The following is a 224032-nucleotide window of genomic DNA, read 5'->3' as shown; positions in this document are numbered from 1 at the left end:
GTCGCCTCGGCGGCGGCGCGCACCGCGTCGGACAGGGCGATGGTGTCGCCGAGCGCGCGGGCGGCGTTGCCGCTGTGGTTGGCGTGGTCGATGCGCGCGCCTTCCACCATCAGCACGTAGCCTTCCCCGTGCTTGGACAGGTTGGCGATGGCAGTGCGGGTCAGCTCGGCCAGCGAGGGTTCGCCGGCCCGGTCGTTGGCGCGGTCCTGCTCGTACTGCATGTGGTCCGGCTCGAACAGGCCGAGCAGGGCCGGGGCGCCGGCGGCGGCCTTCAGCTGCGCGGTGTTCCAGACGTAGGCGCCCTGCGGGTGCGCCTGCTGCCACTCGGCGACGAGGTTGCGGCCGTCCAGGCGCTGGCCGACCTTGTCGTCGTATTCGGGGTCGCGCTCTTCGACGGTGGTGAACTGCGCGCGGCCGCCGCCGAGGGCGACCAGCGGGCCGCGGCCGAAGCGCGCGGTCGAAAGCAACTGCTGGGCGATGTCCACGCAGCCGGCGGCCCTGGCTGCTTCCGGCAGGTCGGTGTCGTTCTCCCAGTTGCGGTCGGGCGAGTTGGCGTAGGTGGCGGCCGGGGTGGCGTGGGTCAGGCGTGCGGTGGAAACGACGCCGGTGGCCATGCCGGCGCTGTCTGCCAGTTGCAGCCAGGTCAGCAGGTGCTTGTTCAGGCTGTCGGCGCAGTCGTTGCGGGGGCCGGCGGAGACGCCGATGGCGCCCATGTGGCTCTTCACGCCGGTGGTGATGGCGGTCATGGTGCCGGCCGAATCCGGCGTCTGCGAATCGGTGTTGTAGGTCTTGCTGAACGCGGTGGCGGGGAAGCGCTCCCACGACAGCAGGTTTTCCTCGCCGGCGCCGCCGTGGCGCTGGCCTTCGAGGATGCGTGCGGCGGCCACGGTGGTCAGGCTCATGCCGTCGCCGAGGAACAGGATCACGTTCTTGGCCTTGCCGGCCATCGCGCCGTTGGCCGCGGCCTGCGCGGCGCCGTTGCGGTACCACCATTGCGGGGTTTCGCCCTGCGGGTGGGCGACCTGCGGCACCGTTACCGCCAGCGTGGCAGGGGGCTTCGGCGCGCCGGCGCTGGTACAGGCGCCGAGCAGCAGGGTGGACAGGGCGGCGAGCAGGAATTTGGTGTCGGGCATGGCGGCATGCGGTCAACGGAAATGAACGGCCATTATGACCGAGCGGAAAAGGCACGCCGATGACACGCAGCTTTGTCCCTGTGGGATCGTGCCGCCGCCGGGCTTGCGTTATCGTGCCCGCCTTTACGGAATACTCCCCTGGAATGACGACATGAAGCTGGTTTCTGCGTGGTTGCGGATACCGTTCTGGCAGCGCGTGGTGGCGGGCTTCGTGCTCGGCGCGCTGGCCGGCTGGGTGCTGGGGCCGGCGGCCGAAACCTGGTTCGGGCCGCTGGGCGAGCTGTACGTGACCCTGATCAAGATGATCGCGGTGCCGCTGGTGTTCTTCGCGGTCATCAATGCCATCGGCTCGCTGCACGGGCAGAAGTCGGTGGCGGCGCTGGGCGGGCGCACCTTCCTGTGGTTCATCGTCACCGCCGCGCTGGCGGTGGGCGTGGGCCTGCTGGTGGGCACGGTGATGCAGCCGGGCACCGGCGGGCTGCAGCTGAGCGTGGACAGCGCCTACACCCCGCGCGACGTGCCGTCGGTGGCCAAGGTGCTGATGGACGTGGTGCCAGCCAACGTGTTCTACGCGCTGTCCGGCATCGGCACCCGGATCAACGCGGCCGGCGAAACCGTGCTGGCGGCCGGGCGCGGCTCGATCCTGCCGGTGATCTTCTTCGCCGGGCTGGTCGGCTTCGCGATGGTCAAGCTGGGCGAGAAGGTCAACGAGGCGCGCAGGCTGACCGGGCAGCTCAGCGAGATCATGATCCAGGTCACCCGCTTCGTGCTGGAGATGACCCCGCTGGGCACCTTCGGCCTGATCGCCGGGCTGGTCGGCAGCTACGGCTTCGAGAAGCTGCTGCCGCTGGGCAGCTTCGTACTGGCGCTGTACGTGGCCTGCGCGCTGCATATCGTCGTGGTCTACAGCGGCCTGCTGCTGGCGCACGGGCTGAACCCGATCAAGTTCTTCCGCGGCGCCGCGCCGGGCATGCAGGTGGGCTTCGTCGCCTCGTCCAGCTTCGCGGCGATGCCGGTGGCGATGCGTTCGATCACCGACAACCTCGGCGTCAACAAGGACTATGCCTCCTTCGCCGTGCCGCTGGGCGCGAGCATCAAGATGGACGGCTGCGGCGCGATCTACCCTGCGCTGTGCGCGGTGTTCATCGCCCAGTACACCGGCGTGCCGCTGACTCCGGAGCAGTACGTGGTGGTGCTGATCGCCTCGGTGCTGGGCAGCTTCGGCACCGCCGGCGTGCCGGGCACCGCGGTGGTGATGGCCACGGTGGTGCTGAGCGCGGCCAACCTGCCGCTGGAGGCGATCGGCTACCTGTACGCCATCGACCGCGTGCTGGACATGATGCGCACGATGACCAACGTCACCGGGCAGATGGTGGTGCCGGTGATCGTGGCCAAGGAAACCGGGCTGCTGGACCGCGCGGTTTACGACGCTCCGAAGCAGCGCATCGGTGTCGAAGCGGATTGAACACCCGCCAAATGAAAAGCCGCGGCAGTGCCGCGGCTTTTCCTGAAGTGGGGGGAAGGGCGCCGGCTACAGCTCCACCCGCCGGGCCTGCATGAACTTGTCGCCCCAGTAGCCGCTGAGCAGGGTATCGGTGCGCACGTCCTTGCCGGTGCTCGGCGCGTGCAGGAAGCGGCCGTCGCCGACATAGATGCCGACGTGGTCGACGCGCCCGCGGCGGCCGAAGAACACCAGGTCGCCGGCGACCAGCGCCGCACGGTCCTTGATCAGTTCGTTGCCGGTCTGGCTGGCCATCTCGCGCGACACGCGCGGCAGCTCGATACCGAGCGCGGTGCGGAACACGTAGCCGACCAGGCCGCTGCAGTCGAAGCCGGCATCCGGCGAGGTGCCGCCCCAGCGGTACGGAGTGCCGAGCAGGGCCATCGCGCGGCGCAGGATCGACTGCACCTTGCCGTCGCTGTCATTGGCCAGCGCGGCATCGGTGGCATTGGCGACGCTGCGGGAGGCGTCGTAGGCGGACAGCAGGCGGCTGAGGTCGCCGGCGAACATCGCCGAGCGGTCCATCAGCGGAATGGTGTCGCTGGCGGCCAGGTGCGGGAGCAGGGCGGCCAGGGTGGCGCTGGCGGCGGCATCGGCGCGGCTGCGCGGGGCTTCGGCCTTGGCCGGTGCCGGCTTGGCGGCAGCGGCAGACGCCTGGACGACGGCTTCGTCGGCGCTCTGGGCGAAGGCGGAAAGACTGGTGACTGCCAGGGCCGCGGCACAGAGCAGCCGGCGGGTGGCGCGAGTCGGAAACCGGCGTTGGCGGGTCGGTGGAGCGATCGTCACGTGGCAGTCACAAAAAATCGATGCGCGATGATGCCTTGCGAATGCAGGCGAAAGGTGCAAATTTCGTTAAAAATTTGTTATTGAAATTGACCTGCATCAAGCTTTCAGTTCAACACGCGCTTGGCGCCGGTGTAGTGCTGCTGCCAGTAAGGGCCGTCCAGCCGGTCCAGGCGCACGGTGCCGCCGGTGCTGGGGGCATGCACGAAGCGGCCTTCGCCTACATAGATGCCCACGTGCCAGACGTTGCCCTTGTTGCCGAAGAACACCAGGTCGCCGGCGGCCAGCCGCTGCGGGCTGATCTTCGGCCCCTGCACCGCGGCCAGCTCGCGCGAGGTGCGCGGCAGGTTCAACGCCAGCATGTCGCGGTAGACGTAGTTGACCAGCCCGCTGCAGTCGAAACCGGACTCGGGGGTGTTGCCGCCGTAGCGGTAGGGCGTGCCGACCAGCCCCAGCGCCCGCATCAGCACCGCCGAGGCGGCGGCGGGATCGGCCGGCGCCACCTGCGGCCAGGCGGGCGTGGAGGCGGCGGGTGGGGTGCGCTTGGCCGGGGCGTGGCCGCAGGCGGCCAGCGCGGCGGCCAGTACCAGCAGGGCGGGCAGGTGCCACGGCGACGGGCGGGAAACTGGCGTGATGTGCATGGAGCCGGGATAATGCGCCGCTTCAGGATGGCCGCCATGATGGCGGCCCACCCGGCGGCCGGCAAGGTCGTCCCATCGCCTGCCAGCCGGCAGCCATCTACAGAGTTGCGCATGAAGATCGAAAAAGACCGCGTCGTCCGTTTCCACTACACCGTCTCCGAGGTCGGCCAGGAGCCGATCGAAAGCTCGAAGGACCGTGAGCCGCTGGCGATCCTGATCGGCCACGGCAACATCATCCCGGGCCTGGAAGCGGCGATGATGGACAAGGAAGCCGGCGAGAACTTCGGCGTGGACGTGGCCTCGGCCGATGCCTACGGCGAGCGCCGTGAGGGCCTGACCCAGCGCGTGCCGAAGAAGCACTTCGGCAACACCCGGCTGGTGCCGGGGCAGCAGGTGATCCTGCAGACCAACTTCGGCCCGCGCGCGGTCACCGTGCAGAAGGTCGGCATGACCGTGGTCGACGTCGACCTGAACCACCCGATGGCCGGCAAGGACCTGCATTTCGACGTGGAAATCGTCGAGGTCCGCGAGGCCGGCGAGGAAGAAGTGCAGCACGGCCACGTGCATGGCGACGGTGGCCATCACCACTGATCGTTGCCGCCGCGGCACTGCGATGGACGGCCCGCCTCGTGCGGGCCGTTTCGTTTTTGCGGTTGGGGAGGCGAGGCAAGTCCGCCTCCACATGCTCGCCTCCCACGCAGGTGCCGGGTTTGCCCGGCACGAGGCATTCCCGGCAAGGCCCCATGCGGGGCAACCCCCGCATCCACGCGCGCCGCCCATAATGGCCGGCCATCACCAAGGAGCCCCGCCGCTTGTCCACCACCGCTTTCCGGCCGGTCGCGCCGAACGAACGCATCGCCACCCTGGACGTGCTGCGCGGGCTGGCGCTGCTGGGCATCCTGCTGATGAACATGGAGGCATTCAGCGGGCCGCTGGACCTGTCCTTCACCGGCATCGACCCGCACTGGCAGGGGCTGGACCGCTGGGCCGACGCCTTCGTCTACGTATTCGTGCAGGGCAAGTTCTTCACCCTGTTCTCGCTGCTGTTCGGTGCCGGCTTCGCGGTGATGGCGCAGCGTGCCGAGGTGGCCGGGCGCGAGTTCACCCGCTTCTACCTGCGCCGCAGCCTGGGCCTGCTGGGCATCGGCCTGGCGCATGCGCTGCTGCTGTGGTCCGGGGACATTCTGGTCAGCTATGCGCTGCTGTCGTTCATGCTGCTGGCCTTCCGCGAGGCGCCGCGCGGCTGGCTGCCGGCGCTGGGCGTGGTGGCCTATCTGGCCGCCGCGGTGCTGGTGCTGCTGCTGGGGGCGATGGTGATGCTGCTGCCCGGCGATGCGATGGCGGCGCAGGCCGACGCGGCACGCTCGGCCATCGAGGCGCAGCGACAGGTCTACGGGCACGGCGGCTACCTGCAGGCCGTGGCGCAGCGGCTGCGCGATTTCGGCACCGCGCTGGGCGGCCTGCTGGTGGTCGGGCCGCAGGTGCTGGGCATGTTCCTGATCGGCGCATGGTTCGCGCGCAGCGGCGCGATCGCGCGGCCGGGCGACTACCCGCGGCTGTTCGGCTGGCTGCGTTGGGCAGCGTTGCCGCTGGGGTTGGCGGTGATGCTGCTGAGCGCGGGCTGGCAGCCCTACCTGGCGCCGGGCCGCTTCGATCTGGGGACAGCGGCCGTCTATGCCCTGAACGCACTGGCCGGCCTGCTGATGTGCCTGGGTTACCTGGCCTGGGGCGTGCGCTGGAGCCACCGGCTGCACTGGTTGGCGCCGGCCGGGCGCATGGCGCTGAGTAATTACCTGCTGCAGTCGGTGCTGTGCACGCTGCTGTTCTACGGCTACGGGCTGGGCCTGTTCGAGCAGATGGGGCGGGCGTGGCAGCTGCTTTTCGCGGTCGTGCTGTTCGCCGCGCAGGTGCTGGGCAGCCACCTGTGGCTGAAGCACTTCCGCTTCGGGCCGATGGAGTGGCTGTGGCGTGCGTTCACATACTTGCAGTTGCCACCACTGCGTCGCCGCGCCGGGGGCGCGCCCTAGAATGGGGCGGTGAAATCCCCCCATGACGATGTACTGATCATCGGTGCCGGCGCGACCGGGCTGGCCACCGCGCTGGCCCTGTCCGATGCGGGACGACAGGTGCGGGTAGTGGATGCCGGCCGCATCGGCGGCGCCACCTCGCACGGCAACTGCGGCACCATCACTCCCAGCCATGCGCCGCCGCTGGCCGCGCCCGGCGTGTTGTCCAAGGCGCTGCGCTGGATGTTGTCGCCGCAGGCGCCGCTGTACATCCCGCCGCGGCCGGACCCGGCGCTGTGGCGCTGGCTTTTCCACTTCGCCGCACGCTGCAACGCACGCGACTGGCAGCGCAGCGCGCGCGGCCGTGCGGCGCTGCTCAACGATTCGCGGCAGCGGCTGGCCGACTGGGTGCGGCGGTATTCGCTGGACTGCGAGTTCGCCGAGAAAGGGCTGGACTACGTGTTCCGCGAGCCGCGCAATTTCGAGCGGCACGCGGCCGAATGCGCGGCCCTGCAGGCGTTGGGCATCGCCACCGAGGTCATCGACGGTGGCGATTACCTGCGGCAGGAGCCGGCGTTCAACGACGGCATCGTCGGCGCGATCCGCTTCCCCGGCGACGCCAGCCTGCGCCCGGACCGCTACACCGCCGAGCTGGGCCGGGTGCTGCGCGGGCGTGGCGTGGTGATCGAAGAGCAGTGCCCGCTGCTGTCGTTCGAGCCACGGGCGCAGGACGTCCGCGTCCGCACCGGCAACGGCGAGCGCCACGCGCGCGAACTGGTGCTGGCCACCGGCGCCTGGTCGCCGCGCCTGGCCGCGCAGGTCGGCGTGCGCGTGCCGATTCAGGCCGGCAAGGGCTATTCGATCACCGCCAGCCGGCCGGCGCAGGTGCCCGGCCGGCCGGTGGTGCTGAAGGACCGCTCGGTATTCGTCATCGCCTGGGACGGGTGCATGCGCGTGGGCGGGACGATGGAATTCTCCGGCCACGACCGCCGCCTCAACGCCACCCGCCTGCGCGCGCTGGAGGATGCCGCGCGCCAGTACCTGCGGCAGCCGCTGGGCGAACGGGTGCACGAACGCTGGTACGGCTGGCGGCCGATGACGTGGGACGACATGCCTGTGCTGGGCCGTTCGCCGAAACATGCCAACGTATGGCTTGCCGCCGGGCATGGCATGCTCGGCATCAGCATGAGCAGCGGCAGCGGGCAATTGATGGCCGACCTGATCACCGGGCGGGCGCCGGCCATCGACCCCACACCCTACCGCGCGGAGCGCTTCCAATGAGGCAGGTCCAATGACGGCACGGCAATACGATGTGGTGGTACTGGGAGCCGGCTCCGGCGGCCTGGCCGCGGCGTTCCGCGCCGCCGCGCACGGCGCGAAGGTGGCGATGCTGGAGCCGTCGGCATTGGGCGGCACCTGCGTCAATGTCGGCTGCGTGCCGAAGAAGGCGATGTGGCTGGCCGCCGACCTGGCCGAGCGCATCGCGCTGGCGGCGAAGCTGGGTTTCGACGTGCCGGCCACGCCGGCGCTGGCGTGGCCGCAACTGCTGCAACGGCGGCAGCAGTACATCGACAACATCCACGCCAGCTACCGCAGGCGGCTGCAGGAAACCGGCGTGGCCCACATCGCCCGTCGTGGCCGGCTGCTGGATGCGCGCACGGTGGAGTGCGACGACGGCATGCGGCTGCAGGCGCGGCACATCGTCATCGCCACCGGCTCGCATGCGCTGAAGCCGGCGCTGCCCGGCGCCGGGCTGGGCGGCACGTCGGACGATTTCTTCGCGCTGCAGGCGGCGCCGTCGCGGGTGGCCATCGTCGGCGGTGGCTACATCGCGGTCGAACTGGCCGGCGTGCTGCATGCGCTGGGCAGCGAGGTGGCGCTGCTGGTGCGCGGCCAGCGCCTGCTCGGCGGGTTCGACGCCGAACTGGCCGGGCAACTGGCGGAAAACCTGCGCGCGCAGGGCATCGGCGTGCATTTCGACTGCCGGGTGCAGGCGCTGGAGCAGCGGGAAGGGTGCATCCATGCGCGGTTGGATGGCGGGCCCGGCGATGCCACGTTCGACACCGTGCTGTTCGCCACCGGCCGCGCCCCGAGTACCGGCGGGCTGGGACTGGAGCAGGCCGGCGTGGCGCTGGACGACACGGGCGCCATTGCCGTCGATGCCTTCCAGAACACCTCGGTGCCCGGCATCTTCGCGGTGGGCGACGTGACCGGGCGGGCGATGCTGACGCCGGTGGCGATTGCCGCCGCGCGGCGGCTGATGGACCGCCTGCATGGCGGCCAGGCGGATGCGCGGCTGGATTACGACAACGTGCCCAGCGTGGTGTTCTCGCATCCGCCGCTCGGCAGCGTCGGCCTGGGCGAGGAGGCCGCGCGCCGGCGCTTCGACACGGTGACGACCCACCACAGCCGCTTCCGGCCGATGTTGCAGGCGCTGGGCGACGGGCAGGGGCGCACGCTGTTCAAGCTGGTCTGCGCTGGCGAGGAGCAGAAGGTCGTCGGCATCCACCTGCTGGGCGAGGGTGCCGACGAGATCCTGCAGGGTTTCGCCGTGGCCTTGAAGGCCGGCGTCACCCTGCGGCAGTTGCAGGACACGGTCGCGATCCACCCGACGTCGGCCGAAGAAGTGGTGCTGATGCGATGAAGCGGGGCGAAGGAACGGTGCGCGGGCCGGTCAGGGCGGCTGCGTCGCGGGGCAAGCAAGCGGCGGCCGACCCGACGGTTGGCCGCGCCCGCATCCTCGGCGTGATCCGTGCGATTCCGCGCGGGCAGGTGATGGGCTACGGGGAAGTGGCGGCCAAGGCCGGCCTGCCGGGCCGCGCGCGGCTGGTGGCGCGCCTGCTCGGCGACAACGACGACCCGGCATTGCCGTGGCACCGGGTGCTGCGCTCGGATGGCCGCATCGCCATGCCCGAAGGCTCGGCCGGCTGGCGCGAACAGTGCCAGCGCCTGCGCGCGGAGGGCGTGGCGGTCGAAAATGGCCGGGTCAAGCGCGCCCGGCCGGTGCGCAATCTCGATGCGGCGATCTGGGGACCGGGGTAGCCCGGCTGCTGGCCGATAAGCGCAATGACAAGGATCCCCGGTGCTGCCGGCCAACGGCCGGTGCTACCGGATGTATCCGGGGAAAGCCCCCTGAGTCAGGGGGCGGCCGCGAAGCGGCGGGGGTGTGGAAGAGCGAGATGGGGCCCGCGGTTTGCAACGCAAATCGTGGGGCGTCAGCGCGGAGGCGATGACGCTTCTCCCCTGAGTCAGGGGGCGGCCGCGAAGCGGCGGGGGTATGGGTGAGCGAGGTGTGGCCCGCGGTTTGCAATGCAAATCGTGGGGCGTCAGCGCGAAGGCGATGACGCATCCCCTATCATGGCGGCAGTTTTCACGGATACCGCCATGTTCCCGCGCCTGCCGACCATCACCAAGACGCTGCTGATCGCCAACATCGCCCTGTTCCTGCTGCAGATGCTGCCGCAGACCGCGGGGATCTTCGAGCAGTTGGTGCTCTGGCCACTGGGCTCGCAGGACGTGATCCCGGGTGCGCCGGGGTTCGAGCCGTGGCAATTGCTGACCTACGGTTTCCTGCATGGCGGCCTGAGCCACCTGTTCTTCAACATGCTGGCGCTTTTCATGTTCGGCGCGCCGCTGGAACTGACCTGGGGCGAGAAGCGCTTCCTCACCTATTACCTGACCTGCGTGGTCGGCGCCGGGCTCTGCCAGTTGCTGGTGACTGCATGGGCCGGCGAGTACGGCCCGGTGCTGGGGGCTTCGGGCGGCGTGTTCGGCCTGCTGCTGGCCTACGGCATGCTGTTCCCGAACCAGCGGGTGATGCTGCTGTTCCCGCCGATCCCGATGAAGGCGCGCACCTTCGTCATCGTGTTCGGCGCCATCGAGCTGATGCTGGGTTTCACCGGCTGGCAGCCGGGCGTGGCGCACTTCGCGCACCTGGGCGGCATGCTGTTCGGCTGGCTGCTGATCCGCTACTGGCGCGGGCAACCGCCGTTCAACAAGCGTGGAGGTGGCGGGCGGCCGAACCACCTGCGCCGGGTGAAGTGACGCGCAACGCGCGTCACCCGTAGATGCGGGGCTTGCCCCGCATGGGGCCTTGCCGGGAAAGCCGCGTGCCTGTCCCGAAAAGGGATGCAAGCACAAGCCCGGCACCTGCGAAAGGCAGGCAATGAAAAGGCGCGGGAATCTCCTGCGCCTTTTCGTGATTCATGCTGGCGAACCGATCAGCGCCAGATACGAATCTGCTCGGCCTCGACGCGCTGCATCGGCTGCCCCGGCTTGCACTGGAACGCCGCACCGAAGGCCGGCAGGTTGGACAGCGGGCCGTTGCTGCGCCACTGGCCGGGGGCGCGGATTTCCGAGGTCAGCCGCTGCACGGCCTCGTTCGGCGAAACCTGCTGCGGCCACAGCGATGCCCAGGCGCGGAAGAACGCCTGCTGCTCGGCCGGCTTGGCTTCGGGCTGGGCGGCAGTGAAGGCTTCCCAGGCGATCTCCACGCCAGAGAGGTCGGCCATGTTCTCGTCGCGGGTCAGCTCGCCGTTGACCTTGGCGTCCTTGACGCCGGGGAAGGCATAGGCACTGTATTGCGCGGCGACGCGGTTGCCGATCAGCGTCCAGGCGCTCTTGTCGGCCGGCGCCCACCAGCTGCGCAGTTCGCCCTTGGCATCGACCAGCGCGCCCTTGGCGTCGATGGCGCGGCTGATCTCGTGCGCGACCAGCGTGCCGTAGGCGCCGAACTTGCCGGCCACGCCGTTGGCGTCGGCGAAGATCGGCCCCTGCAGGGCGGCGGCGGTGACGATCAGGCGGTTCTGCGCCAGGTCGTAGGCCAGCGCCGGCTGCTGCGGCAGCACGTCCCAGCGGCGGTCGGCGTTGCCCTTGCCGATGCGCTTCATTTCCTGCGTGTGGCGCCACGCCGAGGCGATCAGCATGTTGCCGCCGAAGCTGCCGCGGCCCATCGGCTGCACGGTGTAGTCCAGGTCGCGCAGCGGCTTGCCGATCTCGATCTTGAGCGCGGCCAGCTTGGCCTCGGCCTCGGCCTTGGCTTCCTCGCTCAGCCAGCCGTTGCGCTTGACCGCGGCGATCTGGGCTTCGCGGATCTGGTCCACCATCAGCCCGGCCTGGCGCAGTGCGTCGCGGTTGACGTAGGTAGCGGCGTACTCGTGGCCGAGCATCGGGCCGGCGGCGACGTTGATCGCGTCCAGCACCTGTTCCCAGCGCGCCGGGGCGATGACCTGCCCGCGCAGGACGCGGCCGCGGAATTCGAACTCGGCGTCGCGGTAAGCCTTGGACAGGTAGGGCGCCATCGCATCGCCCACGCGCCAGCGCAGGTAGGCCTTCCACTGCGCGGCCGGCAGGCGGGTGATCATGCCGTTGAGCTGCTGGAACAGCGCCGGGTCGGCCAGCGACACGAGGTCGTCGTTCACGCCCTGCGCCTTGAGGAAGGCGTCCAGTTGCAGGTTCTTGTAGCGGCCGGTGAACTCCTTGGTGGAGACCGGCGCGTAGTTGTTGAACGGGTTGTTGATGCCGGCCACCGACTGCGCGTGGCGGGCCAGTTCGGTCTCCAGCTGGATGACCTGCGCCGACTCGGCGTCGAGCTTGTCGGCCGCGGTGCCGGTCAGCGCCAGGATCTGCTTGACGTAAGCGCGGTAGCGGCCCATCAGCGCCACGGTGTCGGCATCGGTGCGGGTATAGAAGGCCGGGTCGGGCAGGCCCATGCCGCCCTGCATGAAGTAGCCGATGTGGCGGTCCAGCGCCTTCAGGTCCACGTCCGGGGCGAAGTTGAACGCCACCGGGATGCCGACCTGGTGCAGCGCGGCGATCGAGGCCGGGACGTCCCTGGCCTTCTTGATCGCGTTGATGCGGCCCAGCAGCGGGGCGATCGGGTTGGAGCCGTCGGCTTCCACCGCGGCCTCGTCCAGGCCGCTGGCCCAGAAGTCGCCCAGCAGCTTCTGCACGTTGCCCTGCGGCGCGTTCATCGCGTTGTCGAGCAGCTGGCGCTGCTGGGTGCGGGCGTTGTCGGCCAGTTGGCCCAGCGCGGTCACTGCGCCGGCCTGCGGCACCGGGTTCGCCTTGAGCCAATCCGCGTTGGCCTGCCCGTAGAAATCGGTGCAGGCGGGGCTGACCGCCGGCGCGGGGGCGGCCTTCCTGCGCGCCGCGTCGGCGCCGGGCGAGGACAACACGGCGGCGAGGCCGAAGGCCAGTGCCAGGGGAAGCGGACGAACGATGGGCATGTGCAGCGAATCCGTGGAGGATTGAAAGTGGGCGGATTCTAGCAAGCCGGGTCGGGGCGCGATGCCACGGCGGTGGCATTTCCGGCGGCGGCCGATGCCGCCCCATGAAAAACGAAGGCCCGGAGCAATCCGGGCCTTCGTCGCTGCAGCGGAATCAGCCGCGGCTTACCAGATCACCACCTGCTTGTCGCCGCTGCGGGCCATCGGCGAGCCGGCCTTGCACTGGAACGCGGCGGCGAAGGTCGGCAGGTTCGACGGCGCGCCCATCGCGCGGAACTGCGCCGGTGCGTGCGGGTCGGTGGCCAGGCGGACCTTGGCGTTCTCCGGGGTGTACTTGGTGCGCCACACCGTGGCCCAGTTGAAGAAGAAGCGCTGGTCGCGGGTGAAGCCGTCGACCTTCGGGTCCTCCTTGCCTTCGCTGGCCTTCTGCAGGGCGTCGTAGGCGGTGGCCAGGCCGCCCAGGTCGGCGATGTTCTCGCCCAGGGTCAGCGAGCCGTTGACGTTCTGGTCGCCGACCTTGTAGTCGTTGAACTGGCTGACCAGCTTGCCGGTCAGGCCCTCGAAGTTCTTCTTGTCGGCCGGGGTCCACCAGTCTTCCATGTTGCCGGTCGGCCCGAAGCGCGCGCCCTGGTCGTCGTAGCCGTGGGTCATCTCGTGGCCGATCACCGCGCCGATGCCGCCGTAGTTCAGCGCGTCGTCGGCGTTCGGGTCGAAGAACGGCGGCTGCAGGATGGCGGCCGGGAACACGATCTCGTTCTGCATCGGGTTGTAGTAGGCGTTGACCGTCTGCGGGGTCATGCCCCACTCGGTCTTGTCCACCGGCTGGCCGATCTTGGACAGCGCCCACTTGTAGTTGAACGCGGTGGCGGCGCGGATGTTGCCCAGGTAGTCGTCATGCGCGGTCTGCAGGCCGCTCCAGTCACGCCACTTGTCCGGGTAGCCGATCTTCGGGGTGAAGGTCTCCCACTTGGCGATGGCCTTGGTCTTGGTTTCGTCGCTCATCCACGGCAGGTTCTGGATGCGCTCCTTCAGTGCCGCGGCCAGGTTCTTGACCAGGTCTTCCATCTTGGCCTTGGCTTCCGGCGAGAAGGCGACCTTGACGTACATCTGGCCGAAGGCCTCGCCGGCCTCGCCCTCGATGGTGCCCAGCACGCGCTTCCAGCGCGCCTTCATTTCCTTCTGGCCATTGAGGGCCTTGCCGTAGAAGTCGTAGTTTTCCTGCACGAAGGCATCGCTCAGGTATGGCGAGGCGCCATCGACGGTGTGGAAGCGCAGGTAGGCGCGCCACGCGGCCGGGTCGGTGTCGCCCAGCATCTTGCTCACTTCCTCGTGGAAGGCGGGCATGGCCAGCGAGAACTTCTCCGGCGCGGCGACGCCCTGCGACTTGAAGAACTCGCTCCAGCTGAAGTTCGGGGTCAGCGCGTCGGCATCGGCCACGCTGACCGGGTTGTAGTACAGCGACACGTCGCGCGACAGCTCGACGCTGGACTTGGACGCCTTGGCCAGGCGGGTCTCGAACTTGACCACCTCTTCGGCCTGCCTTGCGGCCTCGTCGGCGGCCACGCCGGACAGTTCCAGCACCTTGGCCACGTGGGCCTGGTAGGCCTTGAGCTTGTCGGCCTTGCCGGCGTCGGTGTAGTAGGTGGTGTCCGGCAGGCCCAGGCCGCCCTGCATGGCGTAGGCCATGTTCATCGACGAATTCTTGAAATCCGCTTCCGGGCCGAAGCCGAACAGCACGTTCTCGCCCTTGGCCGCGCTGCTGCGCAGGTAGCCGGCGATGGCATCCTTGTCGGCCAGCGCGTCGATGGCCTCCAGGTCGGCCTTCAGCGGGGTGATGCCCAGCGAATTGATCGTGGCTTCATCCATGCCCGAGGCCCAGAAGTCGCCGACGATCTTTTCCACGCCGGTGGCATCCTTCATCGCCGCGGCCTGCTCGGCCAGCTGGTGCTGCACGGCGACCGAACGCTCGTCGAGGATGGTGAAGGCGCCCCAGCTGGTGCGGTCGCCGGGGATCTCGTTGGCGGCCAGCCACTTGTCGTTGACGTAGCCGCCGAAGTCGGTGCAGGCGTCCTTGCCGGCGTCCAGGTCGGCCGCGGTGAAGGCGTTGTAGGCCGGCAGCTTGGATTCGTCCAGCTTCAGCTCGGTGGCGGCCGCGGCCGGGGCGGCAGCATCGGTGGCCGTGGCTTCATCTTTCTTGCAGCCGACCAGCGCGGCCGAGACGGCCAGGGTCAGCAGGAGGAACTTGGGTTTGCGAGCGATCACGTGAATGGCCTCCGGGCCGGAATCAGGGCATGAGCAAGGCCCCGTCCACGGGGCCTTGCGTCGAAAGATACGCCTGCAACCGTCACCGAAGGTGTGTCGAAGGTCATGGCGGCCGCCGTGGGTGCTATACAGCCGGCATGGCGAACGAATCTTCACGGCCGTGGGACGCGGTGCTGGTCGGCGGCGGCCACAACGGGCTGGTCTGCGCGGCGTACCTGGCCAGGGCCGGCAAGCGGGTGCTGGTGCTGGAACGGCGCGATGTGGTCGGCGGCGCGGCGGTGACCGAGGAGTTCCACCCCGGCTTCCGCAATTCGGTGGCGTCCTACACCGTGTCGCTGCTGCAGCCGAAGGTGATCGCCGAGCTGGAACTGGAACGCCACGGCCTGCGCGTGGTGCCGCGCCGGATCAACAACTTCCTGCCGCTGCCCGACGGCAACTACCTGCTGGCCGGCGCCGGCCGCACGCAACGGGAAGTGGCGAAGTTCTCGCAGCGCGATGCCGAGCGCCTGCCCGAATATGAGCGCAGGCTGGAAATTTTCGCCGACGTGTTGCGCGCCACCGCCCTGCAGGCGCCGCCGAACGTGACCGATGGCGGCTGGCTGCGGGCATTGCCTGAACTGTGGAAGGCCGGCCAGCTGGGCCGCCGCCTGCAGGTACTCGATGCCGGCCTGAAGCAGGAACTGCTGGACCTGTTCTCCATCTCCGCCGCCGAATACCTGGACCGCTGGTTCGAGAGCGAACCGATCAAGGCCCTGTTCGGTTTCGACGGCATCGTCGGCAACTACGCCAGCCCGCATGCGCCCGGTACCGCCTACGTGCTGCTGCACCACGTGTTCGGCGAGAGCAACGGGGTAAAGGGCGCATGGGGTCATGCCATCGGCGGCATGGGCGCGATCACCCAGGCGATGGCGCGCGCGGCGACCGAAGCCGGTGCCGGGATACGCACCGGCGCGGGTGTCGAGAAGGTGCTGGTGGAAGCGGGCAGGGCAACCGGTGTGGTGACGTCGGCGGGAGAAGTAATCCGTGCCCGCGCCGTGGTCGCCAACGTCAACCCGAAGCTGTTGTACGAGCGCCTGCTGGCGCCGGACGAAGTGCCGGCCGCCACCCGCGAGCGGATGGCGAACTGGCGCTGTGGCTCGGGGACCTTCCGCATGAACGTGGCGCTGTCGCGCCTGCCGGATTTCAGCGCGTTGCCGGGGCCGGGCGATCACCTCACCGCCGGCATCATCATCGCTCCCAGCCTGGACTACATGGACCGCGCCTGGCTGGATGCGCGCCGCCATGGCTGGTCGCGCGAGCCGGTGGTGGAAATGCTGATCCCGAGCACGCTGGACGATTCGCTGGCACCGCCGGGCCGGCACGTGGCCAGCCTGTTCTGCCAGCACGTCGCCCCGCAGCTGCCGGACGGGCGCAGCTGGGACGACCACCGCGAGGAAGTGGCCGACCTGATGATCGCCACCGTCGAGCGCCACGCCCCCGGCTTCGCCGCATCCATTCTGGGCCGGCAGGTTCTGAGTCCGCTGGACCTGGAGCGCAGCTTCGGCCTGATCGGCGGCGACATCTTCCACGGCGCCCTGAGCCCCAACCAGCTATTCAGCGCCCGCCCGATGCTGGGGCAGGCCGACTACCGCGGCGCCATTCCCGGCCTATACCTGTGCGGCTCCGGCACCCATCCGGGGGGAGGGGTGACCGGTGCGCCGGGGCACAATGCGGCGAAGGCCGTGTTGTCTGCCTGACCATCTGCAAGGAACGGATATCAGTGGATGAAAAAGAAAAGGGAGGTGACATTCGTCACCTCCCTCTGAAGGTACAGCCTTTCTAGCGCTTAGAACTTGTACTGCATGCGCGCGAAGAAGGTACGACCGTACCAGTCGTACTGCGAAGCGTACAGCGGAGCATTGCCATAGACCGTACCCGCACTTGCGGAAATCAGGTCCGGTGCCTTGTCGAACAGGTTGCGCACGCCCACCATGATCGCCCAGTCGCCCATGTCGTAGGCGGTGGAAATGCTGTGGCGGAACTGCCAGCCGGCCTTGATATCGCGGGTTGCCCCTTCATAGCCGGAATAGGTGAACGCGGGATTCAGATCCAGATTGGACGTGCTGCTCACGTATTGCCCCTGCCAGTTGAACGTCCAGTCGCCACGTTTCAAGCTGACATTGGCAATGCCCACCGTCTTCGGATTACCGATGTAGCCGATCCGGTTCGACGTGGAATTGCCACTTGCCGAGGCCGAATCGAAGTACTGGGTGGTGTCCTCGATGGTGTACGTGATCTGCGCCTCGGCGGACAGCTTGCCGAAGGAGAAGTCGTTGTCGTAGTTCACCTGCAGGTCATAGCCACGGGTACGCTCGCGGTCGATGTTGATGTAGGTGTTGTAGATGTCGCGGATCGAGTTGGGAGCAGCCGGATCGGTCGGACTGTTGCGAACAATCTGGTTACAGAAATTGTTCGGATAGACCGCCGATGCATAGCAGCCGTAAACGATGTCGTACTCGTCCAACTGGGTGATTTCGCCACGGACCTGATAGTCGAAGTAATCCAAGGCGACGTTCAGATTGGCGAAAGTCGGGGTCCACACCAGGCCCAGCGTCTTGGCCTTGGAGGTTTCCGGCTTCAGGAAGCCCTTGCCGCCACCGGAGTGGATGGTCGCACTGCTGCCGGTACCTGCGTAATTGTCCGGAATACCGGCTGCCGCGCAGCCCGCGCGCAGCAGATCATTGTTGCTGTCACCCCACAAGATGCAGGGGTCAATGTTCACCTGGTTCTGGAAGCCGGTCTGGTCACCCAGATACAGTTCGAACAGGCCCGGTGCACGATACGAGGTGCCCATCGTGCCGCGGACCCGCAGCGATGGGATGATCTGCCAATTCAGGCCGGTCTTCCACACATGGTCGCTGCCTTCCACCGAGTCGTATTCAAATACACGACCGGACAGGTTGGCCGACAGCGACTCGATACCCGGGATACCCTTGAGCAGCGGTACGTCGATTTCAGCAAAGGCTTCCTTCACCCTGTCGGTACCTTTGGTGATGTCGGCGGTGCTGCTGCCCCATACCGAACCGCTACGCGTGAACTCCGATGGCGTATCGTTGATTTCGTACCTGCGGAATTCGACGCCGACCGCGGTGGCGACATCGCCAGCGGGCAGGGCGAACAGATTACCGGTAGCAATGGCGTTCGCAGTGGCCTGCGTGTAGACAGTGTTGCCCGTATGCCAATGACCAATGGCATCGACCAGTTCGCTCATGCGCTCGCCGCTGAGGAAGCCGGGATCGAAATAGTCGACCAATGCATCGCCACTGTTCGCCCTGGTCAGGTCACCAGTACGCGAGTTGTCGATTGCCAGGTTGGAGTAGTCACCACTGGAGCGGCTGTAAGTACCGTTGATTTCCCACGCCCAGCTGTCGGTCGACTTGAACAGGCCGTCAAGCTTGGTCGCGCCATAGAAATAATCCACCGTCACCTTGTTGTCACTGGGGAACGGCATGATCGGTTCGTAGTACTCGCCATCGGCTTCGTTGTAGACAACCGGGAAAAACTGCCGATAGTTATGCGTTTTGGTCTCGCGACGGTTATACAGGAACTGGGTTTTCCAGTTGAAATTATCGAAGCTGAAGTCCGATGCCGCGTACAGCGTGGCACGCTCGCGCTGGTTGATCACTTCGGCGCTGTCCCAGAACTTGTAGTTCAGGACGTCTTCGTAATAGGCACCATTCGGGTTGTTGGCATAAGTCGGACTTGGGTACGGCCGTGGCTTGTAGCCCGGGAACGGACCGATGGTGCTGCCGTCCTTGGTCGGGACATAACGTATCGTGGAATCGAAGTAGTTGATGATGGTGTTGGCGTAGAGGTTGTTGCACCCGGCCAAGTCAGTGCCTTCCAGGATGGACTTGTCAGCCCGGTCGATACGCTGGCCATCCGTGCCCCAGACCATGTCCTGGTTGCAACGCAGGAAGTCACGATCACCGTAGGTGAGGGCATTCAGGCGATCCCACTGTGCGGCTGCAACGATGCTGCCCTTGTCGAAATTCCAGCCGTTGGCGATGGAGGCGGAGAATTGCTCACCACCGCCATGCTGCGGGACGCTCATCGAGTAGGTCATCGTCGGTCGGTCGACGCTCTTGCGCGTGATCAGGTTGACCACGCCGGCAAGGGCGTCAGAACCGTAGATCGAGGACGAGCCGTCCTTCACGATCTCGATGCGTTGCAGAATGGCCTGCGGAATCACGTTCAGGTCGAATGCGCCGACCTGTCCACGGGTACCGGCTGGGCCGGGGCGCTGGCCATCCAGCAGGATGAGGGTTCGGTTGGCGCCCAAGCCACGCAGCGAAACGGTCTGCACGCCGGTGCCGCCTTCGACGATGTAGCCGCCGAACTGGTTGTTGATCTGGGTGGAGCCGGCCGCGATGGCGGAGGTTTGCAGGAAATCGGCGGTATCCATCTGGCCGGAGGCGATGCCCTTCTCGACCGAGATCACCTGCACGGGGGAGGTTGTCTCATATTCCGGCCGCTTGATCAGGGAGCCGGTTACCGTGATCGTGTCCAAGTCCTTGGCGCTTTCGGTCTTGGTGCTGGTCTTTTCGGCATCCGCCTGGTCCTGTGCGAACGCAGGCATGGCTTGCAATGCAGCAATCACCGCAATGGCCAGTGGTAGACGCTGGAGCCCGCTCTTTACGGACTTGTTCATGTATCTCTCTCCTGAATGATGTGCACGGTTCTGACCGATGTTACGTATCGGTTAAGCAAATGTAAGGGCAAAGATGTTACCGGCGCAACAGTTGCACTGGTAGCTCATCCGGGACGGGGTTGCTTTGCTGTTCCTGTCCTTTAGAGCCCCCCCGGGCCGCACTCATTCTTCAGGAAACCTTCGATCAGCCCCAGGGTTTCCCGCTGTTGCCGTGGGTACCAAGGCATCTGGTGCTGCTGATCGGCGATCAGGTGAAACTGTGCCGGGACCTTACCCTTGACCGCCTCATAGAAGCTCTGGGCGTGGAACGATGGGGTGCGCACGTCACGATCGCCGACGAACAGCATCACCGGGATGTTGGCCTTGTCGGCGTTCTTCATCGGGTCCATACCCTTGACGGTCTGTCCCTGGAGAATGCGCTGCAGGCGGTTGTCGCTCCATGACGTGCCCAGCCGCGCCAAGTCTGTGACAGGGGCCCCGGCAATGGCGCACTGGTAAGGGGAGTCGGGGCGTACCGTGGCGGCTGCCGCAGCAAACCCGCCATACGAGTAGCCGAAGATGGCGATCCGATCCTTGGATGCGATGCCTTGGGAGACCAGCCAGGCGGCGCCGTCATCATTGTCATCGGACATTTTTTGTCCCCACTCGCGGTCGCCGGCCATCCACAGGGCGCGGCCTAGACCCGACGACCCGCGATACTGCGGGCGCAGGACTGCATAGCCCCGCGAAGTGAGGAATGGCACCCAGCCGGAACCATCCCAGCCCATGCGGTCCCGTGACCACGGGCCGCCGTGTGGGTGGATGATGGTCGGGAGCGGAGCGTCCCCCTGCTTCCAGTTGGCAGGAAGGTCAAGGATGGCGGGGATCTGAAGGCCGTCACGGGCGGTATAGGTCACCCAGCGTTCTTCACCGGTGGCATCCTTGTCGAGCCAAGGGCGTTGTCCGCCGAGATTGACCACTTTCTTCTTGTCCAACAGAACGTGGTAATTGGTTGGATGGCTGGAGCTGTTTGTCTGGAAGAGAATGCGGGAAAAGTCGTCGTTATAGCGGGAAATATCGACCTGCTCGCCTGGGAATGCCTGTTCCAGTGTTTCCTGGATGCTTTTGAGCGTGGGGTCGATGTAGACAGTCCGCATGGCGGGGCCGTCAACTACGAAGCCGATCACTTGGTTGAAATTGCTTTCCCGTGAACTGAAGAGAAGGCCCCCGATGGAGAAATTGGGGTCGGCGAGCGCAGGTTCGTCATCGAACTTTTGCTGTTTCGGATCATACAGGCGCACCTGGACCTTGTCGGAGAACTGGTCAGTGAGTACGTAGTACTTGCCGGTGCTGTCATCCACGCCCGCAACATCCACCGAATTGCGTTCGGAGAGCTTGGTCGTCAGCGGCTTCTGCGGTACGAATTCACCACTGGCTGCGTCCAAAATGAGGACCTGCTGTTCGTAATCGCTACCGATAGGCTCGATCTGCGACTTGGCTAGGACCTTGCCCGTGCGGCGATCGAACAGTGCGGGTGAAGCACGGGTGCCGCCACGGAACAACAGCTCTGTCTGCTTGGTCTTGAGGTTGTAGAGGTAATAGTTGGCCATCATGCTCAATTCGTTGAGCTGGCGGATGATGACTTTGTCCGGATCAAGCGGAAGCCGATCCATCAGCGATGCGGTGCCGCCAAGTTCCATGCAGCGTTGGGTTTGCTCGCTGACGCCAACCTTGCGGGTGTTGTCGGCAAAGGCTTCTTCGAAATTCTTCTGATCATCGCCGGTGAGATAGGCCTTGAACATGAAAGTCTTGGTGGCACCATTGATGCTGCCTTCCCCGCACCCACCCAACTGCCCGGTCCATTCCTGACGGCCTATGGTCAGGATCTTGTCTGCTTTCAGAGCCTCTGCGGCAACGAATTTCATGCGGTCGCCAGAGGGCGTGACGACTTTGGGGCCCGCCGTCAGTGAATCGGTGTCCCATGTTGCAAGTGCGGTTTCCTCAGGATTCTGCGGGGAAGGAATGAGGGCAACCAAGTGCTTGCCATCCGGACTCATGGAAACGGATTGAATCGCGGGCAAGCGGGCCAGATCCTCAATGGCAATGGGTTGCGCGGCATGGGCGGCAGCGGCACCGTTTACCATGACAAACGCGATGGCGCTGGTAAGCAGGGAACGGCCAATATTCACGGGCATATCTCGACCTCTTTGGCTGATGCGGTAGCGACTTGAAAACTCAAGCTGACTGAAATGTGAACAGCTCGGGAAAGGTAGCAGATATGCGGCGCATGCTGCAGTGGCTATCGTTGGCCGGACATGCTTGTCTGGCACGCATGGAAATAAGCAGGTATGGGACACTGGCGGCAGTTCCTGTGAGATTTGCGTATGTCCTCCCGTTCTGCAGCCCACCGTGTTCAACCTGGTCTCTCCCCCCATCCCCGCATCCGCAACGTCATCGCGGTGGGCTCCGGCAAGGGCGGGGTGGGCAAGTCCACCACCGCGGTGAACCTGGCCGTGGCGTTGCAGCAGCTGGGTGCACGGGTCGGGGTGCTGGATGCCGACATCTACGGGCCGAGCGTGCCGGCGATGCTGGGGCTGAGCGGGCGGCCGGAGAGCCCGGACAACAAGTCGATCGAGCCGATGCGCGCGTTCGGGGTGGAAACCATGTCGATCGGGTTCCTGGTCGATCAGGATTCGCCGATGATCTGGCGCGGGCCGATGGCGACCTCGGCGCTGACCCAGCTGTTCAAGGACACCCGCTGGGACGACCTGGACTACCTGATCGTCGACCTGCCGCCGGGCACCGGCGACATCCAGCTGACCCTGGCGCAGAAGATCCCGGTGGCCGGGGCGGTGATCGTCACCACGCCGCAGGACATCGCCACGCTGGACGCGCGCAAGGCGCTGAAGATGTTCGAGAAGGTCGAGGTGCCGGTGCTGGGCATCGTCGAGAACATGGCGGTGCACACCTGCTCCAACTGCGGCCATGTCGAGCACCTGTTCGGCGAGGGCGGCGGCCAGCGCATGGCCGGGCAGTACGGGGTGCCGCTGCTGGGCTCGCTGCCACTGGACATCGGCATCCGCGAACAGGGCGACGTGGGCACGCCGATCGTGGCCGCCGCGCCCGGGTCGGCGGCGGCCAGAGCCTACGTGGCGGCGGCGGAGCGGATGGTGGAGGAGCTGGGCAAGCGCCCGCGCGCGGGGATTCCCATCGTTTCGTCGCTGGTCTGAATTCCTTCGTAGGTGCGGGGCTTGCCCCGCACGAGGCTTTCACGGCAAGGCTCCATGCGGGACAAGCCCCGCATCCACGTCAATGCGGGGCTTTGCCGCGCGCCAAGACGCACGCGCAACAGGCTAGAATTGCGCCTCCTGCAGGCATTGGGACCCCGAATGAGCATCAAGAGCGACCGCTGGATCCGCCGCATGTCCGAGCAGCACGGCATGATCGAGCCGTACGAGCCGGGACAGGTCCGCTTCGCCGATAACGGCGGGGTCGACGGCCGGCGCATCGTCAGCTACGGCACCTCCAGCTACGGCTACGACGTGCGCTGCTCGCGCGAGTTCAAGGTGTTCACCAACATCAACTCGACCATCGTCGATCCCAAGCGCTTCGACCCGAAGAGCTTCGTGGACATCGAGGCCGACGAGTGCATCATCCCGCCCAATTCGTTCGCGCTGGCGCGCACGGTGGAGTATTTCCGCATCCCGCGCGACACGCTGGTGGTGTGCCTGGGCAAGAGCACCTATGCGCGCTGCGGCATCATCGTCAACGTGACGCCGCTGGAGCCGGAGTGGGAAGGCCACGTGACCCTGGAATTCTCCAACACCACGCCGCTGCCGGCGCGCATCTACGCCAACGAGGGCGTGGCGCAGATGCTGTTCTTCCAGGCCACTGCCGACGACGTCTGCGAGACGTCGTACAAGGACCGCGGCGGCAAGTACCAGGGCCAGACCGGGGTGACGCTGCCGCGCACCTGAGGGTTGCAGGGGGCACCCGCCCGCGGTGCCCGCGTGCTTCGATCACCCGGCCGTTGCCTGGTCCAGCACCTCGATGTCCAGCGTCGGCAGCACCCAGAAGCCGCCGGGCATGCCACGGCACATGCCGCTCTGGTATTCGGAAGTCGGCACGAAGTGGGCGCCGTCCCAGGTCCAATCGGCGTGCGACCAGCAATCGCCCAGCCCGCGCCCCTTGTGGTCGGCGCTGATCTGGCCGGCGTCGTAGTCGGTGCCGTCGGTGGTCACCAGCCGCGGCAGGAACGGCGCATGGTCGTCGGCGACCCAGTAGCCCGAGCCGGCGTTGTAGGCGGCGAGCCAGCACGGGGTGGAAACCAGCACCCTGTGGTCGTCGAGGCGGTCCACCTGCAACGGGGCGTCGGCGGGAAGCTCGTCGAAGCGCTCGCAGTCGCCGGAGGCGCCGTCCAGCGTGGCACGCAGGGCGGCCCGCAATTCCGGTGAACGCGCCAGCGCGTCGTCACCGGGGTGCGGCGGCGACATCGGGGGGCGCCGCACCACCGGTGCCGGCAAGGGCGGCGGTACCGAGGCTTCGCTGCGGGTCCCCCTGCGCACCAGCGCGCCTGGTGTGTCCAGGCGACCCTGGAATTCGTCCATCTTCAGCAATACCGCCGCCGCGCCCTGGTCGGACAGCTCCCAGCGCCTGCCGTCGCGGTGTGCGACGTGGATGCGGCTGTCGCGCAGCAGCGCCGCCAGCAATGCGCCCGACTGCGCCCGGCTCAAGGCATGGCCGCCCTGTTCGCCGTCGGCGCCCAGTGCGCCCAGGTCGCGTCCGTCGATGTGCAGGTGCAGGTCGGCGGCGGCCGGTTCGTCGGTATCGCTCACCTGCAGTTCGGCGTTGACTGGCTGGCCGGGGCCGGCATCCCGGGTGAGCAGCACGCTGGCGCCATCTTCGCCACCTTCGGGGGCATAGCCGGCGGCGCGGCAGGTGTGGGTGTTGTCGCAGACCAACTGCCAGTCGGAGTGGGAGAACTCCAGGCCGTTGTCGGCCGCGCGGGTGGTGGCGGCTGCGGCGAGGAAGAGGATGGCGCAAAGCAACGGGCGGGCGAAGGTCATGGATGTTCCTTGCGGGACGGAGCCGGCCGTGGGTGGCCGGCTCCGGGAGGCCTTACCTGCGACGCACCAGCAGGCGGTAGCTGCCGCTGGCCGAGGCGTCGAAGCTGTGCGCCATCAGCACGTAGCGGCCCGGCTCCAGCTCGACTTCCAGGTTCGGGTCGAGGCTGCCGTCGCCATCGTCCTGCGAGGCGACTTCCTCGCCGCCGCGCATCAGCGTGACCATGCCGTCCAGCCCGTTGATGCCGGTCATGCGGATGACGTAGCGGCCCTTGCGCGGGATTTCCAGCGTGTAGAGGTTGCGCAGCCCGGAAACCAGCTGGCCGCTGGTCTCGCGGCCCAGCACCAGCGCCGGCTGGGCCGGGCCATCCGGCGCGGGGGCGGTGCTGGTGGCGAGCTGGAAGATGCCGCCGCTGCTGTTCATCGAGCGCACCGAGACGTTGTATTCGCCCGGCTCCAGCACCTGCGTCAGGCGCGCGTCGACGCCGTTGCCGCCGTCGTCGTCGCTCAGCGTGAAGTCGGGGCCCTGCAGGGTCAGGTAGCTGTCCAGTTCGCTGCCGCTGGCGTCGAACTGGACGCGGCGGCGCTCGGGCAGGCTGAACACGAAGCTGCGGGTCTCGTCGCTGCCGATGAAGCCGCTGACCGTGCCATCGACGGGCAGGGCGCTGCCGTCCTCGAATGCCATCCCTTCGGGAATGGCCGTCTGCCGCACGTCGAGGTAGAAGGCGCCGTTGTCCTCCGAGAAGGAACGCGCGGTCAGGGTGTAGCTGCCCGGCTGCAGCGGCGTGACCAGCCGCGAGTTGGTGCGGTTGCCGCCGTCGTCGTCTTCCAGCGACAGGTTGTCGCCGGACAGTTCGAGCCGGGTGTCGAACGCGTCCGACTCCAGGTTGATGGTGTACAGGCCGGGCTGGTCCACCTGCAGGGTGTAGGCCTGGCTGCTGCCGAGTAGCCAGTCGGTAATGCGCTGGCCGGCGGCCAGCGGCTTGCCGTCATAGGCGTCGATGGGCTCGGCGCTCAGGTGGAACGGGCCGAACGCGCGAGCGTCGGCGCCGCTGACCGCGACCAGGTACTGCCCGGCCTTGTCGGCGCGGAAGCTCAGTTGCGTGCCGCTGCCTTCGCTGCAGCCGCAGCCGCTGGAGCGGTTGAGCAGGGTGTCGCGCTGGAACACGGAAAGGGCGCCGTTCAGCGGGCCGTCCAGCTTCAACGACACGGCCTGGCCGGCGGCCAGCTGCAGCGAGAACACCTGGCTGCGGCTGCCGTCGCTGTAGTTCAGCGCGGCGGCGGACGTGATCTCGCCGCTGACGTCGCCATTGCTGGCCAGCGGGCGGATCGGGGTGGCGGCATGGGCGAGCGGGCTCAGGCTGGCGGCGATGGCAAGGCCCAGCAATCCTGCTGTGAGTTGCTTCACTTGGGGGTTTCCTTGGTTGGGTGGGGTGTGGCGATGGGCGCCGGCCGCGCGTGGAGCGCAAGCCGGTCGGTCGGGAACTGCGGGGCCGGTGGCAGCCACCGGCCCGTGCCTGCTCAATCCGCTTCGACGGCGGCTGCCTCGGCCGCGGCAGCGGCGGCTTCCGCTTCGCCCTTGCGGTTGCTGTTGGCCGGGGTGGCCGCGTCGGTGCCGAGGTCGGTGGTTTCCAGTTCGAACACGCCCTGCTGGCTGCCGAGGCTGGAAACGGCGACGGTGTAGCGCCCCGGGCCCATGCGCAGGGTGAGGCGGGCGTTGGTGCCGTCGCCGCCGTCGTCGTCCTCGGCGTCGATGCCCGGGCCGGTGACGTGCAGCACCGGGTCGAAGTTGTCGGCGATGGCGTCGAACTGCAACTGGCGGGTGCCGTCGAGGGTGAGCGCGAAGCTGCGGCGGCCGCGCGAGTCGATCATGCCCGGCGTGGTCTGGCCGATGGCCAGCGCGGTGCCGTCGCGGGTGGCCAGGCCCTTGTCGACCGGGGTCAGGCCCACGCGCAGCTTGAACGAGCCGGTGCCGCCGTTCAGCGCCGATGCGCCGATGCTGTAGTCGCCCGGTTCGAGGTAGGCGCGGATGCGGGCGTTGAGGTTGCCGCCGCCGTCGTCGTCCTCGATGTCGGTGTTGCGGCCGCTCAGGTGCAGGTAGGTGTCCAGCCCGCCCGACTCCATGCTGATGGTGTAGATGCCGGCCTTGTCGACCTTGAGCGTGTAGTCCTGTTTTTCGCCCACCAGCCAGTCGATGGCTTCGCTGTCGGCGACCAGCGGCTTGCCGTCGTACGGGGTGACGCTGCTGCTGTCGAGCTTGAACGGGCCGAATGCGTCGGCGCCGGCGCTGTTCACCGCCACCAGGTAGGTGCCGTCCTTCGGCGCGCGGAACGCCAGGCTCACCGTGCCGGCATTGCCGCTTTCCGCGTCCTGCCCGCGGGCGGAGGCGGTGGCCAGCAGGGTCTGGCCGTCGAATACCGACAGCTGGCCGTTGAGCGAGCCGCCCAGTTCCAGCGCGATGGCCTCGCCGTTCTTCAGCGTGACCTTGTAGCCCTGGTGGCGGCTGCCGTCGTTGTAGTTCAGGCGGCTGGACGAGGTGATTTCACCGGTGACGCTGCTGCCGACGGCAAGGCCGGGGGTGCCGTCGCCGGCGCCGCTGCCGAGCTTGTGGCAGGCGGCCAGCGCCAGGGCAAGGGAGATCGCGGTGAAAAGGCGGGCGGGGCGTGTGTTCAAGCGTAAGTCCTTTGGCTTGGCGGGAAACCGCGATGGGTGCGGAATGGCGCGATTCTACCGGCAAGCAGGCGCCGGCCACGCATGTTCCGGCAGCCTGCCCGGGGGATGATGGGCGGGCGTGGAATGCTAGAATCGCCAGCTTGTCTGCATTGCCACGAGCCGACCATGATCGAACTGAATCCCGTCCGCCAGCGAATCGCCGATCTGACCGATCGGGTGGTATCGCTCAGGGGGTATCTTTGACTACGACGTCAAGAAAGAACGCCTTGAGGAAGTAACCCGGGAGCTGGAAAACCCGGACATCTGGAACAACGCCGAATACGCGCAGAACCTCGGCCGCGAGCGCTCCCTGCTGGAGAAGACCGTGGTCGGCATCGCCAGCGTGCTCGATGGCATGACCGAGTGCAGCGAGCTGCTGGAACTGGCCGAGAGCGAGCAGGACGAGGACACCGCGCTGGCGGTGGTCGCCGACCTGGACAAGTACCAGAGCCACGTGGAGAAGCTGGAATTCCAGCGCATGTTCTCCGGGCAGATGGATTCGGCCAATGCCTTCGTCGACATCCAGGCCGGCGCCGGCGGCACCGAGGCGCAGGACTGGGCCGAGATCCTGCTGCGCATGTACCTGCGCTGGGCCGAGAGCCGCGGCTGGAAGACCGAGCTGCTGGAAGTCTCCGGCGGCGACGTGGCCGGCATCAAGTCGGCGACCTTCCGCGTCGAGGGCGACTTCGCCTATGGCTGGCTGAAGACCGAGATCGGCGTGCACCGGCTGGTGCGCAAGAGCCCGTTCGACTCGGACAACCGCCGCCACACCAGCTTCACCTCGGTGTTCGTGTCGCCGGAAGTGGATGACAGCATCGACATCGACATCAACCCGGCCGACCTGAAGACCGACGTGTACCGTTCCTCGGGTGCCGGTGGCCAGCACGTCAACAAGACCGAGTCGGCCGTGCGCATCACCCACGTGCCGACCAACACGGTGGTGGCCTGCCAGACCGAGCGCAGCCAGCACGCCAACCGCGATCGCGCGATGAAGATGCTGGCGGCCAAGCTGTACGAGTTGGAAGTGCAGAAGCGCAATGCCGAGCGTGACGCGCTGGAAGCCACCAAGTCCGACATCGGCTGGGGCAGCCAGATCCGCAACTACGTGCTCGACCAGAGCCGCATCAAGGACCTGCGCACCGGCATCGAGCGCAGCGACACGCAGAAGGTGCTGGACGGCGACCTGGACGAATTCGTCGAGGCCAGCCTGAAGTCCGGCCTGGAGGCCGGCTCCAAGCGCATCGACGCGTAAACACCTCGTTTTGCCCCTGTAGGAGCGACGCAAGTCGCGATGAAGCTTTACCGGTGAATCCGGTCGCGACTGACGTCGCTCCTGCAGAAAGTCAGAAAACTCCCCACGTACCGAACATCGCCGCCATGACCGACCAGACCGCCACGCCCCCGCCCGCCGACGAGAACAGCCTGATCGCCGAGCGCCGCGGCAAACTCAAGGCGCTGCGCGAGCAGGGCATCGCCTTCCCCAACGATTTCCGCCGCGAGCAGTTCGCCGGTGCGTTGCAGGACGAGTTCGCCGATGCCGAACACTGGAGCGCCGAGGCGCTGGAAGCGGCCGGCCGCACCGTGAAGATGGCCGGCCGGCTGATGGCCAAGCGGGTGATGGGCAAGGCCAGCTTCGCGCAGATCCAGGACGAGTCCGGGCGCATCCAGCTGTTCCTGCAGGCCACCGCGCTGGACGAGGCCTATGCCGCGTTCAAGGGCTGGGACGTGGGCGACATCATCGCCGTCGAAGGTGGGCTGACCCGTACCAGGACCGGCGAGCTGTCGGTCAAGGCCTCGGCGATCCGGCTGCTGGTCAAGTCGCTGCGGCCGCTGCCGGACAAGTGGCACGGGCTGGCCGACGTCGAGCAGCGCTACCGCCAGCGTTACGTCGACCTGATCGTGACGCCGGAGTCGCGCGAGGTGTTCATCAAGCGCTCGAAGATCATCCGCGCGATGCGCGCCTGGCTGGACGCACGCGACTTCCTAGAAGTCGAGACGCCGATGATGCACTACATCCCCGGCGGCGCGACGGCCAAGCCGTTCACCACCCACCACAACGCGCTGGACCTGGACCTGTACCTGCGCGTGGCGCCGGAGCTGTACCTCAAGCGGCTGGTGGTGGGCGGGCTGGAACGCGTCTACGAGATCAACCGCAACTTCCGCAACGAGGGCGTGAGCACCCGCCACAACCCCGAGTTCACCATGATGGAGTTGTACGAGGCCTACGCCACCTACAACGAGGTGATGGACCTGACCGAAGGCGTGATCCGCGACGTGGCCCGGCAGGTGTTGGGTACCACCGAAGTGGAGTGGGACGGCGCGAAGATCGACCTCGGCCCGGCCTTCCGCCGCTGGCGCATGGACGAGGCGGTGCGCCACTACAACCCGGAGATCAGCGCCGCCGACTGCACTGACCGCGATGCGCTGCTGCGCCACTGCGAGCGGCTGAAGATCCGGGTCAAGCCGTCGTACGGCTGGGGCAAGCTGCTGCTGGAAATCTTCGAGGCGACGGTGGAGGACAAGCTGGTGCAGCCGACCTTCATCACCGACCACCCGGTCGAGGTCTCGCCGCTGGCCCGCGCCAGTGACAGCGAGCCGGGCTATACCGACCGCTTCGAGCTGTTCGTCAACGGCAAGGAGCTGGCCAACGGCTTCTCCGAGTTGAACGACCCGGAGGACCAGGCCGCGCGTTTCCGCGCGCAGGTCGAGGCCAAGGACGCCGGCGACGACGAGGCCATGCATTTCGACGCCGACTACATCCGCGCGCTGGAATACGGCATGGCCCCGACCGGCGGGCTGGGCATCGGCATCGACCGTCTGGTGATGCTGCTCACCGGCCGCGCCTCGATCCGTGACGTGCTGCTGTTCCCGTACATGCGCCCGGAAGCCTGAGCGCATCGCCGATGGCGGAAACGAAAGGGCCTTGCCGGCATGGCAAGGCCCTCTCCTTACAAGCGGGGATTCGTAGGTATGGGGCTTGCCCCATACAGGGCTTTCCCGGCGAAGCCCTATGCGGGGCAAGCCCCGCATCTACAGGCCCCGCGCCCACGCTCCAGCCGGGGCTCAGCCCTCGGCCAGCGACAGGAAGCCGAAGTGGAAGGCCGAGACGTGTGCCAGCGCGATGCGGCAGGTCACCGTGCCCACGCTCGGGGTCGGCGACTGGCCCGGCGAGAAATAGCGCACGTCGCGCAGGTGGATGTAGTGGCGGTGGCCGTCGGCGGGCTTGGGGTCCTCGCCGATCTGCGCCAGCGCCTGCTTGATGCCTTCCTCGATGCTGGCGGTGAGCCAGTTCTCCTGCATGTAGTTCTCGCGGCTGATGACGCGCCCGGAGATCAGCAGGCCGCCCACGGTCAGGGTGACCGGGATGTCGATCTCGGGGCTGTTCTCGGCCAGCTTGATGACCACTTCCAGTACGGGGTCGCTCATGGGTGGTTCCTGGTGATGGGAGGGATCAGGCCTGCGGCGGTGCATCGCGCAGTTCGCGGCGCAGGATCTTGCCGACGTTGGTCTTGGGCAGCTCGGTGCGGAACTCGACGATGCGCGGGTGCTTGTAGCCGGTGAGGTTGGCGCGGGCGAACTCCTTGACCTGTTCCTCGGTCAGGTTGGGGTCCTTCTTGACGATGACCACCTTGACCACCTCGCCGGATTTCTCGCTCGGCACGCCCACCGCGGCCACTTCCAGCACGCCGGGCATCATCGCGATCACGTCCTCGACCTCGTTCGGGTACACGTTGAAGCCCGACACCAGGATCATGTCCTTCTTGCGGTCGACGATGTAGAAGAAGCCCTTCTCGTCCATCTTCGCCATGTCGCCGGTATGCAGCCAACCATCGGCGTCGATGGCCTGGGCGGTTTCGTCCGGGCGCTGCCAGTAGCCCTTCATCACCTGCGGGCCGCGGATGCACAGTTCGCCCACTTCGCCGGTGGCCAGCGTCTTGCCGTCATCGTCCTTGACGCAGGCGTCGGTGGAAGGGATGGGCAGGCCGATGGCGCCGTTGTATTCGGCCAGGTCCAGCGGGTTGATGCAGGCCGCCGGCGAGGTCTCGGTCAGGCCGTAGGCTTCCACCAGGGTGACGCCGGTGACCTTCTTCCACTTCTCGGCCACCGCGCGCTGCACCGCCATGCCGCCGCCGAGGGTGACCTTGAGCGCGGAGAAGTCCACCTCGTCGAAGCCGGGGGTGTTGAGCAGGCCGTTGAACAGGGTGTTGACGCCGGTGATGGCGGTGAAGCGGGTGCCCTTGAGCTCCTTGACGAAGCCCTTCATGTCGCGCGGGTTGGTAATCAGGTAATTGAGCCCGCCGAGCTTCATGAAGACCAGCCCGTTCGCGGTCAGCGCGAAGATGTGGTACAGCGGCAGCGCGGTGATGATGACTTCCTCGCCGGGTTTGACGCCCGACGCGGAGATCCACGCCGAGGCCTGCTGCATGTTGGCGATCAGGTTGCGATGGGTGAGCATCGCGCCCTTGGCCACGCCGGTGGTGCCGCCGGTGTACTGCAGGAAGGCGATGTCGTCGTGGCTGATCTCCACCGGCGGCAGGGTGTGGCCGCCGCCCAGGCGCAGCGCCTCGCGGAAGCGGATGGCGCCGGGGATGCGGTAGTCCGGCACCATCTTCTTCACGTACTTGAGCACGAAGTTGACGATGGCGCCCTTGGGGAAGCCGAGCATGTCGCCCAGGCCGGTGGTGACCACCTGCTTGACCGGGGTGTCGGCGATGACCTGCTGCACGGTGTCGCCGAAGTTGTCCACCACCACCAGCACCGAAGCGCCGGCGTCGACCAGCTGGTGCTTGAGCTCGCGCGCGGTGTAGAGCGGGTTGACGTTCACCACGGTCAGGCCGGCGCGCAGGATGCCGAAGGTGGCGATCGGGTACTGCAGGCAGTTGGGCATCATCACCGCGACGCGGTCGCCCTTCTTCAGCTGCAGCTCGCCCAGCAGGTAGGCGGCGAACTGGCTGACCAGCGCATCGGCCTCGCCGTAGGTGAGGGTCTTGCCGAAGTTGGAATAGGCGGGGCGGTCGCGGAAGCGGGCGACGGAGGCGTCGAACACCGAGACGACCGAGCGGAACTCCTCGACATCGATCTCCGCCGGCACGCCGGCGGGATAACTCTGCAGCCACGGACGTTCCCGATTCATCATCCCCTCCAGGATTTGCATGTGGTTCGTATCGAATGTGCGGCCCGGCACGGCGCCGCCGTTGGTGGCAGCATACCGTCCAGAATGGAAAAGGCGAAGGGAGGGGAGCATGGCCCGAACGGTGTTGAACTGCCTGCGTATTGCATTGATCGCCTGCGCGCTTGCCGCCTGCACCCGGCAGGCGCCGGAGCAGCGCCTGCGTGCGGAGGTGGCGGCGATGCAGGAAGCGGCGGAAAACGGCCAGCCCAGGGCGTTCATGGCACGGGTGGCGCCGGACTTCATCGGCAACGACGGGCTGGACCGCGACGGGCTGGAACGCCTGCTGCGCGGCCAACTGCTGCTCAATGCCAAGGTCGGCGTGCGCACCGGGCCGCTGGAGGTGGAAATGGGGCAGGGCACGGCCACGGTGCGCTTCACCGTGCTGCTGACCGGCGGCAACGGCCGCTTCCTGCCCGAGCGCGGGCAGGTCTGGCAGGTGACCAGCGGCTGGCGCGAGCATGACGGTGACTGGCAGCTCTACAGCGCCGACTGGAGCGCGGCCGGGGAACGCTGAGCGAGATGACTCCCAGCGGCATCGATGAATGCGCGGACAGGTAGATGAATGGAGGCCATGGCGGCGCCGGCATCGTCATGCGCTTATCGCGCCGCGCTGTTTATGCTGCCGGCGAATTCCATGCCGGCGGCGCCGGCCCATGCAAGGAGAGTCCCATGACTGCTCGTACCGCTTTCCGCAATGTCTCCCTCGGCCTGCTGGCCACCGCCATGCTGTCGGCCTGCGCCACCGGCGGCTCGTATGTGCAGAGCGACCCCTACGGCAATCCGACCCAGCAGCAGAACCGTACCGGCAAGGGCGCACTGATCGGTGCCGCCATCGGCACCGCCGCCGGCCTGCTCAGCGGCAGCAGCGCCACCGAGCGCCGCCAGCACGCGATGATCGGCGCCGGCATCGGCGCGCTGGGTGGTGCGGCCGTCGGCAACTACCAGGACCGCCAGGAACGCGCGCTGCGCGAGCGCACCGCCAACACCGGCATCGACGTGCAGCGCCAGGGCGACAACATCACCCTGAACCTGCCCGACGGCATCACCTTCGACTTCAACAAGACCACGCTCAAGCCGCAGTTCTACGGCGCGCTCAACGGCGTGGCCTCGACCCTGGCCGAGTACAACCAGACCATGATCGAAGTGGTCGGCCACACCGACAGCATCGGCACCGACGCGGTCAACAACCGCATCTCCAAGGAGCGTGCCGACGCCGTGGCCGCCTACCTCAGCGCGCAGGGCGTGCAGCGCGAGCGCATCGAGACGCTGGGCGCCGGCAAGGCCTACCCGATCGCCAGCAACGACACCGAGGCCGGCCGCGCGCAGAACCGCCGGGTCGAGATCCGGGTGATCCCGCTGCGTTCGTGAGCCGGTCCGCACGATCGTGACGAAGGGAGCCGCGCAAGCGGCTCTTTTCGTCTGCGCCATCCATGCCATCTGGCCCATCCGGGCACCATCTGCGCGGTGCTAGATTCGGCCGATGCCGGCGCGGGAGGCGCTGCCGGTACCGCATAATCAGGGAGGCCGCATGTCCATCCACCGTACCGCCTGCATCACCGCGCTCGCGGTGAGCGCCAGCAGCCTGTTCCTCGCCACGCCTGCGTCCGCCGAGTACGCCAAGCCGCCGGCCGAACTGCTGAAGGTGCTGACCGCGCCGCCGCCGCCGATGCCCAGCGTCGATCCCACCGGCAAGCGCCTGCTGCTGACCACCAGCCAGACCTATCCGTCGATCAGCCGCGTCGCCCGGCCGTACCTGAAGCTGGCCGGCCTGCGCCTGGAGCCGGGCAACCGCAGCCGCCACGACACCCCGGGCGGCTACGGCATCCCCGCCTGCGTGGCCGACTTCACCCTGGTGGACATCGCCAGCGGCAAGGAAACCCGCGTGCCGCTACCGAAGGACGCCTGCGCCGGCGGCGCGCTGTGGTCGCCGGACGGCCAGCGCTTCGCCTTCCAGAACGTCGTCACCGATTCCGTACAGCTGTGGGTGGGCGATGCCGCCAGCGGCCAGGTCCGGCAGATCCCGGGCGCGCGCCTGAACCCCATGTTCGGCAGCACCGTGCAGTGGCTGGATGGCGGCAACCGCCTGCTGGTCAAGCTGGTGCCGGCCAACCAGGGCCCGGCGCCGGCCGGCGACGATGCCTACGGCCCGGACGTGCAGGAATCGCTCGGCGCCAAGGGCGTGAGCAGCACCTACGAAACCCGCGATACGCTCGCCAGCGAGCACGACGAACGCCTGTTCGCCTACTACGGCCAGTCGCAGCTGGCGGTGGTCGAGGCCGCTTCCGGCAAGGTGAATCCGGTCGGCGCGCCGCAGCTGTACAACGACGTCAACGGCGCACCCGACGGCGTGCACGTGCTGACCGAGACCATCAAGCCGCCGTTCTCGCACGCAGTCACCTACCAGCGCTTCGCCTACGACGTGGACGTGCTGGACGTGACCACCGGCAAGAGCGTGCGCATCGCCTCGCTGCCGCTGGCCGAGCGCGTGCCGGTGCACGGTGTGCCGGAAGGCCCGCGCGATTTCGACTGGCGTGCCACCGACCCGGCCACGCTGGTCTGGGCCGAAGCGCTGGACAAGGGCGACTGGAACGTCAGCGTGCCGCAGCGCGACAAGCTGATGCTGCAGTCCGCGCCGTTCACCGCGGCGCCGCGCGAGATCGCCCGCACCACCCAGCGCTACGCCGGCTTCGACTGGACCGCGCAACCGCAGCGCGCCTTCCTCAACGAATACGACGAGAACCGCCACTGGCGCCAGACCCGCATCGTCGACATCGACGACCCGAAGCGGGAAGCGCGCCTGCTGTGGGACCTGTCCAGCGACGAGCTGTACGACGACCCCGGCACCTTCGTCTACCAGCGCCTGCCCAACGGCGCTTACGTGGTGCGCGAGGAGGACGGCAAGGTGTTCCTGCGCGGGCAGGGCAGCTCGCCGCAGGGCGACCGCCCGTTCCTTGACCGCCTGGACCTGGCCACGCTCAAGAGCGAGCGCCTGTTCCGCAGCGCTCCTGACGCCTACGACCAGTTCCTCGGCTTCACCGCCGAACCGGGCCGCTACCTTACCTGGCACCAGTCGGTGATCGACCCGCCCAACGCCTGGCTGCGCGAACTGGGCGCGCGTGATGCGGCGGCCAAGGAAGGCGAAGCGCAGTACGCCGCCGACGGCCGCAAGCTGACCCGCATCGCCGACCCCACCCCGGAAGTGCGGCAGATCCAGAAGCGGCTAGTCACCTACAAGCGCGCCGACGGCATCGACCTGTCCTTCACCCTGTACACCCCGCCGGGCTACAAGGAAGGCGAGCGCCTGCCGGCGATCCTCTACGCCTACCCGGCCGACTTCGCCAACAGCGCGCAGGCCGGGCAGGTGTCCGGCTCGCAACAGACCTTCACCCGGCTGGCGCCGTACCGGCTGATGCTGCTGGCCGGCTACGCCATCATCGACAACGCCTCGTTCCCGATCGTCGGCGACCCGAAGAGCGCCTACGACACCTACCTGGAACAGCTCACCGCCGACGCCAGGGCCGCGGTGGACAAGGCGGTGGAACTGGGCGTGGTGGACCGCAACCGCATCGGCGTCACCGGCCACAGCCACGGCGGCCTGATGACCGCCAACCTGATCGCCCATACCGACCTGTTCAAGGCCGGCGTCGCCACCAGCGGCTCGTACAACAAGACCTTCACCCCGTTCGGCTTCCAGAACGAGCGCCGCTCGGTGTGGCAGGCGCAGGACGTATACCTGAAGGCCTCGCCGTACTTCTATGCCGACAGGATCAAGCTGCCGCTGCTGCTGGTGCACGGCGAGGACGACGCCAACCCCGGCACCGAACCGTTCCAGTCGCGCAAGCTCTACCAGGCCATCCGCGGCAACGGCGGCACCACCCGCCTGGTGATGCTGCCGCACGAACCGCACTGGTACACCGCGCTGGAATCCAACGAACAGCTGGTGGCGGAAATGCTGGCGTGGTTCGACCGTTACGTGAAGAACGCGCCGGCGCCGGCGGCTTCGGCCAAGTGAGCTGGCGATGAGTTGATCGCATAACGCGAAGGAGCCCGCGCAAGCGGGCTTTTTCTCTTTTTCGCAATGGTCCTGACCGCGGATTCAAAGCAGGCGTTCGGTGGAAGTCGCTGTCAGTCATGGATGACCGAGGTCGAACGAAGCTGTCGTCCCGGTATGCGACATACCCTGTCAGGGTGGGGAAGGGTTCCCGCCGGAGATATCTTCCGGACGAGACGCTGCTGTAGAGTGCCACCGCATGCAGCGGTACGAAACAGCGATACCGCATCAGGGATTCTCTGGATGCCGGACAACCGCGACATCGAAATACTCAACCTCATCAATGCGCTGGCGCACCAGGCGACAGCCGCCATGCAACGTTCGCTGCGGGATACCGAGCTCGGGCTCGTCGCCATGGAGGCTAGAACGTTGCGCTTCATCGCCCGCCATCCAGGCTGCACGCAGAACGATATCGTGCGCGAAAGCGGGCGCGACAAGGCCCAGATCGCACGCATCACCAAGGTGTTGCTGGAGCGTGGCGATATCCGGAAGAGAGCCATCGAGGGAGGGAAGCGGCAGCACCTGGAGGTCACACCGGCAGGGGCGAAGCTGCATGCCAAGGCCGAGGCGCTGCGGACGGTGGTTGCGCAGGCGCTGGTCGAGGGGCTCGCGCCTGAGGAGTGCAATGCGCTGGAGCGCATGCTGCGCCGCATGACTCAAGCAGATCAGAATCCATGAGTTGACTTTGTCAACCAAATTAGCAATAGTTGACAAAGTTAACTTCGCCCGCCTGGCGGAGCCTTGGATTTGTGAGGCTTTCCATGAACATCGTAGTGACCAAGCATGGCGAGGGGCAGGAGTCCACCGCGCTACATGACGAGTTGCGCCGTGCGCTGGCCGAAGTACGGCCAGCCGTGCTGATCGACGGAAACTGGCAGGCCCCCGCCGCGGGTAATTCGCTGGAAGTGGATGATCCCGCGGATGGCAGCCGCGTCGCGACGATCGCCGCAGGCGACGAGCAGGACATCGACCTCGCCGTGGCCGCCGCACAGCGAGCCTTCCAGCTTGGTCCCTGGCCGCGCCTGCCCGCTTCGCGCCGGGCGGCAATGCTGTTTGCACTGGCCGATGCGATCGAACGCGAGCAGGCGGAAATGGCGTTGCTCGAATCGATGGATGCCGGCCACAGCTTGCGATCGATAGCCAACGGTGACGTGCCGCTCGGCATCCGTTCGCTGCGTGACTATGCGGGCTGGGCGACCAAGATCGCGGGCGAGACGCCGATGCAACCCGCCGACACGACCTGCATGGACTATTTCCTGCGCGAGCCGATCGGTGTCGCCGGAATCATCACGCCGTGGAATGCGCCGTTCCTGATGGTGTTGCAGAAAGTCGCGACGGCACTCGCCGCAGGGTGCACCGTGGTGATCAAGCCAGCCGAGCTTGCGCCGCTGTCGGCGCTGCGCATCGGCCAGTTGTGTCTCGAGGTGGGTATCCCTGCCGGTGTCGTGAATATCGTGACCGGCACGGGCGCTGTGGCGGGTCAGGCGCTTGTCGATCATCCCGACGTCAACGTCGTCAGTTTTACCGGCTCCACGGCCGTCGGCAAGCGGATCATGGCCGCTGCTGCGGAGAGCAACCTCAAGCGTGTTGTCCTGGAACTCGGCGGGAAGTCGCCAGTGCTCGTGTTCGCCGATGCCGACCTGGACAAGGCGGCCAAGGCGATTGTCGGCGAGATCACTTTCAAGAGCGGGCAGTATTGCGCGGCAGGGTCGCGTGTGTTCGTACAGCGCTCGGTCTACGCCGCGCTGCTGGACAGGATGCAGGCTGCGATGGACCGGATATCCATCGGGCCGGGCCATCTGGCGACTACGGACATGGGGCCGATGATCTCTGCGGCGCAACGCATGCGTGCGCAGGAGATCATCGATCACAGCATTGCGGCCGGCGCAGTGGTCCAGCGTGGCGGCCATGCACGCTCCGGTCCTGGCTATTTCTACGAGCCGACCTTGATCACGCATGCCACCCCCGGCATGCGTGTTTCGCGCGAAGAAATCTTCGCGCCCGCGCTTGTGGTGACGCCATTCGATGACGCAGCCTCCCCGCATGAGGTCGCCGCACTGGCCAACGATTCCGCTTACGGGCTTTCCGCCAAGATCTGGGCGCGCGACATCGGCACGGTGCATTGCCTGATTCGACTGCTGCAAGCCGGCCAGGTCATCGTCAATGGTGGAGGTGGCGAAGCCACGTTGCCCTTTGGTGGCGTCAAACAGTCGGGCTTCGGGCGCGAGAACGGCCATGTCGGACTGTCGGCATTCACCGAAATCAAGGCGGTCCGGTTGGGCTACTGACCGGAAACCTGCTGCGGCTGCGGACAGATTGAGGGACGAATCGCAAGGGGATATCCCAAGCCGACAATGTCTTTACGGTGGCCAGACGATATGTCCCGGGGTTGTATCGGGTGCTTACCCGAACGCAGTGGGATAACTCACCTCGGCAGCCGGCGCTCCGCCCGCCAGCGGCAACGCCAGAAAATACTCCGCGGGAACTCTCACGCGTCGCTCCGTCTTCACGAACCATCCACGTGTTCCAACATCAGCTGAAGGCGGAGTCATGGCCTCTGCAAAAAGGCCGCTATATTCCAAGCTCCCCGACGAAGGAGGAGTGGAATGTTTCTGACCAAACAACATCTGAAGACGGCAGGCATGCTTGGCGTCGCGATCATCGCCACCTCGAGCCTTGGCGCCTGTGCCACCTACAAAAACGAGTTCGCGAACATCAACACCCGCCTGGATCAGCTCGACGCGAAGGTGCAGGGCGCGGCCCAGAGCGCCGAGTCCGCCAACCAGTCCGCGCAGCGGGCCAACCAGCGCCTGGATCAGATCGAAGGTCGCGTCCAGCAGCTCGAAACGGCGCCCCGCCGCGCGGCGCGCGGCTAGTCGCTCTTGCACGATTCGTGATGAATTCCTGAATCAGGAACCCGGTGGCCTTTGCGGGCCACTGGTTTCCCTTCGTCACGCAGTCTTCCGTTTCGAAGGAGTCTCCCATCCGTATTTACAGACATGCTGCAGTCCGGGCCGTTCATGGCGCGCTGGCATTGGCGCTGGCATGCGCGAGCATCGGCGTGGCCAGCGCCGAGGATGCCGCCGCGCAACCGGTAGCCGCCGTCGATCAGCTTCCGCAGGGCCAGGACGTGTCCGACACGGTGATCGAACTTGCGGGTTGGGTTGTCGCAACCCGGGACAGCGAAGGTTATCCCTTCGCGATCATGGACAAGGCCGCTGCACAGATCCTGGTGTTCGGCGGCGACGGCCGGCTCCGCGGCGCGGCGCCTGCGCTGTTCGGCTCGGCGACGGGCGATCACATCGCCCCCGGCGTCGCCGGTCTGGCGCTTCGCGAGATTCCGGGGCGGGATCGCACGACGCCTGCGGGTCGCTTCGTGGGCGGTTTCGGCCCGTCGATAGATGCCGGGCGCGTGCTGTGGGTGGACTATGATTCCGCGGTCTCCATCCACCCTACCGCTACCGGTGTCCCTGCCGAGAGGCGCCCCGAGCGTCTTGCATCGCCCTCGCCGGACGACAATCGCATCACGCATGGCTGCATCAATGTCTCGCCCGGGTTCTACGAGCAGGTCGTCCGCCAGACGTTCGAGCGGGGCGGGGTTTTCTACATCCTGCCGGACAAGGCGCCGCTGGCCGAGACCTTCCCGGAGTTCGTGCAAAGCCGCACGGTAGCGCCCGGAAATGGTGGAAGACGCGCCGGACGCGCCCACCATTGAAGCGTGCGTCGAAGTATCACCTTGGGTGTGCGAGGCAGTACCGCGGCTGGTCAGCTTGATTCCTGCGCGGGTCCATTCCGCTTGTGGCGAAAGCCAGCCGTGAGCCCGCTTGGCATCATGGCGAATCCCATCAGGCATTCGCCTGGAATGCAGTGTGATAGCTGACTTCGGCGGCAGGGATTCCACCAGCCAGCGGCAACGTCTGGAAATACTCCGCAGGCACTCCGGGCAGCACCAACTGCTCGTACGCCCTGAATCCAAAGCGTGCGTAGTAGCCCGGATCACCCAACAGCACGCAACCGGCACTGTCCATCGCCTTGAGCCGTTCGATGGCTTCGAGCATCAACGCCGAGCCGATGCCGCGGCCTTGCCGGTCCGGGCGCACCGAGATCGGGCCTAGTCCGTGCCAACCAGCGTCGCCGGAGGACAGCGTCACCGGCGATACCGCGACATGGCCCACGAGGTCGTCGCCTTCCACCGCCACCAGCGAAACGCTCAACTGCCCGGCCTTGCGCAGGGCGGCGACGATGAAGTGCTCGGTATGGCTGGTGTGCGGTGCGTTGGCGAACGCGGCCTCGGTGAGGCGGGCGATGGCGTTCACGTCGTTGGGTTGCTCGTTGCGGATAGAGAGGTTCATGGGCGTCGAGGAGCAAGGGGCATTCGCATGCCGGGAAATCCAGGTGGCTGCCGGCGGCAAGGTGCGGCCGAGCAGGCGGACTGTTGCTGCTGGTGGTGGCCGGTGACGAGCGTTACGCGATGCCTACACACAAGCGGTGACTCAGAAACAACATGGCCTTCCGCTGGAGAAGGCCATCTTGATGTGGCGCGACCGCTCTTCCACGAAAGGCAGAGCCATTGGCTTGTCTGGATCAGCCAGGAATGCCGGGCAGGTCCAGTCCTTTTTCCTTCGCGCAGTCGATGGCGATGTCGTAGCCGGCATCGGCGTGGCGCATGACGCCGGTGCCGGGGTCGTTCCACAGCACGCGGGCGATGCGCCGGTCGGCGGCCTCGCTGCCGTCGCAGACGATGACCACGCCGGAGTGCTGGCTGTAGCCCATGCCGACGCCGCCGCCGTGGTGCAGGCTGACCCACGTCGCGCCGCCGGCGACGTTGAGCATGGCGTTGAGCAGCGGCCAGTCGGACACGGCGTCGGAACCGTCCTTCATCGCTTCGGTCTCGCGGTTGGGCGAGGCGACGCTGCCGGAGTCGAGGTGGTCGCGGCCGATGACGACCGGTGCCTTCAGCTCACCGTTGCGCACCATTTCGTTGAACGCCAAACCGAGCTTGTGGCGCAGGCCCAGGCCGACCCAGCAGATGCGCGCGGGCAGGCCCTGGAAGCTGATGCGCTCGCGCGCCATGTCCAGCCAGCGGTGCAGGTGCGGGTCGTCGGCGATGATTTCCTTGACCTTGGCGTCGGTCCTGTAGATGTCCTCCGGGTCGCCGGAAAGCGCCACCCAGCGGAACGGGCCGACGCCGCGGCAGAACAGCGGGCGCACGTAGGCCGGCACGAAGCCGGGGAAGTCGAAGGCGTTCTCCAGGCCTTCGTCGAAGGCCATCTGGCGGATGTTGTTGCCGTAGTCCACGGTAGGGATGCCGGCGGCGTGGAACGCGAGCATCGCTTCGACGTGCACGCGCATGGCAGCCTTGGCGGCGTCACGCACCTTCTCCGGGTTGGCCTTCTGTTCGGCCAGCCACTGTTCCACCGTCCAACCGATCGGCAAGTAGCCGTGCACCGGGTCGTGGGCGCTGGTCTGGTCGGTCACGCAGTCCGGGCGCACGCCGCGCTTCACCAGTTCCGGCAGGATTTCGGCGGCGTTGCCGAGCAGGGCGATGGATTTTGCTTCGCCGGCGGTGGTGTACTTGGCGATGCGCGCCAGTGCGTCGTCGAGGTCGCTGGCCTGTTCGTCCACGTAGCGGGTGCGCAGGCGGAAGTCGATGCTGCTCTGGCGGCATTCGATGGTCAGGCTGCTGGCACCGGCCAGCGAGGCGGCCAGCGGCTGCGCGCCGCCCATGCCGCCGAGGCCGGCGGTGAGGATCCACTTGCCGCTCAGGCTGCCGCCGTAGTGCTGGCGGCCCATCTCGACGAAGGTTTCGTAGGTGCCCTGCACGATGCCCTGCGAGCCGATGTAGATCCACGAGCCGGCGGTCATCTGGCCGTACATCATCAGACCCTTTTTATCGAGCTCGTTGAAGTGCTCCCAGTTGGCCCAGTGCGGCACCAGGTTGGAGTTGGCGATCAGCACGCGCGGTGCGTCGGGGTGGGTGGGGAACACGCCGACCGGCTTGCCGGACTGCACCAGCAGGGTCTGGTTGTCGTCCAGCCGCTTCAGTGTTTCCAGAATCCTGTCGTAGCTCTCCCAGTCGCGCGCGGCGCGGCCGATGCCGCCGTAGACGACCAGCGACGTCGGGTCTTCGGCCACTTCGGCGTCGAGGTTGTTCTGCAGCATGCGGAACGGCGCCTCGGTCTGCCAGGACTTGCAGTTGAGGGTGTTGCCGCGCGGTGCGCGCGGGCTGCGGGTGGGGTCGTGGCGGGTCATGAGTCTCTCCGGGAGGCGAAATCTAGGCTGGCGCGCAGTACCTGTTGCAGGGTGTCGCGTACCGGCGTGGCGTGGGTTGGGTCGTAAGGTGTGGGCCAGTTGTTTTCGTCGACCGTGGCCGGCTCGTGCATGTAGCCGCGGCAGGCCAGCTCCATCTGCAGGGTGTGCACGCCGCCGGGGATGTTGCTGTAGTGGCGGGTGATCCAGCCGCCCTTGAAGCGGCCGTTGCGCACGTGGCCCAAGCCGCTCAGGGCGCACAGGTTCTCGACCACGTCGGTCAATGCGTTGTCGCAGGAGGTGTCGCCGGCTCCCGATGGGCCCGCCGTGCCGATGTTGAACTGCGGCAGTTCGCCGTCGAACAGGTGCGGGATGCGCGAGCGGATCGAGTGCGCGTCGTACACCACCACGGTGCCGTGGCGTTGGCGCAGGCGTGCGATCTGTTCGGCCAGCGCGGCGTGGTAGGGCGCGAAATATGTGTCGCGGCGGCGCGCGATCTCGGCTTCGTCCGGTTCGTGGCCGGTGCGATACAGCGGCTGGTTATCGAAGGTGGTGGTCGGGCACAGGCCGGTGGTGTTCTGGCCGGGGTACAGCGACACGCCGGACGGGTCGCGGTTGAGGTCGATCACCGAACGCGACAGGGTCGAGCGCACGGTGGTGGCGCCGAGTTCGCGGGCGAAGGCATACAGCTCGTGCACCCACCAGTCGGCGTCGCGCCGGGCCAGCCAGGGCGAGACGAAATTGCCGGCCAGTTCACCGGGCAGGTCGGTGCCGGTGTGCGGGAAGCTGACGATCAATGGAGCGTCGCCTTGGTGGAGGTGGAGCCAGTCGGGAATCGGGGTCATCTGCAAACCTATGTTCGGCAGGAGCGGCAGGTTGTGGCGAAGGTGATGGCTTTTCCCTTCTCCCGCCGGGAGAAGGTGCCCGTAGGGCGAATGAGGGGTGGATGGAGTCAGTAATGGTTGAACCATCTGGACTCCGTTCGCCCCTCATCCCAACCCCTCTCCCGGTGGGAGAGGGGCTTTCAGATTTCCACCTGCGGCAGCACCGAATGCAGGCCAACAGCCAGCGCACCGCTGCGCACGAGGCCGGTGGCGATCACCATGTCCGGATGGAAATAGCGGTCGTCCTGCAAGGTCGGCACCTGCGCGCGCAGGGTGGCACGCACCTTTTCCAATGCCTCGCTGGAGCGCAGCGGGGCGTGGAAGTCGCAGCCCTGCGCGGCGGCCAGCAGTTCGATGCCGACGACATTGGCGGCGTTCTCGGCCATCGCCAGCAGGCGGCGCGCGCCGTGCGCGGCCATCGACACGTGGTCTTCCTGGTTGGCCGAGGTCGGGATCGAATCGACGCTGGCCGGATAGGCGCGCTGCTTGTTCTCCGACACCAGCGCCGCGGCGGTGACCTGCGGGATCATGAAACCCGAGTTCAGGCCGGGCTTCGGGGTCAGGAACGCCGGCAGGCCGGACAGCGCCGGGTCGACCAGCATCGCGACGCGGCGCTCGCTGATCGAGCCGATTTCGCAGATCGCCATCGCCAGCATGTCGGCGGCGAAGGCCACCGGCTCGGCGTGGAAGTTGCCGCCGCTCAGCGCTTCGCCGGTGTCGGTGAACACCAGCGGGTTGTCGGACACGCCGTTGGCCTCGATTTCCAGCGTGGTCGCCGCCTGGCGGATCACGTCGAACGCCGCGCCCATCACCTGCGGCTGGCAGCGCAGGCAGTACGGGTCCTGCACGCGCACGTCGTTGTCGCGGTGCGATTCGCGGATGGCCGACCCCTGCATCAGCGTGCGCAACGCGGCGGCGGTGGCGATCTGCCCGCGCTGGCCACGGATGCCGTGGATACGCGGGTCGAACGGGGTGTCCGAACCCTTGGCCGCTTCCACCGACAACGCGCCGGTGACCAGCGCGGCCTGGAACACGGTCTCGATCTCGAACAGCCCGGCCAGCGCGTAGGCGGTGGAATACTGGGTGCCGTTGAGCAGCGCCAGGCCTTCCTTCGCGCCCAGCACCAGCGGTTCCAGCCCGGCCTGCTTGAATGCCTGTTCGGCCGGCATGCGCACGCCGCCGACGAAGGCTTCGCCGACGCCGATCATCACGCTGGCAAGGTGCGACAGCGGCGCGAGGTCGCCGGATGCGCCGACCGAGCCCTGGCACGGCACCACGGGCACCACGTCCTGCTGCAGCATGGCTTCCAGCAGCGCCAGCGTCTGCGGGCGAATGCCGGAAGCGCCCTGTGCGAGGCTGGTGAGCTTGAGCGCCATCATCAGCCGCACCACGCTGGCCGGCATCGGCTCGCCGACGCCGGCCGCGTGCGACAGCACGATGTTGCGTTGCAGGGTTTCCAGGTCTTCGCGCTCGATGCGCACGCTGGCCAGCTTGCCGAAGCCGGTGTTGATGCCATAGACCGGCTCGCCCTTGGCGACGATGGCTTCGACCACCTGCGCGCTGCGCAGCACGGCGGCCTGCGCCGATGCGTCCAGACGCACGTCGGCGCCGCGGTAGACCTGTCGCCATTGCGCCAGCGGGACGTGGCCGGGGCGAAGCACGAGGGGGGAATTCATCGGGTTACTCCAGGTTTTCAAGGGTAGGTGCGGGGGCTTGCCCCGCACGGTTGTTGGTGATGTGCGGGGCGAGCCCCGCACCTACGGTGTTGGTATGCCGCGGAACACGCGCGCGTGCAGCGGGTTGAAGCCCATGCGGTAGACCAGGTCGGCCGGGGCGTCGATGTCCCAGAGGGCGAGGTCGCAGTCCATGCCGGCGGCCAGCCGGCCGATGCGATCGAAGCGGCCGAGTGCGCGCGCGGCTTCGCGGGTGAAGCCGGCGATGCATTCGTCGACGGTCATGCGGAACAGGGTGGCGGCCATGTTCATCGCCAGCAGCGGGCTGGTCAGCGGTGAGGTGCCGGGGTTGCTGTCGGTGGCCAGCGCCAGCGGCACGCCGGCCTCGCGCAGCTTCTGCAAAGGCGGCGGGGTGGTGTCGCGGGTGAAGTAGTAGGCGCCGGGCAGCAGCACGGCGACGGTGCCGGCCGCGCGCATCGCGGCGATGCCGGCGTCGTCCAGATGCTCGATGTGGTCGGCGGACAACGCGCCATGCTGCGCGGCCAGTTCGGCACCGTGCTGGTTGCTCAGCTGCTCGGCGTGGATCTTGATCTTCAGCCCGTGTGCATGGGCGGCGGCGAACACCTGCGCGGCCTGTTCGCGCGAGAAGGCGATGTTCTCGCAGAACACGTCCACTGCCTCGGCCAGCCCTTCGGTGGCAATGGCCGGGAGCATCACGTTGCACACTTCGTCGAGATATTCCTGCGCCTGCCGCCCCGGCGGCACCGCATGCGCGCCGAGGAAGGTGGGGACGACCTCGACCTTGCGCAGCTGCGCCAGTTGCTTCGCCACGCGCAGTTGCTTGCGCTCGTCGTCCAGCGTCAGCCCGTAGCCGGACTTGATCTCGACGGTGGTGACGCCTTCGGCCAGCATCGCGTCCAGCCGGGGCAGGGTGGCCTTCAGCAATGCCGCATCGTCGGCCCCGCGGGTAGCGCGCACGGTGGAGACGATGCCGCCGCCGGCGCGGGCGATGTCAGCGTAGCTCACGCCTTGCAGGCGCTGCTCGAACTCGTTGGCGCGGTTGCCGGCGTAGACCAGGTGGGTGTGGCAGTCGATCAGGCCGGGGCCGATCCAGCGGCCGCCACAGTCGATGCGCTGCGCGGCGTCGAACGCGGGGGCGCCGGCAGCGGGGCCGGCGTACAGGATGCGGCCATCGCGCGCGGCAACGATGCCGTCGCGGACGATGCCCAGCCCGCCGGTCGCGTCGTCGAGCGTCATCAGGTGGGCGTTGTGCCAGACCGTATCGCAGTGCATGCGCGTCTCTCGCGTCTATTTGTATATACAATAATCAGCGACTACCGGGAGTGTCCAGCGATGGCGAACGAAGTTTCCAATCCGCAGCGTTTCCATGCCGCGCAGGCCCTGCTGCCGCAGGGCTGGGCGCGCGACGTGCGCATCGACTGCGCGGACGGGCGGGTCGTCGCGGTGGCGGCCGGCGTGCCGGCCGGCGCCGATGCGCAGGCGCTGGGCGTGGTGGTGCCGGGGCTGGGCAACCTGCACAGCCATGCCTTCCAGCGGGCGATGGCCGGGCTGACCGAGGTGGGCGGGCGTTCGGGCGACAGCTTCTGGAGCTGGCGCGAGCTGATGTACCGCTTCCTCGACCGGCTGACCCCGGACGACCTGCAGGCCGTGGCCGAACAGGCCTACATGGAAATGCTGGAATCGGGCTTCACCCGCGTCGGCGAATTCCATTACCTGCACCACGCGCCGGACGGCCGGCGTTACGCCGACCACGCCGAAATGTCCGGCCGCATCGCCGCGGCCGCGGCCGCGACCGGATTGGGGCTGACCCTGCTGCCGGTGTTCTACGCCCACAGCGATTTTGGCGGCGCCGCACCGCTGCCGGCGCAGCGCCGCTTCCTGCACGACGTCGAAGGTTTCGCCGCGCTGCTGGACGGCTGCCGGCAGGCGCTGCGCGACACGCCGGACGCGGTGCTGGGGCTGGCCCCGCACAGCCTGCGCGCGTGCACGCCGCAGCAGTTGCAGGCACTGCCGGCACTGGTGGACGGGCCGGTCCACATCCACATCGCCGAGCAGGTGCGCGAAGTCGACGCCTGCCTGGCGTGGAGCGGGCAGCGCCCGGTGCAATGGCTGCTGGGCAACATGCCGGTGGACGAGCGTTGGTGCCTGGTGCACGCCACCCATCTCGAAGCCGATGAAGTGCATGGCATTGCCGCCAGCGGTGCGATGGCCGGCCTGTGCCCGGTCACCGAGGCCAACCTTGGCGACGGCCTGTTCCCGATGCGCGAGTTCGTGGGGCAGGGCGGGCGCTTCGGCGTCGGTTCCGATTCCAACGTGCTGATCGACGCGGCCGAGGAACTGCGGCTGCTCGAATACGGCCAGCGCCTTGCCCTGCGCGGGCGCAACGTGGTGTCGCCGGGCGCGCTGTCCAGCGGCCGCTGGCTGTACCAGCAGGCGCAGGCCGGCGCGGCGCAGGCGCTGGGCGTGCAGGCCGGCTTGGCGGTGGACGCACCGGCCGACCTGGTCGAACTGGATACATCGCACCCCTCGCTGCATGGCCGCGAAGGCGATGCGCTGCTCGACAGCTGGGTGTTCGCCGCGCGCGGCGGCGCAGTGCGCTCGGTGTGGCGCAATGGCCGGCAGTGGGTGCGCGATGGCCGCCACGTCCACCGCGACGCCGTGGCCGTGCGCTATCGTGCGGCGCTGCAACGGATACTGGGCTGAACGCGCGCGTGGACAAGATCAGGAAGAAGGCGCCCAGCCTCAACCAGCGCATCCGCGGCGACATCGAAGGCCGCATCCTCAGCGGCGAATGGATGCCGGGCTTCCGCATCCCGTTCGAGCACGAGCTGATGGCGCAGTACGGCTGCTCGCGGATGACGGTGAACAAGGTGCTCACCGCGCTGGCCGAGAGCGGCATGATCGAGCGCCGCCGCCGCGCCGGTTCGTTCGTGGCGCGGCAGTCGCCGCACCTGGAGCAGGTGGCGCTGGAAATCCCCGACATCGCGCTGGCGGTGGGCGGGCGCGGCCACGCCTACGGCTTCCGCCTGCTGGAGCGCGCGCACCGCAAGGCGCGCGCCGAGGTGGCCGAGGAGGTGCGGCTGGTCGGCAAGGACAAGCTGCTGGCGATGCGCTGCCTGCACCTGGCCGATGGCCGGCCGCTGGCGCTGGAGCGGCGGTTGATCAACCCGGAGGCGGTGCCGGAGACGCTGGACGTGGATTTTTCGCGGCACGCGCCGGGCAGCTGGCTGCTGCAGAACGTGTCGTGGACGCGCGGCCAGCACCGCATCAGCGCGGTGGCCGCCGATGCCGACGAGGCGGCGCTGCTGCAGGTGCCGGTGGGTACCGCCTGCCTGGTGATCGACCGCCAGACCTGGCTCGGCGAGCAGCCCATCACCTGGGTGCGGCAGATGTTCCTCGGCGACGCCTACGACCTGGTGGCGCGTTTCGCACCGGGGCTGTAGGCGAGAAACGAGTGGAGAGGAACGAGTGAAAGCAATCGATTTCACGCAATTGGAGTTGCGCTTGCCTTTACTTGTTCCTCGTTCCTCTCCATTCGTTCCTGCCTTCAAATGGTGCTGCACTGCCGCCAGCGCACCGGTTCGTCGGTGCCGGGGCGGGGGTTGAGCTGGATGCGGGTGGTGCGCAGGGCCGGGTAGCGCTCGACTTCGCGGCAAATCAGCGGCCATACCGTGGCGTCGTCGGCGCTGCGTTCGATCGACAGGGTGCTGCGGGTCAGCCAGATGCCGCTGATGACGCCCGGGGTGCCGGCCAGCTTCTTGGAGACGGCCTGCTGGTAGCGCAGCAAGGTGGCTGCGTCGGGGTTCTGGACGAGGTCTTCGGCGGCCATCGCGGTGTCGTCGACGGCAGGGGCCGGCGTGGCCGTTTCGGTTCCGGCAGCGGCGGGCGCGGCCGGAGCCGGAGGCTTGTCGGGGGCGATGGCCGCAGCGCCGGCGGCACGGGCCGGCAGCGCGTCGTCCCCGTGCAGCGTCGTCTGGTAGCCCAGCCCGGCCAGCAGGCCCACGGTGAGCGCGCCCAATGCGGCGATGCCGGTTTGGCGCATGGCTTCGCGGCTGGCGACGCCGACGACGGCCTGGCGGGTGTCATCGGGCACGAAGGGGGCAAGCGCCCGCCACAGGTTGCGCTCGTCGAGTACCTCGATGCCATGCTTCTGCGCCGCGGCCAGGCCATCGCGCTCGACCCGGCCCTCGGTGATGAGTACGCCCCGGCCGGCGCCGGTCAGCTGCTGGGCGGTGGCCATTTCGGTGATGGCCGCCGCGCCCAGCCGGTAGGCGCGGCCGTGCTTGCAACTGATCAACCAGCGTTCCTTGCCCTCCATCAGGAAGTCGCTGCTGGTGCGGCGGTCCGCGCTTTCCTCGTCGTTGACCAGTTCGTGCAGGTTGCGCTGCTCGCTCATGGCGCGGTGCACGATCTGCGAGAACTCGCGCCAGCGCATGCCGGCCAGCGCGGCCAGGCCGTGCTGGTTCTCGGTGTTGCGGCGCTTGACCAGCCACAGCCAGGCGGAGGTCAGCCCCCACAGGGTCAGGGCAAGCAGCAGGGCCAGGAGCCAGGAAAACATCGGTCGTTCCGGAAATGGATGCGGCGAAGAAGTTTAGTGATTTTGCATGATCGCAGGGTGTGAAAGCGGGATTGCGTTCAGTTGCCGGCAGCCGGCCAATAGTGACTGTCGGGCACCGCGCGCGCGCCGAAGATGGCCTGGCCGACGCGTACCACGGTGGCGCCTTCCTCGATGGCGATCTCGAAGTCGCCGGACATGCCCATCGACAGCTCGTCCAGGCCGATGCCGTCCGGTGCGTCCTGGCGCAGGCGCTCGCGCAGCTCGCGCAGGCGCACGAAGCAGGCGCGCACGCGCGCGGTGTCCTCGGAGAACAGCGCCAGCGTCATCAGCCCGCGCACGCGCAGCGCGGAGAACTGCGGCAGCTCGCGGACGAAGGCCGGCACCTCGGCCGGGGCCAGCCCGTACTTGCTGTCCTCCTGCGAGGTGTTGACCTGCACGAACACGTCCAGCTGGCGGCCTTCCAGTTGCAGGCGGCGGTCCAGCGTCTCGGCCAGGCGCAGGCTGTCCAGCGCCTGGAACTCGCTGGCGAAGCGCGCCACCAGCTTGGCCTTGTTGGTCTGCAGGTGGCCGATCACCGACCAGTACAGGTCGTGCAGGTCCTGCATCGCCTCCCACTTGTGGTGGGCCTCCTGCACCTTGTTCTCGCCGAGGAAGCGGCAGCCGGCGGCGTAGGCCTGGCGGATGCGCGCCTCGTCGATGGTCTTGCTGACCGGCAGCAGGCGCACCGTGGCAGCATCACGCCCGGCGCGTTGGCAGGCGGCGTCGATGCGGGCGCGGACCGCGGCCAGGTTGTGGCGGAAGTCGTCGGCGGTTTCCGCGCGCGGGTAACGCCCGTGCTGGTCGTGGCGGGTGGGGGTGTCCGTGCCGGTGGCAGTCATGGGGGGGCTCCTTGGGCGGCGTTGCTGCTGCCGCGCATTATCCCGCCTGCGCGCGCTCAGGTGGATGCGCGTTCGTGCAGCCAGCGCTCGAATGCGTCGGCCGGCAAGGCCGGGGCGTACAGGTAGCCCTGCAGTACCGGCGAGCCGTTGTCGATCAGGAAGCGGCGCTGCTGCTCGGTTTCCACGCCTTCGGCGACCACGTGCTTGCCCAGGCTCTCGCCGATGCGCAGCACCGACAGGATCAGCGCGGCGGCGGCCGGGTCGTGGCCGATCTCGCCGATGAAGCTGCGGTCCAGCTTCATCTCGCTGATCGGCAGGCGGTGCAGGTGGCTGAGGCTGGAATAGCCGGTGCCGAAGTCGTCCAGCGACAGCTGCACGCCCAGCGCATGCAGCGCGTGCAGGTTAGCCGGCACCTGCGGCTGTTCGGAGAGCATCACGCCCTCGGTGATTTCCAGCACCAGCGCGGTGGCGGGCAGGTGGTGGCGCTGCAGCAGGCCGCGCACCTGCTCGACCAGCCCGGGTTGCTCGAAGGTGCTGGCCGACAGGTTCACCGCCACGCGCGGCACCGCGATGCCGCGCGCGTGCCAGTCGGCCAGCTGGCGGCAGGCTTCCTCCAGCACCCAGTAGCTCAACGGCGTCATCAGCCCGCATTCCTCGGCCAGCGGCACGAAGCGGGCCGGCGGGATGTCGCCCAGGTGCGGGTGCTTCCAGCGCAGCAGCGCCTCTGCGCCGTACAGGCCGCCGTCGCCGTGCAGCTGTGGCTGGTAGTGCAGGCGCAGTCCGCCGTGTCGCAGCGAGTCGCGCAGCGTGGCTTCCAGCAGCAGGCGTTCCTGCGCCAGCCGGTTCATGTCGGCGCTGAAGAAGCGGAAGCGGGCGCCGCCCTCGTCCTTGGCCCGGCGCATCGCCAGGTCGGCGTGCTGCAGCAGGGTGTCGATGCCGCGGCCATCCTCCGGGTACATCGCCACGCCGATGCTGGCGCTGGCATGGACGGTGATGCTGCCGACCACGCGCGGGGCGGCGATCATCGCCAGCAGCTGTTCGCACAACAGCGCGGCGCGGTGCTGCGGGCACTGCGGCACCAGCAGCACGAACTCGTCGCCGACCTGGCGGCCGACCACGGCCTCGGCGCCGGCCAGTTCCTGCAGGTGGTGGGCGAGGTCGCGCAGCAGGCCGTCGGCGGCGGCGTGGCCCTGGCTTTCGTTCAGGCGCTTGAAACGGTCCAGGTCGACGAACAGCAGCGCCATCGGCATGGGCTGCTGCTCGGCCAGTTGCAGCGGCTGTTCGCACAGGGCGCTGAACATCACCCGGTTGGGCAGGCCGGTGAGCACGTCGTAGAACGCCAGCCGGTGCATGCGCGAGCGCGCCTGCTCGCGTTCCAGCGCCAGTGCGCACAGGTACTGGCCGAGTTCGGCCAGCTTGCGGTGCCACGGCGAGGGCTGGCCGGGGTGGCGGCTGTGGAAGGAGAGCACGCCCAGCACCTGCCCGGAGGTCGAGCGGATCGGGTACGACCAGCACGCGCGCAGGCCCAGCGCGGACGCCTGCGCATGGCAGTTGCCGCAGGCCGGGTCGGCGCCCAGATCAGGCACTTCCACCGGCCGCCCGCGCTGGGCGACCAGCGGGCAGGTGGCGGAAATGCCGAACGCGGGCGGCAGCCCCGGCGCGGCGAGCAGTTGCAGCTCGCCGTTGGCCTCGTGGCGGGCGACGGAAACCAGCAGGTCGGGGGCGACGCGCTCGATCTCGCGGCACACCAGCGCGGCGGTCGCCGCCAGCGGTTCCTCGTGCACCAGCGCGTACAGCACCTTGCCGCTGAGCACTTCGTGGATCTTGGCGGCGGTGATGTCGGTGAAGACGTTGACCAGCAGGCCGTCGTCGCCGCCCAGCGGCGTGGCCACCACCGACAGCCATAGCGGGCTGCCGTCCTTGCGGTAGCCGAGCAGGTCCTCGCGGTGGGCGTGGCCGGCGCGGTGGCGGGCGCCGAGCTGCTCCAGCGTCGCCGGTTCGGTGTGCGGGCCGCGGATCAGGTCGCGCGGGCGCTTGCCGACCGCCTCTTCCGGGCGATGGCCGAACATGCGGGTGAAGCCTTCGTTGATGTAGTGGATGCGGGCGTTGCGGTCGCACAGGACGACGCCGTTGTCGCTGCAGTCCAGCGCCTGCGACAACTGCCGCATCCGCTGTTGCTGCCCGGCGTCGGGGGCAGGGGCCGGCGTGCCGGCGTCGGGCATGTGGGGTGTCGCGGCGGGTGGATCGGTTGCCGTCATGCCTGTTCCCGGGCGGGTGGGTCAGCCCTGTTGCGACCAGGCCAGCAGGCGTGCGGCGACCTGCTCCAGCGGCACCACTTCGTCGGCGGCGCCGAGCTTGAACGCGGCGCCGGGCATGCCCCAGACCACGCTGGTGGCCTCGTCCTGCACCAGCGTGCGAGCGCCGGCCTGCTTCATTTCCAGCAGGCCGCGGGCGCCGTCGTCGCCCATGCCGGTGAGGATGGCGCCGACCGCGTTGGCGCCGGCGTTCTGCGCGACCGAGCGGAACAGCACGTCCACCGCCGGCTTGTGCAGGTTCACCGGCGCGCTGTCGTCGATGCGGCAGCGCCAGCGGGCGCCGTCGCGGATGATGCGCAGGTGGCGGCCGCCGACCGGCAGGTAGGCGTGGCCGGGCAGGATCGCTTCGCCGTCGCTGGCCTCGCGCACGGACATGGCCGAGTGGCGGTTCAGGCGTTCGGCGAAGGCGCTGCTGAAGCTGGCCGGCAGGTGCTGGGTGAGGACGATGGCCGGGGCGTCGGCCGGCATCATCTCCAGCACCACGCGCAGCGCCTCGGTGCCGCCGGCAGAGGAGCCGATGGCGATCAGGCGGTCGGTGGTGCGGAACTTGAGCGACGGGGAACTGCCGGCCGGCAGCGTGTCCAGGGTGCGCTTGGGCTGCGACGGCGCGGCCAGCGCCCGCACCCGCGAACGCGCGGCGGCCTTGACCTTGGCGCAGATTTCCTCGGCATAGCCCTCCAGCCCGCGGGCGACGTCGAGCTTGGGCTTGGCGACGAAATCCACCGCGCCCAGTGCCAGCGCCTGCAGGGTGGTGTCGGCGCCGCGCTCGGTCAGCGAGGACACCATCACCACCGGCAGCGGGTGCAGGCGCATCAGGCTTTCCAGGAAGGCCAGCCCGTCCATGCGCGGCATTTCCACGTCTAGGGTCAGCACGTCCGGGTTCAGCCGCTTGATCTTGTCGCGGGCGATCAACGGGTCCGAGGCGGTGCCGACCACCTCGATGCCGGGGTCGCGGGCCAGCAGGTCGCTCAGGATCTGCCGGACCAGCGCCGAGTCGTCCACGATCAGTACACGGCAGGGCTGTTGCGGGCTCATTCGAACAACTCCACGCCACCGGTGACCGGGGCTTTGGACAGGCGGGCGCGCACGGCCGATTCGGCGGCGGCCACTTCGGCCTCGTGCGCGTGCGGCAGGCGCTGCACCATCACCTTGCCGGTCTGCGGGAAGAACCAGACCTTGCGCGGGTGGATGCCGAGCAGGTCCTCGGCGACGATGGGGATGTGCTCGGCATGCAGGTACTCGCGCACGAACTCGGCGTTGCGGGTGCCCACCGGGTTGCTGGTGAAGCCCTTGAGCACGTTGCCGCCGCCGAACACCTTGGCCTCCAGCCGCTTGCGATGGGCGCCGCGCTTGAGCAGGTCGTTGATCAGCAATTCCATCGCATAGCTGCCGTAGCGTGCGGGCGCGCCGTCGCCGACGTTGCCGTCGGGCAGCATGAAGTGGTTCATGCCGCCGATCTTCAGTACCGGGTCGCGGATGCAGGCGGCCACGCAGGAGCCGAGGGTGGTGGTCAGCGCGGTGTCGTCGTCGACCACCAGGTACTGGGTGGGCAGCAGCTTGGCGGTGATGGTGTTGAAGCGCGCGTCGCGGTAGCGCATCACCTGGTCGGGGGCGGCGGGCATGTTCATGCGCCGGCCCCCTTGGCGCGGCGGTACAGGGTGCGCCCGCAGGGCTGGATCAGGTCGGCCGCGTGCAGGTAGTTTTCCGAATGGCCGGTGTAGAGCAGGCCGTCGTCGCCCATGTGCTGCACCAGCCGCGACAGGATCGCGCGTTGGGTGGGCTTGTCGAAATAGATCATCACGTTGCGGCAGAACAGCGCATCGTAGGGGCCGCCGACATCGTAGCGCGGCGCCAGCAGGTTGAGCTGGCGGAACTCGATGAGCCGGCGCAATGCCGGCACCACCCGGCACTTGCCGGCGTTGGGGCCGGTGCCGCGCTGGAAGTAGCGGCGCTTGATCGCCGGGTCGAGGCCGGAGATGCGGTCCAGCGCATACACGCCCTGCGCGCCGGTGGCCAGCACCTGGGTGTCCACGTCGGTGGCCATGATGCGCACCGGCGGGGCCAGGGTGCCGAAGGTCTCGCAGGCGGTGATCGCCAGCGAGTACGGCTCCTCGCCGGTGGAGGCCGCGCACGACCATATCTGCAGCGGCGCGCGGTTGGCGCGCGCCTGCAGTTCCTCGCGCAGCTTCTCGAAGTGGTGCGGCTCGCGGAAGAACGAGGTCAGGTTGGTGGTCAGCGCGTTGGTGAACGCCTCCCACTCGCCGCCGCCGTCGCGCTCCAGCTTGTCCAGGTATTGCTGGAAGGTGTGCATGCCCAGTGCCCGCAACCGCCGCGACAGCCGGCCGTAGACCATGTCGCGCTTGGCCGGCGCCAGGGCGATGCCGGCACGCTGGTGGATCAGCTCACAGACGCGGCGGAAGTCACGGTCGTTGAACTCGAAGTCGCGGGAGACGGGGGCGGGCAGGGACATGATGGTGGTGGCCTCAACGTGCCGTCGGCAGGCTGCGTGCCGGAGAGCGGGTGGCTTCCAGCTTGAACACGGCCACGGCCTCGGCCAGGGCGACGGCCTGTTCCTCCATCGAACGCGCGGCGGCAGTGGCTTCCTCGACCAGCGCGGCGTTCTGCTGGGTGGTCTCGTCCATCTGGGTGACGGTCTGGTTGACCTGCTCGATGCCGGCGCTCTGCTCCTGCGAGGCGGCGGAGATCTCGGCCATGATGTCGGTCACCCGCTGCACCGAGCTGACGATTTCGCCCATCGTGCTACCGGCCTGGTGCACCAGCTGCGAGCCATCGGCGACCTTGCCGACCGAATCCTCGATCAGGCCCTTGATCTCCTTGGCGGCGCCGGCCGAACGCTGGGCCAGCGTGCGTACTTCCGAGGCGACCACGGCGAAGCCGCGGCCCTGTTCACCGGCACGCGCGGCTTCCACCGCGGCGTTGAGCGCGAGGATGTTGGTCTGGAAGGCGATGCCGTCGATGACGCTGATGATGTCGGCGATCTTCTTCGAGGAGGCCTCGATGGCCGACATGGTGGTGACCACCTGTCCGACGATCTCGCCGCCCTGCGAGGCCACGCCCTGCGCGCCCTGCGCCAGCTGGTTGGCCTGGCGTGCGTGTTCGGCGTTCTGGCGCACGGTGGAGGTCAGTTCCTCCATCGAGGCGGCGGTTTCTTCGAGGTTGGCGGCCTGCTGCTCGGTACGGCGCGACAGGTCGTTGTTGCCCTGCGCGATTTCCGAGGCGGCGGTGTTGATGCTGGATGCGGCGCCCTGGATGCGGCCGACGATGGAGGTCAGCTGCGCGACGGTGGCGTTGGCGTTGTCGCGCATCGTCGCGAATACGCCACGGAAATCGCCTTGCATGCGTATGGTGAGGTCGCCGCGGGCGATGGCCTGCAGCAGCGTGGAAATCTGCGACAGGTTGCCGTCGGTGGTGTCGATCATGGTGTTGAGGTTGTGCACCATGTCGTGGAAGTCGAACTCGAAGCGGCCTTCGTCGCCGCGCTGGCTGAAGTCGCCGGCGGCCGCGGCGCCGCTCAGGCGCTTGATCTCTTCGCTGATGGCGCCGAGGTTGCGCTTGATGGTGGCCATCGTCTCGGTGATCCCGGCCTTCTCGCCCGGCAGCTGCGGCATGTCGCGGCTGAGGTCGCCGATGGCGTAGCGCTGGGCCAGCTCGATGACCTGCGTTTCCATGTCGATGTGGCCGGCCACCAATTGGTTGGTGCCGGTGACCATCACCCCGTAGTCGCCGGGGAAGGCGGCCGCGTCCATGCGGTAGCTGGTGAAGCCGGCTTCATGGCGGCTTTCCATTTCGCGCTGCGCGGCGATCACCGCCTGCAGCTGTTCCTGCATGCGGCGCATGCTGCCCAGCAACTGGCCGGGTTCGTCGCGCGAGGTCTGGCGGATGTCGTTGTCCAGCCGGCCGCGGGCGATGGCGTCGGCGGTGGCGGTCGCCTGGCGCAGCGGGATGACGATGCGCTGGCCGATCAACCAGCCGAGGATGAACAGCAGTACCACCAGGACGCCGCCTGCCAGGGTCATGATGCCGGTGAACCGCCATGCCTGGGCCTGCACGTCGTCCATGTAGACGCCGGTGGCGACCACCCAGTTCCACGGCTGGTAGATGCGGGCATAGGCCATCTTCAGCACCGGCTTGTCGCCATGCCCGGGCTTGGCCCAGTGGTAGGTGGTGTAGCCGTCGCCGTGCCTGACCGACTCCAGCTGGTCATGGAACAGGCGGTCGCCGTGCTCGGTGCGGTAGTCCTTCAGGTCCTGCCCGACCAGGTCCTTCCGCAACGGATGCATCAGCATCCTGTTGTCGGTGTCCAGGACGTAGAAGTAGTTGTCGTTGTCGTCCGTGTGCAGGGTGCCGAGCGTGGCCAGCGCCTGCCGTTGCGCCTCATCCTGCGACAGCGCGCCGTCCTGCGCCTGCTTCCGGTAGCTGTCGAGCACGCTGTTGGCCAGCTGCACGCGGATGTCCAGCGCGATCTGCCGGGTCTTGTTGACGTCCAGGTACTGGAAGCGCGCGGCGATGACGGCGACGGCGATCACGCCGATCGCGCTGAGCAGGGTCAGCACGATCAGCTTGCGCTGGACGGACAGGTTGGCGAGGGCGCGCGACAGCGATTGGAGGATATTCATTTGGGAGCGGGCGACGGGCAATGGGGCGGTTGGCAAGGGCGGCATGGCCAACCGACGGCATGCAACCGGGAGCTTCCCAAGCCGTTATCGGCAGGGGGCGGCGATAGTTGAGAAAAACCCCGGCCGGGGCCGGGGTTTTCGGTGGGTTGGATCAGAATTCCTGCCAGTCGGATTCGGCCTCTTCCAGCACCGGAATCTTTTCTGCGCTGCGTGGGCGCGTACTGGCGGGGATGTCGAAGGAAGCGGCTTCGGCAACGGCCGGTGCCGGCCTGGCCGCGCTTGCGGCAGGCGCCGGCGCCGGTGCGTCCTCCTGTTCCTCCAGGCGGAACAGGGCCACGGCCTCGGCCAGGTGCGCGGCCTGCTCTTCCATCGAACGGGCGGCGGCGGTGGCTTCCTCGACCAGCGCGGCGTTCTGCTGGGTGGTCTCGTCCATCTGGGTGACGGTCTGGTTGACCTGCTCGATGCCGGCGCTCTGTTCCTGCGAAGCCGCCGAAATCTCGGCCATGATGTCGGTCACGCGCTGCACCGAGCTGACGATCTCGCCCATCGTGGTGCCGGCGCGGTGTACCAGCTGCGAGCCTTCGCTGACCTTGCCGACCGAGTCCTCGATCAGCTCCTTGATCTCCTTGGCGGCGCCGGCCGAACGCTGGGCCAGCGTGCGCACCTCCGAGGCGACCACCGCGAAGCCGCGGCCTTGTTCCCCTGCACGCGCGGCTTCCACCGCGGCGTTCAATGCGAGGATGTTGGTCTGGAAGGCGATGCCGTCGATGACGCTGATGATGTCGGCGATCTTCTTCGAGGAGGCCTCGATGGCCGACATGGTGGTGACCACCTGGCCGACTACCTGACCACCCTGCGAGGCGACGTCGGCCGCGCCCTGCGCAAGCTGGTTGGCCTGCCGTGCGTGCTCGGCGTTCTGACGCACGGTGGAGGTCAGTTCCTCCATCGACGCGGCGGTTTCCTCCAGGTTGGCGGCCTGCTGCTCGGTACGGCGCGACAGGTCGTTGTTGCCCGAGGCGATCTCGCCGGCAGCAGTATTTATCGACACGGTGGACTGCTTGATGCGGCCGACGATGTCGGTCAGCTGCTCGGCGGTGGCGTTGGCGTCGTCGCGCATGCGGGCGAACACGCCGTGGAAGTCGCCGTTCATGCGTGCGGTGAGGTCGCCCTGGGCGATGGCCTGCATCAGGGTGGAAACCTCGCCCAAGCTGCGGTCGGTGCTCTCCATCATGGTGTTGATGTTGTGCACCATTTCGAGGAACTCGTGCTCGAAGCGGCTCTCGTCGCCACGCAGGCTGAAGTCGCCGTTGGCCGCCGCGCCGCTCAGCTGGCGGATCTCGTGGCTGATGGCGGTGAGGTTGCGCTTGATGGTGGCCATCGTCTCGGTGATCTCGGCCTTCTCGCCCGGCAGCGGCGGCATGTCGCGGCTGAAGTCGCCGACGGCGTAGCGCTGGGCCAGCTCGACGATCTGCATCTTCACGTCGATGTGGCCGGCCACCAGCTGGTTGGTGCCGGCGACCATCACCCCGTAGTCGCCGGGGAAGGGGGCGGCGTCCATGCGGTAGCTGATGATGCCGGCGGCGTGCTGGCGCTCCATCTCGGCCTGCGCGGCGATCACCGCCTGCACCTGCGCCTGCATGCGCTGCATGGCGGTGAGCAGCTGGCCGACCTCGTCGCGGCGGGAGACGTCGATCCTGCTGTCGAGCTTGCCGCTGGCCACGTCGTTGGCCACGGCCACGGCGCCGCGCACGCTGCCCACCAGCGAGCGGGCGAACAGCCAGCCCAGCACCAGGCCGGCGGCGATGCCCACGACCAGGCCGATGACGATCAGGGTCAGCGACGAGGCATAGGTGGAGGAGGCATCGACCACGGCATTGTCGCCGCGGCGGTCCTCGTCGGTGATCAGCTCCTGCATCGAGGTGGTGGCCTTGACGTGCAGGTTGCGGGTTTCGCCGACGAAGGTGTCGATGGCGTCGTCCGGCAGCTCCAGCTCCAGCATCTCGTTGACGCTGTCGTAGGACGCCAGCGCGGCCTTCCAGTCGGCGGTGAAGGTGTCGAACAGCTTGCGCTGCTGGGCGTCGTCGATCAGCTTGGAGTACTGGGCGATGGCCTTGTCGATCTCCCCACGCAGTTCCACGGTGCGCTTGCGCGCGTCGGCCTTCACTTCGTCGCTGGCGCGCACCAGGCTCTGGTAGGAGGTGTTGCGGTATTCGCTGACCAGCGAGTTGAGCTCGCCGGCCAGGCGGATGCTTTCCATCCGCTGCTGCCCGAGGTTCTCGGTGACGCTGTTCAGCGATGACAGCCCGCGGTAGGCAACGACGCCCTGGATGAGCATCACCAACAGGACGACGCCGAAGGTGAGCATCAGCTTCGGCATCAGTTTGAGGTTCTTGATCCACTGCATGGGTGCGTTGTCTCCTGCGGCATTCCCCGGCGAGCTGGGCGGGGGCCAGCGCCGGCCGGGCCGGCGTGGCGAGGTACGGGGGTGCGGGTTACTTGATGTTGGCCAGCTTCAGGTTGGACGGCGAGGTGACCTCGATCTCGGCGCGCGAGGCGTCGCGGGCGATCTTGCCGATCGCGCACACGGTCTTGCCTTCCAGCGTCAGCAGGTCGAAGCTGAAGCTGCCGCGGGCCGAGCCGGGGATGCGCGCCGAGAAGGTGTGGCGCGGGAAGGCGCCGCCCATGTGCAGGAAGGTCGGCTGGCCTTCGGAGCCTTCGGCGTAGCGGGCCTTCTCGACCTTGCCGCAGACCATGCCGTCCTTGCCGACGAAACGGGTGGCGGTTTCCGGCGGGATCATCTCGTCGGCGGCGGCGGCCAGCGAAACGCTTGCCAGCAGGGCCGCGGACATCAGCGAAATGAGGGACTTGGACATCTGTTTTACTCCGGGAGGGTTTGGGTCTGGTTCGTCCGGCCAGGCGCCGGGCACGCGATCCGTATCGGCCGCAACCGTCCGTGCTGAAAGCGGGATGCTTGGAAGTGTGATGCGTTTCGCAGTGCGGTCAGGCGGCGACTTCGTCGCCGGTCGTGATCTGGCCGAGGTCGGCGGTGTCCAGCAGCGTCTCGATGTCGAGCAGGATCAGCATGCGCTCGTCCTGGGTGCCGATGCCGGAGATGAAGCGGGTGTCCACCGCGGCGCCGAACTCCGGCTTGGGGCGGATCTGCTCGGCGCTGAGCGGGATCACGTCCGAGACGCTGTCCACCACGATGCCGACCACCCGGTCCTCCATGTTGAGCACGATCATCACGGTGAAGGCGTCGTAGCGGGCCTGCTCCAGGCGCAGCTTCAGGCGCAGGTCGATGACCGGCACGATGGTGCCGCGCAGGTTGATCACGCCCTTGATGTAGTCCGGCGCGTCGGGCACGCGGGTGACCGCGTCGTAGCCGCGGATCTCCTGCACCTTGAGGATGTCCACGCCGTAGTGCTCGTTGCCGAGGGTGAAGCTGAGGTATTCGCCGCCCGTGCCGGCGGCAGTGGTGGAAGTATCGTTCATGGTGGTTCCTGGTCCTGGCGGGCTGCCGGTGCGGAGAGCTGACACAGCGGATATCGGCCGGGATGGCCGGGACTTTAGGGGCGAATCCCGTAGATGCGGGGCTTGCCCCGCATGAGGCTTTACCGGCAGAGTCCCGTGCCTGTCCCGAAAAGGGATGCAAGCACAAGCCCGGCACCTACGGTGGGTGTGCCGTTCCTTCGGCTCCGCGGGCACGAAGGGCGGGGATTTTCAGCCATCGCCGTTCAGGCGTGCCTTGCGCTCGCGGTCGATGCGGAAGATGTAGCGCTGGATGGCGGCGTCGGCGCCACGCGGCAGCGCCTCGAAGCGCAGCCCCACGCGCTCCTGCTCGACGCCGTTGGCCTGCTTGCGCGTGACCAGGCTGCAGACCACCAGGTTGGTGGTGATCGCGGTGCCGTCGGGCAGTTCCAGCAAGCAGCCGGCATGGCGCTGCTGCAGCTTGAACACCTGCTGCTCGGCCGGCAGCAGCAGGGCGATGCCGCCGGCGCTGATGTCGACCGCGCGCCAGCGCAGCGGCTCGCCGCCGGCCGGGTCGGGGACGCTGCACCACGGCGAGTCGCCGACCGGCGTCTCCAGCCGGTACAGCTCGCGCCGTTGCAGGTGGTAGAGCTCCTCCGGCAGTTCCACCCGGAAGGCGACGTGCCCGCCTTGTTCCTGCTGCTGCGGCTGCTCCACGCGGAAGCGCACCATCACCTTGTCCACCTGCGCGAAGCAGAGCAGGAAGCCGGCGTTGGCGGCGCTGCGGTTGACCGCCGGCATCGGGCTGCCGTCGAGCAGCACGCCGTCCTCGTCCACTTCCAGCACCGCGCTGGGGAAGGACTGCTCGCGCCCGTCCGGGTGCGCGCTGAGGGTGGCGCGCTGGTCGATCAGCGCCTGCATCAGCATGCGAATCTGCCGCCGGTTGCGGACCATGTACTTCTCGTCGGCATACAGGTTGCCGTCGAACGAGGTTTGCGAGGATTCCGTGGGTTCGTGCTCGGACATGATCTCTGGAACAGGTGAAGACAGACACCGGGCAGCGGCGGACCGCGCAGGCCATCAAGGGGTATCGGCGGTTCGGCGTGGCTCTTTAGGGGAGGGCCACGCGGGCTGCCGGTCGGCGTGGTCTAGAACTCCTGCCAGTCGTCGTTGTCGGCGGCCACCGGCTCGATGACCGTGGCTGCCGCGGCGGGTGGAAGAAGGGGGGCGGTTGCCGGTCGTGGCGCCGGCTTCGGGCTTGCCGATGCCGGCGCCGATGCGCTGCGGGTGCGGAACAGGGCCACGGCCTCGGCCAGCTGGTTGGCCTGTTCCTCCATCGAACGGGCGGCGGCAGTGGCTTCCTCGACCAGCGCGGCGTTCTGCTGGGTGGTCTCGTCCATCTGGGTGACGGTCTGGTTGACCTGCTCGATGCCGGCGCTCTGTTCCTGCGAGGCGGCGGAGATCTCGGCCATGATGTCGGTCACCCGCTGCACCGAGGTGACGATCTCGCCCATCGTGCTGCCGGCCTGGTGCACCAGTTGCGAGCCGTCGGCGACCTTGCCGACCGAATCCTCGATCAGGCCCTTGATCTCCTTGGCCGCGCCGGCACTGCGCTGCGCCAGCGTGCGTACCTCGCTGGCGACCACGGCGAAACCACGACCCTGTTCGCCGGCGCGCGCGGCTTCCACCGCGGCATTGAGCGCGAGGATGTTGGTCTGGAAGGCGATGCCGTCGATGACGCTGATGATGTCGGCGATCTTCTTCGACGAGGCCTCGATGGCCGACATGGTGGTGACGACCTTGCCGACGATCTCGCCACCTTGGGAGGCCACGCTGTGCGCGCCCTGCGCCAGCTGGTTGGCCTGCCGGGCATGCTCGGCGTTCTGGCGCACGGTGGAAGTGAGTTCCTCCATCGAGGCGGCGGTTTCTTCGAGGTTGGCGGCCTGTTGCTCGGTACGGCGCGACAGGTCGTTGTTGCCCGAGGCGATCTCGCCGGCGGCGGTGTTGATGCTGGACGCGGCGGTCTGGATGCGGTCGATGATGCCGGTGAGCTGGATGACCGTGGCGTTGGCGTCGTCGCGCATGCCGGCGAACACTCCACGGTAGTCGCCTTCCATCTGCACGGTGAGGTCGCCGTGCGAGAGCGCGCGCAACACGCCGGAAACCTGCTCGACGCTGCTGCCGATGGCCGCCAGCAGGCCGTTCAGCTGTTCGGAAATCTGCAGCAGGAAGCCGCTCTTGCCTTCCAGGGTGACGCGTCCGGACAGGTCGCCGCTGGCGGCCGCGGCGATGATGTCGCTGACCTCCTGCTCGATCTCCACTTCCGCGGTGCGGTCGTCCCATTCCACCACGTAGCCGATGCGGTTGCCGTCGGCGTCGGTCACCGGGTTGATGATCAGGCGCATGATGTGGTTGCCCACGTTGATCTGCGCGCTGTGGGTGCCGTGCAGCTCGCCCAGCAGCTTGCGCTGGTGCGCGGGCTGCTTGTGGAACATGTCGATGCTGCTGCCGACCAGTTTGTCCATGTCGAACTGCGGCAGGTCGCGGCGGATGTCCTGCTCGGCCTTGCCCAGCATCCCGAACAGCGGGCGGTTGGCGTAGATGATGGTGAGGTCGGCGTCGGCGATCATCACGCTGGTGGTGACGTCGTCCAGCGCGGTGCGGATGCGCAGGTCCTCGGCGGCGCGGGCGCGGTCCTGGTCGGCGCGCGCCTTCAACTGCACGATCATCTCGCCGATGGCGGCGTACATCTGCCCGATCTCGTCGCGCGAATGGTGGTCCACGCGCGCATCCAGCTCGCCGCGGGACACCGCCTGGATCGCGCCGAGCGCGCCGGACAGCGGGCGCAGGATGGAGCGGGCAATGAACCAGCACGACAGCAGTGCCGACAGCAGCACCAGCACGCCGGCCACGACCAGTACCTTGCTGAAGCTCCACGCGCGCGCGGCGATGTCGTCGGTGTATTCGCCGCTGCCGATGATCCAGCCCCAGCGCTTGTGCAGGCCGACGTAGGAAATTTTCTGCACCGAGCCATCGACGCCGGGCTTGGGCCAGGTGTAGTCGATGAAGCCGCCGCCGTGCTCGCGCCCCATCTTGACCATCTCGACGAAGATCTTCTTGCCGTCGGTACTGGTGGCGTCGGTCAGGTCCTTGCCGTTCAGCGCCGTCTGGTACGGGTGCATCAGCATGGTGGGGTGTTCGTCGTTCACCCACAGGTAGTCGCTGCCGTTGGCGCTGCGCAGCGATTCGATGGCGGCCAGCGCCTGTTGCCGGGCGTCCTCGTCGCTCAGCTCGCCGGCCTCGGCGCGGTCGGCGTAGCGGTTGGCCAGCGCCAGCGCCGCCTCCACGCGGGTGTGCAGCATCTGGCGTTCGTTGTGGATCAGCTCGTCATGGTTGCGCTTGGCGGTGACCACGCACAGGGCCACGATCCCGGCGGCGAGGATGCCCAGCATCAGCAGGAATTTCCGCCGCAGCGGCATGTCGCTGAAGACGCGCGAAAGCGCATGACCGTTCATCAGGCTGTCCCCTCTTCGTTGCCGTGCGGGATGGCATCATCCTGTCATCGCCGGGTCACGGGATGTCCAGCATTCTGCCGGGTTATCGGCGCCGGCAGCGGTATCTGTAGGGGGAGCGGGAGCGATCACTGCATGCCGGCACGCGAGGCTGCGGGCCGGCCTGGTGCCCGGCCGAAAGGCCGGGCGGGGCTCGCGGAGTTCAGAACTCCTGCCAGCCTTCGTCGCCGGCCGTGACCGGCTCGATGCTGCGGACGGGAGCCGGACGCGCGGGCGCAGGCCTGGCGGCGGCCTTGGCCTTGCCGGTGTTCTTGCGGGTATTGCCGGCGGCCGGCCCGGTGGCGAGGCGGAACAGGGCGACGGCCTCGGCCAATTGCGCGGCCTGTTCTTCCATCGAACGGGCGGCGGCAGTGGCTTCCTCGACCAGCGCGGCGTTCTGCTGGGTGGTCTCGTCCATCTGGGTGACGGTCTGGTTGACCTGCTCGATGCCGACGCTCTGCTCCTGCGAGGCGGCGGAGATCTCGGCCATGATGTCGGTGACGCGCTGCACCGAGCTGACGATTTCGCCCATCGTGCTACCGGCCTGGTGCACCAGCTGCGAGCCATCGGCGACCTTGCCGACCGAATCCTCGATCAGGCCCTTGATCTCCTTGGCGGCGCCGGCCGAACGCTGGGCCAGCGTGCGTACCTCGCTGGCGACCACGGCGAAGCCGCGGCCCTGTTCGCCGGCGCGCGCGGCTTCCACCGCAGCGTTGAGCGCAAGGATGTTGGTCTGGAAGGCGATGCCGTCGATGACGCTGATGATGTCGGCGATCTTCTTCGAGGAGGCCTCGATGGCCGACATGGTGGTGACCACCTGTCCGACGATCTCGCCGCCCTGCGAGGCCACGCCGTGCGCGCCCTGCGCCAGCTGGTTGGCCTGGCGTGCGTGTTCGGCGTTCTGGCGCACCGTGGAGGTCAGTTCCTCCATCGAGGCGGCGGTTTCTTCCAGATTGGCCGCCTGCTGCTCGGTGCGGCGCGACAGGTCGTTGTTGCCCGAGGCGATCTCGCCGGCGGCGGTGTTGATGCTGGACGCGGCACCCTGGATGCGGCCGACGATGGTGGTCAGCTGTGCGACGGTGGCGTTGGCGTCGTCGCGCATCGTCGCGAACACCCCCTCGAAGTCGCCCTCCATGCGCAAGGTCAGGTCGCCGTTGGCGATGGCCCGCAGCAGGCCGGAAACCTGGCCGAGGTTGTCGTCGGTGGTCTGCATCAGCCGGTTGAGGCTGAGCATGATCTCGCGGAAGTCGTACTGGTAGCCATCGGCATCGCCGCGCTGGCTGAAGTCGCCGCGGGCGGCGGCATCGCCGAGCTGGCGGATGCCCTGGCTGATCGCGCTCAGGTTGCGCTTGATCGTGGTCATGGTCTCGGTGATCTCGGCCTTCTCGCCGGGCAGTTCCGGCATGTCCTGGCTGAAATCGCCGATGGCGTAGCGCTGCGCCAGCGCGATGATCTGCATCTTGGTGGCGATGTGCTTGGCGACCAGCTGGTTGGCGCCGGCGACCATCACCCCGTAGTCGCCGGGGAAGGCGGCCTCGTCCATGCGGTAGCTGATGTTGCCCAGGTCATGGTGGTGGGCCATTTCGTTCTGGGCGTTGATGACCGACTTGAGCTGGGTCTGCATGTCGCGCATCGCCGCCAGCAGGCGGCCGCCCTCGTCCTGCGACTCGACCACGATGTCCGCGTCCAGCCGCCCGGAGGCCACGCCGCGGGCGATGCCGATGGCGCGCTGCAGCGGCTTGCTGATGGCGCGGGCGATCAGCAGGCCGAAGCCGATGCAGGCCGCCAGCCCCAGCAGGCCCAGCAGCAGGCCGCCGAGCATGGCGCGGTTGGAGCTGTCCACCGCGCCCTGCACGGTGGCACGGAAGCGCTCGTCGGCCTTCTTCTGTGCGGCGGTGAGGTGGTTGCGGTAGGTGTCCAGCGCCTGCGCCATCGCGCCGACCTTGTCCGGGTCGGCGTCGGGGTTCTGGGTGACGAAGTCCTCGGCCACCGAATAGGCGGTGGTGTAGTAGTCGTCGAACTCGCGGCCGAGCTCGGCCATCGTGCCGGTCTGCTCGTGGTCGATCTTCTGCAGGCGCACGTAGGACTCGGCCACCTTGGCGGCGGTGGCGCGGGTGGCCTCCAGCATGTCGCGGTCGCCGGCCGCGGCCGCGCCGTTGAGCCCGTTGATGACGTCGTCCAGCGCGGCGACGTTGCGGGTCATCGTGTCGAGCACCGGGAAGTGGACGTCGCGCACGGCCTGCAGGCGGTCGTTGTTGCTGTTGAACACGAACGTGCTGAAGCCGAGGTAGGCCAGCAGGCACAGGATGGACAGCCCGGCCGGCGCGAGGATTTTCCAGAACAGGGGCAGTGCGAGGATGCGCTTCATGGGGTACGGCTCATGGATGGCGAAGGACGCCGCCACCGGCCGGTGGCGGCGGGAACGATCGGGATCAGGGCCGCAGCACGACCTTGACGCTGCCATCGACGGCACCGGCGCTGATGTAGCCGATCGCGCCGGGGGTGCCGGCCACGGCGCTCTTGACCGCGGCGTCGCCGGAAACCTTGCGCGGGCGCTGCGCCTTGCCGGTGAACATCAGCTGCGACCAGTAGGCCTTCATCTGCGCCGCGTCCTTGCCAGTCACCTTGCTGTAGAAGTCGTTGCGCGCCGCGGCGCCTTCGTCCTGGTCGATCGGCGTGGCCTTGTCGCCACCGGGCAGGGCCAGCGACTTGGCCAGGAAGATCTGCGACACCTGGGCCTGGCTGAGGCTGGAAACGTTGCTGTCGGCCGCCATCACGACGACCACGTCCGCATGCGCCAGCGCGCAGGCGGTGGACAGGGACGCCAACAGGAGCAGGCGCGGGAAGAACGGGAATTTCATGCGTGCGCTCCGGGTCAGAAGACGAAATCGACGGAAGCCGAGATCAGGTTGTAGCTGCGGCCGGGCTGGAAGCCGGGCTGCTGGTTGCCCAGCGAGCCATAGGAGCCGGCGTGGTTGCTGACGTGGCTGCCCTGCAGCTTGACGGCGATGCTGTCGCGCACGTCCCAGCGCAGCGAGGCGGTGTAGCTGTGGCGGCTGCTGTTGTTGCCGGCCACGGCCTGGTTGAGCAGCCCGACCGGGTCCAGCGCGCCGGGCGCCTTCAGGCCGCTGACGTCGACGTGGGCATAGGTGAAGGCGGGCGTCCACGCGCCGCGGCGGAAGCCGGCGCTCAGGTAGCCGGAGGTGGTCTTGCCGGAAATCGACGGCGCGTAGTCGGCCTGGATGGCCTCGGTGCGCAGGAACCAGTTGCCGGGGTCGTAGCTGTAGCCGATGCCGCTGAACTTGCCGTCCATGCTGCGCGGGTCCAGCTTGCCGGCGGCCTCGACCAGCGGCGGGATCGGCAGGGTGGCGTAGAAGTCGAACAGCTGCTCGATGCTGTCGCTGGAGTAATGGACCTTGCCGCGGATATGGCTGATGCGGAAGCTGGAGGAGCCGTGGTCCACCTGCACGCCGAGGCCGTACATGCCATCGACCTCGACCAGTTCGGAGTCGATGTGGCCGTAGAACGCCTGCAGGCCGACCAGGGTGTCGCCGGCATTGAGGGTGTACTGGCCCTCGATGCCGTCCATCGCCAGCAGGTAGTTGTAGACCTCCTGCGGCGGCCGCGCCCACGGCATGGCGTAGCCCACGCGCTGGTATTCGGAGAGCATGTACAGCGGCGCGGTGATGCGGCCCAGGCGGGCGCTGAAGCTGGGCGAGAAGCGGTACTTCACGTGCGCCAGCGAGATTTCCGGCTTGTAGGACTCGGTCACGGCGTATTCGCTGACCGCCTGCACCACGCCGGTGAAGTCGTCGGTGAAGTTGGCGTCGAGCTGCAGCGCGAAGCGCGAATCCAGGTTGGCGGAGGTGGAGTGGCTGGCGCCCACGCCCTTGCCGGTCTGGAAGTCCGGGTGCACGTCGGCGTTGTCCTCGGTGGAATGCGCCATGCCCAGCGTGCCGAAGCCGCTGAGGGTGAAGCGGTCGCTGCCATTCTGGGCATGGGCCATTTGCGCACAGGCCAGCGCGACCGCCACTGCGATCAGGTATTTCTTGCGATTCATGTGAACTCTCGGTAGGGCAGATGGAGTGGGTTGGCGGCACCAAGGGGTGCCGCGCGGCGCCAAGGGCGTGTTCGCGTGCCGCATTCGGGCGCTCCCGTGACTGGGATAGCGGCGGGAAGTGCCAAAGGTTTAGGCGCCGCCTCCGGTGGGAAGCCGAACCGTGACCGGATCGGCCCTCCGGCACCGGGGATCGGGACGCCGGAGGTGAAGCCCGCTGCCCCGGGAACGGCCAATGGCCGTGATACCCGTCTCAGAATTCCTGCCAGTCGCTGTCGTCGGCAGGGAGGGGAGGTGTCGTGGCGCCTTGCTTCCCGGCGATGGTGGCGGGTTCGTGACGTGGCTCCGCGCCGGCCTGCCTGCCGCCCGTGGCCGCCGGCCGTGGCGAGGGTGCCGGGGCCGCGGTCCGGGTGCTGGTGCGGAACACGGCCACCGCTTCGGTCAGCTGGTTGGCCTGGTCTTCCATCGCGCGTGCGGCGGCGGTGGCTTCCTCCACCAGCGCGGCGTTCTGCTGGGTGGTCTCGTCCATCTGCACGACGGTCTGGTTGACCTGCTCGATGCCGGCGCTCTGCTCCTGCGAGGCGGCGGAGATCTCGGCCATGATGTCGGTGACACGCTGCACCGAGCTGACGATCTCGCCCATCGTGCTGCCGGCCTGGTGCACCAGCTGCGAGCCGTCGGCGACCTTGCCGACCGAGTCCTCGATCAGGCCCTTGATCTCCTTGGCCGCACCGGCACTGCGCTGCGCCAGCGTACGTACCTCGCTGGCGACCACGGCGAAGCCGCGGCCCTGCTCGCCGGCACGCGCGGCTTCCACTGCGGCGTTCAACGCGAGGATGTTGGTCTGGAAGGCGATGCCATCGATGACGCTGATGATGTCGGCGATCTTCTTCGAGGAGGCTTCGATGGCCGACATGGTGGTGACGACCTTGCCGACGATCTCGCCGCCCTGCGAGGCCACGCCGTGTGCGCCCTGTGCCAGCTGGTTGGCCTGGCGTGCATGTTCGGCGTTCTGGCGCACGGTGGAGGTCAGTTCCTCCATCGATGCGGCGGTTTCCTCCAGGTTGGCCGCCTGCTGCTCGGTACGGCGCGACAGGTCGTTGTTGCCCGAGGCGATCTCGCCGGCGGCGGTGTTGATGCTGGATGCGGCGTTCTGGATGCGGCCGATGATCGAAGTCAGCTGCGCGACGGTGCTGTCGGCGTCGTCGCGCATCGTCGCGAACACGCCGTGGAAGTCGCCTTGCATGTGTGCGGTGAGGTCGCCGCGGGCGATGGCCTGCAGCAGGCTGGACACCTGCGCCAGGTTGCCGTCGGTGGTTTCCATCAACTGGTTGAGGCCGGCGACCATCGCGTGGAAGTCGTGCTGGAAGCGGTCTTCGTCGCCGCGCAGGCTGAAATCGCCGGCGGCCGCGGCGCCGGCCAGGCGCTTGATCTCGGCGTTGATCGCCGACAGGCTGGCCTTGGTTTCGTCCATCGCCTGGGTGATCGCCGCCTTCTCGCCGGGCAGGCGGTCCATGTCCACCGACAGGTCGCCGACGGCGTAGTGCTTCATCACCTCGATCAGGCGCTGCTGCACCTGTACGTGCGAGCCGACCAGTGCGTTGGTTTCCTGCACCATGCGGCCGTAGTCGCCGGCGAAGCCCGAGGCGTCGATGCGGTAGCCGATGCTGCCCTCGTCATGGCGGGTGGCCATTTCGTTCTGCGCCTGGATGACCGCGCGGATCTGGTCGCGCATGTTCGACTGCGCCCGCAGCAACTGGCCCAGTTCATCGTTGCGGCGCTGGGGGATGACGGTGTCCAGCCGGCCCTGGGCGACGTCGCCGGAGACGCGCACGGCGTCGGCCAACGGGCGCAGCACCATCGCGCGCAGCAGCAGCCACAGGCCGGCGCAGAGCGAGGCGGCGGCGAGCAGCCCGACCAGCGCCACCAGCCCGAGAAGCGAACGCGCCTGCGCGGTCAGCAGGTCGCGCGGCACGTGGATGCCCAGCGCGAAGCGCCGGTTGTTCTCGCCCACGCGCAGTGGTGCGTAGACCTTCACCATGCCGTTGGCGTCGGCACTGAAGTCGGTGTAGAGCTTGTCTTCGGCGGTGGCGGCCAGGATCGCCTTGGTGGTGGCGTCCTCGCGCTTCTTGCCGATCTGGCCGGCATCCGGCGAGCCCACCACCGTGCCCATCGGCGACAGCAGTTCGGCGTGGCCCGCGCCCATCGGCTTGAGCTGCGACACGCGCTGCTGCAACCGGGAAAGCTCGAAGTCGGAGGTGACCACGCCCAGCACCTCGTCGCCTTCCATGATCGGGATGGCGATGGTGGTCAGCAGCAGGGTCCTGCCGCCGACCTCGTACGGGTAGGGCTCGATGATGACCGGCTTCTTCAGGGTCTTGGGGGTGACGTACCACGCGCCCAGCTCGGGGTCGTCGTAGTCGCGCAGCGGCTCGCTGACCAGTTCGTCGCCGACCCGCGCCCAGTAGCTCATGAAGCGCCCGGTATCGTCGTGCGACGGGGCGTTGACGAACTCGGCGTCCTTGCCGTCGAACGCCTCGGGTTCGAACAGCACGCAGGTGCCTGCGCGTTCGGGGTGCGCCACCAGTTGCTGCTTGAGGGTCTGGTCCACGGTGGCGCGGCTGATCTGGCCGCGCTGGACCAGCAGGCTCTCGGCCAGCGTCTGCGTCGCGTCGTAGGTCTGGCTCATCTCGATGGCCATGCGCTGCGCCTCGAACTGGGCCAGGTTCTCCAGCGTGGCCTGCGAGGAGGCCAGCAGCGCGCGGCTGCTCTTCCAGTAACTGATGGCGGCGGTGAGGCCGAAGGCGGCCAGGGCGATCAGGGCGATGCCCAGCATCAGGCGGGAGGCGACGCTGCTCTTCTGCTCGCTGGAGGCGGGGCGGCGGGGCGGTGTGGACATGGCGGAGCCGATGGCGGTGGTATCCCCCGCATCATCGGCTTTGGAGGCTGATTCTTGAGGGTGGTTTCAACTGTCACCGGTGACGAAAATCGCAGGAGCGACGCCAGTCGCGACCGGGCTTTGTCGGCAATACCCCGGTCGCGACTGGCGTCGCTCCTGCATGAAAACTTCCCGGGGGATCAGAATTCCTGCCAGTCGCCTTCGTCGCGCGCGGCCGGTTCTATGGCTGCCGCGGGCTTGGGTTTGGATGGAGTGGCGGCTACCGGCTTCGGCACGGGTTTCGGGCTGGCCGGTGGCGGCGCGTTGCCGATGCGGAACACGGCCACCGCTTCGGTCAGCTGGTTGGCCTGTTCCTCCATCGAACGCGCGGCGGCGGTGGCTTCCTCGACCAGCGCGGCGTTCTGCTGGGTGGTCTCGTCCATCTGCACGACGGTCTGGTTGACCTGTTCGATGCCGGCGCTCTGCTCCTGCGAGGCGGCGGAGATCTCGGCCATGATGTCGGTCACGCGCTGCACCGAGGTGACGATCTCGCCCATCGTGCTGCCGGCCTGGTGCACCAGCTGCGAGCCGTCGGCGACCTTGCCGACCGAATCCTCGATCAGGCCCTTGATCTCCTTGGCGGCGCCGGCCGAACGCTGGGCCAGCGTGCGCACTTCGGAGGCGACCACGGCGAAGCCACGACCCTGCTCGCCGGCACGCGCGGCTTCCACCGCGGCGTTGAGCGCAAGGATATTGGTCTGGAAGGCGATGCCGTCGATGACGCTGATGATGTCGGCGATCTTCTTCGACGAGGCTTCGATGGCCGACATGGTGGTGACGACCTGGCCGACGATCTCGCCACCCTGCGAGGCCACGCCATGTGCGCCCTGCGCCAGTTGGTTGGCCTGTCGCGCATGTTCGGCGTTCTGGCGCACGGTGGAGGTCAGTTCCTCCATCGAGGCGGCGGTTTCTTCGAGGTTGGCGGCCTGCTGCTCGGTACGGCGCGACAGGTCGTTGTTGCCCTGCGCGATTTCGGAGGCGGCCAGGTTGATGCTGGATGCGGCGCTCTGGATGCGGCCGACGATGCCGGTGAGGTGTTCGATGGTGGCATTGGTGTCGGCGGCGAGTTCGCCGAAACGGCCCGGCAGCTTGTCGTCGCTGCGCCGCGACAGGTCGCCCTCGGCCACGGCGGACATGGTCCTGCCGATTTCGGAGATGCCGTGGTCGGCGGTGACCATCAGGTTGTTGAGGGCGTCGATCAGTTCGGCATAGACGAACTGGAAGCGGCCGGCGTCGCCGCGCTGGCCGAAATCGCCGGCCACGGCGGCGTCCACCAGCTTCTTGAGCTCGTGGTTGACGCTGAGCAGGCTGGCCTTGACCGCGTCCACCGCGGCGGTGGCCTGCGCCTTCTGCCCGGGAAAGCGGGCCACGTCGCGCGACAGGTCGCCGCGACCGTAGGCGGCCACCACGTCCAGGATCTGCGCGGTGTCTTCCAGGTGGGCGCCGACCAGCGTGTTGATGCCCTCGGCCATGTTGCCGTAGGCGCCGGGGAAGCGCTCGGCGTCGATGCGATGGTCGATGTTGCCGGCGGCGTGTTCGCTGGCCATGCGCGTCTGCGCGGCGGCGAATTCGCCGAGGGTGGCGACCATGCCGCGCATGGCGCGGGCCAAGGTGCCGATCTCGCTGGCGTCGTCGTGGCTGATTTTGCGTTCGAGGTCGCCGCGCGCGACCGCGTTGGCCAGGTCCACCACGTCGTGCAGCGGGCGCACGATCGAGCGGCTGGTGCCGACGGCCGCCGTCGCCGCCAGCAGCAGGGCGACGATGGCCAGCACCGAGATCGCCAGCAGGCTGAAGCGGTAGCTCTGCTCCTGCGCGTCCACCGACTGGTCGAGCAGCCGGATGTTGTGCTCCACCAGTTCGGTCAGCTTGTCGGCGGTGGCCTGGCGCAGGTCGGCGGCGGCCTTGGCCGGTTCCATGTCGCCGACTTCGAGGGCGGCGACCAGGGCCTTGCTGTTGTCGAAGTAGCGGTCTGCGCGCGCCATGACCTCGCCGTACAGGGCGCGGTCGCGGGGATCGCTGATCTTGCGTTCGTAGGCCTTGGCCAGGGTGAAGAATTCCTGGCTGCCCTGTTCCAGCTCGGCGGCGTATTCGGCGCGCTTGGCCTCGTCGTCGACGCTGGCCACCAGGCCGCGCTCGCTGACCCGGTATTCGGCCAGCATGGTGGACAGCCGGCCCAGGTCGCGGATCGCCGGCACCGAGTCGGTGGTGACCTTGCGCGCCATCTTCTGGGTGTTGCCCATGCGCTGGGCGGCGAATCCGCCGGTGATCAGGATCAGCAGGGCCAGCGCGGAGAAGCCGATGGCAAGGCGCTTGCCGATGGAAAGATTCTGGAACATGGGAACTCCGGGCAACAATGGAATCGCGGCTGGGACGGCCGCTGCGCGGACGGGAAGACGCAGCGGTGACGGTTGCCCGGCGCGGACGGTACGAGCCCGGCGCCGGGCTTTTGACAACTAGCGGCGATGCCGGGGAAACCTTGAGCCGGGAAGCGCCGGCGGCCGTCAATGCCTCAGAAGTACAGCTGCGCCCGCAACTGCAGGATTTCCGGTTGCACGTGGTTGCCGCCGCGGCGGGCGTCGGCGCGGATGTAGTTGGCCTGGAACTTCAGGTGGCTGCCGAGGTACCAGTTGGCGCCCAGCGTCCAGTTCGACTCGCGGCCGCCGTCGATGCCGGCGTCGTCCAGGTCGATGTGGCTGTAGCGGGCCAGCAGTTCCACCGCGCCGTATTTGCCGGTGGCCTTGGGATTGGCGACGTTGCCGCCGCCGTAGCTGCGCGACTGGCCGGTGAGCAGCCAGCTGCCGAGCAGGTACCAGCCGTCGCCGCGGTAGTCGGGCAGGGCGTGGCGGTGGGTGGTCTGGCGCAGGTATTCGCCCTGCAGCGACCACGGGCCTTCGATCCACAGCGCTTCCAGGCCGTGGCGGTCGATGCGACCGACGTCGCGCAGGGGGCCCGAATCGACCAGCCGGGTGCCGGTCAGCGAGGCCTCGGGCTTGGCCCGCCAGCGCACGTTGGGGGCGATTTCCACGCCCAGTCCATTGGTTTCGGCATGGGGGTGCTCGCGGGTGGCGGAGGCGCCCAGGTGCAGCACGCGGGTGCTTTCCTTCCACGGGGTCCACGCCAGCCGCACGGCCTGGCTGTCGCCGCGGTTGTTGCCTTGCAGGTCGTGGCCGTAGGCGCCGGCGTTGAGCAGCCAGCGCGGCCGTTCCAGCGCCCAGCTGATGCCGATGCGGCGGCCCTCGTAGAACGCCTGCGTGGGCAGGCTGTTTTCCATGAAGGCGCCGTTGCGGGTGGCGGTGTTGCCCTCGAAGCCCAGCGGCAGCTTCATCTGGCCGATGCGCCACTTGCCGATGTCGCGGCCGGTCAGGCCCTTGCCGTCCAGCCGCAGCGCCACGTCCATCCAAGTGTCGGACTGGAAATCGTAGGCGGCGGTGAAGTCGTACAGGCCCTTGCGCTTGAGCGCGACGCCGAATTCCTTGCGGCGCCAGTCGTGGTCGTTTTCCAGCGCGCTGCCGTCGGCGTCGAAGTGGTTGACGTCCCAGGCGAAGTTGCCGGCGAGCGCGACCTCGGTGCCGTTGGCGAAGGTCAGCTTCGGTGGCCATGCGCTGGCCTGCGTCTCGGCGAACACCGGGGCGGCGAGGGCGAGCAGGGCGAGTGGGGCGATGCGTTTCATGCGAGTGTCCTTGGATTCAAAGACTCATTACCCAACAGGGCGCGAGGTGAATGCCCCTCTCCCCTGGGGAGAGGGGTTGGGGCGAAGCCCTCGTGCGGCTTGATTCAAACAGCGGTATCCCGGTTGTCTTCCCCCCCGGGCGCGTGGCGACGCGTTCGTCATCACGATCGCCGGTAATTCTTTGCGGCGCGGCTTCGCCCGAACCCTCATCCGCCCCTACGGGGCACCTTCTCCCGGAGGGAGAAGGAAAAACCCCTCAAGCCGCCTGCGGCACGCGCAGCGAGCGCACCAGCCCGCCGACGTCGACGATCAGCGCGACGCGGCCGTCGCCGAGGATGGTCGCGCCGGACACGCCGCCGATGCGGCGGTAGTTGTTCTCGATGTTCTTGACCACCACCTGCTGCTGGCCGAGCAGTTCGTCCACTTCCAGCGCGATCTTCTGGCCGTCGCCCTCGACCACCACGACGAGCGGGTCGGCGTGGCTGTCGGTGCGGTAGCCGTAGTAATTGCCCAGCGACAGGATCGGCAGGTACTCGCCGCGCACGCGCAGCACGCGGCCTTCGCCGGCCATCGTGCGGATGTCCTCGGCCTTGGGCTGCAGCGCTTCGAGCACGTAGGCCAGCGGCAGGATCAGGGTTTCGCCGGCCACCGACACGGTCATGCCGTCGAGGATGGCCAGGGTCAGCGGCAGCCGGATCAGCACGCGGGTGCCGGCGCCGGTGTGGCTTTCCAGCTGCACTTCGCCGCCGAGGGCCTGGATGTTGCGGCGGACCACGTCCATGCCGACGCCGCGGCCGGACAGGTCGGTGACCGCGTCGGCGGTGGAGAAGCCGGGCTGGAAGATCAGGTCCCAGACCTGCGCGTCGCTCGGGTTGTCCGGGATCGCCAGGCCGCGCTCGTGCGCCTTGGCCAGGATCTTGTCGCGGTTCAGGCCGCGGCCGTCGTCGCTGACCTCGATGACGATGTGCCCGCCCTGGTGCGAGGCGGCCAGGGTGATGGTGCCGGTCTCGTCCTTGCCGGCCTGCTTGCGCACGTCGGGCATTTCCAGGCCGTGGTCGATGGAGTTGCGCACCAGGTGCACCAGCGGGTCGGCGATCTTCTCGATCAGGCCCTTGTCCAGCTCGGTGCCCTCGCCAATCGTGCGCAGCCGCACCTGCTTGCCGAGGCGCGAGGAGAGGTCGCGGACCAGCCGCGGGAAGCGGCGGAACACGGCGTCCACCGGCAGCATGCGCACACCGATGACCGCTTCCTGCAGGTCGCGGGTATTGCGTTCGAGCAGGTCCAGGCCGGCCAGCAGGCGCTCGGCGTGGCTGGGGTCGAGGCCGCCGGAAACCTGCTTGAGCATGGCCTGGGTGATGACCAGTTCGCCGACCAGGTTGATCAGCGCATCGACCTTGTCGACGCTGACGCGGATCGAGCTTTCGGCTTCGTGGGCGGCGTTGGCCGGGGCATTGCCGGCCGCCGACGGGCGCGGGGCCGCTTCCGCGACCGCTTCCTGCACCGGCGCGGGCGCGCTGGTGGCCAGGCTGGGCGGTGCGAGGACCGGCTGGATGTCCAGCTCGCAGTCGTCGACCACCCAGGCGAAGGTGTCCTCGATCTTGCTGCGCGGGATGCGCCCGGTCAGGCCCAGGTCCCAGGCGATGTAGGCTTCCAGCGGGTCCATCTGCTCGAAGCCGGGCAGGCGCTCCATGCGCGCGTCGACTTGCAGCGGGCCGAAGGTTTCCAGTTCGCGGATGATGCGCAGCGGGTCGTTGCCGCTCATGAACAGCGACGGTGCGGGCACGAAGCCGATCTGCCAGCCTTCCGGCTCGGCCGTTTCTTCCTGCTTGGCCACGACCGGCGCGGCGGCGGTGCCGGACAGCACGGCCTCCAGGCGTGCCTTGACCGCCGCGACGGCGGCGGGATCGGCGGGTTGGCCGTGCTCGGCCTCGCGCAGCAGCGCGCGCAGCACGTCCACTGAGGCCAGCATCGCGTCCACCGCGGCGGCTTCCAGCGGGCGCTTGCCGGCGCGCAGCTCGTCCAGCAGGGTTTCCAGCACGTGGGTGACGCCGGCGATGGTGTCGAAGCCGAAGGTGCCGGCGCCGCCCTTGATCGAGTGCGCGGCGCGGAACACCGAGTTGATGACCTCCGGGTCCTGTTGCCCGCCCTCCATCTCCAGCAGGCCGGCTTCCATCGCATCCAGCCCTTCGCGGCTTTCCTCGAAGAAGGTTGCGTGGAAACGTTGCAGGTCCATGCTCATCGGCGCGGGTTCCGGGTCAGGGGTGGGGAAGGCGGGGCGGGGGGATCAGCCCAGGACTTTCTGGACGGTGGCGACCAGCTGTTCGGGGTTGAACGGCTTGACCAGCCAGCCGGTGGCGCCGGCGGCCTTGCCTTCGGACTTCTTGTCGGCGGCCGACTCGGTGGTCAGCATCAGCATCGGGGTGAACTTGTAGTCCGGCAGCTGGCGCAGTTCGCGGATCAGCGAGATGCCGTCCATGTTCGGCATGTTCACGTCGGTGACCACGGCATTGAACTTGGCACCCTTGGCACGGCCCAGGGCGACGGCGCCGTCTTCGGCTTCTTCCACGGAATAGCCGGCCGAGGTGAGGGCGAAAGAGACCATCTGGCGCATCGACGCCGAATCGTCCACCACCAGGATACGTGCGCTCATACAGCGTTCTCCACAGATTTCGTTGTGTCAGGGGTTGCTTCCAGACCGAGGGTCTGGAGGACGCCGAGCAGGCGCGCGGCGTCGCGGAGGGTTGGGGTCGCGTTGTCGAAGACGGTGCCGTGGCCAGCCTGGCGGCGGGCCAGCACGAAGGCGCACAGCACCTGGATGGCGGCAGTGTGGATGCGCCCGACCTGGCCGGCATCCACGCGCAGTTCCCCGGCCTGCGCCAGGTGCGCGGACAGGTGTTGCTTCAACTCGCTGGTGGACTCGATGCCGAGGTCCTGGGCCAGTGCCACAGTGCTCATCGTTGCTCCGGACAAACGGTACTGGACCAGATAGCGGCAAGCCGGCGGGGTTCTTTAGCGGCGTGAAGGCCGGGATGCGATTCCGTGAACGGGTGCGCGGAATGGGGGGATGCCGCTTTACGTAGGTGCCGGGCTTGCCCGGCACGGGGCTTGGCCGGGAAGGGCACATGCGGGGCAAGCCCCGCATCTACGGTGCGGGGGTGGTGCTGGCCTTGGTCGCGTCTTCGTGCAGCGACTCGTTCAACTGGTCGACCACGATGGCCCAGACGCCATCGCTGTCGATCTTCTCGCGCAGGAACTGGCGCTGGCCTTCGTTCCAGTACGCCGCTTCACCGATGCCGGTTTCGCATGGCAGTTGGTGGTTCCTGATGAACTGCGCGATGCCCTGTTCGCTGGCATCCAGCCCGAGCTGGAGGAACAGGTTGGTCATGCGCGGGAGGGTTTCGTCCATCGGGATGCCGGCAAGCAAGGGAATGGCCGATACCATAGCCCATGCCCCGCTTGCCGGTGGCAACGCGTGCCGTTGCGGTCAGCCGGCGCGGGCCGTGCGGACGATGGCAGCGGCCGCGGCGGCGGACTTCTTCACTTCATCCCACTGGCCGGCCCGGATCCATGCGTCCTGCACCATCCACGAGCCGCCGATGCAGACCACGTTCTTCTGCTTGAGGTAGTCGCCGGCGGTGGCCTCGGTGATGCCGCCGGTGGGGCAGAGCTTGAGCTCGGCGATCGGCCCGGCCACGCCCTTGATCATCGCCAGTCCGCCCACGGCGGTGGCCGGGAACAGCTTGCAGATGCGGAAACCGCGCGCTACCAGTGCCAGCAGTTCGGTCGGGGTGGCCGCGCCGGGTACCACCGGCAGCGGCGCCTCGGCCAGCGCGTCGGCCAGGTGCGCCGGGGTGCCGGGGGTGACGAGGAAGTCGGCGCCGGCGTCGACGGCCTGCTGCATCTGCGCGACGGTCAACACGGTGCCGGCGCCGACCACCACGCCGGGCAGTTCGCGCTTGAGCATGGCCAGCGCTTCCATCGCCACCGGTGTGCGCAGGGTCAGTTCGATGACCGGCAGGCCGCCTTCCAGCAGCGCGGCGCTGACCGCGCGGGCCTGGTCGAGGGTGTGGACGGTGACGACCGGCAGGATGCCGGCGGCGGTGAGCAGGTGTTCGGCGCGATCCTGGTGCTGGGCGATGGTCATGCGGTCCTCGGTTGTAATGTTTTCAAGCCCCTCTCCCATCGGGAGAGGGGTTGGGGTGAGGGGCGAACGGAGCCCGGATGGTCAACCATCATGGACTTCGCTTGCCCCTCATCCGCCCTTCGGGCACCTTCTCCCGAAGGGAGAAGGGAACAGCATCAAGCATCCTTGGCTTCGTGCGGGGCGGCAGCGGCGGCGGCATCGTGGCCGAGTTCGTACTCGGCGTCGTATTCCCACACGCTGCCGTCGGGCCGGGCCGGGCCGCAGGAGATCGAGATCGCGCCCTGGTCGGCGGGGCCGACCACGCGGCGATTCACCGCGAACAGGTTGCGGCCCAGGTCGTTGCCGGCCGGCGCGGTGTTCGGGGCGAGGCCGCGCGCGGCCCATTCGGCGGCGTCCACCAGCACCTCCAGGGTGCCGGCTTCGCCATCGAGGCGGATCATGTCGCCTTCGCGGATGCGGGCGATCGGGCCGCCGCGCGCCGCTTCCGGGGTGACGTGGATGGCGGCCGGGATCTTGCCGGAAGCACCGGACAGGCGGCCGTCAGTGACCAGCGCCACGCGCCGGCCCTGGTTCTGCAGCAAGCCCAGCAGCGGCGCCAGCGAGTGCAGTTCCGGCATGCCATTGGCGCGCGGCCCCTGGTAACGTACCACCGCCACGAAATCCTGCGGCAAGGCGCCTGCGGCATGCAGCTTGTTCAGTACCTGCGGTGCATCGACCACCACCGCAGGGGCCTCGATGTGGCGGTACTGCGGCTTGACCGCCGACAGCTTGATCAGCGAACGGCCCATGTTCCCGCGCAGCAGGCGCAGGCCGCCCTGCGCTTCGAACGGGTTGGTGGCTGCGCGCACCACCTCGGTATCGGCGCTCTCGGCCACGGCCGGCACGTAAGCCACCTTGCCGTCGATCAGGCGCGGTTCCTGCGCGTAGGCGCGCATGCCGCCCTCGGCAATGGTGGGCAGGTCGCCGTGCATCAGCCCGGCGTCCATCAGCTCGCGGAATACGAAGCCCGGGCCGCCGGCGGCGGCGAAGCGGTTCACGTCGGCCTCGCCGTTGGGGTAGACGCGCGCCAGCAGCGGCACGATCTGCGAGAGCTGGTCCATGTCGTCCCAGGTCAGCACGATGCCGGCCGCGCGCGCCACCGCGATCCAGTGGATGGTGTGGTTGGTGGAGCCGCCGGTGGCCATCAGCGCGACGACGGCGTTGACGATGGCGCGCTCGTCGATCAGCCGGCCCAGCGGCCGGAAGTCGTCGCCCAGCGCGCAGATTTCCAGCGCGCGCGCGGTGGCGGCGCGGGTCAGCGCGTCGCGCAGCGGCAGTTCCGGGTTGACGAAGGAGGCGCCCGGCAGCTGCACGCCCATCGCTTCCAGCAGCACCTGGTTGGAGTTGGCGGTGCCGTAGAAGGTGCAGGTGCCCGGCGCGTGGTAGGAGTCGGACTCGGCCTGCAGCAGTTCCTCGCGGGTCGCCTCGCCGGCGGCGTAGCGCTCGCGTACCTCGGCCTTCTTCTTGTTGGGAATGCCCGGCGTCATCGGCCCGGCCGGCACGAACACCGCCGGCAGGTGGCCGAACGCGAGCGCGCCGATCAGCAGGCCCGGCACGATCTTGTCGCACACGCCCAGGTGGATGGTGGCGTCGAACATGTCGTGGCTCAGGCCGATGGCGGTGGCCTGGGCGATGATGTCGCGCGAGAACAGCGACAGCTCCATGCCGCCGCGGCCCTGGGTGACGCCGTCGCACATCGCCGGCACGCCGCCGGCCACCTGCGCGGTGGCGCCCAGTTCGCGCGCGGCGTCGCGGATCAGCTGCGGGTAGTGCTCGAACGGCTGGTGCGCCGAAAGCATGTCGTTGTAGGCGGTGATGATGCCCAGGTTGGGCGTCACGTCGCCGCGCAGCCGGCCCTTGTCGGTCGGGCCGCAGGCGGCGAAGGCGTGGGCCAGGTTGCCGCAGCTCAGGCGCGAACGGAACGGGCCCTCGCGCAGCGCGGCCTCGATGCCCGCCAGGTAAGCCGCGCGCGACGGGGCGCTGCGCTGGCGGATGCGTTCGGTGATGGCGTGGATTTTCGGATGCAGGCTCATTGGCTACCGGCTATGAGAAGAGTGGGGGAGGAGACACGGCGGATGCAGGGAGCAGGAAGGTTCCCGTTCCGCATTCCCGGTTTCATGCGCACCAGTGCACGTGCAGCTTGGCGCCGGGTGTGTCGATCGCCGCCAGCACGGGGTACTTGTGCACGTCGCCGGATTCCAGCGCGGCGTTGAGCACGTCCAGCTTCTGCTTGCCGCGCAGCAGCAGCAAGCGCTTGCCGATCGGCGCCAGGCCGCGCGGGGTCAGGGTGATGCGCAGGGGCCAGTCGTTCGCGACCGGGCAGCCGGTGGCGTCCAGCGCGGCATAGGGCTGCTTGCTGCCCAGGGCCAGTTCGAGATCCCTGGAACCGGGGAACAGCGAAGCGGTATGGCCGTCGTTGCCCATGCCCAGCACCACCATGCAGGCCGGCTGCGAATGCGAGGCCAGCAGGTTGGCGTCGTGCACGCATTCGGCCAGCGGCTTGCCCACCCGCACCAGCGGGTCGAAGTGCGCGCCCTCGGCGAGCTTGAGGAAGTTCTCGCGCACCAGCCAAGCGTTGCTGTCGCGGTCCTGCGGCGACAGCCAGCGTTCGTCGGCCAGGCCCACTTCCACGCGCGCCCACTCCAGCGGGTGCTCGGCCAGCCGCGCGTATACCGGCGCCGGGGTGGTGCCCCCGGACAGCAGCATGCGGGCGCGGCCGCGCAGGCGGATTTCCTCGGCGAGGATCGCCGCCATTTCCCTGGCCACGTTCTCGCTCCAGCCTTCCGCGTCGGAATGGCGGGTCAGGGTGAGGCGGTCGGAAACGAGTTCGCTCATGGCTGGGCTCCGGGGTGCGCCCGTTCCGCATCGACCGCGCAGGCGGCGGCGCCGAGCAGGCCGGGGCAGGGGTGGACGATGGCCAGCGAGGGCACCTGCGACAAGGTGGCGGTGAAACGGCCCTTGCTTTCGAAACAGTGGCGGAAGCCGGAATGCTGCAGCGGTTCCAGCAGGCGCGGCACCAGCCCGCCGGTCAGGAACACGCCGTCCCAGGCGCCCTGCACCAGCACGGCGTCACCGGCGATGGCGCCGAAGATTTCCATGAACACCTCGATGGCGCGCATCGCCACCGGGTCGCCGGCGGCAGCGCGCTCGCTGACCTGCGCCGGCTGCAGCTGGCCCGGGTCCTGCCCGGCGATTTCGGCCAGCGCGCGGTGCAGGTTGACCAGGCCGGGGCCGCAGATGAGGCGCTCGTTGGAGACGCGGCCGAACTGCCGGGTGAGGATTTCCAGGATGCGGATCTGTTCCGGGGTGGCCGGGGCGAAGCTGGCATGGCCGCCTTCGGTGGCCAGCGGGTAGTTGCGGCCATCGCGCACCAGCAGCCCGCCCACGCCCAGCCCGGTGCCGGGGCCGAGCACGCAGTAGTTGCGCGGCTGGCCGGCATCGGCCGGTTGCCACTGGGCGCCACCGATCTGCACCACGTCCTGCGGTTGCAGCAGGGCGATGCTCATCGCCTGGGCGACGAAGTCGTTGATCAGGTGCAGCGTGCCGAAGCCCAGCTGCGCGGCGGTACGCGAGCGCGAGATCACCCACGGGTGGTTGGTGATGCGGGCTTCGTCGCCGTCCACGCGCCCGGCCACCGCGAACACGCCGGCATGCGCGCTGGCATCGTGCTCGCGCAGGTAGCAGGCGGCGGCCTCGGCCAGCGACGGGAAGCGGGCGACCGGGTATTCGCCGATGCTGTCCTGGTCCAGCGGCGTGGCGGCGCGGGTATCGGCCAATGCGAAGCGGGCGTTGGTGCCGCCGATGTCGGCAACCAGCACGTGGTTGGCGGCAGCACTCACAGACCGGTTTCCACGCGGTTTTCGGCGACCAGTGCTTCCGGCAGGAACTCGTGCGACTGCTGCGGCCCCCAACTGCCGGCCGGGTAGGGCTGCATCGGCAGGTCGGCGGCCTTCCACGCGTCACTGACGCTGTCGATCCACGCCCAGGCCGCGCGCACCTCGTCGTCGCGCACGAACAGCGCGTGGTTGCCGTTGAAGGCGTCCAGGAACAGGCGCTCGTAGGCGATGCGGCGGTGCAGGCCGGTGGGCACCGACAGTTCCAGCTCCAGCGGCTGCAGTTCCAGCGCGCCCCATTCCGGGCCGGCCAGCGAGCTCATCAGGCCGAGCTGGATGTTTTCCTGCGGCTGCAACTGGAAGGTCAGGCGGTTGGGCTGGGCTGCGTGGCGGTCCGGGCGCTCGAACAGCCAGTGGGTGACCGGCTTGAGGTTGACCTCGATGCGGGTGGTGCGCTCGGGCAGGCGCTTGCCGGTGACCAGGTGGAACGGCACGCCGGCCCAGCGCCAGTTGTCGATGCGCGCGGTGACGCCGACGAAGGTTTCCGCCTCGCTGCCTTCCGGCGGCTGGTAGGCCTGCGCCGGCTGGCCGTCGATGGTGCCGGCGACATAGCGGCCGCGCACGCTGTCGCGGGCGGCATGGGCGGCGTCGAGCGGGCGCAGCGCGCGCAGCACCTTGACCTTCTCGTCGCGGATGCGGTCGGCCTCCAGCGAGGCCGGCGGCTCCATCGCCACCAGGCACAGCAGCTGCAGGATGTGGCTCTGCACCATGTCGCGCATCGCGCCGGAGCGCGAGTAATAGGAGTCGCGGCCATCCACACCGTCGCTCTCGGCGACCAGAATGTGCACCGATTCGATGTAGTTGCGGTTCCACACCGCCTCCAGCAGGGTGTTGCCGAAGCGCAGCGCCATCAGGTTCTGCACCGCGGCCTTGCCGAGGTAATGGTCGATGCGGAACACCCGGTCCTCGTCGATCAGCGCGCCGATCGATTGCAGGATTTCCTCGGCGCTGGCCGAGTCCGAGCCGATCGGCTTCTCCAGCATCAGCCGGTGCGGCGCCGACAGCGCGCCACCCAGCGCCAGCCCCTGGCAGGTGGAGATGTACAGGCCCGGCGGGATCGACAGGTAGCTGACGCAGCGGCGGTTATTGAACTCGCGCACCGCCTCGGCGATGGATTCGGGGTTGCGCAGGTCCACCGAGCGGTAGTCGATGCGGTCCAGCAGGTTGTTGACGTCGTCCCGGCTGGCCTGCGGCAGGGCCTGTTCCAGGCGCGGGCGCAGGATGTCGTGGAATTTCTCCGTGTCATGCGGCGAAAGCGCCATCGCGCGTACCCGGAAATCCTCCGGGAGCAGGCCGTCGCCGAGCAGGCGCAGCAGGGAAGGAAACAGGTAACGCTGGGCCAGATCGCCTGTGGCACCGAACAGGAGAAGGGTGTCGTGCATGGCTCGAGTTTCGTGCGCTGGTGACATCGTTGTCAATCGCCTTTTTCTTGTGTTCCCGCGGGTATTCCGCCAATGGCATGTCCACGGTTGCGATCGCTGGCGCGAGAGGTGGCCGACGCGCGAGCCGGGGGCCGCAGCCCTGCCGCACGCTGTCCGCATGCCGGGCCGCTGGCGTCCCCATGGTCGAAACCGTGAACCCCCGATGGTGCCATGACCAAACGTCCGCGTGGCAGAATGTTTCGACTGTATTCGTATTCGGAAGATCGCCCCGGCCGCCGCCCGTGGCCACGAAAGAGCGAGGCAAGCGATGGCGGATGTGCGGTTCGATGCGGTGCGCAAGGTCTACGACAACGGCCAGGTGGCCGTGCACGGGGCCAGTTTCGGGATAGCCGATGGCGAGCTGATGGTGCTGGTGGGGCCATCGGGCTGCGGCAAGTCCACGCTGCTGCGGATGGTGGCCGGGCTGGAGGAGATCACCGGCGGCACGCTGTCCATCGGCGGGCGCGTGGTCAACGACGTCGCGCCGAAGGACCGCGACATCGCGATGGTGTTCCAGAGCTACGCGCTGTACCCGCACATGACCGTGGCCGAGAACCTGGCCTTCGGCCTGAAGCTGCGCGGACACGGCAAGGCCGAGGTGGCGCGGCGGGTACGGGGCGCCGCCGACATGCTGGGGCTGGCCGGCATGCTCGACAAGCTGCCGCGCGCGATGTCCGGTGGACAACGCCAGCGCGTGGCGCTGGGCCGGGCGCTGGTGCGCGAGCCGGCGGTGTTCCTGCTCGACGAGCCGCTGTCCAACCTCGACGCCAAGCTGCGCCATTCGGTGCGCACCGAGATCGCGCAGCTGCACCGCACGCTGGGCACGACGATGATCTACGTCACCCACGACCAGGTGGAGGCGATGACGCTGGGCCAGCGCATCGTGGTGCTCAACGAGGGCGTGGTCCAGCAGATCGACACGCCGATGGCGCTGTACGAGCGCCCCGCCAACCTGTTCGTCGCCGGTTTCCTCGGCAGCCCGGCGATGAACGTGTTACGCGGCCGGCTGCTCGATGGCCCGCGGTTGCAATTGCGGAACGACCGCGTGCTGGCGCTGGATGGCGCAGCGGTGGCGCGGGAAGGGGTGGGGCGCGAGGTGGCGGTGGGCGTGCGCCCGGAGCACCTGCAACCGGCTGGCGAGGGCGAGGCCGCCCTGTTCGTGGCGACGGTGGAAGGCGTCGAGCCGGTGGGCAACGAGATATTCGTCAACGTGATGCTGGATGACGCGCCACTGGTGATGCGCGTGGCGCCGCGGCCGCTGCCGCCGGTGGGTGGCGAGCTGCCGCTGGTGCTGCGCGCCGACAAGCTGCACTTCTTCGATGCGGCGACCGGCGTGCGGCTGTAGGAGCGCACCTTGGTGCGCGACAGGCGTTACCGGGAAAGCCCCATCGCGCACCAAGGTGCGCTCCTGCGGAAGATCAGCGCGCCAAGCCTTCGACAAGCGGCAACACCTTCGCCGCACTGCCGGCAACACTCAGCCCTTCTTCACCGGTATCCAGCGGCAGCACCGCCAACGCCAGCTCGCCGGCAACGCTCACCAGCGTGCCGATGGCGTGTCCGTCTTTGCGGACCTCGTCGCCGGGTGCGGCGCCTGCGGTGATTTCCAGCAGGGTGGCCGCGCGCTTGGCCTTGCCGAGGAAGTGGGTGCGGGCGACGATTTCCTGCCCGGGGTAGCAGCCTTTCTTCACGCTGTAGGCCGCCAGCCGTTCCAGTCCCAGTTGCTGTGGCGTCCATTGCTCGCGCTGCGATGGGTCCAGCCGCGGCAGGCCGAAGCGCAGGTCGGACCGGCGCCAGGCCAGTTCCGCCGCCGCATCGTGCGCGGCATCGCCGGTGGCGGACAGGCGCAGCGTGCGCGGGCACGCCGGGTTGCCGACATCCAGTTCGATCGTGCCGTCGTCCAGCCGGGCCAGGGCAGCGCCGGTTGCGGCGGCGGAGGGCTGGAATGCGCCCTCGACGGAAAAGCCGTCGGCCCGTTCGATGACCAGCTTGCGGCGGAAGACGAAGCGGCGCAGTTGTTCGGCTATCGCCTCAATCTCGCCGTCGTGGCACACCAGCAGCAGGCGCCCGGCATCCAGCCGCAGCAACTGGAAAACCGCCAGCACGCGGCCCTTGGCGGTCAGCCACGTGCTCCATTGCCAATGGCCATCGGCCAGCGTGCCCACATCGCTGGCGAACTGGGCGTGGGCGAAGGCGACGGCATCGGGGCCGGAAAGGCTCAGCAGCTGCGGCTGGCGCAGTGTGCGGAAACCGTTGAAAGCGGGGGCGAGGTTGTCAGACACGTGAACGAGGACTAAAATTTGTGCGTTGCGAGACCGATGATGATAGGCCAAACAACCCCAACTCCCGAGCCCGAGGCCGAAGCTCCGCTGGAGCCGGAGAAGCAGCCGCTTCCCGGCGCTGCAACGGTGCCGGAGGAAATCGGCGGTCGCGGCGGACTGGATCCGGTGCGATACGGTGATTGGGAGAAAAACGGTCGCTGCATCGATTTCTGAGCAGCGTTAGCCAACGCGGCAACCCGCCGCCCAGCCGAGATAACGAGTCAGCGAATGGCGAACAGACCCCGCCCCCTTTCTCCGCACCTGCAGGTGTATCGCTGGCAGATACAGATGGCCACCTCGATCCTGCATCGAGCCACCGGCATCGTACTGTCCGTAGGCGCCCTGATCATTGCCGGCGGCCTGCTCGCCCTGATGATGGGCCCCGAATCCTGGAACTGCTTCACCACCCACGCCGGCGCGTGGTACGGCAAGGTGATCCTGTTCGGCTGGACCTGGTGCTTCGCCTACCACCTGTGCAACGGCATCCGCCACATCGTGCAGGACTTCGCCATCGGCTATGCCAAGGCGACCTTCATCCGCAGCAGCTGGATGTCGGTGATCGGCTCGCTGGTCATCACCGCGCTGGTCTGGGCCTACGTCTGCTGCTTCGGAGGCGCCGCATGAGCAAGTACCGCACCCCCCTGAAGAACGCACGCGGCCTCGGCAGCGCCAAGTCCGGCACCGTGCACTTCATCCACCAGCGCCTGACCGCCACCGCGCTGGTCGCGCTGACCATCTGGTTCCTGTGCTTCGTGCTGAGCCTGGTCGGCGCCGACTACGTGACCGCGGTGACCGCCGTGGCCAAGCCGTGGAACGCAATCGCGCTGGTCGGCTTCCTGGTCGCCATGTTCTGGCACGCGCAGCTCGGCCTGCAGGTCGTGCTGGAGGATTACATCCACAACTCGTTGCTGGCCCTGGCCCTGCAGACCACGGTCAAGTTCGTCGCCGTGCTCGGCGCGATCGTCAGCATCTTCGCGGTCGCCCGCGTCGCGCTTGGGAACTGATACATGTCCGCTTACAACATCACCGAACACAAGGTCGACATGGTGGTCGTCGGCGCCGGCGGCGCCGGCCTGCGCGCGACCTTCGGCCTGGCCCAGAAGGGCCTGCAGACCGTCTGCATCACCAAGGTCTTCCCGACCCGCTCGCACACCGTGGCTGCGCAGGGCGGCATTGCCGCGGCGCTGGCCAACATGGGCGAGGACGACTGGCGCTACCACTTCTACGACACCGTCAAGGGCGGCGACTGGCTGGGCGACCAGGACGCCATCGAGTACATGTGCCGCGAGGCCATCCCGTCGGTGATCGAGCTGGAGCACTACGGCGTTCCGTTCTCGCGTACCGAAGACGGCAAGATCTACCAGCGCCCGTTCGGCGGCATGACCACCAAGTACGGCGAAGGCCCGTCGGCGCAGCGTACCTGCGCCGCCGCCGACCGCACCGGCCACGCCATGCTGCACACGCTGTACCAGCAGTCGCTGGCGCACGACGCGCGCTTCATGATCGAGTATTTCGCGCTGGACCTGATCTTCGACGACGAGGGCGTCTGCCGCGGCGTGCTGGCGCTGGACATGGCCGAGGGCACCCTGCACCTGTTCCGCGCCCACGGCGTGGTGCTGGCCACGGGTGGCTACGGTCGCGCCTACTTCAGCGCCACCTCGGCGCACACCTGCACCGGCGACGGCGGCGGCCTCGTGGCCCGTGCCGGCCTGCCACTGCAGGACATGGAGTTCGTGCAGTTCCACCCGACCGGCATCTACGGCGCCGGCTGCCTGATCACCGAGGGCGTGCGCGGCGAAGGCGGCATCCTGCGCAACGACAGCGGCGAGCGCTTCATGGAGCGCTATGCACCGCACTACAAGGATCTGGCCTCGCGCGACGTGGTCAGCCGTTCGATGACCATCGAGATCCGCGAAGGCCGCGGCGTCGGCGAGCACAAGGACCACATCCTGCTCGACCTGACCCACCTCGGCCCGGGCGTGATCGACGAGAAGCTGCCGGGCATCGCCGAGAGCGCCAAGATCTTCGCCGGCGTGGACGTGCACAAGCAGCCGATCCCGGTGATCCCGACCGTGCACTACAACATGGGCGGCATCCCCACCAACTACCACGGCGAAGTGGTGCGCAAGGTCGGCGACAACCCCGATGCGGTGGTGCCGGGCCTGTACGCCATCGGCGAGGCCGCCTGCGTGTCGGTGCACGGCGGCAACCGCCTCGGCTCCAACTCGCTGCTCGACCTGGTGGTGTTCGGCCGCGCGGTGGCCAACCGCTGCGCCGAGACGATCAAGCCGGGCGCGCCGCACAAGCAGCTGCCATCCGACGCCTGCGACAAGGCGCTGGGCCTGCTGGACAAGCTGCGTCACGCCAACGGCGACACCCCGACCGCGGTCATCCGCGACCGCATGCAGCGCACGATGCAGGCCGACGCCGCGGTGTTCCGCACCAGCAAGACGCTGGCCGAGGGCTGCGTGAAGATGGCTGAGGTGTTCGACTCGTTCCAGGACGTCAAGGTCTCCGACCGCTCGCTGGTCTGGAACTCGGACCTGATCGAGACCTACGAGCTGAACAACCTGCTGCTCAACGCGGTGGCGACGATCAATTCGGCCGAGCAGCGCCACGAGAGCCGCGGCGCCCACGCCCACGAGGATTACCCGGACCGCGACGACGTCAACTGGCAGAAGCACACGCTGGTCACCGTCGACGAAAAGGGCAAGTGCAGCTTCGACTACCGGCCGGTGCACATGTACACGCTCACCGACGACGTCGGCGTCGTGCCGCCGAAGCCGCGCGTCTACTGATCCGGGGAACCTACGAACATGGCTGAATTTGCACTTCCGAAGAATTCCCGGATCACCCAGGGCAAGCATTTCCCGGCCCAAGGCGGAGGGAAGAACCTGCGTACCTTCAAGGTCTATCGCTGGAGCCCGGACGACGACCAGAACCCGCGTACCGACACCTACGAGATCGACCTCGACGCGTGCGGCCCGATGGTCCTGGACGCGCTGATCAAGATCAAGAACGAGATCGACCCGACCCTGACCTTCCGCCGCTCCTGCCGCGAGGGCATCTGCGGTTCGTGCGCGATGAACATCGACGGCACCAACACTCTGGCCTGCACCCGCGCGATCAGCGACTGCGGCAAGGCCGAGGTGCCGATCTACCCGCTGCCGCACATGGACGTGGTCAAGGACCTGGTGCCGGACCTGACCCACTTCTACGCACAGTACGCCTCGATCAAGCCGTGGATCCGCACCCAGACCCCGGCGCCGTCGGACCGCGAGCGGCTGCAGTCGCCGGAAGACCGCAAGAAGCTCGACGGCCTGTACGAGTGCATCCTGTGCGCCTGCTGCTCGACCTCGTGCCCGAGCTACTGGTGGAACGGCGAGCGCTACCTCGGCCCGGCGATCCTGCTGCAGGCCTACCGCTGGATCATCGATTCGCGCGACGAGGACACCGGCGCCCGCCTGGACGACCTGGAAGACCCGTTCAAGCTGTACCGCTGCCACACCATCATGAACTGCGCCCGCACCTGCCCGAAGGGGCTGAATCCGGCGCTGGCGATCGCCGAGATCAAGAAGCTGATGATGGCGCGCCGCGCCTGATGCTGTATTCCCTTCTCCCGTTGATGGGGAAGGACGATTAGCCCCTCTCCCCACGGGAGAGGGGTTGGGGTGAGGGGCGATGTAGTCATGATGGTTCAGTTCTCATTGATTACGTTTGCCCCTCATCCGCCCCTTCGGGGCACCTTCTCCCGGTGGGAGAAGGGTGAAAGGCACGGCACACAATGCAAACCGACGACGAAATCGAACTGAAGAAACTGCGCTGGCGCTGCCGGCGCGGCATGCGCGAACTGGACCAGTTGTTCGGCCGTTACCTCGACCGTTGCTGGCGGCAGGCGCCTACGCCGGAGCGCGCGGTTTTCCTGCAGTTGCTGGAAACCGAAGACGACAAGCTGTGGCGCTGGTCGATGGGCTACGAGGCTTGCCCCGATGCGCAGCAGGCGCGACTTCTCGAATACATCCGCACCCTTCCGCCATGAGTGGCGGCCTTCGCGCTGGTTGACCTGCGCGCTGATATTGCTGGGTCTGCTGGCGGCACTCTCGTTGTTGAACTGTGGGTTGGAAGCGCCACTGGCATGGCCGCTGGCGCTGCTTGCCCTGGCCGGCAGTCTGGGACTGGCACGGCGCGAAGCCGATCACCCCACTTGCCAATTGCTGTTGTCACCGGCATCGGCAAGCGTCGATGGCGAGGTGGTGGAAATGCCGGAACTTCTCGAATACGGGCCACTGGCAATCCTGCGCTGGCGCGCGGGGAAGCGCCGCGGGCAACTGGCGTTCTGGCCGGACACGCTGCCGCGCGCGCAGCGACGTGAACTGCGACTGGCCGTGCGTGCCCACGCCGTTTCCCGTTAGCCCGCGGGAATGGCAACATGGCGCGACCTAAACGGCACATGCGCATGTTCAGACCCTTACCCGTCGCAATCGGATTGCGCTACCTGCGCGCCAAGCGCCGCAACGGCTTCATCTCCTTCATCTCGCTGGCCTCGATCCTCGGCATCGCGCTCGGGGTGACGGTGCTGATCACCACGCTGGCGGTGATGAGCGGTTTCCAGAAGGAAATCCGCGACCGCCTGCTGCAGATGTCGGCCCATGCCACGGTCAGCGCCGACGGCGAGCCGATGACCGACTGGCAGCATGCGGTGGACGTGGCGATGAAGGACCCGCGCGTGGCCGGCGCGGCGCCCTACATCGAGATACAGGGCATGCTGGCCGGCCCGCGCGTGCAGGGCGCGGTGGTGCAGGGCGTCGACCCGGCGCTGGAGCCGAAGGTGTCGGTGCTGGGCGAGAAGATGCAGAAGGGTTCGCTGGACAGCCTGCAACCGGGCGAGTTCAACATCCTGCTGGGCAAGGAGCTGGCGTTGTGGATCGGCGTCGATGTCGGCGACAGCGTAGTGGCGACGCTGGCCGAAATACAGGGCACCCCGGCCGGCGCGATGCCGCGCACCAAGCGTTTCAAGGTCAGCGGCATCTTCGAGGCCGGTTCCAACGAAGTCGACCGCGGCGTGGCCTTCGTCAACATGAGCGACCTGGAGCGCGTGCTGCGCACCGAGGGCGCCACCGGCGTGCGCCTGAAGCTGCACGACATGGACCAGGCCTACACCGTCGCGCGCGACCTCGCGTTGAACCTGGACGGCTACTACCGGGTGATGGACTGGACCCAGCAGAATGCCAACCTCTACCACTCGCTGCGCATGGAAAAGACGGTGATGGGCATCCTGCTGTCGCTGATCATCCTGATGGGCGCCTTCACCCTGGTGAACTCGCAGGTGATGCTGGTCACCGACAAGCAGGCCGACATCGCCATCCTGCGCACGCTGGGCCTGACCCCGGGCGGGGTGATGCAGGTGTTCATGGTGCAGGGCACGCTGATCGGCGTCATCGGCACCGTGCTGGGCGCCATCGGCGGGGTGACCCTGACCTTGAACCTGGAGCGCATCCTCGACGGCATCGAGAAGCTGTTCAACATCACCCTGCTGCCGGAGGACGTGTACTACATCACCGGGCTGCCCACCGACATGCAGGCATGGGACGTGACCGTCACGCTGCTCACCGCGTTGCTGATGAGCTTCCTTGCGACGCTGTACCCGGCCTGGCGCGCGGCGCGCACCCAGCCGGCGGAGGCACTGCGTTATGAATGAGAACACTCGCATGGAATCGGTGATCCGCGCAGAAGGGCTGGGCAAGACCTACGCCGAGGGCAAGATGCACACGCCGGTGTTCGACGGGTTGGAACTGGACGTGGCGCCGGGCGAAACCGTCGCCATCGTCGGCGCTTCCGGCGCCGGCAAGAGCACGCTGCTGCACCTGCTGGGCGGGCTGGATACCCCTACCGCCGGCGAGGTCTACGTGGCCGGGCAGCGCATGTCGGCCTTGTCCGACGCGCAGCGTGGTCGCCTGCGCAACCGTTCGCTGGGCTTCGTCTACCAGTTCCACCACCTGCTGCCGGAATTCACCGCGCTGGAAAACGTGATGATGCCGGTACTGCTGGGGGGCACCGACGTGGCCGCCGCCGGGCAGCGGGCGAAGGCCCTGCTGGAATCGGTGGGGCTGGGGCACCGGCTGGAGCACAAGCCGGGCGAACTGTCCGGCGGCGAGCGCCAGCGTGCGGCGGTGGCGCGGGCGCTGGTCAACCAGCCGGCCTGCGTGCTCGGCGACGAGCCCACCGGCAACCTCGACGACAAGACCGCCGCGACGGTGTTCGAGCTGATGCTGGAATTGAACCGGGCGCACCGCACCAGCCTGGTGCTGGTGACCCACGACCGCAGCCTGGCGCGCAAGCTGGAGCGGGTGCTGGAACTGCGCGAGGGGCGGCTGCACCAGCTGGCGCATTCCGAAGTGTGATCCGGCATCGCGGCTGAACGCCGCGCCGGCCTTGCTTCCCGGTTCATGCCGGACGGCGGATGATCGCTACTTCGGGTAGTGGTCCGGATGATTCTTCCGCAAACAGGAGCAGTGCCATGAAAAAGATGCTTGCTGCGATGATGGCTGCCGTGTTGCTGGGCGGCTGCGCGACCGCCGGGAAACTGAGCAGCGGCGAACGGCTGGAACTGTATCGCGCGCATGCCGGCGAACCGGTCAGGGATTTCCAGTATTTCGGCTCGTTCAACGGCTGGACGGAGCTGGGCGACAGCGCGTTGGCGGTATGGACGCGCCCCAGCCAGGCATGGCTGCTGGAACTGGGCGGGCCATGCATGGACCTGTCCTATGCGCCGGCGATCTCGGTGACCAACATGATGGGCCGCGTCTCGGCACGCTTCGACCGGGTCATCGTGCATGGCGGCAGCCCCGGCCAGCACATCCCGTGCCGGATCCAGAGCATCCGCCCGCTTGACGTGAAGGCGCTGCGCGTTTCGGAGAAGGAACTGCGCGAGGCCAAGATCGCGGCGCGTGCCGAGGAGCAGGAGTAGGCCGGGGTTCGCCCCGATAGTTGCATGCATGAAGCGTCGGGGGCATAGCCCCGACCTACGGGGCCTCGGGGGCGACGTAGCCGGCCGGCTTTTCCGCGCCGCCACCGAACAGGAACTTGACCAGTTCTTCCTCGAGAAACGCGCGGTGCTTCGGATCGCGCGGCGACAGCCGGTTCTCGTTGATCAGCATGGTCTGGTGTGCCAGCCATGCCGCCCAGCCCTGCTTGCCGATGTTGGCGAAGATGCGCTGGCCCAGCTCGCCGGGGTAGGGCACGAAGTCCAGGCCTTCGGTTTCGCGTTGTTGGTATTGGCAGAAGACGGAGCGGGGCATGGGATGTTCCTGTCGTGTCAGCGCGCCGGGTGGCGCTCCAGCAGTTTGCGGATCGGCGCCGGCAGGCCCAGCGAATCCAGTTCGGAGCGGGCCACCCAGCGCAGGTCGCCATTGTCGCCCACGCGCGCGTGCAGGGCGACCTTGCGCAGGTGCAGCGGCTGCAGGTGCAGCCGGTAATGGCTGAAGGTGTGGACGATCAACGGCAACTCCTCGGCATTGTCGTAGTCGCCGTCGACGTTGCCGGCGAACCACTGGCGCAGTTCGGCATCGGTGTCGGCCTGCGGCAATGTCCACAATGAAGCCCAGATGCCGGCGGGCGGGCGCTTGCACAGCAGGATGCGGCCACGCGTGTCTTCCAGCAGCAGCGCGCTGGCCTCGCGCTCGGGCAGTACCTTGCTCGGCTTCGGCGTGGGCAGCGAATCCACCAGCCCCTGCGCCTGCGCGTCACAGCCAGCGCGTACCGGGCACAGGATGCAGGCGGGGTTGGCGCGGGTGCACAGGGTGGCGCCGAAATCCATCTGCGCCTGCGTCCAGTCGGCCATGCGCCCCTGCGGCACCTGTTCGACGTGCTGCGCGGCCAGCGCCCACAGTTGTTTCTCGATGGCGGGCAGGCCCGGATAGCCGGCGATGCCGTGGTAGCGGGCCAGCACGCGCTTGACGTTGCCGTCGAGGATCGGGGACGGGTCGTTCCACGCCTGGCTGAGGATCGCGCCGGCGGTGCTGCGGCCGATGCCGGGCAGCGCCAGCAATGCGTCGAGGTCGCGCGGCAGGTCGCCGTCGTGCAGTTCCACGCAGCGTTTGGCGGCGGCGTGCAGGTTGCGTGCGCGGGCGTAGTAACCCAGCCCGGCCCAGTGCGCCATCAGCGCGTCGTTGTCGGCCGCGGCAAGGTCGGGCAGCGTCGGGAACGACTGCACGAAACGCTGGAAATACGGAATGACCGTGGCCACCTGCGTCTGTTGCAGCATGATTTCCGACAGCCATACCCGGTACGGCGTGCGCGGATGCTGCCAGGGCAGGTCGTGGCGGCCGTGGTGGTCGAACCAGGCCAGCAGGCGCTCGGCGAAAGTGTCGGGTGGCTGGCTCATGGGGCGGGTGGCAATCATGACGCTGGAACCGTAGGAGCGACGCAAGTCGCGACCGGACTTTGTCGGGAAAGCCCATCGCGACTGGCGTCGCTCCTACAGGAGATTTCAGGCTCCCAGCGCCTCCGGCAGCAGCGCATCGACGAAGGCCTCGGGGTCGAACACGCGCAGGTCCTCGGGGCGTTCGCCGATGCCGGCGAAGCGGATCGGGATGCCGAACTCGCGCGCCAGCGCGAACACCACGCCGCCCTTGGCGGTGCCGTCGAGCTTGGTCACCACCAGCCCGGTGATGTTGGCCGCGGCATGGAACTGGCGCAGTTGGTTCAGCGCGTTCTGGCCGGTGGTGCCATCGATCACCATCAGCACCTCGTGCGGCGCGGTGGCGTCGATCTTGCCGAGCACGCGGCGGATCTTGCTCAGCTCGTTCATCAGCCCGGCCTGGGTATGCAGGCGGCCGGCGGTGTCGGCGATCAGCACGCCGGTGCCGCGGGCCTTGCCGGCCTGCAGCGCGTCGAACGCAACCGAGGCGGCGTCGGCGTTCTGGCCCTGCGCGACCACGGCCACGCCGTTGCGTTCGCCCCACACCTGCAACTGCGCCACCGCGGCGGCGCGGAAGGTGTCGCCGGCGGCCAGCATCAGGCTGTGGCCCTCGTCCTTGAAGCGCTTGGCGAGCTTGCCGATGGTAGTGGTCTTGCCGACACCGTTGACGCCGACGGTGAGGATCACGAAGGGCTTGGCGTCGCGGTCGATGACCAGCGGTTTGGCAACCGGTTGCAGCAGTGCGATCAGGTCGGCGCGCAGCGCGGCCAGCAGCGCGTTGGCATCGGCGAACTCGCGCGCCTTCATGCGCTTGCGCAGGTCCTCGACCAGCGCGGTGGTGGCCGGCACGCCGACGTCGGCGGTGAGCAGGGCGGTCTCGATCTCGTCGAGCAGGTCGTCGTCCAGCTTCGGGTTGCGCGAGAACAGGCCGCCGAAGCTGCGGGCGAAGGTGCTGTTGCGCAGGCGGTCGCGCCAGCCGGGCTTGCCGGCCGGGGCCGCCGGTGCGGCATTGACGGGGATCAGGCCGGCATCGCTTTCCGTGGCGGACAGGGCTTCCGGCAACCCGGTGGTGATGGTCGCAGTGTCGCCGCCGGAGGGTTCTTCCGTCAGGTCGGTCGCGTCGGTGGCCCCGGCATCGGTCCCCGGCGCGATGGGTGCCTCCCGCTCCCCGGACGTGGGCACGGCGGACGTCAGCTCCTCGGCGCTGAACTGCGGGGGCTGGCCGACCGTGGCGGTGTCCTGGGGCTTTTTGCGACGGAAAAAACTGAGCATGGGGAACGAAGAAGGGGGCAGGTGGACATGCTACCACCGGCACCGCCGGCGGCCGGCCACGGCGGCACGGAAACGGGCTAAAGTCCGCGTGTTTCCGGCCGATGTGGTGGCATGAACACGATTTCCCCGATTGCCGCTTCCGGCATGCGCGTGGCCGTGATGGGCATGCGCGTGTCGGCGCACAACGTCGCGGTGCAGCCGGTGCGGCCGGTGGTGCCGCGGCAGGTGCTGACGGTGCAGACGATTCAGGGGGGCGGCGCCACCGCGCAGGTGACCACGGGCGATGAAGCACCGGACATGGTCACCGACCTGTTGGCGGCGAAGACCTATGAAGTGGCCTTCGCCGCCAATGCGGTGGTGATTCGCCGCGGGAACGAGATGCTGGGAAGTCTGTTCGACGCGTTCGCGTGAGGCAAACCGGCAGGAGCACACCTTGGTGCGCGATGGTTTTCCTTCTCCCTGCGGGGCGAGGCCGCACGGCTTGCGCGCCACTGGCGTGCGTGCGGTTGAGCGCCCACGCCGCTGGCGTGGGCCGGGGCACGAAGCGAGGTGCCCGAAGGGCGGATGAGGGGCGAACGCAGTCCAGATGGTTCAGACATCATGGACTGCGTTCGCCCCGCACCCCAACCCCTCTCCCGATGGGAGAGGGGCTCACAACGCATCAGGCCGACAGCTCCAGCAGCAGCTTGTTGAGCCGGCGCACGTAGGCGGCCGGGTCCTTCAGGCCGTCGCCGGCGGCCAGCGCGGCCTGGTCGAACAGCACGCGGGCCAGGTCGTCGAAGCGATCCAGGTCCGGCTCGGCGTCCAGCTTCTCGATCAGCGGGTGGTCCGGGTTGAACTCGAACACCGGCTTGCTCTCGGGTACCTTCTGCCCGCTGGCCTCCAGGATCTGGCGCATCTGCAGGCCGAGGTCCTGCTCGCCGATGGCAAGGATCGCCGGCGAGTCGGTCAGGCGGTGGGAGACGCGCACCTCGGCCACGTCCTCGCCGAGCGCGGTCTTGATGCGGATGGCCAGCGCTTCCTTGGCCTTGGCGGTTTCTTCCTGCGCCTTCTTTTCCTCCTCGGTATCCAGCGTGCCGAGGTCGAGGTCGCCGCGCGCCACGTCCACGAACGACTTGCCGTCGAACTCGTGCAGGTAGCTCATAAGCCATTCGTCGATGCGGTCGGTCATCAGCAGCACTTCGATGCCCTTCTTGCGGAACACCTCCAGGTGCGGGCTGTCCTTGACCTGCAGGTGGCTCTCGCCAGTGAGGTAGTAGATCTTGTCCTGGCCCTCGACCATGCGCCCGACGTAATCGGCCAGCGCCACGCCCTGCTCGCCGCTGGCATCAAAGGTGGAGGCGAAGCGCAGCAGGCCGGCGATCTTCTCGCGGTTGCCGAAATCCTCGGCGGGGCCTTCCTTCAGCACCTGGCCGAAGTTCTTCCAGAAGCCGGCGTAATCCTCGGGCCGGTCCTTTGCCAGCTTCTCCAGCATGTCCAGCGAACGCTTGGTCAGGGCCGACTTCATCGAGTCGATCACCGGGCCGGACTGCAGGATCTCGCGCGAGACGTTCAGCGGCAGGTCGCTGGAATCGATCACGCCCTTGATGAAACGCAGGTACAGCGGCAGGAACTGCTCGGCCTGGTCCATGATGAAGACGCGCTGCACGTACAGCTTCAGGCCCTTGGCGGCGTCGCGCTGGTACAGGTCGAACGGCGCGCGGCCGGGGGTGTACAGCAGCGAGGTGTACTCCAGCTTGCCCTCGACCTTGTTGTGGCTCCACGCCAGCGGGTCGCTGAAGTCGTGGCTGATGTGCTTGTAGAACTCCTTGTATTCCTCGTCCGTGATCTCGGTCTTGGGCCGGGTCCACAGCGCGTTGGCCTTGTTGACCGCTTCCCACTCCGGCGCCTCGGGCTTGTCCTCGCCGTGCTGCTCCTTCTGCAATTCGATCGGCAGGCCGATGTGGTCCGAATACTTCTTGACCAGCCCGCGCAGCTTCCAGCCGTCGGCGAAGCCTTCCTCGCCTTCCTTCAGGTGCAGCACGATGCGGGTGCCGCGCTCGGGCTTGTCGATGCCCTCGATCTCGAACTCGCCTTCGCCGCGCGAGGACCAATGCACGCCCTCGCTGGCCGGCAACCCGGCGCGGCGGCTGTACACGTCCACCTGGTCGGCGACGATGAAGGCCGAATAGAAGCCCACGCCGAACTGGCCGATCAGGTTGGCGTCCTTCTTCTGGTCGCCGGACAGGTTCTTCAGGAACTCGGCGGTGCCGGACTTGGCGATGGTGCCGAGGTGGGCGATGGCTTCCTCGCGGCTCAGGCCGATGCCGTTGTCGTCGATGGTCAGGGTGCGCGCGGCCGGGTCGGCCTCGATGCGGATGCGCAGCGGCGCGCCGCCTTCCAGCAGTTCCGGCCGGGTCAGCGCCTCGAAACGCAGCTTGTCGGCGGCGTCGGCGGCGTTGGAGACCAGCTCGCGCAGGAAGATTTCCTTGTTCGAGTACAGCGAGTGGATCATCAGGTGCAGCAGCTGCTTCACCTCGGTCTGGAAACCGCGGGTTTCCTTCTGGGTTGCGGCGGTCATCGTCAGGTTTGCTCCGTGGGTTGCCCGGGCCGCATGGCGGCCGATGGCTCCCGGGGTATGGGCCGGACGGCGGATTTCAAGATCCGCGGCAGGTTCGGCTTATCATGCCGGCCCACCTACCTTGCCGGCGCGCATGTCCCGTCCCCCCCGTTCTTCCGGCTCCGCGCCGCCACGCCCCGCTCATGGCGGAGCAGGGCAGGTGCGCATCATCGGCGGGCGCTGGCGCAACACGCGGCTGCAGGTACCGCAGGTGCAGGGCCTGCGCCCGACCAGCGACCGGGTGCGCGAGACCCTGTTCAACTGGCTGATGCCGAAGCTGCCGGGCGCGCGGGTGCTGGACCTGTTCGCCGGCAGTGGCGCATTGGGGCTGGAAGCGGTGTCGCGCGGCGCGGCGTCGGCGCAACTGGTCGAGCGCGATCCGGCACTGGTGGCGGCGCTGCGTGGCGTGGTGGAGCGGCTGGGCGCGCAGGCGCAGGTGCAGGTCGCCGCCGGCGATGCGTTGCGCTGGCTGGAAACCGCGCCGCCCATGCAGGCCGACATCGTGTTCGTCGACCCGCCGTTCGCCGCCGGCTTGTGGGCGCCGGTATTCGAGCTGCTGCCGCGCCACCTCGCCGAAGGCGCATGGCTGTACGTGGAGGCGCCGGCCGGAGCGATGCTGCAGTTGCCGCCGGGCTGGCAGCCGTACCGCGAAGGCGGCACCCGCGATGTGGCCCATGCCCTGTACCGGCGCGCCACTGCTACACTCCGCGGTGACCTGAACGCGACTCCGTCCGCATGACTTCGCCCAACCCCCGCATCGCCGTCTACCCGGGCACGTTCGACCCGATCACCAACGGTCACATCGACCTGGTGCACCGGGCCGCGCCGCTGTTCGAGAAGATCATCGTGGGCGTGGCGCAGAGCCCGTCGAAGGGGCCGACGCTGCCGCTGGAGCTGCGCGTGGAACTGGCGCGCGAGGCGTTGTCGCGCCACGACAACGTCGAGGTGGTCGGCTTCGACACGCTGCTGGCGCATTTCGTGCGCGCGGTGCACGGTGGCGTGCTGCTGCGCGGCCTGCGCGCGGTGTCCGATTTCGAATACGAATTCCAGATGGCGAGCATGAACCGCCACCTGATCCCGGAGGTCGAGACCCTGTTCCTGACCCCGTCCGAACAGCACAGCTTCATTTCCTCCTCGCTGGTGCGCGAAATCGCCCGGCTCGGGGGCGACGTGTCCGGCTTCGTGCCGGCCACGGTGCTGGAGGCCCTGCGCAAGGCCCGGCAGGCACGCGCGGGCCACTGAATCCCCCAACAGCCACAACGAACCGAAAGTCAGAGGGAGACGAACCATGAAGAACACGATGCGCGTGATGCTTGCCGCTTCGCTGGTGCTGGGCTTCACCGCCTGCAACAAGCAGGAGGCCGCCCCGGTCGCCGACGCACAGCAGGCGCTGGTGGCGCCGGCCAAGGACGACGACGCCGGCTGGCGCAAGTACCTGCAGGCCGTGGCCGTGCAGAACATGGGCAACATCAGCAACAACCCGTTCCTGTACTACCTGTCGCCGGAATCGGACCCGGAGTTCGACGCCAAGTACCAGCGCCAGGTCGAAAGCGCCACCGCCGCCATCGGCCGCGGCGTGTCGCCGGGCAACATGCTGGCTTTCGGCTCGTCGGCTTCGGCGAAGATGGCCGACCTGATCGAGACCGCGTTCAAGGACGTGCAGGCCGATTCGATGAAGGGCGTGCGCGTGGTGTTCATCGGCGATGCCGCCGACAACGCCCGCGTGCAGACCATCGTCAAGCCCACCGGCGCCGACTACATCTTCGTCGAAGCCAAGTGACGCAGTGGCGGGGCCGCGTTCGCGCGACCCCGCCTTCGCCGCGGCGCCGCCCCGCACCGAGCGGGAGGCGCCTGCGGCAGGCACGAAACAACAGGAGCGATGCATCGGGCCCGCGCCCGTCGCGCAGTTCCTCCCGCGTTGGCGGGAACGGCAGTCCAGGCAATGTCCCTCAAAATCAACGAGCTCTGCGTCAACTGCGACGTCTGCGAGCCAGCCTGTCCGAACAAGGCGATCTCGATGGGCGAGACGATCTACGTGATCGACCCGGCCCGCTGCACCGAATGCGTCGGTCACTTCGACGAGCCGCAATGCGTGGTGGTGTGCCCGGTGGAGTGCATCGACCCCGATCCGGACATCGTCGAAACCCACGAACAACTGCTGGCCAAGCTGTACGGCCTGCAGCGCGACCATCCCGAACTCTACGAACCGGAGAACCCGACGGAATGAAACACGCTGCCCGTTCCCTGCTGCTGTTCGCCCTGCTGCTGGCGCCCGCCGCCTGGGCCGCCGAGGGTGCGCCCGCGCGTGCCGAGCATCCCGATGGCGCGGCGATCGCCAGCGGCCACGCGCTGGCCACGCAGGCCGGCATGGAAATCCTGGCCAAGGGCGGCAACGCGTTCGACGCCGCGGTCGCGGTGTCCTCGACACTGGCGGTGGTCGAGCCGATCAGCTCCGGCCTGGGCGGCGGCGGGTTCTTCCTGCTGCATGACGCGGCCACCGGCAAGGACGTGATGCTCGACGCGCGCGAAACCTCGCCGGCGGCGGCCACGCCCGAGCGCTTCCTCGACAAGGCCGGCAACCTCGACCGCGACCGCTCGGTCAACGGCCCGTGGTCGGCCGGCATCCCCGGCCTGCCGGCGATGCTGGTCAAGGTTGCCGGCGAGCACGGCCGCCTGCCGCTGGCCGAGTCGCTGGCGCCGGCCATCCGCATCGCCAGCGAGGGCTTCCCGGTCTACGCGCGCATGGCACGCGGCTACGCCATGCGCCGCGAGGTGATGGAGCGCTACCCCGGCACGCGCGAGGTCTACCTGCGCAATGGCCGCCCGATCGCCGAGGGCGATGTCTTCAAGCAGCCGGAGCTGGCGCACACGCTGCAACTGCTGGCGGACAAGGGCTTCGACGGCTTCTACCGCGGCGAGACCGCGAAGAAGCTGCTGGCGGGGGTGAAGAAGGCCGGTGGCCAGTGGACCGCCGAGGAACTGGCCGGATACACGGTCAAGGCGCGCGAGCCGATCGTGTTCGACTACCGCGGCTGGAAGATCACCACCGCGCCGCCGCCGTCCTCCGGCGGCATCGCGCTGGCGTCGATGCTGCAGATCCTCGAAGGCTGGGACCTGGCCGCGCTGGACGAGGCCCACCGCGCCCATCTGGTGGTGGAAGCGATGCGCCGCGCCTACCGCGACCGCACCTTCTTCCTCGGCGACCCGGATTTCGTGCAGATCCCGCAGCAGGTGCTGACCAGCCGCGATTACGCGCAGGGCCTGCGCGCGACCATCCACCCGGACAAGGCCACCCCCAGCGACCTGCTGTCGGGCAACCCGACGCCGCTGGAGGACGACGAGACCACCCACTTCTCGATCATCGACGGCGAGGGCAACCGCGTCGGCGCCACGCAGACGGTGAACCTGCTGTACGGCTCGGGCTTCATCCCGGCCGGCACCGGCGTGCTGCTCAACAACGAGATGGACGACTTCGCGCTCAAGCCCGGCACGCCCAACGCGTTCGGGGTGATGGGTTACGAGGCCAACGCGCCGAAGCCGGGCAAGCGCATGCTCAGCTCGATGACGCCGACCTTCATGGAGAACGCCGACAAGGTCATCGTGCTTGGCACCCCGGGCGGCAGCCGCATCATCACCATGGTGCTGCTGGGCATCCTCGGCTACGACGCCGGGCTGGACGCGCAGCAGGTCGCGGCGCTGCCGCGCTACCACCACCAGTGGCTGCCGGACGTGATCGATGCCGAGAGCGGCGCGTTCACGCCGGAAACGGTGAGCCAGCTGCAACAGATGGGCCACAAGATCGACCTGCCGGGCGACAGTGCCGCCGGTGGCCGCGGTTCCAGCCACGTCTGGGGCAACCTGCAGACGGTGGAATGGGATCGCCGCGACAACACCCTGCGCGGTGGCAGCGACCCGCGCAACCCGGTAGGCAGCGCCGAGGTGCGCCGGACCGGGCAGGGCGAGTGATGCAAAGCCCCTCTCCCTTCGGGGTGAGGGGGGCAGTTTGCGAACCACCGGTTCGCTGTCCCTCGAACGCCCTTGCGCCAGCGCAAGGGCCGGGGCGCGAAGCGGGGTTGGGGAGAGGGGACGGGGGCGAAGCCCTCTTGATGCCAGGTTGCACGAGGTTTCTCCCTTGCCGATTTCATGTGACGGCTTGCAAATATTTAACGCGACGCCGTTAGAATTTTTCACATGAAACTATGGTCGATCCGTGGCAACAGCCAGAAGCTGGACGGGGGCGCGATGTTCGGCAACGCGCCCAAGGCGATGTGGGGCAAGTGGGCGCCGGCCGACGAGGCCAACCGCATAGAACTGGCCTGCCGGGCGCTGCTGGCCAGCCCGCTGGGCGGCAAGACGGTGCTGTTCGAGACCGGCATCGGCGCGTTCTTCGAGCCGAAGCTGCGCGAGCGCTACGGCGTGCAGGAACCGCGGCACATCCTGATCGATTCGCTGCGCGAGGCCGGCTTCGAGCACGAGGACATCGACGTGGTGGTGCTCAGCCACCTGCACTTCGACCACGCCGGCGGCCTGCTGGCGCCGTGGTCGGAAGGACGCGCGCCGGAACTGCTGTTTCCCAACGCCACCTTCGTGATTGGCGCCGCGCACTGGGAACGCGCGCGGCACCCGCACCCGCGTGACCGCGCCAGCTTCATCCCGGAACTGCCGGGCCTGCTGGAAGCCAGCGGGCGGCTGGAAATCGTGTCCGGCGAACATTCGCGGGCCTTGGGCGAGTCGGTGCGTTTCAGCTTCAGCGACGGCCACACGCCGGGCCTGATGCTGGCCGAGATCGTCGGCCCGGCGCAGGTGGATGGCCAGCCGCATGGCGGCGTGGTGTTCTGCGCCGACCTGATCCCCGGCCGTTCGTGGGTGCACGTGCCGATCACGATGGGCTACGACCGCAACGCGGAACTGCTGATCGACGAGAAGCGCGCGTTCCTGGAGGACAAGCTGGCGCGCAACGTGCACCTGTTCTTCACCCACGACCCGCAGTGCGCGATGGCGCAGGTGGTGCGCGACGACAGGGGCCGCTTCGGCACCGCCCACGAGTTGCCGGAGCTGAGGGCGCACGTACCCGGAATGGCGTGATCCGCCTGGTGCAGGGGCGACGCAAGTCGCGATCGGGCTTTACCGGGAAAGCGTCATCGCGACTTGCGTCGCCCCTGCGTCGCTACGCCGGCATTGCGGCGCCTCAGCCGACGCGGGTGCCGAAGATGCGGTCGCCGGCATCGCCCAGGCCGGGCAGGATGTAGCCCTTGTCGTTGAGCCGCTCGTCGATGGCGGCGGTATAGACCTCCACGTCGGGGTGCGCCGCTTCCAGCGCCTTCAGTCCTTCCGGCGCGGCGACCAGGAAGATGCCCTTGATACGGCGCGCGCCGGCGCGCTTGAGCATGTCGATGGTGGCGATCAGGGTGCCGCCGGTGGCCAGCATCGGGTCGAGGATCAGCGCGTCGCGTTCCTCCAGCCGGCCGGTCAGGCGCTCGAAGTAGGGCACTGGCTGCAGGGTTTCCTCGTCGCGCTGCAGGCCGACCACGCTCACGCGCGCGGTGGGGATCAGCGCCAGCACGCCGGTCAGCATGCCCAGCCCGGCGCGCAGGATCGGCACCAGCGTGATCTTGGCGCCGGCGATGCGCTGCACCGCGACCGGCCCGGCCCAGCCCTGCAAGGTGTGCGCTTCTGTTTCCAGATCGGCGGTGGCCTCGTAGGCCAGCAGGCTGCCCAGCTCGTTGACCAGTTCGCGGAAATCCTTGGTGTTGAGCGTGGCTTGCCGCAGCAGGCCGATCTTGTGCCGGACGAGGGGATGGCGGACTTCGACGATCTTCATGGCGGCCTGCGGCGATGGAATGGCGGGAAGTCTGCACCAGAACCCCGTGTCTTCACAAAAGCATGCTTCCACACAGAAGAAACCGGCGCGCGGCCGGTTTCCCCATCCCGGCATGCACCGCCGCGGCTCAGAACGCCCAGCGCATCACCAACTGGTAGCTGGGGCCGGCTTCTTCGGTTTCCAACTCGTATTCGTCGTATTTGCGGCCGAGCTGGTCGTCGAGGTTGTCGAACTTGTGGAAGAACTCGTCCTTGGAGGCGTCCAGCAGGTTGGCCGCGCTCAGGCGCACGGACAGGTTCCTGCCGAAGCGCTTCTCGACGAACAGTTCCAGGTCGTTACCGTACCTGACCGTGACCTCCTCGGACAGGATGCGGCTGTAGGCGTCGCCCTGCCTGCGGTAGGTGGCGCCGAAGCTGGCTGCCAGCGACGGCATGTCGTGGATGAAGCCGACGTTGTAGACGCTGCGCGCCTGGTCGTTGAAGCGGCGCTCGCCCATGAAGTCGGCGACCTTGCTGTCCAGCCAGGAGTAGTTGAGGAACACGCCGGTGTCGGGCAGGCCCAGCGCGGTCAGCGGGGTGGCCAGGTCGAACTCCACGCCGCGCACGGTGCCGTTGCCGACGTTGGCCGAGGTGAACAGCCAGCTTTCCGGATCGAACGCGAAATCCTGCTCGCTGGCGCCGGGGTTGGCGGCGAGGAATTTCTTCAGGTCCTTGGCGTAGCTGTCCAATGCGTCCTCGCTCCATTCGCCGGTGTTGACCAGCTCGATCAGGTTCTTCACGTCGCGGTAGAACAGGTTGACGCCGACCACGCCGTGCTTGCCGAGCCGGCGTTCGAAGCCCAGATCGATGCCGTTTGCGGTTTCCGGCAGCAGGCGCGGGTTGCCGACGTAGTCGTTGTCGCCGTATTCGCCGTCCAGCACTGCCGGGATCAGTTCGTTGAAATTGGGCCGCTTGAGGGTGCGGGCCAGCGACAGGTTGATGCGGGTCTGTTCGCTTATGTCCCACTTCAGGTGCAGCGAGGGCAGCAGTTCGTTGTAGTCGCGGCGAGCCTGGCCCTCGACGTCGCCGTCCTCGTGGTAGCGCACGTCCGAGCGGGTGGTCTCGTAGCGCAGGCCGGTTTCCCAGGACAGTGCGCCGCCGCGGCCGGACAGCATCAGGTAGGGATCGAGCCGGGTTTCCTCGATCAGCGAACCGATGGTGCCGTCCAGTTCGTAGGCCACCGGGTCGCCTTCGTTCTCGGCCTCCCATTCGTGGGTGGTGTAGGACACGTCGCGCTTCTTGCGGCGGTAGTCGATGCCGAACTCCAGTTCGGCGGCACCGAGCGGGCGCAGGTGCGCGAGCTTGAAGCCGGTTTCGGTGTCGCGGGCGTCCACCGCTTCGGCTTCGGCCTCGGAGGCGTCCCATTCGCCGTTGACGTATTCGTGCTTTTCCTCGCTTTCGGCGCTGTCGTCCTCGAAACGGGCGAAGTCCAGGTCGAATTTCGTGGTGCCACCGGCCATGTCGAAGCGATAGCCGGCGCCGATGCCCCAGTTCTTCTGCTTGATCGGGTTCAGGCCGGGGACGTTGGATTCGATGACGTCGCCGTCGTCGTATTCCACCTCGTGCGACACCTCGGTGACGTCGCGGTCGGTCTTGACGAAGAAGCCGTTGATGTCCAGCCGCCCGCTTTCGCCGATGTCGGCGGTATAGGAGACGTTGCCCGAATAGTCGCGGCCGTCCTTCACCTCGTCCTGGTCCTCCCAGCTGAGCAGCTCCTGTTTGCCCGGGTCTGTATAGCGGTCCGAGCGCTTGATCTTGCCGCGGTAGCGGTCCTGCACGTTGATGCCGGCCAGCAGCCGGCCGCCGAGTGCCCGGCCGCTGCTCACCGTGCCGAAGGTCGGGTTGACCTCGCCGTCGAACCAGCGGTTGACGCCCACGCGCAGGTAGCTTCCGTCGAACTGGTAGGAATCGCGCAGGACAATGTTGATCGCGCCGGCCATCGCGTCGCCGCTGCGGTTGGCGCTGGCGCTGCGCAGGATCTCGATGTGGTCCACCATCTCGGCGGGGATGCGGTCCACCCAGAACGAACGGTCGTCGCCCGCGCCGGGCACCTTCTTGCCGTTGATCAGCACCTGGGTGTAGCCGGCGGCCATGCCGCGCATCATCGCGCCGTCGAACTCCATGATGTCAGAGCCGACGAAGGTCACGCCCGGCACCCGCTTGAGCATGTCGCCGACGGTGTTCGGCTCGAAGCGCTGGAAGTACTCCAGGTCGTAGGACAGCACCGGCTCGATGTCGGCGCTGCGGTTGCGGTAGGCGATCTCGCCCTGGACCACGACGGTGTCCAGCTGCTTCGGCTCGCCGCTGGCCGCGGCCGCGCCATCCGGGGTGGAAACCTGCGCCAGTGCGACGCCGGCGGGAAGCAGGGCGGCGCAGGCGAGGGCTTGCGACAGGCGCAGCGCCAAGGTGTTGCGTTTCATCGGGTGGAAGTTCCGTGGGTTGTAAATGAACGGAACTTTCACCGCGGGGAATGGCAGTGATGTGACAGGAACGACGCGTGGTGGCGGTGGCGTGCCGGTTCTCCGGATTGTCACATCCGGGTCATACGATGCGCGGCCGACTCCCCCTGTGCATCGAGGAACCCCATGACGCCGCGTTGTTCATTCCGCCTGTTGCCGGCGCTGTTGTTGTTGCCGCTCGTGGCCTGTTCGGCCATGCCCGCCGTGGCCGACCGCGAACCGGACCAGTACGACGCCGACGACGTGCTGCTGCGTGACCACGACGTGCCGCACGTGGTGGTGCGCGAAGCCTTCGTGACCGAAGCCACCCCCGAGGAGAACATCGACTCGCCGGCCAGTTGGCTGCAGGACGGCAGGCGCATGCTGGTGGCCACGGCCAAGGCCACCGATGCGCTGGTGGTCTACGACGGCGACAGCGGCCGGCGCCTGCGCACGGTGGGCGGCCCCGGCAAGGCGTTGGGCCAGTTGCGGCGCCCCAATGGCGTGGCGACCATCGACGACCGCTACCTGTTCGTGGTCGAGCGCGACAACCAGCGCGTGCAGATGTTCGCGCTGCCGGAGTTCACGCCGCTGCTGGCCTTCGGCGAGGACGCCCTGCGGCAGCCCTATGGCCTGTGGGTGCGGGCGAAGGGCGAGGGCTACGAGGTGCTGGTCAGCGATGCCTACATGGCCGGCGAGGATGCCGACGGCGACGACGTCGTGCCGCCGCTGGCGCAACTGGACCGCCGTTTCCGCCGCTACGAGGTGACGCGAAGTGGCGATGGCTGGCAGGCGCGCGATGCCGGCAGCTTCGGCGACACCAGCATGGCCGGCGCGATCCGCATACCGGAATCGCTGTTCGGCGACGAGGCGCACGGCCGCCTGCTGGTGGCCGAGGAGGACGTACCCACCGGCACCCGCCTGCGCGAGTACGATCTGCAGGGACGCTACCTCGGCCGCGACGTCGGCGCCGGCCAGTACAGGGCCCAGGCCGAGGGCATCGCGCTGATGGCCTGCGCCGACGGCGGCGGCTGGTGGGTGGCCAGCGACCAGTTCGCCGACCGCACCGTGTTCCACCTGTTCGACCGCATCAGCCTGGCCCATGCCGGTTCCTTCGCCGGCAAGGTCACCGGCCTGACCGATGGCGTGTGGCTGGATGCGCGCGGCGATGCGCGCTTCCCGCAGGGCGTGTTCTACGCCTCGCACCTGGACCAAGGCGTGGCCGCCTTCGACTGGCGCGACATCGCCGCGGCGCTGAAGCTGCCGCAATGCGCGCGGCCTTGAAGGCAGGGCCCGTCCGTGGTGTCGATGCCCGCGCGCACCTATACTCGCCGTGACCGCCGGACGGCGGATCATGGACCGGTGCAGCCCGCGGCATCATGCCGCGGGGCGAGCGCCGAGGAAGGACAACGACGGCATCCTGGCGCCCGCATCGTGCATTGACGGTGCGGGACGGCAGGCAGGGAGGAACGACATGCGTGCAGGCAGGCTTGGGATCGGAACGGGGCTGGCGCTGTTGCTGGCCACGGTGGCGTGGAGCGCAGGGGCGCAGCCGCCACTGGAGGAAGAGGCGGTGCATCCGGGCGAGGTGGTGTTCGAGGACGGGCAGCCCTATGTCGATGCAGGTGGCGGCAGGCTGGAGCGCCTGCACACCCGCCAGCAGGACGGGGAGGCCGTCTACTACCGCCTGGTCCGCTACGACAACGAATTCGGCTATGTCGGCGACGATGGCGCGCCGAGCGTGGCGCAGACTTCTCGTGGCAGCCAGGGCGCCACGCCGATGCGCTACCACGGCGCCGGCCACCTGTACCGGCCGGATTTCTACAACAGCCCGTACAACCGCGACGCGCGCCAGCGCTACTGGGGGCCGGGTTATTTCGGCAGCTGCAGCCGCTACGACGGTTGCCGGGGCGTGCAGCTGGTGCCGGTGGTGCCTTACCGCGTCACCGGCTACTGAGCCGGCGGCGGGAGCGATGGAAAACGGCGGCCGGTGGCCGCCGTTTTCGTTGCCGGCAACCGCTCAGGCGCTGAGTGCTTCGAGCACGCGCAGCTCGGCGGGCCGCTCCAGCCCGCGCTGGCAATACGGCGATTCGTGTTCGGCCAGCCGCTTGCCGTTGGGGCATTGCAGCAGCATGTAGTTGGCGTCGAAGTTGAGTTTCTCGACCAGGAAATCGACGAACGCGCGCACCTTGGGCGACACCAGCCCGCCACCGGCGAACACCGCGTTGAAGTCGTATTCCGGCCCGGTCCAGCCGGCCAGCACGCGGCGCAGCATGCCCGATTCGATGAAGGGCTTGGCCATCACGTCGCTGCTGAGCATCAGCCCGTCGCCGGCCACCAGCATCGAGTTCAGCGCCGAGATGTCGCTGGCGACCACCAGCGGGTTGACCGGGAACTCGCGCATCTCGCCGCCGTCCTCGGCCAGCGTCCAGGCGAAGCGGTTGTTCTGGCCCTGGTGGTGCTTGCGCACGGCCAGCGTGCGGTGGTGCTGCAGCTCGTCGGGATGGTGCGGTTCACCGTGCCGGTGGATGTAGGCGGGGCTGGCGAACACCTGCGTGCGCAGGCTGCCGAGCTTGCGCGCGACCAGGTTGGAGTCGGGCAGGGGGCCGATGCGCAGCGCCAGGTCGGCCTCGCCGGCGATCAGGTCCAGCACCTCGTTGCCCAGGTGCATGTCCAGGTGGATTTCCGGGTACTGGGCCTGGAACTGGCCCAGCAGCGGCGCGATCCAGGTGATGCCCACCGAATAGGGCACGGTGAAGCGCAACCAGCCGCGCGGGCCGGACTGCAGCTGGCTCACCGCGCTTTCGGCCTGTTCCAGTTCGCGGGCGATGCGCTGGCAGTGGTCGTAGTAGACGCTGCCGGCCTCGGTCAGGCCGAGGCGGCGCGTGGTCCGGTGCAGCAGGCGCGCGCCCAGCCGCGCCTCCAGTTCCTGCACCTTGCGGCTGACGGTGGTCTTGGGCTGCCCGAGCAGGCGGGCGGCAGCGGTGAAGCTGCCCTGTTCGACCACCTTGACGAAGATCAGGGTGTCGTTGAGATCGTTGGCCATTGGGGAGGGGCTCGTGCGGAGACGGGATTGTGCCGGCGGCGGGACGATTATTCCCTTCAATTCGTACTAATCAAGTATGGATTGGAGGCGTACCTTGGCGCCCCTCGTTCAAGACCGAGTTGCAGCCATGCGCCTGCGCCACCTTCCGGGTTTCCTGCCGACACGCCGCCAGCCGACGTTTGCCAATGCCGATCATGGCCCGAGGCGGGACAACAGCTTGAATCCACTGCACTTCGCCGCGTTGCGCGAGGTGCGCGAACCGGCGGGTGCGGGAACACGGCCTCCCGCGCTCCGACGGCTGGCCGCATTCCTTGCAGCGGCACTGTCCCATCGGCGGGAGAAAAATTTCCGTGAGCGGGACAGTGGACATGGCCGCGCGGAGCGCCTGCAGGCGCGCGGCCACGGCATTTGCGCGGGCGGGCGCACCGACCCGGATCTTCGTGCTTCGCTTCCTGCCTCCACCGGCTGCTGACACCGGCTGTCAGCAGCACGACCGCACACTGCGGGCCCCGCCCGGCACGCACGCGAATTTGACCGCCACTTCCGAACTTCTCCCCCTCCCCATTGGATGCATGACATGAAAGGTATCTCCCGTTCCCCTCGAATCGCCCGACGTGCTGCCCTTGCCGGCGTGTCGGCGCTTGCCATCGCCATCCTCGCCGCCTGCAGCGGCGGCCATGCGCAGGAAGCCGCGGCACCACCCGCGCCGGAAGTCAGCGCCGCGCCGGTGCTGGCCAGGCAGGTCAGCCAGTGGGACGAGTTCAGCGGCCGCATCGAGGCGGTGCAGAGCGTCGAGCTGCGTCCGCGCGTGTCCGGCTACATCGACAAGGTCAACTACGTCGAAGGCCAGGAAGTGAAGAAGGGCGACGTGCTGTTCACCATCGACGCGCGCAGCTACCAGGCCGAGTTCGACCGCGCCCGCGCCGAACTGGCCCGCGCCCGCACCCAGGCCGCATTGGCGCACAGCGAATCCGAGCGTGCGCGCCGCCTGGCCGAGCAGCAGGCCATCGCCGCGGAAACCGCCGAGCAGCGCCGCGCCAGCGCCGAGCAGGCTGCCGCGCAGGTGCAGGCGGCGCAGGCGGCGCTGGACGCGGCCCGCCTGAACCTGGAGTTCACCCGGGTGCGCGCGCCGATCGACGGCCGCGCCGGGCGCGCACTGGTCACCGCCGGCAACCTGGTCACCGCCGGCGACGCGGCCAGCGTGCTGACCACGCTGGTGTCGCTGGACACCGTGCACGTCCATTTCGATGCCGACGAATCCACCTTCCTGCGCTACATGCAGATGGCCCGCGAAGGCGAGCGCCCGAGCGCGCGCGAGCAGGCGCTGCCGGTGAAGGTGGCGCTGAGCGGCGAGGAAGGCTTCCCGCACGAGGGCAAGGTCGATTTCCTCGACAACCAGGTCGCCCGCAGCACCGGCACCATCGGCGTGCGCGCGCTGCTGGACAACCGCGACCGCCAGTTCACCCCGGGCCTGTTCGCGCGCGTGCGGCTGCTCGGCAGCGGCGAGTTCCAGGCGCTGCTGATCGACGACAGGGCGGTGCTTACCGACCAGGATCGCAAGTACGTCTACGTGGTGGACAAGGACGGCAAGGCGCAGCGCCGCGACGTCCGCCTCGGCCGCAGCGCCGAGGGCCTGCGCATCGTCGAGCAGGGCCTGGCCGCCGGTGACAGGGTGATCGTCGATGGCGTGCAGAAGGTGTTCATGCCCGGCATGCCGGTGCAGGCCAGGCCAGTGGCGATGCAGCCCGAACCGCCAACCGGCCCGCGCACCGCCGCGCTGAACTGACCCGCATCCCCGCCTGACGCCGGCGCCCGTGCCGGTCGCGCCGCCTTCGCCCGACCGGGCGAGGGCAGGGCGGCTGCACCCCGGCTCCGGCCTTTCCAAGGATTCCGCAGATGGATTTTTCCCGTTTCTTCATCGACCGGCCGATCTTCGCGGCGGTGCTGTCGATCGTGATCTTCGCCGCCGGCCTGATCAGCATCCCGATCCTGCCGGTCGGCGAGTACCCGGAGGTGGTGCCGCCATCGGTGGTGGTGCGCACGGTCTATCCGGGCGCCAACCCCAAGGTGATCGCCGAGACCGTCGCCACCCCGCTGGAGGAGGCGATCAACGGCGTCGAGAACATGATGTACCTCAAGTCGGTGGCCGGCTCGGACGGCGTGCTGCAGATGACCGTGACCTTCCGCCCCGGCACCGACCCGGACGACGCCGCGGTGAAGGTGCAGAACCGCGTGGCGCAGGCGCAGGCACGCCTGCCCGAGGACGTGCGCCGGCAGGGCGTGACCACGCAGAAGCAGTCGCCCACCTTCCTGATGGTGGTGCACCTGACCTCGCCCGGCGGCAAGTACGACACGCTGTACCTGCGCAACTACGCGCGCCTGCACGTCAAGGACGCGCTGACCCGCATCCCCGGCGTGGGCGACGCGCAGATCTTCGGCGGCGGCGACTACGCCATGCGCGCCTGGCTGGACCCGGACCGCATCGCCTCGCGCGGGCTGACCGCCGGCGACGTGGTGCGCGCCATGCGCGAGCAGAACGTGCAGGTCTCGGCCGGCCAGCTCGGCGCCGAGCCGATGCCGGACAGCCGCTTCCTGACCCTGATCAACGCCCAGGGCCGCCTGCGCAGCGTGCAGGAGTTCGGCGACATCGTGCTCAAGAGCGGCGCCGACGGCGAGGTGGTGCGGCTGGCCGACGTCGCCCGGCTGGAGCTGGGCGCCGGCGACTACACCCTGCGCTCGCAGCTGGACGGCAAGAACGCGGTGGGCATCGGCATCTTCCAGGCCCCCGGCGCCAACGCGCTGGAGATCCGCGACGCGGTGATCGGCACGATGGAGGAAATGCAGAAGGGCTTCCCGGCCGACGTGAAGTACGAGGCGGTGTACGACACCACCATCTTCGTGCGCGACTCGATCAAGGCGGTGGTGTCCACCCTGCTCGAAGCCATCGCGCTGGTGGTGCTGGTGGTGATCCTGTTCCTGCAGACCTGGCGCGCCTCGATCATCCCGTTGATCGCGGTGCCGGTGTCGATCGTGGGCACCTTCGCCGCGCTGTACCTGCTGGGCTTCTCGATCAACACGCTGAGCCTGTTCGGGCTGGTGCTGGCGATCGGCATCGTGGTCGATGATGCGATCGTGGTGGTGGAGAACGTCGAGCGCAACATCGAGGAAGGGCTGTCGCCGACCGCCGCCGCGCACCAGGCCATGCGCGAGGTGTCCGGGCCGATCATCGCCATCGCCCTGGTGCTGTGCGCGGTGTTCGTGCCGATGGCGTTCCTGTCCGGCGTCACCGGCCAGTTCTACAAGCAGTTCGCGGTGACCATCGCCATTTCCACGGTGATCTCGGCGATCAACTCGCTGACCCTGTCGCCGGCCCTGGCCGCGCGCCTGCTCAAGCCGCACGGCGCGCCGAAGGACGGCCCCAGCCGCCTGATCGAGCGCCTGTTCGGCTGGGTGTTCCGCCCGTTCAACCGCTTCTTCAAGTCCGGCTCAGAGAAATACGAGCGTGGCGTGGCGCGCATCCTCGGCCGCCGCGGCGCGGTGTTCGCGGTGTATGCGCTGCTGCTGCTCGGTACCGGCGTGGTGTTCAAGCTGGTGCCGCCGGGCTTCATCCCCACCCAGGACAAGCTGTACCTGATCGCCGGGGTGAAGCTGCCGGAGGGTTCCTCCATCGCGCGGACCGACGCCATGCTGCGCAAGGTGGCGCAGATCGCGCAGGAAACCGATGGCGTCGCGCACACCATCTCGTTCCCCGGCCTGAACGCGCTGCAGTTCACCAACACGCCCAACACCGGCGTGGCCTTCATCCCGCTCAAGCCGTTCGCCGAGCGCCACGGCCGCAGCGCCGCGCAGATCAACGCCGAGATCAACCAGAAGATCGCCGGGCTGCAGGAGGGCTTCGCCTTCGCGATGATGCCGCCGCCGATCCTCGGCCTGGGCAACGGCAATGGCTACCAGATGTTCGTCGAGGACCGCGGCAACCTCGGCTATGGCGCGTTGCAGAACGCGGTGCAGGCGATGCAGGGCGCAGTCGCGCAGGCCGCGGGCATGGCCTTCCCGATCACCAGCTACCAGGCCAACGTGCCGCAGCTGGACGCGGAAGTGGATCGCGTGAAGGCCAAGGCGCAGGGCGTGCAGCTGACCGAGCTGTTCGACACCCTGCAGACCTACCTCGGCTCGGCCTACGTCAACGACTTCAACCAGTTCGGCCGCACCTGGCAGGTGATCGCCCAGGCCGACGGCCAGTTCCGCGACAGCATCGAGGACATCGGCCGGCTGCGCACCCGCAACGACCGCGGCGAGATGGTGCCGATCGGCTCGATGGTGAGCATCCGCGAAACCTACGGCCCGGACCCGGTGCTGCGCTTCAACGGCTACCCGGCCGCCGACCTGGCCGGCGAGGCCGACCCGCGCCTGCTGTCCTCGGCCGAGGCGATGAACAAGCTGACCGAGATCGCCGGGCAGGTGTTGCCGGTGGGCATGACCACCGAATGGACCGACCTCAGTTACCAGCAGGCCACCCAGGGCAGGGCCGCCTTCATCGTGTTCCCGGTGGCGATCCTGCTGGCGTTCCTGGTGCTGGCCGCGCTGTACGAGAGCTGGTCGCTGCCGCTGGCGGTGATCCTGATCGTGCCGATGACGCTGCTGTCCGCCCTGTTCGGGGTGTGGCTGACCGGTGGCGACAACAACGTGTTCGTGCAGGTCGGGCTGGTGGTGCTGATGGGGCTGGCGTGCAAGAACGCGATCCTGATCGTCGAGTTCGCGCGCGAGCTGGAGATGGGCGGCAAGGGCATCGTCGAGTCCGCGCTGGAGGCCTGCCGCCTGCGCCTGCGGCCGATCGTGATGACATCCATCGCGTTCATCGCCGGCACCGTGCCGCTGGTGCTCTCGCACGGCGCCGGCGCCGAGGTGCGCAGCGTCACCGGCATCACCGTGTTCGCCGGCATGCTCGGCGTCACCCTGTTCGGCCTGTTCCTGACCCCGGTGTTCTACGTCGCGCTGCGCAAGCTGGTCACCCGCAATGGCGGCGGCCAGCTGGTGCGCCACGGCGAACCGACCCTCCACCACTGATTCCCGCGAGGCAATACGGATGAACCTCCACGAAAAGAGCGCGCCCCGTCGCCGGGTGCCGCGGATGCTGGCGGCGGCCATGGCTGGCGTGCTGCTGGCCGGTTGTGCCAGCGTCGGCCCCGACTACCACGCGCCGCCGCAGCCGCCGGTGCAGTTGCAGGGCCTTGCCGATCCGGCCTTCAGCACCGCCACCTCGCTGGTCAGCTGGTGGTCGCAGTTCGACGACCCGGTGCTGGCGCAACTGGTGCATGGTGCGCTGGCCGACAACCTGGACCTGCGCATCGCGCTGGCGCGGGTGCGCATGGCACGTGCGGTCTTCAGCGAACAGCGGCTGGAGCAGGCGCCGCACGTGACCGCCATTGGCAGCCAGGACCGCCGCAAACAGCCGGACCCGGCACGCGGCGGCGAGCGCACCTTCGGTGAGAGCTACCAGCTCGGCTTCGACGCCGGCTGGGAGCTGGACCTGTTCGGCCGCCAACGCCGCGCCGCCGAGGCCGCGCGCGCCGAGCTGGGTGCCGAGCGCGACAACCTCGCCGACGTGCAGGTCACCATCGCCGCCGAGGTCGCGCGCAACTACTTCGAACTGCGCGGCACCCAGAAGCGCATCGCGGTGGCGCGGCAGACGCTGGCCAACCTGCACGACACCCAGCGGCTCACCGAGACGCGCCGCGAACTGGGCGCCGGCAGCGAGCTGGACGTGCAGAGCAGCCGCGCGCAGTTGAAGGCGATCGAGGCCGGCATCCCGTTGCTGGAAGTGGCCGAGGTACAGGCACGGCACCGGCTGGCGGTGCTGCTGGGCCAGCGCCCGGGCGCGTTGGACGAACTGCTGCAACCACGCGAGGTGCCGGCCTTCGCCAAGGCGCTGCCGTTGGGCGACACCACCGGCCTGCTGCGCCAGCGCGCCGACGTGCGCGCCGCCGAGCGCCGGCTGGCCGCGGCCACCGCGCGGGTCGGCGTCGCCACCGCCGACCTGTTCCCGCGCATCCGCCTCGACGGTTTCCTCGGCTTCCTCGGCGGCGATGCCGACGGGTTGGTCAACGGCGGCAACAAGGCGTGGTCGCTGACGCCGTCGATCAGCTGGGCCGCGTTCGACTTCGGCAGCGTGCGTGCGCGGCTGCGCGCCAGCAAGGCGCAGGCCGATGGCGCGGCCGCCGAGTACGAGAAGGCGGTGCTGCTGGCGTTGGAAGACACCGAGAACGCGCTGGCGCGCTGCGCCAGGGAGCAGTCGCGGCTGGCCATCGTCGCCGAGCAGGCGCAGGCCGCGCGCCGCGCCGAATCGCTGGCGCAGGTGCGCTACCGCGAGGGGTCGGAGGATTTCCTGGCGCTGCTGGACGCGCAACGCAGCCAGCTGGCCGCCGACGATGCGCTGGCGGCGGCCGAGGCGTCGGTGAACGTCAGCGTGGTCGCGGTCTACAAGGCGCTTGGCGGCTGGGGCCAGCGCGGCCCGGAAGAAACCGTCGCCAGCGTGCGTTGATCGCCCCGACGAAAGAGGCGGCCGATGGCCGCCTCTTCGTTTCATCGTTGCTGCCTGCGGTCAGGCCGCGTCGGCCTGCTCGCGGCGCGGGCCTTCGACCAGCGCCCGGCCGACCATCTCCACCAGCAGGTCCAGCTCTTCCTCGTCCATGCCGAAGTGCGGGGTGAAGCGCAGCGAATTCTCGCCGCCGTGGATCACGTTGACGCCGTGCATGCGCAGCCATTCCTCGGTGGAACCGGCGCCGTAGCACTTGAACTGCGGGGCCAGCTCGCAGGAGAACAGCAGGCCGGTGCCCTGCGCCTTGGTGATCAGGCCGCCGAGCTTCGCCTTCAGCGCTTCCAGCTTCTGCATCGCCTGTTCGCCGCGCAGGCGGATGTTGGCGCGCACCTGCGGCGTCAGCTGGGCCAGGGTGGCGCAGGCCACGTCCAATGCGCGCGGGTTGCTGGTCATGGTGTTGCCGTACACGCCCTTGCGGTACAGGTTGGCGGCGTGTTCGGTGACGGCCAGTACCGACAGCGGGAACTGCGCGCCGTTCAGCGCCTTGGAGTAGGTCTCCATGTCCGGCGGGTCCAGCGTTTCGTAGCCGGGGTAATCGACGAACGACAGCGTGCCGTGGGCGCGCAGCGCGGCCTGGATCGAATCGATCAGCAGCAGGCTGCCGTGGGCGCGGGTCAGTTCGCGCGCCAGCCTGTAGAAGCCGGCCGGCACCGCGCGGCCGGGGTCGCCTTCGCCCATCACCGGCTCCAGGAACACCGCCTCGATGAACCAGTGGTTGGCGCGGGCGTCGTCGAACACCTTGCGCAGCGCCGCCTCGTCGTAGGGCGGGATGGCGATGACGCTGTCCTCGCCGCGGTAGCTGGCCAGGTAGCGGTCGTAGGTCTTGCGGGTCGAGTCCGAATACAGCGCCGGGCGGTCGGTGCGGCCGTGGAAGCTGCCCTTGATGACCACGCGCTTGATCGCGGCGCCGGCATGCGCCGCGCCCGGTTCGGTCTGGGACTTGGCGTTGATGTCGGCGATGCGCGCGGCCAGGCCCACGGCCTCGGAACCGGAGTTCAGGCACATGAAATGCGAGAACGGGCAGCCGCCGCGGCTGTGGCCGATCTCCTTGCGCAGCGCCTGCACGAAGCGGCGCTGCGACAGGCTCGGGGTCATGATGTTGGCCATCACCTGCGGCTTGCCGGCCGCGTCCAGCACTTCGGCCGGGGTATGGCCGAAGCCGAGCATGCCGTAGCCGCCGGCGTCGTACAGCACCGCGCCCTTGAGCGAGACCACCCACGGGCCGCGGGCGGCCAGGGCGACGTAGGGCACCACCGCGTCGTCGGCATAGAAGTTGACGAAGCCGGACTGCATCGCCGTGATCTGGTCCTTCTCGTCCAGGTCCAGCAGGTCGGCGGCCTCGTCCCTGATGCGGGCGTATTCGGTGGCGGCGGCCTCGATGGCGCGCGGCAGGTCGGGATGGGCAGCGGCCAGGCGCTCGATGGCGGCATCGTCCAGGCCTTGGGTCAGGCGGGCGCCGGCATGCGCGCGAAGCGGGGCGAGGGGGCCGAGTACGGTCATGCTCATCTCTCCAGAATGTTTTCGTATAGGCATTATCTGGAGATTCTGGTCACATGGCAGCTGTCATTTGGTCGAAAATCCGGGTAATTTCGTCGAAACGACGAATTCGCCTCGCGATATGAAGATTTCCCCCGCCGACGAACGCCTGCTTTCCGTGCTGCGCGAGGACGCCCGCGCCTCCACCGCGCAGATCGCACGGCGGCTGGGACTGTCGCGCACCACGGTGCAGAGCCGCATCGACCGGCTGGAGCAGCAGGGCGTGATCGCCGGCTACACCGTGCGTACCCATGAGGACTACGAGCAGGGGCAGGTGCGCGCGCACGTGCTGGTCACCGTGCTGCCAAAGAAGATGCCGGCGGTGGTCAAGGCGCTGCGCGAGATCCCGGAGGTGCGCTCGCTGCACTCGGTCAGCGGCAACCACGACCTGATCGCGATGGTGGTGGTCGGCGGGGTGGGGGAGATGGACGTGGCCACCGACGCCATCGGCGCCATCGACGGGGTCGAGCGCACCACCAGCGCGATCATCCTTTCGACCAAGTTCGAGCGTTGACCGTAGATGCGGGGCTTGCCCCGCATGGGACTCCGCCGGTGAAGCTTCATGCGGGGCAAGCCCCGCATCTACGGGCATCCGGTGGGCTGCCGGTACAATGTCCGGCTCCCCGCCCGATGCCCCGGCCTTGAAGAAGTCCGATTTCAACTACGACCTGCCCGCCGAACTGATCGCGCAGGCGCCGCTGCCCGAGCGTTCGGCCAGCCGCCTGCTGCTGGTGCCGCCGGCGCCTGCCGCGTTCGCCGACCGCCACGTGCGCGACCTGCCGGACCTGCTGCAACCCGGCGACCTGCTGGTGTTCAACGACACCCGGGTGATTCCGGCGCGGCTGTTCGGGCAGAAGGCCAGCGGCGGCCGGGTCGAGATCCTGATCGAGCGCCTGCTCGGCGGCCAGCAGGCGCGCGCGCAGGTCGGGGCCAGCAAGTCGCCCAAACCGGGCAGCCGCATTGCCCTGGATGCCGGCGGCGAGGTGGAGGTGTTGGGGCGCGACGGCGAGTTCTACCTGCTGCGCTTCGACATCCCCGAGCCGCTGGAATCGTGGCTGGTGCATGCCGGCCGGTTGCCGCTGCCGCCGTACATCCAGCGCGAGCCCGGCGCCGACGACCGCGAGCGCTACCAGACCGTGTTCGCGCGGCAGGTGGGCGCCGTGGCCGCACCCACCGCGGGGCTGCACTTCGACGAGCCGCTGCTGGAACGGCTGCGCGGGCGCGGCGTGCAGTTCGGCCACATCACCCTGCACGTGGGCGCCGGCACCTTCCAGCCGGTGCGGGTGGACGACCTCTCGCAGCACGTGATGCACCGCGAATGGCTCAACGTCGGTGCCGAACTGGTACAGCAGGTGCGCCGCACCCGCGCCGCCGGCGGCCGCGTGATCGGCGTCGGCACCACCGTGGTAAGGGCGCTGGAGAGTGCAATGCGCGACGGCGAACTGCACCCGTATGCCGGCGAAACCCAGATCTTCATCACCCCCGGCTACCGCATCCGCAGCGTCGATGCGATGGTCACCAACTTCCACCTGCCGGAAAGCACCCTGTTGATGATGATCTCCGCCTTCGCCGGCAGGGAGCGGGTGTTCGAGGCCTATGCCCACGCCATCGCCGAGCGTTACCGCTTCTTCAGCTACGGTGACGCGATGCTGCTGTGGAGCAGGGAAAGGACCGGCGCGCCGACGGACGCTCCAATCCATTCCTGAGCTGCCTTCCGCTCCCATTCCTTTCCCTCCGTTCCCGGTTCCCGGCTTTCCTCATGTCCCGACTGCAGTTCACCCTCCAGACCACCGACGGCAACGCCCGCCGCGGCCAGCTGTCCTTCCCGCGCGGCACCGTGCAGACCCCGGCGTTCATGCCGGTGGGCACCTACGGTTCGGTCAAGGGCGTGCTGCCCGAACAGGTCCGCGCGCTCGGCGCCGAGATCATCCTCGGCAACACCTTCCACCTGTACCTGCGCCCGGGGCTGGACGTGATCGCCGACCACGGCGGCCTGCACGGCTTCTGCCGCTGGAATGGGCCGATCCTGACCGACTCCGGCGGCTTCCAGGTGTTCTCGCTGGCGCACCGCCGCAAGATCACCGAGCAGGGCGTCACCTTCGCCTCGCCGACCGACGGCGCGCGGGTGTTCCTCGGCCCGGAGGAGAGCATGAAGATCCAGAAGGTGCTCGATTCGGACGTCGTGATGATCTTCGACGAATGCACGCCGTACCCGGCCACCGAGGACGTGGCGCGCAGGTCGATGGAACTGAGCCTGCGCTGGGCGCAGCGCTCGCGCGACGCGCACGACGCGCTGGGCAACGACGCGGCACTGTTCGGCATCGTCCAGGGCGGGGTGCACACCGACCTGCGCAGCCGCTCGGCCGAGGGTTTGCAGCAGATCGGCTTCGACGGCTACGCCATCGGCGGGCTGGCGGTGGGCGAGCCGGAGCACGAGCGCAACGCCATGCTCGAGCACATGCACCCGATCCTGCCGGCCGACCGCCCGCGCTACCTGATGGGCGTGGGCCGCCCCGAGGACCTGGTCGAAGGCGTGGCCCGCGGCGTGGACATGTTCGACTGCGTGATGCCCACCCGCAACGCCCGCAACGGCCATTACTTCACCTCCTTCGGCACCGTGCGCATCCGCAATGCCCGCTACGAGCGCGACATGGACCCGATCGAACCGGGCTGCGGCTGTCACGCCTGCAGCAGTGGCTACACCCGCTCCTACCTGCGCCACCTGGACCGCTGCAACGAGATGCTGGCGCCGATGCTCGGCACCCTGCACAACCTGTATTACTACGAGAAGCTGATGGCCGACATGCGCGCGGCCATCGAGGCGGGAACCTTCGGGGCCTTCCGCGAGTCCTTCTATGCGGCGCGCGGCGCGACCGCCCCGGCGTAGGTCGGGGCTACGCCCCCGACGCGCCATGTCGGATTCGCCGGGAGCGCCGGGGCGGTAGCCCCGACCTACGTGGGGCATGTGTTTGCCGGCGTAGGGAGCGGGCAATGCCCCGTGCGTTCGGCCGGCGAGGGTTCGCCCGTATCCTCATCCAAATCCTCTCCCGGGGGAGAGGGCCCCGACCTCAGGCCGTTGGCGGCAAAGCCTTGCAATCGGCCCCTCCCGCCCCTATGGCATACTTCCCCGCTTGAATCCGTTTCGCGGCGCCGGCCATGGCCGGCGCCGCCCAACTCCCAAGGACACATGATGAACCCGATGGCAATCCTGCTTCCCGTCGCCCAGGCCGCTCCGGCCGCCCCGGGCATGGGTACCTTCCTGCTGCCGATCGTCCTGATCGCGGTCATGTATTTCGTGATGATCCGCCCGCAGATGAAGCGCCAGAAGGAACACAAGGCGATGCTGGAGAAGATCAACAAGGGCGACGAAGTGCTGACCAACGGCGGCATCGCCGGCGTGGTCACCCACATCGGCGAAAACTTCATCACCGTCGAGGTGGCCGACAACGTGCAAATCCGCGTGCAGAAGGGCGCCATCGGCAACGTGCTGCCCAAGGGCACGCTGAAATCCGCCGCCTGAACCCGCCATTTCCGTCCGCCACCACGTGACGCCGGCGCGGCGTCACGCAGGATCCCGCAATGCTCGAATTTCCACGCTGGAAGTACTTCCTGATTCTGATCATTCTGGCGGTCAGCGCCCTGTATGCGCTGCCCAACGTCTACCAGAAGGATCCCTCCGTGCAGATCACCGCCAACCGCGGCGGCCAGATCGACGACGCGTTCAAGCAGCACATCGTCTCGGTGCTGGACGAAGCAGGGGTCGCCCCCAAGTCGGTGGAGATGGAGGGCGAGAACAACCTCATCGTCCGCCTGCCATCGCTCGAGGCCCAGACCCGCGCCAACGACGCGTTGCGCGAGAAGGCCGGCGAGAACTACACCGTGGCGCTGAACCTGGCCTCGACCGTGCCGGACTGGCTGGCCAGGGTGGGCGGCAAGCCGATGGTGCTGGGTCTGGACCTGGTCGGCGGCGTGCACTTCGCCCTGCAGGTGGACAAGAAGGCCGCGGTGGACAAGCGTTTCGACGCCTTCGCCGAGGACATCCGCACCACCCTGCGCGACGGCCGCATCGGCTACCGCTCGGTCGAGCGCCGTGGCGAGAGCGACATCCAGGTGGTGCTGTCCAACGCCGCCGACGCCGACAAGGCGCGCGTGGCGCTGGCCAAGGCGCAGCCGACCCTGACCTATTCGGGCAGCGGCGAGCGGCTCACGGTCAGCGTGCCGCAGGCGGAGATGCTGCAGATCGCCTCAGGCGCCATCGAGCAGAACCTGAGCACGCTGCGCAACCGCGTCAACGAGCTGGGCGTGGCCGAGCCGATCATCCAGCGCCAGGGCGAGGACCGCATCGTGGTCGAACTGCCGGGCGTGCAGGACACTGCCGAGGCCAAGCGCATGATCGGCGCCACCGCCACGCTGGAATACCGCGCCGTGGTCGATGGCAACGCGCAGGACGCGTTGGCCACCGGCCGCATCCCGCCGGAAGCCAAGCTGTACCGCGACCGCAGCGGCCGCCCGGTGCTGCTGAACAAGCGCACCATCGTCACCGGCGACCAGATGGTCAAGGCCGATGCGGCCACCGACCAGAACGGCATGCCGGCGGTGAGCGTCACCCTCAACAGCGTCGGCGGCCAGCGCATGTTCGACTTCACCAGCGGCAACGTGAACAAGCCGATGGCGGTGGTCTACACCGAGCGCATCCCGCAGGTGACGATGGTCGACGGCAAGGAAGTGCGCAGCTTCCGGGTCAAGGAGGAAGTCATCTCCGTGGCCAACATCAACGGCGTGTTCGGCAAGAACTTCCAGACCACCGGCCTGGAGAAGACCGAGGCCGAGAACCTGGCCAAGCTGCTGCGCGCCGGTTCGCTGGCCGCGCCGATGGACTTCGTCGAGGAATACGTGATCGGCCCGAGCCTGGGCGCGGAGAACGTGGCCCGCGGCGTCAAGGCGGTGGTGTTCTCGTTCGTGTTCACGCTGCTGTTCTTCACCGTCTACTACCGCGTGTTCGGCGCGATCACCTCGGTGGCGCTGCTGTTCAACCTGCTGATCGTGGTGTCGGTGATGTCGCTGTTCGGCGCGACGATGACCCTGCCGGGCTTCGCCGGCCTGGCGTTGTCGGTGGGCCTGTCGGTGGACGCCAACGTGCTTATCAACGAACGCATCCGCGAAGAGCTGCGCGCCGGCATGCCGGCCAAGGCGGCCATCGCCGCCGGCTACGAGAAGGCCTCGCACACCATCCTCGACGCCAACCTCACCGGCCTGATCGTCGGCGTGGCGCTGTACGCGTTCGGCACCGGCCCGCTGAAGGGCTTCGCGCTGACCATGATCATCGGCATCTTCGCCTCGATGTTCACCGCGATCACCGTGTCGCGTGCGCTGGCGGTGCTGCTCTACGGCCGCCGCAAGAAGCTGACCTCCGTGGCCATCTGATTCCGACGCGAATCCTTTTGCAAAAGCCCGCGCCTTCGGGTGCGGGTTTTCCAGGGAAAACCCTTGCATGAAACTGTTCCCGCTTCACCTCATCCCGAACGACACCACCATCGACTTCATGCGCCACCGCAAGCCGGTGCTGGTGCTGATGGTGGTCCTGCTGGTGCTGTCCATCGGCATCATCGGCTTCAAGGGCTTCAACTACGCGCTGGAGTTCACCGGTGGCACCGTGGTGCGCACCCACTTCCAGAACAGCATCGACGCCGACAGCGTGCGCGAACGCCTGGCCGCGGCCGGCTTCGAGAACGTGCAGGTGCAGAGCGTGGGCGGCGGCAACGACATGATGGTCCGCCTGCCGCCCGATGCCGAGCACAACAACGCCGCCGATGCGGCGCAGAAGGTGGCCGAGAAGGTGCGCGCCGCGGTGACCAGCGAGGCCAACCCGGCCACGGTGCAGCCGGGCGAGTTCGTCGGCCCGCAGGTCGGCAGGGACCTGGCGATGAACGGCGTCTACGCCACGCTGTTCATGCTGGTCGGCTTCCTGATCTACATCGCCGCGCGCTTCGAATGGAAGTTCGCGGTGGTGGCCAGCATCACCGCGTTCTTCGACCTGATCCTGACCGTGGCCTACATGTCGCTGCTCGGCCGCGAGTTCGACCTGACCGTGCTGGCCGGCATGCTGTCGGTGATGGGCTTCGCCATCAACGACATCATCGTGGTGTTCGACCGCGTCCGCGAGAACTTCCGCAGCCTGCGGGTGGAACCGCTGGAAGTGCTGAACCGCTCGATCAACCAGACCCTGTCGCGCACCATCATCACCGCGGTGATGTTCTTCCTGTCGGCGCTGGCGCTGTACATGTACGGCGGCGAATCGATGGAAGGGCTGGCCGAAACCCACATGATCGGCGCGGTCATCGTGGTGGTGTCCTCGGTCATCGTCGCCGTGCCGATGCTGAGCATCGGGAAGTTCGCGGTGTCCAAGCAGGACCTGATGCCCAAGGCCCGCGACGTCGAGGAACTGGCGCGCCGCCCGTAACCGGGCGACCCCGCCCAGCCCCGGAAGAGCCGCGCATGACGCGGCTCTTTCTTTTTGTCTTCGTGCCCGCCACCACGCGCGAATCCATGCGGGGGCGTCGGTTGTGTTCACTGCGGGCGCACACTACGATCCTTCCGGTTCGGCGCCCGGCCATTGCATCGCGCCGCCGGTTTTTCGCATCCATCCGAGGTTTTCATGGTCATCAAACCGCGTGTGCGCGGCTTCATCTGCGTCACCACCCACCCGACCGGCTGCGAGGCGGCGGTCAAGGAACAGATCGACTACATCAAGGCGCAGCCGAAGCTGGCGCATGGCCCGAAGAAGGTGCTGGTGATCGGCGCGTCCACCGGCTACGGGCTGGCCGCGCGCATCAAGGCTGCCTTCGGCAGCGACGCGGCCACGCTGGGCGTGTTCTTCGAGCGTCCCGGCACCGAGAGCAAGCCGGGCACGGCGGGCTGGTACAACTCGGCCGCGTTCGAGAAGCACGCGCACGCGGCCGGCCTGTACGCGCGCAGCGTCAACGGCGATGCGTTCTCCGACGAAGTGAAGGCCAGGGTCATCGAGATCATCAAGGCCGACCTCGGCCAGGTCGACCAGGTGGTCTACAGCCTGGCCGCGCCGCGCCGCAAGCACCCCAGGACCGGCGAGATCATCAGCTCCACGCTCAAGCCGATCGGCGCGCCGATCACCCTGCGCGGGCTGGACACCGACAAGGAAGTGCTGACCGAAACCACGCTGCAGCCGGCCACCGACGAGGAAATCGCCGGCACCGTGCAGGTGATGGGCGGCGAGGACTGGCAGATGTGGATCGACGCGCTGCTGGAAGCCGGCGTGCTGGCGCCGGGCGCGACCACCACCGCCTTCACCTACGTCGGCGAGGAGATCACCCAGGCGATCTACTGGAACGGTTCGATCGGCGCGGCCAAGAAGGACCTGGACGACAAGGTCAAGGCCATCCGCGGCAAGCTGCAGGGCATCGGCGGCGACGCACGCGTGTCGGTGCTCAAGGCGGTGGTGACGCAGGCCAGCTCGGCGATCCCGACCATGCCGCTGTACCTGTCGCTGCTGTTCAAGGTGATGAAGGAAGAGGGCACCCACGAGGGCTGCATCGAGCAGCTCGATACGCTGTACGACATCCTCTACAACGGCCCGCAGGGCGGCGCCAATGCCGCCGACCACATCCGCCGCGAACGGGTGGATGGAAAGGGCCGCGGCGTCGCGCTGGTCGACGAGGAAGGCCGCCTGCGCGCCGACTACAAGGAAATGGCGCCGGAAGTGCAGGGCAGGGTGGTCGAGCTGTGGCCGCAGGTGACCAACGAGAACCTGTACCAGATCAGCGACCTGGCCGGCTACAAGGCTGATTTCCTGCGCCTGTTCGGTTTCGGCGTGGACGGCGTGGACTATGACGCCGACGTCGACCCGGACGTGAAGATCGACAACCTCGTCGACCTGACCTGAAGCACGAAAGGCCGGCGCAAGCCGGCCTTTCCACATCTTCGTAGGTGCCGGGCTTGCCCGGCACAGACCGTCGGTAAAGCCCCAATGCGGGGCAAGCCCCGCATCTACGCAGCTGCGGTGGGTGCCGGCCGTTGGCCGACACTGCTTTACGCGTTGAACTCGAAATCCATCCGCGGGCCGGTGGGGCCGACGAAATCGCCCTGCACGTAATCGAAGCCGGCATTGAACAGCAGGCTCATCGTCGCCGCATCGGCGACGTGCTCGGCGATGGTGCGGATGTTCTCTTCCTGCGCCCGCGCGGTGATTTCCTGGGTCTTGGGCAACTGTTCGCGGGCCTGCGCCGGGTCGGCGGTGAAGCTGCTGTCCAGCTTGAGGAAGGCCGGCTTGAAGTGGCTCAGCAACTGGAACGAATCCAGCCCCGAGCCGAACTGCTCCAACCCGACCTTGCAGCCCAGCGCGGCGACGTCGTCGAGGAACTGCTGGGCATTGCGCAGCTGGGTGAACACCCGCGCCTCGGACACCTGCAGCCACAACTGCTCGCCGGCCACGCCCTCGGCCTGCAGGCCGTCGCGGATCACCTTCAGCAGCAGCGGGTCGGAGAACGACTCCGGTGTGATGCGCACCATCAGGTGGGTGCGGTGGCCGGCACGCTGGCGCTCGCCGAGCGCCTTGAGTGCATGGCCGACCATCCAGCGATTGATCGGCGCCAGCAGGTCGTGGTCCTCGGCGATCGGCAGGAAGGTGGCCTGGCCGACCAGCTCGTCGTTGCTGAGCAGCTGCAGCGTGGTGTCGTACAGCTGCAGCGGCTCGCCCATCAGGTTGATGACCGGGCGGAAGCCGAGCTGGAAGCCTTCGCCGTCCAGCGCCTCGCGGATCAGTGTGACCCAGCGCTGCACGCGCTCTTCCTCCAGCCGGTCGGTGGCGCCAGGGTCGAACACCTTGACCGTGTTGCCGCCCAGTTCGACCGCGGTGCGCATGCAGTCGCTGGCGCGCGACAGCACCTGGCCGACGCTGGCGATCTTCTCGCCGACCTGCACGCCGCCGATGCTGACGGTGACGGTGGCCGAGTGCTCGCCGACGGTGAACACGTGCGAGGCGAAGGCTTCGCGCACCATTTCGGCCACGCCCATCGTGTGCAGGTAGTCGCCCTGCACCAGCAGGGCGAAGCTGTGCTCGCCGACGCGTGCGATCGAGGCGCCCGGGTCGAGGCCGGCGGCCAGGTGCTGGCCCAGCGCGGCGATCAGCGCGTCGGCCGAATCCAGGCCGATGGTCGGCAGCAGCCGCGCGTAGTGGTCCGGTTCGACCAGCAGGAAGCCGTACTGGCCCTCGCTGCGGCTGACCTGGGCCACCGCGTTTTCCAGATGCACCATGAAGGTGGGGCGGTTGAGCAGGCCGGTGACCTGGTCGCGCTGGCGCAGTGCCTCGACCTCGCGCGCCAGCTCCGGGTCGAACTCCTCGCGGCGGCGGAACACCACCTGGATGCAGGATTCGCCCTCGTAGGTGGCGGCGGTGAATTCCATCGTCGCCGGGAAGGTGTCGCCTTCCTGGTTGCGGGCGTGCAGTTCGTACTGCGGCGGCGGCGCATCGCCCTTGCTCAGCGACTTGAGCAACTGCTTGAAGTCCTCCACGTGCTGCGGCGCGACCATGTCCAGCAGCGAGATGCCTTCCACGTCCTCGAACGACGCGTAGCCGAACATTTCCAGATAGGCATCGTTGGCGCGGATGTGCATGCCTTCGTGGATGTAGGCGATGGGGTCGCGCGAGGAGGCGATCAGCGCGTCGCAGCGGCGCTCGGTCTCGCGCATCTGCGCCTCAATCCGGCGCAGGCCGCGGCGCGCCTGCAGGTCGGTCCATTCATTGCGCACCACCGCCAGCAGGTGCTCGGGGCGCTGGCGCAGGGCGATGGCGCGGATGCCGTTGGCACCGGACTCCACCAGCATCCGTTCGTCGACGTGCTCGGCCAGCAGGATCACCGGGATGTCCTTGCCGCTGGCGGCGATCTGCTGGCTCAGCAGCGCCTGCGGAATCACCTGCGACGGCGCCGACAGCACCAGGTCGATGGCCTGCCCGGCCAGCACCTGCACCAGTTCCGCCGGCGTCTGCGGGCGGAATGGGCGGATGGCGATGCCGCTGTTGCGCAAGGCGCTGGCGATGGCTTCGGCGCTTTCGGCGCTGTCATCGATGATCAGCAGGCGCAGGGTGATTTCTTTGCCGTTCTGCATTCGGGACTCCCCTTTGACCGGGTTTAATACAACACGGCGCGATGGCCGTCCATGCGTGGATCGCCCGCCTGTGACAGCGGTCGTGTGCGGGGCGGGGTACGGGCGGGGCGCGCTGCCGGCCGCCGCATTCAGGCCACCTGCCCGGCGGCGTGGCCGCTGGCCCAGGCCCACTGGAAGTTGTAGCCGCCCAGCCAGCCGGTCACGTCCAGCACCTCGCCGATGAAATGCAGGCCGGGCACCCGCCGCGACTCCATCGTCGACGACGAGATCGCGGCCGTGTCCACCCCGCCCAGGGTCACTTCGGCGGTGCGGTAGCCCTCGGTACCGCTGGCCACCAGCGGGAAATCGCCGAGCAGGGCCGCGGCGTCGCGCAGCTGGCGCTCGTCGAGCTGGCGCAGCGGCCGGTCCGGCAGCCAGTGTTCGCACAGGCGCTGCGCCATGCGTTTGGGCATGGCCTCGGCCAGCACCGTGCGCAGTTCCGAGGCGCCGCGCTCGCGCTTCATGGTGCGCAGCCAGTCGCCGGCGTCGCGGTCGGGCAGCAGGTCCAGCCGCAGATCGTCGCCGGGTTGCCAGTACGAGGAAACCTGCAGGATCGCCGGGCCGCTGATGCCGCGGTGGGTCAGCAGCATGAAGTTGCGGAAGTCCTGCCCGTTGCAGCGTGCCGCCACCGGCAGTGCCACGCCGCTGAGGTCGGAGAAACGTTGCTGGTGCTTGCCGCTGAGGGTGAGCGGCACCAGCCCGGCGCGGGTCGGCAGCACCTCGTGGCCGAACTGGCGGGCGACCTCGTAGCCGAAGCCGCTGGCGCCCATGCTCGGGATCGACAGGCCGCCGGTGGCGACGACCAGCGAGGCGCAGTGGAACCGACCCTGCCCGGTACGCACGCGGAAGCCGTCGGCGCCGCGCTCGATGCCTTCCACCGCGCAATCGGTGCGGACCTGCGCGCCGGCGGCGGCGCATTCGTCGAGCAGCATCCTGACGATCAGCTTCGACGAGACGTCGCAGAACAGCTGGCCCAGTTCCTTCTCGTGGTACGCGATGCGGTGCCGCTCGACCATGTCGATGAAGTCGGCCGGGGCGTAGCGGGCCAGCGCCGACTTGCAGAAATGCGGGTTGGCGGAAAGGAAGTTGGCTGGGGTCGTGCCGGTGTTGGTGAAATTGCAGCGGCCGCCACCGGACATCAGGATCTTCTTGCCCGGCTTGTTGGCATGGTCGATCACCTGCACGATGCGGCCGCGCTGGCCGGCGGTGAGCGCGCACATCAGTCCGGCGGCACCGGCGCCGATGACCAGCACGTCGCAGCGGATCGGGTCGCCGGCCACTGCGCGCTTATTCCGCCGCGCGCTTGCGCCAGGCCGGGATCACGTCCAGCTGCATATGGTCGGCGATCAACTGCACCTCGCCGTCCTGGACCAGCACGCTCCAGCGCATCGCCCGCTGGATCTGCGCGCCCCACAGCTCGACGAAGCCGGCGGGCAGGTCCAGCACCGACAGGTTGCCGAAACGTTCAAGGTGCCGGCCCTGCTTCTGCCACCAGATGTCGGAGGCGTTGCCGCCGTAGTTGACCACCTGCACGCGGGCGCTGCGGTTGCAGGCCTTGCGGATACGCGATTCGTCCGGGTGGCCGAGGTCGATCCAGCGCAGGATGTCGCAGGTGTAGTCGTGCTGCCACAGGTCCGGTTCGTCGTCGGTGCTCAGGCCGCGGCCGAACTCCAGCCGCTCGTCGGCGTTCAGGGCGAACGCGAGCAACCGCACCATCAGCCGCTCGTCGGTTTCGGACGGGTGCTGGGCCAGGGTCAGGTGGTGGTTGGCGTAGTAGCCGCGATCCATGTCGCTGATCTGCAGCTCGGCCTTGCGGATGGTGGCGGTGAGGGCCATGAAGTTACCGGGGCAAAAGACCGCCCATGATAAGCCTTGCCGGGCATGCGGGCCGGTTGTCGCATTGCGTGTTCAGCGCTGCGCGGCGAGCCAACGGTCCAGTTGCGCGGCAAAGGCCTGGCGGTCGCGCGGGTGCAGGCTGGCCGGGCCGCCGGTATGGATGCCGGCGCCGCGCAGCTCGGCCATGAAATCGCGCATCGACAAGCGCTCGGCGATGCTGTCGCGGTCGAACGGCACGCCGCGCGGATCGATCGCGGCCGCCGCCTTTTCCAGCACGCGGGCGGCGAGGGGAATGTCCTGGGTGACGACCAGGTCGCCGGCGGCCACCCGCTCGGCGATGGCGTCGTCGGCCGCGTCCGCACCGGCACCCACCTGCAGGCTGCGGACGAAGCGCGAGGCCGGCGTCTGCAGCCAGCGGTTGGCGACCAGCACCACCTCGGTCCGGGTGCGCTCGGCGGCGCGGTACAGGATGTCGCGGATGGCGGCCGGGCAGGCGTCGGCATCGACCCATATCCGCGGCGTGGGCGCGGGGGAATGCGGGGTCATGGCGCGCAACCCGGCGCGCGCGCGTATTTATTCTGCATGTGCAACCTCTTGCTTTTGTTTCAACTGATTGAATGTAAAGGAGTTGTTTGTTTTCGTGCGCTGGTCGCACCGGCTGAATGCGGTATTTGTCGCTTTTTGCCGGAAAGCCGCGTATCTTTCGCCCCACTGTGCTTGCAAGGGTCACCGTGAATCGTGGCCTGATGCAGCTGATCTCACCGATCCGCTCATCGTTCCGTTTTACCAATGCCTGCAACTCAGTCTCGGTCCCGATCCCGGTGGCCGCGATTTTTTCAATCAATAGTTCCAGGAGTTCGTAATGTCTGAGCGTCAGACCGGCACGGTGAAGTGGTTCAACGATGCCAAGGGTTTCGGTTTCATCACCCCGGAAAGCGGCCCCGACCTGTTCGTGCACTTCCGTGCCATCCAGGGCAACGGCTTCAAGTCGCTGCAGGAAGGCCAGAAGGTGACCTTCGTCGCCGTGCAGGGCCAGAAGGGCATGCAGGCCGACCAGGTGCAGGCGCTGTAATCCAGCCCCCGCAACCGCAAGGTCGCCAGAACGCCGGGAGCGCAAGCTTCCGGCGTTTTTCGTTCGTCGCGCATCGATGATGTCTCCCGTATTCGACAATCGTTTCATCCGTGAACTGCCCGGCGATACCGAAACCGGCCCGCGTCGCCGCGAGGTGACCGGGGCGGCGTGGTCGTCGGTATCACCCATGCCGGTGGCCGCGCCGTGCCTGCTGGCGCACTCGCCGGAAGTGGCGGCGCTGCTGGGCTTCGACGCGGCAACCGTGCAGGCGCCGGGGTTCGCCGAGGTGTTCGGTGGCAATGCACTGTATCCGGGCATGCAGCCGTGGGCGGCCAATTACGGCGGCCACCAGTTCGGCCATTGGGCCGGGCAGCTGGGCGATGGCCGCGCCATTTCATTGGGCGAGTTGCTGGCCGATGGCCGGCGCTGGGAGCTGCAGCTCAAGGGCGCAGGGCCGACGCCATATTCGCGCAGCGCCGATGGCCGCGCGGTGCTGCGTTCGTCGATCCGCGAATTCCTGTGTTCGGAAGCCATGCACCACCTCGGCGTGCCGACCACGCGCGCGCTGAGCCTGGTCGGCACCGGCGAGGCGGTGGTGCGCGACATGTTCTACGACGGCCATCCGCGCGCCGAGCCGGGTGCGGTGGTGTGCCGGGTGGCGCCGTCGTTCATCCGCTTCGGCAGCTTCGAGCTGCCGGCCGCGCGTGGCGATGTCGGCTTGCTGCGGCAACTGGTGGATTTCTGCATCGACCGCGATTTCGACCCCGCTTTTCGGCACCTGCCGCCCGGCTTGCCGCGTGATGGCGACTGGTTCGCCGAGGTCTGCACGCGTACCGCGACGCTGGTCGCGCAGTGGATGCGGGTGGGCTTCGTGCACGGGGTGATGAACACCGACAACATGTCCGTCCTCGGCCTGACGCTGGACTATGGCCCCTACGGCTGGGTGGAGGACTACGACCCGGACTGGACGCCCAACACCACCGACGCACAGGGCCGGCGCTATCGCTTCGGCACGCAGATGCAGGTGGCGTACTGGAACCTGGTGCGGCTGGCGCAGGCGCTGTCGCCGCTGTTCGACGAGGTGGCGCCGCTGCAGGCGGGGCTGGATGCGTTCCAGTCACGTTTCGCCGAGGAGGAGCGCCGGCACCTGCTCGCCAAGCTCGGCCTCGGCGAATACCGCGAGGGCGACGAGGCATTGATGGCGCAGTTCCTGCAACTGCTGCACGACGGCGAGATGGACATGACCCTTGCCTTCCGGGCGCTGGCCGACGTCGATCCGGACCGGCCCGACGCCGCCGCGCTGGAAGGCGCGTTCTACTCCGCCGAACGCCGCGCGCGGGTGATGCCGGCGCTGCACGACTGGCTGCAGCGCCACGCCGCGCGGGTGCGCGATGAAGCACTGCCCGCTGCCGGGCGCCGGCGCACCATGCAGGCGGCCAACCCGAAGTACGTACCGCGCAACTGGTTGCTGCAACAGGCGATCGACCGTGCCGAGCAGGGCGACGTGGCCGGCATCGGCGAACTGCTGGACGTGCTGCGCCATCCCTGCGACGAGCAGCCCGGCCGCGAAGCCTTCGCCCAGCGCCGGCCGGAATGGGCGCGCGAACGGGCCGGGTGCTCGATGCTGTCGTGCAGCTCCTGATCCTCTTTGCGACACAATGGCCGTCATGACCGATACCTATCCCGACTGGGCTGGCGCGATCCGCGACGTGGCCGATTTCCCCAGGCCCGGCATCCTGTTCAAGGACATCACGCCGCTGCTGGCCGACGCCCCCGGCTTCCGCGCGGCAATCGCGGCGATGGCCGCACCCTGGCGCGCCGCCAATGTGCAGGCGGTGCTGGGCGTGGAGGCGCGCGGCTTCATCCTCGGCGCCGCGCTGGCACTGGAACTGGGCGCGGGCTTCGTGCCGCTGCGCAAGCCGGGCAAGCTGCCCGGCGCCACGCTGGTGCAGGCGTACGCGCTGGAATATGGCAGCGACCGCATCGAAGTCTGCGCGGGGGCCGTCGCGCCGGGGACGCGGGTGCTGCTGGTCGATGACGTGCTGGCCACCGGCGGCACCCTGGCCGCGGCGCTGTTGCTGGCGCAGCGGCTGGAAGCCGAGGTGCTGGGCGCGGCGGTGCTGGTGGAACTGGATGGGCTGGGTGGCCGTGGACGCTGGCCCGACGGCCTGCCGCTGCGGGCCACGCTGGTGTATTGAGCGCGGGCCGGCGGTTTCGGCTTTTCGTAGGTGCCGGGCATGCCCGGCACGGGGCTTTACCGGGAAGGCTCCATGCGGGGCAAGCCCCGCATCTACGGCCGGCGCGTTCTACATCTTCCGCACGCGGAAGCGCTTGCCCTTGATCTTGCCGGCTTCCAGCCGCGCCACGGCCTTGCCGGCCTGCTCGCGGGCGATGGCGACGTAGGAGCGGGTGGGGAAGATGTCGATCTTGCCGATGGCCTTGCCCGACAGCCCGGCGTCGCCGGTCAGCGCGCCGAGGATGTCGCCGGCACGCAGCTTGTCGGTCTTGCCGCCGTCGATGCGCAGCGTGGTCATCGCCGCCTGCGGCAGCTGCGCCGGGCGCGCGGTGGCCAGCGGCGTCTTCTGCCAGTTCAGCGCGCCGCCCTGTTCGGTTTCCAGCGCATCGGCGCGGTGGCGCTCGCGGCCGGCGACCAGGCTCAACGCCAGCCCGCTGCGGCCGGCGCGGGCGGTGCGGCCGACGCGGTGGCGGTAGCTGTCCGCATCGTTGGGCAGTTCGTAATTGACCACCGCGGCGAGGTCTTCCACGTCCAGCCCGCGTGCGGCCACGTCGCTGGCGACCAGCACGTTGCAGCTGCGGTTGGAGAACTGCAGCAGCACCTCGTCACGGTCGCGTTGTTCCATGTCGCCGTGCAGCGCCAACGCCGAGAAGCCGAACTGGCGCAGCGAGTTGGCGACCTCGTCCACGTCCTTGCGGGTATTGCAGAACACCACCGCCGATTCGGGCGTGAACTTCAGCAGCAGCCCGGCCAGCGCCTTCTGCCGGTGCGCCGGCTCGACCTCGAAGAACAACTGCTGGATGGCCGGCGCCTCGGCATCGCCGTCGATGGTCACTTCTTCCGGCGTTTTCAGCAGCGCGCGCGCCAGCTCGCGGATGGCGTCGGGGAAGGTGGCCGAGAACAACAGGCTCTGGCGTTCGGCATGGGTACGGCCGGCGATCTCGCGGATCGGTTCCTCGAAACCCATGTCGAGCATGCGGTCGGCCTCGTCGAGCACGAAGCAGCGCACCTGGCCGAGGTTGAGCGCGCGCTTGCGCGCCAGTTCCTGCACGCGGCCGGGGGTGCCGACCACCACCTGCGGGTGGTGCGCTTCCAGCGAGGCCAGCTGCGGGCCGAGCGGCACGCCGCCGGTGAGCACCAGCAGCTTGAGGTTGGGGATGCCGGTGGCCAGCTTGCGCAGCTGCTTGCCGACCTGGTCGGCCAGTTCGCGGGTGGGGCACAGCACCAGCGCCTGCGTGCGCAGCATGGCCGGGTCGAGCCGGTTGAGCAGGCCCAGGCCGAAGGCGGCGGTCTTGCCGCTGCCGGTGGGCGCCTGGGCGATCACGTCGCGGCCCTGCAGGATCGGCGGCAGGCTGCGCGCCTGCACCGGGGTCATGGTGGTGTAGCCCAGCGCGTCGATGCCGGGGGCGAGGGCCGGCGACAGCGGCAGGGTGGAGAAATCGGTCATGCGGCATTTTCGCAGATGGCGCGGATGAATGTAGGAGCGACGCGAGTCGCGATGGAGCTTTCCCGAGGAAGCCCGGTCGCGACTCGCGTCGCTCCTACGGGAGGGCGTGGATGGCCAGGTTGATCAGCATCCCGCCACCCAGCAGCCACGCGAACAGCAGCGCCGCCAGCAGCATCGGCCGCGGGCCGGCGCGGCGCAGGGCCGAGGCCCGCGTGGTCAGGCCCAGCGCCGCCATCGCCATCGCCAGCAGCGTGGTGTCCAGCCCGACCAGCGCTTCGACCAGCGGCGCCGGCAGCAACCGCAGCGAGTTGAACGCGACCATGCCGATGAAGCCGAAGGCAAACCACGGGACGGTGATTGCCGGACGCGGGCCATCGACCGTCTTCCGCCCGCGTGCCAGCAGCAGCGACAGGCCCAGCAGGAAGGGCGCCAGCATCATCACCCGCACCAGCTTGGCGATCACCGCGGCACCGGCGGCCTGGGGGCCGATCGCCCGGCCGGCGGCCACCACCTGCGCCACTTCGTGCACGGTGGCGCCGGTGAACACGCCGAAGCCGGCCTCGTCCAGCGGCATCCAGCCGGCGCCCACGCCCCACCGGTACAGCAGCGGGTAGGCGAACATCGCCAGCGTGCCGAACACCACCACGGTGGCCACGGCAACGGCCACCTGCTCGGCCCGGCCCTTGACCACCGGCGCGGTCGCCATCACCGCAGCGGCCCCGCAGATGGAGCTGCCGGCGCCGATCAGCAGGGCGGTGCCGCGCTCCAGCTTCAGTACCCGGCAGCCCAGCCAGCATGCCAGGGCGAACGTCGAGCACAGCACCAGCGCGTCGACCAACACGCCGCGGAGGCCGACCTGGGCGACGTCCTGCAAGGTCAGGCGCAGGCCATAGAGGACGATGCCGGCGCGCAGCAGGGTGCCCTTGGCGAAGTCCACGCCTGCGCTGGCGCGGGAAGAGAGCGCGTCAGGGAAGGCATTGCCGGCGGCGATGCCGAGCGCTATCGCCAGCGTCAGCGTGCCGATGCCATGTGCCTGCAACGGAGGCAGATTGCCCAGCCAGGCCGACAGCCCGGCGATGGCGGCGGCCAGCAACAGGCCGGGCAGGCGGGGCGATGCGGGGCGGTCCAGCCCTTGTGTGACAGTGTTCATGACGACGGGTAATCAGAAGGTGGCCCATGCTGATCCCGGTTGTTTTATTGGTAAAACGGATAATATTTCTGCATTCAATCTGTTTAATGGGTAAATCGTGTACCTGTCGCTGCGCCAATTGCAGATCTTCTCGGCCATTGCCGAGGCAGGCACCACCACCGCGGCCGGCGAGGCCATCGGCCTGTCGCAATCGGCGGTAAGCGCCGCGCTGAGCGAACTGGAAAACCTGCTGGGGCTGGCACTGTTCGACCGCATCGGCCGCCGGCTGGTGCTCAACGGCCACGGGCAGGCGCTGCTGCCGGAGGCGCGCACGCTGCTGGCCGGCATGGCCGACATCGAGCGCCGTTTCCGCACCACCGATGAACTGCGCGCACCGGTGCATTGGCGGGTGGGGGCCAGCACCACCATCGGCAATTACCTGATGCCGGCGCGCATCGCCGGCCTGCAGCAGCGCAACGCGCAGGCCCGGGTCGACCTGGTGATCGGCAACACCCGCGAGGTGGTAGCTGCGGTGCAGCGGCTGGAGGTGGACATCGGCCTGATCGAAGGCCCGTGCCACGCACCGGGGCTGGAGGTGGCGGCGTGGCAGCAGGACGAATTGCTGGTCGTGTTCGGCGAGGGCCACCGGCGTGCGGCCGAACTGCGCGCCGGTGTCGACATGGCGCAGCTGCGACGGGCACGCTGGTTGCTGCGCGAACCCGGCTCCGGCACCCGCGAGGCCGCCGAGCAGGCCTTGCTGCCGCACCTGCACGGCTTCGCTGAGGTGCTGCAACTGGGCGGCACCGAGGCGATCAAGCAGGGCGCGGTGGCCGGGCTGGGGCTGGCCTGCCTGTCGCGGCATGCGGTGGCCGACCTCGTCGCGCTCGGCAGGCTGCACGTGCTGGCCACGCCATTGCCGCCGCTGCGGCGTCAGCTGTGGGTGGTGCGCCACCCCGGCAAGCGGGTGCCGGCCAGCCTGCGGCAGTTGCTGGCATTGCCGCCGGACGTCCTTGCGTAGGCCGGGGTAACGTCCCCGGCGCTTCACACATTCCGTGGCAAGCCCCGTCGGGGACGTGACCCCGACCTGCGCGCAGCCCGTACAATGCGCGGATGCCCCTGATTACCTTGCAGAACGTCGACTACAGCGTCGGCGGCCCGTTGTTGCTGGAAAAAACCGAACTGTCGATCGACGCGGGCGAGCGCATCGCCCTGATCGGCCGCAACGGCGCCGGCAAATCCACCCTGATGAAGCTGATGGCCGGCGAACTGAAGCCCGACGACGGCGAGGTGCGCGTGCAGCAGGGCGTGCGCGTGGCCCGGCTGGAGCAGGAAGTGCCGCATGGCGCGGCCGGCAGCGTGTTCGACGTGGTCGCCGATGGACTGGGCGAACTGGGCCACTGGTTGGCCGAGTTCCACCGCCTGAGCCATGCCGAGGTGTTCGACGGCGACGCGATGGGCAAGGTGCAGGCAAGGATCGATGCCGCCGATGGCTGGGCGCTGGACCAGCGCGTGGCCGAGACCCTGACCAAGCTGGAGCTCGATGGCGATGCCGAGTTCGGCCGCCTGTCCGGCGGCATGAAGCGCCGTGTGCTGCTGGCGCGTGCGCTGGTGGCCGGGCCGGACGTGCTGTTGCTGGACGAGCCGACCAACCACCTCGACATCGAGGCCATCGACTGGCTGGAAGGCTTCCTGAAAGGCTGGAGCGGCTGCGTGGTGTTCGTCACCCACGATCGCCGCTTCCTGCGTGCGCTGGCCACCCGCATCGTCGAGATCGACCGCGGGCAGGTCACCAGCTGGCCCGGCGACTGGGCCAACTACGAGCGCCGCCGCGAGGAGCGGCTCAACGCGCAGGCGCAGGAGAACGCGCGCTTCGACAAGCTGCTGGCGCAGGAGGAAGTGTGGATCCGGCAGGGCATCAAGGCCCGCCGCACCCGCGACGAAGGCCGCGTGCGCCGGCTCAAGGCGATGCGCAACGAACGCAGCCGGCGCCGCGAGCTGGGCGGCAACGTGCGGCTGGAAGCGGCCGGTGCGGAGAATTCCGGCAAGAAGGTGATCGACATCAGGAACATCTCCTTTGCCTTCGGCGAGCGGATGATGGTCAGGGATTTCGAAACCACCATCCTGCGCGGCGACCGCATCGGCCTGGTCGGCCCTAACGGCAGCGGCAAGACCACGCTGCTGAAACTGCTGCTGGGCGAACTGCAGCCGGACAGCGGCGAGGTGCGCCAGGGCACCAACCTGCAGATCGCCTACTTCGACCAGTACCGCGCCACCTTGCGCGAGGACTGGAGTGCGATCGAGAACGTCGCCGAGGGCGCGGACTTCATCGACCTCAACGGCAAGCGCAAGCACGTGCATGCCTACCTGCAGGACTTCCTGTTCACCCCCGAACGCGCGCGCGCGCCGATCACCCGCCTGTCCGGCGGCGAGCGCAACCGCCTGCTGCTGGCCAAGCTGTTCGCGCAGCCGTCCAACCTGCTGGTGATGGACGAACCGACCAACGACCTCGACGTGGAAACGCTGGAGCTGCTCGAAGAACTGCTCGGCGACTACACCGGAACATTGCTGCTGGTCAGCCACGACCGCGACTTCCTCGACAACGTGGTCACCTCCACGCTGGTGATGGAGGGCGAGGGCAGGGTGGGCGAGTACATCGGCGGCTACAGCGACTGGCTGCGGCAGCGCCCGCAGGTGGCGCAGGCGGTTGCGGCGAAGGCGCCGGAAAAGCCGGTCGCCGCGCCCGCCGCCGAACCGCAACCCGCCGCGGCCAAACGCAAGCTCAGCTACAAGGACGCGCGCGAGCTGGAACAGCTGCCGGTGAAGATCGAGAAGCTGGAACTGGACGTGGAAGGCCTGACCAGCGCGATGAACGACCCGGCGTTCTATACCCGCTCCAGCGCCGAAGTCACCGCCCATACCCAGCAACTGGCGAAGGCACAGGCCGAGCTGGATGCCGCCTACGCCCGTTGGGAAGAGCTGGACGGCTGAAAGCTGCGGCAGTAGCTGCGGGGCTTGCCCCGCAGGGGCTTTGCCGTGACAACGCGCGTACGGGGCAAGCCCCGTACCTACGCTTCCATCATGTCGTCGGGCAATTCCAGGAAGGCCCAGAACGGCACACCGTCTTCGGCCCAGTTGGCTGCCGCTTCGGCCAATACGTCCAGCAGCATGTCGAAATCGCCACGGTTGCCCCGGCGCAGGTCCCCGGCCTCGCCGAACAGCAGCGCATAGCCGTTGGCCGGCAACCACGACAGGTCGCGCAGCGCGTCGGACAGCGCATCCCAGTTGCGGCCGAGGCCGGCCGGGAAGTCCAGCTGGGTGGCGATGCGCAGCAGCAGGGTGCGCTTGTCGGTGCAGGCTTCAAGATCGACGCGCAACACCTTCAGGCCGGCATCGCGGGCGGCCGCGGCCAGCCCGCCGAGGTCGCCGTGGCCCACCGCATAGACGCCGGCCTGCGCCGCGTCTTCCAGCCCCATGTCGAAACCGCTGTCACTCATGGCGCTCTCCGTTGGCCGGCACGTGGAAGCTGCGGAAGCTCTCGTAGTGGTCGTCGGTGTAGTACCAGGCGTCGGGCGGGTCGCCGCCGGTGACGATGCGGCGTGCGCCGCGGTGCGAAAGGCCGGGCGTGTCCACGGTGTATTCGCGGTAATGGCCACGCGGGCGCTGCGGCAGGCGCTGCTCGCGGTTGCCGAATACGCTGCCGTCCTGCCGGTGCGGGAACGGACCGCCGCGCTGGATCAGGGCGATGGTGTCGCGTGCTTCGCGCGGCAGGAAGGCCGGCAGCGCATCACCTGCGGGAGCCGCCGCCGGCGCCTGTTCGACCTGCGCTGCGGCGCCGGCGTCCAGCGCGGGGGCGAACTGCGGCGTGGCCGGGCGTTGCAGTTCGCGCATGCCCCACAGGCCTGCCACGAGCAGGAACAGGGCGACGAACAGGAGCAGGGGTTTGCGCATGGCGATGGAACTTGCGGGGGATGCCGGATTATCGCGCCTGCGCGCGGCGATGTTTGAACGACGGGTTCACGGCAGGGTTCACGCTGGAATAACAACAACGCAAGGCCACGGCCCGATGGGTTCGCGGGACAGTGTTTTTCCCGCCATCGCCCTTGGTATGTGGAGGCTTCGTCCCTACCATTGGAGGTGCAACGCCCGGCCGTCGCCGGACGAAAACCCCCAGGAGATTCCTCATGGCCTACACCCTGCCCAAGCTGCCCTACGCGTACGACGCCCTCGAACCGCACATCGACGCGGCCACGATGGAAATCCATCACTCCAAGCACCACCAGACCTACATCAACAACGTCAACGCCGCGCTGGAAGGCACCGAGTACGCCGACCTGCCGGTCGAGGAACTGGTGAAGAAGACCAAGTCGTTGCCGGAGAACCTGCAGGGCCCGGTGCGCAACAACGGTGGCGGCCATGCCAACCACAGCCTGTTCTGGACGGTGATGTCGCCCAACGGCGGCGGTGCGCCGGTCGGCGAGGTGGCCAAGGCCATCGACGCGCAGCTGGGTGGTTTCGACAAGTTCAAGGAAGCCTTCACCAAGGCCGCGCTGACCCGCTTCGGCTCGGGCTGGGCGTGGCTGAGCGTGACCCCGGACAAGAAGGTGGTCGTGGAATCCTCGGCCAACCAGGACAGCCCGCTGATGGACGGCAACACCCCGATCCTGGCGCTGGACGTGTGGGAACACGCCTACTACCTGAAGTACCAGAACCGCCGCCCGGAATACATCGGCGCGTTCTTCAACGTGGTCGACTGGAACGAGGTCGAGCGCCGCTACCAGGAAGCCATCGCCTGACCGTGCGGCCCCGCCACGCGGGGCTCGCCGGAGGTGGTTGCAGGCAACGGCCGGGCATCGTCGCCCGGCCGTTGCCGTTTCCGGAATCCGTTGCGCGTGCTCCCGACGGTATCGCTCCGACGGTATCGCTCAGTCGCGGCGGCAACCGACGCCGCTGCACTGGAGCGTGTTGAAGTCGTAGACGGTGGAATGGCCGGGCGTCCCGGTGGGTTTGGGCACCCCCTTCGGGACATAGAACGTGGCTGAATTGGCGCCGTACAGGCCGGCGGGGAAACGGAACGGCTTGAGCACCACGTAGCCATTGTGCGGCAGGCCGCGCTGCGCGGGTGGTGCGCCACCGGCGATGGGCGGGATGTCCTGCTGCGCGCGTTGCGCGGCCATGCCCGTGTTCCATGCCTGCACGTCGGCCAGCGTGGCCGGACGCAGCACGCCTTGGGCTACCGCATGCTGCAACGCCGCCGGGCCGGCCAGCTGCGAATCGGGCAGGCGGAAGCTCTCCACGCCCGGTGCGTCGCGGCGGGTCTGCAACTGCGTACCCGGGGACAGTGCATCGCCCACCACCACCTTGCCGTCGCGGGCGGGATGGAGCATGTCCACCGGCTGCCCGAACAGGCGCCGTGCCATCGGGTTGAGCCGCTCGGCCCGCTCCGGGCTCACGTAGTTGGAACCACAGCTGCCGCGATTGTCGTAGGTGCTGACCAGCACCGGTACCGTCGCCGGCAGGCCGGTGACCACCTGCTTGTGATACCCGCTGACGAACACCGCTACCAGCGTGGTGCCCTGGCTCCAGCCGATGCTCCATACCGTCGGCTCGTAGGCGCCGAGCATCAGGATCACCGGCGCCTGCGGCTGGTTGACCGCCACCTCCATCAGCGTGGCCTCGTGGCCGCTGTCGTCGATCTGGAAGGCCAGCTTGCGGCCGGAATACGCGCCGGCGGCATAGACCTTGGTGCCGTGCGGAATGGCCAGCCCGTCGAAACCGCAGGCATTGAGTGGCGCTGGCGCCGGATGCGCAGAGAACGCGAAGGGCCGGGTATCGCCGGCGGCTTCCGCCGGGCTTGCCGGTGGCTGGTAAGTACCGTCGGCGGTCATCGACAGCGGCGTGGCGGCATCCTCGGCAACGGGGGCCTCCGCGGGCGGCGCGATGGCCGCAGTGCCATCCCGTGCCCCGGTATCGGCCGGCAGCGCGGCGGCGGCATCGGTGGATGCCCCGGAAGGCGGCTTGCAGCCGGACAGGCACAGGACGAGAAGCGACAGCAGCGGCAGCAGGCGAGGCATCCGTGCGACTCCGGAGGGGCGTGGCGCGACTGTAGCCGAGCCGCGGCCGGCGGCCAATGCGCGCCCGCCGCGGCCATTGCAATGGGCGCTTCGACAGGGGCGGCGACCCGGCCCGATGCGTTAGGCTTGCACCCTTTGCACGACAGGATCGCCAGCAGATGACGAACACCGCCGGGGCCGCGAGCGCCACTCTCAGGGCACGGATGCCACGCCAGATTCCCTTCATCATCGGCAACGAGGCCTGCGAGCGCTTCAGCTTCTACGGGATGCGCAACATCCTGGTGCAGTTCCTGATCACCTCGCTGCTGCTGCAGGAAGTCACCGCCGAAGGCCGTGCCGGCGAGGCCAAGGACATCATGCACAGCTTCATGATCGGCGTGTATTTCTTCCCGCTGCTCGGCGGCTGGCTGGCCGACCGCTTCTTCGGCAAGTACCGCACGATCCTGTGGTTCAGCCTGGTCTACTGCGCCGGCCATGCCTGCCTGGCGCTGTTCGAGGACAGCCGCCAGGGCTTCTTCCTCGGCCTGGGCCTGATCGCGCTGGGCGCCGGCGGCATCAAGCCACTGGTGGCCTCGTTCATGGGCGACCAGTTCGACCAGTCGAACAAGCACCTGGCCAAGATCGTGTTCGACGCGTTCTACTGGATCATCAACTTCGGCTCGCTGTTCGCCTCGCTGCTGATCCCGCTGGCGTTGAAGAACCTCGGCCCGCAGTGGGCGTTCGGCATCCCCGGCATCCTGATGTTCGTGGCCACCTTCGTGTTCTGGCTGGGCCGCAGGCGCTACGTGCTGGTGCCGCTGCCGCCGAAGGACCCGCATTCGTTCGCCAACGTGGTGCGCACCGCGCTGCTGGCGCGCGCGCCGGGGCAGGGGCGCGCGGGCCTGGTGATCGCGGTGGCGGGCGTGGCCGCGGCGCTGGCCTCGCTGCTGCTGGTGCCGTCGCTGGGCATCGTGATCTGCCTGTGCATCGCGCTGGTGCTGGTGCTGGCCGGCATCGGCGGCGGCACCATGCTGCAGCTCGACCGCGCCCGCGGCGTGCACCCGGAAGCGTCGGTGGAAGGCGTGCGCTCGGTGCTCAAGGTGCTGGTGATCTTCGCCTTGACCACGCCGTTCTTCTCGCTGTTCGACCAGAAGGCCTCGACCTGGGTGCTGCAGGGCCAGCAGATGACCATGCCGGCGTGGTTCACCGCCTCGCAGATGCAGGCACTGAACCCGCTGCTGGTGATGCTGCTGATCCCGTTCAACAACCTCGTGCTGTACCCGGCGCTGCGCAGGCTGGGCTGGGAGCCCACGGCGCTGCGGCGCATGACCGCCGGCATCGCCTTCAGCGGCCTGGCGTGGATCGTGGTCGGTGGCATCCAGGTGGTGATGGACGGCGGCAATGCCATGTCGATCTTCTGGCAGATGCTGCCGTATGCGCTGCTGACCTTCGGCGAGGTGCTGGTGTCGGCCACCGGGCTGGAGTTCGCCTACAGCCAGGCGCCGGCGTCGATGAAGGGCGTGGTGATGAGCTTCTGGAACCTGACCACCACCATCGGCAACCTGTGGGTGCTGCTGTCCAACGCGGCGGTGCGCAACCACGCGGTGACCGACCGCATCGCCAGCACCGGGCTGAGCGAGGCCGCGTTCCTGATGTTCTTCTTCGCCGGCTTCGCCTTCGTCGCGGCGCTGGCATTCGGCCTGTACGCGCGGCGCTACCGGATGGTGGACAACTACCGCGCCGCTTGAGAATCCATGCCATGACCCCCATCAACCTGCTGCTGGTCGCCCTCACCGTCATCGTCTCGTGGGTGGCGTTCAACAACCGCAAGCTGGCCGACCGGCTGGTGCTGTGGCCGCCGGCCATCGACCGCCACCGCCAGTACGACCGGCTGCTGACCTACGGCTTCATCCACGCCGACATCGGCCACCTGGCCTTCAACATGATCACGCTGTTCTTCTTCGGCGGGCGCATCGAGGCGGAGATGATGCGGCAGACCGGCAGCTTCCTGACCTATCCGCTGTTCTACCTGGCGGCGTTGGCAGTCTCGATCCTGCCCAGTTACCTGAAGAACCAGAAGAACCCCAACTACCTGAGCCTGGGCGCTTCGGGCGCGGTGTCGGCGGTGCTGTTCGCCTTCATCCTGCTGTCGCCGTGGACGATCATCCTGGTGATGTTCATTCCCGCGCCGGCGATCCTCTACGCCGTGTTCTACGTCGGCTACAGCATCTGGATGGACCGGAAGGGCAGCGACAACGTCAACCACAGCGCGCACCTGGCCGGTGCCGCGTTCGGCGTGATGTTCATGCTGTTCATGGAGCCGCAGGTGCTGCAGACCTTCCTCGAACAGGTGATGCACCCGCGCTTCGGGCGCTGAGGCGAATGCCGCTTTTGCAGGAGCGACGTGAGTCGCGACCGGCATTGCCGGGAAAGCTCCGATCGCGACTCACGTCGCTCCTGCAGGTGCCCCCCGCGTTTCAGGCCGCGTAGGCGGCCAGCAGCCGCGCGTGCACTTCCTGCTCGATCTTCTCGAACTCGCAACTGTCGATGTCGCCGGCGACGGCGAGCTGGAACAGGCCTTCCAGCAGCAGGGCATCGTGGTCGTCGGGCGGGCAGGGCAGTGCGTGGAATGGGGCGGGCATGCGGGAAAGCCAGTGGTACGCAGTGCCTGTTCAGGCAAGAGCCATGCCATCGGCAACGGCCCGGACCATCGTGGTCCGGCTGCTCGGGCCGGTCAGAAAGTGACGCAGGGCGGCGCGCGTTGCCGCCCGTTCGCGTCAGGGTTTCACGCCGTGCCGGTGCCGGCGCCGCACAATCCACATTCCATACCGGGGAATCCGCCATGTCCGCTTCCAATGCCGTGCTGCCACCCGTCACCCATGACCCGGCCGGGTTGCGCTTCCGGCTCGACCTCGACGGCCACGGGGCGGTGCTCGAGTACCGGCTCCGCGACGGGGCGATGGTCATCACCCACACGCGGGTGCCCGACGCCATCGGCGGGCGCGGCATCGCCGCGGCGCTGGTGCGGGCGGCGCTGGCGCATGCCCGTGCCGAAGGGCTGAAAGTGGTACCCGAATGCAGCTATGTCGCGGTCTTCATGCAGCGTCATGGAGAATATGCGGACCTGTTGGAATAACCGGGTATGGCCGATTGCGCTGCCGGTTCGATGCGGCGCCACTTTCAAGGAAGCACATGGCATGAACAGAGTGGGACAAGGCACGGGCGTGGCGATGTTGATGCTGGCGCTGGCCGGTTGCGGGAAACAGCAGGCCGGCGCGCCGGATGCGGCGCCCGCGGCACCGGATGCGGCAACTGCGCCCGCGCCCGCCGACGAGGCGCCGACCGTGGCCGGGCTGCATGACGTCATCGAGAACGATCCCCGCTACGTGGTGGGCATCAGCTACCCACCGGCGGTCAACAAGTACCCGGGGCTGGCGCAGGAACTGGGCGCCTATGCCGACCAAGCCAGGGCCGAGCTGCTCAAGGCGGTGGACGAGCTTGGCAACGACCAGCCGCGCGCGCCCTACGAACTGTCGCTGGCGTTCGACCTGCTGGTGGAAACGCCGCAGGTCGTCGCGGTGGCGGCCGAGGGCAGCAGCTACACCGGCGGCGCCCACGGGCAGCCGCTGGTGGCGCGCTTCGTCTGGTTGCCGCGGCAGGAGCGGATGCTGACGGCGCAGGCGCTGGTCGATTCCCCCGCCGGCTGGAAGGCGATCAGCGACTACACCGGCGACAAGCTGCTGGAACAGGCGATGGTCCGTGCCCAGGGCGAGGACATGACACCGGAGGAACAGCAGGCGCAGGTGCGCAACCTGTCGAAGATGATCGACGAGGGCACGGCGCCGGATGCTGCCAACTTCGCCCAGTTCCAGCCGGTGATGGACGCGGCTGGGCATGTCGCCGCGCTGCGCTTCGTGTTCCCGCCCTACCAGGTCGGCCCGTATTCCGACGGCACCCGGACCGTCGACGTGCCGGCGGCGGTGCTGCTGCCGCACGTGGCGGCCGATTACCGGGAGTTGTTCGCGCAGCCGTAGAAGCGTGGAGGGCCGGCGATGGAAGCAGGATTGCAACGACGCGTCGAGGCATTGCTGCAGGAGGCGGACGTCATCCCCGGCGGGGAACGGCCGCAGGACATCGACATCCTCGACCCGCGCTTTTACGCGCGGGTGCTGGGCGACGGCTCGCTGGGGCTGGGCGAGAGCTACATGGACGGCTGGTGGCAGGCGCGTTCGCTCGATGCCTTCCTCTCCCGGCTGCTGGCGGTGCGGCTGGACGAGCGCGTGCACGGCGCCGGCGAAGTCTGGGACGCGCTCAAGGCGAAGCTGTTCAACCTGCAGGCCGGGCAGGGCGGTTACGAGGTCGGCCGGCGCCACTACGACCTCGGCAACGACCTGTATCGCGCCATGCTCGGCAAGCGGCTGGTCTACAGCTGCGGATACTGGCGTGACGCCGGCAACCTCGACGATGCGCAGGAAGCCAAGCTCGACCTGATCTGCCGCAAGCTCGGCCTGCGCCCGGGCATGCGCGTGCTGGACATCGGCTGCGGTTGGGGCGAGGCGCTCAGGTACGCGGCCGAGCGTTATGGCATCGAAGGCGTGGGCGTCACCATCTCGCAGGAACAGGCCGAATTCGCGCGCGAGTTGTGCGTCGGCCTGCCGCTGGAGATCCGCCTGCAGGATTACCGCGAGCTGGACGAGCCGTTCGACGCGATCCTGTCGGTGGGCATGTTCGAGCACGTCGGCGTCAAGAACTACCGCACCTATTTCGAAGTGGCGCGGCGCTGCCTGCGCGATGACGGCCTGTTCCTGCTGCATTGCATCGGCAGCAACGTCAGCCGCGAGCGCACCGACCCGTGGATCGCCCGCTACATCTTCCCCAACTCGATGCTGCCCTCGGCGGTGCAGATCGCCGCGGCGATTGAGGAGCTGTTCGTGCTGGAGGACTGGCACAACTTCGGCACCGACTACGATCGCACCCTGCAGGCCTGGCGCGACAACGTGGAAGCGGCATGGGAGCAACTGGACCCGCGCTACGACGAGCGCTTCCGGCGCATGTGGCGCTTCTATCTGGCCGGCTCGATGGCCAGCTTCCGTACCCGCCACGCGCAGCTGTGGCAGTTGGTGCTGTCGCCGCAGGGCGTGCCGGGCGGCTATGTCGCGCCGCGCTGAAGACCTGTCGCTCCTTGGCGCACGTGGAATGTCGGGAGCGCTTGAAGGCCGGTATCGCCGCGTCTGATGGCACCCCAGATGGGGCATGATCCACTGGATTTGACTTTTATCTACTAGTTGGTAGATTGTGCGCATGAATACCGACCTTTCCCCGAGAGCCGCCGAGATCGCCGCATGCGCGCGTTCGCTCCTGGCCAGCGGTGGCTACAACGGCTTCAGCTACGCCGACATCTCGGAGTCGGTGCATATCAGCAAGGCCAGCATCCACCACCATTTCCCCAGCAAGGCCGAGCTGGTGCAGGTGGTCGTGGCGCGTTACCGCGAGGAGGCGCGGCTGGGGTTGGCGATGCTGGAACAGCGGTTTCCCGATCCGCTGGCGCAGCTTCGCGCGTATACGGGCTATTGGGCGGCGTGCATCCGCGACGGTACGTCGTCCTTTTGCATCTGCGCCTTGCTGGCTGCCGAGCTGCCGGCCATTCCGCCGCAGGTGGCGGACGAGGTCCGGGGCCATTTCCGGGAACTTGCCGCGTGGCTCGCATCCGTGCTGGCCTGGGGGGCTTCGCAGGGGGCCTTTTCCCTGCAGGCCAGTCCCGAGGCGGAGGCGATGGCCTTCATGGCCGCGGTGCACGGGGCCATGCTGGCGGCCCGCGCGCATGGCGACCCGGAAGTCTTTGCGGGGATCGTCCAGCCGCTCACGGACCGGCTGGTTTCCCGCTAGCCGTGCGGATGGCCGCAGTCCATCTCTTCGTTCGCTCCGATTACCTACCAACTGATAGATAGAAAATATTCCATGACGCATTCCCTCTCCCTTCTCGGCGCCATCCATACCACCCTCAGCCTGATACCGGTCGCGGCCGGTTTCTACGGCTTTGCCCGCCACCGCGCGATCGAACCGGCGACCCGTTCCGGCAGGATCTATCTGGCCGGACTGGCCGTATCGGTGTTCACTGCGTTCGGCCTGTCCAGCACGGGCGGTTTCAATCCCGGGCACGCGGTGGGCATCCTCGCGCTCCTCGCGGCCATCGGCAGCCTGCTCGTTCCCCGCATGTCCTACGTGGGACGGCTGCGGCCATACCTGGCCACGTTCGGGATTTCCTTCAGTTTCTTCCTGCTGCTGGTGCCCGCCATCGCCGAAACCTTGACGCGGCTGCCGTCGGCGCATCCCCTGGCCGACGGGCCGCAGTCCGTGGTGGTGCGCACCACGCTGCTTGCATGGATCGCCACCTTCATCGTGGGCTTCGTCCTTCAGGCATGGATGATCCGCTCGCGTCGCCGCGGCATGGTCCGCGAGTAGTCCGGCCGGGAAACAAAACCGCCCGGGCAAGCCGGGCGGTTCCGATCCAACGTGTGACGCGGCGGCTTACTTGCCGACTTCGGCCTCGGTCAGGCCGCGCTTCTCCAGCAACGGCTCGATCTGCGGCTCGTGCCCGGCGAAGTTGCGGAACAGCTCCATCGCATCGACGCTGCCGCCGCGCGACAGCAGGGTCTTGCGGAAGTGGTCGCCATTGGCGCGGCTCAGGCCACCGTGGTCGCGGAACCACTTCTGGGTATTGGCGTCGAGCACCTCGGACCAGATGTAGGCGTAGTAGCCGGCCGAGTAGCCGCCCATGATGTGGCTGAAGTAGGTGGTGCGGTAGCGCGGCGGTACCGGCGCGTAGAAGATGCCGTCCTTGACCAGCGCCTCATGCTCGAACGCGAGCACGTCCTTCGGCGCCGGCACCTGCTCCACGCCGATCTGGTGCCAGCGCTGGTCCAGCATCGCCGCGCCCAGGTATTCGGTGGTGGCGAAGCCCTGGTTGAATTTGGCCGCGGCCACCACCTTGTCCAGCAGCGCCTGCGGCATCGCCGCGCCGCTCTGGTAGTGCGTGGCGTAGTTGGCCAGGATGCTCGGCTCGTCGGCCCACATCTCGTTGACCTGCGAGGGGAACTCGACGAAGTCGCGCGGCACCGCGGTGCCGGAGAAGTACGGGTACTTCACGTTCGAGAACATGCCGTGCAGGGCGTGGCCGAACTCGTGGAAGGTGGTGGTCACCTCGTCCCAGGTCAGCAGCGTCGGCTTGCCGGCCGGCGGCTTGGGGATGTTGAGGTGGTTGGCGACCACCGGCTTGTTGCCGGTCAGCGCCGACTGCGAGACGTAGGAATTCATCCATGCGCCGCCGCGCTTGGACTGGCGCGCATACGGGTCGAAGATGAAGATCGCCAGCTGGCTGCCGTCGGCGTCGAACACGTCGTAGACGCTGACGTCGTCGTGGTAGACCGGCAGGTCGGTGCGCTGCTTGAAGCTCAGGCCGTATTCCTTGCCGGCGGCGAAGAACACGCCGTTCTCCAGCACGTTCTTCAGTTCGAAGTAGGGCTTGAGCTGCGATTCGTCGAAGTCGTACTTGGCCTGGCGCACCTTTTCGCTGTAGTAGGCCCAGTCCCACGGCTGCAGCTCGAACGTCGGCTGGCCGGCGGCCTTCTGCTCGGCGTCGATCATCGCCTGCAGGTCGGCGGCCTCGCGCCTGGCGTTGGCCACCGCGGCCGGGGCCAGCTGGCCGAGCATCGCGTTGACCGCTTCCGGGGTCTTGGCGGTCTGGTTGCCCAGCGAATAGGCGGCGTAGTTGGCGAAGCCCATCAGCGCGGCCTTCTCGGCGCGCAGGGTCATGATGCGCGAGACCAGCGCGGTGTTGTCGTACTCGCCACCCTTGCTGCCGCGCGCCACCGAGGCCTCGAAGATCCTGCGGCGCAGCTCGCGGTTGGTCAGGTTGCTCAGCGCCGGTTGGCCGGTGGTGTTGAGCAGGGCGATGACGTACTTGCCGTCCAGCTTGCGCGCCTTGGCGGCTTCGGCGGCGGCGGCGACCTGCTCGGCCGACAGGCCGTCCAGTTCCTTCACGTCATCGACCACGATGTAGGCGGCGTTGACCTCGGCCAGTACATTCTGGCTGAATTTGGTGCCCAGGTTGGCCAGCTCTGCGTTGATTTCCTTCAGCTTGGCCTTGTCGGCGTCGGGCAGCTCGGCGCCGGCGCGGACGAAGTTGTCGTGGTATTTCTCGACCAGGCGCAGGCCTTCGGCATCCAGGCCCAACGTGTCGCGCTTGTCGTACAGCGCCTTGATGCGCTCGAACAGCTTGCCGTTGAGGCTGATGGCGTCGCGGTGCGCGGCGAACTTCGCCGAGTAGTCGGCCTGCAGCTGCTTGCGCGCGTCGTTGGTGTCCGCGCCGCTCAGCGAGAAGAACACGGTGGTGGCACGGTCGAGGACGGCGCCGCTGTTCTCCAGCGCGACCAGCGTGTTCTCGAAGGTCGGCGCGGCCGGGTTGTTGGCGATGGCCTCCACTTCCTCGATCTGCTGCGCCATGCCGGCGTCGAAGGCCGGGGCGAAGTCGCTGTCCTTGATCTTGTCGAACTGCGGGTAGTGCAGCGGCAGCGGGCTTTCGGCGAAGAACGGATTGGCCTGTTCGGCGGCCTGGGTGGCGGCATCGGCGGCCGGGCTGTAGGCCGGTGCGGCAAGGCCCAGGGACACGGCGAGGGCAAGGGCGAGGCGGGTATTCAAGTCGGAAACTCCGGGAAATACTGAACACGCAGGGTACCCCGCGCGCGCAGGTCCGTGGGTGTGTCGAACGGCAGGGTTGCGGCGAAAGGCCTTTCGCGGCATGCCGCGTGCGGCTTTCGCGCCGTCGCGGTCGGCAAAGGCTTGCCGGGAATGGCGGGAGGTTCGCCATGTGCCGATCATTGCCCGGAAATGCGGCTTGCATACCGGGCGGAAGCCCGGGATCAGATCGGAGCCAGCTCCAGCCGACCCACATCATCCAGATCGACCTGCTGGCGCGCCACCCACAGGTCATGGGCGTCCTGCATGGCCAGCCAGCTTTCCGGGCTGCGGCCCAGAGCCTTGGAGAGGCGCAATGCCATTTCCGGGCTGACCCGGCTGCTGCCGTTCAGCACGCGGCTGAGGGTGGATGCGGCGACACCGAGCTTCTGGGCCAGTTCCCGGCCGCTGATGTTGTTGGGTTCGAGATAGAGGCCGGCAATGAATTCGCCGGGATGCGGGGGATTGTGCATGGTCATCAGTGGTAGTCCTCGTAGTCCAGTACATGGGCGTTGCCATCCTTGAACTCGAAGGTGATGCGCCAGTTGCCGTTGACGCTGATGGACCAGCGTCCTTTCAGCTCGCCCTTCAGCGCATGCAGCCGAAACCCCGGGATGTCCATGTCCTCGATGGTCTGCGCGGTATCCAGTGCGGCCAGCTGCAGCCGCAGTCGTTTGGCATGGCTGGCCTGGATGCCGGAGGTGTCCCCCGTCTCGAAGAGACTGCGCAGCCCCTTGTGCCGGAACGACTGGATCATGTCGCGCAATCTAGCATGTTGCGCACCACGCAACAAATGGGTCGACATGCATATCGCAGGGCTTCGGAAACGGAAACGGCCGGATCGGCAGGATCCGGCCGTTGGGCGGCCTGGGTCGGGGCCACGTCCCCCGACACGTCGTGGGGTTGCCACCGGGGCACTGCCCCGGCCTACTTCTCGACGAAGGCGCGCTCGAACACGTAGTGGCCCGGCGAGCCGATGCGCGGGGATACCTCGAAGCCGCGCGCGTCCAGCACGCCGCGCAGGTCGGCCAGCATCTGCGGGCTGCCGCAGATCATGAAGCGGTCGTTGGCCGGGTCGAACGGCGGCAGGCCGAGGGTCTGCGGCATGGCGCCGGTTTCCATCAGCGTGGTCAGGCGGCCGTGGTTGCGGAACGGTTCGCGGGTGACGGCCGGGTAGTACAGCAGCTTGTCGCGGACGATGTCGCCGAGGATCTCGTCCTCGAACAGTTCCTTCTCGAAGTACTCGCGGTAGGCCAGGTCCTGCTCGAAGCGCACGCCGTGGCAGACGATGACCTTCTCGAAGCGCTCGTAGGTCTCCGGGTCCTTGACGATGCTCAGCCACGGCGCCAGCCCGGTGCCGGTGCCCAGCAGGTACAGGTGCCTGCCGGGGTGCAGGTCGGAGATCAGCAGGGTGCCGGTGGGCTTCTTGCCGACCACCAACTTGTCGCCGGGCTTGAGATGTTGCAGGCGCGAGGTCAGCGGACCGTCGGGCACCTTGATGCTGAAGAAGTGCAGGCGCTCTTCCCAGTTGGCGCTGGCGATGGAATAGGCGCGCAGCAGCGGGCGGCCGCCTTCGTTTTCCAGGCCGATCATCACGAACTGGCCGTTCTCGAAGCGGAAGCTGCTGTCGCGGGTGGTGGAGAAGCTGAAGTAGGCGTCCGTCCAGTGGTGGACGTCGAGCACCGTCTCGGTGCCGAAAGCGGAAGACATGCGGTGGCTTGCGTGGGGATGGGTTGACCGGCCCATTCTAGCCGAAATCCATCAAATGAGATTTAATCTCATCTTTCCGGACGCGGTTTCAGCGGTAGCCGGCGGCCTGCAGTTCGAACAGCTCGGCGTAGCGGCCGCCTTCCTCCATCAACTGCGCGTGGGTGCCGCTGGCCTCGATGCGGCCATCGGCCAGCACCAGGATGCGGTCGGCCATGCGCACCGAGGAGAAGCGGTGCGAGATCAACACCGCGGTGCGCTGCGCGGACAGTTCCTTGAAGCGCTGGAACACCTCGAACTCGGCGCGGGCGTCGAGCGCGGCGGTGGGTTCGTCGAGGATCATCACCTGCGCGTCGCGCATGTAGGCGCGGGCGATGGCGATCTTCTGCCACTGGCCGCCGGACAGGTCCACGCCGGTCTTGAAGCGGCGGCCGATCAGTTGTTCGTAGCCATCGGGCAGGGCTTCGATCACCTCGTCGGCCAGCGCCCGGTGCGCGGCGTCGCGGATGCGGGCGTCGTCGCGCATGGCCTCGACCAGGCCGACGCCGATGTTCTCGCCGGCGCTCAGGTGGTAGCGCACGAAGTCCTGGAAGATCACGCCCATGTTGGCGCGCAGGTCGTCCAGGTCGTAGTCGCGCAGGTCGCGGCCGTCGAGCAGGATGCGGCCTTCGTCCGGGTCGTACAGCCGTGCCAGCAACTTGACCAGGGTGGTCTTGCCGGCGCCGTTCTCGCCGACCAGCGCGATGACCTCGCCGGCCTCCAGCCGGAAGTCGAGGTGGCGCACCGCCCAGCGCTCGGCATCCGGGTAGCGGAAGCCGACGTCCTCGAACACGAAGCCCTCGCGGATCGGGCGCGGCACCGGCAGCGCGCCGGGGCGCGAGCGGATTTCCGGTTCGATGGCGAAGAACGAGAACAGGTCGTCCAGGTACAGCGCCTGCCCGGCGACCTGCGAGAAGCCGGTGAGCAGGCCTTCCAGCAGCTGCCGCAGGCGCATGAAGCTGCCGGCGAGGAAGGTCAGGTCGCCGATGCTGAAATCGCCGCTGATGGTGCGCCAGGCGATGTAGGCATAGGCGGCGTAGTAGCCCAGCGTGCCCAGCGCCGCCAGCAGCGTGCCCCAGAACGCGCGCTTGCGCGCCAGCGTGCGGTTGGCGCGGTAGAAGCGCTCGGCCAGCAGCTTGTAGCGCTCGATCAGGAAACGATGGAGGTTGAATATCTTCACCTCCTTGGCGGTTTCCACGCTGGCGCCCACCTGGCGCAGGTAATCGAGCTGGCGGCGCTCGGGCGTCCAGCTGTGGTTGAGCGAATAGCCGAGCGTGTTGAAATGCGATTCGCCGATGAACGCCGGCACCAGTGCCACCGCCAGCAGCGCCATCAACCACGGCGCATAGGCGACCAGCCCGGCGGCGAAGCTGACGACGGTGATGGCGTCCTGCACCTGCCCGAACAGCTGCCCCATCAGGTTCATCCGGCCCATGGTCTGGCGCCGCGCGCGGTCGAGCTTGTCCTGCAGGTCGGGATCCTCGAAGTCCTCCAGGTCCAGCTCGGCGGCATGTTCCATCAGGCGCACGCTGGTGGCGTTGGTGAACAATTCGGACAGTAGCGCGTCGGCGTAGTTGACCAGCCGGCCCAGCAGGTCCGAGCCGATGGCGATGCCCAGTTCCAGCGCCAGCAGTTGCAGCAGGGTGTCGAGCTGGCCGCCGGCCAGCGCCTCGCGCAGTGGCGGCATGCCGCCGTTGCCGGCCAGGTGGACGGCCTCGTCGATGATCAGCTTGCCCACGTACAGCATCGCCACCGGCAGCAGGGCGCGCAGCAGGCGCAGGCCGAGGCTGGCCAGGGTCAGCAGGCGGCTGGTCCGCCATACCTGGCGCAGGAACGGCGGCAGGTTGCGCAGCGCATCCATGCGTTCGCGCAGGCTGGGACGGGCGGGGGATGCTGGGGACATGCGGGGCATTGTGCCGCGTCGCTCCTGCGGAGTCGTCAGCGCATCGGTCCCGGCGGCTCGCCGTCGCCGCCGGATTGCAGCGCCACCGGCAGGTGCCAGCCGTAACGCAGCGCCATCATCCGCAGGCCGAAGCACAGCCCGGCGCCGGCCAGCACGCAGGGCAGGGCGGGCCATTGCAGCCAGTGGCCGACGGCGACCACCGCGGCGCCGGCCAGCGCCGCGATCGCGTACAGCTCGGCGCGCAGCACCAGCGGCACCTGCGCCAGCAGCACGTCGCGGGCGATGCCGCCGCCGATGCCGGTGAGCATGCCCATCGCCGCGGCCATCGGCGGGGCCAGCCCGAAGGCCAGCGCCTTCTGCGTGCCGGCCACGGCGAATACCGCCAGACCGAGGGCGTCGAACATCCGCACCGGGTTGCTCAGGCGCTCGATCCACGGGCTCCACAGGAAGGTGACGAGGCCGGCGGCCAGCGAGATGCTCGGGTAGCGCCAGTCGCTCAGCGCCGCCACCGGGGTGGCGCCGATCAGCACGTCGCGGGTCATGCCGCCGGCGCTGGCGGCGGCGAAGGACAGCACCAGCACGCCGAACAGGTCCAGCCGGCGGCGCACGCCCATCATCGCGCCGGACAGGGCGAAGACGAAGGTGCCGATGAGGTCGAGGATCAGTACCAGGGTTTCCATGAGGCCGTATTGTGCGGCCTGCCACCGGTGGCGGCCATCGGGCCCGGTACGGAGCCGCCCGCGCGGGGCGGCACCGGCGGGGATCACGGCAGCGGCGGCAGCAGGCCGGCGCCGAGGCGGTTCCAGGCGTTGATCGTGGCGATGCCCATGCTCAGGTCGCTGATGCCCTTCTCGTCGAAATGCGGCGCCAACGCATCGAACGCGGCCTGCGAAGGCGCGCCGTCGGGCAGCCGGGTCAGTGCTTCGGCCCAGCCCAGCGCGGCGCGCTCGCGCGCGTCGAAGAAACGGCTCTCGTGCCAGGCCGGCAGCGTGTCGAGTTTGCGCGGCTCGATGCCGGCCTGGCGCAGTGCGGTGGCGTGCATGTCCATGCAGTAGCCGCAGCCGTTGATCTGCGACACGCGCAGGAACACCAGTTCCATCAACGCGTGCTCGACCGAGCCTTCGTGCACGGCCTTGCTGGCGGCGAGCAGGCCCTTGAACGCATCGGCGGCCAGGCGGGTGTAGGGGACGCGGGGAGAGGTATTGCTCATTGGAACGGCTCCAGTGGTGGCCGGCATGGCCACCTTCATTGCAGGGACGCGCCGACGTCGCCGGCCGTGACAAGGGCGCGCAGCTTGTGCGGGTTGAGCACGCTGTAGATCCGCGCGATGCGCCCGCCATCGATCTCGATGGTGGTCACCGAATGCAGCCGGTCGCCGTCGAAACGCAGGATCGCCGGCTCGCCATTGACGCTGCCCAGCCGTGCCGGATGGCTGCCGCCGCGGCGGGCGATGGCCCAGAATAGGCGGGCGATGCGCTCGGCGCCGAGCAGTGGCCGCAGCGCCGCGGTGACCACGCCGCCGCCGTCGGAGAGCAACCGCGCATTGGCATGCAGCAGGGCATGGATGGCCGCGCTGTCGCCGCGCTGGGAGGCTTCCATGAACCGCGCCAGCAACCGCCGGTGCTGAGTGGCGTCGGCGGCGAAGCGCGGCCGTCCTTCCTGCAGACGCTTGCGCGCGCGGTGCACCAACTGCCGGCAGTTGGCCTCGCTGTGCCCGAGCAATTCGGCGATGCCGGCGTAGTCGTGGCCGAACGCCTCCTTGAGCAGGAACGCGGCGCGCTCCTCGGGGCCGAGTTGTTCGAGCAGGGTCAGGAACGCCAGCGAAACCTCCTCGGCGACGGCGTGGACCTGTGCCGGGTCCGGGACCGGCGGCAGTTCTGCGGCGATGTGCAGTGGCTCGGGCAGCCACGGGCCGACGTAGTCCAGGCGCTGGCGGGTGGCCGCGCGCAGCCGGTCCAGGCCGAGCCGGGTGGTGGCGGTGACCAGCCATGCCTCCGGGTCGAGGATGGCGGCGGTGTCGGCGCCGGTCCAGCGCAGCCAGGCGTCCTGCACCACGTCCTCGGCGTCGGCGCGGCTGCCCAGCAGCCGGTAGGCCAGCGCCAGCAGGCGCGGGCGGTGGTTCTGGAAGATATCGGTCATGTCCATGCGGGAAGGACGCAATAGCGTGTGCCAGCGTGACGGAAGGGCCGGAGCGGCACTTTGCACTAAAATGGCCGGCTCCCATCCCCCGCCAGCCTCGAGCAAGCCGTGACATCGATCAAGCAGGAAGACCTCATCCAGTCCATCGCCGACGCCTTGCAGTACATCTCGTACTACCACCCGGTCGATTACATCAAGAGCCTCGCCGCCGCCTACGAGCGCGAGGAGTCGCCGGCGGCCAAGGAGGCGATGGCGCAGATCCTGATCAACTCGCGCATGTGCGCCGAGGGCCACCGCCCGATCTGCCAGGACACCGGCATCGTCACCGTGTTCCTCGAGATCGGCATGAACGTGCGCTGGGACGACGCCACGATGGGGGTGGAGGACATGGCCAACGAGGGCATCCGCCGCGCCTACAACCACCCGGACAACAAGCTGCGCGCCTCGGTGCTGGCCGACCCGGCCGGCAAGCGCACCAACACCCGCGACAACACCCCGGGCGTGGTCAACGTGAAGGTGGTGCCGGGCGACAAGGTGGAGGTGATCGTCGCGGCCAAGGGCGGCGGCTCGGAGGCGAAGTCGAAGTTCGCCATGCTCAACCCGTCCGACTCCATCGTCGACTGGGTGCTCAAGACCGTGCCGACGATGGGCGCCGGCTGGTGCCCGCCGGGCATGCTCGGCATCGGCATCGGCGGCACCGCCGAGAAGGCGATGCTGCTGGCCAAGGAAGCGTTGATGGAGGAAATCGACATCAACGAACTCAAGGCGCGCGGCCCGTCCAACCGCATCGAGGAACTGCGCATCGAGCTGCACGACAAGGTCAACGCGCTGGGCATCGGCGCACAGGGCCTGGGTGGCCTGACCACGGTGCTGGACGTCAAGATCAAGGACTACCCGACCCACGCCGCCAACCTGCCGGTGGCGATGATCCCCAACTGCGCCGCCACCCGCCATGCGCATTTCACCCTGGACGGCAGCGGCCCGGTGATGCTCGACCCGCCGTCGCTGGAAGACTGGCCGAAGCTGACCTACGACGCCTCCAAGGGCACCCGCGTCGATCTGGACACGATCACTCCGGAAGAAGTCGCCGGCTGGAAGCCGGGCCAGACCCTGCTGCTCAACGGCAAGCTGCTGACCGGCCGCGACGCCGCGCACAAGCGCATGGTGGACATGCTCAACAAGGGCGAGGAACTGCCGGTCGACCTGAAGGGCCGCTTCATCTATTACGTCGGCCCGGTCGATCCGGTGCGCGACGAAGTGGTCGGCCCGGCCGGCCCGACCACCGCCACCCGCATGGACAAGTTCACCGAGCAGGTGCTGGCGCAGACCGGCCTGCTGGGCATGGTCGGCAAGGCCGAGCGCGGCCCGGCGGCGATCGAGGCCATCCGCAAGCACAAGTCGGCTTACCTGATGGCGGTGGGCGGCTCGGCCTACCTGGTATCCAAGGCGATCAAGGCGGCCAGGGTGGTCGGTTTCGCCGACCTCGGCATGGAAGCGATCTACGAATTCACCGTGCAGGACATGCCGGTGACGGTGGCGGTGGACTCCACTGGCGAATCGGTGCACCAGACCGGCCCGCGCGAATGGCAGGCCCGCATCGGCAAGATCCCGGTGGTGGTCGCGTAAACCCATTGCGACCTGCTGGAGCTTCGACGATGGCCCGGGCTATGCTCGGGCCATCGTCGTTCCGGGAGAAGACACCGATGCGCGCAGGGCGATGGGGCGCAATGCCGGCATTGGCGGCGCTGCTGCTGGGATGCGGCGGCGGTGGCTGGCGCGATGCGCCGAGCAGCGATCCCGCCGCCTGCGTGAACTATTGCCAGAGCCGCTACCAGGGCTGCATGGCCAACCCGCACGGCTACGGTGATTGCGGCGAAGGCAACACGCGCAACCAGTGCGACAAGATCACCGACCCGGAGCTGCGCGGCGCTTGCCAGACCTCGCAGGCGTTCTGCCAGAACCGTTCGTCCAACGCGGTCTGCGGCGAACGCCTCGACAGTTGCATGGGCGGCTGCAACTGACGGCATACATCGTGATGCGGGGCATGCCCGGCAATGGCTGCCGGCATAAAATGGGCGCCCTTCCACCGAGGACCGCCGCATGTCAGTCGTTCTGTACGGGTCGCAAAGCACCGCCTCGCTGGTCGTGCACTGGCTGCTGATCGAGCTGGGCATCGAACACGAACTGCGCCAGCTCGATTTCGACAAGCGCGAGCAGAAGTCGCCGGAATACCTGGCGATCAACCCGGCCGGCCGCGTGCCGACGCTGCTGATCGACGGACAGGTGCTTACCGAATCGGCCGCCATCGCCATGCACCTGGCCGACCTGCACCCCGAAGCCGGGCTGGCGCCGGCGCCCGGCACCCCGGCGCGCGGTGATTATTACCGCTGGATGTGCTTCTGCACCTACACGCTGATGCCGGCCTATCGCGCGTGGTTCTATCCGCACGAGCCGGCAGGCGAGTCGAATGTTGTCGCGGTGAAGGAGCAGGCCCGCCTGCAACTGGAAACCGCATGGCAGCAGGTGGCCGACCACCTGCAGGCCGGCGGCCCGTACATGCTGGGCGAGCGGCCGACGGTGGTCGATTTCATGCTGACCATGCTGATGCGCTGGTCGCGCAACATGCCGCGCCCGAGCGATGGCTGGCCGGCGCTGGCCGCGCACGCGCGGCGGATGAAGGACCGCCCGGCGCGGGTCGAGGTCTACCGCCGCGAAGGCATCGGCGACTGGACCTGAAACCCGCTCAGTCCACGTAATCGTCGAACCTGCGCCCGCCCTGGAACGGCATCAGGTGCTGCTTGACGATGCCCTTGGGCACGGTTTCCAGCTTCATCACCCCGTATTCCCGCGGCCATTCCTTCTGGTCGCGCGGCAGCTTGAAGGTGCCCATCAGCATGTCCACCAGCGGCAGATGGATGGCGTAGTTGACGTCGATGTAGTCCTGCTGCCGCGCGTGGTGCCAGTGGTGGTAGCGCGGCAGCACCAGCAGGTACTCCAGCCAGCCGAAGCGGATGCCGAGGTTGGCGTGGGCGACCACCGCCTGCAGGCCGACCAGGATCACGTAGGCGTTCACCGCCGGGGTCGAGAAGCCCAGCACCAGCAGCGGCAGCAGCACCGCGCTGCGGGTCATCACGATCTCGACGAAGTGGATGCGCGAGCCGGCCAGCCAGTCCATGTGCCGGCTGGAATGGTGCACGGCATGGAAGCGCCACAGCCACGGGATGTTGTGGTACGCGCGGTGCAGCAGCGCCTGCGCCATGTCGGCCACGAACACCGCGATCAGGAACTGCGCCCACACCGGCAGCGACTGGATCGTCGCCTTCAGCGACGGGAACACGGCCAGCCCGGCGATGGTGGAGGTGGAGGCGGTGACCAGGATCAGGATGAACTGCACCAGCACGTGGCTCATGAAGAAATAGGCCACGTCGGTGCGCCAGCCCGACCGCAGCGGCGACAGCGCGCGCTTGCCGAGGTAGCGCTCCAGCGGCACGAACACCAGCGCCGAGAAGAACAGCGACAGCACGAACCAGTCCAGCCCCAGCGAATAAGGCGTCTGGCCGATGCTGTCGAACTGCACGTTGGTGCCGCCCAGCAGCACCGCCAGCGTCGCGCTGCCGACGCCGATCGTGGCGATGCGCTTGTTGCGGTCGCGCAGAATCGCCATCGTGCCCATGACGAAGGCCGCCGCCAGCCCCACCAGCAGCAGGTGGCGTGCGAACTGCTCGTTGTAGACGGCGCGGAACTCGCGGCTGGTCAGCAGTTCGGGAAAGTGGAAGCAGGCCACCGCCAGCAGGCTGAGCAGCCCCAGCAGCGCGGACGAATAGGCGAAGAATGAGCGGTGCGGTCGGGCCATGCGTGGACTTCCTGTCGGGACGGCGGGATTCTGCCTGCACGGGACGAAGAACGACAACCTTGCCGGGACGATGGGACCTGCCCCGCGCGCACCGTTGCCGGGAAGCGCATGCGGGAACAACCCGGCATCCACGGATTGGTGGACGGCCCCATCCCGCAGGTGCCGGGCTTGCCCGGCACGAGTCCCCGCGATTACAGCAGCGTGCGCACCGTTTCCGGTGGCCGGCACAGCGCGGTGCCCTTGGCCGTGCGCACGATCGGGCGATTGATCAGCTGCGGGTGCATCGCCATCGCCTCGATCAGCGCGGCCTCGTCGTCCAGCTTCCGCGCCAGCCCCAGCTCGGCGTAGGCGGCTTCCTTGCTGCGCAGCAGGTCGCGCGCCGGCATGCCCATTTCATCCAGCAGCCGGCGCAGCGTGGCCGGGTCGGGCGGGTTTTCCAGGTAGTCCACGATCTCGATGTCGACGCCGGCTTCCTGCAGCAAGGCCAGCGCGCCGCGCGAGTTGGAGCAGCGGTTGTTGTGCCAGATCGTCGCTTTCATCGCCTCAGAACCATTCCAGCAGGGACAGGCCGACGCCGATGTAGGTGGCGCGGTGGTTGTAGTCGATCATGCTTTCGCCGTAGCCGTCGAACACCTGCACGTGGCCGCGCAGCAGGTTGTTGAGCGGGAAGCCGTAGTCCAGTTGCAACGAGCCGTGCGAGCGGCTGCCGCTGCGCAGCGAATGGCGCCCGGTCAGCGACAGCTCGTGGCCGTTGCGGTTCCACACCAGCGTGGCGTCGCCGCGGCCGATGTAGTCCTCGATGTCGGGGTTGTTGTCGTCCTTGCCGCTCTCGGGGATGCGGTACCAAGGGCGCAGCACCAGCGCCCAGTTCTCGCGGTCCAGGCCGACGCTGAGGATCACCCGGTTCCAGCTGCGCGAGAGCGGGTCGCTGCGGCCGTTGGACTGGTGGTTCAGGCCGATGCCGGTCATGCGCCCGTTCCAGCCCAGCAGCGAGTAGCCGTTGCGGAACACCAGCATCGCCTCGGGCTCGTAGTTGGTCTCGCGGAACGGTCGCGACAGCTCGCTGTTGTAGGCCTGCCAGCGCGAGCTCTGGGTATAGCCCACCCACACGTCGCCGTTGTCGCCGAACAGGTTCTCGGCCACCTTGGTCTTGAAGCTGAGCTGGAACTTCAGCTCGGTGTCGTCCAGTTTCTCGGGCTGGGTGACGGTGTTGTTGGGGTTGGGCGAATGCGGCATTTCGTTGGGCTTGCTGCTCCAGAACGCCGGCAGCAGGTACACCGGCTTGTAGGCGCGCAGCTGGAAGCGGCCCAGCTTGGAGTCCTTGGCCAACTCCCAGCGGCTGTCCAGCAGCGAGCCGCGCCCGGCGTTGGCCGCCGCGGCCGCCAGCTCGTCATGGGCGAACAACTCCTTGCCGCGCCGGTCCTCGGCATCCAGCGCCCTGGCCTCCCGGCGCCGCTGCTGGGCGGCGAGGGCGGCGGCATCGGCGGCCTGGGTGTCGGCCGGCGTGCGCCCCAACACGCGGTCGTAGCAGCTCAGGCGGACGGCGTCGGAGTCCAGCGCGAAGCAGGCTTCGGGCGAGAGCGGCTGCGCCGTGGATTCCTGTGCGAGGGCGGTGGCGGGCAGGGCCGACAGGGCGAGCAGGGCCGACAGGGCGAGCAGCAGGGCGCTGCGAAGAGGGCGGTCAGGCATGGTGGAAGCGGTCCATCCGGAGGGTGTGGGGAGGCGCGGGTGGAATTGTCGGCCATCGCGCGACGCAAGGGGAGCCGCCGGGCTCACATGAACCAGGCGACGGCGAACACGCCGAGCATCGCCATCGCCAGCCCGAGCTTGAGGGCCACCCCCAGCACGATGCCCAGCCAGGTGCCGATGCCGACCTTGGTGGCCTTGCCCAGGTGGCGGCCATGCAGGTATTCGCCGAGCAAGGCACCGGCGAACGGGCCGATGAACAGCCCCAGCGGCATGAAGAACAGGCCCACGACCGTCCCCACCAGCGAGCCGACCATCGCCAGCCGGCTTGCCCCCAGCTTCTGCGCGCCCAGCGTGGTGGAAAGCACGTCCACCACGATGGAGATCACGGTCAGCACGCCCAGCACCAGCAGCGTCGGCCAGCCGATCCGGGTGAAGCCCTCGGCCCAGGCCGCCGCCAGCAGGCCGGCGAATACCAACGGTACCCCGGGCAGGGCGGGCAGCACGATTCCGGCGATGCCGGCCAGGACCAATATCACCGCCAGCAAATACAGGATGAATGAATAGTCCACGCTCGTACCTTTGAGGGTTGACAATCCGGCCTTTCCGCCGATTGATTTTTCGTTATGGCCGGGTTAAGTTTCAGCCGCTGAGCTTGGCAAGGTCACCGTGAATCGTGGCCTGATGGGTAGATCGCATGATTTGCTTACATCGCTGCACCTCGCTTCCCCCTTGCAGTCAGCCGTCCTTGCGGGCGTATCCAAACAACTGAGAGAGCAACAGGGAGTCAGTCGAGATGTCCGATCGCGAAACCGGTACCGTCAAGTGGTTCAATGATGCCAAGGGCTTCGGCTTCATCAGCCGCGAGAATGGCGAAGATGTGTTCGTGCACTTCCGCGCCATCCAGACCCAGGGCTTCAAGAGCCTGAAGGAAGGCCAGAAGGTCACCTTCACCGTCGTCCAGGGCCAGAAGGGCCTGCAGGCCGACGCCGTGCAGCCGGACTGATTCCGGCTGCCACTGGCAGCGAAAAGGCCCGCGTCAGCGGGCCTTTTCGTTTTCCGGCGCCCGTTGGCGGGCTCAGCGCAGCACGACGCGACCATTGACCACGCGCACGTAGGTGTTCTCGCGGATGCCGCCCAGGTCCTTCTGGTTGACCACGATCACCCGGCCATCGTCCATGCGCACCTGGATGTCATAGGAGTTGCCGGTGACGTTCTGCTGGATCTTGTTGCCGGCCAGCGCGCCGGCGGCGGCACCGGCCGCGGCGGAGATGTTCTGGTTGCCCTTGCTGCCGCCGGTCTTGTCGGAGATCTCGTGGCCGGCCACGGCGCCGACGATGCCGCCGAGGATGGCGCCGGTCGCCGATGGCGCGGTGCGGCCCGATGCGACGGTATCGATGCGGGTGACGATGCCGCAATCGGCGCAGCGCGCGGTGTTGTAGCCGCCGTTGTTGTAGCCACCGTTGTTGTATCCGCCACTGCCATAGCCACCATTGCTGTAGCCCGGTGAGGTGGCGCAGCCGGCCAGTGCGAGGCTGGCGAGGGTGGTTGCGGCGATCAACGCGATTTTCATGGTCGTTCTCCTTGCCGAGGTGGGTGGCGGGTGGCATGGCACCCGCTGCGGGAGAATCGTGTCGCCTCGCGCGTGAATGGCGTGCCAATCACGTGCGGAGCGAGGCGGGGCTCACCTGAAATCCTGATGGCAGGCCTTGCAGTCCTTGCCGACCTGCTCGGTCACGACGGCCAGCGTGGCGCAATCGGCCGGCGGGTTGGCCAGCGCATCGTTCAAGGTGGCGCGGAAGCGGCTGGCATGCTGCTGGAAGCGCGCGTCGTCGCGCAGGCTGGGGAAGGCCAGCTCCAGGTCGTTGGACAGGGCGCGCAGGCTCTGCAGGCGCGGGGTGCTGTCGTTGATCGTGCAGCGGTTCTGCTTGAGGCTCTCGCCGAGCAGTTGCGACTGGCGCGCCATGACCTGCATCAGGCTGTCCGGGAAGGGGTCCTGCCGCGCCTGGATGGCGCGCATCAGCATGACGGTGGCGACCACGCCGATGAGCAGGCCGAGGATCAGCACGATCAGGTAGCGGGAAGCGGGGGACTGCGTGCGGCTGGGGTCGTTCATGCCCTGGCTCCGGTGGAATCAGCACCGATGGTACGACGCGCGGCCCATTCCCGGCCACGGTTAAAATGCGCGGATGACAGAACGACTGCGTGAACGCTTCGCCGGCATCGACCGCCTGTACGGCGCCGGCTCGATCGAGCGGCTTGCCGCCTGCAAGGTGGCGGTGGTGGGCATGGGCGGCGTCGGCTCGTGGGTGGCCGAGGCGCTGGCGCGCTCGGCGGTGGGACATCTGGCATTGATCGATGCCGACGACATCTGCGTGTCCAACACCAACCGCCAGTTGCCGGCGCTGGACGGGCAATACGGGCGCAACAAGGCGCTGGCGATGGCAGAGCGCTGCCACGCGATCAATCCCGATGCCGAAGTGGAGGCGGTGGAGTCCTTCCTGACCGGCTCCAACATGGCCGAGCTGCTCGACCGCGGTTTCGACCTGGTCATCGATGCCTGCGACAGTTTCCGGGTCAAGGTGGAAACCATCGCCTGGTGCCGGCGCCGCAAGCTGCCGCTGGTCACTGTAGGTGCGGCCGGCGGCCGCACCGACCCGACGCTGGTGCGGGTACGCGACGTCTCGCGCACCGAGCACGACGCGATGCTGGCGCTGATCCGCAGGAAGCTGCGCGGCGAGTTCAACTTCCCGAAGAACCCGCAGCGCTATTTCGGCGTGCCGGCGGTGTATTCGCTGGAGAACGTGAAATACCCGCAGGCCGATGGCAGCGTCTGCGGCCTGCGTCCGAACCTCGGCGCCGACGCGGCGCTGAAGCTCGACTGCGGCGCCGGGCTGGGGGCGGCGACCCATATCACTGGCGCGTTCGCCTTCGCCACGGCCGGCAAGGCGCTGGAAATGCTGCTCAAGCCGAAGGTGCGCTGAAAAGACGTAGGAGTCAACTGTCATTTCATGCAGAGCTTCCTTTTGGGTTCCAAGGCAGGTTGTCGCGCTGCATGGCGTTGAGCATGGTGAGGTACTTGCGCATGCAGGCGGTGACGGCCAATTTTTTGGGTTTGCCGGCGTTGACCAGCCGTTGGTAAGTGCTGGCCAGTGGTGAGCGGGCCCGGATGGCGGCCCAGGTGGCCATGTACAGCACCCGGCGGACGTCGGGGCGGCCGCCGCTGATGCAGCGCTGGCCCTTCCAGCGACCGCTGTCACGGTTGTAGGGGGCCAAGCCGACCAAGGCGGCGACTTGGCGTCGATTCAGTTGGCCCAGTTCCGGCAGGCGGGCCGCCAGTGTGGCGCGCAGGATCGGCCCCAGCCCCGGAGCGGCGGGCAAGGAGAGGTCGCAGGCGGCCAGTGCCTGTTCCAGCTGCGTGTTGACCTCGACGATGCGCCCTTGCAGGTCGGCGATATGTGCTTCCACCCAAGCCCGTACCGATGCTTGGTGCAGGTGTATCTGCCGCCGCCGCAGGCTGTCGCGTTCGTTCACCAGGGCCGTACGCACGTGCAACCATTCGCGCAGGGTTTGGGTGGCTGCCGATAGCGGGACGGTAGGGGCGGCCGGCAGCAATTGTGCGGCTACTGCCAGGACGCGGGCATCGATCGCATCGGTCTTGGCCTTCAGGCCCAGTGCCTTGGCCAACTCGCGTGGCCGTCGGGGAGGTAGGCGTACCGCGTTCAGGCCGGCGCGGTGCAGGGTATCGAGCAGGTCGCACTCGTACCCGCCGCTGGCCTCGAACACGACCCGCACCTGGGGCTGCGGCAGCAACCAGCCCAGCAGATCGGCCCGCCCTTGGGCATGGTTGGGAAACATGCGGGCCGCTTCCGTGGGCAGGACATGGACGACCAATTCATCCTTGGAAACATCAACGCCAACACAGGTATTCATCACGCCTCCGAAGTAAGCTGGGGACGAGAGCACTCCCATCGGTCCCATGCTTGTTCGCTTCGGACTGTGATCCGATCAACTGTTCGGGCTGAGGATGGGAGCACGGAGTGCGGCGCCCCTGACTCCTACACGTGCTTGCTTGGCACCGCGACTGAACGGGCTGCCGCACTCCGCTCTCACCTGCAACGGTAACGGGATAAATGACACAAGCGACGCAAGTCGCGACCCGGCATTGCCGGGAAAGCCTCATCGCGACTTGCGTCGCTCCTACGGCAAATCGGGGTTCGGCAGGTTGAACAGGCGCCTTGCATTGGCGGTCGTCTGCGCTGCGATTTCCTCCACTGCCTGCCCGCGCAGTTCGGCCACGCAGGCGGCAACCTCCGCCAGCCGCGCCGGTTCGTTGCGCTGGCCGCGGATGCCGGCATCCGGCTGGTCCGGGGCGTCGGTTTCCAGCAGCAGGTAGTCCAGCGGCATCGTCGCCGCCAGCGTGCGCAGGCGATTGGCGCGCGGGTAGGTGAGCGGGCCACCCAGCCCGATCAGGAAACCGAGGTCCCACAACTGCCGTGCCTGTTGCGGGCTGCCGGAAAAGCTGTGCACGACACCGCGCAGGCCGCCGGTGCGGCGCAAGGCATGGATCACCTCGTCCACTGCGCGGCGTGCATGCACGATCAAGGGCAGGTCGAATTCGCGTGCCAGCCGCAGCTGCCCATCGAAGTAGTGGCGCTGCGCATCGGCATCCAGCCCTTCGACGAAGAAATCCAGCCCGCATTCGCCGATGGCGCAGGGGCGCTCGCGTTCCAGCCAAGTACGCAGTTCGGGCAGGTGCCCGGGCCGGTGTTCGGACAGGAACATCGGGTGCAGGCCGTAGGCCGGATGCAGCGAGGCATCGGCGGCGCAGACCTCGCGCAGCTTCGGCCATGACGCCGCGGTTATCGCCGGCACGACCTGCGTCGCCACGCCCGCTGCCTTGGCGCGGGCGATGACCGCGGCGCGGTCGCCGTCGAACCCGGACGCATCCAGATGGCAGTGGCTGTCGGTCAGGCGCACGACTCAGGGCTTGCGCGGCAATGCCGGTGGCTCGGCGGTCTTCTCCTTGCGGCTTTTCCAGTTGGCCAGCAGCAGGGTACCCAGCCCGAGCAGGATTTCATCGACGAACGGCAGCGGGTCGAGGAACAGCGTGTCCAGTACGAACAGCGCGGCGGTGATCTTGAACAGGGTGGGGTAGCGCAGCTTGCGCGCCCATTCCAACACTGGCAGCAGCATGGGGCTGGACATCGGCGTTCCTGCAATGGTGGACAGACAGGATAAAGATATGTGGGCGCGGCGGATGCTTTCGAGCGAAAGCAGGCCGGGGCAATGGCTTCGTTCAGCTTTATCATGCTGGAATTGCGCGAAGTCAACGGGCGGTCGACCCGCCAGGGAGTAGGACCATGAAGAGCAACACCACCATGATTCTGGTCGCGGCCGGGGCGCTGCTGGTAGGCGGCATCGCCACCGCGGCCTTCATGAGCGGGCGCGACAAGGCCGCCGCACCGGCCGAGGTGCAGGCAGAACAACCACTGCTGGATACCACCCCGCTGGCCGACGATGCCGCGGTCGACGGCGCCATCGCTCCCTCCGGCAAGCTGGAATACGCCGACGTGCTGAAGGTGGCGCCGGTCACCCGCAGCGAACAGGCCTATGCCAGCGTGATCGGCAGCGAGCCGGTGCGCGAGACCTCCACGACCACGGTGCCGCGCGAAGTCTGCGAGGACGTGGTGGTGCAGGAACGCCTGCCCGAGCGCGACGGCAACGTCGGCGGCACCGTCGCCGGTGCGGTGATCGGCGGCCTGCTCGGCAACCAGGTCGGCAAGGGCAACGGCAGGAAGGCGGCCACCGCGGCCGGCGCCGTGGCCGGTGGCGTGATCGGCAACCAGGTGGACAAGCGCCATGTCGGCGGCAAGGTGGTGGAGCGCACCGAGCGCCAGTGCCACACCGAGAACGCGACCTCCGAATCCTCGCGCGTCACCGGTTACAACGTGACCTACCGCCGCGACGACGGCAGCACCGGCACCATGCGCATGGACAGCAAGCCGGGCACCCGCGTCGCGCTGGGCAACGCCACCCGCACCGTCGGCTATGACGTCACCTACCGCTACGATGGCCAGGAAAAGACGCTGCGCATGGACGAGAAGCCGGCCAGCGACCGCCTGCCGGTCATCGACGGCCAAGTGGTGACGCAGACCGCGGCGGTGGATGCGGCGGGCAGCCGGCAGTAAGAATTTCGAGCGCTTCTTCCTGCGGAGTGAGAGGGGCAGCTTGCGAACCATTGGTTCGCTGCCCTTGAGTGCCCATGCGCCAGCGCAAGGACGGGCGCGCGGAGCGGGTCGGGTGAAGCCCTCGCCTGTTTGGCTGCACGAGGCTTCGCCCGAACCCTCATCGCGTTTAGGCGTGTGCGAGCCCGTGGCTCGCAAGCAACACGTCTACCCCTAGAGGGAGAAGGGACAAAACAAAGAAGCCCCGGATTTTCGTCCGGGGCTTCGTTTGTTTCGACGTTGCGGTATCGCTTATGCCGAGGCCTTGCTCCTGGCCAGCCGCAGCCAGGTATCGACCACGGTGTCCGGGTTCAGCGACAACGATTCGATGCCTTCGGCCATCAGCCATTCGGCCAGGTCCGGGTGGTCGGACGGGCCCTGGCCGCAGATGCCGACGTACTTGCCCTTGGCGCGCGCGGCCTTGATCGCCATCGACAGCAGTTTCTTGACCGCCGGGTTCCGCTCGTCGAACAGGTGGGCGACGATCGACGAATCGCGGTCCAGGCCGAGCGAGAGCTGGGTCAGGTCGTTGGAGCCGATCGAGAAGCCGTCGAAGATGTCGAGGAACTCGTCGGCCAGCAGCGCATTGGACGGCACCTCGCACATCATGATGATCTTCAGGCCGTTCTCGCCTTGCTTGAGGCCATTGGCGGCGAGCACTTCCACCACCTTGCGGCCTTCCTCCAGCGTGCGCACGAACGGGATCATCACCCACAGGTTGTCCAAGCCCATTTCGTTGCGTACGCGCAACACGGCCCGGCATTCCAGCGCGAAGGCCTTGGCGAAGGACGGATCGACGTAGCGGCTGGCGCCACGGAAGCCGATCATCGGGTTCTCTTCATGCGGCTCGTAGGTGCTGCCGCCGATCAGGTTGGCGTATTCGTTGGACTTGAAGTCCGACAGGCGCACGATCACCGGGTTCGGCGCGACCGAGGCGGTCAGGGTGGCGATGCCTTCGGCCAGGCGGTCCACATAGAAGCTCACCGGGTCCTTGTAGCCGGCGATCTTCTCGTCGATCTTCTTCTTCGTCGCCGTATCCTGGCGGTCGTATTCCAGCAGCGCGTTCGGGTGCACGCCGATATGGCTGGCGATGATCATTTCCAGACGCGCCAGGCCGATGCCGGCGTTCGGCAACTGGCCGAAATCGAACGCTCGCTCGGGGTTGGCGACGTTCATCATGATCTTCAGCGGCGCCGCCGGCATGTTGCCGAGGTCGGTGGTGGTGCGCTCGAACGCGAGCTTGCCGTCATAGATGAAGCCGGTGTCGCCCTCGGCGCAGCTGACGGTCACTTCCTCGCCGTCGGTGATCCTGTCCAGCACATTGCCCGTGCCGACCACCGCCGGCACGCCCAGTTCGCGGGCGATGATGGCGGCGTGGCAGGTGCGGCCGCCGCGGTTGGTGACGATGGCGCTGGCGCGCTTCATCACCGGCTCCCAGTCCGGGTCGGTCATGTCGGCGACCAGTACGTCGCCGGGCTGCACGCGGTTCATGTCGTCCAGCGAACGCACCACGCGGGCCACGCCGGCGCCGATCTTGGCACCCACGGCGCGGCCTTCGGCCAGCACCTTGCCGCCCTTTTCGGCCAGCGCGAAGCGCTCGATCTGGGTGGCCTTGGCGCGCGACTTCACCGTCTCCGGGCGCGCCTGCACGATGAACAGCTTGCCGCTGACGCCGTCCTTCGCCCACTCGATGTCCATCGGGCGGCCGTAGTGCTTCTCGATGACCAGCGCCTGCTTGGCCAGTTCCTGCACGTCTTCGTCGCTGATGGAGAAGGTGCTGCGCAGTTCGGTCGGGGTGTCCTCGGTCCTGACGCGTTCGCCCGGCACGTCCGAATAGACCATGCGGATCGCCTTGGAACCCAGCGAGCGGCGCAGGATCGCCGGCTTGCCGGCCTGCAGGGTGGGCTTGTAGACGTAGAACTCGTCAGGGTTCACCGCGCCCTGCACGACCATCTCGCCGAGGCCGAACGAGGAGGTGACGAACACCACGTCGCGGAAGCCGGATTCGGTGTCCAGGGTGAACAGCACGCCGGAGGAGCCCACGCCCGAGCGCACCATCAACTGCACGCCGGCGGACAGGAACACGTCCTCGTGCTTGAAGCCGTGGTGCACGCGGTAGGCGATGGCGCGGTCGTTGTAGAGGCTGGCGAACACTTCCTTGACCTTGTGCACGACGTCGTCGGCACCGGTGACGTTGAGGAAGGTTTCCTGCTGGCCGGCGAACGAGGCGTCGGGCAGGTCCTCGGCGGTGGCCGAGGAACGCACCGCCACCGCCACGTCGCCGCCGCCATTGTCGGCGCAGAGCCTGGCGTAGGCGCTGCGGATGTCGGTGTCCAGCGCCGGTTGCAGCGGGGCATCGATGACCCAGCCGCGAATCTCCTTGCCGGCGGCGGTCAGCGCGCCGACGTCCTCCACGTCCAGCGTGGCCAGCTTGTCGAAGATGCGCTTGGACAGGTCGTTGTGGGCGATGAAGTCCTTGAACGCCTCCGCGGTGGTGGCGTAGCCCCCCGGAACCGAGACTCCCAGGCCGGCCAGATTGCCGATCATCTCGCCGAGCGAGGAATTCTTGCCACCCACGCGGGCCAGGTCGGCCAGGCGCAGCTCATGCAACCAGAGGATGTTCTCGTTCAAGCGCGATGCTCCGTTGAGGCCATCACCCGAGGCGGGCTGGTATGGCCGCGTCCGTAGGAAGAAGCCGCCATTATGATGCACTGCACAGCCGAGCGGAACCGCTTGTGACGCGGGCATGTCTTGTGCTTGTCTTCCCCAAGACAGGCCGGGTCAATCGCTTGGCCGCGGCTTTCCTCTTTACGCAAGGAGCTTGCAGATGACGGTGACCCGTCCGGTGTTCTACGTATCCGACGGTACCGGCATCACCGCCGAAACCGTGGGCCACAGCCTGCTGACCCAGTTCACCGGCTTCAGTTTCGTCACCGATCGCCTGCCGTTCGTGGACGATGACGACAAGGCGCAGGATGCGGCAATGCGCATCCGTGCCGCGGGCGAGCGCTACGGGGTGCGCCCGATCGTCATCAGCTCCTGCGTGGATACCAGCCTGGGGCGGCTGCTGGAGGAGAGCGGGGCGCTGGTGCTGGACGTGTTCGCGCCGTTCATCAGCCCGCTGGAGCAGGAGCTGAACGCCGCCCGCCATTCCAAGGTGGGGCAGGCGCACGGCATGGTCGATTTCGACACCTACCACCGCCGCATCAACGCGATGAACTTCGCGCTCAGCCACGACGACGGCATCGCGGTGAACTACGACGAGGCCGACGTGGTGCTGGTGGCGGTGTCGCGCGCCGGCAAGACGCCCACCTGCATCTACCTGGCGATGCACTACGGCATCCGTGCGGCCAACTACCCGCTGACCGACGAGGACCTGGAGAGCGACCGCCTGCCGCCGCGCCTGCGCCCGTACCGCAACAAGCTGTTCGGCCTGACCATCGACCCCGAGCGGCTGCAGCAGATCCGCCAGGAGCGCCGCGCCAATTCGCGTTACGCCAGCATCGAGACCTGCCGGCGCGAGGTGGCGGCGGCCGAGACGATGTTCCGCATGGAGCGCATCCCGACCCTGAGCACCACCCATACCTCCATCGAGGAAATCTCCAGCAAGGTCATGGGCACGCTGGGGTTGCAGCGGGAAATGTATTGAGGCCGGCGGCGGTATCGCCGGGCGGCGACTGCAGCGGGCACGCCGTGGCGTGTACGATCGACCCATGACGCAGGCCCTTTCCCGCATCGACCGCATCCCCCGCCTGAGCCGGCTCGGCTGGCTGATGGGCCTGTACGCGGAGAACTACCTGCACCTGATGCGGCTGTTCGCACCCGACCGGCTTGCCCCCGGCAGCCACGTGTCCGCCATCGGCGATGGCCTGGACCTGCGGCTGGACGTGATCGAATGCCACCGCTACACGGTCGAGCTGCGGATGACCTACGACATCCGCGACCCGCTGACCGGCGAGCCCGACCCGTCGGCCTACGTGCGCCTGTATCGCGACGCGCGGCAGGTGGAGACGACGCACTGCTACGTCGGCCGGCGCTGGCAGGACGTGATGGGCATGTACCCGCCGGCCGACGCGCTGGTCGGCCACCGCCTGCGCATGAACACCTTCCTCGGCAAGTGGCTGGAATACCTAGCCGAGCGCGGGCATGGCGTGGCCACGCTGCGGCGTGTCGGCGAGGAAATGGCCTGCTCGTAGGTGCGGGGCTTGCCCCGCACGTGGCCTTCCCGACAAGGCCAACGCGGGGCAAGCCCCGCGTCTACGGCGGGATTTCGTTCGGTCATACTGCACGCCTTCACCGCCGCACCCGATACCGATGCCTTACACCCCAATCCTCGCCACCCTGGGCTACGTGCTGTCCAAAGACCGCAGCCAGGCCCTGATGATCCACCGCAACACCCGCCCCGGTGACCTGCACCTGGGCAAGTACAACGGGCTGGGCGGCAAGATGGAAACCGACGAGGACGCGCTGGCCTGCATGCACCGCGAGATCAGCGAGGAAGCCGGCATCGAATGTGGCACCACGCGGCTGCGCGGCACCATCAGCTGGCCCGGCTTCGGCAAGCACGGCGAGGACTGGTTCGCCTTCGTCTTCGTCATCGACGACTGGACCGGCACGCCGCTGCAATCCAACCCGGAAGGCACGCTGGAATGGGTGCCGCTGGACAAGCTCGAATCGCTGCCGCTGTGGGAGGGCGACCGCCACTTCCTGCCGCTGGTGTTCGACGGCGACCCGCGCCCGTTCCACGGGGTGATGCCGTACCGCGACGGCCGCATGCAGTCGTGGAACTACACCCGCCTGTAAGCGGCCGCATTCACCTCCGGCGCGCTACGCTGGCGCGGCACCCGATCGGGAAACCCGAAACATGAAACGCCACTTCTCGATGCTGCGCGAGTTCCGCCTGGCCGACTGGTTCACGCTCGGCAACGCCTTCTGCGGTACCGGCGCGGTGTTCGCCGCGATGCGCTTCCTGCAGGATGGCCAGCGCGGCTACCTGTTGTTCGGCATGGCGCTGATCCCGCTGGCGTTCGTGTTCGACGCGCTGGACGGGCGCATCGCCCGCTGGCGGCAGTCGTCCTCCACCCTGGGGCGCGAGCTGGATTCGCTGGCCGACGTGATCTCCTTCGGCGTCGCCCCGGCCGCGCTGGCCTACGCCTGCGGCATGCAGGGCGGCTGGGACTGGCTGGTGCTGAGCTATTTCGTCTGCTGCGGGGTCAGCCGGCTGGCGCGCTACAACGTCACCGCCGAGGAAATCGCCGGCGAGTCGGACAAGGTGCCGTACTTCGAGGGCACCCCCATTCCCAGCAGCCTGGCGCTGGTGGTGGTGCTGGCGGTGGCCGCGCATTCCGGTGCGGTCGGCCACGCGCTGTGGGGCGGCACATGGCAGCTGGGGCCGTGGCAACTGCACCCGCTGGTGCTGCTGTTCGCGCTTTCCGGTTCGCTGATGGTCAGCAAGACCCTGCGCATCCCCAAGCCTTGATTTGCGGTTGCTATGATCCTGCCGCAACGGGTACGAACAGGGGGCGGCGATGGTGAACGATGGTGGCGACAACGATTTTGAAGCCAGCCTGCGACGCTGCTGGGAAGGCTGGCAGCAGGCCATGAACCCGACCGGCGGCACCGCCAGCTTCCCGTGGCGGGAAAGCCTGGAACGATGGGCGCAGCTGCTCGGCACCGATGCGTCCGCGCAGGTGCAGGAACTGGGCGCGCGCTTCCAGCACCAGGCCGGTGACTGGCTGGGCACGATGCAGCAGGTTGCCGCCGGTTTCGCCGGCCGCGACAGCAGCGCCGCCGAGGTGGCCGGCGCCTGGCGCGAGGCGGTGGAAGCGCAGGGCGATGCGATGCTGCGCTGGATGCTCGATGCCGCGCGCGGCGGCAGCGCGGTAATCGACCAGCCGTGGCTGCGCGACGTCGCCCATGCCGTCCAGTCCGGCTTCGGCCATGCCGACTGGCTGAACGCGCCGGTGTTCGGCCCGGCGCGCGAGCACCAGGTGCGCTGGCAGGCGCTGGCGAAGCTGCAGCGCGACCACCAGTTGCAGATGGAGCGCTACGTCGCCGCGATCCGTGGTGCACTCGACGATGCCTTCCACCGTTTCGAGGCCAAGCTGGCCGGGCACGAGGCGCCGGGCAACCAGCTGACCAGCGCCCGCGCGATGTTCGACCTGTGGATCGACGCGGCCGAAGAGGCCTATGCCACGGTCGCGCTGTCCGAGGATTTCCAGCGCATCTACGCCGATCTGGCCAACGCGCAGATGCGGTTGCAGGCGGCGACCCGGCACGAACTGGAACGCGCCTGCGAACTGCTGGGCGTGCCGACCCGCACCGAAATGGATGCCGCCCATCGCCGCATCGCCGAACTGGAACGGCTGGTACGGCGGATGGCCGCCGGCAGCGCCCGGTCGGCGACGCCCGGGCCGGAAAAACCCAGGCCTGCGCCGAAGAAGAAGGCGGCCCCGAAGCCGGCCAGGGCAGCGGCGAAAAAGGCTCCGCCGCGCGGCAGGAGCAAGGCATGAAGGGTCCGCTGGGGTTCGGCGCCGACGACCTGATGCAGGAAACCCTGCAATGGCAGCGCAAGCTCGCCGACGGCCTGAAGCTGCTGCCCGGCGTGGCCGACGTCGATTACGGCGTCACCGAGCGGCGGGAAGTCTGGAGCGACGGCAAGGTCAAGCTGTACCGCTTCGTCGGCGACGGCGCCAGCAACGGGCAGCCGCCGCTGCTGATCGTCTACGCGCTGGTCAACCGCCCCTACATGGTGGACCTGCAGGACGGCCGTTCGCTGGTGCAGAAGCTGCTGGCCTCCGGGCAGGACGTGTACGTGCTGGACTGGGGCTACCCGGACCGTTCCGAACGCTACCTCACGCTGGAGGACTACCTGCTGCGCTACGTCGATGGCGCGGTGGAGCACCTGCGCGCGCAGCACGGCGGCGCGCCGGTCAACCTGCTGGGCATCTGCCAGGGCGGCGTGTTCTCGCTGTGCTACGCCGCGCTGCGCCCGCACAAGGTGCGCAACCTGGTCACGATGGTGGCGCCGGTGGATTTCCACACGCCGGACAACATGCTCTCGCACTGGGCGCGGCACGTGGACGTGGACCTGTTCGTCGACACGCTGGGCAACATCCCGGCCGACCTGATGAACGCCAGCTACCTGATGCTGAAGCCGTTCCGCCTGAACGTGCAGAAATACGTGGGGCTGATGGACATCCTCGACGACCGGCAGGCGCTGGAAGACTTCCTGCGCATGGAAAAGTGGATCTTCGACTCCCCCGACCTGGCCGGCGAGGCCTTCCGCCAGTTCGTCAAGCAGTTCTACCAGGACAACGGCCTGGTGCACGGCCGCATCCGCATCGGCGACGAGCCGGTGGACCTGCGCCGGCTGACGATGCCGTTGCTCAACATCTATGCCGAGCAGGACCACCTGGTGCCGCCGGCCGCATCGCGCGCACTGCGCGGGCTGGTCGGCAGCGACGACTACAGCGAGCTGGGGTTCCGTGGCGGCCACATCGGCATCTATGTCTCCGGCCGCGCGCAACGCGAAGTGCCATCCGCGATCCACGGCTGGTTGAGCGCGCGCGCATGAAGCGCCGGCTCCTGCTCGCTTTGCTGCTCGGAGCGGCCGCGCCGATTCAGGCCGCGCCCGGCGCGACGGTGCAGCGCGAGATCGAGGGGTTGATGCAGGCGCTGGAGCAGTCCGGCTGCCGTTTCCAGCGCAATGGCCGCTGGCATGGCGCGGCCGAGGTGCGTGACCACCTGCAACGCAAGTACGACTACCTGCGCAAACGCGAGTTGGCCGGCAGTGCCGAGCAGTTCATCGACAACGCGGCATCGCGGAGCAGCCTGAGCGGCAAGCCCTACCGGGTGGCCTGCCCGGGCCGATCCGAGCAGGATGCGGCGCCGTGGTTCCGGCAGCAGCTGGCAGGGCTGCGCGGACCCTGAGCGCACCCATGCGGAAAGGGACCGGGCAGTCACCAACAGGCCGAGGGGCGTTGTCCGCCGCATGCCTGCTGGGCGCGCTCTGGACGTCGCCCAACACCCTGGCCGGGCTGCTGGCCGGGCTGGCGGGCATGCCGATGGGCGCGCGGCCGCGGTGGAGCGGCCGGGACTTCGCCTGGGTGTTCCACCACTGGCCGTGGGGGCCGGGCGGGGCGGTCACGCTGGGCATGGTGATCCTGCACACCGGCGCGACCTTGGACGTGCCTTGCCATACCTACGAGCACCGCGCTGGCCGTTGCCGGCACCCGCGCATCAGCCTGCGCGACCACGAGCGCGCGCACGTGTTCCAGTACCTGGTGCTGGGGCCGCTGTTCCTGCCGGTCTACCTGCTGTGCGGTGGCGTCAGCGTGCGCAATCCATTGGAACGCGCCGCCGACCGCTACGCGCTGCAGGGGCGCGGCTGGTGGCCGTAGATGCGGGGCTTGCCCCGCATGGGGCTTTCCCGGTGAAGCCCTGTACCGGGCAAGCCCGGTACCTACGGAGCATCTTGTAGGTGCGGGCCTTGCCCCGCATGGGGTCCTGCCCGCGCCCGTCGCCCGAGTGCCCTCCCTCGGTCACGGCATTTCAACCTGTCTTGAACGAAGCGGTAACACCCGCGCGCCTAAAGTAGCGCCGTTACGAGTACGCAAGGAGTACCCACCGTCATGGCAATCGTTCTCTACATCGGTGGCAGCAAGGACGGCGACAAGGGCGTGGTGCCCTATGGCTTCAGCAAGACCCGCATGGATACCGACAACGGCCCGGAAATCTACGTCGAGCGCATGCTGGACACCGGCGGCCGCGGCCGCATGCGGGTGATGGTGCTGGAGAACCTGCGCGAGGACATCGCCCTGCAGCACCTGAGCCGCCACCTGGGCTGAACCCTCGGCCACGTCCGGGCGGCGCTGTCAACGGCTACCGCCCATGCGCCGGCATTGCCAGAATGCGGCATTCCACCATCGTGTGAATCGCAGCAGGCAATGCAAGACACCAAGCTCGCGCAGCAGATCGCGCAGACCATCGCCGGGGAGATCGGCGCCCAGCCCGCACAGGCCAAGGCCGCCATCGCGCTGCTGGACGAGGGCGCCAGCGTCCCGTTCATCGCCCGCTACCGCAAGGAAGTCACCGGCGGGCTGGACGACACCCAGCTGCGCAACCTGGAAGTGCGCCTGACCTACCTGCGCGAACTGGAAGAGCGCCGCGCCGCGGTGCTGGCCAGCATCGAAGAGCAGGGCAAGCTCAGCGACGAACTGCGCGGCGACATCCTCGCCGCCGACACCAAGAGCCGGCTGGAAGACCTGTACCTGCCGTACAAGCCCAAGCGCCGCACCCGCGCGCAGATCGCCCGCGAGGCCGGGCTGGAGCCGCTGGCCGACGGCCTGCTGGCCGATCCGGCGCTCGATCCGCAGGCCTTCGCCGCCGGCTTCGTCGATGCCGAAAAGGGCGTGGCCGATGCCAAGGCCGCGCTGGAAGGCGCGCGCGCGATCCTGATGGAACGCTGGGGCGAGGACGCCACGCTGGTCGGCGAACTGCGCCAGTGGCTGGGAGAGGTCGGGGTGATCCGCGCCCGTGTCGCCGAAGGCAAGGAAACCGAAGGCGCCAAGTACCGCGATTACTTCGAGCACGCCGAAGCGCTGGCGAAGATTCCCTCGCACCGGTTGCTGGCGCTGTTCCGCGCCCGCCGCGAGGAAATCCTGTTCCTCGAACTCGACCCCGGCAGCGAGGCCGAAAGCGGCCACCAATACGCCGAAGGCCGCGTCGCCCTCAAGGCCGGCATCGCCGACAAGGGCCGCGCCGCCGACCGCTGGCTGCTCGACGCCTGCCGCCTGACCTGGCGCGCCAAGCTGCACATGCACCTGCTGCTGGACCTGTTCAACCAGGCCCGCGAAAAGGCCGAGGCCGAGGCCATCGCCGTATTCGGCGACAACCTCAAGGACCTGCTGCTGGCCGCACCGGCCGGGCCGAAGACCGTGCTCGGCCTCGACCCCGGCATCCGCACCGGCTGCAAGGTCGCCGTGGTCGATGCCACCGGCAAGCTGCTGGCCACCGAAACCATCTACCCGCACGAACCCCGGCGGCAATGGGAACAGTCGCTGCAGACGCTCAGGCACCTGTGCGCCAAGCACGACGTGGAGCTGATCGCCATCGGCAACGGCACCGCCAGCCGCGAGACCGACAAGCTGGCCGGCGAGGTCATCAAGGCCTGCGACAACCCGAAGCTGCAGAAGATCGTGGTCAGCGAGGCCGGCGCCTCGGTGTATTCGGCCTCCGAATTCGCGGCCAAGGAATTCCCGAACCTCGACGTGTCGCTGCGTGGCGCGGTGTCGATCGCGCGGCGCTTGCAGGATCCGCTGGCCGAGCTGGTCAAGATCGAACCCAAGGCAATCGGCGTGGGCCAGTACCAGCACGACGTCGACCAGTTCCGTCTGGCGCGGGCGCTGGACGCGCGGGTGGAGGATTGCGTGAACGCGGTCGGCGTGTTCGTCAACACCGCCTCGGCGGCGCTGCTGTCGCGCGTATCCGGCCTGTCGGCGAGCGTGGCCGAGAACATCGTCCGCCACCGCGACGAGAACGGCCCGTTCAAGCGCCGCAAGGAGCTGCTGAAAGTGCCGCGCCTCGGCGACAAGACCTTCGAGCAATGCGCCGGCTTCCTGCGCATCGCCGATGGTGACGAGCCGCTGGACGCCTCGGCCGTGCACCCGGAAGCCTACCCGGTGGTCGAGCGCATCGTCGCCGCCGCGCAGCGGCCGATCAAGACGCTGCTCGGCGACGGCAGCTACCTGCGCGGGTTGAAGGCCGAGCAGTTCACCGACGAGACGTTCGGCGTGCCGACCGTGCGCGACATCCTCAAGGAGCTGGAAAAACCCGGCCGCGACCCGCGCCCCGAGTTCAAGGCGGCACGCTTCGCCGACGGCGTGGAGGACATCAAGGACCTGCGCGAGGGCATGGTGCTGGAAGGCGTGGTCAGCAACGTCGCCGCATTCGGTGCCTTCGTCGACATCGGCGTGCACCAGGATGGGCTGATCCACATCTCCGCCCTGTCGGACACCTTCGTCAAGGACCCGCGCGACGTGGTCAAGGCCGGCGACATCGTGAAGGTGAAGGTGCTGGAGGTGGACGTCGCCCGCAAGCGCATCGCGCTGACCCGCCGGTTGGACGACAGCCCGGCGCCGGCCGCACGTTCCGAGCGCGGCGAACGCGCAGGGCAGGGCAGCGGTGCACGTCGCGATGGCGGCAACCGCAATGCCCGGCCCGCTGCGGGTCGTCCCGGCGCCGCGGCGCCGCCGGCGAACAACGCGCTTGCCGAAGCCTTCGCGCGTGCCAAGCGCGGGAGCTGAGGATTCAGACAGTTGATGGATCACCCGGAAGGCCCTGCGATGCAGGGTCTTTCCCCATCGGCGGGAGCCGCTTCTCCTGCACGCTTCAACAGGCAGCGTTTCCCGCACGAAGAGCGTGAAACCCCCTGCCCATCGGCAACACCGTCCGCTATACTTCCGCCCCTGCCAGCCGAAGTGGCGGAATCGGTAGACGCAGCGGACTCAAAATCCGCCGCCCTTAAAAGCGTGTGGGTTCGAGTCCCACCTTCGGCACCAGCAGCACATGCGGAAAGCCGGGCAGCGATGCCCGGCTTTCTTGTTTTGTACCGGTCAAGGGCATCCCGATTGCGGGTGTGGCTCTGCGTAGGTGTCGGGCTTGCCCGGCACAGGGCTTTTCCCGGTAATGCCCCATGCGGGGCAAGCCCCGCATCTACGATAAGCCTGCATGCAGAGATGGGCTTTCCCTGATGGTTGAAGAACACAAAAAAGCCCCGCATGCGCGGGGCTTTCTCGAACTTGAAATGGCGTCCCCACGGGGATTCGAACCCCGGTCGCCACCGTGAAAGGGTGATGTCCTAGGCCTCTAGACGATGGGGACGCGTAAACTTCATCAGGTTTTGAACTTGCCCGGACGGCCTGATGTCCGAAAAAGTGGTGGAGCCAAGCGGGATCGAACCGCTGACCTCCTGCATGCCATGCAGGCGCTCTCCCAGCTGAGCTATGGCCCCGTATCTCTGTCGAGCCCGGCATTCTATCGGGCTTCCTGCTGGATGGGAAGCTGTTTTCAGCTTTCCTCGCCACCTTGCGAAGAGGGCGATTTCCAACAAAAAAGACCCGCTGGTACTGGGTCTTCGATTTTGATGAATGGCGTCCCCACGGGGATTCGAACCCCGGTCGCCACCGTGAAAGGGTGATGTCCTAGGCCTCTAGACGATGGGGACGCGTAAATCATCAAGTTTTTCCGGCATTCCGAACGGCCTGATGTTCGGAAGTGGTGGAGCCAAGCGGGATCGAACCGCTGACCTCCTGCATGCCATGCAGGCGCTCTCCCAGCTGAGCTATGGCCCCGATGTTGCCGAGGAGCGGAATGATAGCGGCGGCATTTTTTTCTGGCAAGCAGTTCGTGAAAAAAAATGTTCAGGTCCGTGCACACAGGGAAATACCCGATGCAGGGCGACTTGTTTCACCGATGGCGCGGGGCGGAGAGCCAAGGCATCGTGCCTGCCGGTGCGATGAAAGGCGCGGGGATGGCATTGTTTCGAGGCATGGGTGTCCTGTTGCTGGCGATGGTTGCGCCGGTGTCCGCGCAGCAGGTGTTCAAGTGCGTGGATGACGGTGTGGTGGCGTACCAGTCGATGCCTTGCATGGGCGTGACGGAAAAGAGCTGGGAGGTTGCCGCCGAGCCGGCAGCATCGCCGGTGGTTGCCGCAACCCCGACGCATGATGCGGTGGTCGATGGCGGGGGAAACAAGTGGACCCGAAGACGCGAACCTGCTTCCGTCCGCAGGCCACCGCCCGATGCCTGCGAGAAGGCAAAAGCCGGTCGTGATGCCGCGTACCGGAAGGCGGGATTGAAGCGTGGCTTCAAACTCTCCAGCCACTGGGACAACCGTGTCCACGACGCCTGCTGGTGAGGATGGCGGGCATAAAAAAACAGCAGGCAATGCCTGCTGTTCCTTTTCAAGATGGTGCGCCCGGAGAGATTCGAACTCCCGACCGCCTGGTTCGTAGCCAGGTACTCTATCCAACTGAGCTACGGGCGCATGTCAACTTGATTGTCCTGACATTGAACGCCGCATTGCGATGTTCAAGATGGTGCGCCCGGAGAGATTCGAACTCCCGACCGCCTGGTTCGTAGCCAGGTACTCTATCCAACTGAGCTACGGGCGCGCTGTCAGGAGCGGAATTATGCGGATGTCGCGGCAGTGCGTCAACGCTTTTGTGGAATTTTCCGTAATGCCTGCGCAAGCAATGCATCTGCCACGGCGACAGGCGATTTCATCCAGCTGAAATGATCGGCATGGGTGCCCAGTTCGCGTGCGCTCATGACCCGCAACGTGCTTTCCGCCATCGGCATCTTGTCGAGCAGATGGCGCATCGAACCGGGCGGGGCGAGCCAGTCGGCGTCGAACAGCAACGCCGTCGCCGGAACATCGAGCCTGCCCATCGCCGCTTCCAGGTCGACGGGCAGGCCGGCGGCGGCATAGCGGCCGCACAGGCCGACGCCGGCCCAGTCGCGGATCAGGCCGCGCGCTTCGCTGCCGCCGAATCCCACGCGGCGGCCGGGGAGGGCGCCGCAACGGCGGGCCAGCCACGACAGGAAACGGTAGGCCAACGGCAACAGGTAGCGGCGCGGTGCCGGAAAGCCGCGCCACCACGGCGTGCCGCTGGCAACCAGCCACAGTCCCTGCACTTCGTCCGGATGCAGGCCGGCGTGGCAGCACGCCAGTTGGCCGCCGAGGCTGTGTCCGCCCAGATGCAGTGGAAGATCGGGGAAGGCGGTACGCACCGCGGCTGTCGCGGCCGGCAGGTCGTATTGCAGCAGTTCGCGATACCCCCAGTCCTGCGCATGGCCGGCGCGCAGGCTGCTGCTGCCGTTGCCGCGCCATTCGTGCACGAACACGGCGATGCCGCGCGCCGCCAGCGCTTCGGCGAAGCCTTGGTAATGGCGCGCGGCCACGCCCAATGCCGGCAGCCACAACAGCGTAGCCACGGGATCTGCCGGCACATGCCGGAGCAGTTCGAAACGGTGCCCGTCCGCGGTGGTGAGCACGTGGTGGATGGAATCATTCATCCGGCGTGGTCGGCGTGGGCCGCGCCGAAATGGTCGAGCACCATGACTCCGCCGCGCCCGGGCCGGTAGCCGCCGCGCAGGCCGCGCGCCACGTAGTCGATGGCCGCTTCGCAGGCGTTGGGCAGGGACAGGCCGCGACACAGTTGCGCGGCGATCGCCGATGCCAGCGTGCAGCCGGTGCCATGCGCATCCAGTGGCAGGCGGACATGGCTGAATTCCTCGCCGGTGACGCCGTCGAAATAGCGGTCGATCACGCGCGGGCCTTCGTGCAGGTGGCCGCCCTTGAGCAGCACCGCGCCGGCGCCGAGGTCGAGCAGCGCGGTGGCGGCCTCCTCGGCCTCGGCGGCGTTGCCGATGGAGCGGCCGAGCAGCAGTTCGGCTTCCGGCGTATTCGGCGTGAGCAGGGTGGCCAGCGGTAGCAGGCGCTCGCGCAATGCGCGCAGGGCGCTGTCTTCCAGCAGCCTGGCGCCGCTGGTGGCGACCATCACCGGGTCCAGCACAACCTGCGCTGGACGGTGTTTTTCCAGTGCGTCGGCGACGAGGTGGATCACTTCGGCATTGGCCAGCATGCCCAGCTTGACCGCATGGATGTCGAAATCGTCGAAGCAGGCGTCGATCTGCGCCTGCAGGAAATCCAGCGGCGGCACGTGCACGGCGGTGACGCCGCGGGTGTTCTGCGCGGTGAGCGCGGCGATCGCCGACAGGCCATGCACGCGGTGGGCGGCGAAGGCCTTGAGGTCGGCCTGGATGCCGGCGCCGCCGCCCGAGTCGGAACCGGCGATGGTCAGGGCGGAAACGGGCGTGGAAGCAGTCATGGCCGGATTGTGCCGTGTTTGGGAATGCGCTGCGGTCAGTGGTTCCCGCGCAGGCGCTGCGACAGCCGGTAGACCATGTAGCTGGCTCCGGTGGTGCCGGTGAGCAGCGCCGGCGCCAGCAGGGCGTCGTAGCCGAAGTGCAGGAACAGCCACGCGCCGCCGACGCCGCCAGCGAGGAAACCGCTGATGATCAGGCCGCTGAGGGTGAGCCGCTTCATCGGCAGCGGCAGCCCGCGCAGCAGGTGGCCCAGGCCGATGCCCAGGTCGGTGAACATGCCGCTGAGGTGGGTGGTGCGCACCACCGCGCCACTGAACGTGGTGGCCATCGCGTTCTGCAGGCCGCAGGCCATCGCCGCGGCGAGCGCGCCCCATATCTGCTGCCGCTTGAACAGCGGGATCGACACCAGCAGCAACAGCGAGACGAGCAGCAGCACCACGCCGTAGCGGCGGCCGAGCCGCAGGGTGGCGTCCTGCACGATCAGGCCGCTGAGCGTGGCGCCGAGGCAGAACGCGATCAGGATGCCCCACAGGTGGCCGACGTTGCGCCAGTCGCGCTGCACCAGCGCCATGCCGAGCTGGCTGGTGGTGCCGGTGAGGTGGGTGATGGCCTGGTGCTCGAAACCGAGGAAGCCGACCACGTTGACCATGCCGGCCACGCAGGACAGCGCGATCGCGCCGATCCATACCCAGCGGGGAAGCTGTATGCCCATCGGCCGCGCGCGCCCGCCTCAGAAACCGCCGTTGCGGGCGATGTCGGAGAACGTGCCGCTGCGCGGGTCGTACACCGCGCCCCAGAAGCCCGCGCCGCCGTCGCAGACGCGCACGGCCTCGCGCGCCGGGTTGATCTTCTGGTGGTCGGGCAGGGTGAAGGCGTTGATGTAGATCAGCTGGCGCCCGGCGGACACGAAGCCCACGTACTGGCGGCCGGACTGCGCCGGTTCGGCGATGGCCGGCTGCAGTTGCGGCAGGCGGCTTTCCAGCTCGTCGATCTGCGCGCGGCTCGGCGCCCAGTAGCCGCCGATGCCGTCGGCATGCTTCGCCGGGCTGTCGCGCGAGCAGGTGTCGAGCACCTGTGCGGCGACGACCGGGCGGGTGACCACCCACGACTGCCCGGCCTTGAGCGCGGTCGGCACGCGGGCGCCGGGCTTGACGTTGGCCGGCGTGCACGCGGCCAGCGCCAACAGGCAGGTTGCGAACGACGGCAGGAGGCGAACGACTTTCACGGCAACTCCGGGCAGGAAAGGGGATCAGGCGGTGGCGTGGGCGTAGGTTTCAAGATAGCCGCAGCGGATGCAGCGCCAGGTGCAGGTCTCCAGTTTCTCCTGCGGTGGCCTGAGCCCCATCCAGAACGATTTCTGCGGCTGTCCCTCGACCCAGGCGGTGATCGAGCGTTCGTTGCCGTGGCCTTCTTCCAGCAGGTAGCCGGGCTGCATCGGGGAATTGCACTTGCTGCACTCGATTTCGTGGCGGGGCATGGGGTTGGCTCGTTCGGGCAGGATGGAGTTACAGCACTTCGGAGGCGTAGTCGGCCAGCCGCGAGCGTTCGCCGCGGCGCAGGGTGATGTGCGCGCTGTGCGGCCAGCTCTTGAAGCGGTCCACCGCGTAGGTCAGGCCCGAGGTGGTTTCGGTCAGGTACGGGGTGTCGATCTGCTCGACGTTGCCGAGGCAGACGATCTTGGTGCCGGGGCCAGCGCGGGTGATCAGCGTCTTCATCTGCTTCGGGGTGAGGTTCTGCGCCTCGTCGAGGATGAGATAGCGCGACAGGAAGGTGCGTCCGCGCATGAAGTTCAGCGAGCGGATCTTGATGCGGCTGGCGAGCAGGTCGTTGGTGGCCTGGCGGCCCCAGGTGCCGCCTTCCTGGTTGTGGGTGAGCACTTCCAGGTTGTCGGTCAGCGCCCCCATCCACGGCGTCATCTTTTCCTCCTCGGTGCCGGGCAGGAAGCCGATGTCCTCGCCGACGCTGACCGTGGCGCGGGTCATGATGATCTCGCGGTAGCGCTGGCTGTCCATCGTCTGCGCCAGGCCGGCGGCCAGGGCCAGCAGGGTCTTGCCGGTGCCGGCGGTGCCGAGCAAGGTGACGAAGTCGATTTCCGGGTCCATCAAGGCGTTGAGCGCGAAGTTCTGCTCGCGGTTGCGCGCGGTGATGCCCCATACCGAATGCGAACCGTGGCGGAAGTCGTCCACCAGCGCCAGGGTGACGCGGCCATCGGCCTCCACTCGGGTAACCCTCAGTTCGACCTCGTCCTCGCCGGGCAGGTAGACGTACTGGTTCGGAAACCATTCCTCGTCGTTCGCGGCGTGGATCTCGTAGTTGCTGCGGCCCTTGTCGCTCCAACTGCGCAGGTCGCTGGCGTGCTTCTTCCAGAAGTCTTCGTGCAGTTGGGTGGCGCCGGTGTAGAGCAGGCTGAAGTCGTCCAGCGCGCGGTCGTTCTCGTAGTCCTCCGAGTCGATGCCGGCGATGGCGGCCTTGATCCGCAGGTTGATGTCCTTGGAGACGAACACCACCGGCACTTCGGGGCTCTTTTCCTTCAGTGCCAGGATCGCGCCGAGGATGGCGTTGTCGGGGATGACCTTGCCGAAGCTCTTGCCGGCATCGAAGTGGCTGGTCTGGAAGTACAGGCGGCCGGCGCTCTGCGCGCCGCGCAGCTGCAGGCCCTGCGGCCGCACCAGCGGGATGCCCTGTTCGAGGCTGCCGATGCCGGCCGCTTCGATCAGTTCGTTGAGGAAGCGGCTGACCTGCCGCGCGTTGCGGCTGGCTTCGGAGGTACCCTTCTTGCCGTTGTCCAGCTCCTCGATCACCTGCATCGGCAGGTGCACGTCGTGTTCCTCGAACTTGAACAGCGCGGTGGGGTCGTGCATCAGCACGTTGGTGTCCAGCACGTAGATGCGCTTGCCTCGGGTCATCGTCGGTTCCTGGTGGCGGGACAGGGACGCGCCATCACGCCTGCGCTGCAGGGTGATGGCGTGGGTGGGGAGCGGGGGATGTCACTTGGAGCGTGCGGCCTGCAGCGCATCGAGCACGGCCCCGGCATGGCCGGCGACCTTGACCTTGCGCCACGCCTGCACCAGCGTGCCGTCGGGCGCGATCAGGAAGGTGCTGCGCTCGATGCCGCGCACCTGCTTGCCGTACATGTTCTTCATCCTGATGACGTCGAAGGCGGTGCACAGCGCCTCGTCGGCATCGCTGACGAGGGGGAACCCGAAGCCCTGTTTGGCGCAGAAGTTGTCGTGCGACTTCACCGAGTCGCGGGAGACGCCGAACACCCGCGCGCCGGCGCGCTTGAACGCCGGCAGCAGGGCGTTGAAGTCGATGCCCTCGGTGGTGCAGCCGGGGGTGCTGTCCTTCGGGTAGAAGTACAGCACCAGCCAGTGGTCGGCCTGCGCGGCGAGGGTGGTGTTCTCGCCGCCGGACAGCGCCAGCGGCAGGTCGAGGGTGGTGCGGTCCAGGGTATCGCCGATGTTCATCCGATGTCTTCCGAGCCTGGGGTGTTCCGGTTGCAACTGCATGAAACGCCGCGCGCCGGTGACGGGCGCGCGAATATCTTCTAGAACTTCATCGGGTCCATGATCGCGTCCAGGTTGAGGTGGTCGCAGAATTCGAGGAAGTCGTCGCGCAGCGCGGCGATGTGCATGTTCGCCGGCACGCCGATGGTGACCTGCGCCGAGAACATTTCCGCCCCGGTCTGCATCGCCTGGTAGCGGGTGCTCTGCAGGTTTTCGATGGTGATGCCCTGGCGGTCGAAGAAGTCGGCCAGCTGGAACAGGATGCCGGGCTTGTCGGCGGCGATGACCTCGACGATGTACGGCAGCAGGTTGGACTGCACCTGCTTGGCCGCGGTGCGGTACCACACCAGCTTCAGCCCTTCCTCGCGCTCCAGCCGGCCCAGCATCGCCTCCAGCTTGGCCACCGCGTCCCACGAGCCGGTGGCCAGCGTGGTGACCGAGACGTCGCGGCCCACGGTGGAGAGCCGGGCGTCGACCAGGTTGCAGCCGCTGTCGGCGATGCGGCGGGTGACGGACAGCAGGGGGGACTCCGGATGCGTCGTGTAGGCGTTTATCAGGAGGTGGTTTTCGGTCGGCTGCGGCCGCGGGGTGGTATTGGTCAAGACGGTTCCGGGATGCGCTGTGAGTCTGAACGACGCCAACGGCGGCGCGCTCGCTGGCGTCCAGCATACTTGCCCGTGCTTTCGACCGGCAAGTAACATGCGGCCGGTCACGAGCCCGCGTTTCCGCGGGTTTTCCAGCCCCCATCCGCAACGGCGCCTCCTTGTCCATTTCCGGCCTCATCACCGCTTTGGCGACACCTTTCCGGGCCGATGGCACGGTCGACGCCGAGGCATGGCAGCGCCTGCTGGCGCGGCAGCTGGCCGCAGGCGTGCAGGGCGTGGTGGTGGCCGGTTCCACCGGTGAGGCGGCGGCGCTCGCCGACGAGGAATACGACGCCCTGCTGCGCGCGGCCGTGGCCATGCTCGGCGGGCGCATGCCGGTGATGGCCGGCACCGGCGCCTCGGCCACCGCCCGGACCATCGAAGCGACCCGCCGCGCGGCGCGCAATGGCGCCAGCCATGCCCTGGTGGTCACGCCACCCTACGTGCGCCCCACCCAGCAGGGCCTGCTACGGCATTACCTGGCGGTGGCCGAGCAGGGCGGCCTGCCGGTGGTGCTGTACAACGTGCCGGCGCGCACCGGGTGCGACCTGCTGCCGGAAACCGTGGCCGAACTGGCCGGCCACCCGAACATCGTCGGCATCAAGGAGGCGGTCGGCGACATGGCCCGGCTCAAGGCATTGCTGGCCTTGCAGGGCGACGGCTTCGCCATCCTCAGTGGCGACGACGGCAGCGCCGCGCGTGCGCTGCTGGCCGGTGCCGACGGCCTGGTTTCGGTGGGGTCCAACGTCCTGCCGGGGACGTTCCGCACCTTGTGCGACCTTGCCCGGGCCGGCGACCATGGTGCTGCCGAAGCCTGGGATGCACGCCTGCAGCCGTACCATGACTTCTGTGGCGTCGAGCCCAACCCCATTCCGGTGAAGGCGCTGCTGCAGCGGCTGGGCATCGGCCACGGGTTGCGGTTGCCGTTGCTGTCCCTTTCCGACGCGCACCATGCCGCCGCCGACCACCTGGCGGCCGCGGTGGACGCGCTGGAAGCACTATCCAGCCACTGAATCTGCAGTGGCCTGAACCTGGAGATCCACGATGCGTCATTCCCGAACCGCTGTCCGCGCACTTTCGCTGGCGTTGCTTGCCATCGCCACCACGGTCACCGCCACCGGCTGCCACCGCGGCGCGCGTGGCGACTATGCGCTGGCGCCGGAAATGCGCCCGCTCGAAGTGCCGCCGGACCTGAACCTGCCCAACACCGCCGGCGCCTCGCAGGTGCCGGCGCTGGCCTCGGCCTCGCGCCCGGCGGCACAGGCCGCACCGGCGCAGGGTGGCTTCACCGTCGGCGGCAGCCGCGACGAGGTGTTCGGCAAGGTCGGCACTGCGCTGGAAGCCATCGATGGCGTGACCATCGCCAGCCGCGCGCAGCTGCTGGGTTCCTATGACGTGGCCTACGAAGGCAGCAATTTCCTGGTGCGCGTGGTGGCCGTGGACGCCGGCGCCTACGTGTCGGCGGTGGACCCGCGTGGCATCCCGGCCACGGATGCGGCGGCGGTCAAGCTGGTCGACGCGCTGAAGGCCAGGCTCGGCGGCTGATGCCGGCCGGCCACGGATGCGAAACGGGCGCCTTGCGGCGCCCGTTTTCGTTTGCGGCCCTGCCGCCTATCAGCGCTCCAGCAGCTTGAGCTTGTCCGGCTTGCCGTCCCACTCGGCGGCATCCGGCGGCGGGTCCTTGCGCACGGCCAGCACCGGCCACTCCTTGGACAGCTCTGCGTTCAACGCGGCGAAACCCTCCTGGCCGGCCGGTACGTCGTCTTCCGGGAAGATCGCGTTGACCGGGCATTCGGGCTCGCACAGGGTGCAGTCGATGCACTCGTCCGGATCGATGACGAGGAAGTTGGGGCCTTCATGGAAACAGTCCACGGGGCAGACTTCGACACAATCGGTGTGCTTGCACTTGATGCAGTTTTCGGTGACGACGAAAGGCATGACGGGGTCCGGCTTTGAACCGCTCAATTCTAGTGCAGTAAGCAGAAGATGGGCGGAGGCATTCTCAATTCGGAGTACGTCCGCAGGAGCGACGCGAGTCGCGACCGAGGCTTCACCGGGAAAGCCCGGTCGCGACTCGCGTCGCTCCTGCAGCGATTCATGCGGGCAACAAAAAACCCCGCGGATGCGGGGTGTTTTGATTCGCGGACTTGAGTTGGCGCTCCCTAGGGGACTCGAACCCCTGTTTTAGCCTTGAGAGGGCCACGTCCTAACCACTAGACGAAGGGAGCGTTTTGTCGCTGTCCGGCGAGCGCGCTAGTATAGGCGCCTGTTTGCCGTTCGGCAATCCCGTATCACCAACCGGAATCGCCACCATCAACTCCCCAGTTGCAACGCCATTCACCTTGCGCGTCATTCCGCGCGACCAGCACACCATTTCGCGCAAGGACATCAGCCCGAACGCGCTGCGCGTGCTCTACCGCCTGCGCGAAGCCGGTTTCGGTGCCTACCTGGTCGGCGGCGCGGTGCGCGACCTGCTGGTGGGCGGGCGGCCCAAGGATTTCGACGTGGCCACCGACGCCACGCCCGAACAGGTCAAGCAACTGTTCCGCAACTGCCGGCTGATCGGCCGCCGCTTCCGGCTGGCGCACGTGGTGTTCGGCCGCGAGATCATCGAGGTCGCCACCTTCCGCGCCAACAGCGACGACGGCAGCGGCGACCGCGAGGTCGAGAACGGCATGCTGGTGCGCGACAACGTCTACGGCAGCATCGAGGACGACGCGGTGCGCCGCGATTTCAGCTGCAACGCCCTGTACTACGCGATCGAGGATTTCTCGGTGCGCGACTACACCGGAGGCTTCGAGGACGTGCTGGCGCGGCGCATGAAGCTGATCGGCGACCCCGAGCAGCGCTACCGCGAGGACCCGGTGCGCATGCTGCGCGCGGTGCGGCTGGCGGCCAAGCTGACGTTCGACATCGAGCCGGCCACCGCCGCGCCGATCCCGCGGCTGGCCGGCTTGCTCGACGAAGCGGCGCCGGCGCGGCTGTTCGAGGAAGTGCTCAAGCTGTTCCTGTCCGGCCACGGCGTGGCCAGCTTCGAGGGGCTGGAGCGGCACGGCCTGTTGCCGGCGCTGTTCCCGGAAAGCGCGGCGGCGCTGAAGAGCAACCGCAGCGGCGCCCTGCGCCGGTTCGTGGTCGAAGGCCTGCGCAGCACCGATGCGCGCGTGGCCAACGACGAGCCGGTATCGCCGGCGTTCCTGTTCGCGCTGCTGCTGTGGCCGGCGTTCTGCCGTGCTCTGATCGCGCTGCAACGGCAGGGGGTGGCGCCGGAGGAGGCGCAGCGCCGTGCCGCCGACCGGGTCACGCTGCACCAGCTCACCACCATCGCGCTGCCGCGCCGGTTCTCGCTGCCGATGCAGGAAATCTGGCTGCTGCAGTCGCGCTTCGCCTCGCGCCAGCGCAAGCGCGTGCTGCGCACGCTGACCCACCCGCGTTTCCGCGCCGCGTTCGACTTCCTCGTATTGCGCCAAGTGGCCTCCAGCGAGCACGAGGCCGACATCGCGTTCTGGCGCGAGGCGCAACAGCAGTCCGGCCACGAACTGGAATCGGCGCTGGACGCGGCGCATGCCGAAGGCATGGAGGATGAAGCCCCCCGGCGGCGTCGCCGTCGCCGCCGGCGCAGCGGCACCGCCGCGGGCGAATGAAGCGCATGGTCGTGGCCTGCATCGGGCTGGGGGCCAACCTCGGCGATGCGCCGGCCACCGTGCGCGCGGCGATGCAGGCGCTGGCACGGCTGCCCGATTGCCGCCTGCTGGCCGCCTCGCGGCTGTACCGCACACCGGCCTGGGGCAACGAGGACCAGCCGGACTTCATCAATGCCGCGGTGGCGCTGGAAACCGGACTGCCGGCGCCAACCCTGCTCGAACACCTGCTGCGGACCGAACAGGACTTCGGCCGCGTGCGCCTGCCCGACGAGCGCTGGGGGCCGAGGACGCTCGACCTCGACCTGCTGCTGTATGGCGAACAGGTCATCGACCTGCCACAGCTGAAAGTGCCGCACCCTTATCTTCACGAACGCGCCTTCGCCCTGCTGCCGCTGGCCGACGTCGCGCCGGAAGCGGTGATTCCCGGCCGTGGAACGGTGCGTGGCGCACTGGCAGCGATGAAAACCTGCGGCATCGAGCCGATAGGCGGATAATGCGCGGCTCATCACCGAGCGTCGTTTCCTCATGAGCACCCATGCAGACAGCAAACCCTGGACCGTCCCGGCCCTGGCCGAGGCCAAGCGCGACGGCCTCAAGCTGGTGATGCTGACCGCCTACGACGCGGGTTTCGCCCGCGCCTTCGACGCCAACGGCGTCGACCTGATCCTGATCGGCGATTCGCTGGGCATGGTGGTACAGGGGCACGATTCCACGCTGCCGGTCACCGTGGCCGACATCGCCTACCACACTGCCGCGGTGGCGCGGGTGCTGCAGCGTGCGCTGCTGGTGGCCGACCTGCCGTTCGGCGCCGACGCCACCCCCGAACGCGCGTTCGAGGCCTCGCTGCGACTGCTGCAGGCCGGCGCGGAGATGGTCAAGATCGAAGGTGCCGGCTTCAAGCTGGACGTGATCCGCCATCTGGTCGAGCGCGAGATCCCGGTCTGCTCGCACCTGGGCCTGACCCCGCAGTCGGTGCTGACGCTGGGCGGGTTCAAGGTGCAGGGCCGTGGCGAAGCGGCCGAACGCCTGCGCGCCGATGCGCGCGCGGTAGTCGAAGCGGGCGCGTCGCTGCTGGTGCTCGAATGCGTGCCGTCGCCGCTGGCCGCGCAGGTCACCGCCGACATTCCGGTGCCGACCATCGGCATCGGTGCCGGCGCCGGCTGCGACGGGCAGGTGCTGGTGATGCACGATTTCCTCGGCCTCGACAGCGGCCACCGCCGGCCCAAGTTCGTCAAGGATTTCCTTGCCGAGGGCGGCTCGGTGGCCGGCGCCGTGCGCGCCTACGCCGACGCCGTGCGCGCCGGCACCTTCCCCGACGCGGAGCATGCGTACGCATCATGATCGAGACCGTCACCGAACTTTCCCGGCTGCGCGCCATCGTCGCCGGCTGGAAGCGCGAGGGCCTGCGCGTGGGCTTCGTGCCGACGATGGGCAACCTGCACGCCGGCCACTATTCGCTGGTGACCCTGGCGCGGCACCACGCTGACCGCGTGGTGTCCAGCGTGTTCGTCAACCCGACCCAGTTCGGCCCGAACGAGGACTTCACCCGCTACCCGCGCACGCCCGAGGCCGACACCACCGGGCTTGAACAGGCCGGCTGCGACGTGCTGTGGCTGCCCACGGTCGAATCCATGTACCCGTTTGGCGTCGAGCTGGCCGCCAATGTCCACGTACCGGGCGTGAGCGCGCTGCTGGAAGGGGCGCATCGTCCCGGCCACTTCGATGGCGTGTGCACCGTGGTCACGCGCCTGTTCAACCAGGTGCAGCCGGACATGGCCGCGTTCGGCCGCAAGGATTACCAGCAGCTGGCGGTGATCCGGCAGATGGTGGCCGACCTGGCGTTCCCGATCGAGATCGTCGGCGGCGAGATCGTGCGCGAGGGCGACGGCCTGGCGATGAGTTCGCGCAACCAGTACCTCACCGCCGAAACCCGCCCGCAGGCGGCGACGATCCGGCGCGTGCTGCTGGGCATGCGCGATGCCAGCCTGGCCGGCACGCCACGGGCGAAGGTCGAGGCCGACGGCGTCGCGCAGCTGCAGGCGGCCGGTTTCCATGTGGACTACGCGGTGGTGCGGCTGCCGGACCTGGGCGAGCCGGGCGAGGACGAGGCCGGCGCCCGCGTGGCGCTGGTGGCGGCCAAGCTGGGCAGCACCCGCTTGATCGACAACATCGAGTTCTGAGCACCAGTGCCGGGCAAGCCCGGCACCTGCGTGTAAATGGCAAGCTTCCCGTGGATGCGGGGCTTGCCCTGCATGAAGCTTTACCGATGAAGCCTCGCGTGGGGCAAGCCCCACGCCTACGGGAGTCATGCTCCGCGCCTTGGGCGTGTCGAGCAGGTGCAGGCTGTGCGGGAAACCACGAATTTCGTAGATGCGGGGCTTGCCCCGCATGAAGCCTTGCCGATGAAGCTTCGCACCGGGCAAGCCCGGTGCCTACGGACTTGCGGTGTCCTGTCGTTACCCTGAAATGACCTGCAATGGCGTATTCGTGACGCCCATTTCTTTGCCTGCCTGAATCGCACGGTCGCCCATGTTGCAGTGCAAGCAAAGCCCCGCACGGGTGCTAGACTGCGTACTTTCATCAAGCAGTATCGGCACCGTCATGCAACTCACCCTGCTCAAGACCAAGATCCACCGCGCCACCGTCACCCATTCGGAGCTGAACTACGAAGGCTCCATCGCGATCGATGGCGACCTGCTGGAAGCCACCGGCATCCGCGAGTTCGAGCAGGTGAACATCTGGGTGGTGACCAACGGCGCGCGTTTTTCCACCTATGCCATCCGCGCCGAAGCCGGCAGCGGCATCATCTCGCTCAACGGCGGCGCCGCGCGCCACGTGCAGGTGGGCGACGTGGTCATCATCGCCGCCTTCGCCAGCATGAGCGAAGCCGAGGCCGACGCGTTCCAGCCCAAGCTGGTCTACGTCGACGGCAACAACCGCATCACCCACACCAACCACTCCATCCCCACACAGGCCGCATGACCACGAACAACGGATTGACCGCATTGCACGCCCACGCCCAGCGTCTGCAGGGCACGGGTATTCCCTCGCTGTTGGCCGCCGAGCCGGACCGGGTGAAAACCCTGGCACTCAAGGTCGGTCCGTTGTACGTGAACTTCGCGCGGCAGAAATACGACCGCGCCGCGCTCGATGCATTGCTGGAGCTGGCCGCCGCGCGCGACGTCGCCGGCGGCTTCGCGCGCCTGTTCGGCGGTGAAAGGATCAACATCACCGAAGGCCGCGCGGTGCTGCACAGCGCCCTGCGCGGCGACGCCAGCCCCAAGGCGGCGGCCGAGCATGCCGAAGCGGTGGCCGTGCAGCAGCGCATGGGCAAGCTGGTCGAGGCGCTGGAAACCAGCGCCGTCACCGACATCGTCAGCGTCGGCATCGGCGGTTCCGACCTCGGCCCGCGGCTGGTCGCCGACGCGCTGCGCCCGGCCAGCGGCGCGCGCTTCCGCGTGCACTTCGTCTCCAACGTCGATGGCGCGGCGATGCAGCGCACGCTGGCCACGCTGGACCCGGCGACCACCGCCGGCATCCTGATCTCCAAGACCTTCGGCACCCAGGAAACCCTGCTCAACGGCGCGATCCTGCGCGACTGGCTGGGTGGCAGCGAGCGCCTGTACGCGGTCAGCGCCAACCCGGAGCGCGCCGCCAAGGCGTTCGACATCGCCGCCGCGCGCGTGCTGCCGATGTGGGACTGGGTGGGCGGCCGCTATTCGCTGTGGTCGGCGGTGGGCTTCCCGATCGCATTGGCAATCGGCTTCGAGCGCTTCGGCCAACTGTTGGCCGGCGCGGCGGAAATGGACGCGCACGCGGCCAGCGCGCCGTTGCAGCGCAACCTGCCGGTGCTGCACGCGCTGACCGACATCTGGAACCGCAACGTACTCGGCTGCGCCACCCACGCGGTGATGACCTACGACCAGCGCCTGGCGCTGCTGCCGGCCTACCTGCAGCAGTTGGTAATGGAGAGTCTCGGCAAGCGGGTCAAGCTCGATGGCAGCCCGGTGGACGGCGACACCGTGCCGGTGTGGTGGGGCGGGGCGGGCACCGACGTGCAGCACAGCTTCTTCCAGGCCCTGCACCAGGGCACCAGCATCGTGCCGGCCGATTTCATCGGCTGCGTGCGCAATGACGATCCCTACGAAATCAACCACCAGGCGCTGCTGGCCAACCTGCTTGCGCAGACCGAGGCCTTGGCGAACGGGCAGGACAGCAGCGACCCGCACCGCCAGTATCCCGGCGGCCGCCCGAGCACGCTGATCCTGCTCGACGCGCTGACCCCGCACGCGCTGGGCGCGCTGATCGCGATGTACGAGCATGCGGTCTACGTGCAGTCGCTGGTGTGGGGCATCAACGCCTTCGACCAGTTCGGCGTGGAACTGGGCAAGCAGCTGGCCAACCAGCTGCTGCCGGCGTTGCAGGGCGAGGCGGTGGAGATCGCCGACCCGATGACGCGCGAGGCGCTGGCGCTGCTGCGCGCCTGACCGGCGCGACGGGGGCAACGACGAACGCCGCGCAGTGATGCGCGGCGTTTTGTTTGCCCCTTCGCCGATATGCCTTGTAGAGCGGGGCTTGCCCCGCTGGGGCTTTACCGGGAATGCTTCATGCGGGGCAAGCCCCGCATCTACGGGAAGGCGGTCAGCCGCTGGAGCGCCGCGCCTCGCTCGGCGCGCGCCCGGTCCAGCGCTTGAATGCACGGCGGAATTCACGGGCGTCGTTGAAACCCAGCTGGCCGCCGATGGCGAGGATGCTCAGCTTCGGGTCGCGCAGCAGCTCCATCGCGTGGTTGGTGCGCACGCGGTCGTGGACCGCACTGAACGAGGTGCCTTCCTCGGCCAGCTGTCGGCGCAGGGTGCGCTCGCTCAGGTGCAGCTCGGCGGCCATTTCGGCCATCTGCGGGTTGTCGCGCAGGCGCATGCGCAGGTGATTTTCCAGCGCGGCGGTGGTTTCGCCGCAGGCCGGCTGGGCATCGAGCTGCATGCGGCACAGGGTCAGCACCTGGTTCGAGGTCACCGGGTTGTAGCTGGCGAACGGCAGTTCCAGCCAGCAGCGTTCGATCACCATCGCGTGCTGCGGCTGGCCGAAGCGCACCTCGCAGCCGAACAGGTCGAGGTAGCGCTGCGCATAGGGCGGCGCCGGGTAGCCCAGTTCCAGGCGCAGGGGCCGGAATTCGGGGCCGACCAGCTCGTGGATCAGCTTCAACACGCTGGAGAACAGTTCCTCGCACAGGAATGGCAGCAGGTCACAGGCTTCGTCCGGCGCGGTGGCGACCGCGGCCAGGCAGTCGGTGTCGCGCTCGGTCAGCGACATGTCCATCAGCGCGCCGCTGTTGCGCTGGTAGGCCATGCCGATGCGTACCGCTTCGCCGAAATCGGGGGCGGTCTTCATCGCCAGCCCGAGCAGGCCGAAATTGCCCAGGTTCTGCCGGTCGCCCAGCACCAGCCCCAGGCCCTCGACGGGCAGGGCGTGCAGGGCGCGGCGGATCACGGTGCTGGCCTGCCGGTAGGACATGCGGGTGTCGGGATTGCTGATTTCCGCCGGTTGCAGGCGGGTTCCGGCGAACCAGCCATCGCAGTCCACCTCCATCTCGGCGGCCAGCTGCATCAGCCCGCAGAGGATGTTGGTGGGCCGGTCGGCGACGGACAGACGATCGCCGATTGCGGTGTTCAAACGCATCCGAACTTCTCCCGATTGTCCGTTTTGCCCCCCTTTGTATGCCGCTTCCGCCCTTCGCGCAACGCATCGGCGCGCACCAGACTGCGACGCAGACTTGGCGAGCACGTACGGGAGAGAATTCATGCAACGCAGCATTTTTGTCGGCACGATCGGCGCTCTTGCGCTCCTCCTGTCCGCCTGCCAGCAGCAGTCCGCCGACGCGCCGGCACCGTCGGCGGGCGATGCCGGCTTCGCCCGGACCCTGCAGGAGCGGCTGCTGGACGCCAAGCCCGGCGACGTGATCGAGGTGCCGGAAGGCACCTTCCAGTTCGACCGCAGCCTCAGCCTGCGGGTTGACGACGTCACCCTGCGCGGGCAGGGCATGGACAAATCCATCCTCAGCTTCAAGGGGCAGAAGGCCGGCGCCGAGGGCCTGCTGGTGAACGCCAACGGCTTCACCCTGGAAAACCTGGCGATCGAAGACAGCAAGGGCGACGGCTTCAAGATCAGCGAGTCGGAGAACGTCACCATCCGCGGCGTGCGCGTGGAATGGACCGGCGGGCCGAAGACCAGCAACGGCGGCTACGGGCTGTACCCGGTGCTGTGTCGCAATGTGCTGATCGAGGACTCGGTGGCGATCGGCGCCTCGGATTCGGGGATCTACGTCGGCCAGTCGCGCGACGTGATCTTGCGCAACAACCGCGCCGAGCGCAACGTGGCCGGCATCGAGATCGAGAACACCATCAACGCCGACGTCCACGACAACGTGGCTACCGGCAACACCGGCGGCATCCTGGTGTTCAACATGCCGGCGCTGACCCAGCAGGGCGACGCGATCCGCGTGTTCAGGAACAAGGTGGTGGAGAACAACCACGACAACTTCGGCGCCAAGGGCACGCCGGTGGCCAGCGTGCCGGCCGGCAGCGGCGTGGTGATCAACTCCAACGACAACATCGAGATCTTCGACAACGACATCGCCGACAACCGCACCGCCAACATCATCGTCTCCAGCGTGTATTCCACCGGCTACAAGGACGACAAGGCCTCGGGCGAGTTCGATCCGTACCCGGAGCGCATTTACGTGCACGACAACCGCCTGTCCGGCGGCGGCGATTCGCCCGACCGGATGGACTTCAAGGCGCTGAAGGTGGCGATGTATGGCCTGCGCGGCAGCTTCCCCGACGTGCTGTTCGACGGCTACGTCAACCCGCAGCGCAAGGACGGCCCGCAGATCTGCCTGCGCGACGTGTCCGGCGTGCTCAACGCCGATGGCCCCGGCGGCTACAAGAATCCGAGCAAGGACACCAAACCCTACGACTGCACGCTGCCGTCGCTGCCCGCGATCGACCTGAAGCGCGGTTGAGGTGGCGCGCATGTCGCTGCATCGATGGCTGATGGGAATGGCCGCACTGCTGGCGCTGGCCGCCTGTTCCGGCACGCGGACGCCGGGGCCGGTGCATTTCTTCGCCGAAGGCATGCCCGAACGACTGTCCGACTGGAACGTGCTGTACGTGGACGACGGCAGGTTGCGGCTCAACGCGCAGGTGCAACCCTACGACCTGGACACGGCGCTGTTCACCGACTACGCGCACAAGCTGCGCACGGTATGGATGCCGGCCGGCACCTCCGCGCGCTACCAGCCGGACGAGGCGCTGGATTTCCCGGTCGGCACCATCATCAGCAAGACCTTCTATTACCCCCGCGGCGAAGGCGATACGGTGCTGCGCAGCGACGACGCCGGCCCGGAAGCGGACGGCGGCTTGACGCTAGGCAAGGTGCGGCTGGTGGAGACACGGCTGCTGGTGCGCCGCGAGGCCGGCTGGATCGCGCTGCCGTATGTGTGGAACGCCGAACAGAACGAGGCGCGACTGATGCGCACCGGCGAACTGGTGCCACTGACCCTCGCAGGCACGGACGGCAAGCACGAGCAGGTGGAGTACATGGTGCCGGACGAGAACCAGTGCGCCGGCTGCCACGGCACCGACCTCAAGTCCAGGCAGATTTTCCCGATCGGGCCGAAGGCGCGGCACCTCAACCACGACTTCGCCTACGCCGACGGCCCGGCCAACCAGTTGGACCACTGGCAGCGGATCGGCTACCTGGGCGAGGTGCCGCAAGGCGAACTGCCGCGCAATGCCGCCTGGAACGACGCGCAGGCACCGCTGGAAGCGCGCGCCCGTTCGTACCTGGACATCAACTGCGGGCATTGCCACAGCCAGAAGGGCGCGGCACGCACTTCCGGCATGTGGCTGGACGCGAACACCCACGACCCGCTACGGCTGGGCCGCTGCAAGCTGCCGATCGCCGCCGGGCAGGGCACCGGCAACCGGGCCTGGGACATCATGCCCGGCGCCCCGGACGATTCGATCCTGACCTACCGGATCGAGAGCACCGACCCGGGCGTGATGATGCCGGAGCTGGGGCGCAGCATCGTCCACGAGGAGGGCGTGGAACTGATAAGGCAGTGGATCGCCGCCATGTCCGCGCAGGAGTGCGGCGCATAGCGCGGGCAGGGAATGGAAAGGCGCGGCCTGGGCACCGCCGCGCGAAACCGACGACTCAAGGGGAACGCAATGGCTAGGGGGCACTCGATGACGTACAACAGATTGACCTGCGGCATCCGCAATGCGCTGTTGGCTTCGCTGCTGGGATCGCCGGCGCTGGCCGCGCAGGCCCAGCAGCCGCCGGACGGGCCGGCGGCGGTGGAACTGGACCGGATCGTGGTCACCGCGCAGAGCCGCGAGCAGGAGCTCAAGGACGTGCCCATCGCCCTGCAGGTGGTCGGCGAGGACGTCATCGAGCAGACGATGGCCGAGAACCTCGGCGACCTCGACAGCTTCGTCCCCGGCCTTGCGATCGACGACAACCAGCCCACGCAGGCCGGCTTCAAGCTGCGCGGCCTGAGCACAGGCGACTTCGGCATCGGTACCGACCCGACCGTCGGCGTGTATGTCGACGGCGTCTATGCCGGCCGCGGCGGCGGCACCGTGCTGCCGTTCCTCGACGTGGAGCGCATCGAGGTGCTGAAGGGCCCGCAGGGCACGCTGTTCGGCCGCAACACCGCCGCCGGCGCGGTGTCCATCGTGACCAAGCGCCCGAGCGACCACCTCGAAGGCCGCGCGCGGCTGCGCGTGGGCAACTACGGCAAGCAGTACTTCGACGGCATGCTCAACCTGCCGACCGGCGAGACCACCGCGCTGCGCATCAACGCCATGAGCAGCAGCACCGATGGCTGGCTGGACGACGCGGCCACCGGCAAGTCGCTCAACGACGGCCGCAACTGGGCCACGCGCGCGGCGTTCCGCTGGGACATCGGCGACAACACGCAGATGCTGCTGAGCTGGGACCACGAGGACCTGGACCAGCGCTCGCACCCGACCATCGGCATCGTCGAGCTGCCGCCGGCGCCGGGCCTGCCACCGGTGCCCGCAGATCCTGCGCAGTACCAGAACCCGATCGGCCGCGCTGCCTGGACCGACGTGCCGGACAACGACGAGACGCGCCGGTTCGACGGCGCGACACTGATCCTCGACCATGCCTTCGAATGGGGCCACCTGAGCTCGATGACCGCATGGCGCGATTTCGACACCTACAACCGCGCCGAGGAAGATGGCAGCAACCGCCGCGACCTGTACCTGGACACCATCAACATCGAGGACAACCGCACCTGGTACCAGGAGTTCAAGTTCAGCGGCAACACCGAACGGCTGGACTGGGTGGCCGGTGCCAGCTGGTTCAAGGAGGAGGCAAGCCAGTCCAGCGTGGTCGACCTGACCAGCGACAGCATCAACACCGCCGCGGCTGGCCTGTACGGCATGCCGCTGTTCGGCATGCTGCAGGACGCGGCGGATTTCTACGGCATCCCGGTGCAGCTGTTCGGCAACCCGTGGCGCGAGTCCTACGACAACACCGTGGATTCCACCGCCTACGCGGTGTTCGGCGACGTGATCTGGCACGCCACCGACAAGCTGAACCTGACCTTCGGCCTGCGCTACACACGGGACGAGAAGAAATTCACCTGGTTCAACGACTACCACCGTGCCGACGCGCTGAACCAAGCGCTGCAGACGCTGGAACAGTACGGCGTGCTGCCGCAGCCGGTGCCGTGCGATGCGCTGGGCCTGTGCGCCATCGACGAGGACGGCGATGGCCTGATCCCGCTCGACGCGGCGTTCCTGGCCGGCTTCGACCTGGCCTTCAGCGACCCGATCTCGATGGCCAACAAGGGCGTCACCAACCGCGCCAAGAACGCATGGAGCGACTGGAGCCCGCGCCTGGTCGTCGACTACCACCCGTCCGATGACACCATGCTGTTCGCCTCGGTGGCCAAGGGCTACAAGGCCGGCGGCTACAACGTGTTCTCGCCCGGCGCCAGCTTCGACAACGAGGGCGTGTGGAACTTCGAGACGGGCATCAAGCGCGACCTGCGCGACCTGCGCATCCAGTACGAGGCCTCGGCGTTCTACTACGTCTACGACAACCGCCAGGCGATCCGGCTGGACACCACGGCGGACATCCCGCGCTACGTGATCAGCACCAGCGACCTGACCGCGCGCGGCGTGGACTTCAGTGCGCGCTGGCAGGCCAGCGACCGCCTCAGCATCGACTTCGCCACCGAGTGGATCGACTCGACCTACAAGGACTTCGTCACCCCCGACGGCATCGACCTCGGCGGCGAGCCGACCGGCGAGGCGGACTGGTCGTTCGCCGCCGGCGCCGCCTACACGCTGCCGCTGGCCGGGCACGGCGACCTGACCGTCTCGGCGCGGCATTCCTACACCGGCCGCAACCGCTGCAATTCCGGCTCGTCCAGCCAGGGCACCTGCGGGCGCTACGCCAACTTCACCATCGGCGAGGAGCGCAACCGCACCGACCTGTACCTGCGCTGGCGCTCGCCGTCCACGCAGTGGAGCGTGGCCGCCTACGTCAACAACCTGTTCGACAACCGCTACGTGAACGGCCTGCACACCTATGGCACCACCGTGGTCGGCAGCACCGCCGCCGGCATCAGCGAGCCGCGTTTCTACGGCATGGAGCTGATGTACCGGTTCTGATCCAGTGCCACATCTCCCGTAGCTGCCGGGCTTGTGCTTGCATCCCTTTTCGGGACAGGCAGGAGCTTTCCCGATGAAGCCCCATGCGGGGCAAGCCCCGCATCCACGGTGGATGCACGGGCCGTATTCAACGTCGGATTCGATGACACCGCATAAACTTCATCGCATGGACACCACCACCACGCCCGTTCCCGAACTGCGCCCGACCCTGGAGCGCCTGCGCACCGCCTGGCAGGCGCGCAAGCCCGACCGCGCGCAGCGCAGCGCCGACCTGCTGCGCCTGCGCGAGGCGCTGAAGCGGCGGCTCGACGAGATGGCGCAGACCATCGCCGCCGACTTCGGCCATCGCTCGCCGCACGAATCGCGCATCGCCGACGGCATGACCGTGCTCAACGAGATCGACCACCTGCGCCGGCACCTGCGCGGCTGGATGAAGCCTCGCCGCGTCGGCGTGGGCTGGCGCTTCTGGCCGGCACGCGCGGAGATCCGCCCCGAGCCGGTCGGCGTGGTCGGGGTCATCGCACCGTGGAACTACCCGGTCAACCTCGCGCTGATCCCGCTGGCGACCGCCATCGCCGCCGGCAACCACGTCTACCTGAAGCCTTCCGAGCACACCCCGCGCACCAGCGCCTTCCTGCGCGAACTGCTGGCCGAAGTGTTCCCCGCCGACCGCGTCGTCGTCGCCGAGGGCGGCGCGGAGGTGGCTTCCGCGTTCGCCGCGTTGCCGTTCGACCATCTGGTGTTCACCGGCTCCACCGCGGTCGGGCGCAAGGTGATGGCTGCCGCCGCGCCGAACCTGACCCCGCTGACGCTGGAGCTGGGCGGCAAGTCGCCGGCCATCGTCTGCGACGACTATCCGCTGCAGCAGGCCGCGGCGCGGCTGGCGACCGGCAAGTGGTTCAACTGCGGGCAGACCTGCATCGCGCCGGACTACGTGCTGGTCGGCGCCGCGCGCCGCGATGCGCTGGTGCAGGCGCTGCGGGAACAGGTACGCGCACGCTATGGCGAGGATTTCGGCAATACCGGCGACTACAGCCGCATCGTCAACGACGGCCAGTACGCGCGCCTGCAGGGCTACGTGGACGACGCCCGCGCGCGCGGGCTGGAGGTGATCGCGCTGGGCGAGGCCGACCCGGCGCAGCGCCTGTTCCCGCCGACCCTGGTCCTGGAGCCGGGCGACGACGCGAAGGTGATGCAGGAGGAAATCTTCGGCCCGGTGTTCCCGATCCGCAGCATGGGTTCGCTGGACGAGGCCATCGCCTACGTCAACGCCCATGACCGCCCGCTGGCGCTGTACCCGTTCAGCCACGACCGTGCCAGCGTGGAGAAGATCCTGCGCGGCACGCTGGCCGGCGGCGTCTCGGTCAACGACACGCTGTTCCACTTCGCCATCAACAACCTGCCGTTCGGCGGCATCGGCCCCAGCGGCATGGGCGCCTACCACGGCCGCATCGGTTTCGACGCGATGAGCAAGCAGTTGCCGGTCCTGTGGCAGGCACGCCGCACCGGTGGCGACCTGCTGAAGCCGCCCTACAAGAAGGCGCAGTGGTTGATCGACCTGATCGTGCGCTGACGGCCGCGCTCTCGTAGGTGCCGGGCTTGCCCGGCACGGGGGCCTGCCGATACGGCCTCATGCGGGGCAAGCCCCGCATCTACGGCCGGGTTTGTACGGATCAGGGCGCGCAGTCCTTGTCACGCAGCCACGAAAAAACCCGGCAGGCGCATGCGCCTGCCGGGCTCCGGATTTCGACCTTGGTCGGGGAGACAGGATTCGAACCTGCGACCTCTACGTCCCGAACGTAGCGCTCTACCAGACTGAGCTACACCCCGCGAAGGAGGCGGAAAGATACTCCCGGCCCGCGTTTCTGGCAAGCGCGGAATGCGTCATCGGCGTGCTTCGGTCCGGCGTTGTTCGCGGGCCTCGAACCACATGCCGTTGAGGATGGCGACGGTGGAGGCCAGGCCGGCACCGAGTATCCAGGCGAAGTACCACATGCGTTGACTCCTTGGCTGTCGTGGTGGGTCAATAGGCGTTGGGGTTGCCACCCATTTCTTCCAGCGTGGTCTTGCCCTTGAGCACGCGGTAGACCCAACTGGTGTAGGCGATGACGATGGGCAGCAGCGCCGCGGTGACCAGCAGCATCACCCACAGCGTCAGGCGGCTGGAGGAGGCGTCCCACACGGTCAGGCCGGCGCCGGGCTGGGTGGAGGAGGGCAGCAGGAACGGGAAGATCGCCAGGCCCACGGTGAGGATGATGCCGGCGATGGAGACGCCCGAGGCGACGAAGGCCTGCCCGCCACGGCGCGCGCGCAGCAGCAGCGCCGCGGCCAGCGCGCCGAGCAGGCCCGCGGCCGGCGCCAGCAGCGTGGCCGGCATCGCGCTGTAGTTGTACATCCAGCCGCCGGCAGCGGTGACCTGCACGGTCTTCAGCAGCGGGTTGCTGGCGCCGTCGGTGGCCAGCGGCGAGGTGATGGCGTGGCCGGGCAGCAGCAACGCCACGCAGATGCCGCCGGCGGCGAACAGGGCGAACCCCGCCAGCGCGGCGACGCTGCCATAGCGGGCCGCGCGCTCGGCCACCGCGCCGTCGGTCTTGAGCACCAGCATCGCCGCGCCGTGAGCGACGAACATCGCCACCGCCAGCAGGCCGGCGAGCAGCGCGAACGGGGTCAGCAGGCCGAAGAAGCCGCCGGTGTAGAACACCCGCTGGCTGTCGTCGAAATGGAACGGCACGCCCAGCAGCACGTTGCCCATCGCCACGCCCATCACCAGCGCCGGCACGAAGCCGCCGACGAACAGCGCCCGGTCCCAGTTGTCGCGCCAGCGCTGGCCGGGCAGCTTGCCGCGGTACTTGAAGCCGACCGGGCGCAGGATCAGCGCGAACAGGATCAGGAACATCGCCAGGTAGAAGCCGGAGAAGCTCACCGCGTACAGCGGCGGCCATGCGGCGAAGATCGCGCCGCCGCCCAGCACCAGCCATACCTGGTTGCCTTCCCATACCGGGCCGACGGTGTTGATGACCAGCCGGCGCTCCTCGTCGGTGCGCGCCACGAACGGCAGCAGGGTGCCGATGCCGAGGTCGAAGCCGTCCATCACCGCGAAGCCGATCAGCAGCACGCCCAGCAGCAGCCACCAGACCAGGCGCAGCGTGGTGTAGTCCAGAAGGATGAAGTCCATGCGGGTTCTCCTGCGTCAGGCCGGTTGCGCGGCGGAGTCGGATGCCGGTTGCTGCAGGCTCGGCAGCATCTCGTCGGGGCCCTTGCGGATGGCCTTGAGCATCAGCTTGATCTCGATGACCATCAGCACGGTGTAGAGCGCGACGAAGCCGCACAGCGTCAGCAGTATCTGGTGCAGCGCCAGCCCGGAGGCGGCGTAGAACGTGGGCAGCACGCCGTCCACCGCCCACGGCTGGCGGCCGTATTCGGCGACGAACCAGCCGCATTCGATGGCGATCCACGGTGCCGGCAGCGTCCACAGCGCCACTTTCAGGAAGCCGCGCTTGTGCTCGAAGTTGTGCCGGCACGAGTAGTAGAACGCCACCGCGAAGAACGCGATCAGGTAGAAGCCGAGCCCGGCCATGATGCGGAACGTCCAGAACAGCGGCAGCACCGTCGGCACCGTGTCCATCGCCGCCTGCGAAATCTCCTGCGGCGTGGCGTCGAGGATGTCGGCGCGGTAGCGCTTGAGCAGCAGGCCGTGGCCAAGGTCCTGCCAGTGGCGGTCGAACATCTCGCGTGCCTCGCGGTCGCTTTTGTCGGCACGGATGCGTTCCAGCGCGGCATAGGCCAGCTGGCCGCCGCGGATGCGGTGCTCGGCGCGCTCGACCAGTTCGAGGATGCCGGGGATCGGCTGGTGCAGCGAGCGGGTGGCGATCAGGCCCATCAGGTAGGGTACCTTGATCGCGTAATCGTTGCGGTGGGTCTGCTGGTTGGGTATGCCGAAGGCGGTGAAATCGGCCGGCGCCGGCTCGGTTTCCCACATCGCCTCGATCGCGGCCAGCTTCATCTTCTGGTGCTCGTTGGCGGCGTAGCCGCTCTCGTCGCCCAGTACCACCACCGACACCGAGGACAGCAGGCCGAACGCGGCGGCCACCGCGAACGAGCGCCGTGCCACGTCGAGGTGGCGGTTGCGCAGCAGGTAGAACGCACTGACCGACATCACGAACACCGCGCCGGTGATGTAGCCGGCGCTGACCGTGTGCACGAACTTGGCCTGCGCCACCGGGTTGAACACCACCGCCATGAAGTCGGTCACCTCCATGCGCATGGTCTCCGGGTTGAACACCGCGCCCACCGGGTGCTGCATCCAGCCGTTGGCGATCAGTATCCACAGCGCCGACAGGTTGGTGCCCAGCGCCATCAGCCAGGTGATGGTCAGGTGCTGCACCTTCGACAGCCGGCTCCAGCCGAAGAAGAACAGGCCGATGAAGGTCGCTTCGAGGAAGAACGCCATCAGTCCCTCGATGGCCAGCGGCGCACCGAACACGTCGCCGACATAGTGGCTGTAGTAGGACCAGTTCATGCCGAACTGGAACTCCATCACCAGCCCGGTGCCCACGCCCATCGCGAAGTTGATGCCGAACAATACGCCCCAGAACAACGTCATCCGCCGCCAGACCTCCTTGCCGGTCATGACATAGACGCTCTCCATGATCGCGATCAGGAAGGAGAGTCCCAGCGTCAGCGGGACGAACAGGAAGTGGTACATCACCGTCAGCGCGAACTGCAGGCGCGACAGGTCCACGACGGTCGTATCGATCATGGCCGGTTACCTCGGTTGTGGGCAGGCGCCATCGGCAACGCCTGCGATCATGCTGCGCCTGTCCATGACGTGGATCAATGTGACGGACTGTCGCAGCGGCAAAAGTCCGCATGGCTGCGCAATCCGCCGCCGGCCTACAATCACGCCGTTCCACGCCCAGCAGAGCCCGCCGCCTTGAGTGATGTTCCACATTCTGCCGAAACGCCGCGTCAACGGCGCCGCAGGCAACAGCAGTGGCTGGCCGGGCTGGCGCATGCGGCGCGTTCGCGGCAGCGGCTGGCGGCCATCGCGGTGTGCGTGTCCGGCGGCCTGCTGGTGGTGCAGGCCTGGGCCATCGCGTGGCTGCTTCAAGGCGTGTTCGTCGAACACCGGCCGCTGGCGCAGGCCGGGCAGGTGTTCGCCGTGCTGGCCTTGGTGCTGCTGGCGCGCAGCGTATTGGGCGGGCTCGCGCAGAAGGCGGCGGGCGATGTAGCCGACGCAGCGCGGCTGGCGTTGCGCGAGCAAGTCTACCGACGCCTGCTGGGCAAGGGCCCGCTGTGGCTGCGGCGGCAGCGCAGCGGCGAACTCGGCGAATTGCTGCTGGCCCACGGCGACGCCATCGAGGGCTATTACGCCGGCTTCCAGCCGGTGCGGGTGGAAATGGTGGTGGTGCCGCTGCTGATCGCCGCGTCCGTGGCCTGGGTGGACTGGGTGGTGGCGCTGGTGCTGCTGTGCACCGCACCGCTGGTGCCGCTGTTCATGATGCTGGTCGGGATGGGCGCGGAGAACGCCGGCCGCGAGCAATTGCAGGAACTGGCGCGCATGGGCGGGCACTTCGCCGACCGCATCAAGGGGCTGGGCCTGCTGCGGCTCTATGGACGTGGCGACGACGAGCTGGCCGGCATCGGCGCCGCTGCCGAAGGCGTGCGACTGCGCTCGATGAAGGTGCTGCGCATCGCTTTCCTTTCCTCGACCGTGCTGGAATTCTTCGCCTCGGTGAGCGTGGCGATGGTGGCGCTGTACCTCGGGCTGGGCTACCTCGGCATGTTGTCGCTGCACGCCAGCGCGCCGACGCTGGGCACCGGCGTGTTCTGCCTGCTGCTGGCGCCGGAGTTCTATGCGCCGCTGCGCCGTTTCGCCGCGCACTACCACGACCGCGCCAATGCGCTGGCCGCCGCCACGGAAGTGGAGCGCCTGCTGGAGGGGGGAACGGAATACGTTCCTGCACCGGTGGCGCCGGTCCGCGCGCCGGAACCGGCACAGGCGCACGCCCCATTGCTGGTGGCCGAATCGCTGCGGCTGCGGCCCAACGGGGCGAACCACGATGTGGTGGCGGATTTCTCGCTGCACGTCGCCGACGGCCAGCGGCTGGCGCTGGTCGGCCCCAGCGGCAGTGGCAAGAGCACCCTGCTCGAAGCGCTGGCCGGCTGGCTGCCGCCGCGCGGCGGGCGCATCGTGCTGCGCGATGGCGTGCGCGTCGGTTATGCGGGGCAGCGGCCCTACCTGTTCCACGGCTCCATCGCCGACAACCTGCGCCTGGCCGACCCGGCCGCCAGCGATGCGCGCCTGCACGCGGTGGCCGAAGTGGCGCAGGTGATGCGTTTCGCGCGGCTGTTGCCGCAGGGGCTGGACACGGTGATCGGCGAGCGCGGCTTCGGCCTGTCCGGCGGCGAAGCGCGGCGCATCGGGCTGGCGCGGCTGCTGCTGCGCGATCCGGACCTGTTGCTGCTGGACGAGCCCACCGCCTTCCTCGATCCGCAGACCGAGGCCGATCTGCTGCAGGCGCTGGCCGCGTTCACGCGCGGCCGCAGCGTGCTGATGGCCACGCACAGCGAAGCGGCGATGCGCTGGGGCGACGACATCGTGCGGCTGCATGCCGGCACGGCCCACGCCGGCAGCGAGGCCTGCGCATGAACCGCGTCGACACCCTGCGCGAGGTGTTTGCCCGCCACCGCTGGCGCCTGCTGCTGGCGGTGGCCCTGTTGTTGCTGACGATGCTGGCCGGCATCGGCCTGTTGGGGCTGGCCGGCGGTTTCCTCACCGCCGCGGCGCTGGCCGGCGCGCTCGGCGCGGGGGCCACGTTCAACTTCTTCTCGCCATCGGCCGGCATCCGCGCATTGACGCTGGCACGCATCGGCTCGCGCTATTTCGAAAAGCTGGTCGGCCACGACGCCACCCTGCGCATCGCCCGCGACCTGCGCGTGTGGTTCTTCCGCCGCGCCCTGCCATTGGCACCGGCGCGCCTGGGCAGCAGCCGTACCGGCGAATTGCTGGCGCGGTTGATGACCGACATCGGCGAGGTCGATGGCCTGATGGTGCGCGCACTGGGGCCGCTGCTGGCGCTGGCCGGCGCGATGCTGGCGACGGTGCTGGCCGCGGCCCTGATCCACTGGCCGGCGGCGCTGGTGCTGCTTGCCTTGTCGCTGCTGGTCGGCATCGGCGTGCCGGTGCTGGCGGTGCGCCACGGCGATGCCGGCGAAGCCGCGCGCGCACGCCACCGCACCGACCTGCGCACGCTGGCCTACGAAGGGCTGGAAGGTGCCGCCGACCTGACCGCACTGGATGCGCGCGACGACTGGATCGCCCGCGTCGATGCCGCCGCCCGGCAGGTGGCGGGCGGCGACCAGCGCCGTCGCACCCGGCTGGTTGCCGGCAACGTGCTGCACTCGGCCTGCGCCGGGCTCGGCCTGCTGGCGATGCTGTGGCTGGTTTTGTCCGCATTCGAGGCCGGCGCGCTGGCCGCGCCGTTGGCGGCCACGCTGTTGTTCCTCACCGTAGCCCTGCTGGAAGCCGCCGCCGGTTGCGGCCAAGCATGGCAGGCGCTGCAATCGGCGCGGGTATCGGCCACGCGCCTGCAGGCCATCGTCGAGCAGCCGCCCGCCGTGGCCGACCCGGTGCAGCCCGTGGCGCTGCCGGCGCAGGCCGCCACCGTGTCGTTCGAGCAGGTGGTGTTCGGCTGGCCGGGCGAATCCCGGCGCCTGCTCGACGGCATCGACCTGCAACTGCGGCCCGGCGAGCGCATCGCCATCCGCGGCGACAGCGGCTGCGGCAAGAGCACGCTGTCGGCGCTGCTGCTGCGCTTGTGGGACCCGCGGCAAGGCGCGGTGCGCTATGGCGGTATCGACCTGCGCGACGTGGCGCAGGACGACTGGCACCGCCGCATCGCCTGGCTGCCGCAGGGCGCGCCGGTGTTCGCCGGCAGCATCGCCGACAACCTGCGACTGGGTGATCCGGCGGCCGGCGAGGAACGGATGTGGGCGGTGCTGGAGCAGGTCAGGCTGACCGGCTGGGCATGGCAGCAGGGCGGCCTGTCGGCTTGGCTCGGCGAGAACGGCGCCACGATGTCGGCCGGGCAGGCGCGGCGCCTGGCGTTGGCCCGCGCCCTGCTGCGCGATGCCCCGCTGCTGGTGCTCGACGAACCCACCGAGGGCCTGGACGTGGATACCGCCAACGCCTTGTTGACCGACCTAGCCGCCGCGCTGGGGCCGCGCAGCCTGCTGATGATCAGCCATGGCCACCTGCCCGAAGGCGTGGTGCAGCGCGAGTACCGGTTGCAGCAGGGCAGGTTGACGCCCCTGCGCCCGTAACGCCGTTGTAGAGCGGGGCTTGCCCCGCTGAGGCTTGGCCGGGAATGCTCCCGCTCTACGGAGACAGCTCCTGCCGAGCGCGCCGCTGTGGACGTCGAATGTCATTGCGCGTGTTGTACCGGCTCCGGTGGTGGCGTCTCGTCCCGCACCCGCAGGAATCGAGCGAACCGTGGCAGCCCCTTGGCCGTCAGCCCGTTGTAGCGATAGGTGACGAGGCTGCCGATGGCCGGCGGCATGGCGCGCTCGGCATCCTTGAAGCCGCTGCCGATGCGGAAGCGCGCGCCGTCGTCGCGCTCGACCAACAGCGCGCCGAGCATGCCGGCGTATTTGCCCTTGCCCGGCAAGTGCGCGACCACGCGGGCTTCGGCGTCGTCCCACGGCTTGAGCTTGAGCAGGCCGTCGCTGCGGCCTGCACCGTAGCGGTTGTCCTGATGGTGCAGCATCAAGCCTTCGCCACCCGCGGCGACGATGGCTTGCAGGTGGCGGTGCAGGGTGGCGGTGTCGGTGATCCGGCGTTGCGGGATCACCGCCAGCGTCGCCGGTGCACCGCGCTCGACCAGCGCCTGCATGGCGGCCAGACGCTGGCTGAACGTGCCGGCATGACCGGGCAGGTCGAAGGCCATGAAGCGCAGCCGCCGCCAGCCGTCGTCGTCGGCCGGGGCGCTGCGCACGGTGCCGCTGGTGGTTTCGAAACTGCCGCGCCCGCCCCACAGCTCGCCATCCAGTGCTTGCCGCGGCCAGCGGCGGGTGAACCACGCGGGCGCCGCGATGCGGTTGCCGGCGCGCGTCCACAGCACCTGCCCGTCCCAGCGGGCGCGCACGCCATCGAGCTTTTCGCTGACCCAGTAACGGGAAACCTCCGCGCCGTCATGCCATTGGCCGGCCAGCATCACCGGCGGTGGCGGCGCGGCCGTGGCCAACAGTGGCAGCAACAACAGGCACAGCAGCATCGTCAGGCGTGACATGGCAGCTCCATGCGGTGGGAACTGCCAGCCTGCGCATGCCCGCGCTGCCGTGCGATCAGCGCAGGGCGCAGTCGCCGGTAGGACGTGGCGACGCGGCGCCGTCGGTCAATGCCGCCCGGCAGCGGGGGGCGGGGACTCCGGCTTGACCGGGGCGAGGTTGAAGCGGAGGTGGCGCCCGGCCTGGCGCGCGGAACGCAGCCGGCCGCGGTGGGCGTCGAGCAGGTCGGCGCGGGTCACGATGCCGAGCAGTTGCCCCGCGGCCGCTTCGTCGATGACCAGCAGCCGGCCCACGCCGCACTCGACCATGTGGTCGGCCGCATCCCGCAGCGAGTGGTCGCCGCCGATCACCGCGGGCGACGGCTGCATGACGTCGCGGATGCATAGTCCGTCCTCGCCGGCGCGGGCCAGCACGTCGCGGCGCGCCACCAGCCCGCACGGCACGCCATCGTCACGCAGCACCGGGAAGCTGTGGTGGTCGAATTGCGGGTTCCCGCCCTCCAGCGCCTTGCAGGCGTCGGCAAGGCGTTCCTCGCCCAGGAAACAGGCCAGATCCTGCGTGCACACGTCGCGGACGTGGACCGAATCGAGGTGGTCGGCGCTGTAGTCCGAGGGCACGCGCACGCCGCGGCGCACGATCTTCTCGGTCATGATCGTGTTGCGCATCAGCAGGCCGGATACCAGGTAGGCGGCGGCGCAGGCGCCCAGCAACGGCAGCAGCCCGTGCACCTGCTGGGTGGCCTCGAAGGCGAACACCACCGAGGTGAGGAACGCCCGCGATGCCCCGGCGAAGACCGCCGCCATGCACACCAGTGCCGCCATCCGCGGATCGACGCCCAGTTCGGGGAAGGCGGAGGCGACCAGCAGGCCCAGCGCCCCGCCGAAGGCGCCGCCGATGGTGAACATCGGCGCCAGGGTGCCGCCGGACGTGCCGCTGCCCAAGGCGATGGACCAGGAACACAGCTTCATCAGGCCCAGCGCCAGCAGGCCGGCCAGACCGAGGCCGCCGCCCAGCACCAGGGTGATGTTGTCGTAGCCGACGCCGAGCGTGCGCGGCATGAACCAGCCCACGATGCCCACCGCCAGCCCACCGATGGCGGGCCACCACATCCAGTGCAGCGGCAGCCGCTCGAAGGCGTCCTCGATGCCGTAGGTCAGCCGGGTGATGGCCACCGCCGCCAGCCCGGCGGCCGCGCCCATCGCCACGTAGGCCGCCAGCGCGCCGACCGGGGCCGCGGCCAGCGCCGGCATGGGGAATACCGGGGCGACGCCCTCGAAGCAGGCATGCACCGCCGCGCCGATCATCGCCGCCGTGGCCACCGGGATCAGCGAGCGCGCCTTGCGCTCGAACAGCAGCAGCTCGATCGCCAGCAGCACCGCGGCGATCGGCGTGGCGAAGATGGCCGCCATGCCGGCCACCGCGCCGGCCGCCAACAGCGTCTTGCGTTCGTCCGCGGTGACGTGCATCAGCTGCGCCAGCAGCGAGCCCATCGCGCCGCCGGTGGCGATGATCGGGCCTTCGGCGCCGAACGGGCCGCCGGTGCCGATCGCCACGGCCGAGGAGGCCGGCTTCAGCCAGGTGATGATCGGCGGGATGCGGCTTTCGTTGCGCAGCACCTGCTCCATCGCCTCGGGAATGCCGTGGCCGCGGATCGCACGCGAGCCGAAGCGGGCCATGACGCCGACGACCAGCCCGCCGGCTACGGGCAGCAGGATGGCCCATGCGCCGAGGTGGTGGTCGGCCGGGCTGCGCAGCGTCGCGTCGACCGTGCCGTAGTACACGAGGTTGGTGACCAGGCCGATCAGCGCGGTCAGCAGGCGCGCGACCACGCCGACCACGCCGGCCAGCACCGCGGCGACGGCGACGATCCACAGCACCCGGCGGTCGAGCGGGCGGAAGCGGCGTGGCATGCGCGCATCGAAAAGCGTCGTGTCCAGCGCAGGCGCCAGCGGCACCGCGGCACGCGAGTGCTGCAGGGAGGAGGGTTCGCTCAAGGGAAGGGCCGGCTGTGGAGGGAGGCGCGAAGGCTAGCGGGATGGCGCCGCGGTAGCTTGCTCGAAACTGAACGACCCGCGCATGGGGACGATGGCACGGCGCCGCCGCTCAATGCGGCGGCAGCGTGTCGAGGAAACCGCGCACGGCCGGGCCGTAGCGGTCGTAGTCGACGAGGAAGGCGTCATGGCCCTGCGGCGAATCCATGCCGATGAACTGCGTCTGTGCGCCGCCTGCGCGCAGGCCATCGGCGATCTGCTGTTGCTGCTCAACCGGGAACAGGATGTCGGTGTTGGCGCCGATGGCCAGCGCCCGCTGCACGCGGATCTTCGCCAGCCCGGCCATCACCTCGCCACCGCCGTATTCGGCCAGGTCGAACCAGTCCATCGCCCGGCCCAGGTACAGGTAGCAGTTCGGGTCGAAGTTGCGCACGAAGCGGCGCGCATGGCCTTCCAGGTAGCTTTCGACCTGGAATTCGAGGCCGAACGGGTCTTCGCCGTTCTGCTCCGAATCCAGCCGCACGCGGCCGAAGCGGCCGTCCCATTCCAGCGCCGAGCGGTAGGTGATGACGCCGAGCTTGCGCGCCATGCGCATGCCCGATTCCGGGTAATGGGCTTCGTCGTAGGTGCCGTCGTTCCACGCCGGGTCGAGGCGGATCGCCTCGCGTTGCAGCGAGCGGATGGCGATGGAGAAGGGCAGGGCCTGCGCGCTGCCGGAGATGTTGATGTGCGCACGGGCGATGCCCGGGTGGTGCAGCAGCAGGGCCAGCGCGGTCATGCCGCCCATCGAGTTGCCGATCAGGCAGGCCAGTTGCCCGATGCCCAGCGCATGCACCACCTCGGCGGCGGCGTTGGCGATGTCCTCCACCGACAGTTCGGGGAACGACAGGCGGTAGGGTTGGCCGCTGGCGGGGTCGGGCGAGGCCGGGCCGGTGGAGCCCTTGCAACTGCCCAGTGAATTGACGCAGACGACGAACCAGCGCTCGGTATCGATCGGCTTGCCGGGGCCGAGCATCGGTTCCCACCAGCCCGGCGCGGTGTTGCCGGCGTGGCTGGCGGCGTGGGCGTCGGGCGACAGGCCGGTGACGATCAGGATCGCGTTGCCGGCGTCGGCGGCCAGCGTGCCCCAGGTTTCATAGGCGATGCGTGCGCCGTGCAGTTGGCCGCCACGCTTCATCGGGAAAGGCGAAGACAGCGCGTGGAAACGGCTGCCTTCGGGGATGAATTCGGTCATCCGCCGATTCTAGCGGCGCAACGACATGGTGTGGCCGCTGCGTGATGATGCGGGGTTATCTCGCTATTCCCTTGCGGGTGTTCGAAGTGCAGCAAAGAGTGCGTCATGCGATGGAGGCATAAGCAGGGCACGAAACGTAGGTCGGGGCTACGCCCCCGACGCCCTGCACCGAAATGCCTGCGGAAAGCGTCGGGGGCGTAGCCCCGACCTACGGTGATGGCATTGCGTGCTGGGCGGCGCTCTTACGAGGGGCCGAGGATGATTTCCAGCGGCTTGCCTGCCGGCAGTTTGACCTGCACCGGCGTCGATTCGACGTCGCCATCCTGCCGCATCGCGTTGCCGCTGGCCGACAGGCGCGCGAACACCTCTACTTCCTGCAAGGCCGAAAGCTTCTGCGTCGGCATCGGGCTGTCGGCGTCGTCGAGGGTGACGGTGAGCGGTTCGGCCTGCGCCGGATGGCGCTCGACCGCGACCGGCATCGGCGGGCCGCCGGGGATGCGGGCGATGACGAACAGGGTGTCCGCGCCCGAGGCCACGCGCGCCTGCAGGGCCGGCGCCAGCGTCACCCGCACGGTGAGGGTGGTGCCGGTCGCAGCCGGGGCAGCAGGCGCGGAAGGCGCGGAAGGCGGCAGGCCGGCGTCGGCGCGGGCGGCGTCGATCTGCTCGCGCAGCGCGGTGGCGGCGCCATCCTTGAGGCGCGGCAGCAGGGTCTCCCACGTATGCGCGGCGGCTTCGGCCTGCCCGCGCTGGCGCTGCACGATGCCGATCAGCCAGATGGCGCGTTCGTTGTCCGGGGCCAGTTCGCGGGCGTGTTGCAGCCATTGCAGGCCGGTATCGTCGAACAGCAGCTTGGGATCGGCCTGGGCGCGGGCCTGCGCGGCCTCGACCAGCAGGCCGGGTTCGTCGGGGGCAAGTTGCAGGGCGCGCTCGTAGGAAGCGGCGGCATCGGCCATGCGCCCCAGCTCCTGCTGCGAGCGCGCCAGCAGCACCCAGCCGTCGACGCGGTCCGGGTTCCTGCGCATGGCTTCCTGCAATTGCTCGATGCCCTCGGCGAGGCTGGCCGGCACCGGAATGGACTGCACCTGCAACGCGGCTGGCGTGCCCTTCCATTGGTACAGGCCGAGCGTGGCGACCACCATCGCCGCCACCAGCGTGCCCCAGATGCCGCGCTTGCCGGCGCGCAGCAACGGCAGCAGGGTGACGCCGCCCACCACCGCGGCCAACAGCCCGGCCAGCGCCATGAACACCGGCGTGCTCACCATTGCCGGTCCTCCTGGCTGGCGTCTTCGGCCGCCGGCAGCGGCGCGGCGTGCCGGCGCCTGCGCACCTGCACGACCAGCAACGCGGCGCCGGCCAGCAGCAACACGCCGGGGGTCAGCCACAGCAGCAGGGTGCTGCCCTGCATGCGCGGGCGGTACAGCACGAACTCGCCGTAGCGCTCGACCAGGAACTGCTTGATCTCGGCGTCGCTATGGCCTTCGTGCATCAGTACCAGCACTTCGCGGCGCAGGTCGTGGGCGATCTGGGCGTTGGAGTCGGCCAGCGACTGGTTCTGGCACTGCACGCAGCGCAGCTCGGCGGTCAGTGCGTGGAAGCGGGCTTCCTCGGCGCGGTCGCGGTATTGCAGCGGCGTCGGGTCGCCCATCGGCTGCGCCGGCGCGGCCAGCGGCAGGCACAGCGACAGCAGCAGCGCGGCCAGCCGTTTCATCATCGCTGCGCCTTCCCTTTGCCGGCGGCTTCGATCTTTTCCAGCGCCGGGATCAGCTGCCGGTCGAGCACGTCCTGGGTGATGGCGCCGCTGTACTTCCAGCGCACGATGCCGTGGTCGTCGACCAGGAAGGTTTCCGGCGCGGCGGCGATGCCCCAGTCCAGCGCGGTGCGGCCTTCCTCGTCGGCCAGCACCAGCATGTACGGGTTGCCCAACTGTTCCAGCCAGCGCAATGCGTCGGCGCGTTCGTCCTTCCAGTTGTAGCCGATCACGCGCACGCGCTTGGTCTCGGCGAAACGGGTGAGGATGGGGTGTTCGTCGCGGCAGGTGGGGCACCAGCTGCCCCAGACGTTGAGCAGGTAGGGGGCGCCGAGCAGCTCGGTGCTTTTCACCTTGACGTTGGAGTCGTGCAGCACCGGCAGCACGAAGCTGGGCGCGGGCTTGCCGATCAGGGCCGAGGGCAGGGTGTCGCGGTCCGGCCGGTCCGAGCGCGCCACGCCATAGAGCATCAGCGCGACCAGGCCGAAGAAGAACAGGGCGCCGATGAAGACGGCGACCGGTGGCAGGCGGCGGGGCGGGGTGGGGTTCAAGTCGGACATCATGATCTCCCGGGCAACTTGCGGAAGCGGCGATCGACGGCGGTGACGAAGCCACCCAGGGCCATCAGGATCGCGCCCAGCCATATCCAGCGGACGAAGGGCTTGACCTGCACGCGCACCGCCCAGGCGCCGTCGCCCAGCGGTTCACCCAGCGCGACGTAGATGTCGCCGCCGAGCGCGGGGTGGATGCCGGCCTCGGTCATCGGCATGCCGCCGCTGGCGTAGGTGCGCTTTTCCGGGTGCAGCAGCGCGATTTCGGCATCGTTGCGCAGCACCCGCACGTGGCCGCGGTCGGAGTGGTAGTTGGGGCCGTTGCTGGCATCCACGCCCTCGAAACGCAGTTCGTATGGGCCGGCCTGCACCGACTTGCCCGGTGCCAGCGCCACTTCGTGCTGGATGCTGAGCGCCTCCACCAGCAGCGCGCCGACCACGAACACGGCGATGCCGAAGTGCGCCAGCAGCATGCCGGTGGTTTCGGCACTGGGCCGGCCGCCGCCGCGCAGGCGCTGCCACAGCACGTACAGCGTGCCCGCCGCCACCCACACGGCGGCAGCGATGCCGGCAGCGGTCTTGAGCCTGCCCTGCGGCGCCATGAACCACGCCACCACGCCCAGCAGCAGCGCCAGCCCGGCCCACGGCGCCAGCAGCGCCAGCGGGCGCAGGCCCTGCTCGCGCTGCCAGCGGGTCAGCGGGCCGAACGGCAGCAGCAGCACCAGCGGCGCCATCAACAGCAGGAACAGGGTGCCGAAGTAGGGCGGGCCGACCGACACCTTGCCCAGGTCCAGCGCATCGGCCAGCAGCGGGTACAGCGTGCCCAGCAGCACCATCGCGCAGGCGCAGCTGAGCAGCAGGTTGTTGGCCAGCAGCAGCCCTTCGCGCGAATTGAGCGCATAGCCGCGGCGGGCGTCGCCGGTGTTGCCGGCGAGGCCGGGCACGCGCAGCGCATACAGCAGCAGCGAGCCGCCGATCACCAGCGCCAGGAACACGAGGATGAACAACCCGCGCGCGGGGTCGGCGGCAAAGGAATGCACGCTGGTCAGCACGCCCGAGCGCACCAGGAAGGTGCCCAGCAGCGACAGCGCGAACGCGGCGATGGCCAGCAGCAGGGTCCAGCCGATGAACACGCCGCGCTTCTCGGTGGCCGCCTGCGAATGCAGCAGCGCCGCGCCAGCCAGCCACGGCATGAAGCTGGCGTTCTCCACCGGGTCCCAGAACCACCAGCCGCCCCAGCCCAGCTCGTAGTAGGCCCACCAGCTGCCCAGCGCGATGCCCAGGGTCAGGAACGCCCAGGCCACGTTGGTCCACGGCCGCGTCCAGCGCAGCCAGCGCACGTCGATGTGGCCGTCCAGCAGCGCGGCGATGGCGAAGGCGAAGGGCACCGCGAAGCCGACGTAGCCCAGGTACAGCATCGGCGGGTGCAGGATCAGCCCGGGGTCCTGCAGCAGCGGGTTGAGGTCGTGGCCTTCCAGCGGCGCCGGCAGCAGCCGTTCGAACGGATTGGAGGTGAACAGCAGGAAAGCGAGGAAGCCGACGCTGACCAGCCCCATCACCGCCAGCACCCGCGCCACCACCACCGCCGGCAGGTGCCGCGAGAACGCGGCCACCGCCGCGGTCCACAACGCCAGCACCAGCGCCCACAGCAGCAGCGAGCCCTCGTGCGCGCCCCATACCGCCGAATAGCGGTAGATCACCGGCAGCAGCGAGTTGGAATTGTCGGCGACGTAGCGCAGCGAGAAATCCTGGCGCACGAAGGCCAGCGTCAGCACCACGAAAGCGCCCAGCACCATCGCCAGTTGCAATAGCGCCGCGGGCCGGGCCACGGCGACCAGCGACGGCAGGTTGCGCTGCGCCCCGACCAGCGGCAGCGCGCTTTGCAGCAGGGCCGCCAGCAGCGCCAGGATCAGCAGGATTTGTCCGGTTTCGCCAAGCACTCAGGGCGCTTCCGTGGTTGCGGGCGCGGCAGGCACCTGGTGCTTGTCGTGGGCCATGCCCATCTTGTCGGCCAGTTCCTTGGGCATGTAGGTCTCGTCGTGCTTGGCCAGCACGTCCTCGGCGACGAACACGCCATCGGCCATGCGCCCGGTGGCGACCACGGCCTGGCCCTCGCGGAACAGGTCCGGCAGGATCTTGTCGTAGGTCACCGGCAGCTCGGCGTCGCCGTCGGTCACCTCGAAGCGCGCCAGCAGCGCGCCGGAGTCGCGTTTGAACGAGCCCTTGGCGACCATGCCGCCGAGGCGGAAGCGCGAATCCGGTGCGACCTTGCCGGCCTTCACCTCGGCCGGGGTATAGAGATAGGCGATGTTGCGCTGCAGGGCGGTGGCGACCAGCGCGGTGGCGATGCCGGCCACCGCGACGACCAACAGCACCAGCAACAGGCGCCTGCGTTGGGTGGGGCTCATCGGCTCAGCTCTCCATCATCGGCAACGGCCGCGGCCGCCTGTTGGCGCCGTGCCCGCGCCAGCCGCTTGCGCACCTCGCGCAGCTGCCGGCGCACCTGCAGGCGCGGCACGGCGAAATCCCACGCCAGCACGGCGAAGAACACGCCGTAGGCCAAGGCCACGTACTGGAAATAGCTCACGACAGTTTCTCCACGCGCTCGCGTACCCAGGCCTTGCCGGCCTCGCGGCGCAGGTTGTCGGCGCGCGCGCGCGACAGTAGCGAGCCGGCGAACCAGAACTTGGTGGCGAATACCATGAGCCACAACGGCAGCACCATGCTGCCGTCCATGCTGGATTCGCCGAACAGGCGGATGGTCTGCCCCTGGTGCAGCGAGTTCCACCACACCACCGAGTAGCGGATGATCGGCAGCAGCGCCACGCCGACGATGGACAGCAGGGCGGCGGCGCGCGCGGCGGCGCGGCGGTCGTCGATGGCGCCGTACAGGCCCATCACGCCCAGGTAGAGGAACAGCAGGATCAGTTCGGTGGTCAGGCGCGGGTCCCAGTCCCACCACGTGCCCCACATCGGCTTGCCCCAGATGCTGCCGGTGAGCAGGGTGATCAGGGTGAAGGCCGCGCCGATCGGCGCGCAGGCCATTGCCAGGATTTCGCACAGCTTGATCCGCCAGACCAGCGCGATGGCGCCGTAGAACGCCATCAGCCCGAACACGAACAGGCTCATCCATGCCGACGGCACGTGGATGTAGAGGATGCGGAAGCTGTCGCCCTGCTGGTAATCGGCGGGGACCACCGCCAGCGCCTGCCACAGGCCGAAGGCGAACAGCGGCAGCGAGGCGAGGTAGCACCAGGGCGACCAGCGGGCGGCGAAGGCATCGAAGTGGGCCGGGGAACCCAGCCGATGGAACCAACCTGCCAAACCTTTGAACATCCGCTCGCTCGCTGGGAAAAACGACGGTGGGGTGGACCCCGACCATCCGGTTACCGGGCACCGCGAAGCACGGGCGCTTGCAGCCCATGAAGATTAGCCGAAGACGGCGCGGTTGGCACTGCCAGCCGGCGCCGTGAGGGCCGCAGGGCGGCGCTTACTTCAGGGTGAGCGTGCCCTTCATCAGCGCCGAGTGGCCGGGGAAGCTGCAGAAGAACGACAGCGGCGCGCCGGCGGCGACGAGCCTGGCGACCGGCACGCTGACGCTGGTGGTTTCGCCGCCGCCCACCACCTTGCTGTGGGCGATGACGCGGGCGTCGCCGGCCTTGACGTAATCGGCGGCCAGCCCGGCCTTGATGCCGTCCGCGTCGATGCCGTGCATGTCGGCAGTCCTGGCCACCACCACGTTGTGGCCCATCACGTTTTTGGCCATCTTGCCGGCGTGCTTCAGGTTGATGGTGAAGTTGGCGCAGCTTTTGGGCACGTCGATGTTGGCGACGTTGTAGCGCATGGCGTCGTTGCCCTCCACGTTCACCGAGCAGGCGTCGGCGGCATGGGCGGCGCCGGCGGCGCCAAGGGCGAGGGTGGAGGCGATCATCAGTTTGCGGAACATGGGAAGACTCCTGTTGCGACGGGTTTGCCCTGTGAACGGGCAGCAGACAATGCTGCGACCGGCGTTGCCGGCAGGCAAGTGACGCAATGTCGCAGGCACCCAGCCACGGTAGCGCCCGACCGTTGGTCGGGCGGGGCTTGCCGCACGCCGGGCGATGGTGCCGACCAATGGTCGGCACCCACCGGGTTCGTCATCGTGTCATGCGGATTGGGCGTAGGTCGGGGCTACGCCCCCGACGCTCCTGCTGAGTATCGGGGATGTAACCCCGACCTACCCATCATGCGGGATCGAAGCGGCCGTCCCGCTCAGGAATTGGCGATGCGGATCGCCGCGGCGGCGGTCAGCGGCGCCAGCAATGTGCTGACCACCAGCCCGGCGCCGAGCAGCAGCAGCGCACCGCTGGCATCGAAACCCTGCGCCGAAGCAGCCACCGCGCCGGCGCCGAATACCAGCACCGGCACGTACAGCGGCAGCACCAGCAGTGCCAGCAGGATGCCGGAGCGGCGCATGCCCACGGTCAGCGCGGCCACCACCGCGCCGAGCAGGCTCAGCAGCGGCGTGCCCAGCGCCAGCGAGGCCAGCAGCACCGGCAGCTGCGCGTGCGGCAGGCCCATCAGCTCGGCCAGCAACGGGCTGACCAGCACCAGCGGGAATGCCGTGGTCAGCCAGTGCGAGAACACCCGCACCGCCACCAGCCATGCCAGCGGCACCGGCGACAGCAGCCACTGCTCCAGCGAACCGTCCTCGGCGTCGCCGCGGAACAGCGTATCCAGCGACAGCAGCCCGGCCAGCAGCACCGACAGCCACAGCACCGCCGATGCCACCCGCCGCAGCAGTTCCGGGTTGCCGCCCAACGCAAGGGCGAACAGCGCCACCACCAGCAGCGCGAACAGGATCGGCTGCGCAGCATCGCCGCGGCGGCGCCACAGCAGTTTCAGGTCGCGTGCCAGCAACGCGGCGGCAGCACTGGCCAGGGTAGGGCGCGGGCCGGGCAGGTTCATGCCGCGGCCTCCGCCGCGTCGGCGCGGCCGAGGGTGAAGGTGCGGTTGCGCACCGGCGGCGCGGCATAGGCGCCATGGGTGGTGACCAGCGCCGCGCCGCCACTGCGCAGGTGCGCGGAAATCATCCGGTTGACCAGATTGATGCCGTCCAGGTCGAGGTTGGCGTAGGGTTCGTCGAGCAGCCATACCGGTGCCGGCGACAGCCACATGCGGGCCAGCGACAGCCGCTTCTTCTGCCCGGCCGAGAGCTGCCGCACCAGCGCGTCCTCGTGGCCGGCCAGGCCGACGATGGCCAGCGCGTCGCCGGGCATCTGCCGCGTGCGCCGCCCGTGCAGGCCGCACAGCACGTGCAGGTTCTCCAGCGCACCCAGGTCCTGTTTCAACGCGGGGAGGTGGCCGAGGTAGGCGATGAAGCGCGACCGCTCCTCGTGCCCGGCCGCGCGCCCGTCGATCTCGATCGTGCCCTTGTCCGCACGCAGCAGCCCGGCCAGCACCCGCAGCAGGGTGGTCTTGCCGACGCCGTTGCCGCCCTGCACCAGCAGTGCCTCGCCGGCATCGACATGCAGGTCGAGCGGGCCGAACACAGGGTCGTCGTTGCGGGTGAAGCGCAGTGCGCGCGCGGCGAGCAGCGGCTGGGCGTTCGTGGTCTGGCTCATCGGATCGGGCGCATCCGTCCTCGGGTGGGGAAGCGCGGGCTGGCTGGCGCATCGGGCCGGCCATTATAGGTGCGCGCAGCCCGCGCGGCCGGCATTGCGTACACTCGCCACTCCTTCCCCGGCACCCGCGCAACGATGCAACCGCAGACCAAGCTGCCCAAGGTGGGCACCACCATCTTCACCGTGATGTCGCAACTGGCCGCCGAGCACGGCGCGGTCAACCTTGGCCAGGGCTTTCCCGATTTCCCCGCGCCGCAGCGGCTGCTCGACGAAACCGCCAAGGCCATGCGCGAGGGCCTGAACCAGTACGCGCCGATGACCGGCGTGGCGCCGCTGCGCCAGGCCATCGCGCGGAAGGTGCTGGACTGCTACGGCGCGCAGGTCGATGCCGACAGCGAAATCACGGTGACCTCGGGCGGCACCGAGGCGATCTTCAACGCCATCCACGCGGTGGTGCGCGCCGGCGATGAAGTGATCGTGCTCGACCCGGCCTACGACTGCTACGAACCGGCCATCGACCTGGCCGGCGCGCGCGCGGTGCACGTGGCGCTGGACCCGCGGACTTTCGCGGTGGACTGGGACAAGGTGCGCGCGGCGATCACACCAAAGACCCGGATGCTGATGGTCAACACCCCGCACAACCCGTCCGGGGCGATGCTCGGCGCGGCCGACATGCAGGCGCTGGCCGACCTGCTGCGTGGCACCAGCATCTACCTGATCTCCGACGAGGTGTACGAGCACATCGTCTACGACGGCGCCCGCCACGAATCGGCGCTGCGCTACCCGGAGCTGCGCGAGCGCGCCTTCGTCATCTCCAGCTTCGGCAAGACCTACCACTGCACCGGCTGGAAGATCGGCTACGCCATCGCGCCGCCGGCGCTGAGCGCCGAGTTCCGCAAGGTGCACCAGTACAACACCTTCACCACCTACGGCCCGGCGCAGTATGGGTTTGCGGCGATGATCCGCGACGAGCCCGAGCACCATCTGCAACTGGGCGCGTTCTACCAGAGCAAGCGCGACCGCTTCCGCGAACAACTGCTGACCACGCGGTTGCAGCCATTGCCGGTGCCGGGCGGCTATTTCCAGCTGGTGGACTACTCGGCGGTCAGCGACCTGCCGGACCACGAATTCGTCAAGTGGTTGACCATCGAGAAGGGCGTCACCGCGATCCCGCTGTCGCCGTTCTACGAAAACCCGCCGGAAGGGCAGCGGCTGGTGCGGCTGTGCTTCGCCAAGAACGAGGCCACGCTGGACGCGGCGATCGAGCAGCTGCAAAAGCTCTGAT

204 protein-coding genes and 9 tRNA genes (1 of these 213 cut by a window edge) are annotated in these 224032 nt (G+C 68.4%); 98 read left to right on the top strand and 115 right to left on the bottom strand.

Annotated elements, in window-relative coordinates; all coding sequences use genetic code 11:
* Positions 1–1133, bottom strand: the 5' portion of a protein-coding gene (locus MIC98_RS11120; RefSeq protein WP_239737207.1) for an alkaline phosphatase. Its footprint begins 565 nt before the window's first position; the window shows 1133 of its 1698 coding nt (coding positions 1–1133); the start codon lies at positions 1131–1133; the stop codon falls past the left edge of the window.
* A 151-nt stretch (positions 1134–1284) separates the two neighbouring features.
* Here MIC98_RS11120 and MIC98_RS11115 point away from each other — a divergent pair, with 151 nt between their 5' ends.
* Positions 1285–2598: a dicarboxylate/amino acid:cation symporter gene (locus tag MIC98_RS11115; protein WP_239737206.1), complete on the top strand. Its 1314-nt coding sequence runs from the start codon at positions 1285–1287 to the stop codon at positions 2596–2598.
* A gap of 66 nt (positions 2599–2664) precedes the next feature.
* Here the strand turns inward: MIC98_RS11115 and MIC98_RS11110 are convergent, their stop codons facing one another.
* Together MIC98_RS11110 and MIC98_RS11105 are read right to left on the bottom strand one after the other, a co-directional pair.
* Complete coding sequence (locus tag MIC98_RS11110) at positions 2665–3414, bottom strand: C40 family peptidase (RefSeq protein ID WP_239738150.1); 750 nt, start codon at positions 3412–3414, stop codon at positions 2665–2667.
* A gap of 110 nt (positions 3415–3524) precedes the next feature.
* Positions 3525–4058 (bottom strand): C40 family peptidase, encoded by a 534-nt coding sequence (locus MIC98_RS11105; protein WP_239737205.1) that lies wholly within the window; start codon positions 4056–4058, stop codon positions 3525–3527.
* Positions 4059–4169: 111 nt separating this feature from the next.
* Between MIC98_RS11105 and MIC98_RS11100 the strand changes: the two genes are divergently transcribed.
* The 6 genes from MIC98_RS11100 (at position 4170) to MIC98_RS11075 (ending at position 10108) form a co-directional block, all read left to right on the top strand.
* Positions 4170–4649, top strand: coding sequence for a peptidylprolyl isomerase (locus MIC98_RS11100; RefSeq protein WP_057642038.1), 480 nt, complete (start codon positions 4170–4172; stop codon positions 4647–4649).
* Positions 4650–4870: 221 nt separating this feature from the next.
* The gene (locus MIC98_RS11095) at positions 4871–6085 is read left to right on the top strand and encodes a DUF418 domain-containing protein (protein ID WP_239737204.1); all 1215 of its coding nucleotides are present in this window, start codon (positions 4871–4873) and stop codon (positions 6083–6085) included.
* A 9-nt stretch (positions 6086–6094) separates the two neighbouring features.
* Positions 6095–7345, top strand: coding sequence for an FAD-dependent oxidoreductase (locus MIC98_RS11090; protein ID WP_239737203.1), 1251 nt, complete (start codon positions 6095–6097; stop codon positions 7343–7345).
* Between the two features lie 10 nt (positions 7346–7355).
* A complete protein-coding gene (gene gorA / locus MIC98_RS11085) occupies positions 7356–8708 on the top strand; it encodes a glutathione-disulfide reductase (RefSeq protein ID WP_239737202.1) in 1353 nt (450 codons plus the stop codon).
* A 92-nt stretch (positions 8709–8800) separates the two neighbouring features.
* On the top strand, positions 8801–9106 hold the full coding sequence (locus MIC98_RS11080) for an MGMT family protein (protein WP_275452849.1): 306 nt from the start codon (positions 8801–8803) through the stop codon (positions 9104–9106).
* Positions 9107–9448: 342 nt separating this feature from the next.
* Positions 9449–10108 carry a rhomboid family intramembrane serine protease gene (locus MIC98_RS11075; RefSeq protein ID WP_057641062.1) on the top strand — a complete coding sequence of 220 codons (660 nt, stop codon included), beginning with the start codon at positions 9449–9451 and terminating at the stop codon, positions 10106–10108.
* Positions 10109–10284: 176 nt separating this feature from the next.
* Here MIC98_RS11075 and MIC98_RS11070 read toward each other — a convergent pair whose 3' ends face one another.
* Together MIC98_RS11070 and MIC98_RS11065 are read right to left on the bottom strand one after the other, a co-directional pair.
* Positions 10285–12291, bottom strand: a complete 2007-nt coding sequence (locus MIC98_RS11070; protein WP_239737201.1) for a M13 family metallopeptidase — start codon at positions 12289–12291, stop codon at positions 10285–10287.
* A gap of 165 nt (positions 12292–12456) precedes the next feature.
* A complete protein-coding gene (locus MIC98_RS11065; RefSeq protein ID WP_239738147.1) occupies positions 12457–14550 on the bottom strand; it encodes a M13-type metalloendopeptidase in 2094 nt (697 codons plus the stop codon).
* A 140-nt stretch (positions 14551–14690) separates the two neighbouring features.
* On the opposite strand from MIC98_RS11065, the gene MIC98_RS11060 reads away from it, so the two are divergent.
* Positions 14691–16289, top strand: coding sequence for an NAD(P)/FAD-dependent oxidoreductase (locus tag MIC98_RS11060; RefSeq protein ID WP_239737200.1), 1599 nt, complete (start codon positions 14691–14693; stop codon positions 16287–16289).
* A gap of 89 nt (positions 16290–16378) precedes the next feature.
* Here MIC98_RS11060 and MIC98_RS11055 read toward each other — a convergent pair whose 3' ends face one another.
* Entirely contained in the window at positions 16379–19243 is a 2865-nt protein-coding gene (locus MIC98_RS11055; RefSeq protein ID WP_239737199.1) for a TonB-dependent receptor, read from the bottom strand.
* A 140-nt stretch (positions 19244–19383) separates the two neighbouring features.
* Positions 19384–21366, bottom strand: a complete 1983-nt coding sequence (locus tag MIC98_RS11050) for a prolyl oligopeptidase family serine peptidase (RefSeq protein ID WP_239738145.1) — start codon at positions 21364–21366, stop codon at positions 19384–19386.
* Positions 21367–21606: 240 nt separating this feature from the next.
* On the opposite strand from MIC98_RS11050, the gene apbC reads away from it, so the two are divergent.
* Both apbC and dcd read left to right on the top strand, forming a co-directional pair.
* Entirely contained in the window at positions 21607–22452 is an 846-nt protein-coding gene (gene apbC / locus MIC98_RS11045; protein ID WP_239737198.1) for an iron-sulfur cluster carrier protein ApbC, read from the top strand.
* 159 nt (positions 22453–22611) lie between these two features.
* Positions 22612–23199 (top strand): dCTP deaminase, encoded by a 588-nt coding sequence (dcd, locus tag MIC98_RS11040; protein ID WP_057641050.1) that lies wholly within the window; start codon positions 22612–22614, stop codon positions 23197–23199.
* A gap of 42 nt (positions 23200–23241) precedes the next feature.
* Here the strand turns inward: dcd and MIC98_RS11035 are convergent, their stop codons facing one another.
* The 3 genes from MIC98_RS11035 to MIC98_RS11025 form a co-directional block, all read right to left on the bottom strand.
* A complete protein-coding gene (locus MIC98_RS11035; protein WP_239737197.1) occupies positions 23242–24288 on the bottom strand; it encodes a DUF1176 domain-containing protein in 1047 nt (348 codons plus the stop codon).
* A 52-nt stretch (positions 24289–24340) separates the two neighbouring features.
* The gene (locus MIC98_RS11030; RefSeq protein WP_239737196.1) at positions 24341–25693 is read right to left on the bottom strand and encodes an ABC transporter substrate-binding protein; all 1353 of its coding nucleotides are present in this window, start codon (positions 25691–25693) and stop codon (positions 24341–24343) included.
* A gap of 113 nt (positions 25694–25806) precedes the next feature.
* Complete coding sequence (locus tag MIC98_RS11025; RefSeq protein WP_239737195.1) at positions 25807–26958, bottom strand: PPC domain-containing protein; 1152 nt, start codon at positions 26956–26958, stop codon at positions 25807–25809.
* 165 nt (positions 26959–27123) lie between these two features.
* Between MIC98_RS11025 and prfB the strand changes: the two genes are divergently transcribed.
* Both prfB and lysS read left to right on the top strand, forming a co-directional pair.
* Positions 27124–28249 (top strand): peptide chain release factor 2 gene (prfB, locus tag MIC98_RS11020; protein ID WP_152979565.1). Its coding sequence is split into 2 segments (ribosomal slippage): positions 27124–27198 and positions 27200–28249, totalling 1125 coding nucleotides; the frame shifts between segments, so codons are not numbered across the junction.
* A 125-nt stretch (positions 28250–28374) separates the two neighbouring features.
* Complete coding sequence (gene lysS / locus MIC98_RS11015) at positions 28375–29889, top strand: lysine--tRNA ligase (RefSeq protein WP_239737194.1); 1515 nt, start codon at positions 28375–28377, stop codon at positions 29887–29889.
* A 171-nt stretch (positions 29890–30060) separates the two neighbouring features.
* Here lysS and MIC98_RS11010 read toward each other — a convergent pair whose 3' ends face one another.
* The gene (locus tag MIC98_RS11010; RefSeq protein ID WP_057641045.1) at positions 30061–30423 is read right to left on the bottom strand and encodes a hypothetical protein; all 363 of its coding nucleotides are present in this window, start codon (positions 30421–30423) and stop codon (positions 30061–30063) included.
* 25 nt (positions 30424–30448) lie between these two features.
* Positions 30449–32131: a long-chain fatty acid--CoA ligase gene (locus MIC98_RS11005; RefSeq protein ID WP_239737193.1), complete on the bottom strand. Its 1683-nt coding sequence runs from the start codon at positions 32129–32131 to the stop codon at positions 30449–30451.
* A 109-nt stretch (positions 32132–32240) separates the two neighbouring features.
* Between MIC98_RS11005 and MIC98_RS11000 the strand changes: the two genes are divergently transcribed.
* The 7 genes from MIC98_RS11000 (at position 32241) to MIC98_RS10970 (ending at position 39936) form a co-directional block, all read left to right on the top strand.
* Complete coding sequence (locus MIC98_RS11000; protein ID WP_239737192.1) at positions 32241–32684, top strand: nuclear transport factor 2 family protein; 444 nt, start codon at positions 32241–32243, stop codon at positions 32682–32684.
* Between the two features lie 155 nt (positions 32685–32839).
* Positions 32840–33538: an OmpA family protein gene (locus tag MIC98_RS10995; RefSeq protein ID WP_057641057.1), complete on the top strand. Its 699-nt coding sequence runs from the start codon at positions 32840–32842 to the stop codon at positions 33536–33538.
* Between the two features lie 160 nt (positions 33539–33698).
* On the top strand, positions 33699–36182 hold the full coding sequence (locus tag MIC98_RS10990; RefSeq protein WP_239737191.1) for a prolyl oligopeptidase family serine peptidase: 2484 nt from the start codon (positions 33699–33701) through the stop codon (positions 36180–36182).
* 282 nt (positions 36183–36464) lie between these two features.
* Positions 36465–36899, top strand: a complete 435-nt coding sequence (locus MIC98_RS10985) for a MarR family transcriptional regulator (RefSeq protein ID WP_239737190.1) — start codon at positions 36465–36467, stop codon at positions 36897–36899.
* Between the two features lie 83 nt (positions 36900–36982).
* On the top strand, positions 36983–38509 hold the full coding sequence (locus tag MIC98_RS10980) for an aldehyde dehydrogenase family protein (protein WP_239737189.1): 1527 nt from the start codon (positions 36983–36985) through the stop codon (positions 38507–38509).
* A gap of 318 nt (positions 38510–38827) precedes the next feature.
* Positions 38828–39097: a hypothetical protein gene (locus MIC98_RS10975; RefSeq protein ID WP_239737188.1), complete on the top strand. Its 270-nt coding sequence runs from the start codon at positions 38828–38830 to the stop codon at positions 39095–39097.
* Between the two features lie 152 nt (positions 39098–39249).
* A complete protein-coding gene (locus tag MIC98_RS10970; protein ID WP_345772173.1) occupies positions 39250–39936 on the top strand; it encodes a hypothetical protein in 687 nt (228 codons plus the stop codon).
* A gap of 130 nt (positions 39937–40066) precedes the next feature.
* Here MIC98_RS10970 and MIC98_RS10965 read toward each other — a convergent pair whose 3' ends face one another.
* The 5 genes from MIC98_RS10965 to hutI all read right to left on the bottom strand — a co-directional run bounded on the left by MIC98_RS10965 (position 40067) and on the right by hutI (position 46320).
* Positions 40067–40573: an N-acetyltransferase gene (locus MIC98_RS10965; protein ID WP_239737187.1), complete on the bottom strand. Its 507-nt coding sequence runs from the start codon at positions 40571–40573 to the stop codon at positions 40067–40069.
* A 232-nt stretch (positions 40574–40805) separates the two neighbouring features.
* On the bottom strand, positions 40806–42473 hold the full coding sequence (hutU, locus tag MIC98_RS10960) for a urocanate hydratase (protein ID WP_239737186.1): 1668 nt from the start codon (positions 42471–42473) through the stop codon (positions 40806–40808).
* A complete protein-coding gene (gene hutG / locus MIC98_RS10955) occupies positions 42470–43315 on the bottom strand; it encodes an N-formylglutamate deformylase (protein ID WP_239737185.1) in 846 nt (281 codons plus the stop codon). The genes hutU and hutG overlap by 4 nt, the downstream gene beginning before the upstream one ends.
* Positions 43316–43494: 179 nt before the next feature.
* The gene (hutH, locus tag MIC98_RS10950; protein WP_239737184.1) at positions 43495–45030 is read right to left on the bottom strand and encodes a histidine ammonia-lyase; all 1536 of its coding nucleotides are present in this window, start codon (positions 45028–45030) and stop codon (positions 43495–43497) included.
* Between the two features lie 81 nt (positions 45031–45111).
* Positions 45112–46320, bottom strand: a complete 1209-nt coding sequence (gene hutI / locus MIC98_RS10945) for an imidazolonepropionase (protein WP_239737183.1) — start codon at positions 46318–46320, stop codon at positions 45112–45114.
* A gap of 60 nt (positions 46321–46380) precedes the next feature.
* Between hutI and MIC98_RS10940 the strand changes: the two genes are divergently transcribed.
* Positions 46381–47751 carry a formimidoylglutamate deiminase gene (locus tag MIC98_RS10940; protein WP_239737182.1) on the top strand — a complete coding sequence of 457 codons (1371 nt, stop codon included), beginning with the start codon at positions 46381–46383 and terminating at the stop codon, positions 47749–47751.
* A gap of 17 nt (positions 47752–47768) precedes the next feature.
* On the top strand, positions 47769–48491 hold the full coding sequence (gene hutC, locus MIC98_RS10935; RefSeq protein ID WP_239738140.1) for a histidine utilization repressor: 723 nt from the start codon (positions 47769–47771) through the stop codon (positions 48489–48491).
* Between the two features lie 104 nt (positions 48492–48595).
* Here the strand turns inward: hutC and MIC98_RS10930 are convergent, their stop codons facing one another.
* The 27 genes from MIC98_RS10930 to zwf form a co-directional block, all read right to left on the bottom strand.
* Entirely contained in the window at positions 48596–49606 is a 1011-nt protein-coding gene (locus MIC98_RS10930; RefSeq protein ID WP_239737181.1) for a restriction endonuclease, read from the bottom strand.
* A gap of 77 nt (positions 49607–49683) precedes the next feature.
* Complete coding sequence (locus MIC98_RS10925; RefSeq protein WP_239737180.1) at positions 49684–50484, bottom strand: YggS family pyridoxal phosphate-dependent enzyme; 801 nt, start codon at positions 50482–50484, stop codon at positions 49684–49686.
* A gap of 56 nt (positions 50485–50540) precedes the next feature.
* The gene (locus tag MIC98_RS10920; protein WP_239737179.1) at positions 50541–52742 is read right to left on the bottom strand and encodes an EAL domain-containing protein; all 2202 of its coding nucleotides are present in this window, start codon (positions 52740–52742) and stop codon (positions 50541–50543) included.
* Positions 52743–52763: 21 nt separating this feature from the next.
* Positions 52764–53834, bottom strand: coding sequence for a chemotaxis response regulator protein-glutamate methylesterase (locus MIC98_RS10915; RefSeq protein WP_239737178.1), 1071 nt, complete (start codon positions 53832–53834; stop codon positions 52764–52766).
* On the bottom strand, positions 53831–54427 hold the full coding sequence (cheD, locus tag MIC98_RS10910; protein WP_057640410.1) for a chemoreceptor glutamine deamidase CheD: 597 nt from the start codon (positions 54425–54427) through the stop codon (positions 53831–53833). The genes MIC98_RS10915 and cheD overlap by 4 nt, the downstream gene beginning before the upstream one ends.
* Positions 54424–55269 (bottom strand): CheR family methyltransferase, encoded by an 846-nt coding sequence (locus tag MIC98_RS10905; RefSeq protein WP_057640409.1) that lies wholly within the window; start codon positions 55267–55269, stop codon positions 54424–54426. Before MIC98_RS10905 ends, cheD begins: the two co-directional genes overlap by 4 nt.
* 13 nt (positions 55270–55282) lie before the next feature.
* A complete protein-coding gene (locus MIC98_RS17060; RefSeq protein WP_275584503.1) occupies positions 55283–57436 on the bottom strand; it encodes a methyl-accepting chemotaxis protein in 2154 nt (717 codons plus the stop codon).
* A 151-nt stretch (positions 57437–57587) separates the two neighbouring features.
* Positions 57588–59840, bottom strand: coding sequence for a methyl-accepting chemotaxis protein (locus tag MIC98_RS10890; RefSeq protein WP_239737177.1), 2253 nt, complete (start codon positions 59838–59840; stop codon positions 57588–57590).
* A gap of 88 nt (positions 59841–59928) precedes the next feature.
* Complete coding sequence (locus MIC98_RS10885; RefSeq protein ID WP_239737176.1) at positions 59929–60309, bottom strand: hypothetical protein; 381 nt, start codon at positions 60307–60309, stop codon at positions 59929–59931.
* 127 nt (positions 60310–60436) lie between these two features.
* Positions 60437–60928: a chemotaxis protein CheW gene (locus MIC98_RS10880; RefSeq protein WP_057640011.1), complete on the bottom strand. Its 492-nt coding sequence runs from the start codon at positions 60926–60928 to the stop codon at positions 60437–60439.
* A 228-nt stretch (positions 60929–61156) separates the two neighbouring features.
* The gene (locus tag MIC98_RS10875) at positions 61157–61930 is read right to left on the bottom strand and encodes a flagellar brake protein (protein ID WP_239737175.1); all 774 of its coding nucleotides are present in this window, start codon (positions 61928–61930) and stop codon (positions 61157–61159) included.
* A 122-nt stretch (positions 61931–62052) separates the two neighbouring features.
* Positions 62053–64419, bottom strand: coding sequence for a methyl-accepting chemotaxis protein (locus MIC98_RS10870; RefSeq protein WP_239737174.1), 2367 nt, complete (start codon positions 64417–64419; stop codon positions 62053–62055).
* A 199-nt stretch (positions 64420–64618) separates the two neighbouring features.
* Positions 64619–66823: a methyl-accepting chemotaxis protein gene (locus MIC98_RS10865; protein WP_239737173.1), complete on the bottom strand. Its 2205-nt coding sequence runs from the start codon at positions 66821–66823 to the stop codon at positions 64619–64621.
* A 64-nt stretch (positions 66824–66887) separates the two neighbouring features.
* Positions 66888–67229: a phosphate ABC transporter substrate-binding protein gene (locus tag MIC98_RS10860; protein ID WP_239738137.1), complete on the bottom strand. Its 342-nt coding sequence runs from the start codon at positions 67227–67229 to the stop codon at positions 66888–66890.
* Between the two features lie 101 nt (positions 67230–67330).
* Positions 67331–68515 (bottom strand): porin, encoded by a 1185-nt coding sequence (locus MIC98_RS10855; protein WP_239737172.1) that lies wholly within the window; start codon positions 68513–68515, stop codon positions 67331–67333.
* 250 nt (positions 68516–68765) lie between these two features.
* Entirely contained in the window at positions 68766–71411 is a 2646-nt protein-coding gene (locus tag MIC98_RS10850; RefSeq protein WP_239737171.1) for a methyl-accepting chemotaxis protein, read from the bottom strand.
* A gap of 179 nt (positions 71412–71590) precedes the next feature.
* Positions 71591–73786 carry a methyl-accepting chemotaxis protein gene (locus MIC98_RS10845; RefSeq protein WP_239737170.1) on the bottom strand — a complete coding sequence of 732 codons (2196 nt, stop codon included), beginning with the start codon at positions 73784–73786 and terminating at the stop codon, positions 71591–71593.
* 173 nt (positions 73787–73959) lie between these two features.
* Entirely contained in the window at positions 73960–75120 is a 1161-nt protein-coding gene (locus MIC98_RS10840) for a porin (protein WP_239737169.1), read from the bottom strand.
* Between the two features lie 256 nt (positions 75121–75376).
* Positions 75377–77359, bottom strand: a complete 1983-nt coding sequence (locus MIC98_RS10835) for a chemotaxis protein CheA (protein WP_239737168.1) — start codon at positions 77357–77359, stop codon at positions 75377–75379.
* 45 nt (positions 77360–77404) lie between these two features.
* A complete protein-coding gene (locus MIC98_RS10830; RefSeq protein ID WP_239737167.1) occupies positions 77405–77770 on the bottom strand; it encodes a response regulator in 366 nt (121 codons plus the stop codon).
* Positions 77767–78075 (bottom strand): STAS domain-containing protein, encoded by a 309-nt coding sequence (locus tag MIC98_RS10825; RefSeq protein WP_239737166.1) that lies wholly within the window; start codon positions 78073–78075, stop codon positions 77767–77769. The genes MIC98_RS10830 and MIC98_RS10825 overlap by 4 nt, the downstream gene beginning before the upstream one ends.
* Before the next feature lie 187 nt (positions 78076–78262).
* A complete protein-coding gene (locus tag MIC98_RS10820; protein ID WP_239737165.1) occupies positions 78263–78526 on the bottom strand; it encodes a DUF2789 domain-containing protein in 264 nt (87 codons plus the stop codon).
* A gap of 78 nt (positions 78527–78604) precedes the next feature.
* Positions 78605–79264, bottom strand: coding sequence for a bifunctional 4-hydroxy-2-oxoglutarate aldolase/2-dehydro-3-deoxy-phosphogluconate aldolase (eda, locus tag MIC98_RS10815; RefSeq protein ID WP_239737164.1), 660 nt, complete (start codon positions 79262–79264; stop codon positions 78605–78607).
* 155 nt (positions 79265–79419) lie between these two features.
* Complete coding sequence (edd, locus tag MIC98_RS10810; RefSeq protein WP_239737163.1) at positions 79420–81336, bottom strand: phosphogluconate dehydratase; 1917 nt, start codon at positions 81334–81336, stop codon at positions 79420–79422.
* 82 nt (positions 81337–81418) lie between these two features.
* Positions 81419–82138 (bottom strand): 6-phosphogluconolactonase, encoded by a 720-nt coding sequence (locus tag MIC98_RS10805; protein ID WP_057642085.1) that lies wholly within the window; start codon positions 82136–82138, stop codon positions 81419–81421.
* Positions 82135–83142, bottom strand: a complete 1008-nt coding sequence (gene glk / locus MIC98_RS10800) for a glucokinase (RefSeq protein ID WP_057642084.1) — start codon at positions 83140–83142, stop codon at positions 82135–82137. The genes MIC98_RS10805 and glk overlap by 4 nt, the downstream gene beginning before the upstream one ends.
* Positions 83139–84578, bottom strand: a complete 1440-nt coding sequence (zwf, locus tag MIC98_RS10795; RefSeq protein WP_345772159.1) for a glucose-6-phosphate dehydrogenase — start codon at positions 84576–84578, stop codon at positions 83139–83141. The genes glk and zwf overlap by 4 nt, the downstream gene beginning before the upstream one ends.
* Before the next feature lie 307 nt (positions 84579–84885).
* Between zwf and ugpC the strand changes: the two genes are divergently transcribed.
* Positions 84886–85962 (top strand): sn-glycerol-3-phosphate ABC transporter ATP-binding protein UgpC, encoded by a 1077-nt coding sequence (ugpC, locus tag MIC98_RS10790; RefSeq protein WP_239737161.1) that lies wholly within the window; start codon positions 84886–84888, stop codon positions 85960–85962.
* Positions 85963–86035: 73 nt separating this feature from the next.
* On the opposite strand, the gene MIC98_RS10785 is transcribed toward ugpC, so the two are convergent.
* Positions 86036–86896 (bottom strand): folate-binding protein, encoded by an 861-nt coding sequence (locus tag MIC98_RS10785; RefSeq protein WP_239737160.1) that lies wholly within the window; start codon positions 86894–86896, stop codon positions 86036–86038.
* Positions 86897–86932: 36 nt separating this feature from the next.
* On the opposite strand from MIC98_RS10785, the gene MIC98_RS10780 reads away from it, so the two are divergent.
* From MIC98_RS10780 to MIC98_RS10735, 10 genes are all read left to right on the top strand, one after another.
* Positions 86933–87109 carry a DUF1674 domain-containing protein gene (locus MIC98_RS10780; protein ID WP_338062560.1) on the top strand — a complete coding sequence of 59 codons (177 nt, stop codon included), beginning with the start codon at positions 86933–86935 and terminating at the stop codon, positions 87107–87109.
* Positions 87110–87163: 54 nt separating this feature from the next.
* Positions 87164–87559 (top strand): succinate dehydrogenase, cytochrome b556 subunit, encoded by a 396-nt coding sequence (gene sdhC / locus MIC98_RS10775; RefSeq protein ID WP_057642080.1) that lies wholly within the window; start codon positions 87164–87166, stop codon positions 87557–87559.
* Complete coding sequence (gene sdhD, locus MIC98_RS10770; protein ID WP_239737159.1) at positions 87556–87939, top strand: succinate dehydrogenase, hydrophobic membrane anchor protein; 384 nt, start codon at positions 87556–87558, stop codon at positions 87937–87939. Before sdhC ends, sdhD begins: the two co-directional genes overlap by 4 nt.
* A 3-nt stretch (positions 87940–87942) precedes the next feature.
* Complete coding sequence (gene sdhA / locus MIC98_RS10765) at positions 87943–89733, top strand: succinate dehydrogenase flavoprotein subunit (RefSeq protein WP_239737158.1); 1791 nt, start codon at positions 87943–87945, stop codon at positions 89731–89733.
* A gap of 18 nt (positions 89734–89751) precedes the next feature.
* Positions 89752–90537 (top strand): succinate dehydrogenase iron-sulfur subunit, encoded by a 786-nt coding sequence (locus MIC98_RS10760; RefSeq protein ID WP_239737157.1) that lies wholly within the window; start codon positions 89752–89754, stop codon positions 90535–90537.
* 182 nt (positions 90538–90719) lie between these two features.
* On the top strand, positions 90720–90974 hold the full coding sequence (locus MIC98_RS10755) for a succinate dehydrogenase assembly factor 2 (protein WP_239737156.1): 255 nt from the start codon (positions 90720–90722) through the stop codon (positions 90972–90974).
* Positions 90925–91347 carry a hypothetical protein gene (locus tag MIC98_RS10750; protein ID WP_239737155.1) on the top strand — a complete coding sequence of 141 codons (423 nt, stop codon included), beginning with the start codon at positions 90925–90927 and terminating at the stop codon, positions 91345–91347. Before MIC98_RS10755 ends, MIC98_RS10750 begins: the two co-directional genes overlap by 50 nt.
* 44 nt (positions 91348–91391) lie before the next feature.
* Positions 91392–92633, top strand: a complete 1242-nt coding sequence (locus tag MIC98_RS10745) for a lipoprotein-releasing ABC transporter permease subunit (RefSeq protein ID WP_057639252.1) — start codon at positions 91392–91394, stop codon at positions 92631–92633.
* Positions 92626–93336 carry a lipoprotein-releasing ABC transporter ATP-binding protein LolD gene (lolD, locus tag MIC98_RS10740; RefSeq protein WP_239737154.1) on the top strand — a complete coding sequence of 237 codons (711 nt, stop codon included), beginning with the start codon at positions 92626–92628 and terminating at the stop codon, positions 93334–93336. The genes MIC98_RS10745 and lolD overlap by 8 nt, the downstream gene beginning before the upstream one ends.
* A 116-nt stretch (positions 93337–93452) precedes the next feature.
* On the top strand, positions 93453–93902 hold the full coding sequence (locus tag MIC98_RS10735; RefSeq protein ID WP_239737153.1) for a DUF6491 family protein: 450 nt from the start codon (positions 93453–93455) through the stop codon (positions 93900–93902).
* 55 nt (positions 93903–93957) lie between these two features.
* Here MIC98_RS10735 and MIC98_RS10730 read toward each other — a convergent pair whose 3' ends face one another.
* From MIC98_RS10730 to ftsY, 3 genes are all read right to left on the bottom strand, one after another.
* Positions 93958–94233: an oxidative damage protection protein gene (locus tag MIC98_RS10730; RefSeq protein ID WP_057639241.1), complete on the bottom strand. Its 276-nt coding sequence runs from the start codon at positions 94231–94233 to the stop codon at positions 93958–93960.
* A gap of 17 nt (positions 94234–94250) precedes the next feature.
* Entirely contained in the window at positions 94251–95318 is a 1068-nt protein-coding gene (gene mutY, locus MIC98_RS10725; RefSeq protein ID WP_239738135.1) for an A/G-specific adenine glycosylase, read from the bottom strand.
* Between the two features lie 105 nt (positions 95319–95423).
* Positions 95424–96626, bottom strand: a complete 1203-nt coding sequence (gene ftsY / locus MIC98_RS10720; protein ID WP_057639243.1) for a signal recognition particle-docking protein FtsY — start codon at positions 96624–96626, stop codon at positions 95424–95426.
* Between the two features lie 111 nt (positions 96627–96737).
* On the opposite strand from ftsY, the gene MIC98_RS10715 reads away from it, so the two are divergent.
* Positions 96738–97037, top strand: a complete 300-nt coding sequence (locus MIC98_RS10715; protein ID WP_057639244.1) for a hypothetical protein — start codon at positions 96738–96740, stop codon at positions 97035–97037.
* 250 nt (positions 97038–97287) lie between these two features.
* On the opposite strand, the gene htpG is transcribed toward MIC98_RS10715, so the two are convergent.
* The gene (htpG, locus tag MIC98_RS10710) at positions 97288–99186 is read right to left on the bottom strand and encodes a molecular chaperone HtpG (protein WP_239737152.1); all 1899 of its coding nucleotides are present in this window, start codon (positions 99184–99186) and stop codon (positions 97288–97290) included.
* 133 nt (positions 99187–99319) lie between these two features.
* On the opposite strand from htpG, the gene rsmD reads away from it, so the two are divergent.
* The 6 genes from rsmD to MIC98_RS10680 all read left to right on the top strand — a co-directional run bounded on the left by rsmD (position 99320) and on the right by MIC98_RS10680 (position 104310).
* A complete protein-coding gene (rsmD, locus tag MIC98_RS10705) occupies positions 99320–99964 on the top strand; it encodes a 16S rRNA (guanine(966)-N(2))-methyltransferase RsmD (RefSeq protein ID WP_239737151.1) in 645 nt (214 codons plus the stop codon).
* On the top strand, positions 99961–100467 hold the full coding sequence (gene coaD, locus MIC98_RS10700; protein ID WP_057639247.1) for a pantetheine-phosphate adenylyltransferase: 507 nt from the start codon (positions 99961–99963) through the stop codon (positions 100465–100467). Before rsmD ends, coaD begins: the two co-directional genes overlap by 4 nt.
* Positions 100468–100513: 46 nt before the next feature.
* Positions 100514–101005 (top strand): hypothetical protein, encoded by a 492-nt coding sequence (locus MIC98_RS10695; protein ID WP_057639248.1) that lies wholly within the window; start codon positions 100514–100516, stop codon positions 101003–101005.
* Positions 101006–101167: 162 nt separating this feature from the next.
* The gene (locus tag MIC98_RS10690; protein WP_057639249.1) at positions 101168–101452 is read left to right on the top strand and encodes a YfhL family 4Fe-4S dicluster ferredoxin; all 285 of its coding nucleotides are present in this window, start codon (positions 101168–101170) and stop codon (positions 101450–101452) included.
* Entirely contained in the window at positions 101449–103191 is a 1743-nt protein-coding gene (gene ggt, locus MIC98_RS10685; RefSeq protein WP_239737150.1) for a gamma-glutamyltransferase, read from the top strand. The genes MIC98_RS10690 and ggt overlap by 4 nt, the downstream gene beginning before the upstream one ends.
* 225 nt (positions 103192–103416) lie before the next feature.
* Entirely contained in the window at positions 103417–104310 is an 894-nt protein-coding gene (locus tag MIC98_RS10680) for an MBL fold metallo-hydrolase (protein ID WP_057639251.1), read from the top strand.
* Positions 104311–104413: 103 nt separating this feature from the next.
* On the opposite strand, the gene upp is transcribed toward MIC98_RS10680, so the two are convergent.
* Positions 104414–105046, bottom strand: coding sequence for a uracil phosphoribosyltransferase (upp, locus tag MIC98_RS10675; protein ID WP_057641353.1), 633 nt, complete (start codon positions 105044–105046; stop codon positions 104414–104416).
* Between the two features lie 127 nt (positions 105047–105173).
* Complete coding sequence (locus MIC98_RS10670; RefSeq protein WP_239737149.1) at positions 105174–107504, bottom strand: TonB-dependent receptor; 2331 nt, start codon at positions 107502–107504, stop codon at positions 105174–105176.
* A 165-nt stretch (positions 107505–107669) separates the two neighbouring features.
* On the opposite strand from MIC98_RS10670, the gene MIC98_RS10665 reads away from it, so the two are divergent.
* Both MIC98_RS10665 and MIC98_RS10660 read left to right on the top strand, forming a co-directional pair.
* The gene (locus MIC98_RS10665) at positions 107670–108806 is read left to right on the top strand and encodes a phytase (protein WP_239737148.1); all 1137 of its coding nucleotides are present in this window, start codon (positions 107670–107672) and stop codon (positions 108804–108806) included.
* A gap of 190 nt (positions 108807–108996) precedes the next feature.
* The gene (locus MIC98_RS10660; RefSeq protein ID WP_239737147.1) at positions 108997–109479 is read left to right on the top strand and encodes a hypothetical protein; all 483 of its coding nucleotides are present in this window, start codon (positions 108997–108999) and stop codon (positions 109477–109479) included.
* A gap of 63 nt (positions 109480–109542) precedes the next feature.
* Here MIC98_RS10660 and MIC98_RS10655 read toward each other — a convergent pair whose 3' ends face one another.
* The gene (locus MIC98_RS10655) at positions 109543–110568 is read right to left on the bottom strand and encodes a LysR family transcriptional regulator (protein WP_239737146.1); all 1026 of its coding nucleotides are present in this window, start codon (positions 110566–110568) and stop codon (positions 109543–109545) included.
* A 127-nt stretch (positions 110569–110695) separates the two neighbouring features.
* Between MIC98_RS10655 and MIC98_RS10650 the strand changes: the two genes are divergently transcribed.
* The 4 genes from MIC98_RS10650 (at position 110696) to MIC98_RS10635 (ending at position 117109) form a co-directional block, all read left to right on the top strand.
* Positions 110696–111040, top strand: coding sequence for a hypothetical protein (locus MIC98_RS10650; RefSeq protein ID WP_239737145.1), 345 nt, complete (start codon positions 110696–110698; stop codon positions 111038–111040).
* Between the two features lie 105 nt (positions 111041–111145).
* A complete protein-coding gene (locus MIC98_RS10645; protein WP_239737144.1) occupies positions 111146–112354 on the top strand; it encodes an efflux RND transporter periplasmic adaptor subunit in 1209 nt (402 codons plus the stop codon).
* Between the two features lie 110 nt (positions 112355–112464).
* Positions 112465–115635: a multidrug efflux RND transporter permease subunit gene (locus MIC98_RS10640; protein ID WP_239737143.1), complete on the top strand. Its 3171-nt coding sequence runs from the start codon at positions 112465–112467 to the stop codon at positions 115633–115635.
* A gap of 19 nt (positions 115636–115654) precedes the next feature.
* Positions 115655–117109: an efflux transporter outer membrane subunit gene (locus MIC98_RS10635; protein WP_239737142.1), complete on the top strand. Its 1455-nt coding sequence runs from the start codon at positions 115655–115657 to the stop codon at positions 117107–117109.
* A gap of 60 nt (positions 117110–117169) precedes the next feature.
* Here the strand turns inward: MIC98_RS10635 and MIC98_RS10630 are convergent, their stop codons facing one another.
* A complete protein-coding gene (locus MIC98_RS10630; RefSeq protein ID WP_239737141.1) occupies positions 117170–118666 on the bottom strand; it encodes an aminotransferase class III-fold pyridoxal phosphate-dependent enzyme in 1497 nt (498 codons plus the stop codon).
* A gap of 118 nt (positions 118667–118784) precedes the next feature.
* Here MIC98_RS10630 and MIC98_RS10625 point away from each other — a divergent pair, with 118 nt between their 5' ends.
* The 7 genes from MIC98_RS10625 (at position 118785) to fabV (ending at position 126620) form a co-directional block, all read left to right on the top strand.
* Positions 118785–119216 carry an Lrp/AsnC family transcriptional regulator gene (locus MIC98_RS10625; RefSeq protein ID WP_239737140.1) on the top strand — a complete coding sequence of 144 codons (432 nt, stop codon included), beginning with the start codon at positions 118785–118787 and terminating at the stop codon, positions 119214–119216.
* A gap of 97 nt (positions 119217–119313) precedes the next feature.
* Positions 119314–120408 carry a tRNA preQ1(34) S-adenosylmethionine ribosyltransferase-isomerase QueA gene (gene queA / locus MIC98_RS10620; RefSeq protein ID WP_239737139.1) on the top strand — a complete coding sequence of 365 codons (1095 nt, stop codon included), beginning with the start codon at positions 119314–119316 and terminating at the stop codon, positions 120406–120408.
* A gap of 53 nt (positions 120409–120461) precedes the next feature.
* Positions 120462–121589 (top strand): tRNA guanosine(34) transglycosylase Tgt, encoded by a 1128-nt coding sequence (gene tgt, locus MIC98_RS10615; protein WP_057641345.1) that lies wholly within the window; start codon positions 120462–120464, stop codon positions 121587–121589.
* A gap of 303 nt (positions 121590–121892) precedes the next feature.
* On the top strand, positions 121893–122222 hold the full coding sequence (yajC, locus tag MIC98_RS10610; protein ID WP_057641355.1) for a preprotein translocase subunit YajC: 330 nt from the start codon (positions 121893–121895) through the stop codon (positions 122220–122222).
* Between the two features lie 59 nt (positions 122223–122281).
* Positions 122282–124126: a protein translocase subunit SecD gene (gene secD / locus MIC98_RS10605; protein WP_057641344.1), complete on the top strand. Its 1845-nt coding sequence runs from the start codon at positions 122282–122284 to the stop codon at positions 124124–124126.
* Between the two features lie 67 nt (positions 124127–124193).
* Positions 124194–125162, top strand: coding sequence for a protein translocase subunit SecF (gene secF, locus MIC98_RS10600; protein ID WP_239737138.1), 969 nt, complete (start codon positions 124194–124196; stop codon positions 125160–125162).
* A gap of 195 nt (positions 125163–125357) precedes the next feature.
* Positions 125358–126620, top strand: coding sequence for an enoyl-ACP reductase FabV (fabV, locus tag MIC98_RS10595; RefSeq protein WP_057641342.1), 1263 nt, complete (start codon positions 125358–125360; stop codon positions 126618–126620).
* Positions 126621–126766: 146 nt separating this feature from the next.
* Here fabV and MIC98_RS10590 read toward each other — a convergent pair whose 3' ends face one another.
* From MIC98_RS10590 to MIC98_RS10575, 4 genes are all read right to left on the bottom strand, one after another.
* Positions 126767–128842, bottom strand: a complete 2076-nt coding sequence (locus tag MIC98_RS10590; protein ID WP_239737137.1) for an EAL domain-containing protein — start codon at positions 128840–128842, stop codon at positions 126767–126769.
* Positions 128843–128970: 128 nt separating this feature from the next.
* Entirely contained in the window at positions 128971–130161 is a 1191-nt protein-coding gene (locus MIC98_RS10585) for an NAD(P)/FAD-dependent oxidoreductase (RefSeq protein ID WP_345772158.1), read from the bottom strand.
* A gap of 7 nt (positions 130162–130168) precedes the next feature.
* Positions 130169–130717, bottom strand: a complete 549-nt coding sequence (locus MIC98_RS10580; protein ID WP_239737136.1) for a YaeQ family protein — start codon at positions 130715–130717, stop codon at positions 130169–130171.
* Positions 130718–130789: 72 nt separating this feature from the next.
* Entirely contained in the window at positions 130790–131263 is a 474-nt protein-coding gene (locus MIC98_RS10575) for a YaiI/YqxD family protein (protein ID WP_239737135.1), read from the bottom strand.
* A 316-nt stretch (positions 131264–131579) separates the two neighbouring features.
* On the opposite strand from MIC98_RS10575, the gene MIC98_RS10570 reads away from it, so the two are divergent.
* From MIC98_RS10570 to MIC98_RS10560, 3 genes are all read left to right on the top strand, one after another.
* Positions 131580–131789 carry a cold-shock protein gene (locus MIC98_RS10570; protein WP_057641337.1) on the top strand — a complete coding sequence of 70 codons (210 nt, stop codon included), beginning with the start codon at positions 131580–131582 and terminating at the stop codon, positions 131787–131789.
* 76 nt (positions 131790–131865) lie between these two features.
* Positions 131866–133431, top strand: a complete 1566-nt coding sequence (locus MIC98_RS10565) for a YdiU family protein (protein WP_239737134.1) — start codon at positions 131866–131868, stop codon at positions 133429–133431.
* Between the two features lie 25 nt (positions 133432–133456).
* The gene (locus tag MIC98_RS10560; RefSeq protein WP_239737133.1) at positions 133457–133987 is read left to right on the top strand and encodes an adenine phosphoribosyltransferase; all 531 of its coding nucleotides are present in this window, start codon (positions 133457–133459) and stop codon (positions 133985–133987) included.
* 108 nt (positions 133988–134095) lie between these two features.
* Here MIC98_RS10560 and dbpA read toward each other — a convergent pair whose 3' ends face one another.
* Both dbpA and MIC98_RS10550 read right to left on the bottom strand, forming a co-directional pair.
* Entirely contained in the window at positions 134096–135472 is a 1377-nt protein-coding gene (dbpA, locus tag MIC98_RS10555; RefSeq protein ID WP_239737132.1) for an ATP-dependent RNA helicase DbpA, read from the bottom strand.
* Between the two features lie 94 nt (positions 135473–135566).
* Positions 135567–136622, bottom strand: a complete 1056-nt coding sequence (locus MIC98_RS10550) for a YeiH family protein (protein ID WP_239737131.1) — start codon at positions 136620–136622, stop codon at positions 135567–135569.
* A gap of 97 nt (positions 136623–136719) precedes the next feature.
* Between MIC98_RS10550 and MIC98_RS10545 the strand changes: the two genes are divergently transcribed.
* Positions 136720–137619 (top strand): LysR family transcriptional regulator, encoded by a 900-nt coding sequence (locus tag MIC98_RS10545; RefSeq protein WP_239737130.1) that lies wholly within the window; start codon positions 136720–136722, stop codon positions 137617–137619.
* Between the two features lie 92 nt (positions 137620–137711).
* A complete protein-coding gene (locus MIC98_RS10540) occupies positions 137712–139589 on the top strand; it encodes an ATP-binding cassette domain-containing protein (RefSeq protein WP_239737129.1) in 1878 nt (625 codons plus the stop codon).
* Between the two features lie 77 nt (positions 139590–139666).
* Here MIC98_RS10540 and MIC98_RS10535 read toward each other — a convergent pair whose 3' ends face one another.
* Together MIC98_RS10535 and MIC98_RS10530 are read right to left on the bottom strand one after the other, a co-directional pair.
* Entirely contained in the window at positions 139667–140095 is a 429-nt protein-coding gene (locus MIC98_RS10535) for a barstar family protein (RefSeq protein ID WP_239737128.1), read from the bottom strand.
* Positions 140088–140549, bottom strand: coding sequence for a ribonuclease domain-containing protein (locus MIC98_RS10530; RefSeq protein WP_057640228.1), 462 nt, complete (start codon positions 140547–140549; stop codon positions 140088–140090). The genes MIC98_RS10535 and MIC98_RS10530 overlap by 8 nt, the downstream gene beginning before the upstream one ends.
* Positions 140550–140782: 233 nt before the next feature.
* Between MIC98_RS10530 and MIC98_RS10525 the strand changes: the two genes are divergently transcribed.
* Entirely contained in the window at positions 140783–141394 is a 612-nt protein-coding gene (locus tag MIC98_RS10525; protein ID WP_057640229.1) for a superoxide dismutase, read from the top strand.
* Between the two features lie 129 nt (positions 141395–141523).
* Here the strand turns inward: MIC98_RS10525 and MIC98_RS10520 are convergent, their stop codons facing one another.
* Complete coding sequence (locus tag MIC98_RS10520; protein WP_239737127.1) at positions 141524–142672, bottom strand: hypothetical protein; 1149 nt, start codon at positions 142670–142672, stop codon at positions 141524–141526.
* 158 nt (positions 142673–142830) lie between these two features.
* Between MIC98_RS10520 and MIC98_RS10515 the strand changes: the two genes are divergently transcribed.
* Both MIC98_RS10515 and MIC98_RS10510 read left to right on the top strand, forming a co-directional pair.
* The gene (locus tag MIC98_RS10515) at positions 142831–144399 is read left to right on the top strand and encodes an oligopeptide:H+ symporter (protein WP_239737126.1); all 1569 of its coding nucleotides are present in this window, start codon (positions 142831–142833) and stop codon (positions 144397–144399) included.
* Between the two features lie 11 nt (positions 144400–144410).
* Positions 144411–145028 carry a rhomboid family intramembrane serine protease gene (locus MIC98_RS10510; RefSeq protein ID WP_057640232.1) on the top strand — a complete coding sequence of 206 codons (618 nt, stop codon included), beginning with the start codon at positions 144411–144413 and terminating at the stop codon, positions 145026–145028.
* Between the two features lie 100 nt (positions 145029–145128).
* On the opposite strand, the gene MIC98_RS10505 is transcribed toward MIC98_RS10510, so the two are convergent.
* Positions 145129–145293, bottom strand: coding sequence for a hypothetical protein (locus MIC98_RS10505; protein ID WP_169788705.1), 165 nt, complete (start codon positions 145291–145293; stop codon positions 145129–145131).
* A 200-nt stretch (positions 145294–145493) separates the two neighbouring features.
* On the opposite strand from MIC98_RS10505, the gene MIC98_RS10500 reads away from it, so the two are divergent.
* The 5 genes from MIC98_RS10500 to MIC98_RS10480 all read left to right on the top strand — a co-directional run bounded on the left by MIC98_RS10500 (position 145494) and on the right by MIC98_RS10480 (position 149113).
* A complete protein-coding gene (locus tag MIC98_RS10500; protein ID WP_239737125.1) occupies positions 145494–145787 on the top strand; it encodes a GNAT family N-acetyltransferase in 294 nt (97 codons plus the stop codon).
* Between the two features lie 61 nt (positions 145788–145848).
* The gene (locus tag MIC98_RS10495; protein WP_239737124.1) at positions 145849–146685 is read left to right on the top strand and encodes a DUF3298 and DUF4163 domain-containing protein; all 837 of its coding nucleotides are present in this window, start codon (positions 145849–145851) and stop codon (positions 146683–146685) included.
* An 18-nt stretch (positions 146686–146703) separates the two neighbouring features.
* Positions 146704–147819 carry a cyclopropane fatty acyl phospholipid synthase gene (cfa, locus tag MIC98_RS10490; RefSeq protein WP_239737123.1) on the top strand — a complete coding sequence of 372 codons (1116 nt, stop codon included), beginning with the start codon at positions 146704–146706 and terminating at the stop codon, positions 147817–147819.
* Between the two features lie 133 nt (positions 147820–147952).
* A complete protein-coding gene (locus MIC98_RS10485) occupies positions 147953–148537 on the top strand; it encodes a TetR/AcrR family transcriptional regulator (RefSeq protein ID WP_239737122.1) in 585 nt (194 codons plus the stop codon).
* A gap of 72 nt (positions 148538–148609) precedes the next feature.
* Positions 148610–149113, top strand: coding sequence for a hypothetical protein (locus MIC98_RS10480; RefSeq protein WP_239737121.1), 504 nt, complete (start codon positions 148610–148612; stop codon positions 149111–149113).
* A 66-nt stretch (positions 149114–149179) separates the two neighbouring features.
* Here the strand turns inward: MIC98_RS10480 and MIC98_RS10475 are convergent, their stop codons facing one another.
* From MIC98_RS10475 to MIC98_RS10440, 8 genes are all read right to left on the bottom strand, one after another.
* Complete coding sequence (locus MIC98_RS10475) at positions 149180–151348, bottom strand: M3 family metallopeptidase (protein ID WP_239737120.1); 2169 nt, start codon at positions 151346–151348, stop codon at positions 149180–149182.
* Between the two features lie 221 nt (positions 151349–151569).
* Entirely contained in the window at positions 151570–151863 is a 294-nt protein-coding gene (locus MIC98_RS10470; RefSeq protein WP_239737119.1) for a HigA family addiction module antitoxin, read from the bottom strand.
* Positions 151863–152141 carry a type II toxin-antitoxin system RelE/ParE family toxin gene (locus MIC98_RS10465; protein ID WP_239737118.1) on the bottom strand — a complete coding sequence of 93 codons (279 nt, stop codon included), beginning with the start codon at positions 152139–152141 and terminating at the stop codon, positions 151863–151865. The genes MIC98_RS10470 and MIC98_RS10465 overlap by 1 nt, the downstream gene beginning before the upstream one ends.
* 170 nt (positions 152142–152311) lie before the next feature.
* Entirely contained in the window at positions 152312–153094 is a 783-nt protein-coding gene (locus MIC98_RS10460) for a ferredoxin--NADP reductase (RefSeq protein WP_239737117.1), read from the bottom strand.
* Between the two features lie 88 nt (positions 153095–153182).
* Positions 153183–155033, bottom strand: coding sequence for an ABC transporter ATP-binding protein (locus MIC98_RS10455; RefSeq protein ID WP_239737116.1), 1851 nt, complete (start codon positions 155031–155033; stop codon positions 153183–153185).
* Between the two features lie 35 nt (positions 155034–155068).
* Entirely contained in the window at positions 155069–155713 is a 645-nt protein-coding gene (locus MIC98_RS10450; protein WP_057640243.1) for a trimeric intracellular cation channel family protein, read from the bottom strand.
* A gap of 83 nt (positions 155714–155796) precedes the next feature.
* On the bottom strand, positions 155797–156243 hold the full coding sequence (locus tag MIC98_RS10445) for a carboxymuconolactone decarboxylase family protein (RefSeq protein ID WP_057640244.1): 447 nt from the start codon (positions 156241–156243) through the stop codon (positions 155797–155799).
* A 35-nt stretch (positions 156244–156278) separates the two neighbouring features.
* Positions 156279–157178 carry an RNA polymerase sigma-70 factor gene (locus MIC98_RS10440; protein WP_239737115.1) on the bottom strand — a complete coding sequence of 300 codons (900 nt, stop codon included), beginning with the start codon at positions 157176–157178 and terminating at the stop codon, positions 156279–156281.
* A 102-nt stretch (positions 157179–157280) separates the two neighbouring features.
* Here MIC98_RS10440 and MIC98_RS10435 point away from each other — a divergent pair, with 102 nt between their 5' ends.
* From MIC98_RS10435 to MIC98_RS10425, 3 genes are all read left to right on the top strand, one after another.
* Positions 157281–158798 carry a fumarate hydratase gene (locus tag MIC98_RS10435; RefSeq protein WP_239737114.1) on the top strand — a complete coding sequence of 506 codons (1518 nt, stop codon included), beginning with the start codon at positions 157281–157283 and terminating at the stop codon, positions 158796–158798.
* 77 nt (positions 158799–158875) lie between these two features.
* Positions 158876–159193: a hypothetical protein gene (locus MIC98_RS10430; RefSeq protein ID WP_239737113.1), complete on the top strand. Its 318-nt coding sequence runs from the start codon at positions 158876–158878 to the stop codon at positions 159191–159193.
* 79 nt (positions 159194–159272) lie between these two features.
* Positions 159273–159908: a glutathione S-transferase family protein gene (locus MIC98_RS10425; RefSeq protein ID WP_239737112.1), complete on the top strand. Its 636-nt coding sequence runs from the start codon at positions 159273–159275 to the stop codon at positions 159906–159908.
* A 7-nt stretch (positions 159909–159915) separates the two neighbouring features.
* Here MIC98_RS10425 and MIC98_RS10420 read toward each other — a convergent pair whose 3' ends face one another.
* The 4 genes from MIC98_RS10420 to MIC98_RS10405 form a co-directional block, all read right to left on the bottom strand.
* Positions 159916–161025 (bottom strand): sterol desaturase family protein, encoded by a 1110-nt coding sequence (locus MIC98_RS10420; protein WP_239737111.1) that lies wholly within the window; start codon positions 161023–161025, stop codon positions 159916–159918.
* A 191-nt stretch (positions 161026–161216) separates the two neighbouring features.
* On the bottom strand, positions 161217–161564 hold the full coding sequence (arsC, locus tag MIC98_RS10415; RefSeq protein ID WP_239737110.1) for an arsenate reductase (glutaredoxin): 348 nt from the start codon (positions 161562–161564) through the stop codon (positions 161217–161219).
* A 4-nt stretch (positions 161565–161568) separates the two neighbouring features.
* Entirely contained in the window at positions 161569–162714 is a 1146-nt protein-coding gene (locus MIC98_RS10410; protein ID WP_239737109.1) for a phospholipase A, read from the bottom strand.
* Between the two features lie 83 nt (positions 162715–162797).
* Entirely contained in the window at positions 162798–163283 is a 486-nt protein-coding gene (locus MIC98_RS10405; RefSeq protein WP_239737108.1) for a DUF456 domain-containing protein, read from the bottom strand.
* A 224-nt stretch (positions 163284–163507) separates the two neighbouring features.
* On the opposite strand from MIC98_RS10405, the gene MIC98_RS10400 reads away from it, so the two are divergent.
* On the top strand, positions 163508–163717 hold the full coding sequence (locus MIC98_RS10400) for a cold-shock protein (RefSeq protein WP_057640253.1): 210 nt from the start codon (positions 163508–163510) through the stop codon (positions 163715–163717).
* 72 nt (positions 163718–163789) lie between these two features.
* Here the strand turns inward: MIC98_RS10400 and MIC98_RS10395 are convergent, their stop codons facing one another.
* Together MIC98_RS10395 and MIC98_RS10390 are read right to left on the bottom strand one after the other, a co-directional pair.
* The gene (locus MIC98_RS10395) at positions 163790–164284 is read right to left on the bottom strand and encodes a glycine zipper 2TM domain-containing protein (protein WP_239737107.1); all 495 of its coding nucleotides are present in this window, start codon (positions 164282–164284) and stop codon (positions 163790–163792) included.
* 111 nt (positions 164285–164395) lie between these two features.
* Entirely contained in the window at positions 164396–164827 is a 432-nt protein-coding gene (locus MIC98_RS10390; RefSeq protein ID WP_057640255.1) for a cytochrome c, read from the bottom strand.
* Between the two features lie 73 nt (positions 164828–164900).
* Here MIC98_RS10390 and MIC98_RS10385 point away from each other — a divergent pair, with 73 nt between their 5' ends.
* Positions 164901–165695, top strand: coding sequence for a tRNA threonylcarbamoyladenosine dehydratase (locus MIC98_RS10385; protein WP_239737106.1), 795 nt, complete (start codon positions 164901–164903; stop codon positions 165693–165695).
* A 25-nt stretch (positions 165696–165720) separates the two neighbouring features.
* Here the strand turns inward: MIC98_RS10385 and MIC98_RS10380 are convergent, their stop codons facing one another.
* The 3 genes from MIC98_RS10380 to MIC98_RS10370 form a co-directional block, all read right to left on the bottom strand.
* Positions 165721–166644, bottom strand: a complete 924-nt coding sequence (locus MIC98_RS10380) for an IS110 family transposase (protein WP_239737105.1) — start codon at positions 166642–166644, stop codon at positions 165721–165723.
* A gap of 267 nt (positions 166645–166911) precedes the next feature.
* Positions 166912–167691: a TatD family hydrolase gene (locus MIC98_RS10375; protein ID WP_239737104.1), complete on the bottom strand. Its 780-nt coding sequence runs from the start codon at positions 167689–167691 to the stop codon at positions 166912–166914.
* A 3-nt stretch (positions 167692–167694) separates the two neighbouring features.
* Positions 167695–167919, bottom strand: coding sequence for a DUF6116 family protein (locus MIC98_RS10370; RefSeq protein ID WP_239737103.1), 225 nt, complete (start codon positions 167917–167919; stop codon positions 167695–167697).
* A 155-nt stretch (positions 167920–168074) separates the two neighbouring features.
* On the opposite strand from MIC98_RS10370, the gene MIC98_RS10365 reads away from it, so the two are divergent.
* Entirely contained in the window at positions 168075–168902 is an 828-nt protein-coding gene (locus MIC98_RS10365) for a glycine zipper 2TM domain-containing protein (protein ID WP_275584500.1), read from the top strand.
* 288 nt (positions 168903–169190) lie between these two features.
* Here MIC98_RS10365 and ppsA read toward each other — a convergent pair whose 3' ends face one another.
* Positions 169191–171569 carry a phosphoenolpyruvate synthase gene (gene ppsA / locus MIC98_RS10360; RefSeq protein WP_239737102.1) on the bottom strand — a complete coding sequence of 793 codons (2379 nt, stop codon included), beginning with the start codon at positions 171567–171569 and terminating at the stop codon, positions 169191–169193.
* 196 nt (positions 171570–171765) lie between these two features.
* Between ppsA and MIC98_RS10355 the strand changes: the two genes are divergently transcribed.
* The 11 genes from MIC98_RS10355 to MIC98_RS10305 all read left to right on the top strand — a co-directional run bounded on the left by MIC98_RS10355 (position 171766) and on the right by MIC98_RS10305 (position 180499).
* On the top strand, positions 171766–172587 hold the full coding sequence (locus MIC98_RS10355; protein WP_239737101.1) for a pyruvate, water dikinase regulatory protein: 822 nt from the start codon (positions 171766–171768) through the stop codon (positions 172585–172587).
* A gap of 64 nt (positions 172588–172651) precedes the next feature.
* The gene (locus MIC98_RS10350; protein WP_239737100.1) at positions 172652–173134 is read left to right on the top strand and encodes a DUF1249 domain-containing protein; all 483 of its coding nucleotides are present in this window, start codon (positions 172652–172654) and stop codon (positions 173132–173134) included.
* Between the two features lie 118 nt (positions 173135–173252).
* Positions 173253–173741 (top strand): 8-oxo-dGTP diphosphatase, encoded by a 489-nt coding sequence (locus MIC98_RS10345; RefSeq protein WP_239737099.1) that lies wholly within the window; start codon positions 173253–173255, stop codon positions 173739–173741.
* Between the two features lie 61 nt (positions 173742–173802).
* Complete coding sequence (locus tag MIC98_RS10340) at positions 173803–174417, top strand: CDP-alcohol phosphatidyltransferase family protein (protein ID WP_239737098.1); 615 nt, start codon at positions 173803–173805, stop codon at positions 174415–174417.
* A gap of 49 nt (positions 174418–174466) precedes the next feature.
* Complete coding sequence (gene phaE, locus MIC98_RS10335; protein WP_239737097.1) at positions 174467–175450, top strand: class III poly(R)-hydroxyalkanoic acid synthase subunit PhaE; 984 nt, start codon at positions 174467–174469, stop codon at positions 175448–175450.
* Complete coding sequence (locus MIC98_RS10330; protein ID WP_057640266.1) at positions 175447–176514, top strand: class III poly(R)-hydroxyalkanoic acid synthase subunit PhaC; 1068 nt, start codon at positions 175447–175449, stop codon at positions 176512–176514. Before phaE ends, MIC98_RS10330 begins: the two co-directional genes overlap by 4 nt.
* Positions 176511–176870 (top strand): DUF5329 domain-containing protein, encoded by a 360-nt coding sequence (locus MIC98_RS10325; RefSeq protein WP_239737096.1) that lies wholly within the window; start codon positions 176511–176513, stop codon positions 176868–176870. Before MIC98_RS10330 ends, MIC98_RS10325 begins: the two co-directional genes overlap by 4 nt.
* Before the next feature lie 8 nt (positions 176871–176878).
* Complete coding sequence (locus MIC98_RS10320) at positions 176879–177340, top strand: hypothetical protein (RefSeq protein WP_239737095.1); 462 nt, start codon at positions 176879–176881, stop codon at positions 177338–177340.
* Positions 177341–177571: 231 nt separating this feature from the next.
* Entirely contained in the window at positions 177572–177787 is a 216-nt protein-coding gene (locus MIC98_RS10315; protein ID WP_057640269.1) for a hypothetical protein, read from the top strand.
* Positions 177788–177886: 99 nt separating this feature from the next.
* The gene (locus tag MIC98_RS10310) at positions 177887–180244 is read left to right on the top strand and encodes a Tex family protein (RefSeq protein ID WP_239737094.1); all 2358 of its coding nucleotides are present in this window, start codon (positions 177887–177889) and stop codon (positions 180242–180244) included.
* Positions 180245–180412: 168 nt separating this feature from the next.
* A tRNA-Leu gene (locus MIC98_RS10305) sits at positions 180413–180499 on the top strand.
* Positions 180500–180745: 246 nt separating this feature from the next.
* Here MIC98_RS10305 and MIC98_RS10300 read toward each other — a convergent pair.
* The 4 genes from MIC98_RS10300 to MIC98_RS10285 form a co-directional block, all read right to left on the bottom strand.
* Positions 180746–180821 (bottom strand) — tRNA-Glu (locus tag MIC98_RS10300).
* A 54-nt stretch (positions 180822–180875) separates the two neighbouring features.
* Positions 180876–180951, bottom strand: a tRNA-Ala gene (locus tag MIC98_RS10295).
* A gap of 137 nt (positions 180952–181088) precedes the next feature.
* Positions 181089–181164 (bottom strand) — tRNA-Glu (locus MIC98_RS10290).
* 51 nt (positions 181165–181215) lie between these two features.
* Positions 181216–181291, bottom strand: a tRNA-Ala gene (locus MIC98_RS10285).
* 98 nt (positions 181292–181389) lie between these two features.
* On the opposite strand from MIC98_RS10285, the gene MIC98_RS10280 reads away from it, so the two are divergent.
* On the top strand, positions 181390–181857 hold the full coding sequence (locus MIC98_RS10280; RefSeq protein WP_239737093.1) for a DUF4124 domain-containing protein: 468 nt from the start codon (positions 181390–181392) through the stop codon (positions 181855–181857).
* A 52-nt stretch (positions 181858–181909) separates the two neighbouring features.
* On the opposite strand, the gene MIC98_RS10275 is transcribed toward MIC98_RS10280, so the two are convergent.
* The 10 genes from MIC98_RS10275 to MIC98_RS10230 form a co-directional block, all read right to left on the bottom strand.
* A tRNA-Arg gene (locus MIC98_RS10275) sits at positions 181910–181986 on the bottom strand.
* 50 nt (positions 181987–182036) lie between these two features.
* Positions 182037–182113 (bottom strand) — tRNA-Arg (locus MIC98_RS10270).
* Between the two features lie 40 nt (positions 182114–182153).
* The gene (locus MIC98_RS10265) at positions 182154–183017 is read right to left on the bottom strand and encodes an alpha/beta fold hydrolase (RefSeq protein ID WP_345772157.1); all 864 of its coding nucleotides are present in this window, start codon (positions 183015–183017) and stop codon (positions 182154–182156) included.
* Entirely contained in the window at positions 183014–183832 is an 819-nt protein-coding gene (gene thiD / locus MIC98_RS10260) for a bifunctional hydroxymethylpyrimidine kinase/phosphomethylpyrimidine kinase (protein WP_057640272.1), read from the bottom strand. Before thiD ends, MIC98_RS10265 begins: the two co-directional genes overlap by 4 nt.
* Positions 183833–183867: 35 nt before the next feature.
* On the bottom strand, positions 183868–184542 hold the full coding sequence (locus tag MIC98_RS10255) for a YoaK family protein (protein WP_239737092.1): 675 nt from the start codon (positions 184540–184542) through the stop codon (positions 183868–183870).
* 18 nt (positions 184543–184560) lie between these two features.
* Positions 184561–185055 (bottom strand): hypothetical protein, encoded by a 495-nt coding sequence (locus tag MIC98_RS10250; protein ID WP_239737091.1) that lies wholly within the window; start codon positions 185053–185055, stop codon positions 184561–184563.
* Between the two features lie 24 nt (positions 185056–185079).
* Positions 185080–185307: a PF20097 family protein gene (locus tag MIC98_RS10245; protein ID WP_057640275.1), complete on the bottom strand. Its 228-nt coding sequence runs from the start codon at positions 185305–185307 to the stop codon at positions 185080–185082.
* Positions 185308–185335: 28 nt separating this feature from the next.
* Positions 185336–186736, bottom strand: a complete 1401-nt coding sequence (locus tag MIC98_RS10240; protein WP_239737090.1) for a PhoH family protein — start codon at positions 186734–186736, stop codon at positions 185336–185338.
* Between the two features lie 81 nt (positions 186737–186817).
* Positions 186818–187297, bottom strand: coding sequence for a peroxiredoxin (locus MIC98_RS10235; protein ID WP_239737089.1), 480 nt, complete (start codon positions 187295–187297; stop codon positions 186818–186820).
* A gap of 80 nt (positions 187298–187377) precedes the next feature.
* Complete coding sequence (locus MIC98_RS10230) at positions 187378–187938, bottom strand: glycine cleavage system protein R (protein ID WP_057640278.1); 561 nt, start codon at positions 187936–187938, stop codon at positions 187378–187380.
* A gap of 161 nt (positions 187939–188099) precedes the next feature.
* Between MIC98_RS10230 and dapA the strand changes: the two genes are divergently transcribed.
* Together dapA and MIC98_RS10220 are read left to right on the top strand one after the other, a co-directional pair.
* Complete coding sequence (dapA, locus tag MIC98_RS10225) at positions 188100–188993, top strand: 4-hydroxy-tetrahydrodipicolinate synthase (protein ID WP_239737088.1); 894 nt, start codon at positions 188100–188102, stop codon at positions 188991–188993.
* 31 nt (positions 188994–189024) lie between these two features.
* Positions 189025–189525 carry a hypothetical protein gene (locus tag MIC98_RS10220; protein ID WP_057640280.1) on the top strand — a complete coding sequence of 167 codons (501 nt, stop codon included), beginning with the start codon at positions 189025–189027 and terminating at the stop codon, positions 189523–189525.
* Between the two features lie 69 nt (positions 189526–189594).
* Here MIC98_RS10220 and fdxA read toward each other — a convergent pair whose 3' ends face one another.
* A complete protein-coding gene (fdxA, locus tag MIC98_RS10215) occupies positions 189595–189918 on the bottom strand; it encodes a ferredoxin FdxA (RefSeq protein ID WP_057640281.1) in 324 nt (107 codons plus the stop codon).
* A 215-nt stretch (positions 189919–190133) separates the two neighbouring features.
* Positions 190134–190208: transfer RNA gene (locus MIC98_RS10210), tRNA-Glu, on the bottom strand.
* 42 nt (positions 190209–190250) lie between these two features.
* Between MIC98_RS10210 and pcnB the strand changes: the two genes are divergently transcribed.
* The 6 genes from pcnB (at position 190251) to pgi (ending at position 196108) form a co-directional block, all read left to right on the top strand.
* Positions 190251–191621: a polynucleotide adenylyltransferase PcnB gene (gene pcnB, locus MIC98_RS10205; protein ID WP_239738130.1), complete on the top strand. Its 1371-nt coding sequence runs from the start codon at positions 190251–190253 to the stop codon at positions 191619–191621.
* Positions 191622–191626: 5 nt separating this feature from the next.
* The gene (gene folK, locus MIC98_RS10200; protein WP_239738128.1) at positions 191627–192115 is read left to right on the top strand and encodes a 2-amino-4-hydroxy-6-hydroxymethyldihydropteridine diphosphokinase; all 489 of its coding nucleotides are present in this window, start codon (positions 191627–191629) and stop codon (positions 192113–192115) included.
* Positions 192116–192146: 31 nt separating this feature from the next.
* Positions 192147–192962 (top strand): 3-methyl-2-oxobutanoate hydroxymethyltransferase, encoded by an 816-nt coding sequence (gene panB, locus MIC98_RS10195; protein WP_239737087.1) that lies wholly within the window; start codon positions 192147–192149, stop codon positions 192960–192962.
* Entirely contained in the window at positions 192959–193801 is an 843-nt protein-coding gene (panC, locus tag MIC98_RS10190) for a pantoate--beta-alanine ligase (RefSeq protein ID WP_239737086.1), read from the top strand. The genes panB and panC overlap by 4 nt, the downstream gene beginning before the upstream one ends.
* A 421-nt stretch (positions 193802–194222) precedes the next feature.
* Positions 194223–194603 (top strand): aspartate 1-decarboxylase, encoded by a 381-nt coding sequence (panD, locus tag MIC98_RS10185; RefSeq protein ID WP_057639846.1) that lies wholly within the window; start codon positions 194223–194225, stop codon positions 194601–194603.
* A complete protein-coding gene (gene pgi / locus MIC98_RS10180; protein ID WP_239737085.1) occupies positions 194600–196108 on the top strand; it encodes a glucose-6-phosphate isomerase in 1509 nt (502 codons plus the stop codon). The genes panD and pgi overlap by 4 nt, the downstream gene beginning before the upstream one ends.
* Before the next feature lie 154 nt (positions 196109–196262).
* Here pgi and MIC98_RS10175 read toward each other — a convergent pair whose 3' ends face one another.
* Positions 196263–197300, bottom strand: coding sequence for an AraC family transcriptional regulator (locus MIC98_RS10175; protein WP_239737084.1), 1038 nt, complete (start codon positions 197298–197300; stop codon positions 196263–196265).
* A gap of 121 nt (positions 197301–197421) precedes the next feature.
* Between MIC98_RS10175 and MIC98_RS10170 the strand changes: the two genes are divergently transcribed.
* From MIC98_RS10170 to MIC98_RS10155, 4 genes are all read left to right on the top strand, one after another.
* Complete coding sequence (locus MIC98_RS10170; RefSeq protein WP_239737083.1) at positions 197422–198642, top strand: parallel beta-helix domain-containing protein; 1221 nt, start codon at positions 197422–197424, stop codon at positions 198640–198642.
* A gap of 10 nt (positions 198643–198652) precedes the next feature.
* Complete coding sequence (locus tag MIC98_RS10165) at positions 198653–199783, top strand: SO2930 family diheme c-type cytochrome (protein ID WP_239737082.1); 1131 nt, start codon at positions 198653–198655, stop codon at positions 199781–199783.
* 87 nt (positions 199784–199870) lie between these two features.
* Positions 199871–202333, top strand: a complete 2463-nt coding sequence (locus tag MIC98_RS10160; RefSeq protein ID WP_239737081.1) for a TonB-dependent receptor — start codon at positions 199871–199873, stop codon at positions 202331–202333.
* 166 nt (positions 202334–202499) lie between these two features.
* On the top strand, positions 202500–203906 hold the full coding sequence (locus MIC98_RS10155; protein WP_239737080.1) for a coniferyl aldehyde dehydrogenase: 1407 nt from the start codon (positions 202500–202502) through the stop codon (positions 203904–203906).
* A 180-nt stretch (positions 203907–204086) separates the two neighbouring features.
* On the opposite strand, the gene MIC98_RS10150 is transcribed toward MIC98_RS10155, so the two are convergent.
* From MIC98_RS10150 to MIC98_RS10135, 4 genes are all read right to left on the bottom strand, one after another.
* A tRNA-Pro gene (locus MIC98_RS10150) sits at positions 204087–204163 on the bottom strand.
* 54 nt (positions 204164–204217) lie between these two features.
* Complete coding sequence (cydX, locus tag MIC98_RS10145) at positions 204218–204328, bottom strand: cytochrome bd-I oxidase subunit CydX (RefSeq protein WP_057639840.1); 111 nt, start codon at positions 204326–204328, stop codon at positions 204218–204220.
* A 28-nt stretch (positions 204329–204356) separates the two neighbouring features.
* On the bottom strand, positions 204357–205508 hold the full coding sequence (gene cydB, locus MIC98_RS10140; RefSeq protein ID WP_057639839.1) for a cytochrome d ubiquinol oxidase subunit II: 1152 nt from the start codon (positions 205506–205508) through the stop codon (positions 204357–204359).
* 15 nt (positions 205509–205523) lie between these two features.
* The gene (locus tag MIC98_RS10135) at positions 205524–207092 is read right to left on the bottom strand and encodes a cytochrome ubiquinol oxidase subunit I (RefSeq protein ID WP_057639838.1); all 1569 of its coding nucleotides are present in this window, start codon (positions 207090–207092) and stop codon (positions 205524–205526) included.
* A gap of 174 nt (positions 207093–207266) precedes the next feature.
* Here MIC98_RS10135 and cydD point away from each other — a divergent pair, with 174 nt between their 5' ends.
* Together cydD and cydC are read left to right on the top strand one after the other, a co-directional pair.
* The gene (gene cydD / locus MIC98_RS10130; protein ID WP_239737079.1) at positions 207267–208985 is read left to right on the top strand and encodes a thiol reductant ABC exporter subunit CydD; all 1719 of its coding nucleotides are present in this window, start codon (positions 207267–207269) and stop codon (positions 208983–208985) included.
* Entirely contained in the window at positions 208976–210658 is a 1683-nt protein-coding gene (gene cydC / locus MIC98_RS10125) for a thiol reductant ABC exporter subunit CydC (protein ID WP_239738126.1), read from the top strand. Before cydD ends, cydC begins: the two co-directional genes overlap by 10 nt.
* Before the next feature lie 101 nt (positions 210659–210759).
* Here the strand turns inward: cydC and MIC98_RS10120 are convergent, their stop codons facing one another.
* The 13 genes from MIC98_RS10120 to ccmA all read right to left on the bottom strand — a co-directional run bounded on the left by MIC98_RS10120 (position 210760) and on the right by ccmA (position 222747).
* Positions 210760–211623, bottom strand: coding sequence for a DNA ligase (locus MIC98_RS10120; RefSeq protein WP_239737078.1), 864 nt, complete (start codon positions 211621–211623; stop codon positions 210760–210762).
* A gap of 105 nt (positions 211624–211728) precedes the next feature.
* Positions 211729–213615 carry a chloride channel protein gene (locus tag MIC98_RS10115; RefSeq protein ID WP_239737077.1) on the bottom strand — a complete coding sequence of 629 codons (1887 nt, stop codon included), beginning with the start codon at positions 213613–213615 and terminating at the stop codon, positions 211729–211731.
* Positions 213616–213724: 109 nt separating this feature from the next.
* The gene (locus MIC98_RS10110; RefSeq protein WP_239737076.1) at positions 213725–214846 is read right to left on the bottom strand and encodes a homoserine O-acetyltransferase; all 1122 of its coding nucleotides are present in this window, start codon (positions 214844–214846) and stop codon (positions 213725–213727) included.
* A 242-nt stretch (positions 214847–215088) separates the two neighbouring features.
* Positions 215089–216108: a tetratricopeptide repeat protein gene (locus MIC98_RS10105; RefSeq protein ID WP_239737075.1), complete on the bottom strand. Its 1020-nt coding sequence runs from the start codon at positions 216106–216108 to the stop codon at positions 215089–215091.
* Positions 216102–216554 (bottom strand): cytochrome c-type biogenesis protein, encoded by a 453-nt coding sequence (locus tag MIC98_RS10100; protein ID WP_239737074.1) that lies wholly within the window; start codon positions 216552–216554, stop codon positions 216102–216104. Before MIC98_RS10100 ends, MIC98_RS10105 begins: the two co-directional genes overlap by 7 nt.
* Complete coding sequence (locus MIC98_RS10095; protein ID WP_239737073.1) at positions 216554–217153, bottom strand: DsbE family thiol:disulfide interchange protein; 600 nt, start codon at positions 217151–217153, stop codon at positions 216554–216556. Before MIC98_RS10095 ends, MIC98_RS10100 begins: the two co-directional genes overlap by 1 nt.
* The gene (locus tag MIC98_RS10090) at positions 217153–219084 is read right to left on the bottom strand and encodes a heme lyase CcmF/NrfE family subunit (RefSeq protein ID WP_239737072.1); all 1932 of its coding nucleotides are present in this window, start codon (positions 219082–219084) and stop codon (positions 217153–217155) included. Before MIC98_RS10090 ends, MIC98_RS10095 begins: the two co-directional genes overlap by 1 nt.
* The gene (gene ccmE / locus MIC98_RS10085) at positions 219085–219552 is read right to left on the bottom strand and encodes a cytochrome c maturation protein CcmE (RefSeq protein ID WP_239737071.1); all 468 of its coding nucleotides are present in this window, start codon (positions 219550–219552) and stop codon (positions 219085–219087) included. It lies immediately after the preceding gene.
* The gene (ccmD, locus tag MIC98_RS10080; RefSeq protein ID WP_057639828.1) at positions 219549–219731 is read right to left on the bottom strand and encodes a heme exporter protein CcmD; all 183 of its coding nucleotides are present in this window, start codon (positions 219729–219731) and stop codon (positions 219549–219551) included. The genes ccmE and ccmD overlap by 4 nt, the downstream gene beginning before the upstream one ends.
* The gene (gene ccmC / locus MIC98_RS10075; protein ID WP_057639827.1) at positions 219728–220480 is read right to left on the bottom strand and encodes a heme ABC transporter permease CcmC; all 753 of its coding nucleotides are present in this window, start codon (positions 220478–220480) and stop codon (positions 219728–219730) included. Before ccmC ends, ccmD begins: the two co-directional genes overlap by 4 nt.
* 154 nt (positions 220481–220634) lie before the next feature.
* Positions 220635–221090: an azurin gene (azu, locus tag MIC98_RS10070; RefSeq protein ID WP_239737070.1), complete on the bottom strand. Its 456-nt coding sequence runs from the start codon at positions 221088–221090 to the stop codon at positions 220635–220637.
* Between the two features lie 305 nt (positions 221091–221395).
* Positions 221396–222091, bottom strand: coding sequence for a heme exporter protein CcmB (gene ccmB / locus MIC98_RS10065; RefSeq protein ID WP_239737069.1), 696 nt, complete (start codon positions 222089–222091; stop codon positions 221396–221398).
* Positions 222088–222747, bottom strand: coding sequence for a heme ABC exporter ATP-binding protein CcmA (gene ccmA, locus MIC98_RS10060; protein ID WP_239737068.1), 660 nt, complete (start codon positions 222745–222747; stop codon positions 222088–222090). The genes ccmB and ccmA overlap by 4 nt, the downstream gene beginning before the upstream one ends.
* 135 nt (positions 222748–222882) lie before the next feature.
* Here ccmA and MIC98_RS10055 point away from each other — a divergent pair, with 135 nt between their 5' ends.
* Positions 222883–224031: a pyridoxal phosphate-dependent aminotransferase gene (locus MIC98_RS10055; protein WP_239737067.1), complete on the top strand. Its 1149-nt coding sequence runs from the start codon at positions 222883–222885 to the stop codon at positions 224029–224031.
* Position 224032: the final 1 nt, after the last annotated feature.

Origin of the sequence: Stenotrophomonas sp. NLF4-10 (genome assembly GCF_022359915.1) — a bacterium.
Lineage (GTDB): Bacteria > Pseudomonadota > Gammaproteobacteria > Xanthomonadales > Xanthomonadaceae > Stenotrophomonas > Stenotrophomonas daejeonensis.
The sequence above is the reverse complement of the archived record's forward strand: the minus strand, read 5'-3'. Positions and strand labels throughout refer to the sequence as shown.

What these genes read in the sequence shown, in the direction of transcription:
- MIC98_RS10325 (WP_239737096.1), top strand. Translation starts at nt 176,511, where the DNA reads ATGAAGCGCCGGCTCCTGCTCGCTTTGCTGCTCGGAGCGGCCGCGCCG.
- MIC98_RS11050 (WP_239738145.1), bottom strand. Translation starts at nt 21,366, where the DNA reads ATGGTAAACGGTGCCGCTGCCGCCCATGCCGCGCAACCCATTGCCATT.
- lysS (WP_239737194.1), top strand. Translation starts at nt 28,375, where the DNA reads ATGACCGACCAGACCGCCACGCCCCCGCCCGCCGACGAGAACAGCCTG.
- hutI (WP_239737183.1), bottom strand. Translation starts at nt 46,320, where the DNA reads ATGCACTGCGATACGGTCTGGCACAACGCCCACCTGATGACGCTCGAC.
- ftsY (WP_057639243.1), bottom strand. Translation starts at nt 96,626, where the DNA reads ATGCTCAGTTTTTTCCGTCGCAAAAAGCCCCAGGACACCGCCACGGTC.
- MIC98_RS11035 (WP_239737197.1), bottom strand. Translation starts at nt 24,288, where the DNA reads ATGACCTTCGCCCGCCCGTTGCTTTGCGCCATCCTCTTCCTCGCCGCA.
- folK (WP_239738128.1), top strand. Translation starts at nt 191,627, where the DNA reads ATGGTCGTGGCCTGCATCGGGCTGGGGGCCAACCTCGGCGATGCGCCG.
- MIC98_RS10755 (WP_239737156.1), top strand. Translation starts at nt 90,720, where the DNA reads ATGCAAACCGACGACGAAATCGAACTGAAGAAACTGCGCTGGCGCTGC.
- hutH (WP_239737184.1), bottom strand. Translation starts at nt 45,030, where the DNA reads ATGAATTCCCCCCTCGTGCTTCGCCCCGGCCACGTCCCGCTGGCGCAA.
- MIC98_RS10330 (WP_057640266.1), top strand. Translation starts at nt 175,447, where the DNA reads ATGAAGGGTCCGCTGGGGTTCGGCGCCGACGACCTGATGCAGGAAACC.
- zwf (WP_345772159.1), bottom strand. Translation starts at nt 84,578, where the DNA reads ATGCACGACACCCTTCTCCTGTTCGGTGCCACAGGCGATCTGGCCCAG.
- azu (WP_239737070.1), bottom strand. Translation starts at nt 221,090, where the DNA reads ATGTTCCGCAAACTGATGATCGCCTCCACCCTCGCCCTTGGCGCCGCC.
- MIC98_RS10255 (WP_239737092.1), bottom strand. Translation starts at nt 184,542, where the DNA reads ATGGGCATACAGCTTCCCCGCTGGGTATGGATCGGCGCGATCGCGCTG.
- MIC98_RS10460 (WP_239737117.1), bottom strand. Translation starts at nt 153,094, where the DNA reads ATGTCTTCCGCTTTCGGCACCGAGACGGTGCTCGACGTCCACCACTGG.
- MIC98_RS10235 (WP_239737089.1), bottom strand. Translation starts at nt 187,297, where the DNA reads ATGAACATCGGCGATACCCTGGACCGCACCACCCTCGACCTGCCGCTG.
- ccmC (WP_057639827.1), bottom strand. Translation starts at nt 220,480, where the DNA reads ATGTTCAAAGGTTTGGCAGGTTGGTTCCATCGGCTGGGTTCCCCGGCC.
- MIC98_RS10365 (WP_275584500.1), top strand. Translation starts at nt 168,075, where the DNA reads ATGAAGAGCAACACCACCATGATTCTGGTCGCGGCCGGGGCGCTGCTG.
- MIC98_RS10485 (WP_239737122.1), top strand. Translation starts at nt 147,953, where the DNA reads ATGAATACCGACCTTTCCCCGAGAGCCGCCGAGATCGCCGCATGCGCG.
- MIC98_RS10380 (WP_239737105.1), bottom strand. Translation starts at nt 166,644, where the DNA reads ATGAATACCTGTGTTGGCGTTGATGTTTCCAAGGATGAATTGGTCGTC.
- MIC98_RS10500 (WP_239737125.1), top strand. Translation starts at nt 145,494, where the DNA reads ATGTCCGCTTCCAATGCCGTGCTGCCACCCGTCACCCATGACCCGGCC.
- MIC98_RS10525 (WP_057640229.1), top strand. Translation starts at nt 140,783, where the DNA reads ATGGCCTACACCCTGCCCAAGCTGCCCTACGCGTACGACGCCCTCGAA.
- MIC98_RS10310 (WP_239737094.1), top strand. Translation starts at nt 177,887, where the DNA reads ATGCAAGACACCAAGCTCGCGCAGCAGATCGCGCAGACCATCGCCGGG.
- MIC98_RS10660 (WP_239737147.1), top strand. Translation starts at nt 108,997, where the DNA reads ATGCGTGCAGGCAGGCTTGGGATCGGAACGGGGCTGGCGCTGTTGCTG.
- upp (WP_057641353.1), bottom strand. Translation starts at nt 105,046, where the DNA reads ATGAAGATCGTCGAAGTCCGCCATCCCCTCGTCCGGCACAAGATCGGC.
- MIC98_RS10550 (WP_239737131.1), bottom strand. Translation starts at nt 136,622, where the DNA reads ATGAACACTGTCACACAAGGGCTGGACCGCCCCGCATCGCCCCGCCTG.
- MIC98_RS10930 (WP_239737181.1), bottom strand. Translation starts at nt 49,606, where the DNA reads ATGTTTTCCTGGCTCCTGGCCCTGCTGCTTGCCCTGACCCTGTGGGGG.
- MIC98_RS10320 (WP_239737095.1), top strand. Translation starts at nt 176,879, where the DNA reads ATGCGGAAAGGGACCGGGCAGTCACCAACAGGCCGAGGGGCGTTGTCC.
- MIC98_RS10995 (WP_057641057.1), top strand. Translation starts at nt 32,840, where the DNA reads ATGACTGCTCGTACCGCTTTCCGCAATGTCTCCCTCGGCCTGCTGGCC.
- MIC98_RS10730 (WP_057639241.1), bottom strand. Translation starts at nt 94,233, where the DNA reads ATGCCCCGCTCCGTCTTCTGCCAATACCAACAACGCGAAACCGAAGGC.
- MIC98_RS10390 (WP_057640255.1), bottom strand. Translation starts at nt 164,827, where the DNA reads ATGAACGACCCCAGCCGCACGCAGTCCCCCGCTTCCCGCTACCTGATC.
- MIC98_RS10505 (WP_169788705.1), bottom strand. Translation starts at nt 145,293, where the DNA reads ATGCCCGCCCCATTCCACGCACTGCCCTGCCCGCCCGACGACCACGAT.
- MIC98_RS10535 (WP_239737128.1), bottom strand. Translation starts at nt 140,095, where the DNA reads ATGAGTGACAGCGGTTTCGACATGGGGCTGGAAGACGCGGCGCAGGCC.
- MIC98_RS10135 (WP_057639838.1), bottom strand. Translation starts at nt 207,092, where the DNA reads ATGATCGATACGACCGTCGTGGACCTGTCGCGCCTGCAGTTCGCGCTG.
- MIC98_RS10095 (WP_239737073.1), bottom strand. Translation starts at nt 217,153, where the DNA reads ATGTCCGACTTGAACCCCACCCCGCCCCGCCGCCTGCCACCGGTCGCC.
- MIC98_RS10640 (WP_239737143.1), top strand. Translation starts at nt 112,465, where the DNA reads ATGGATTTTTCCCGTTTCTTCATCGACCGGCCGATCTTCGCGGCGGTG.
- MIC98_RS10990 (WP_239737191.1), top strand. Translation starts at nt 33,699, where the DNA reads ATGTCCATCCACCGTACCGCCTGCATCACCGCGCTCGCGGTGAGCGCC.
- MIC98_RS10055 (WP_239737067.1), top strand. Translation starts at nt 222,883, where the DNA reads ATGCAACCGCAGACCAAGCTGCCCAAGGTGGGCACCACCATCTTCACC.
- MIC98_RS10515 (WP_239737126.1), top strand. Translation starts at nt 142,831, where the DNA reads ATGACGAACACCGCCGGGGCCGCGAGCGCCACTCTCAGGGCACGGATG.
- htpG (WP_239737152.1), bottom strand. Translation starts at nt 99,186, where the DNA reads ATGACCGCCGCAACCCAGAAGGAAACCCGCGGTTTCCAGACCGAGGTG.
- MIC98_RS10510 (WP_057640232.1), top strand. Translation starts at nt 144,411, where the DNA reads ATGACCCCCATCAACCTGCTGCTGGTCGCCCTCACCGTCATCGTCTCG.
- MIC98_RS10425 (WP_239737112.1), top strand. Translation starts at nt 159,273, where the DNA reads ATGTCAGTCGTTCTGTACGGGTCGCAAAGCACCGCCTCGCTGGTCGTG.
- fdxA (WP_057640281.1), bottom strand. Translation starts at nt 189,918, where the DNA reads ATGCCTTTCGTCGTCACCGAAAACTGCATCAAGTGCAAGCACACCGAT.
- MIC98_RS10165 (WP_239737082.1), top strand. Translation starts at nt 198,653, where the DNA reads ATGTCGCTGCATCGATGGCTGATGGGAATGGCCGCACTGCTGGCGCTG.
- MIC98_RS10915 (WP_239737178.1), bottom strand. Translation starts at nt 53,834, where the DNA reads ATGAGCCCGCAACAGCCCTGCCGTGTACTGATCGTGGACGACTCGGCG.
- cfa (WP_239737123.1), top strand. Translation starts at nt 146,704, where the DNA reads ATGGAAGCAGGATTGCAACGACGCGTCGAGGCATTGCTGCAGGAGGCG.
- lolD (WP_239737154.1), top strand. Translation starts at nt 92,626, where the DNA reads ATGAATGAGAACACTCGCATGGAATCGGTGATCCGCGCAGAAGGGCTG.
- MIC98_RS10985 (WP_239737190.1), top strand. Translation starts at nt 36,465, where the DNA reads ATGCCGGACAACCGCGACATCGAAATACTCAACCTCATCAATGCGCTG.
- MIC98_RS10370 (WP_239737103.1), bottom strand. Translation starts at nt 167,919, where the DNA reads ATGTCCAGCCCCATGCTGCTGCCAGTGTTGGAATGGGCGCGCAAGCTG.
- MIC98_RS10745 (WP_057639252.1), top strand. Translation starts at nt 91,392, where the DNA reads ATGTTCAGACCCTTACCCGTCGCAATCGGATTGCGCTACCTGCGCGCC.
- MIC98_RS10350 (WP_239737100.1), top strand. Translation starts at nt 172,652, where the DNA reads ATGACGCAGGCCCTTTCCCGCATCGACCGCATCCCCCGCCTGAGCCGG.
- phaE (WP_239737097.1), top strand. Translation starts at nt 174,467, where the DNA reads ATGGTGAACGATGGTGGCGACAACGATTTTGAAGCCAGCCTGCGACGC.
- MIC98_RS10245 (WP_057640275.1), bottom strand. Translation starts at nt 185,307, where the DNA reads ATGCCCCGCCACGAAATCGAGTGCAGCAAGTGCAATTCCCCGATGCAG.
- MIC98_RS10265 (WP_345772157.1), bottom strand. Translation starts at nt 183,017, where the DNA reads ATGAATGATTCCATCCACCACGTGCTCACCACCGCGGACGGGCACCGT.
- fabV (WP_057641342.1), top strand. Translation starts at nt 125,358, where the DNA reads ATGGTCATCAAACCGCGTGTGCGCGGCTTCATCTGCGTCACCACCCAC.
- MIC98_RS11115 (WP_239737206.1), top strand. Translation starts at nt 1,285, where the DNA reads ATGAAGCTGGTTTCTGCGTGGTTGCGGATACCGTTCTGGCAGCGCGTG.
- MIC98_RS10110 (WP_239737076.1), bottom strand. Translation starts at nt 214,846, where the DNA reads ATGACCGAATTCATCCCCGAAGGCAGCCGTTTCCACGCGCTGTCTTCG.
- secF (WP_239737138.1), top strand. Translation starts at nt 124,194, where the DNA reads ATGAAACTGTTCCCGCTTCACCTCATCCCGAACGACACCACCATCGAC.
- ugpC (WP_239737161.1), top strand. Translation starts at nt 84,886, where the DNA reads ATGGCGGATGTGCGGTTCGATGCGGTGCGCAAGGTCTACGACAACGGC.
- MIC98_RS10410 (WP_239737109.1), bottom strand. Translation starts at nt 162,714, where the DNA reads ATGCCTGACCGCCCTCTTCGCAGCGCCCTGCTGCTCGCCCTGTCGGCC.
- MIC98_RS10855 (WP_239737172.1), bottom strand. Translation starts at nt 68,515, where the DNA reads ATGAATCGCAAGAAATACCTGATCGCAGTGGCGGTCGCGCTGGCCTGT.
- MIC98_RS10845 (WP_239737170.1), bottom strand. Translation starts at nt 73,786, where the DNA reads ATGTTCCAGAATCTTTCCATCGGCAAGCGCCTTGCCATCGGCTTCTCC.
- MIC98_RS11005 (WP_239737193.1), bottom strand. Translation starts at nt 32,131, where the DNA reads ATGAATCGGGAACGTCCGTGGCTGCAGAGTTATCCCGCCGGCGTGCCG.
- MIC98_RS10315 (WP_057640269.1), top strand. Translation starts at nt 177,572, where the DNA reads ATGGCAATCGTTCTCTACATCGGTGGCAGCAAGGACGGCGACAAGGGC.
- dcd (WP_057641050.1), top strand. Translation starts at nt 22,612, where the DNA reads ATGAGCATCAAGAGCGACCGCTGGATCCGCCGCATGTCCGAGCAGCAC.
- MIC98_RS10395 (WP_239737107.1), bottom strand. Translation starts at nt 164,284, where the DNA reads ATGAAAATCGCGTTGATCGCCGCAACCACCCTCGCCAGCCTCGCACTG.
- dbpA (WP_239737132.1), bottom strand. Translation starts at nt 135,472, where the DNA reads ATGACCGATTTCTCCACCCTGCCGCTGTCGCCGGCCCTCGCCCCCGGC.
- gorA (WP_239737202.1), top strand. Translation starts at nt 7,356, where the DNA reads ATGACGGCACGGCAATACGATGTGGTGGTACTGGGAGCCGGCTCCGGC.
- sdhC (WP_057642080.1), top strand. Translation starts at nt 87,164, where the DNA reads ATGGCGAACAGACCCCGCCCCCTTTCTCCGCACCTGCAGGTGTATCGC.
- MIC98_RS10890 (WP_239737177.1), bottom strand. Translation starts at nt 59,840, where the DNA reads ATGCAGTGGATCAAGAACCTCAAACTGATGCCGAAGCTGATGCTCACC.
- MIC98_RS10715 (WP_057639244.1), top strand. Translation starts at nt 96,738, where the DNA reads ATGAACACGATTTCCCCGATTGCCGCTTCCGGCATGCGCGTGGCCGTG.
- MIC98_RS10870 (WP_239737174.1), bottom strand. Translation starts at nt 64,419, where the DNA reads ATGAACGGTCATGCGCTTTCGCGCGTCTTCAGCGACATGCCGCTGCGG.
- MIC98_RS10450 (WP_057640243.1), bottom strand. Translation starts at nt 155,713, where the DNA reads ATGGAAACCCTGGTACTGATCCTCGACCTCATCGGCACCTTCGTCTTC.
- edd (WP_239737163.1), bottom strand. Translation starts at nt 81,336, where the DNA reads ATGAGCCTGCATCCGAAAATCCACGCCATCACCGAACGCATCCGCCAG.
- MIC98_RS10670 (WP_239737149.1), bottom strand. Translation starts at nt 107,504, where the DNA reads ATGAAACGCAACACCTTGGCGCTGCGCCTGTCGCAAGCCCTCGCCTGC.
- MIC98_RS10805 (WP_057642085.1), bottom strand. Translation starts at nt 82,138, where the DNA reads ATGAGCGAACTCGTTTCCGACCGCCTCACCCTGACCCGCCATTCCGAC.
- MIC98_RS10885 (WP_239737176.1), bottom strand. Translation starts at nt 60,309, where the DNA reads ATGTCCAAGTCCCTCATTTCGCTGATGTCCGCGGCCCTGCTGGCAAGC.
- MIC98_RS10940 (WP_239737182.1), top strand. Translation starts at nt 46,381, where the DNA reads ATGGCGAACGAAGTTTCCAATCCGCAGCGTTTCCATGCCGCGCAGGCC.
- MIC98_RS10120 (WP_239737078.1), bottom strand. Translation starts at nt 211,623, where the DNA reads ATGTCACGCCTGACGATGCTGCTGTGCCTGTTGTTGCTGCCACTGTTG.
- MIC98_RS10175 (WP_239737084.1), bottom strand. Translation starts at nt 197,300, where the DNA reads ATGCGTTTGAACACCGCAATCGGCGATCGTCTGTCCGTCGCCGACCGG.
- MIC98_RS10570 (WP_057641337.1), top strand. Translation starts at nt 131,580, where the DNA reads ATGTCTGAGCGTCAGACCGGCACGGTGAAGTGGTTCAACGATGCCAAG.
- MIC98_RS11060 (WP_239737200.1), top strand. Translation starts at nt 14,691, where the DNA reads ATGGCGAACGAATCTTCACGGCCGTGGGACGCGGTGCTGGTCGGCGGC.
- MIC98_RS10565 (WP_239737134.1), top strand. Translation starts at nt 131,866, where the DNA reads ATGATGTCTCCCGTATTCGACAATCGTTTCATCCGTGAACTGCCCGGC.
- MIC98_RS10645 (WP_239737144.1), top strand. Translation starts at nt 111,146, where the DNA reads ATGAAAGGTATCTCCCGTTCCCCTCGAATCGCCCGACGTGCTGCCCTT.
- panB (WP_239737087.1), top strand. Translation starts at nt 192,147, where the DNA reads ATGAGCACCCATGCAGACAGCAAACCCTGGACCGTCCCGGCCCTGGCC.
- MIC98_RS10440 (WP_239737115.1), bottom strand. Translation starts at nt 157,178, where the DNA reads ATGGACATGACCGATATCTTCCAGAACCACCGCCCGCGCCTGCTGGCG.
- MIC98_RS10655 (WP_239737146.1), bottom strand. Translation starts at nt 110,568, where the DNA reads ATGGCCAACGATCTCAACGACACCCTGATCTTCGTCAAGGTGGTCGAA.
- MIC98_RS17060 (WP_275584503.1), bottom strand. Translation starts at nt 57,436, where the DNA reads ATGAATATCCTCCAATCGCTGTCGCGCGCCCTCGCCAACCTGTCCGTC.
- MIC98_RS10495 (WP_239737124.1), top strand. Translation starts at nt 145,849, where the DNA reads ATGAACAGAGTGGGACAAGGCACGGGCGTGGCGATGTTGATGCTGGCG.
- MIC98_RS10160 (WP_239737081.1), top strand. Translation starts at nt 199,871, where the DNA reads ATGACGTACAACAGATTGACCTGCGGCATCCGCAATGCGCTGTTGGCT.
- MIC98_RS10280 (WP_239737093.1), top strand. Translation starts at nt 181,390, where the DNA reads ATGCAGGGCGACTTGTTTCACCGATGGCGCGGGGCGGAGAGCCAAGGC.
- MIC98_RS11100 (WP_057642038.1), top strand. Translation starts at nt 4,170, where the DNA reads ATGAAGATCGAAAAAGACCGCGTCGTCCGTTTCCACTACACCGTCTCC.
- MIC98_RS10540 (WP_239737129.1), top strand. Translation starts at nt 137,712, where the DNA reads ATGCCCCTGATTACCTTGCAGAACGTCGACTACAGCGTCGGCGGCCCG.
- MIC98_RS10820 (WP_239737165.1), bottom strand. Translation starts at nt 78,526, where the DNA reads ATGGACGAAACCCTCCCGCGCATGACCAACCTGTTCCTCCAGCTCGGG.
- MIC98_RS10975 (WP_239737188.1), top strand. Translation starts at nt 38,828, where the DNA reads ATGTTTCTGACCAAACAACATCTGAAGACGGCAGGCATGCTTGGCGTC.
- MIC98_RS10385 (WP_239737106.1), top strand. Translation starts at nt 164,901, where the DNA reads ATGACAGAACGACTGCGTGAACGCTTCGCCGGCATCGACCGCCTGTAC.
- cydX (WP_057639840.1), bottom strand. Translation starts at nt 204,328, where the DNA reads ATGTGGTACTTCGCCTGGATACTCGGTGCCGGCCTGGCCTCCACCGTC.
- MIC98_RS10355 (WP_239737101.1), top strand. Translation starts at nt 171,766, where the DNA reads ATGACGGTGACCCGTCCGGTGTTCTACGTATCCGACGGTACCGGCATC.
- MIC98_RS10735 (WP_239737153.1), top strand. Translation starts at nt 93,453, where the DNA reads ATGAAAAAGATGCTTGCTGCGATGATGGCTGCCGTGTTGCTGGGCGGC.
- MIC98_RS10470 (WP_239737119.1), bottom strand. Translation starts at nt 151,863, where the DNA reads ATGACCATGCACAATCCCCCGCATCCCGGCGAATTCATTGCCGGCCTC.
- MIC98_RS11000 (WP_239737192.1), top strand. Translation starts at nt 32,241, where the DNA reads ATGGCCCGAACGGTGTTGAACTGCCTGCGTATTGCATTGATCGCCTGC.
- MIC98_RS11055 (WP_239737199.1), bottom strand. Translation starts at nt 19,243, where the DNA reads ATGAACAAGTCCGTAAAGAGCGGGCTCCAGCGTCTACCACTGGCCATT.
- MIC98_RS10835 (WP_239737168.1), bottom strand. Translation starts at nt 77,359, where the DNA reads ATGAGCATGGACCTGCAACGTTTCCACGCAACCTTCTTCGAGGAAAGC.
- MIC98_RS10980 (WP_239737189.1), top strand. Translation starts at nt 36,983, where the DNA reads ATGAACATCGTAGTGACCAAGCATGGCGAGGGGCAGGAGTCCACCGCG.
- mutY (WP_239738135.1), bottom strand. Translation starts at nt 95,318, where the DNA reads ATGAGCCAGCCACCCGACACTTTCGCCGAGCGCCTGCTGGCCTGGTTC.
- MIC98_RS10625 (WP_239737140.1), top strand. Translation starts at nt 118,785, where the DNA reads ATGAAGATTTCCCCCGCCGACGAACGCCTGCTTTCCGTGCTGCGCGAG.
- MIC98_RS11105 (WP_239737205.1), bottom strand. Translation starts at nt 4,058, where the DNA reads ATGCACATCACGCCAGTTTCCCGCCCGTCGCCGTGGCACCTGCCCGCC.
- panD (WP_057639846.1), top strand. Translation starts at nt 194,223, where the DNA reads ATGCAACTCACCCTGCTCAAGACCAAGATCCACCGCGCCACCGTCACC.
- MIC98_RS10340 (WP_239737098.1), top strand. Translation starts at nt 173,803, where the DNA reads ATGAAACGCCACTTCTCGATGCTGCGCGAGTTCCGCCTGGCCGACTGG.
- hutU (WP_239737186.1), bottom strand. Translation starts at nt 42,473, where the DNA reads ATGACCCGCCACGACCCCACCCGCAGCCCGCGCGCACCGCGCGGCAAC.
- sdhA (WP_239737158.1), top strand. Translation starts at nt 87,943, where the DNA reads ATGTCCGCTTACAACATCACCGAACACAAGGTCGACATGGTGGTCGTC.
- MIC98_RS10650 (WP_239737145.1), top strand. Translation starts at nt 110,696, where the DNA reads ATGCGCCTGCGCCACCTTCCGGGTTTCCTGCCGACACGCCGCCAGCCG.
- MIC98_RS10880 (WP_057640011.1), bottom strand. Translation starts at nt 60,928, where the DNA reads ATGAACGATACTTCCACCACTGCCGCCGGCACGGGCGGCGAATACCTC.
- MIC98_RS10170 (WP_239737083.1), top strand. Translation starts at nt 197,422, where the DNA reads ATGCAACGCAGCATTTTTGTCGGCACGATCGGCGCTCTTGCGCTCCTC.
- MIC98_RS10240 (WP_239737090.1), bottom strand. Translation starts at nt 186,736, where the DNA reads ATGACCCGAGGCAAGCGCATCTACGTGCTGGACACCAACGTGCTGATG.
- ggt (WP_239737150.1), top strand. Translation starts at nt 101,449, where the DNA reads ATGAAACACGCTGCCCGTTCCCTGCTGCTGTTCGCCCTGCTGCTGGCG.
- panC (WP_239737086.1), top strand. Translation starts at nt 192,959, where the DNA reads ATGATCGAGACCGTCACCGAACTTTCCCGGCTGCGCGCCATCGTCGCC.
- MIC98_RS10850 (WP_239737171.1), bottom strand. Translation starts at nt 71,411, where the DNA reads ATGTCCACACCGCCCCGCCGCCCCGCCTCCAGCGAGCAGAAGAGCAGC.
- cheD (WP_057640410.1), bottom strand. Translation starts at nt 54,427, where the DNA reads ATGAACATGCCCGCCGCCCCCGACCAGGTGATGCGCTACCGCGACGCG.
- MIC98_RS10635 (WP_239737142.1), top strand. Translation starts at nt 115,655, where the DNA reads ATGAACCTCCACGAAAAGAGCGCGCCCCGTCGCCGGGTGCCGCGGATG.
- hutG (WP_239737185.1), bottom strand. Translation starts at nt 43,315, where the DNA reads ATGACCCCGATTCCCGACTGGCTCCACCTCCACCAAGGCGACGCTCCA.
- yajC (WP_057641355.1), top strand. Translation starts at nt 121,893, where the DNA reads ATGAACCCGATGGCAATCCTGCTTCCCGTCGCCCAGGCCGCTCCGGCC.
- tgt (WP_057641345.1), top strand. Translation starts at nt 120,462, where the DNA reads ATGTCCCGACTGCAGTTCACCCTCCAGACCACCGACGGCAACGCCCGC.
- MIC98_RS10665 (WP_239737148.1), top strand. Translation starts at nt 107,670, where the DNA reads ATGACGCCGCGTTGTTCATTCCGCCTGTTGCCGGCGCTGTTGTTGTTG.
- queA (WP_239737139.1), top strand. Translation starts at nt 119,314, where the DNA reads ATGTCCGGCTCCCCGCCCGATGCCCCGGCCTTGAAGAAGTCCGATTTC.
- MIC98_RS10860 (WP_239738137.1), bottom strand. Translation starts at nt 67,229, where the DNA reads ATGGCGGCCGACAGCAACGTTTCCAGCCTCAGCCAGGCCCAGGTGTCG.
- MIC98_RS11075 (WP_057641062.1), top strand. Translation starts at nt 9,449, where the DNA reads ATGTTCCCGCGCCTGCCGACCATCACCAAGACGCTGCTGATCGCCAAC.
- MIC98_RS10690 (WP_057639249.1), top strand. Translation starts at nt 101,168, where the DNA reads ATGTCCCTCAAAATCAACGAGCTCTGCGTCAACTGCGACGTCTGCGAG.
- MIC98_RS10575 (WP_239737135.1), bottom strand. Translation starts at nt 131,263, where the DNA reads ATGACCCCGCATTCCCCCGCGCCCACGCCGCGGATATGGGTCGATGCC.
- MIC98_RS10155 (WP_239737080.1), top strand. Translation starts at nt 202,500, where the DNA reads ATGGACACCACCACCACGCCCGTTCCCGAACTGCGCCCGACCCTGGAG.
- ccmA (WP_239737068.1), bottom strand. Translation starts at nt 222,747, where the DNA reads ATGAGCCAGACCACGAACGCCCAGCCGCTGCTCGCCGCGCGCGCACTG.
- MIC98_RS10220 (WP_057640280.1), top strand. Translation starts at nt 189,025, where the DNA reads ATGCGTCATTCCCGAACCGCTGTCCGCGCACTTTCGCTGGCGTTGCTT.
- MIC98_RS10345 (WP_239737099.1), top strand. Translation starts at nt 173,253, where the DNA reads ATGCCTTACACCCCAATCCTCGCCACCCTGGGCTACGTGCTGTCCAAA.
- MIC98_RS10750 (WP_239737155.1), top strand. Translation starts at nt 90,925, where the DNA reads ATGCGCAGCAGGCGCGACTTCTCGAATACATCCGCACCCTTCCGCCAT.
- MIC98_RS10100 (WP_239737074.1), bottom strand. Translation starts at nt 216,554, where the DNA reads ATGAAACGGCTGGCCGCGCTGCTGCTGTCGCTGTGCCTGCCGCTGGCC.
- apbC (WP_239737198.1), top strand. Translation starts at nt 21,607, where the DNA reads ATGTCCTCCCGTTCTGCAGCCCACCGTGTTCAACCTGGTCTCTCCCCC.
- MIC98_RS10105 (WP_239737075.1), bottom strand. Translation starts at nt 216,108, where the DNA reads ATGGTGAGCACGCCGGTGTTCATGGCGCTGGCCGGGCTGTTGGCCGCG.
- MIC98_RS10400 (WP_057640253.1), top strand. Translation starts at nt 163,508, where the DNA reads ATGTCCGATCGCGAAACCGGTACCGTCAAGTGGTTCAATGATGCCAAG.
- eda (WP_239737164.1), bottom strand. Translation starts at nt 79,264, where the DNA reads ATGACCATCGCCCAGCACCAGGATCGCGCCGAACACCTGCTCACCGCC.
- MIC98_RS10695 (WP_057639248.1), top strand. Translation starts at nt 100,514, where the DNA reads ATGAAGAACACGATGCGCGTGATGCTTGCCGCTTCGCTGGTGCTGGGC.
- ccmE (WP_239737071.1), bottom strand. Translation starts at nt 219,552, where the DNA reads ATGAGCCCCACCCAACGCAGGCGCCTGTTGCTGGTGCTGTTGGTCGTC.
- MIC98_RS10830 (WP_239737167.1), bottom strand. Translation starts at nt 77,770, where the DNA reads ATGAGCGCACGTATCCTGGTGGTGGACGATTCGGCGTCGATGCGCCAG.
- MIC98_RS10630 (WP_239737141.1), bottom strand. Translation starts at nt 118,666, where the DNA reads ATGACCGTACTCGGCCCCCTCGCCCCGCTTCGCGCGCATGCCGGCGCC.
- MIC98_RS10420 (WP_239737111.1), bottom strand. Translation starts at nt 161,025, where the DNA reads ATGGCCCGACCGCACCGCTCATTCTTCGCCTATTCGTCCGCGCTGCTG.
- MIC98_RS10780 (WP_338062560.1), top strand. Translation starts at nt 86,933, where the DNA reads ATGATGATAGGCCAAACAACCCCAACTCCCGAGCCCGAGGCCGAAGCT.
- rsmD (WP_239737151.1), top strand. Translation starts at nt 99,320, where the DNA reads ATGTCCCGTCCCCCCCGTTCTTCCGGCTCCGCGCCGCCACGCCCCGCT.
- MIC98_RS10840 (WP_239737169.1), bottom strand. Translation starts at nt 75,120, where the DNA reads ATGAAACGCATCGCCCCACTCGCCCTGCTCGCCCTCGCCGCCCCGGTG.
- MIC98_RS10465 (WP_239737118.1), bottom strand. Translation starts at nt 152,141, where the DNA reads ATGATCCAGTCGTTCCGGCACAAGGGGCTGCGCAGTCTCTTCGAGACG.
- arsC (WP_239737110.1), bottom strand. Translation starts at nt 161,564, where the DNA reads ATGAAAGCGACGATCTGGCACAACAACCGCTGCTCCAACTCGCGCGGC.
- MIC98_RS10965 (WP_239737187.1), bottom strand. Translation starts at nt 40,573, where the DNA reads ATGAACCTCTCTATCCGCAACGAGCAACCCAACGACGTGAACGCCATC.
- coaD (WP_057639247.1), top strand. Translation starts at nt 99,961, where the DNA reads ATGACTTCGCCCAACCCCCGCATCGCCGTCTACCCGGGCACGTTCGAC.
- MIC98_RS10520 (WP_239737127.1), bottom strand. Translation starts at nt 142,672, where the DNA reads ATGCCTCGCCTGCTGCCGCTGCTGTCGCTTCTCGTCCTGTGCCTGTCC.
- MIC98_RS10925 (WP_239737180.1), bottom strand. Translation starts at nt 50,484, where the DNA reads ATGACTGCCACCGGCACGGACACCCCCACCCGCCACGACCAGCACGGG.
- MIC98_RS10865 (WP_239737173.1), bottom strand. Translation starts at nt 66,823, where the DNA reads ATGAAGCGCATCCTCGCACTGCCCCTGTTCTGGAAAATCCTCGCGCCG.
- thiD (WP_057640272.1), bottom strand. Translation starts at nt 183,832, where the DNA reads ATGACTGCTTCCACGCCCGTTTCCGCCCTGACCATCGCCGGTTCCGAC.
- MIC98_RS10760 (WP_239737157.1), top strand. Translation starts at nt 89,752, where the DNA reads ATGGCTGAATTTGCACTTCCGAAGAATTCCCGGATCACCCAGGGCAAG.
- MIC98_RS11010 (WP_057641045.1), bottom strand. Translation starts at nt 30,423, where the DNA reads ATGAGCGACCCCGTACTGGAAGTGGTCATCAAGCTGGCCGAGAACAGC.
- MIC98_RS10580 (WP_239737136.1), bottom strand. Translation starts at nt 130,717, where the DNA reads ATGGCCCTCACCGCCACCATCCGCAAGGCCGAGCTGCAGATCAGCGAC.
- MIC98_RS10825 (WP_239737166.1), bottom strand. Translation starts at nt 78,075, where the DNA reads ATGAGCACTGTGGCACTGGCCCAGGACCTCGGCATCGAGTCCACCAGC.
- MIC98_RS10680 (WP_057639251.1), top strand. Translation starts at nt 103,417, where the DNA reads ATGAAACTATGGTCGATCCGTGGCAACAGCCAGAAGCTGGACGGGGGC.
- pgi (WP_239737085.1), top strand. Translation starts at nt 194,600, where the DNA reads ATGACCACGAACAACGGATTGACCGCATTGCACGCCCACGCCCAGCGT.
- MIC98_RS10905 (WP_057640409.1), bottom strand. Translation starts at nt 55,269, where the DNA reads ATGTCCCTGCCCGCCCCCGTCTCCCGCGACTTCGAGTTCAACGACCGT.
- MIC98_RS11070 (WP_239737201.1), bottom strand. Translation starts at nt 12,291, where the DNA reads ATGCCCATCGTTCGTCCGCTTCCCCTGGCACTGGCCTTCGGCCTCGCC.
- MIC98_RS10875 (WP_239737175.1), bottom strand. Translation starts at nt 61,930, where the DNA reads ATGTCCGAGCACGAACCCACGGAATCCTCGCAAACCTCGTTCGACGGC.
- sdhD (WP_239737159.1), top strand. Translation starts at nt 87,556, where the DNA reads ATGAGCAAGTACCGCACCCCCCTGAAGAACGCACGCGGCCTCGGCAGC.
- MIC98_RS10590 (WP_239737137.1), bottom strand. Translation starts at nt 128,842, where the DNA reads ATGCAGAACGGCAAAGAAATCACCCTGCGCCTGCTGATCATCGATGAC.
- MIC98_RS10920 (WP_239737179.1), bottom strand. Translation starts at nt 52,742, where the DNA reads ATGACGGCAACCGATCCACCCGCCGCGACACCCCACATGCCCGACGCC.
- secD (WP_057641344.1), top strand. Translation starts at nt 122,282, where the DNA reads ATGCTCGAATTTCCACGCTGGAAGTACTTCCTGATTCTGATCATTCTG.
- ccmB (WP_239737069.1), bottom strand. Translation starts at nt 222,091, where the DNA reads ATGAACCTGCCCGGCCCGCGCCCTACCCTGGCCAGTGCTGCCGCCGCG.
- MIC98_RS10480 (WP_239737121.1), top strand. Translation starts at nt 148,610, where the DNA reads ATGACGCATTCCCTCTCCCTTCTCGGCGCCATCCATACCACCCTCAGC.
- MIC98_RS10560 (WP_239737133.1), top strand. Translation starts at nt 133,457, where the DNA reads ATGACCGATACCTATCCCGACTGGGCTGGCGCGATCCGCGACGTGGCC.
- cydB (WP_057639839.1), bottom strand. Translation starts at nt 205,508, where the DNA reads ATGGACTTCATCCTTCTGGACTACACCACGCTGCGCCTGGTCTGGTGG.
- MIC98_RS10455 (WP_239737116.1), bottom strand. Translation starts at nt 155,033, where the DNA reads ATGTCCCCAGCATCCCCCGCCCGTCCCAGCCTGCGCGAACGCATGGAT.
- MIC98_RS10445 (WP_057640244.1), bottom strand. Translation starts at nt 156,243, where the DNA reads ATGAGCAATACCTCTCCCCGCGTCCCCTACACCCGCCTGGCCGCCGAT.
- MIC98_RS10430 (WP_239737113.1), top strand. Translation starts at nt 158,876, where the DNA reads ATGCGCGCAGGGCGATGGGGCGCAATGCCGGCATTGGCGGCGCTGCTG.
- MIC98_RS10530 (WP_057640228.1), bottom strand. Translation starts at nt 140,549, where the DNA reads ATGCGCAAACCCCTGCTCCTGTTCGTCGCCCTGTTCCTGCTCGTGGCA.